Annotated in this window: 214 protein-coding genes, 10 tRNA genes, 1 other RNA gene and 2 pseudogenes (2 of these 227 running past the window's edge); 90 read left to right on the top strand and 137 right to left on the bottom strand. The window is 68.7% G+C overall.

All coding sequences use genetic code 11. The features are described 5' to 3' along the window. The 3 genes in view from OED01_RS07815 to OED01_RS07805 are tightly spaced (at most 9 nt apart) and all read right to left on the bottom strand, a layout consistent with a single transcriptional unit that may run on beyond the window. Positions 1-156: the beginning of an HIT family protein gene (locus OED01_RS07815; RefSeq protein ID WP_264157796.1), read on the bottom strand. Its footprint begins 411 nt before the window's first position; the window shows 156 of its 567 coding nt (coding positions 1-156); its start codon is at positions 154-156; its stop codon lies off the left edge, out of view. Next, the gene (gene thrS, locus OED01_RS07810) at positions 153-2,135 is read right to left on the bottom strand and encodes a threonine--tRNA ligase (RefSeq protein ID WP_264157795.1); all 1,983 of its coding nucleotides are present in this window, start codon (positions 2,133-2,135) and stop codon (positions 153-155) included. Before thrS ends, OED01_RS07815 begins: the two co-directional genes overlap by 4 nt. Before the next feature lie 9 nt (positions 2,136-2,144). Beyond that, complete coding sequence (locus OED01_RS07805; protein ID WP_264157794.1) at positions 2,145-2,987, bottom strand: helix-turn-helix transcriptional regulator; 843 nt, start codon at positions 2,985-2,987, stop codon at positions 2,145-2,147. A gap of 101 nt (positions 2,988-3,088) precedes the next feature. Here OED01_RS07805 and OED01_RS07800 point away from each other — a divergent pair, with 101 nt between their 5' ends. After that, positions 3,089-3,850 carry an SDR family oxidoreductase gene (locus OED01_RS07800; RefSeq protein ID WP_264157793.1) on the top strand — a complete coding sequence of 254 codons (762 nt, stop codon included), beginning with the start codon at positions 3,089-3,091 and terminating at the stop codon, positions 3,848-3,850. A gap of 41 nt (positions 3,851-3,891) precedes the next feature. On the opposite strand, the gene OED01_RS07795 is transcribed toward OED01_RS07800, so the two are convergent. The 3 genes from OED01_RS07795 to OED01_RS07785 all read right to left on the bottom strand — a co-directional run bounded on the left by OED01_RS07795 (position 3,892) and on the right by OED01_RS07785 (position 4,188). Next, positions 3,892-3,963, bottom strand: a tRNA-Val gene (locus tag OED01_RS07795). 27 nt (positions 3,964-3,990) lie between these two features. Next, positions 3,991-4,061 (bottom strand) — tRNA-Cys (locus OED01_RS07790). Positions 4,062-4,115: 54 nt separating this feature from the next. Continuing rightward, a tRNA-Gly gene (locus tag OED01_RS07785) sits at positions 4,116-4,188 on the bottom strand. A gap of 149 nt (positions 4,189-4,337) precedes the next feature. Here OED01_RS07785 and OED01_RS07780 point away from each other — a divergent pair. Next, positions 4,338-4,413, top strand: a tRNA-Val gene (locus tag OED01_RS07780). Positions 4,414-4,419: 6 nt separating this feature from the next. Here the strand turns inward: OED01_RS07780 and OED01_RS07775 are convergent. Further along, positions 4,420-5,244, bottom strand: coding sequence for a Rossmann-fold NAD(P)-binding domain-containing protein (locus tag OED01_RS07775; protein ID WP_264157792.1), 825 nt, complete (start codon positions 5,242-5,244; stop codon positions 4,420-4,422). A 102-nt stretch (positions 5,245-5,346) separates the two neighbouring features. Between OED01_RS07775 and OED01_RS07770 the strand changes: the two genes are divergently transcribed. The 3 genes from OED01_RS07770 to OED01_RS07760 all read left to right on the top strand — a co-directional run bounded on the left by OED01_RS07770 (position 5,347) and on the right by OED01_RS07760 (position 8,993). Then, positions 5,347-7,047: a long-chain-fatty-acid--CoA ligase gene (locus tag OED01_RS07770; protein ID WP_264157791.1), complete on the top strand. Its 1,701-nt coding sequence runs from the start codon at positions 5,347-5,349 to the stop codon at positions 7,045-7,047. Between the two features lie 94 nt (positions 7,048-7,141). Beyond that, on the top strand, positions 7,142-7,627 hold the full coding sequence (locus OED01_RS07765) for a DUF1269 domain-containing protein (RefSeq protein ID WP_264157790.1): 486 nt from the start codon (positions 7,142-7,144) through the stop codon (positions 7,625-7,627). 73 nt (positions 7,628-7,700) lie between these two features. Then, positions 7,701-8,993, top strand: a complete 1,293-nt coding sequence (locus OED01_RS07760) for a cytochrome P450 (RefSeq protein WP_264157789.1) — start codon at positions 7,701-7,703, stop codon at positions 8,991-8,993. Between the two features lie 5 nt (positions 8,994-8,998). On the opposite strand, the gene OED01_RS07755 is transcribed toward OED01_RS07760, so the two are convergent. After that, positions 8,999-10,351, bottom strand: a complete 1,353-nt coding sequence (locus OED01_RS07755; protein WP_264157788.1) for an APC family permease — start codon at positions 10,349-10,351, stop codon at positions 8,999-9,001. Continuing rightward, the gene (locus OED01_RS07750; RefSeq protein ID WP_318841132.1) at positions 10,344-11,069 is read right to left on the bottom strand and encodes an SRPBCC family protein; all 726 of its coding nucleotides are present in this window, start codon (positions 11,067-11,069) and stop codon (positions 10,344-10,346) included. The genes OED01_RS07755 and OED01_RS07750 overlap by 8 nt, the downstream gene beginning before the upstream one ends. 226 nt (positions 11,070-11,295) lie before the next feature. Between OED01_RS07750 and OED01_RS07745 the strand changes: the two genes are divergently transcribed. Beyond that, positions 11,296-12,453: a DUF1611 domain-containing protein gene (locus OED01_RS07745; RefSeq protein WP_264157787.1), complete on the top strand. Its 1,158-nt coding sequence runs from the start codon at positions 11,296-11,298 to the stop codon at positions 12,451-12,453. A 4-nt stretch (positions 12,454-12,457) separates the two neighbouring features. Here OED01_RS07745 and OED01_RS07740 read toward each other — a convergent pair whose 3' ends face one another. The 3 genes from OED01_RS07740 to zapE form a co-directional block, all read right to left on the bottom strand. Beyond that, positions 12,458-12,964, bottom strand: coding sequence for a type II toxin-antitoxin system PemK/MazF family toxin (locus OED01_RS07740; RefSeq protein WP_413231627.1), 507 nt, complete (start codon positions 12,962-12,964; stop codon positions 12,458-12,460). 59 nt (positions 12,965-13,023) lie between these two features. Next, positions 13,024-14,262, bottom strand: a complete 1,239-nt coding sequence (locus OED01_RS07735; protein WP_264157785.1) for an ammonium transporter — start codon at positions 14,260-14,262, stop codon at positions 13,024-13,026. 134 nt (positions 14,263-14,396) lie between these two features. Continuing rightward, the gene (gene zapE, locus OED01_RS07730; RefSeq protein ID WP_264157784.1) at positions 14,397-15,434 is read right to left on the bottom strand and encodes a cell division protein ZapE; all 1,038 of its coding nucleotides are present in this window, start codon (positions 15,432-15,434) and stop codon (positions 14,397-14,399) included. A 128-nt stretch (positions 15,435-15,562) separates the two neighbouring features. Here zapE and OED01_RS07725 point away from each other — a divergent pair, with 128 nt between their 5' ends. Together OED01_RS07725 and OED01_RS07720 are read left to right on the top strand one after the other, a co-directional pair. Next, on the top strand, positions 15,563-16,456 hold the full coding sequence (locus OED01_RS07725) for a sulfurtransferase (RefSeq protein WP_264157783.1): 894 nt from the start codon (positions 15,563-15,565) through the stop codon (positions 16,454-16,456). A 10-nt stretch (positions 16,457-16,466) separates the two neighbouring features. Further along, complete coding sequence (locus OED01_RS07720) at positions 16,467-16,907, top strand: SufE family protein (RefSeq protein ID WP_413231620.1); 441 nt, start codon at positions 16,467-16,469, stop codon at positions 16,905-16,907. On the opposite strand, the gene OED01_RS07715 is transcribed toward OED01_RS07720, so the two are convergent. Beyond that, positions 16,891-18,063 (bottom strand): alpha/beta hydrolase family protein, encoded by a 1,173-nt coding sequence (locus OED01_RS07715; RefSeq protein ID WP_264157781.1) that lies wholly within the window; start codon positions 18,061-18,063, stop codon positions 16,891-16,893. The two genes, OED01_RS07720 and OED01_RS07715, sit on opposite strands and share 17 nt — an antisense overlap. A gap of 25 nt (positions 18,064-18,088) precedes the next feature. Here OED01_RS07715 and OED01_RS07710 point away from each other — a divergent pair, with 25 nt between their 5' ends. The 6 genes from OED01_RS07710 (at position 18,089) to OED01_RS07685 (ending at position 24,757) form a co-directional block, all read left to right on the top strand. Next, a complete protein-coding gene (locus OED01_RS07710; protein WP_264157780.1) occupies positions 18,089-18,670 on the top strand; it encodes a DUF3000 domain-containing protein in 582 nt (193 codons plus the stop codon). After that, the gene (locus OED01_RS07705; RefSeq protein ID WP_264157779.1) at positions 18,663-19,856 is read left to right on the top strand and encodes a ribonuclease D; all 1,194 of its coding nucleotides are present in this window, start codon (positions 18,663-18,665) and stop codon (positions 19,854-19,856) included. The genes OED01_RS07710 and OED01_RS07705 overlap by 8 nt, the downstream gene beginning before the upstream one ends. 72 nt (positions 19,857-19,928) lie before the next feature. Beyond that, entirely contained in the window at positions 19,929-21,134 is a 1,206-nt protein-coding gene (locus tag OED01_RS07700; RefSeq protein ID WP_264157778.1) for a thiolase family protein, read from the top strand. A gap of 8 nt (positions 21,135-21,142) precedes the next feature. Then, the gene (locus tag OED01_RS07695) at positions 21,143-23,290 is read left to right on the top strand and encodes a 3-hydroxyacyl-CoA dehydrogenase NAD-binding domain-containing protein (RefSeq protein ID WP_264157934.1); all 2,148 of its coding nucleotides are present in this window, start codon (positions 21,143-21,145) and stop codon (positions 23,288-23,290) included. 166 nt (positions 23,291-23,456) lie between these two features. After that, positions 23,457-24,140, top strand: a complete 684-nt coding sequence (locus OED01_RS07690; RefSeq protein WP_264157777.1) for an SPFH domain-containing protein — start codon at positions 23,457-23,459, stop codon at positions 24,138-24,140. A 59-nt stretch (positions 24,141-24,199) separates the two neighbouring features. Beyond that, entirely contained in the window at positions 24,200-24,757 is a 558-nt protein-coding gene (locus OED01_RS07685; protein WP_264157776.1) for a hypothetical protein, read from the top strand. A gap of 6 nt (positions 24,758-24,763) precedes the next feature. Here OED01_RS07685 and dxs read toward each other — a convergent pair whose 3' ends face one another. The 5 genes from dxs to dut all read right to left on the bottom strand — a co-directional run bounded on the left by dxs (position 24,764) and on the right by dut (position 31,673). Then, positions 24,764-26,704, bottom strand: coding sequence for a 1-deoxy-D-xylulose-5-phosphate synthase (dxs, locus tag OED01_RS07680; protein WP_264157775.1), 1,941 nt, complete (start codon positions 26,702-26,704; stop codon positions 24,764-24,766). Positions 26,705-26,851: 147 nt separating this feature from the next. After that, positions 26,852-29,710, bottom strand: coding sequence for an aconitate hydratase (locus tag OED01_RS07675; RefSeq protein WP_318841131.1), 2,859 nt, complete (start codon positions 29,708-29,710; stop codon positions 26,852-26,854). Positions 29,711-29,863: 153 nt separating this feature from the next. Then, positions 29,864-30,616: a DUF3159 domain-containing protein gene (locus OED01_RS07670; protein WP_264157773.1), complete on the bottom strand. Its 753-nt coding sequence runs from the start codon at positions 30,614-30,616 to the stop codon at positions 29,864-29,866. Continuing rightward, the gene (locus OED01_RS07665) at positions 30,613-31,200 is read right to left on the bottom strand and encodes a DUF3710 domain-containing protein (protein ID WP_264157772.1); all 588 of its coding nucleotides are present in this window, start codon (positions 31,198-31,200) and stop codon (positions 30,613-30,615) included. Before OED01_RS07665 ends, OED01_RS07670 begins: the two co-directional genes overlap by 4 nt. Then, positions 31,197-31,673, bottom strand: coding sequence for a dUTP diphosphatase (gene dut / locus OED01_RS07660; RefSeq protein WP_264157771.1), 477 nt, complete (start codon positions 31,671-31,673; stop codon positions 31,197-31,199). The genes OED01_RS07665 and dut overlap by 4 nt, the downstream gene beginning before the upstream one ends. A 12-nt stretch (positions 31,674-31,685) precedes the next feature. Between dut and OED01_RS07655 the strand changes: the two genes are divergently transcribed. Then, on the top strand, positions 31,686-32,150 hold the full coding sequence (locus OED01_RS07655; protein WP_264157770.1) for a DUF3093 domain-containing protein: 465 nt from the start codon (positions 31,686-31,688) through the stop codon (positions 32,148-32,150). Between the two features lie 64 nt (positions 32,151-32,214). Here the strand turns inward: OED01_RS07655 and OED01_RS07650 are convergent, their stop codons facing one another. Further along, on the bottom strand, positions 32,215-32,508 hold the full coding sequence (locus OED01_RS07650; protein WP_264157933.1) for a DUF4193 domain-containing protein: 294 nt from the start codon (positions 32,506-32,508) through the stop codon (positions 32,215-32,217). Positions 32,509-32,706: 198 nt separating this feature from the next. Between OED01_RS07650 and sepH the strand changes: the two genes are divergently transcribed. Beyond that, complete coding sequence (sepH, locus tag OED01_RS07645; RefSeq protein WP_264157769.1) at positions 32,707-33,747, top strand: septation protein SepH; 1,041 nt, start codon at positions 32,707-32,709, stop codon at positions 33,745-33,747. Positions 33,748-33,785: 38 nt separating this feature from the next. On the opposite strand, the gene OED01_RS07640 is transcribed toward sepH, so the two are convergent. Continuing rightward, complete coding sequence (locus OED01_RS07640) at positions 33,786-34,907, bottom strand: alkaline phosphatase family protein (protein WP_264157768.1); 1,122 nt, start codon at positions 34,905-34,907, stop codon at positions 33,786-33,788. Between the two features lie 47 nt (positions 34,908-34,954). Between OED01_RS07640 and OED01_RS07635 the strand changes: the two genes are divergently transcribed. After that, the gene (locus tag OED01_RS07635; protein ID WP_264157767.1) at positions 34,955-37,399 is read left to right on the top strand and encodes a DNA gyrase/topoisomerase IV subunit A; all 2,445 of its coding nucleotides are present in this window, start codon (positions 34,955-34,957) and stop codon (positions 37,397-37,399) included. A gap of 187 nt (positions 37,400-37,586) precedes the next feature. On the opposite strand, the gene OED01_RS07630 is transcribed toward OED01_RS07635, so the two are convergent. After that, the gene (locus tag OED01_RS07630; RefSeq protein WP_264157766.1) at positions 37,587-39,683 is read right to left on the bottom strand and encodes a DNA gyrase/topoisomerase IV subunit B; all 2,097 of its coding nucleotides are present in this window, start codon (positions 39,681-39,683) and stop codon (positions 37,587-37,589) included. Positions 39,684-39,864: 181 nt separating this feature from the next. On the opposite strand from OED01_RS07630, the gene OED01_RS07625 reads away from it, so the two are divergent. After that, positions 39,865-40,080: a DUF7455 domain-containing protein gene (locus OED01_RS07625; RefSeq protein WP_264157765.1), complete on the top strand. Its 216-nt coding sequence runs from the start codon at positions 39,865-39,867 to the stop codon at positions 40,078-40,080. Positions 40,081-40,101: 21 nt separating this feature from the next. Here OED01_RS07625 and OED01_RS07620 read toward each other — a convergent pair whose 3' ends face one another. The 6 genes and pseudogenes from OED01_RS07620 to OED01_RS07595 all read right to left on the bottom strand — a co-directional run bounded on the left by OED01_RS07620 (position 40,102) and on the right by OED01_RS07595 (position 46,269). Next, complete coding sequence (locus tag OED01_RS07620) at positions 40,102-41,139, bottom strand: alanine racemase (protein ID WP_264157764.1); 1,038 nt, start codon at positions 41,137-41,139, stop codon at positions 40,102-40,104. Then, positions 41,136-41,840, bottom strand: coding sequence for an alanine racemase C-terminal domain-containing protein (locus OED01_RS07615; RefSeq protein WP_264157763.1), 705 nt, complete (start codon positions 41,838-41,840; stop codon positions 41,136-41,138). Before OED01_RS07615 ends, OED01_RS07620 begins: the two co-directional genes overlap by 4 nt. 13 nt (positions 41,841-41,853) lie before the next feature. After that, a complete protein-coding gene (locus OED01_RS07610; protein WP_264157762.1) occupies positions 41,854-42,609 on the bottom strand; it encodes a hypothetical protein in 756 nt (251 codons plus the stop codon). Next, entirely contained in the window at positions 42,606-43,922 is a 1,317-nt protein-coding gene (locus OED01_RS07605) for a MurT ligase domain-containing protein (protein WP_264157761.1), read from the bottom strand. Before OED01_RS07605 ends, OED01_RS07610 begins: the two co-directional genes overlap by 4 nt. Beyond that, positions 43,922-45,187 (bottom strand): annotated as a pseudogene (locus tag OED01_RS07600) (RNA polymerase sigma factor); the annotation flags it as partial. The pseudogene OED01_RS07600 and the gene OED01_RS07605, both read right to left, overlap by 1 nt. A 137-nt stretch (positions 45,188-45,324) precedes the next feature. Then, complete coding sequence (locus tag OED01_RS07595) at positions 45,325-46,269, bottom strand: proteasome assembly chaperone family protein (protein WP_264157760.1); 945 nt, start codon at positions 46,267-46,269, stop codon at positions 45,325-45,327. A 107-nt stretch (positions 46,270-46,376) separates the two neighbouring features. Here OED01_RS07595 and OED01_RS07590 point away from each other — a divergent pair, with 107 nt between their 5' ends. The 3 genes from OED01_RS07590 (at position 46,377) to sucB (ending at position 51,050) form a co-directional block, all read left to right on the top strand. Then, on the top strand, positions 46,377-47,864 hold the full coding sequence (locus tag OED01_RS07590) for a leucyl aminopeptidase (protein ID WP_264157759.1): 1,488 nt from the start codon (positions 46,377-46,379) through the stop codon (positions 47,862-47,864). Next, complete coding sequence (gene lpdA, locus OED01_RS07585; RefSeq protein WP_264157758.1) at positions 47,861-49,234, top strand: dihydrolipoyl dehydrogenase; 1,374 nt, start codon at positions 47,861-47,863, stop codon at positions 49,232-49,234. Before OED01_RS07590 ends, lpdA begins: the two co-directional genes overlap by 4 nt. A gap of 64 nt (positions 49,235-49,298) precedes the next feature. Continuing rightward, positions 49,299-51,050, top strand: a complete 1,752-nt coding sequence (gene sucB / locus OED01_RS07580) for a 2-oxoglutarate dehydrogenase, E2 component, dihydrolipoamide succinyltransferase (RefSeq protein ID WP_264157757.1) — start codon at positions 49,299-49,301, stop codon at positions 51,048-51,050. Positions 51,051-51,056: 6 nt separating this feature from the next. On the opposite strand, the gene OED01_RS07575 is transcribed toward sucB, so the two are convergent. After that, positions 51,057-52,406, bottom strand: coding sequence for a hypothetical protein (locus OED01_RS07575; RefSeq protein WP_264157756.1), 1,350 nt, complete (start codon positions 52,404-52,406; stop codon positions 51,057-51,059). Positions 52,407-52,566: 160 nt separating this feature from the next. Between OED01_RS07575 and OED01_RS07570 the strand changes: the two genes are divergently transcribed. Beyond that, positions 52,567-53,277 (top strand): DUF4191 domain-containing protein, encoded by a 711-nt coding sequence (locus tag OED01_RS07570; protein WP_264157755.1) that lies wholly within the window; start codon positions 52,567-52,569, stop codon positions 53,275-53,277. 58 nt (positions 53,278-53,335) lie between these two features. On the opposite strand, the gene OED01_RS07565 is transcribed toward OED01_RS07570, so the two are convergent. Further along, positions 53,336-54,520, bottom strand: a complete 1,185-nt coding sequence (locus OED01_RS07565; RefSeq protein ID WP_264157754.1) for a RimK family alpha-L-glutamate ligase — start codon at positions 54,518-54,520, stop codon at positions 53,336-53,338. A gap of 26 nt (positions 54,521-54,546) precedes the next feature. On the opposite strand from OED01_RS07565, the gene OED01_RS07560 reads away from it, so the two are divergent. Then, positions 54,547-55,026: an ATP-dependent zinc protease family protein gene (locus OED01_RS07560; protein ID WP_264157753.1), complete on the top strand. Its 480-nt coding sequence runs from the start codon at positions 54,547-54,549 to the stop codon at positions 55,024-55,026. Positions 55,027-55,035: 9 nt separating this feature from the next. On the opposite strand, the gene OED01_RS07555 is transcribed toward OED01_RS07560, so the two are convergent. Further along, positions 55,036-55,464: an RDD family protein gene (locus OED01_RS07555; RefSeq protein WP_264157752.1), complete on the bottom strand. Its 429-nt coding sequence runs from the start codon at positions 55,462-55,464 to the stop codon at positions 55,036-55,038. Positions 55,465-55,585: 121 nt separating this feature from the next. Between OED01_RS07555 and glnA the strand changes: the two genes are divergently transcribed. Both glnA and OED01_RS07545 read left to right on the top strand, forming a co-directional pair. Beyond that, positions 55,586-57,010, top strand: coding sequence for a type I glutamate--ammonia ligase (glnA, locus tag OED01_RS07550; protein WP_264157751.1), 1,425 nt, complete (start codon positions 55,586-55,588; stop codon positions 57,008-57,010). Between the two features lie 114 nt (positions 57,011-57,124). Next, positions 57,125-57,808, top strand: coding sequence for an HAD-IA family hydrolase (locus tag OED01_RS07545; RefSeq protein ID WP_264157750.1), 684 nt, complete (start codon positions 57,125-57,127; stop codon positions 57,806-57,808). Positions 57,809-57,815: 7 nt separating this feature from the next. Here OED01_RS07545 and OED01_RS07540 read toward each other — a convergent pair whose 3' ends face one another. The 4 genes from OED01_RS07540 to OED01_RS07525 are packed head-to-tail and all read right to left on the bottom strand — an operon-like array spanning position 57,816 to position 63,288. After that, complete coding sequence (locus OED01_RS07540; protein ID WP_264157749.1) at positions 57,816-58,727, bottom strand: diacylglycerol/lipid kinase family protein; 912 nt, start codon at positions 58,725-58,727, stop codon at positions 57,816-57,818. A gap of 35 nt (positions 58,728-58,762) precedes the next feature. Beyond that, the gene (locus tag OED01_RS07535; RefSeq protein ID WP_264157748.1) at positions 58,763-61,741 is read right to left on the bottom strand and encodes a bifunctional [glutamine synthetase] adenylyltransferase/[glutamine synthetase]-adenylyl-L-tyrosine phosphorylase; all 2,979 of its coding nucleotides are present in this window, start codon (positions 61,739-61,741) and stop codon (positions 58,763-58,765) included. A gap of 6 nt (positions 61,742-61,747) precedes the next feature. After that, positions 61,748-63,085: a glutamine synthetase family protein gene (locus OED01_RS07530; RefSeq protein ID WP_264157747.1), complete on the bottom strand. Its 1,338-nt coding sequence runs from the start codon at positions 63,083-63,085 to the stop codon at positions 61,748-61,750. An 8-nt stretch (positions 63,086-63,093) separates the two neighbouring features. Beyond that, a complete protein-coding gene (locus tag OED01_RS07525; RefSeq protein ID WP_264157746.1) occupies positions 63,094-63,288 on the bottom strand; it encodes an SPOR domain-containing protein in 195 nt (64 codons plus the stop codon). A gap of 68 nt (positions 63,289-63,356) precedes the next feature. Between OED01_RS07525 and ppgK the strand changes: the two genes are divergently transcribed. Next, positions 63,357-64,103: a polyphosphate--glucose phosphotransferase gene (ppgK, locus tag OED01_RS07520; RefSeq protein WP_264157745.1), complete on the top strand. Its 747-nt coding sequence runs from the start codon at positions 63,357-63,359 to the stop codon at positions 64,101-64,103. 142 nt (positions 64,104-64,245) lie between these two features. Here the strand turns inward: ppgK and rnpB are convergent. The 4 genes from rnpB to OED01_RS07500 form a co-directional block, all read right to left on the bottom strand. Then, positions 64,246-64,606: RNase P RNA component class A (gene rnpB / locus OED01_RS07515), an RNA gene on the bottom strand. Positions 64,607-64,620: 14 nt separating this feature from the next. Next, complete coding sequence (locus OED01_RS07510; RefSeq protein ID WP_264157744.1) at positions 64,621-66,306, bottom strand: bifunctional 3'-5' exonuclease/DNA polymerase; 1,686 nt, start codon at positions 66,304-66,306, stop codon at positions 64,621-64,623. Between the two features lie 21 nt (positions 66,307-66,327). Beyond that, positions 66,328-67,059: a zinc ribbon domain-containing protein gene (locus tag OED01_RS07505; RefSeq protein WP_264157743.1), complete on the bottom strand. Its 732-nt coding sequence runs from the start codon at positions 67,057-67,059 to the stop codon at positions 66,328-66,330. A 42-nt stretch (positions 67,060-67,101) separates the two neighbouring features. Beyond that, positions 67,102-67,473, bottom strand: coding sequence for a YchJ family protein (locus OED01_RS07500; RefSeq protein ID WP_264157742.1), 372 nt, complete (start codon positions 67,471-67,473; stop codon positions 67,102-67,104). 54 nt (positions 67,474-67,527) lie between these two features. Here OED01_RS07500 and OED01_RS07495 point away from each other — a divergent pair, with 54 nt between their 5' ends. From OED01_RS07495 to OED01_RS07455, 9 genes are all read left to right on the top strand, one after another. Continuing rightward, positions 67,528-68,367 carry an aldo/keto reductase gene (locus OED01_RS07495; RefSeq protein WP_264157741.1) on the top strand — a complete coding sequence of 280 codons (840 nt, stop codon included), beginning with the start codon at positions 67,528-67,530 and terminating at the stop codon, positions 68,365-68,367. Positions 68,368-68,401: 34 nt separating this feature from the next. Further along, positions 68,402-68,474, top strand: a tRNA-Val gene (locus OED01_RS07490). Between the two features lie 37 nt (positions 68,475-68,511). Then, on the top strand, positions 68,512-69,072 hold the full coding sequence (locus tag OED01_RS07485) for a T6SS immunity protein Tdi1 domain-containing protein (RefSeq protein ID WP_264157740.1): 561 nt from the start codon (positions 68,512-68,514) through the stop codon (positions 69,070-69,072). 172 nt (positions 69,073-69,244) lie between these two features. Further along, positions 69,245-71,971, top strand: coding sequence for a pyruvate dehydrogenase (acetyl-transferring), homodimeric type (gene aceE / locus OED01_RS07480; RefSeq protein WP_264157739.1), 2,727 nt, complete (start codon positions 69,245-69,247; stop codon positions 71,969-71,971). A 31-nt stretch (positions 71,972-72,002) separates the two neighbouring features. Further along, entirely contained in the window at positions 72,003-73,196 is a 1,194-nt protein-coding gene (locus OED01_RS07475) for a PucR family transcriptional regulator (RefSeq protein ID WP_264157738.1), read from the top strand. A gap of 85 nt (positions 73,197-73,281) precedes the next feature. Further along, positions 73,282-74,202: an ACP S-malonyltransferase gene (locus OED01_RS07470; protein WP_264157737.1), complete on the top strand. Its 921-nt coding sequence runs from the start codon at positions 73,282-73,284 to the stop codon at positions 74,200-74,202. Beyond that, positions 74,199-75,200 (top strand): beta-ketoacyl-ACP synthase III, encoded by a 1,002-nt coding sequence (locus tag OED01_RS07465; protein ID WP_264157736.1) that lies wholly within the window; start codon positions 74,199-74,201, stop codon positions 75,198-75,200. The genes OED01_RS07470 and OED01_RS07465 overlap by 4 nt, the downstream gene beginning before the upstream one ends. Before the next feature lie 67 nt (positions 75,201-75,267). Continuing rightward, positions 75,268-75,516 carry an acyl carrier protein gene (locus OED01_RS07460; protein ID WP_017202249.1) on the top strand — a complete coding sequence of 83 codons (249 nt, stop codon included), beginning with the start codon at positions 75,268-75,270 and terminating at the stop codon, positions 75,514-75,516. 97 nt (positions 75,517-75,613) lie between these two features. Beyond that, positions 75,614-76,855, top strand: a complete 1,242-nt coding sequence (locus OED01_RS07455) for a beta-ketoacyl-[acyl-carrier-protein] synthase family protein (RefSeq protein WP_264157735.1) — start codon at positions 75,614-75,616, stop codon at positions 76,853-76,855. Between the two features lie 131 nt (positions 76,856-76,986). On the opposite strand, the gene OED01_RS07450 is transcribed toward OED01_RS07455, so the two are convergent. Together OED01_RS07450 and OED01_RS07445 are read right to left on the bottom strand one after the other, a co-directional pair. Further along, entirely contained in the window at positions 76,987-77,490 is a 504-nt protein-coding gene (locus tag OED01_RS07450) for a DUF3145 domain-containing protein (protein WP_243225532.1), read from the bottom strand. A gap of 148 nt (positions 77,491-77,638) precedes the next feature. Further along, positions 77,639-78,412: a hypothetical protein gene (locus OED01_RS07445; protein WP_318841139.1), complete on the bottom strand. Its 774-nt coding sequence runs from the start codon at positions 78,410-78,412 to the stop codon at positions 77,639-77,641. A 175-nt stretch (positions 78,413-78,587) separates the two neighbouring features. Between OED01_RS07445 and OED01_RS07440 the strand changes: the two genes are divergently transcribed. From OED01_RS07440 to OED01_RS07425, 4 genes are all read left to right on the top strand, one after another. Then, entirely contained in the window at positions 78,588-80,585 is a 1,998-nt protein-coding gene (locus OED01_RS07440) for a DUF262 domain-containing protein (protein ID WP_264157733.1), read from the top strand. Beyond that, positions 80,585-80,875: a hypothetical protein gene (locus OED01_RS07435; protein ID WP_264157732.1), complete on the top strand. Its 291-nt coding sequence runs from the start codon at positions 80,585-80,587 to the stop codon at positions 80,873-80,875. Before OED01_RS07440 ends, OED01_RS07435 begins: the two co-directional genes overlap by 1 nt. A gap of 166 nt (positions 80,876-81,041) precedes the next feature. Next, positions 81,042-81,218, top strand: coding sequence for a hypothetical protein (locus OED01_RS07430; RefSeq protein WP_264157731.1), 177 nt, complete (start codon positions 81,042-81,044; stop codon positions 81,216-81,218). Further along, on the top strand, positions 81,215-81,421 hold the full coding sequence (locus OED01_RS07425; protein WP_264157730.1) for a hypothetical protein: 207 nt from the start codon (positions 81,215-81,217) through the stop codon (positions 81,419-81,421). The genes OED01_RS07430 and OED01_RS07425 overlap by 4 nt, the downstream gene beginning before the upstream one ends. A 3-nt stretch (positions 81,422-81,424) precedes the next feature. On the opposite strand, the gene OED01_RS07420 is transcribed toward OED01_RS07425, so the two are convergent. The 3 genes from OED01_RS07420 to OED01_RS07410 form a co-directional block, all read right to left on the bottom strand. Continuing rightward, entirely contained in the window at positions 81,425-82,378 is a 954-nt protein-coding gene (locus OED01_RS07420; RefSeq protein ID WP_264157729.1) for an L-lactate dehydrogenase, read from the bottom strand. Positions 82,379-82,414: 36 nt separating this feature from the next. After that, positions 82,415-82,491: transfer RNA gene (locus OED01_RS07415), tRNA-Ile, on the bottom strand. 31 nt (positions 82,492-82,522) lie between these two features. After that, complete coding sequence (locus OED01_RS07410) at positions 82,523-83,059, bottom strand: gamma carbonic anhydrase family protein (protein ID WP_264157728.1); 537 nt, start codon at positions 83,057-83,059, stop codon at positions 82,523-82,525. A gap of 141 nt (positions 83,060-83,200) precedes the next feature. Between OED01_RS07410 and OED01_RS07405 the strand changes: the two genes are divergently transcribed. Then, entirely contained in the window at positions 83,201-83,686 is a 486-nt protein-coding gene (locus OED01_RS07405) for a Dps family protein (RefSeq protein WP_264157727.1), read from the top strand. An 82-nt stretch (positions 83,687-83,768) separates the two neighbouring features. On the opposite strand, the gene OED01_RS07400 is transcribed toward OED01_RS07405, so the two are convergent. The 7 genes from OED01_RS07400 to OED01_RS07370 form a co-directional block, all read right to left on the bottom strand. After that, positions 83,769-85,886 carry an acyltransferase family protein gene (locus OED01_RS07400; protein WP_264157726.1) on the bottom strand — a complete coding sequence of 706 codons (2,118 nt, stop codon included), beginning with the start codon at positions 85,884-85,886 and terminating at the stop codon, positions 83,769-83,771. 51 nt (positions 85,887-85,937) lie between these two features. After that, the gene (locus OED01_RS07395) at positions 85,938-87,404 is read right to left on the bottom strand and encodes an amidohydrolase (RefSeq protein WP_413231619.1); all 1,467 of its coding nucleotides are present in this window, start codon (positions 87,402-87,404) and stop codon (positions 85,938-85,940) included. Continuing rightward, positions 87,401-88,045, bottom strand: a complete 645-nt coding sequence (locus OED01_RS07390; protein WP_264157725.1) for an FMN-binding negative transcriptional regulator — start codon at positions 88,043-88,045, stop codon at positions 87,401-87,403. Before OED01_RS07390 ends, OED01_RS07395 begins: the two co-directional genes overlap by 4 nt. Before the next feature lie 47 nt (positions 88,046-88,092). Next, positions 88,093-89,571, bottom strand: a complete 1,479-nt coding sequence (locus OED01_RS07385; protein ID WP_264157724.1) for an alanine/glycine:cation symporter family protein — start codon at positions 89,569-89,571, stop codon at positions 88,093-88,095. An 84-nt stretch (positions 89,572-89,655) separates the two neighbouring features. After that, a complete protein-coding gene (locus tag OED01_RS07380) occupies positions 89,656-90,672 on the bottom strand; it encodes an Fpg/Nei family DNA glycosylase (protein WP_264157723.1) in 1,017 nt (338 codons plus the stop codon). 1 nt (position 90,673) lies between these two features. Continuing rightward, positions 90,674-91,159 carry a ribose-5-phosphate isomerase gene (locus OED01_RS07375; protein WP_264157722.1) on the bottom strand — a complete coding sequence of 162 codons (486 nt, stop codon included), beginning with the start codon at positions 91,157-91,159 and terminating at the stop codon, positions 90,674-90,676. A 43-nt stretch (positions 91,160-91,202) separates the two neighbouring features. Next, a complete protein-coding gene (locus OED01_RS07370; RefSeq protein WP_264157721.1) occupies positions 91,203-92,387 on the bottom strand; it encodes a ferrochelatase in 1,185 nt (394 codons plus the stop codon). A gap of 125 nt (positions 92,388-92,512) precedes the next feature. Here OED01_RS07370 and pepN (OED01_RS07365) point away from each other — a divergent pair, with 125 nt between their 5' ends. The 4 genes from pepN (OED01_RS07365) to OED01_RS07350 all read left to right on the top strand — a co-directional run bounded on the left by pepN (OED01_RS07365) (position 92,513) and on the right by OED01_RS07350 (position 98,326). Then, positions 92,513-95,065 carry an aminopeptidase N gene (gene pepN / locus OED01_RS07365; protein ID WP_264157720.1) on the top strand — a complete coding sequence of 851 codons (2,553 nt, stop codon included), beginning with the start codon at positions 92,513-92,515 and terminating at the stop codon, positions 95,063-95,065. 74 nt (positions 95,066-95,139) lie between these two features. Continuing rightward, positions 95,140-96,222, top strand: a complete 1,083-nt coding sequence (locus tag OED01_RS07360) for a mechanosensitive ion channel family protein (protein ID WP_413231618.1) — start codon at positions 95,140-95,142, stop codon at positions 96,220-96,222. After that, on the top strand, positions 96,219-96,662 hold the full coding sequence (locus OED01_RS07355) for a globin (protein WP_264157719.1): 444 nt from the start codon (positions 96,219-96,221) through the stop codon (positions 96,660-96,662). Before OED01_RS07360 ends, OED01_RS07355 begins: the two co-directional genes overlap by 4 nt. After that, positions 96,662-98,326: an FAD-binding dehydrogenase gene (locus OED01_RS07350; RefSeq protein ID WP_264157718.1), complete on the top strand. Its 1,665-nt coding sequence runs from the start codon at positions 96,662-96,664 to the stop codon at positions 98,324-98,326. Before OED01_RS07355 ends, OED01_RS07350 begins: the two co-directional genes overlap by 1 nt. Here the strand turns inward: OED01_RS07350 and OED01_RS07345 are convergent. Continuing rightward, the gene (locus tag OED01_RS07345; protein ID WP_264157717.1) at positions 98,323-98,988 is read right to left on the bottom strand and encodes a hypothetical protein; all 666 of its coding nucleotides are present in this window, start codon (positions 98,986-98,988) and stop codon (positions 98,323-98,325) included. The genes OED01_RS07350 and OED01_RS07345 overlap by 4 nt on opposite strands. A gap of 48 nt (positions 98,989-99,036) precedes the next feature. Between OED01_RS07345 and OED01_RS07340 the strand changes: the two genes are divergently transcribed. Then, entirely contained in the window at positions 99,037-99,933 is an 897-nt protein-coding gene (locus OED01_RS07340) for an acyl-CoA thioesterase (RefSeq protein WP_264157716.1), read from the top strand. A gap of 15 nt (positions 99,934-99,948) precedes the next feature. Here the strand turns inward: OED01_RS07340 and OED01_RS07335 are convergent, their stop codons facing one another. From OED01_RS07335 to OED01_RS07320, 4 genes are all read right to left on the bottom strand, one after another. Next, positions 99,949-100,461, bottom strand: coding sequence for an acyl-CoA thioesterase (locus OED01_RS07335; RefSeq protein WP_264157715.1), 513 nt, complete (start codon positions 100,459-100,461; stop codon positions 99,949-99,951). After that, a complete protein-coding gene (gene ettA / locus OED01_RS07330) occupies positions 100,412-102,091 on the bottom strand; it encodes an energy-dependent translational throttle protein EttA (RefSeq protein ID WP_264157714.1) in 1,680 nt (559 codons plus the stop codon). Before ettA ends, OED01_RS07335 begins: the two co-directional genes overlap by 50 nt. A gap of 73 nt (positions 102,092-102,164) precedes the next feature. Beyond that, on the bottom strand, positions 102,165-102,665 hold the full coding sequence (locus tag OED01_RS07325; protein WP_264157713.1) for a DUF6993 domain-containing protein: 501 nt from the start codon (positions 102,663-102,665) through the stop codon (positions 102,165-102,167). A gap of 42 nt (positions 102,666-102,707) precedes the next feature. Continuing rightward, positions 102,708-103,223 carry a single-stranded DNA-binding protein gene (locus OED01_RS07320; protein ID WP_264157712.1) on the bottom strand — a complete coding sequence of 172 codons (516 nt, stop codon included), beginning with the start codon at positions 103,221-103,223 and terminating at the stop codon, positions 102,708-102,710. A gap of 216 nt (positions 103,224-103,439) precedes the next feature. On the opposite strand from OED01_RS07320, the gene OED01_RS07315 reads away from it, so the two are divergent. From OED01_RS07315 to OED01_RS07275, 9 genes are all read left to right on the top strand, one after another. Further along, the gene (locus tag OED01_RS07315) at positions 103,440-103,712 is read left to right on the top strand and encodes a hypothetical protein (RefSeq protein ID WP_264157711.1); all 273 of its coding nucleotides are present in this window, start codon (positions 103,440-103,442) and stop codon (positions 103,710-103,712) included. Between the two features lie 514 nt (positions 103,713-104,226). Then, a tRNA-Arg gene (locus tag OED01_RS07310) sits at positions 104,227-104,298 on the top strand. Positions 104,299-104,329: 31 nt separating this feature from the next. Further along, complete coding sequence (gene orn / locus OED01_RS07305) at positions 104,330-104,956, top strand: oligoribonuclease (protein WP_264157710.1); 627 nt, start codon at positions 104,330-104,332, stop codon at positions 104,954-104,956. Between the two features lie 69 nt (positions 104,957-105,025). Beyond that, positions 105,026-105,101: transfer RNA gene (locus tag OED01_RS07300), tRNA-His, on the top strand. A gap of 102 nt (positions 105,102-105,203) precedes the next feature. Continuing rightward, positions 105,204-106,247 carry an NAD(P)-dependent alcohol dehydrogenase gene (locus OED01_RS07295; RefSeq protein ID WP_264157709.1) on the top strand — a complete coding sequence of 348 codons (1,044 nt, stop codon included), beginning with the start codon at positions 105,204-105,206 and terminating at the stop codon, positions 106,245-106,247. Between the two features lie 57 nt (positions 106,248-106,304). Then, on the top strand, positions 106,305-106,928 hold the full coding sequence (locus OED01_RS07290; protein WP_264157708.1) for a LysE family transporter: 624 nt from the start codon (positions 106,305-106,307) through the stop codon (positions 106,926-106,928). A 41-nt stretch (positions 106,929-106,969) separates the two neighbouring features. Next, complete coding sequence (locus OED01_RS07285) at positions 106,970-107,317, top strand: metallopeptidase family protein (RefSeq protein WP_264157707.1); 348 nt, start codon at positions 106,970-106,972, stop codon at positions 107,315-107,317. Next, a complete protein-coding gene (clpS, locus tag OED01_RS07280) occupies positions 107,314-107,610 on the top strand; it encodes an ATP-dependent Clp protease adapter ClpS (RefSeq protein WP_264157706.1) in 297 nt (98 codons plus the stop codon). The genes OED01_RS07285 and clpS overlap by 4 nt, the downstream gene beginning before the upstream one ends. Beyond that, positions 107,607-108,104 carry a DUF2017 domain-containing protein gene (locus tag OED01_RS07275; RefSeq protein ID WP_264157705.1) on the top strand — a complete coding sequence of 166 codons (498 nt, stop codon included), beginning with the start codon at positions 107,607-107,609 and terminating at the stop codon, positions 108,102-108,104. Before clpS ends, OED01_RS07275 begins: the two co-directional genes overlap by 4 nt. A gap of 16 nt (positions 108,105-108,120) precedes the next feature. Here the strand turns inward: OED01_RS07275 and OED01_RS07270 are convergent, their stop codons facing one another. Genes OED01_RS07270 through gatC form a run of 6 tightly spaced genes read right to left on the bottom strand, consistent with a single transcriptional unit; the run spans position 108,121 to position 113,687 of the window. Further along, the gene (locus OED01_RS07270) at positions 108,121-108,705 is read right to left on the bottom strand and encodes a nucleoside/nucleotide kinase family protein (protein WP_264157704.1); all 585 of its coding nucleotides are present in this window, start codon (positions 108,703-108,705) and stop codon (positions 108,121-108,123) included. Next, positions 108,689-109,006, bottom strand: a complete 318-nt coding sequence (locus tag OED01_RS07265) for a hypothetical protein (RefSeq protein WP_264157703.1) — start codon at positions 109,004-109,006, stop codon at positions 108,689-108,691. Before OED01_RS07265 ends, OED01_RS07270 begins: the two co-directional genes overlap by 17 nt. A gap of 37 nt (positions 109,007-109,043) precedes the next feature. After that, positions 109,044-110,300, bottom strand: a complete 1,257-nt coding sequence (gene dinB, locus OED01_RS07260; RefSeq protein WP_264157702.1) for a DNA polymerase IV — start codon at positions 110,298-110,300, stop codon at positions 109,044-109,046. Between the two features lie 59 nt (positions 110,301-110,359). Continuing rightward, positions 110,360-111,874, bottom strand: coding sequence for an Asp-tRNA(Asn)/Glu-tRNA(Gln) amidotransferase subunit GatB (gene gatB, locus OED01_RS07255; protein ID WP_264157701.1), 1,515 nt, complete (start codon positions 111,872-111,874; stop codon positions 110,360-110,362). Beyond that, complete coding sequence (gene gatA, locus OED01_RS07250) at positions 111,874-113,391, bottom strand: Asp-tRNA(Asn)/Glu-tRNA(Gln) amidotransferase subunit GatA (RefSeq protein WP_264157700.1); 1,518 nt, start codon at positions 113,389-113,391, stop codon at positions 111,874-111,876. The genes gatB and gatA overlap by 1 nt, the downstream gene beginning before the upstream one ends. Further along, entirely contained in the window at positions 113,388-113,687 is a 300-nt protein-coding gene (gene gatC / locus OED01_RS07245) for an Asp-tRNA(Asn)/Glu-tRNA(Gln) amidotransferase subunit GatC (protein WP_264157699.1), read from the bottom strand. Before gatC ends, gatA begins: the two co-directional genes overlap by 4 nt. A gap of 66 nt (positions 113,688-113,753) precedes the next feature. Between gatC and OED01_RS07240 the strand changes: the two genes are divergently transcribed. The 4 genes from OED01_RS07240 (at position 113,754) to OED01_RS07225 (ending at position 118,255) form a co-directional block, all read left to right on the top strand. Then, the gene (locus OED01_RS07240) at positions 113,754-115,454 is read left to right on the top strand and encodes a long-chain-fatty-acid--CoA ligase (RefSeq protein WP_264157698.1); all 1,701 of its coding nucleotides are present in this window, start codon (positions 113,754-113,756) and stop codon (positions 115,452-115,454) included. A 48-nt stretch (positions 115,455-115,502) separates the two neighbouring features. Next, positions 115,503-117,326 (top strand): DEAD/DEAH box helicase, encoded by a 1,824-nt coding sequence (locus tag OED01_RS07235; protein WP_413231617.1) that lies wholly within the window; start codon positions 115,503-115,505, stop codon positions 117,324-117,326. A gap of 108 nt (positions 117,327-117,434) precedes the next feature. Further along, positions 117,435-117,980, top strand: a complete 546-nt coding sequence (locus OED01_RS07230) for a GNAT family N-acetyltransferase (RefSeq protein WP_264157697.1) — start codon at positions 117,435-117,437, stop codon at positions 117,978-117,980. After that, entirely contained in the window at positions 117,977-118,255 is a 279-nt protein-coding gene (locus OED01_RS07225; RefSeq protein ID WP_264157696.1) for an acylphosphatase, read from the top strand. Before OED01_RS07230 ends, OED01_RS07225 begins: the two co-directional genes overlap by 4 nt. Positions 118,256-118,289: 34 nt before the next feature. Here OED01_RS07225 and OED01_RS07220 read toward each other — a convergent pair whose 3' ends face one another. The 5 genes from OED01_RS07220 to OED01_RS07200 form a co-directional block, all read right to left on the bottom strand. Then, complete coding sequence (locus OED01_RS07220; protein ID WP_264157695.1) at positions 118,290-118,817, bottom strand: P-loop nucleotide/nucleoside kinase family protein; 528 nt, start codon at positions 118,815-118,817, stop codon at positions 118,290-118,292. Continuing rightward, the gene (locus tag OED01_RS07215) at positions 118,810-119,289 is read right to left on the bottom strand and encodes a hypothetical protein (protein ID WP_264157694.1); all 480 of its coding nucleotides are present in this window, start codon (positions 119,287-119,289) and stop codon (positions 118,810-118,812) included. The genes OED01_RS07220 and OED01_RS07215 overlap by 8 nt, the downstream gene beginning before the upstream one ends. Then, positions 119,286-121,601, bottom strand: a complete 2,316-nt coding sequence (gene ligA / locus OED01_RS07210; protein ID WP_264157693.1) for an NAD-dependent DNA ligase LigA — start codon at positions 121,599-121,601, stop codon at positions 119,286-119,288. Before ligA ends, OED01_RS07215 begins: the two co-directional genes overlap by 4 nt. Positions 121,602-121,758: 157 nt before the next feature. After that, the gene (gene mnmA, locus OED01_RS07205; RefSeq protein ID WP_264157692.1) at positions 121,759-122,856 is read right to left on the bottom strand and encodes a tRNA 2-thiouridine(34) synthase MnmA; all 1,098 of its coding nucleotides are present in this window, start codon (positions 122,854-122,856) and stop codon (positions 121,759-121,761) included. Between the two features lie 9 nt (positions 122,857-122,865). Beyond that, the gene (locus tag OED01_RS07200) at positions 122,866-124,041 is read right to left on the bottom strand and encodes a cysteine desulfurase family protein (RefSeq protein WP_264157691.1); all 1,176 of its coding nucleotides are present in this window, start codon (positions 124,039-124,041) and stop codon (positions 122,866-122,868) included. 92 nt (positions 124,042-124,133) lie between these two features. On the opposite strand from OED01_RS07200, the gene glgX reads away from it, so the two are divergent. The 3 genes from glgX to glgB are packed head-to-tail and all read left to right on the top strand — an operon-like array spanning position 124,134 to position 130,543. Next, on the top strand, positions 124,134-126,206 hold the full coding sequence (gene glgX / locus OED01_RS07195; protein ID WP_264157690.1) for a glycogen debranching protein GlgX: 2,073 nt from the start codon (positions 124,134-124,136) through the stop codon (positions 126,204-126,206). Positions 126,207-126,266: 60 nt separating this feature from the next. Beyond that, on the top strand, positions 126,267-128,339 hold the full coding sequence (locus OED01_RS07190) for an alpha-1,4-glucan--maltose-1-phosphate maltosyltransferase (RefSeq protein ID WP_264157689.1): 2,073 nt from the start codon (positions 126,267-126,269) through the stop codon (positions 128,337-128,339). After that, positions 128,336-130,543 (top strand): 1,4-alpha-glucan branching protein GlgB, encoded by a 2,208-nt coding sequence (gene glgB / locus OED01_RS07185; protein WP_264157688.1) that lies wholly within the window; start codon positions 128,336-128,338, stop codon positions 130,541-130,543. The genes OED01_RS07190 and glgB overlap by 4 nt, the downstream gene beginning before the upstream one ends. A 43-nt stretch (positions 130,544-130,586) precedes the next feature. Here glgB and OED01_RS07180 read toward each other — a convergent pair whose 3' ends face one another. Together OED01_RS07180 and OED01_RS07175 are read right to left on the bottom strand one after the other, a co-directional pair. Next, positions 130,587-131,528: a tetratricopeptide repeat protein gene (locus OED01_RS07180; RefSeq protein ID WP_264157687.1), complete on the bottom strand. Its 942-nt coding sequence runs from the start codon at positions 131,526-131,528 to the stop codon at positions 130,587-130,589. Continuing rightward, entirely contained in the window at positions 131,525-133,438 is a 1,914-nt protein-coding gene (locus OED01_RS07175; protein ID WP_264157686.1) for a glycosyl transferase, read from the bottom strand. Before OED01_RS07175 ends, OED01_RS07180 begins: the two co-directional genes overlap by 4 nt. A 177-nt stretch (positions 133,439-133,615) precedes the next feature. Between OED01_RS07175 and OED01_RS07170 the strand changes: the two genes are divergently transcribed. Beyond that, on the top strand, positions 133,616-134,668 hold the full coding sequence (locus OED01_RS07170; RefSeq protein WP_264157685.1) for an AI-2E family transporter: 1,053 nt from the start codon (positions 133,616-133,618) through the stop codon (positions 134,666-134,668). Between the two features lie 6 nt (positions 134,669-134,674). On the opposite strand, the gene OED01_RS07165 is transcribed toward OED01_RS07170, so the two are convergent. From OED01_RS07165 to rpsB, 9 genes are all read right to left on the bottom strand, one after another. Beyond that, positions 134,675-135,391: an alpha/beta hydrolase gene (locus OED01_RS07165; protein WP_264157684.1), complete on the bottom strand. Its 717-nt coding sequence runs from the start codon at positions 135,389-135,391 to the stop codon at positions 134,675-134,677. After that, complete coding sequence (locus OED01_RS07160; RefSeq protein ID WP_264157683.1) at positions 135,388-135,675, bottom strand: hypothetical protein; 288 nt, start codon at positions 135,673-135,675, stop codon at positions 135,388-135,390. Before OED01_RS07160 ends, OED01_RS07165 begins: the two co-directional genes overlap by 4 nt. A 12-nt stretch (positions 135,676-135,687) precedes the next feature. Next, positions 135,688-136,410 carry a lytic transglycosylase domain-containing protein gene (locus tag OED01_RS07155; RefSeq protein ID WP_264157682.1) on the bottom strand — a complete coding sequence of 241 codons (723 nt, stop codon included), beginning with the start codon at positions 136,408-136,410 and terminating at the stop codon, positions 135,688-135,690. A 48-nt stretch (positions 136,411-136,458) separates the two neighbouring features. Next, positions 136,459-137,034 carry a DivIVA domain-containing protein gene (locus OED01_RS07150; protein ID WP_413231615.1) on the bottom strand — a complete coding sequence of 192 codons (576 nt, stop codon included), beginning with the start codon at positions 137,032-137,034 and terminating at the stop codon, positions 136,459-136,461. Positions 137,035-137,044: 10 nt separating this feature from the next. After that, positions 137,045-138,169 carry a phosphatidate cytidylyltransferase gene (locus OED01_RS07145; protein ID WP_264157680.1) on the bottom strand — a complete coding sequence of 375 codons (1,125 nt, stop codon included), beginning with the start codon at positions 138,167-138,169 and terminating at the stop codon, positions 137,045-137,047. A 6-nt stretch (positions 138,170-138,175) separates the two neighbouring features. Continuing rightward, positions 138,176-138,730, bottom strand: coding sequence for a ribosome recycling factor (gene frr / locus OED01_RS07140; protein WP_264157679.1), 555 nt, complete (start codon positions 138,728-138,730; stop codon positions 138,176-138,178). A gap of 71 nt (positions 138,731-138,801) precedes the next feature. Beyond that, a complete protein-coding gene (pyrH, locus tag OED01_RS07135; protein ID WP_264157678.1) occupies positions 138,802-139,518 on the bottom strand; it encodes a UMP kinase in 717 nt (238 codons plus the stop codon). 92 nt (positions 139,519-139,610) lie between these two features. Continuing rightward, the gene (tsf, locus tag OED01_RS07130; RefSeq protein ID WP_264157677.1) at positions 139,611-140,438 is read right to left on the bottom strand and encodes a translation elongation factor Ts; all 828 of its coding nucleotides are present in this window, start codon (positions 140,436-140,438) and stop codon (positions 139,611-139,613) included. A 59-nt stretch (positions 140,439-140,497) separates the two neighbouring features. Continuing rightward, complete coding sequence (rpsB, locus tag OED01_RS07125) at positions 140,498-141,361, bottom strand: 30S ribosomal protein S2 (RefSeq protein WP_264157676.1); 864 nt, start codon at positions 141,359-141,361, stop codon at positions 140,498-140,500. A gap of 298 nt (positions 141,362-141,659) precedes the next feature. Here rpsB and OED01_RS07120 point away from each other — a divergent pair, with 298 nt between their 5' ends. After that, entirely contained in the window at positions 141,660-142,178 is a 519-nt protein-coding gene (locus OED01_RS07120) for a murein hydrolase activator EnvC family protein (protein WP_264157675.1), read from the top strand. Positions 142,179-142,190: 12 nt separating this feature from the next. On the opposite strand, the gene OED01_RS07115 is transcribed toward OED01_RS07120, so the two are convergent. From OED01_RS07115 to OED01_RS07075, 9 genes are all read right to left on the bottom strand, one after another. After that, positions 142,191-143,093, bottom strand: a complete 903-nt coding sequence (locus tag OED01_RS07115; RefSeq protein ID WP_264157674.1) for a tyrosine-type recombinase/integrase — start codon at positions 143,091-143,093, stop codon at positions 142,191-142,193. A 70-nt stretch (positions 143,094-143,163) separates the two neighbouring features. Beyond that, the gene (dprA, locus tag OED01_RS07110; protein ID WP_264157673.1) at positions 143,164-144,372 is read right to left on the bottom strand and encodes a DNA-processing protein DprA; all 1,209 of its coding nucleotides are present in this window, start codon (positions 144,370-144,372) and stop codon (positions 143,164-143,166) included. Then, positions 144,369-145,898 (bottom strand): YifB family Mg chelatase-like AAA ATPase, encoded by a 1,530-nt coding sequence (locus OED01_RS07105; RefSeq protein ID WP_264157672.1) that lies wholly within the window; start codon positions 145,896-145,898, stop codon positions 144,369-144,371. The genes dprA and OED01_RS07105 overlap by 4 nt, the downstream gene beginning before the upstream one ends. Further along, positions 145,895-146,257 carry a YraN family protein gene (locus tag OED01_RS07100; RefSeq protein WP_264157671.1) on the bottom strand — a complete coding sequence of 121 codons (363 nt, stop codon included), beginning with the start codon at positions 146,255-146,257 and terminating at the stop codon, positions 145,895-145,897. Before OED01_RS07100 ends, OED01_RS07105 begins: the two co-directional genes overlap by 4 nt. 105 nt (positions 146,258-146,362) lie before the next feature. Then, a complete protein-coding gene (locus OED01_RS07095; RefSeq protein ID WP_264157670.1) occupies positions 146,363-146,689 on the bottom strand; it encodes a DUF2469 domain-containing protein in 327 nt (108 codons plus the stop codon). Positions 146,690-146,758: 69 nt separating this feature from the next. Beyond that, positions 146,759-147,418 carry a ribonuclease HII gene (locus tag OED01_RS07090; protein WP_264157929.1) on the bottom strand — a complete coding sequence of 220 codons (660 nt, stop codon included), beginning with the start codon at positions 147,416-147,418 and terminating at the stop codon, positions 146,759-146,761. Beyond that, complete coding sequence (lepB, locus tag OED01_RS07085) at positions 147,418-148,146, bottom strand: signal peptidase I (protein ID WP_264157669.1); 729 nt, start codon at positions 148,144-148,146, stop codon at positions 147,418-147,420. Before lepB ends, OED01_RS07090 begins: the two co-directional genes overlap by 1 nt. A 120-nt stretch (positions 148,147-148,266) precedes the next feature. Then, positions 148,267-148,614 (bottom strand): 50S ribosomal protein L19, encoded by a 348-nt coding sequence (gene rplS / locus OED01_RS07080; RefSeq protein WP_264157668.1) that lies wholly within the window; start codon positions 148,612-148,614, stop codon positions 148,267-148,269. Between the two features lie 165 nt (positions 148,615-148,779). After that, positions 148,780-149,268, bottom strand: coding sequence for an MFS transporter permease (locus OED01_RS07075; protein WP_264157667.1), 489 nt, complete (start codon positions 149,266-149,268; stop codon positions 148,780-148,782). A 108-nt stretch (positions 149,269-149,376) separates the two neighbouring features. On the opposite strand from OED01_RS07075, the gene map reads away from it, so the two are divergent. Continuing rightward, on the top strand, positions 149,377-150,159 hold the full coding sequence (map, locus tag OED01_RS07070) for a type I methionyl aminopeptidase (protein ID WP_264157666.1): 783 nt from the start codon (positions 149,377-149,379) through the stop codon (positions 150,157-150,159). A gap of 4 nt (positions 150,160-150,163) precedes the next feature. Here map and OED01_RS07065 read toward each other — a convergent pair whose 3' ends face one another. After that, positions 150,164-150,610 (bottom strand): pyrimidine dimer DNA glycosylase/endonuclease V, encoded by a 447-nt coding sequence (locus OED01_RS07065; RefSeq protein ID WP_264157665.1) that lies wholly within the window; start codon positions 150,608-150,610, stop codon positions 150,164-150,166. Positions 150,611-150,672: 62 nt separating this feature from the next. Between OED01_RS07065 and OED01_RS07060 the strand changes: the two genes are divergently transcribed. After that, entirely contained in the window at positions 150,673-151,266 is a 594-nt protein-coding gene (locus tag OED01_RS07060) for a histidine phosphatase family protein (protein ID WP_264157664.1), read from the top strand. 3 nt (positions 151,267-151,269) lie between these two features. Here the strand turns inward: OED01_RS07060 and trmD are convergent, their stop codons facing one another. Genes trmD through rpsP form a run of 4 tightly spaced genes read right to left on the bottom strand, consistent with a single transcriptional unit; the run spans position 151,270 to position 153,256 of the window. After that, positions 151,270-151,971 (bottom strand): tRNA (guanosine(37)-N1)-methyltransferase TrmD, encoded by a 702-nt coding sequence (gene trmD, locus OED01_RS07055; protein ID WP_264157663.1) that lies wholly within the window; start codon positions 151,969-151,971, stop codon positions 151,270-151,272. A gap of 18 nt (positions 151,972-151,989) precedes the next feature. Continuing rightward, entirely contained in the window at positions 151,990-152,586 is a 597-nt protein-coding gene (rimM, locus tag OED01_RS07050) for a ribosome maturation factor RimM (RefSeq protein ID WP_264157662.1), read from the bottom strand. Between the two features lies 1 nt (position 152,587). Continuing rightward, a complete protein-coding gene (locus OED01_RS07045; protein WP_264157661.1) occupies positions 152,588-152,818 on the bottom strand; it encodes an RNA-binding protein in 231 nt (76 codons plus the stop codon). Between the two features lie 6 nt (positions 152,819-152,824). Beyond that, positions 152,825-153,256 carry a 30S ribosomal protein S16 gene (gene rpsP / locus OED01_RS07040; RefSeq protein WP_264157660.1) on the bottom strand — a complete coding sequence of 144 codons (432 nt, stop codon included), beginning with the start codon at positions 153,254-153,256 and terminating at the stop codon, positions 152,825-152,827. A gap of 212 nt (positions 153,257-153,468) precedes the next feature. Here rpsP and OED01_RS07035 point away from each other — a divergent pair, with 212 nt between their 5' ends. After that, positions 153,469-154,614: a glutamate--cysteine ligase gene (locus OED01_RS07035; RefSeq protein ID WP_264157659.1), complete on the top strand. Its 1,146-nt coding sequence runs from the start codon at positions 153,469-153,471 to the stop codon at positions 154,612-154,614. A gap of 17 nt (positions 154,615-154,631) precedes the next feature. On the opposite strand, the gene glpK is transcribed toward OED01_RS07035, so the two are convergent. Next, complete coding sequence (gene glpK / locus OED01_RS07030; protein WP_264157658.1) at positions 154,632-156,128, bottom strand: glycerol kinase GlpK; 1,497 nt, start codon at positions 156,126-156,128, stop codon at positions 154,632-154,634. Positions 156,129-156,225: 97 nt separating this feature from the next. After that, positions 156,226-157,188, bottom strand: a complete 963-nt coding sequence (locus OED01_RS07025) for a sugar-binding transcriptional regulator (protein WP_264157657.1) — start codon at positions 157,186-157,188, stop codon at positions 156,226-156,228. An 89-nt stretch (positions 157,189-157,277) separates the two neighbouring features. Between OED01_RS07025 and OED01_RS07020 the strand changes: the two genes are divergently transcribed. Then, entirely contained in the window at positions 157,278-158,978 is a 1,701-nt protein-coding gene (locus OED01_RS07020) for a glycerol-3-phosphate dehydrogenase/oxidase (protein WP_264157656.1), read from the top strand. A 213-nt stretch (positions 158,979-159,191) separates the two neighbouring features. Here OED01_RS07020 and ffh read toward each other — a convergent pair whose 3' ends face one another. The 4 genes from ffh to OED01_RS07000 all read right to left on the bottom strand — a co-directional run bounded on the left by ffh (position 159,192) and on the right by OED01_RS07000 (position 162,525). After that, positions 159,192-160,748 carry a signal recognition particle protein gene (gene ffh, locus OED01_RS07015; RefSeq protein ID WP_264157655.1) on the bottom strand — a complete coding sequence of 519 codons (1,557 nt, stop codon included), beginning with the start codon at positions 160,746-160,748 and terminating at the stop codon, positions 159,192-159,194. A 13-nt stretch (positions 160,749-160,761) separates the two neighbouring features. Next, positions 160,762-161,268 carry an RNA polymerase sigma factor gene (locus OED01_RS07010; RefSeq protein WP_264157654.1) on the bottom strand — a complete coding sequence of 169 codons (507 nt, stop codon included), beginning with the start codon at positions 161,266-161,268 and terminating at the stop codon, positions 160,762-160,764. Beyond that, the gene (locus tag OED01_RS07005; RefSeq protein WP_264157653.1) at positions 161,265-161,870 is read right to left on the bottom strand and encodes a hypothetical protein; all 606 of its coding nucleotides are present in this window, start codon (positions 161,868-161,870) and stop codon (positions 161,265-161,267) included. The genes OED01_RS07010 and OED01_RS07005 overlap by 4 nt, the downstream gene beginning before the upstream one ends. Positions 161,871-161,937: 67 nt before the next feature. Beyond that, the gene (locus tag OED01_RS07000) at positions 161,938-162,525 is read right to left on the bottom strand and encodes a TetR/AcrR family transcriptional regulator (protein ID WP_264157652.1); all 588 of its coding nucleotides are present in this window, start codon (positions 162,523-162,525) and stop codon (positions 161,938-161,940) included. 89 nt (positions 162,526-162,614) lie between these two features. On the opposite strand from OED01_RS07000, the gene lipB reads away from it, so the two are divergent. Further along, entirely contained in the window at positions 162,615-163,253 is a 639-nt protein-coding gene (gene lipB, locus OED01_RS06995; RefSeq protein ID WP_264157651.1) for a lipoyl(octanoyl) transferase LipB, read from the top strand. Continuing rightward, positions 163,250-164,242, top strand: coding sequence for a lipoyl synthase (gene lipA / locus OED01_RS06990; RefSeq protein WP_264157650.1), 993 nt, complete (start codon positions 163,250-163,252; stop codon positions 164,240-164,242). The genes lipB and lipA overlap by 4 nt, the downstream gene beginning before the upstream one ends. A gap of 139 nt (positions 164,243-164,381) precedes the next feature. On the opposite strand, the gene OED01_RS06985 is transcribed toward lipA, so the two are convergent. Both OED01_RS06985 and ftsY read right to left on the bottom strand, forming a co-directional pair. Continuing rightward, on the bottom strand, positions 164,382-164,882 hold the full coding sequence (locus OED01_RS06985) for a DUF2004 domain-containing protein (protein WP_264157649.1): 501 nt from the start codon (positions 164,880-164,882) through the stop codon (positions 164,382-164,384). Positions 164,883-164,924: 42 nt separating this feature from the next. Further along, positions 164,925-165,800: a signal recognition particle-docking protein FtsY gene (ftsY, locus tag OED01_RS06980; RefSeq protein WP_264157648.1), complete on the bottom strand. Its 876-nt coding sequence runs from the start codon at positions 165,798-165,800 to the stop codon at positions 164,925-164,927. A gap of 33 nt (positions 165,801-165,833) precedes the next feature. Here ftsY and OED01_RS06975 point away from each other — a divergent pair, with 33 nt between their 5' ends. After that, positions 165,834-166,487: an alpha/beta hydrolase gene (locus OED01_RS06975; RefSeq protein WP_264157647.1), complete on the top strand. Its 654-nt coding sequence runs from the start codon at positions 165,834-165,836 to the stop codon at positions 166,485-166,487. A gap of 82 nt (positions 166,488-166,569) precedes the next feature. Here OED01_RS06975 and smc read toward each other — a convergent pair whose 3' ends face one another. After that, a complete protein-coding gene (smc, locus tag OED01_RS06970; RefSeq protein ID WP_264157646.1) occupies positions 166,570-170,127 on the bottom strand; it encodes a chromosome segregation protein SMC in 3,558 nt (1,185 codons plus the stop codon). A gap of 541 nt (positions 170,128-170,668) precedes the next feature. On the opposite strand from smc, the gene OED01_RS06965 reads away from it, so the two are divergent. From OED01_RS06965 to OED01_RS06945, 5 genes are all read left to right on the top strand, one after another. After that, complete coding sequence (locus OED01_RS06965) at positions 170,669-170,944, top strand: hypothetical protein (protein WP_264157645.1); 276 nt, start codon at positions 170,669-170,671, stop codon at positions 170,942-170,944. A gap of 15 nt (positions 170,945-170,959) precedes the next feature. Further along, a complete protein-coding gene (locus OED01_RS06960; RefSeq protein ID WP_264157644.1) occupies positions 170,960-172,054 on the top strand; it encodes a GNAT family N-acetyltransferase in 1,095 nt (364 codons plus the stop codon). Continuing rightward, positions 172,051-173,124, top strand: coding sequence for a GNAT family N-acetyltransferase (locus tag OED01_RS06955; protein ID WP_264157643.1), 1,074 nt, complete (start codon positions 172,051-172,053; stop codon positions 173,122-173,124). The genes OED01_RS06960 and OED01_RS06955 overlap by 4 nt, the downstream gene beginning before the upstream one ends. A gap of 98 nt (positions 173,125-173,222) precedes the next feature. Further along, the gene (locus OED01_RS06950) at positions 173,223-173,918 is read left to right on the top strand and encodes an ABC transporter ATP-binding protein (RefSeq protein WP_264157642.1); all 696 of its coding nucleotides are present in this window, start codon (positions 173,223-173,225) and stop codon (positions 173,916-173,918) included. After that, positions 173,915-175,234: an FtsX-like permease family protein gene (locus OED01_RS06945; protein ID WP_264157641.1), complete on the top strand. Its 1,320-nt coding sequence runs from the start codon at positions 173,915-173,917 to the stop codon at positions 175,232-175,234. Before OED01_RS06950 ends, OED01_RS06945 begins: the two co-directional genes overlap by 4 nt. Before the next feature lie 17 nt (positions 175,235-175,251). Here OED01_RS06945 and mutM read toward each other — a convergent pair whose 3' ends face one another. The 6 genes from mutM to OED01_RS06915 all read right to left on the bottom strand — a co-directional run bounded on the left by mutM (position 175,252) and on the right by OED01_RS06915 (position 180,351). After that, entirely contained in the window at positions 175,252-176,124 is an 873-nt protein-coding gene (gene mutM / locus OED01_RS06940) for a bifunctional DNA-formamidopyrimidine glycosylase/DNA-(apurinic or apyrimidinic site) lyase (RefSeq protein WP_264157640.1), read from the bottom strand. After that, the gene (rnc, locus tag OED01_RS06935) at positions 176,117-176,809 is read right to left on the bottom strand and encodes a ribonuclease III (RefSeq protein ID WP_264157639.1); all 693 of its coding nucleotides are present in this window, start codon (positions 176,807-176,809) and stop codon (positions 176,117-176,119) included. Before rnc ends, mutM begins: the two co-directional genes overlap by 8 nt. A gap of 17 nt (positions 176,810-176,826) precedes the next feature. Beyond that, a complete protein-coding gene (gene rpmF / locus OED01_RS06930) occupies positions 176,827-177,036 on the bottom strand; it encodes a 50S ribosomal protein L32 (protein WP_042541694.1) in 210 nt (69 codons plus the stop codon). A gap of 2 nt (positions 177,037-177,038) precedes the next feature. After that, positions 177,039-177,536 (bottom strand): YceD family protein, encoded by a 498-nt coding sequence (locus tag OED01_RS06925; protein ID WP_264157928.1) that lies wholly within the window; start codon positions 177,534-177,536, stop codon positions 177,039-177,041. 83 nt (positions 177,537-177,619) lie between these two features. After that, positions 177,620-178,117, bottom strand: coding sequence for a pantetheine-phosphate adenylyltransferase (coaD, locus tag OED01_RS06920; RefSeq protein ID WP_264157638.1), 498 nt, complete (start codon positions 178,115-178,117; stop codon positions 177,620-177,622). A gap of 62 nt (positions 178,118-178,179) precedes the next feature. Further along, positions 178,180-180,351, bottom strand: a complete 2,172-nt coding sequence (locus OED01_RS06915) for an ATP-dependent DNA helicase RecG (protein ID WP_264157637.1) — start codon at positions 180,349-180,351, stop codon at positions 178,180-178,182. A gap of 77 nt (positions 180,352-180,428) precedes the next feature. On the opposite strand from OED01_RS06915, the gene rsmD reads away from it, so the two are divergent. After that, positions 180,429-181,004, top strand: a complete 576-nt coding sequence (gene rsmD, locus OED01_RS06910) for a 16S rRNA (guanine(966)-N(2))-methyltransferase RsmD (protein WP_264157636.1) — start codon at positions 180,429-180,431, stop codon at positions 181,002-181,004. Here the strand turns inward: rsmD and thiL are convergent. Next, complete coding sequence (gene thiL / locus OED01_RS06905) at positions 180,974-181,969, bottom strand: thiamine-phosphate kinase (RefSeq protein ID WP_264157635.1); 996 nt, start codon at positions 181,967-181,969, stop codon at positions 180,974-180,976. The genes rsmD and thiL overlap by 31 nt on opposite strands. 23 nt (positions 181,970-181,992) lie before the next feature. Here thiL and OED01_RS06900 point away from each other — a divergent pair, with 23 nt between their 5' ends. After that, complete coding sequence (locus OED01_RS06900; protein ID WP_264157634.1) at positions 181,993-182,502, top strand: DUF3515 domain-containing protein; 510 nt, start codon at positions 181,993-181,995, stop codon at positions 182,500-182,502. A 6-nt stretch (positions 182,503-182,508) separates the two neighbouring features. On the opposite strand, the gene OED01_RS06895 is transcribed toward OED01_RS06900, so the two are convergent. From OED01_RS06895 to OED01_RS06865, 7 genes are all read right to left on the bottom strand, one after another. Further along, on the bottom strand, positions 182,509-183,597 hold the full coding sequence (locus OED01_RS06895) for a D-alanine--D-alanine ligase family protein (RefSeq protein WP_264157633.1): 1,089 nt from the start codon (positions 183,595-183,597) through the stop codon (positions 182,509-182,511). Next, complete coding sequence (locus OED01_RS06890) at positions 183,497-184,636, bottom strand: NAD(P)H-dependent glycerol-3-phosphate dehydrogenase (RefSeq protein ID WP_264157632.1); 1,140 nt, start codon at positions 184,634-184,636, stop codon at positions 183,497-183,499. Before OED01_RS06890 ends, OED01_RS06895 begins: the two co-directional genes overlap by 101 nt. After that, positions 184,626-185,381, bottom strand: a complete 756-nt coding sequence (locus OED01_RS06885; RefSeq protein ID WP_264157927.1) for a lysophospholipid acyltransferase family protein — start codon at positions 185,379-185,381, stop codon at positions 184,626-184,628. Before OED01_RS06885 ends, OED01_RS06890 begins: the two co-directional genes overlap by 11 nt. A 5-nt stretch (positions 185,382-185,386) precedes the next feature. Further along, positions 185,387-186,751: a UDP-N-acetylglucosamine 1-carboxyvinyltransferase gene (gene murA, locus OED01_RS06880; protein WP_264157631.1), complete on the bottom strand. Its 1,365-nt coding sequence runs from the start codon at positions 186,749-186,751 to the stop codon at positions 185,387-185,389. A gap of 73 nt (positions 186,752-186,824) precedes the next feature. Then, the gene (leuD, locus tag OED01_RS06875) at positions 186,825-187,421 is read right to left on the bottom strand and encodes a 3-isopropylmalate dehydratase small subunit (protein ID WP_264157630.1); all 597 of its coding nucleotides are present in this window, start codon (positions 187,419-187,421) and stop codon (positions 186,825-186,827) included. 2 nt (positions 187,422-187,423) lie between these two features. Beyond that, positions 187,424-188,881 carry a 3-isopropylmalate dehydratase large subunit gene (gene leuC / locus OED01_RS06870; RefSeq protein WP_264157629.1) on the bottom strand — a complete coding sequence of 486 codons (1,458 nt, stop codon included), beginning with the start codon at positions 188,879-188,881 and terminating at the stop codon, positions 187,424-187,426. 163 nt (positions 188,882-189,044) lie between these two features. Further along, positions 189,045-190,061, bottom strand: a complete 1,017-nt coding sequence (locus tag OED01_RS06865) for a TerC family protein (protein WP_264157628.1) — start codon at positions 190,059-190,061, stop codon at positions 189,045-189,047. Between the two features lie 193 nt (positions 190,062-190,254). Between OED01_RS06865 and OED01_RS06860 the strand changes: the two genes are divergently transcribed. From OED01_RS06860 to OED01_RS06840, 5 genes are all read left to right on the top strand, one after another. Then, complete coding sequence (locus OED01_RS06860) at positions 190,255-190,884, top strand: TIGR00645 family protein (RefSeq protein WP_264157627.1); 630 nt, start codon at positions 190,255-190,257, stop codon at positions 190,882-190,884. A 74-nt stretch (positions 190,885-190,958) separates the two neighbouring features. Beyond that, positions 190,959-191,516, top strand: coding sequence for an RNA polymerase sigma factor (locus OED01_RS06855; protein WP_264157626.1), 558 nt, complete (start codon positions 190,959-190,961; stop codon positions 191,514-191,516). After that, positions 191,513-192,586 carry a DUF4349 domain-containing protein gene (locus OED01_RS06850; RefSeq protein ID WP_264157625.1) on the top strand — a complete coding sequence of 358 codons (1,074 nt, stop codon included), beginning with the start codon at positions 191,513-191,515 and terminating at the stop codon, positions 192,584-192,586. The genes OED01_RS06855 and OED01_RS06850 overlap by 4 nt, the downstream gene beginning before the upstream one ends. A gap of 59 nt (positions 192,587-192,645) precedes the next feature. Continuing rightward, positions 192,646-193,182, top strand: coding sequence for a winged helix-turn-helix domain-containing protein (locus OED01_RS06845; RefSeq protein ID WP_264157624.1), 537 nt, complete (start codon positions 192,646-192,648; stop codon positions 193,180-193,182). A 1-nt stretch (position 193,183) separates the two neighbouring features. After that, positions 193,184-194,437, top strand: coding sequence for an MFS transporter (locus tag OED01_RS06840; protein ID WP_264157623.1), 1,254 nt, complete (start codon positions 193,184-193,186; stop codon positions 194,435-194,437). 102 nt (positions 194,438-194,539) lie between these two features. Here OED01_RS06840 and OED01_RS06835 read toward each other — a convergent pair. Then, positions 194,540-194,612, bottom strand: a tRNA-Glu gene (locus tag OED01_RS06835). 151 nt (positions 194,613-194,763) lie between these two features. Here OED01_RS06835 and OED01_RS06830 point away from each other — a divergent pair. Both OED01_RS06830 and OED01_RS06825 read left to right on the top strand, forming a co-directional pair. After that, on the top strand, positions 194,764-195,402 hold the full coding sequence (locus OED01_RS06830; RefSeq protein ID WP_264157622.1) for an MBL fold metallo-hydrolase: 639 nt from the start codon (positions 194,764-194,766) through the stop codon (positions 195,400-195,402). Position 195,403: 1 nt separating this feature from the next. Next, positions 195,404-196,303 (top strand): aminoglycoside phosphotransferase family protein, encoded by a 900-nt coding sequence (locus OED01_RS06825; RefSeq protein ID WP_264157621.1) that lies wholly within the window; start codon positions 195,404-195,406, stop codon positions 196,301-196,303. On the opposite strand, the gene pepN (OED01_RS06820) is transcribed toward OED01_RS06825, so the two are convergent. Continuing rightward, positions 196,294-198,777, bottom strand: coding sequence for an aminopeptidase N (pepN, locus tag OED01_RS06820; RefSeq protein ID WP_264157620.1), 2,484 nt, complete (start codon positions 198,775-198,777; stop codon positions 196,294-196,296). The genes OED01_RS06825 and pepN (OED01_RS06820) overlap by 10 nt on opposite strands. Positions 198,778-199,073: 296 nt before the next feature. On the opposite strand from pepN (OED01_RS06820), the gene OED01_RS06815 reads away from it, so the two are divergent. Both OED01_RS06815 and OED01_RS06810 read left to right on the top strand, forming a co-directional pair. Next, a complete protein-coding gene (locus OED01_RS06815) occupies positions 199,074-199,277 on the top strand; it encodes a cold-shock protein (RefSeq protein ID WP_264157619.1) in 204 nt (67 codons plus the stop codon). 138 nt (positions 199,278-199,415) lie between these two features. Beyond that, positions 199,416-199,598 (top strand): hypothetical protein, encoded by a 183-nt coding sequence (locus tag OED01_RS06810; RefSeq protein ID WP_264157618.1) that lies wholly within the window; start codon positions 199,416-199,418, stop codon positions 199,596-199,598. A gap of 4 nt (positions 199,599-199,602) precedes the next feature. Here the strand turns inward: OED01_RS06810 and OED01_RS06805 are convergent, their stop codons facing one another. The 10 genes from OED01_RS06805 to OED01_RS06760 all read right to left on the bottom strand — a co-directional run bounded on the left by OED01_RS06805 (position 199,603) and on the right by OED01_RS06760 (position 209,371). Further along, on the bottom strand, positions 199,603-200,040 hold the full coding sequence (locus tag OED01_RS06805; protein ID WP_264157617.1) for a VOC family protein: 438 nt from the start codon (positions 200,038-200,040) through the stop codon (positions 199,603-199,605). 61 nt (positions 200,041-200,101) lie between these two features. Further along, positions 200,102-200,173: transfer RNA gene (locus OED01_RS06800), tRNA-Gln, on the bottom strand. Between the two features lie 96 nt (positions 200,174-200,269). Next, positions 200,270-201,775 carry a glutamate--tRNA ligase gene (gene gltX / locus OED01_RS06795; protein ID WP_264157616.1) on the bottom strand — a complete coding sequence of 502 codons (1,506 nt, stop codon included), beginning with the start codon at positions 201,773-201,775 and terminating at the stop codon, positions 200,270-200,272. 45 nt (positions 201,776-201,820) lie between these two features. After that, positions 201,821-202,585, bottom strand: a complete 765-nt coding sequence (locus tag OED01_RS06790; RefSeq protein ID WP_264157615.1) for a class I SAM-dependent DNA methyltransferase — start codon at positions 202,583-202,585, stop codon at positions 201,821-201,823. 9 nt (positions 202,586-202,594) lie between these two features. Beyond that, complete coding sequence (locus OED01_RS06785; RefSeq protein ID WP_264157614.1) at positions 202,595-203,368, bottom strand: class I SAM-dependent methyltransferase; 774 nt, start codon at positions 203,366-203,368, stop codon at positions 202,595-202,597. Beyond that, on the bottom strand, positions 203,365-204,633 hold the full coding sequence (locus OED01_RS06780; protein ID WP_264157613.1) for an MFS transporter: 1,269 nt from the start codon (positions 204,631-204,633) through the stop codon (positions 203,365-203,367). Before OED01_RS06780 ends, OED01_RS06785 begins: the two co-directional genes overlap by 4 nt. Further along, positions 204,630-205,409, bottom strand: coding sequence for a fumarylacetoacetate hydrolase family protein (locus OED01_RS06775; RefSeq protein ID WP_264157612.1), 780 nt, complete (start codon positions 205,407-205,409; stop codon positions 204,630-204,632). Before OED01_RS06775 ends, OED01_RS06780 begins: the two co-directional genes overlap by 4 nt. A 199-nt stretch (positions 205,410-205,608) precedes the next feature. After that, on the bottom strand, positions 205,609-206,703 hold the full coding sequence (locus OED01_RS06770; RefSeq protein ID WP_264157611.1) for a branched-chain amino acid aminotransferase: 1,095 nt from the start codon (positions 206,701-206,703) through the stop codon (positions 205,609-205,611). A 45-nt stretch (positions 206,704-206,748) separates the two neighbouring features. Then, positions 206,749-207,798, bottom strand: a complete 1,050-nt coding sequence (locus OED01_RS06765) for a 3-isopropylmalate dehydrogenase (protein WP_264157610.1) — start codon at positions 207,796-207,798, stop codon at positions 206,749-206,751. Between the two features lie 37 nt (positions 207,799-207,835). Beyond that, the gene (locus OED01_RS06760; protein WP_264157609.1) at positions 207,836-209,371 is read right to left on the bottom strand and encodes an MFS transporter; all 1,536 of its coding nucleotides are present in this window, start codon (positions 209,369-209,371) and stop codon (positions 207,836-207,838) included. 93 nt (positions 209,372-209,464) lie between these two features. Here OED01_RS06760 and OED01_RS06755 point away from each other — a divergent pair, with 93 nt between their 5' ends. Then, positions 209,465-210,007 carry a TetR/AcrR family transcriptional regulator gene (locus OED01_RS06755; RefSeq protein ID WP_264157608.1) on the top strand — a complete coding sequence of 181 codons (543 nt, stop codon included), beginning with the start codon at positions 209,465-209,467 and terminating at the stop codon, positions 210,005-210,007. A gap of 21 nt (positions 210,008-210,028) precedes the next feature. On the opposite strand, the gene serA is transcribed toward OED01_RS06755, so the two are convergent. The 3 genes from serA to OED01_RS06740 form a co-directional block, all read right to left on the bottom strand. After that, positions 210,029-211,633 carry a phosphoglycerate dehydrogenase gene (gene serA / locus OED01_RS06750; RefSeq protein WP_264157607.1) on the bottom strand — a complete coding sequence of 535 codons (1,605 nt, stop codon included), beginning with the start codon at positions 211,631-211,633 and terminating at the stop codon, positions 210,029-210,031. 118 nt (positions 211,634-211,751) lie between these two features. Then, positions 211,752-212,105: a hypothetical protein gene (locus tag OED01_RS06745; protein WP_264157606.1), complete on the bottom strand. Its 354-nt coding sequence runs from the start codon at positions 212,103-212,105 to the stop codon at positions 211,752-211,754. Further along, positions 212,102-212,593, bottom strand: coding sequence for a hypothetical protein (locus OED01_RS06740; protein ID WP_264157605.1), 492 nt, complete (start codon positions 212,591-212,593; stop codon positions 212,102-212,104). Before OED01_RS06740 ends, OED01_RS06745 begins: the two co-directional genes overlap by 4 nt. Before the next feature lie 69 nt (positions 212,594-212,662). Here OED01_RS06740 and OED01_RS06735 point away from each other — a divergent pair, with 69 nt between their 5' ends. Further along, positions 212,663-213,589, top strand: a complete 927-nt coding sequence (locus OED01_RS06735) for a hypothetical protein (RefSeq protein WP_264157604.1) — start codon at positions 212,663-212,665, stop codon at positions 213,587-213,589. Between the two features lie 18 nt (positions 213,590-213,607). Here OED01_RS06735 and OED01_RS06730 read toward each other — a convergent pair whose 3' ends face one another. Then, positions 213,608-214,264 (bottom strand): GntR family transcriptional regulator, encoded by a 657-nt coding sequence (locus OED01_RS06730; protein WP_264157602.1) that lies wholly within the window; start codon positions 214,262-214,264, stop codon positions 213,608-213,610. A 127-nt stretch (positions 214,265-214,391) separates the two neighbouring features. Here OED01_RS06730 and OED01_RS06725 point away from each other — a divergent pair, with 127 nt between their 5' ends. After that, positions 214,392-217,166, top strand: coding sequence for an FAD-binding and (Fe-S)-binding domain-containing protein (locus OED01_RS06725; protein WP_264157601.1), 2,775 nt, complete (start codon positions 214,392-214,394; stop codon positions 217,164-217,166). Positions 217,167-217,236: 70 nt separating this feature from the next. Here the strand turns inward: OED01_RS06725 and ilvC are convergent. The 7 genes and pseudogenes from ilvC to OED01_RS06690 form a co-directional block, all read right to left on the bottom strand. Next, a pseudogene (ilvC, locus tag OED01_RS06720) lies at positions 217,237-218,280 on the bottom strand (ketol-acid reductoisomerase); the annotation flags it as partial. Positions 218,281-218,299: 19 nt separating this feature from the next. Continuing rightward, on the bottom strand, positions 218,300-218,809 hold the full coding sequence (gene ilvN / locus OED01_RS06715; protein WP_264157600.1) for an acetolactate synthase small subunit: 510 nt from the start codon (positions 218,807-218,809) through the stop codon (positions 218,300-218,302). Between the two features lie 4 nt (positions 218,810-218,813). Continuing rightward, positions 218,814-220,616 carry an acetolactate synthase large subunit gene (locus tag OED01_RS06710; RefSeq protein ID WP_264157599.1) on the bottom strand — a complete coding sequence of 601 codons (1,803 nt, stop codon included), beginning with the start codon at positions 220,614-220,616 and terminating at the stop codon, positions 218,814-218,816. A 66-nt stretch (positions 220,617-220,682) separates the two neighbouring features. Beyond that, complete coding sequence (ilvD, locus tag OED01_RS06705) at positions 220,683-222,398, bottom strand: dihydroxy-acid dehydratase (protein ID WP_264157598.1); 1,716 nt, start codon at positions 222,396-222,398, stop codon at positions 220,683-220,685. A gap of 9 nt (positions 222,399-222,407) precedes the next feature. Then, the gene (otsB, locus tag OED01_RS06700; protein WP_264157597.1) at positions 222,408-223,205 is read right to left on the bottom strand and encodes a trehalose-phosphatase; all 798 of its coding nucleotides are present in this window, start codon (positions 223,203-223,205) and stop codon (positions 222,408-222,410) included. Between the two features lie 40 nt (positions 223,206-223,245). Continuing rightward, on the bottom strand, positions 223,246-224,667 hold the full coding sequence (locus OED01_RS06695) for an alpha,alpha-trehalose-phosphate synthase (UDP-forming) (RefSeq protein ID WP_264157596.1): 1,422 nt from the start codon (positions 224,665-224,667) through the stop codon (positions 223,246-223,248). A 66-nt stretch (positions 224,668-224,733) separates the two neighbouring features. Then, positions 224,734-225,996, bottom strand: a complete 1,263-nt coding sequence (locus OED01_RS06690; RefSeq protein WP_264157595.1) for an MFS transporter — start codon at positions 225,994-225,996, stop codon at positions 224,734-224,736. A 173-nt stretch (positions 225,997-226,169) separates the two neighbouring features. Between OED01_RS06690 and OED01_RS06685 the strand changes: the two genes are divergently transcribed. Continuing rightward, positions 226,170-226,282, top strand: the 5' portion of a protein-coding gene (locus OED01_RS06685; protein ID WP_264157594.1) for a hypothetical protein. The gene runs 184 nt beyond the window's last position; 113 of the gene's 297 nt are visible here — the first part of the coding sequence; the start codon lies at positions 226,170-226,172; its stop codon lies beyond the right edge, outside the window.

Genomic DNA, 226,282 nt, shown 5'->3' with positions numbered 1-226,282 from the left:
GAACGGGCACTCCTCGCGAAGCGGCTCCGGTCCCGCCTGGATGTAGGCCATCCGATGCGGGGTCCACAGCCGTTGGAACTCGTCAGGGACGCCGGCGAGGTGCGCGGCGTCCTCGGGGAACACCGCTGCTCCTGCGCCGGCATCCTGATCGGTCACGCCAGATCCCCTGCCTTCAGCACGAGGGCGTGCGTCTCGATCGCCCGGCGGATCCTGGCGACGGCATCCGCCACCGGCACGCCGTTCTCCTGCGTGCCGTCGCGGAAGCGGAACGACACGGTGCCGGCGGCGCTGTCCTGCTCACCGGCGATGAGGATGACCGGCACCTTCGCGGTGGTGTGGTTGCGGATCTTCTTCTGCATGCGGTCGTCGGAGTGGTCGACATCGGCCCGTACGCCGGCGTCGCGCAGCTGGGCGACGACGTCCTCGAGGTACCCGGCGTACTGCTCCGCCACCGGCACGCCGACGACCTGCGCCGGTGCGAGCCAGAGCGGGAAGTCGCCGGCGTAGTGCTCGAGGAGGATCGCGAAGAAGCGCTCGACCGAGCCGAGCAGCGCACGGTGGATCATCACCGGACGGTGCTTCTGCCCGTCCGGACCGGTGTACTCGAGTTCGAACCGCTCGGGCTGGTTGAAGTCCAGTTGGATGGTCGACATCTGCCAGGTGCGGCCGATCGCATCGCGCGCCTGCACCGAGATCTTCGGGCCGTAGAAGGCCGCGCCGCCCGGGTCGGAGACCAGGTCGAGACCGGATGCCTCGGCGACCTCGCGCAGCGTGTCGATCGCTTCGGTCCACTGCGCCGGCTCCCCCAGGAACTTCGGGTTGCCCTCTTCGTTCGTGGACAGTTCGAGGTAGAAGTCGTTGAGCCCGTAGTCGCGCAGCAGTTCGAGGACGAGGTTGAGGTTGGTGGTCAGCTCATCCTTGACCTGGTCCTGTGCGACGTAGATGTGGGCGTCGTCCTGCGTCAGGCCCCGCACACGGGTGAGCCCGGACAGCGTGCCGCTCTTCTCGTAGCGGTACACGGTCCCGAATTCCGCCAGACGCAGCGGCAGCTCACGGTATGAGCGGCCGCGCGACCGGTAGATCAGGTTGTGGAACGGGCAGTTCATGGGCTTCAGGTAGTAGTCCTGGCCCTGACGCGTGATGTTGCCGTCCTCGTCGCGCAGCTCGTCCAGATGCATGGGAGGGAACATGCCGTCCGCGTACGTCTGCAGGTGCCCCGAAGTCTGGAACAGGTCCTTCTTCGTGATGTGCGGGCTGTTGACGACGTCGTAGCCGTTGCGCAGCAGGTGTCGGCGCAGGTTCTCCTCGATCTCGTAGCGGATGATGCCGCCCTTGGGGTGGAAGACCGCGAGGCCGGAGCCGATCTCGTCGGGGAACGAGAACAGGTCCATCTCCGCACCGAGCTTGCGGTGATCGCGCCGCTCGGCCTCGGCCAGACGCTCCTGGTACGCGCGCAGCTCATCTTTGGACGGCCATGCGGTGCCGTAGACGCGCTGCAGCTGGGGGTTCTTCTCGCTGCCGCGCCAGTACGCGGCCGCGACACGGGTGAGGTCCCAGCCGTTGCCCACCATGCGGGTGCTCGGAACGTGCGGACCGCGGCAGAGGTCCTTCCAGGCGACTTCGCCGTCACGCGTGACGTTGTCGTAGATGGTGAGTTCGCCCTCGCCGACCTCGACGGAGGCGCCCTCCGCGGCATCCGCACCCGAGCCGGGGCCGCCGGCGAGATCGACGAGCTCGAGCTTGAACGGCTCGTTAACGAGCTCGGCACGCGCCTCGTCGGCCGAGACGACGCGGCGGGTGAAGCGCTGGCCCTCCCGGACGATCCGCTGCATCTCCTTCGAGATCGCCTTGAGGTCCTCTGGGGTGAACGGGGTGTCGACTCCGAAGTCGTAGTAGAAGCCGTCCGTGATGAACGGGCCGATGCCGAGGTTCGCCTCGGGGCGCAGGCGCTGCACGGCTTGAGCGAGCACGTGCGCGGTGGAGTGCCGAAGGATGTTCAGCCCGTCGGGGCTGTCGATCGTGACCGGCTCGGTGGTCCGGGTGTCTGCGATCTCCGTCGCGAGGTCCTTGAGTTCACCGTCGACGCGCACGGCGACGACATTCCGGTCGGGGTACAGATCGAATCCAGTGGTCACCGGACCATCTTAGTTCCGCACGGGGAAGCGTTCCGATCCGACGACGCCCAGCAGGCGGATCTGCTCGGCGGCCGTCGACGTCCGCGGCGAGAGGACGAGCAACGCCTGCGACTGGTCCTCGGTGAAGAGCACCTGGCAGTCGAGTTCGATCGGGCCGATCGCCGGGTGGATGAGGACTTTGTGGTCCTCGAACCGGCGGGCCACCTCCTGGCGCTCCCACAGCGCCGCGAACTCCGGGCTCTCATCGAGGAGCACCCGGACCAGCTCGGCCGCCCTAGACCTCGGACCCTGCGCACCGAACGCCACCCTCAGATTCGCCACGAGCGCCCGCGACTGGCGATCCTGGTCGTCGACGGGGTACAGATCGCGGGCGCCCTCGACGCGGAACCACCGGTACACGTCACTGCGTGCGTGCCCGGTGAGCTCGGTGGGATCGCCGAAGAGGGCGACCGCGAGACGGTTCGCGACGAGCGCCTCGCCGATGTCGGACAGGATGAGCGCCGGGGTGTCGCCGAGGCGATCCAGGACCCCCTGCAGGGCGGGAACGACATGCGGCGAGGCATCCTGTCGCGTGGGGGCGCTGTGCCCCGCCATCCGGAAGAGATAGTCCCTCTCATCGGCGGTGAGGCGCAGCGACCGCGCGAGTGCGCTGAGCATCTGCGTGCTGGGCTGGGGGCCCCTGGCCTGCTCGAGCCGGGTGTAGTAGTCGACGGACATCCCGGTCAGTTGGGCGACCTCCTCGCGGCGGAGCCCGGCGGTACGACGACGAGCGCCGGCGGCCAGGCCGACGTCCTGCGGGCTCAGCTCGTCACGACGGCGTCGCAGGAACTCCGCGAGGTCGGTTCTCTCCATGGGTCCATCCTCGCGCGCCGAGAGGAATCGAACCAGGGACTGCCGATCCCCCGTTCGACAGGTCTCTTCTGCTCGGATGGCGACGATCGCACGATGAATCCATGAACATCTCCGAACGCACCATCTTCATCCCCGGCGCCACCAGCGGCATCGGACTCGCCCTCGCCGAGCGGCTGCAGGCCGCCGGTGCGACCGTCATCATCGGCGGACGGCGCACCGCGCTGCTCGACGAATTGCGCGCGACGCACGGCTTCGACACCATCCCGATCGACGTGGCTGATGCCGAGAGCGTCGCCTCCGCGGCATCCGAACTCATCGCCCGGCACCCCGACCTCGACACGGTCATCGCGATGGCCGGCATCATGATCGCCGAGGACTGGCACTCCCCCGCGTCGTTCCTCGATACGGCCGAGCGCATCGTGGGGACGAACGTGCTCGGCCCGATCCGATTGATCGCCGGATTCGTCGAGCACCTGCAGACCCGGGCGGATGCCGCCATCATCACCGTTTCGAGCGGCCTCGCGTCCGTGCCGCTGCGGCCCACGCCGACGTACAACGCGAGCAAGGCCTTCGTGCACATGCTGAGCGAGTCGATCCGGTTGCAGCTCGCCGACACGTCGGTGCGCGTGGTGGAGCTCGTTCCGCCGGCGGTGCAGACGGACCTCATGCCCGGGCAGCGGCAGAATCCGATGGCCATGCCGTTGGCGGCATACGCCGACGAGACGCTCGCGCTGCTCGCCGCGGACGAGGCACCTCGAGAGATCCTGGTCGAGCGCGTGAAGTTCCTGCGCTTCGCCGAGGTGCGAGGCGATTACGACGAGGTCGTCCGAACGGTGAACGGCACGGACATCCACGCCGCGTAGGAGACGACGAAACCCCGGCCACGGCCGGGGGTTCTTATCTGTGCGCGATACTGGGATCGAACCAGTGACCTCTTCCGTGTCAGGGAAGCGCGCTACCGCTGCGCCAATCGCGCCCGTTGGGGCTATTCAGTTAGGCAGAGAGGTGGCGACGGGATTCGAACCCGTGTAAACGGCTTTGCAGGCCGGTGCCTAGCCTCTCGGCCACGCCACCAGGAGGTGGATTCGAACCCACATGCCGAAACTCCCGAAGGAGTCCCTGCACTCGAGCGGATGACGAGACTCGAACTCGCGACCCCAACCTTGGCAAGGTTGTGCGCTACCAACTGCGCTACATCCGCGTTGTGTTCCGGCTGACCGGGCACTTGTAAAACAATAGCCGACGTTTTGCGCGACGCCAAACCGAGTCGGGATCTCGGGTGTGTCTCGAAAGTGGTCAAAACAGCCTCACGGCGTCCGGTAGTATCGGTTGTCGACCCCACAGGGTCTTGGGCGATTGGCGCAGTTGGTAGCGCGCTTCCTTCACACGGAAGAGGTCGTCGGTTCGAGTCCGGCATCGCCCACCACAACCCTCATCCCGCACGACCGATCATGTCGGCGTACCCGGTCTCATAAGACGGATGCCGCAGCTCCCCGATCCAGGCGTGGAATCGCGCGCCGTCGAGGACATGACCGCTCGCGTGCCCGGCGCCTTCGTCCGGCGGCGTCGGCAGATCCAGCAGCGCGGCGACGTGCGCGAGCACCTCGCCGAGCGGTGCAGGATGCTGGTCGACCGCGTGTAGCAGCGCCGGAGCGTCGCGCGCACGCAGCAGCGCCGTCAGCGTGACGACCAGATCGTCCTCGTGGATGCGGTTCGTCCATCGCCCATGGTCCGCCGGCGACTGCGCGCGGACCCGACGGAACATGAAGTCGCGCCCAGGACCGTAGATGCCCGCCGGGCGGAGAACGGTCGCGCCGAAGAGCTCGACTGCGGCACGCTCGCCGTCGATCAGACCGTGCGAGCGATCCGACACGGCGACAGGCCGATCGTCCTCCGTCAGCGGCCGGTCGGGATCGGCGCCTTCGAAGACGCCCGTCGACGAGACGAAGACCGTGCGTGCCGGCGCATCCGGCAGCGCGGTGGCGACGTTCGTGAGAGCGGCCCGATAACTTCCCCTGGTGGGGCCGGGAGGCAATGTGATCAGCAGCGAATCGACCGCCGGTAGCCGTCCGAGCGCTCGAGAGACATCGGCGCTGATCCCCTCGATGCCCTCGCTCGTGTCCTCCCCGCTGCGACGGAGAGCGAGCACGCCGTCCGCATGAGGCAGCAGCTGCGGCGCGAGTCGTCGCCCCAGCTTGCCGTACCCGACCAGCAGAACACGCCCGAGCGGACGTTCACTCTGCGATACCTCCGGCATCGACGTTCCTCTCCGTTGCTCGGTCCATTCTGAGCCTCTGTCATCCGTGCAGTCGAGGCGCAAGGGCCTGGCAACCGCCGATGATGCAGGCAGGATGGAATCATGACGGCGCATCCTCTCGAATCCCGCCCCTGGCTTGAAGCCTATGCGGACGACGTCCCGGCCGAGATCGAGCAGCCATCGCAGACGCTGCCGGAGATGATGGCGGCGAGCGTTCGCGCGTTCGACAGGCGTCCGGCGCTCCAGTTCTTCGGTGCCGTGACGACGTACCGGGACCTCGGCGAGCAGATCGACCGGGCGGCTGAGGGACTGCGAAGACTCGGCGTCGGGAAAGGCGACAGAGTCGCTCTCGTGCTGCCCAACAGTCCGCAGCACGCCGTGGCCTTCTATGCCGCTCTGCGCCTGGGCGCCATCGTCGTCGAGCACAACCCGCTCTACACGCCTCGCGAGCTGCGGCACCAGTTCGAGGATCACGGCGCTCGTGTGGCCGTCGTGTGGGACAAGACCGTCGACATCCTGGACGACTTCCCCGCGGATCTGAAGGTCGAGCACATCGTGAGCGTCGACATCACCGAGTCGATGCCGTTCTGGAAGCGCGCGGCGCTTCGCCTTCCCGTGGCGAAAGCGCGCGAGTCTCGAGCGAAACTGACCGGCGCGCCGAAGGCGAAGCATCTCGTCACCTGGAAGAGCCTCGTCGCGCACCGGCGGATCTCGCGCCGCATCCCAGGGCCCACCATGGACGACACCGCCCTGCTGCAGTACACCAGCGGAACGACGGGTGTTCCCAAAGGTGCGATCCTGAGCCACGCGAACCTCCGCGCCAACGCGATGCAGGGCCGCGCCTGGGTGCCGGGCCTGATCGACGGCGAGGAGACCTTCTACGGCGTGCTGCCGTTGTTCCATGCCTACGGGATGACGCTGTGCCTGACCTTCGCGATGAGCATCGGGGCGCGCCTCGTGCTGTTCCCGACGTTCGACCTCGGCTTGGTCACCGAGGCGGCGCGCACCGCTCCCCCGACCTTCCTCCCCGCGGTCCCTCCGATCTACGACGCGCTGGCCCGCGCCGCTTCCCGCGGGACGATCGATCTGTCCTCGGTCCGCTTCGCGATCTCGGGGGCGATGAGCCTTCCGCTCGCGACCGTTCAGCGCTGGGAGGAGGCGACGGGCGGCCTCCTCGTGGAGGGATACGGCATGACCGAGAGCTCGCCCGTCGCCCTCGGCAACCCGATGGGACCCAGCCGCCGCCCCGGAACCGTCGGCGTGCCGTTCCCGAGCACCGAGATCCGCGTCGTCGACCCGGACGACCCCAGCATCGACAGGCCGCTCGGTGAGCGCGGAGAGCTCCTGATCCGCGGCCCCCAGGTGTTCCAGGGGTACTGGCGACGTCCGGTCGAGACCGCGGAGGTCCTGCTCCCGGACGGCTGGCTGAGGTCCGGCGACATCGCCGAGGTGTCCGCCGACGGCTTCGTCACCATCGTGGATCGCCTCAAGGAGCTCATCATCACGGGCGGGTTCAACGTCTCGCCCAGCGAGGTCGAGGACGCGCTCGAGGCGCACCCCGACGTCGTCGCGGCGGCCGTCATCGGGCTTCCGCGGTCCGGTGGCGGCGAGGACGTCGCGGCAGCCGTGGTCATGCGCACGGGTGCCGTGCTCGACGCCGACGCGCTCCGAGACTTCTGCCGCACGCGACTCACACCGTACAAGGTCCCGCGGCGCATCGTGGTTGTCGACGAGCTCCCCCGCTCCCTGATCGGCAAGGTGCTGCGCAGGCAGGTGCGAGAGGCGCTGCTGGCACGGCGATAGTCGCCGTTCGCACGTTCGCCGCGGTTCATCCGCACGGATCGCTCCGCCCTCCCGACATAATGGACGCGACCGCATACCCAATGGAGGGACCACCGTGACCACTTTCACCGCCTGGAAGTTCGAGACGACGGACGGCGCCGAGAAGGCGACCGCCGTCCTGCGCGATGCTTCGAGCGAAGGACTGATCCGCATCGAGGATTACGCCGTCATCGAATGGGAGCAGGGCGCTGACCGCCCGAACGTCAAGTACGAGAACCGCGACGAGCTGCGAAGCGCCGGTTGGGGCGCGCTGCTCGGTGTGGTCGTCGGCGCGTTGTTCTTCCTCCCGCTGATCGGCGCTGCGGCGGGCGCCGCCATCGGCGTGCTCACCAAGAAGATGGATGCGGTCGGCATCACCAAGGACCAGCTCGACACGATCGGCAAGTCGGTCGTGCCTGGCACGTCGGCGCTGTTCGTCGTCAACCACGACACCGACCGCGATCGTCTGGCCGAGCGGTTCCACGGCCTGGGCGGCACGCTCATCGGCAGCAACCTCGTCTCGGCCGAGGAGGACGAGGTCCGTCGCGCGTTCGAGGACTGACGACCTTTAGCACACCCGTCGATCCGGCGCCTCCCCCTCCACCCGGGGGGAGGCGCCGTGTCACTGTGGCGGCATGAAGAATCCTCTCCACGACGACGCCCCCTCGCTGCTGCTGCGCGGCTACGACTTCGCCGATCGCATCTGGAACAGAGTCGCGCCCGGCGCCCGCTCGGCCCCGATGCGCCTCCTCGGCGATGATGCGCTGTTCGTGCGCGGTGCCGAGGGCGTGCGACTCTTCTACGACGACACCCTGATCGCCCGACACGGCGCCATGCCCGCCATCGTGCAGGAGACGCTCTTCGGCCACGGGTCGGTGCACAGCCTTGACGGCGCACAGCACCGGCACCGCAAGGATGGCTTCGTCTCCGCCGCCTACGAGGATTCCCAGGTCGAGCGATTGGCACCTCTGCTGGACCGCGAGTGGCGGTCGGAACTCCACGCGTGGATCGACGGCGGACAGCGCACGGCGTACGAGGCGGCGGTCGGCGCCTTCGGTCGCGCCTCCATGCGATGGGCCGGGCTGCCCGGCACGGCGGCCGCGAAGACGCGTTGGGCGCAGCGACTCGCTCAGATCGTCGACGGATTCGGAGCACCGTACTCGCCGGCCTACGCCATGGCCGCCGCGAACCGATGGTGGTCCGATCGTCACTCCCGGCGTCTGATCGAAGCGGTCCGGAGCGGCACTCTCCACCCCGCAGAGCACGAGGCCCTGGCTATCTGGGCCGGACACCGAGATCCCGACGGCCGCCTGCTGCCCGCACAGCTGGCGGGTGTCGAGCTGCAGAACAGCATCCGTCCGATGATCGCCGTCGCCCGATTCGTCGCCTTCGCCGGGCAGCGGCTGCACAAGCATCCGCAGTGGCGCGAGCGCATCGCCGACGAGGTCGCTGCCCGCGGATCGCTCGTCGGAGGACCGCTCGCCGTCGCCTTCGCGCAGGAGGTGCGCCGCACGGCGCTGTTCGTTCCGATGCTCCCCGGTCGCGCGATCGCCGACATCGACTTCGACGGTCTGCAGGTCGCCGCCGGCGGGCGCGTCGTTCTCGACATCCTCGGCACCGACCTGGACGAGAACTCGTGGGACGACGCCACCCGCTTCGCACCCGACCGGTTCATCGAGCATCCCGACTACGAGTCGCTGCCGGCATTCGTTCCGCACGGTGGCGGATCCGTCACCGCCGGTCACCGCTGCCCGGGCGAGAAGCTGGCCATCGCCGGCCTCGCTGCGGCGGTGGCGGCGATGAGCGATCCGGGAGTGACCATCCTCGGCACCGGCCTCGGCGTCAACCGTCGCCGACTGCCCACCATGCCGGCCTCCGGCGTCCACGTGGCTCGCGCCGGCGCCGCATCACGCTGTCCCGTGCACTGAGGGCGTCAGCCCCGTGTGCGCTCGCGCCGGGAAGCCGCCCACCGCGCAGCGAGGAACAGCACTGCCCCGACGGCGAGCATGATCGCGCCGAGACCCCACACGATCGGGCGCTGCTGCGTCAGCAGCAGGATGCAGGAGCCGATGCCGAGCACGGGGATGAAGGTCCACACACGGAAGTGCTCGTGCTCCACGCGATCGCGCCGCAGCACGAGGACCGACACGTTCGCGCTCAGGAAGACGAACAGCAGCAGGAGGACGACCGTCTCTGCGAGAGTCGCCAGATCGCCGATGAGCGTGAGCAGCATCGCGACCGCGGTCGTCGCGATGATCGCGACCCACGGTGTCCGCCGCTTCGGCAGCACGCGCGCCAGCACGGTGGGCAGGAGGCGCTGCTCCGCCATGCCGTAGGCGAGACGGCTGGCCATGATCATGGTCAGCAGAGCACCGTTCGCGACCGCGATCAGCGCGATGAGGCTGAACAGCCACGAGGGCACGCTGAGCCCCGTCGCCTCCACGACCGCCAGAAGCGGTCCGCTGGATTCCTGCAGCTCCTCCGGCGGCAGCGCCGCCGCGCTGGCGAGTCCGACGAGCACGTACACGACGCCGGCGGCGAGCAGTGCGCCGAAGAGGGCGCGCGGGTACGTGCGCGTCGGTGACTTGACCTCCTCGATGACGTTCGCTGACGTCTCGAATCCGACGAAGGAGTAATAGGCGACGATCGCGCCGGCGAGGATCGCGAGGCCGGTCGCCGATCCCTCGGGGGTCTCGACCACACGCGAGACGTCGCCACCGCCTCCTCCCACGAACACCGCCACGACGGCCACCACGATCACCAGACCGCTCACCTCGATGATCGTCATGACGATGTTCGCACCGAGTGATTCCTTGATGCCGCGCATGTTGAGCGCTGCGACCGCTGCGAGGAACAGGATCGCCACGAGGACGGTCGGCAGGTCGATGAACGTCCGCAGGTAGTCACCGGCGAACGCGAGCGCCAGACCCGCAGCGCTGGTCACTCCGGCGGCGAGCATGCTGAAGCCCACGAGGAACGACACGATGCGGTTGTGGAACGCTCGCTCGGCGAAGACGGCCGCCCCGCCGGCGCGGGGATACTTCGTGACGAGCTCCGCGTACGAACCCGCCGTCAGCAGGGCGAGCAGCAGCGCCACCACGAGCGGCGCCCAGAGCATGCCTCCGACGTCCTCGGAGAGGACACCCATGAGCGCGTAGACACCGGCGCCGAGCACATCGCCCAGGATGAACGCGAACAGCATCGGACCGGTGATCGCTCGCCGCAATCCGCCGGCCTCGGGCGCATTGCGTTCGGGCGCCGGTGTGCTCGCGGCGGGCTCAGTCATCCCGGTGATCCGGGTCGTCCGCCTCCGGCATCCCCGGCCCGGGGCCCGGGCGCACATCGGCATCCGGAGCGATATCGACGCGGGTGACGCCGTCGGCCTCGGAGACGACGACGCGCGGATCCGCGTCCGCCTCGGTCGCCTCGGGCGCGGTCGTCAGCTGATCGCGTCGCTTCTCCTCGTGGGTCATGTCGTCGGCCATGTCGATGCCGTCCTCTCCGTCGTTTTCGTTCGATCGCCGCCGTCCGGCGCCGCCTTCGGCGAGATAGGCGAGGCGGTGCAGCGTCTCCGCGTTGCGCCAGAGCAGCAGCGCTGCGGAGAGCTTCGAGGGCAGCAGTGTCGCCGGCCCCCGCACGGGGCGCTCCTGGATCCGCACGACGCATCCGCTGCCTCGAGGCCGGGCTTCGATGAGCACCTCGGCCTCTCCGATCGGCCACCCTCGTGCCCGCAGCACCGCACGCCGAGGCGGGTCCCATTCGATGCAGACCGTCGTGTCGTCGATCAGCACGGGCCACACGCCGAAGGAATGGTGCAGACGGGCCTGCTCCCCCGGCCAGCCGGCCTCGACGTCGCGCATCCGGGAGGCACCGACGACCCACGACGGATAGACCCAGCCGTCGGCCAGCACGTCGAACACCTCGTCGACCGTGCAGCGCAGCTCGCGGACGTTCTGCGCGCGCTTTCCGATCCGCGCGGACTCCTCCGCCTCATCGCCGCCCATCGGCCACCTCCTCGATCGCCATCGACGGTAAGCGGAGACGGGAGTCGGCATCCAGGGGGTTGCTCTTTGGTGCGGTGCCGGGTATCCCGGGCTCACGCCCAGGGTGCGGTGCTACTGTCGACGAGCCGGCAGCTCGCCGGCATCAGGGAAGACTTCTTGTCGACCAACGGGCCCACTCGGTCATTTCGTTCTCCGTCGCCTCCTCTGTGTGAGCGCGAGGAGACCCATGTCCACCCCACCCCTTCCGTCCTCGGTCGCCCCGTCGTCGCACGGCTGGGCAGAGCCCATCGCCCTTCCCGTCGGCACGACCGCAGTCGTGTACTGCGAAGGGCAGTTCGGTGAGCAGGACGGCAAGACGGCCAACGGACTCGTCCGCCATTCCGAGAAATACGAGATTCTCAGCGTCATCGACAGCCGTCACGCCGGCGCCGACGCGGGGACGTTCCTCGACGGCACCCACAACGGGATCCCGGTGCTCGGCACGCTCGCGCAGGCCATCGCCCACGCCGACCGCGTCCCCGACTACCTGATCTGCGGGCTCGCGCCCGCGGACGGTCTGCTCTCGCCGGCCCAGCGCGTCGTCCTGCTCGACGGCATCGCGCGCGGCATGCACATCATCAACGGACTGCACGAGTTCCTCAACGAGGATGCCGAGTTCGCCGCGGCGAGTCTGCTCGCAGGGGTGACGATCACCGATGTGCGCCGTCCACGCGACAAGAAGGACCTGCATCTGTTCGACGGTCGCATCTTCGACGTCACGTGCCCGCGGATCGCCGTGCTCGGAACCGACGGCGCCATCGGCAAGCGGACCACGTCGACCCTGCTCGTCCAGGCGCTCAACGAACAGGGCATCCGCGCGGTCATGGTGGGCACTGGGCAGACCACGATCATCCAGGGCGGACGCTACGGTGTCGCCCTCGACGCGCTCGTGCCGCAGTTCTGCTCGGGAGAGGTCGAGCACCAGGTCGTCCTGGCCTTCGAGGGCGAGGACCCCGACGTGATCATCGTCGAGGGCCAGGGCGCGCTCAGCCATCCGGCCTATCTGACGTCGGCGCACATCCTCCGCGGCAGTCGCCCCGCTGGCGTGATCGTCCAGCACGCCCCCGGCCGACGGACGCTCGGTGACTTCCCCATGGTCTCCATGCCCACCGTGGCCTCGGAAGTCGCCTTGATCGAATCGTTCGCGGACACCAGGGTGATCGGTGTGACCGTCAACCACGAGAACCTGACGGATGCCGAGATCGAAGCCGCGATCGACGAGATCGAACTCGACCTCGGCGTCCCGGCGACCGATCCGCTGACCCGTCCGCTGTACGAACTGGTCGACATGGTGGTGCAGGCCTTCCCGCACCTCGCCGAACGGCGGGCGTCCGCTCAGCGCTGACCGCTCAGCTCGTGCGCCACCCGTATCGCTGCACGAGCGCCTGCGCGACCCGCCCGTAGCGGGCACGGTCGAGGATCGCCGCCTCGCGGCGCATGCCCGACTCGTGCACGCTGTAGAGCTCCTCGATGTCGACCCAGGACTCCCGGCCCGCTCTGTCCCACTCTCCCGAGCCGATCGACAGGTAGTCGCGATGTCCGTCGTGGGGTCTGCTCGTCATCCGCACCGCGTAGACCCGCGCGTCCGACTGGCGCCCGATGACGAGCACCGGGCGGTCCTTGCCCCGTCCGTCGTTCTCCTCGTACGGCACCCAGGTCCAGATGATCTCGCCGGCGTCCGGCGCGCCGTCGCGGGCAGGCGCGTACGCGACTCGAAGCCGGTCGACGCGGAGCGGATCGATGCGGATGGTCTCGCTCCCCCGTTGCCGTCCAGGTGAGGACTCGGGGACAGACGTACGTCCCGGCTCCCTCTCGGAAGTCCGGGACGTACGACCGGTCAGCGCGGTGACCAGCATTCCGGTGATCTGGGCGAAGAGGCTCCTGCTCGAACTCACCCCGTCACCCTATCGGCGCTTCAGGCGTCGACGAGCGCGTAGCCCTCTTCGCCGTGCACGACCGAGTCGACACCGGCGATCTCGTCCTCGTTCGTGATGCGGAAGCCGATCGTCTTCTCGATCGCGAACCCGATGATCAGGGCGACGACGAAGGAGTAGATCAGGACACCGAGTGCGGCGATCACCTGGACGGCGAGCAGGCGGGCGTCACCGCCGACGAACAGGCCCTGCTCGGTGGCGAAGAAGCCGAGGTACACCGTGCCCAGCAGACCGCCGACGAGGTGGATGCCCACGACGTCCAGCGAGTCGTCGAAGCCGAGACGGAACTTCAGTTCGACGGCAAGCGCGCACAGGACGCCGGACAGCGCGCCCAGCAGGAGGGCCCAGCCCGGAGTCAGATTCGCGCACGCCGGGGTGATGGCGACCAGGCCGGCGACCGCACCGGATGCGGCGCCGACCGAGGTGGCCTTGCCCTCCTTGAAGCGTTCGATGAGGATCCAGCCGAGGATGGCCGCAGCCGTCGCGCCGAGCGTGTTGATGCCGATCAGGCCGACACCGCCCATGTCCTCGGACAGCCACTCGGCGCCGGCGTTGAAACCGAACCAACCGAACCACAGAAGCGCGGCGCCGAGCAGGGTCAGCGGCACGTTGTGCGGCTTGAGAATGCCCTTCTGGAACCCGATGCGCTTGCCCAGGACCAACGCCAGCGCCAGCGCCGCGGCACCCGCGTTGATGTGCACCGCTGTGCCGCCGGCGTAGTCGATGACGGCGATGCCGCTGTCCTCGCCGAACAGCCATGCGCCGAGGTTCATCACCCAGCCGCCGCCCCAGACCCAGGCGGCGATCGGGAAGTAGCCGACGGTCGCGAAGACGCCGGCGAAGATCAGCCAGCTGCCGAACTTCGCGCGGTCGGCGATCGCCCCGGAGATCAGCGCCACCGTGATGATCGCGAACGTGGCACCGTACGCGACTCCGAGCAGCGCCACGTTGGAGCCCTCGCCGGCCGCGAGCGAGGCGAGACCGAAGTCCGCGAACGGGTTGCCGGCGAATGCCGTCGGGGAGTCGACGGCGCTCATCGAGAAGCCGAAGAGAATCCACAGCACGGCGACGAGACCGATCGAGCCGAAGCTCATCATCATCATGCTGACGACGCTCTTGGCCTTCACAAGGCCGCCGTAGAAGAACGCGACGCCTGGCGTCATGAGCAGCACCAGCGCTGTCGCGGTGATCGCCCACGAGATGTTGCCGGGAGCATCCATAGGAAAACCTCACATCCGAAGTAATTGAGAGCTTCAGTGTGGCGAGGCCCGATTTCGGAAATGAGCGTGGATTGTTTCCCGGCGGTTACACCAGGGCGTGCTCTGTGAACATCACGTTACGCAGAGCTTCGCGCTCACGCAGAATGCGTCAAGGCGTTCAGTCGGGAGATGGCGCGCAGGTACTTCTTGCGGTAGCCGCCGGCGAGCATCTCCTCGGAGAACACGGCGTCCAGCGCGCGCCCCGTCGCCGCGATCGGGACCTGTGCGTCGTACACGCGATCGACGAACGCCACGAAGCGCAGCGCCTCGGACTGATCGGTCAGCTCGCGCACGTCGCGCAGCCCGACGAGGCCGACGCCATCGATCAGCCGGATGTATCGAGACGGGTGCACTTTGGCGAGGTGCCGGATGAGTTCGTCGAACTCGTCGTCGGATGCCGTGCCTGCCGCTGCCGCGGCATCCAGCCGAACCGCGTACGCCGGGGCGTCGAGCACGATCGCGTGTCCGTCGATCGCGCGCTGGCGGAAGTCGACGCCGTCGATGCGCAGCGTCTGGAAGCTGTCCGACATCTGGTGGATCTCGCGGAGGAAGTCCTGCGCGGCGAAGCGGCCCTCGCCCAGCGCGTTCGGCGGCGTGTTCGACGTCGCCGCGAGGCGGGTTCCCGACGTGACGAGTTCACCGAGCAGACGAGTCATGACCATCGTGTCGCCCGGGTCGTCCAGCTCGAACTCGTCGATGCACAGCAGATCGGCGCCGCGGAGCAGATCGACCGTGTTCTTGTAGCCGAGTGCGCCGACCAGCGCGGTGTACTCGATGAAGGAGCCGAAGTACTTCCGGCGCGCGGGCATCGCGTGGTAGATCGAGGCCAGCAGATGCGTCTTGCCGACGCCGAAGCCGCCGTCGAGGTAGACGCCCGGCTTGAGCTCCGGCTCCTTCGGCGCACGTCGGAACAGACCGCCGCGCTTGGCCGGCGTCCCGCGCCCGGCGAACCGCTGCAGGATGTCCTTGGCCGATTCCTGCGACGGGTAGGCGGGGTCGGCCCGGTAGCTCTCGAAGGTGGCGTCGTCGAACTGCGGCGGCGGGACCAGACCGGCGAGCATCTCGGGTCCCGTGACGACGGGCTGCCGGTCGGAGAGGCGCACGGTGCCGGCGCGGGGCGTCGTATCGGTCATGGGGTCCTGAGTCGCAGTCTTACGGATCGGGCGCCGGGCGCACCGAATGGATCTATCGTCGAAGGGGACGGCACAACACTACGCCGTCGTCGCCAGAGCCTTCGCCCGCACACCATGAGGAGCGCACCGTGACCATCGAGTTCGACACCACTTCCGAGAAGTTCGCCGAGTATGCGGAACCCGGTCGACTCGTCACGACCGCCTGGCTCGCTGAGCGCCTGGGCACCGAAGGCCTCGTCGTCGTGGAGTCGGACGAGGACGTGCTCCTGTACGAGACCGGCCACATCCCTGGATCCGTGAAGGTCGACTGGCACACCGAGCTCAACGACCCGGTCGTGCGCGACTATCTCGACGGCGAGGGGTTCGCGAAGCTGATGAGCCGCAAGGGCATCTCCCGTGACGACACGATCGTCGTCTACGGCGACAAGAACAACTGGTGGGCGGCGTACGCGCTGTGGGTCTTCTCGCTGTTCGGACACGAGGACGTCCGGCTGCTCGACGGCGGCCGCGACCGCTGGATCGCCGAGGGCCGGGAGCTGACCACCGAGCCGTCGGCCCGAGCGGCGACCGAGTATCCCGTCGTCGAACGGGACGACACGATCCTGCGCGCCTACAAGGACGACGTTCTCGCGCACCTCGGCAAGCCGCTCATCGACGTCCGCTCGCCCGAGGAGTACACCGGAGCGCGCACGAGCGCCCCCGCGTACCCGGAGGAGGGCGCGCTGCGCGCCGGCCACATCCCCACCGCGCAGAGCGTCCCGTGGGGTCGCGCCGTCGCGGAGGACGGCGGCTTCCGCAGCCGCGCGGAACTCGACGCGATCTACCGGGGGGACGCGGGCCTCCAGGACGGCGACGAGGTCGTCGCGTACTGCCGCATCGGAGAGCGCTCGAGCCACACCTGGTTCGTGCTCAAGCACCTGCTCGGCTTCGAGAACGTGCGCAACTACGACGGCTCGTGGACCGAGTGGGGCAGCGCGGTCCGCGTCCCGATCGCGACGGGTACCGAGCCCGGTTCGCTCTGATCGTGGGAGAATGACGGGGATGAGCACAACGCACGTTCCCGCCGGACTCGCCGAGTTCCGTGACGACTTCCTGGCACTGGACGAGTCCGAGCGGCTGCAGCTGCTGCTCGAGTTCTCGAACGAGCTGCCAGCGGTCTCCGCCGAGGTCGCAGCGCACCCGGAGATGACCGAACGCGTCGCCGAGTGCCAGTCCCCGGTCTACATCTACGTCGAGGTCGCCGACGACGTGGTGACGATGCACGCCACTGCTCCCCCGGAGGCCCCGACGACGCGCGGCTTCGCGAGCATCCTGGCGCAGGGCATCACCGGCCTCACGCCGGACGAGGTGCTCGCGATCCCCGACGACTATCCGCAGTCGATCGGGCTGACCCGCGTGGTCTCACCGCTGCGAATCTCCGGCATGACCGGGATGCTGCTGCGCGCCAAGAATCAGGTCAGGCAGAAGCGCTGAACCCCTGGGCCGCCGCCCAGTCCGTGATCGCCCTGGTCCAGCCGGTCTGGTCGTAGTTCCACAGCTTGGCGTGGCGGGCTCCCGCGAAATGCGGCATCGTCACGATGTCCGAGCGCGCCTCCGCCAGGGCGTGCGATGCATCGGCCGGCACGAAGCCGTCATCGTCGCTGTGCAGGATCAGGATGGGGACATCGAGCTCTTCGGCTCTGGCCAGCATGTCCAGCCGGTCGAACGGGATCGCCTCTTCCGCGCCTCCCCAGCGTGCGGTGACCGGCGACGACAGGATGGTCATCGCCAGCTCGGGCAGCGGGTCGCGCACGCCCTGTTCGCGCGCCTGGAACCGCAGCACCGAGCGCCAGTCGACGACGGGAGATTCCAGGACGAGCCCGATGATCGCGGAGCGCTGGCCGGACGACACGGCGGTCTGGAGCGCGATCGCGCCGCCCATCGACCACCCCATCAACAGGACGCATCGCGCGCCGTGGCGGAGCGCATAGGAGATGGCGCTGTCGACGTCGCGCCACTCGGAAGCGCCGAGGGCGTAGGCGCCGCCACGGGTCCTCGGGGCCTCGCCGTCGTTGCGGTAGGAGACGACGAGATTCGTCATCCCGAGCGAGTGGAACACGGGCACCGCGCGCAGGCACTCGGCACGGTTTCCGCCGCGGCCGTGGATCTGGATCACCCAGGTGTCGGATGCCGGGGCGCCGGCCGCCGCCGGGAACAGCCATGCCGGACACGGACCGCTCGGCGACCCGATGAGCACGTTGTCCCAGCGCAGATGCAGCTCACGAGGAGAGCTGTAGTACCAGCCGCTGAAGGCAGCCGCCGGGTCGATGCGGGCGCCGGGGTCGATCTGCGTGAGCAGCTTGCGCCGCACACGCGTGGTGTCCGCGCTGAGCACAGCTCCGAGCTTGACGTAGCCGTGGGTGCCGGTCGTGAACAGTCCGTAGCGACCGGGCAGTTCGGTGTCGAGCGTGCGGGTCAGCTCGATGGTCTGCGCACCCGTGTCGACCGCGAGGATCTGCGTGTCCGTTCCGCGTTTCTCGGGGGTGACGACCCGACGGGCGACCGAGAGCACGACGAAGCCCGCCGCTGCCGAGATCAGAGCGAGCAGGGTGAGGACGATGGCCGTGACGGCGTGCCTGATACTCTTCATCGCCTCCTGACTCTAGCCTGTCAGCGTGGACGCCCATTCCGATGCCGGAGCGCGCTTCGAGCACGCCGCAGCCGAGCTGCGCCAGACGCGATTCCGCTCGGACATCACCGTGCGCGAGATCCCGTCTCCGCAGGGGCTCGCGCCCTTCGCGATCGCGTTCGCCGCCGACGTCCGTCCTGACGATCACGGCGACTCCATCTACGGCACGGCGCGCTTCGTCCTGCTGCACGACCCTGCGGCGCCGGACGCGTGGTCCGGCCAGTGGCGGATCGTGGCGTTCGCGCAGGCGCCGCTGGAGCCCGAGATCGGCACGGATCCCCTCCTCGCGGATGTCACGTGGTCGTGGCTGGTCGATGCGCTGGAGTCCAGGGACGCGGTGTACCACTCGGCATCGGGAACCGCGACGAAGACGCTCTCCAAGGGTTTCGGCGGGCTGGCGGCCGAGGGCGACGGCGCCCAGATCGAGCTGCGGGCGTCGTGGACGCCGGAGGGCACTCTGCGCCCGCATGTGGAAGCATGGGCAGAGCTGGTGGGGATGCTCGCCGGGCTTCCGCCCGGATCAGAGGACATCGCCGTGTTCGGTGCTCGAAAGGCGGCCCGTGACTGAGTATTCCGTGATCGACGATCGGGATGAGTTCGAACGCGCGTGCGCGCTTCTGGCCGAGGGCGAAGGCCCGGTGGCAGTCGACGTGGAGCGGGCTTCCGGTTTCCGCTATTCGCAGCGGGCGTACCTCGTGCAGGTGTTCCGACGCGGCGCGGGCGTCTTCCTGTTCGACCCGCCGGCGATCGGAGACTTCACGGCCCTTCAGTCCGCGATCGGCGGCGAGGAGTGGGTCCTGCATGCGGCGAGCCAGGACCTCCCCTCGTTGCGCGAACTCGAACTCGAACCGACGTCGCTGTTCGACACCGAGCTGGGCTCACGGCTGCTGGGACACGATCACGTGGGCCTCGCCGCCGTCGTCGAGGAGACGCTGGGGATCACCCTGAAGAAGGAGCATTCCGCGGCGGACTGGTCGACCAGGCCGCTTCCGGATGCGTGGCTCGACTACGCCGCTCTCGACGTGCTGCACCTCGTCGACGTCCGGGACGTCCTCGCGGCGGAGCTCGTCGAACAGGACAAGGTCGAGATCGCCGCGGAGGAGTTCGCCGCGACTCTCACCCGCGTCCCCAAGCCCCCGCGCACGGATCCGTGGCGCCGCCTGAGCGGCCTGCACCGCGTGCGAGGACCCCGCAACCTCGCCGTCGCCCGTGCCCTGTGGGAAGCGCGTGAGCAGTACGCGCAGCAGCAGGATGTCTCACCCGGCAGGCTCGTCCCGGACCGTTCGCTCGTCGCCGCCGTCCTCGCGGCGCCGTCCAGCAAGCACGCGCTCGCGTCGTTGTCCGACTTCACCGGGCGCGCCAGCCGCACTCAGCTCGACCGCTGGTGGGCGGCGATCGAGCAGGGCCGCGCCGCGACGGACCTGCCCAAGGAGCGCGTGCCCAGTGACACGCTCCCCCCGCCGCGCGCGTGGAGCGATCGCAATCCGGAGGCGGACGCGCGTCTGAAGGCCGCCCGTCCTCTGATCGAGGCGAGGGCGGCCGAACTCAACATGCCGACCGAGAACCTGCTCACTCCGGACCACCTGCGTCGCGTCGCGTGGGAGCCACCGGCTGCCACCGCGGAGGCGATCGGCATCGAGCTCGCGAACCTGGGCGCGCGGCCGTGGCAGATTGCGGAGACTGCACAGAGGATCGCGGATGCCTTTGTAGAAGCCGCGCAATCGGTGGAAGCGGCCGAGGAGGCCGGTTCGTAGAGTCGGTCCAACCGATTCCCTCCCGTCCTCCCCCACTCCTAGGCTGAAGCCATACCCAACCCAGGAGGCAGAGTGGCCGAGATCTCGGACGTCTTCTTCGTCGATGGCGTGCGCACCCCGTTCGGGCGCGCCGGCGAAAAAGGCATGTACTGGAACACCCGCGCGGATGACCTCGCCGTCAAGGCGACGATCGGACTGATGGAGCGCAACGCCTCCGTCCCGGCCGACCGCATCGATGACGTGGCGATCGCCGCGACATCCCAGACCGGAGACCAGGGCTTGACCCTCGGCCGTTCCGTCGCGATCCTGGCCGGTCTTCCGCAGACGGTTCCGGGCCTCGCGGTGGAGCGCATGTGCGCCGGTGCCATGACGAGCGTGACCACCATGGCCGCGTCCATCGGCATCGGCATGTACGACCTCGCCCTCGCCGGCGGCGTCGAGCACATGGGACACCACCCGATCGGCGGCAACGCCGATCCCAACCCGCGGTTCGTCGCCGAGAAGATGGTCGACCCCGGCGCGCTCAACATGGGCGTCACCGCTGAGCGCATCTTCGACCGCTTCCCGCACCTCACCAAGGAGCGCTCCGACCGCTTCGGGATGCTCAGTCAGCACAAGGTGCAGGCCGCATACGACGCGGGCAAGATCCAGCCCGATCTCGTGCCGGTCGCGATCAAGCACGCCGATGGCGCATGGGGACTCGCATCCGAGGACGAGGGCCGCCGCCCGCAGACCACGATGGAGGACCTCGCGTCACTGAAGACGCCGTTCCGTCCGCACGGTCGCGTCACGGCCGGGACCTCCTCGCCGCTCACGGACGGCGCGACCATGTCGCTGCTCGCCGGTGGCGGCGCGGTGAAGGAGCTGGGTCTGCGGCCCAAGATGAAGCTAGTCTCGTTCGCATTCGCGGGCGTGCAGCCCGAGATCATGGGCATCGGCCCGATCCCGTCGACCGAGAAGGCTCTCAAAAAGGCCGGGCTCACGATCTCCGACATCGGCCTGTTCGAGCTGAACGAGGCGTTCGCGATCCAGGTGATCTCGCTGCTCGACCACTTCGGCATCGCCGACGACGACCCGCGCGTCAACCAGTGGGGCGGTGCGATCGCTCTCGGCCACCCGCTCGCGGCATCCGGTGTCCGTCTGATGATCCAGCTCGCGGCGCAGTTCGCCGAGCGCCCGGACGTCCGCTACGGTCTGACCGCCATGTGCGTCGGCCTCGGTCAGGGCGGCTCGGTCATCTGGGAGAACCCGTTCTACGACGGCAAGAAGCGGAAGTGAGCGCAGGAATGACGAACTACGACGAGATCGACTTCGCCCCGATCCTGGCCCTCACCGACGATGAGGTCGTCACGCACTCCCCCGTGCGCGACGTCCGGCTGCCCTCCGGCAAGGTGCTCGCCCTGATCACGCTCGACAACGGGCGCGACCACACGCGGCCGAACACCTTGGGTCCTGCCACCCTCACCGAGCTCGGTGAGACCCTCGCGGCCCTGAAGGCGCGAGCGGCATCCGGCGAGATCCAGGCCGTCGGCATCACCGGCAAGCAGTACATCATGGCCGCCGGCGCCGACCTGTCGGACATCAGCAAGGTCGGTTCGAAGGACAACGCCCGCCTCATCGCGCAGCTCGGGCACAAGGTGCTCGGATCGCTCGGCGAGCTCGGCGTGCCGTCCTTCGCGTTCGTGAACGGGCTCGCGCTCGGCGGCGGACTCGAGATCGCGCTGAACAGCACGTACCGCACGGTCGACGCGTCGGCCGCCGCTGTGGCGCTTCCCGAGGTCTTCCTCGGCATCATCCCCGGCTGGGGCGGCGCCTACCTGCTGCCCAACCTCATCGGCATCGAGAACGCGCTCGAGGTCGTCATCTCGAACCCGCTCAAGCAGAACCGGATGCTCAAGCCCCAGCAGGCGTTCGACTACGGGATCTTCGACGCGATCTTCCCGGCGGCCAACTACCTCGAGAACTCGCTGGCGTGGGCGGATGCCGTCCTCACCGGCGCGACCAAGGTGGAGCGTCGGAACGAGCCGGGCAAGATCGAGCGCCTGACGAAGTGGCCGATCGCCGTCAAGATGGCGCGCGGGATGCTGGAGTCGAAGATCGGCACCGTGCCACGCTCGCCGTATGCGGCTCTCGAGCTGCTGGACAAGGCCCGCAGCGGTACGAAGGCCGAAGGATTCGCCCGCGAGGACGAGGCCCTGGCCGAGCTCGTGACCGGCGACCAGTTCGCGGCATCGATGTACGCGTTCGACCTCGTGCAGAAGCGCGCCAAGCGTCCGGTCGGCGCTCCCGACAAGGCGCTCGCGAAGAAGGTCACGAAGGTCGGCATCATCGGGGCCGGCCTGATGGCGAGCCAATTCGCGCTGCTGTTCGTCCGCAAGCTGCAGGTGCCGGTGCTCATCACCGACATCGATCAGGCCAGGGTCGACAAGGGCGTGGCATACATCCACGAGGAGATCGGCAAGCTCGAGGGCAAGGGCCGACTGGATGCCGATGCCGCGAACAGGCTCCGCGCGCTCGTCACCGGCACCACGGACAAGACCCTCTACGCGGACTGCGACTTCGTGATCGAGGCCGTCTTCGAGGAGGTCGGGGTCAAGCAGCAGGTCTTCGCCGAGATCGAGAAGATCGTCGCGGAAGACGCGATCCTCGCGACGAACACGTCCTCGCTCTCCGTCGAGGAGATCGGCGCGAAGCTCGCCCATCCCGAGCGCCTGGTCGGATTCCACTTCTTCAACCCGGTCGCGGTCATGCCGCTGATCGAGGTCGTGAAGACGCCCGTGACGAACGAGCAGACGCTGTCGACCGCCTTCGTCGTGGCGAAGAACCTCGGCAAGAACGCGGTCCTCACCGCGGATGCGCCCGGTTTCGTGGTGAACCGGCTCCTGGCCAAGGTCATGGGCGAGGCCGCCCGCGCCGTGTACGAGGGCACCCCGGTGCAGGACGTCGAGAAGGCCTTCGCCCCGCTCGGGCTGCCGATGGGACCGTTCCAGCTGATCGACCTGGTCGGTTGGAAGGTCGCGGCGCACGTGCAGGACACCATGGTGCGCGCCTTCCCGGATCGGTTCTACGCGAACGAGAACTTCCACGCGCTCGCGGAGCTCGATCAGGTCGTCGAGAAGGACAAGGGCGGTCGCGTGACCGGCTGGACCAAGGCGGCTGAGAAGACGCTCAAGGGCGCGGTGGGGTCGGCCCCGGCATCCGCCGCGACGATCCTCGCCCGTGTGCAGGACGGTCTCGCGCAGGAGATCCGCATCATGCTCGACGAGAACGTCGTCCCAGAGGTCGAGGACATCGACCTGTGCCTCATCCTCGGCGCCGGCTGGCCGTTCATCGATGGCGGCGCGTCGCCGTACCTCGACCGCGAGGGAGCATCGGAGCGCGTGTTCGGCGGCACCTTCCACACACCGGCGATCCGCGGCATCGCGCACCGCTGAGCGCGGGAGTCGCGGGGGGCGGGACGGTCATCGCGGCCGTCCCGCCCTCCGCGTTCTCCACCGCGGAACGGCGAGCCCGCGAACAGCGGGGGAAGGCTCGGTGAACATCTCGCGCTTCGCGGTCGTAACGGCATCCGGAGGCCCGGGGATCCGTGAAAGTGGAGCCATGGACACGTTCCTCTCGTTCTTCAGCGTCCCCGGCATGAACAGCCTTCTGAAGACGGGCACTGCCGTCCTCACCGTGCTGCTGGTGGTTCCGGCGCTGCTGAAGCTCTTCCTCGTGACCATCGATGAGGGCTGGGCGGCGATCCGCACGCGCAACGGCAAGCCGATCGTCCGAAAGCCGAAGGGCGTGCCAGGGGCGCACGGCGAGGTCGTGGTACTCCCGCCCGGGACGCACGGGGCGTTCCCGATGTTCTACTGGTACAAGCTCATCGACGTGCGCTGCCGCGCCACCGATCTGCCGGCGCGCCAGTTGACGGGCGCGGCGGGACACCAGCATCTGGTGCACGCGTCGTTCGAGTGGCGGCCTGTGGCCACCGGGCGCGAGCTGCGGGTGTTCGAGCTCGATGTCGTGAACGTCACCGAGCGCACGGCCAACATCGTCGGCTCCGCGATGCGCGACGTCATCCGCGGCATCCCCGGAGATGTGCTGCCGGAGAACGCGGAGCTCGGCCAGCGGGTGCTCGCCGCCTGCGCGTCGACCGCCCTGCGCGACTGCGGTGTCGAGGTCGTCCGGGTCATGATCACCGGCGATGCCCTCACGGACGGCTACCTGATGTCGCAGGCGCTGCGTGCGGGAGATCGGGATGCCGAGGCCGCCGTCGCGGCCCTGCACGCCCTCAACTGAGCGTCGCACCCCCGCACGCTAGCATGAGGGCGAGCGAGTACACGGGGAGGCGCACGACGATGAACCAGTCGCGGCTGCTTCCGTCACCGCGGACGTCCGAGGAGCCGATGGCCTTCACCCGTGACGAGTTCTCCGCCGGTGCGCTTCGCTCCTGGGCTCTGTTCGTCGGTCTCTTCGTCGGTCTCTTCTCGCTGCGAACGATCACGATGAGCGGTGGCGCGCCCCTCGCCGCGCTCGGCTTCGTCGCGGTCGTCAGCGGCTGGGTCGCCCTGCTGTGCGCGGCGATCTCCGCGATCGGCCTGGTCGTGCTGATGCCGGCGCTCTGGCTCGTGGCGCGCTCTCTGCGCCGGGAGCGCCGCATCGTCGTGCATGCGGTCGTCTACGTCCTGGTGGGCATCGGCGTCGCGGCCGGAGCCGCCGCCCTCGCGCACTTCTTCGCGGACGGCATCCTGGATCTGACCGGCATCACCGCCGTCGCCGCCGCGGTCGCCGTCCCGGTGGGCTGGTGGCTCACCGCGCGGAGGGCGCTGCTCCGTGATCGCGGCATCATTTCGCGCCGACGGCGAAGGACCCGCGTCGACCCCGACATGCTCGCCGAGGATACGGCCCTGGGCTGAGCCGCGTCAGCGCTTCTCGTGCAGCGGCAGGTCGATCGCACCGGTCTCGCCTGCGTTGCGGGCCATGGGGATCCGCGTGCCGAGCACCTGCGAGACGACGTCCTGCGCGATCTTCGGCGCCGTCAGGCCCGCATCCGCGAGGATCTGGTCACGGGATGCGTGATCGATGAACTCGTCCGGGAGCCCGAGCTCGTCCACCGCGGTGTCGATGCCCGCTTCGCGCAGCACCTGCCGCACGCGCGTGCCGATTCCGCCGACGCGGATGCCGTCCTCGAGCGTGATGACGAGGCGATGCCTGCGAGCGAGGTCGATGACCGATGGCTGCACCGGGATGGCCCACCGCGGGTCGATCACCGTCGCGCCGATGCCCTGCGCGCGCAGCCGTTCGGCTACGTCCACCGCCAGCGCGGCGAACGGTCCGATGCCGACCAGCAGCACGTCCTCCGATTCGCCTCGCGCCAGCACGTCGACGCCGTCGCGCAACCGCTCGATCGCGGGCAGATCGGCTGCCACCTCGCCCTTCGGGAAGCGGACCACGGTCGGCGCGTCGTCCACGAGCACCGCCTCGTCCAGGGCTTCGCGGAGCCGGGTGCCGTCACGCGGCGCCGCGATACGGATGTGCGGCACGATCTGCAGCATCGCCAGATCCCACATGCCGTGGTGGCTGGGACCGTCGGGGCCCGTGACGCCTGCGCGGTCCAGGACGAACGTCACACCCGCCTTGTGCAGGCCGACATCCATCAGGACCTGGTCGAACGCGCGATTGATGAATGTCGCGTAGAGCGCGACGACGGGGTGCAGCCCACCGTAGGCCAGACCCGCGGCGGCCGTGACGGCGTGCTGCTCTGCGATGCCGACGTCGTAGACGCGCTCGGGGAACCGTTCCGCGAACGGGGCGAGTCCTGTGGGCCGCAGCATGGCGGCGGTCATGGCGATCACCTTCGGGTCGCGCTCTCCCGCAGCGACGAGTGCCTCGGAGAACACGTCGGTCCATCCGGTCCCGCTGCTCGCCAGAGGCTCACCCGTGGTCGGGTCGATCCGATTCACGGCGTGGAACTGGTCGGCCTCGTCATCGCGCGCCGGCTGGTAGCCGCGGCCCTTCTCGGTGATGGCGTGCACGATCACCGGAGCGCCGTAGGACTTCGCCAGTTCGAGCGTCTCGATGAGGGCGTCCAGGTCGTGTCCGTCGACCGGACCGAGGTACTTGATGTCGAGGTTCGAGTACAGGGCCGCGTTGTTCGTGAATCGCGACAGGAACCCGTGCGTTCCGCCGCGGACACCGCGGAAGACGGCGCGTCCGAACGCGCCGAACGAGCGGAACAGCCGATCCGACCGGTGGTGCAGATCCTTGTATGCGGCGGCGGTGCGGACGCGGTTCAGGTAGCGCGACATCCCGCCGATCGTCGGCGCGTACGATCGACCGTTGTCGTTGACGACGATGACGAGGTTGCGATCGTTGTCGTCGGTGATGTTGTTGAGCGCCTCCCACGTCATCCCGCCGGTGAGGGCGCCGTCTCCGACGACTGCGACGACATGCCTGTCCGATCGACCCGTGGCCGTCAGCGCGCGCGACACGCCGTCGGCCCAGCTGAGCGAACTGGACGCGTGGGACGACTCCACCACGTCATGCGCGCTCTCGCCGCGTTGCGGGTAGCCGGCCAGGCCCCCGCGCAGGCGCAGCTGCGAGAAGTCCTGACGTCCGGTGAGCAGCTTGTGCACGTAGGACTGATGCCCCGTGTCGAAGATGATGGGGTCCTCGGGCGAGCGGAACACGCGGTGCAGTGCGATCGTGAGCTCGACGACGCCGAGGTTGGGACCGAGATGACCACCGGTGCGCGAGACGTTCTCGACGAGGAACTGCCGGATCTCGTCCGCCAGTTCCGCCAGCTCGGTGGTGCTGAGCCGATCGAGGTCCCGTGGCCCTGTGATGCCGGGAAGAGTGGGCATCTTCACCTCCAGATCGCGTGCACCCAGTCGCCCGCACTGAGGGACGACGACCCTTCGATCCTACCGCCGCAGTCCGGGAATCCCCCGAGCCTTGACGACGGAGGGCCCGGATGCCGAAGCATCCGGGCCCTCCGATCTGCGCGGGTGTCAGACCAGCGAACGCAGCACGTACTGCAGGATGCCGCCGTTGCGGTAGTAGTCCGCCTCACCGGGGGTGTCGATGCGGACGACCGCGTCGAACTCGATCGTCTGCTTGCCCTCGGGCGAGTGCTCGCTCGGCGTCGCGGTGACGCGAACCATCTTCGGGGTGACGCCGTTGTTCAGCTCCTCCAGACCCGAGATCGAGACGATCTCGGTGCCGTCGAGGCCCAGCGACTCCCAGCTCTCGCCGGCGGGGAACTGCAGCGGCACGACGCCCATGCCGATGAGGTTCGAGCGGTGGATGCGCTCGAAGCTCTCGGTGATGACCGCCTTGACACCCAGCAGGCTGGTGCCCTTGGCCGCCCAGTCGCGCGACGAGCCGGAGCCGTACTCCTTGCCACCGAAGATCACCAGCGGGGTGCCGGCCTCCTGGTAGTTCTGGCTCGCGTCGTAGATGAACGACTGCGGCGCGTCCGCCTGCGTGAAGTCGCGGGTGTAACCGCCCTCGACCTCCGCGCCGCCGTTGACGGCGCGGACCAGCTGGTTCTTCAGACGGATGTTCGCGAACGTCCCGCGGATCATGACCTCGTGGTTTCCGCGGCGCGAACCGTAGGAGTTGAAGTCCTTCTGCGCGACGCCGTTCTCCGTGAGGTACTGCGCGGCCGGCGTTCCGGCCTTGATGTTCCCGGCCGGGCTGATGTGGTCGGTCGTGACCGAGTCACCCAGCGTCGCGAGCACGCGCGCACCCGAGATGTCGGTGACAGGGGTCAGCTCCATCGTCATACCGTCGAAGTACGGCGCCTTGCGCACGTACGTCGAGTTCTCGTCCCATTCGAAGACGGGGCCGGTCGGCGTCGGCAGGCTCGTCCAGCGCTCGTCGCCGTCGAAGACGGTGGCGTACTGCTTGATGAACTGCTCGCGCGAGATCGACGAGTCGACGATCTCCTGGACCTCATCCGGCGTCGGCCAGATGTCCTTCAGGAACACGTCCTGACCATCCGCGCCCTTGCCCAGCGCGTCGTTCTCGAAGTCGAAGTGCATGGAGCCCGCCAGCGCGTAGGCGATGACCAGCGGCGGCGACGCCAGGTAGTTCATCTTCACATCGGGGCTGATGCGACCCTCGAAGTTGCGGTTGCCCGAGAGCACTGCGGTGACGGCGAGGTCGTTCTCGTTGATCGCGGTCGAGACCTCCTCGATCAGCGGGCCGGAGTTGCCGATGCAGATGGTGCAGCCGTAGCCGACCGTGTAGAAGCCGAGCCCTTCGAGGTCCTTGTCCAGACCGGACTTCTCGTAGTAGTCGGTGACGACCTTCGAGCCGGGGCCGAGCGTCGTCTTGACCCACGGCTTCTGCTTCAGGCCCTTCTCGAGAGCCTTGCGCGCCACGAGACCTGCGGCGATCATCACCGACGGGTTCGAGGTGTTCGTGCAGGACGTGATCGCCGCGAGCGTCACGGCCCCGTTGTCGAGCAGGTACTTCTCGCCCGAGGGGGTGGTCACCGGCACGGGCTTGGAGGCGATGTGCGGCGCACCGCTGGTCATCAGGTTCGCCTCGAGGTGCTCGTGCTGGTGCGAGACGCCGTTCGTCGGGATGTGCTCGTGCTCGACGCCGGGCGTCGAACCGGGGTCGGATGCCGGGAACGTGCCCTCGGACTCGACGGTATCCTCCGGGATGGCCGCGTAGTTGACGATGTCCTTCTCGAACTGCGACTTGGCGTCGGAGAGCAGGATGCGGTCCTGAGGGCGCTTCGGCCCGGCGATCGAGGGGACGACGGTGCCGAGGTCGAGCTCCATGTACTCGCTGAACACCGGCTCGCTGGCCGGGTCGTGCCACAGGTGCTGCTGCTTGGCGTACGCCTCGACGAGCGCGATCGTCTGCTCGTCGCGACCGGTCAGACGCAGGTACTCGGTCGTCACGTCGTCGATCGGGAAGATCGCGGCGGTGGAGCCGAACTCGGGCGACATGTTGCCGATGGTCGCGCGGTTGGCCAGCGGAACGGATGCGACGCCCGCGCCGTAGAACTCGACGAACTTGCCGACCACGCCGTGCTTGCGCAGCATGTCGGTGATCGTGAGGACGACGTCGGTCGCCGTCACGCCGGCGGGGATCTCACCGGTGAGCTTGAAGCCGACCACCCGAGGGATCAGCATCGAGACGGGCTGACCGAGCATCGCGGCCTCGGCCTCGATGCCGCCGACGCCCCAGCCCAGCACACCGAGGCCGTTGACCATCGTGGTGTGCGAGTCGGTGCCGACGCAGGTGTCGGGGTACGCGCGCAGGACGCCGTTGACGTCGCGGTCGTAGATGACCTTCGCCAGGTGCTCGATGTTCACCTGGTGCACGATGCCGGTTCCGGGCGGCACGACCTTGAAGTCCTGGAAGGCCGTCTGGCCCCAGCGCAGGAACTGGTACCGCTCGCCGTTGCGCTCGTACTCGATCTCGACGTTGCGCTCGAGCGCGTTCTCGCTGCCGAAGAGGTCGGCGATGACGGAGTGGTCGATGACCATCTCTGCCGGCGAGAGCGGGTTGATCCGGTTGGCGTCTCCGCCGAGCGCCGTGACGGCCTCACGCATGGTGGCGAGGTCCACGATGCACGGGACGCCGGTGAAGTCCTGCATGACCACGCGCGCCGGCGTGAACTGGATCTCCGTGTTCGGTTCGGCCGCGGCATCCCACGAACCGAGGGCCTCGATCTGCGCCTTGGTGACGTTCGCGCCATCCTCGGTGCGGAGCAGGTTCTCCAGGAGGACCTTGAGGCTGAACGGGAGCTTCTCGTAACCGGGAACGGTGTCGATGCGGAAGATCTCGTAGTCGGTGCTGCCGACTGTCAGGGTGCTCTGGGCACCGAAGCTGTTCACCGTGGACACGAATACGTCTCCTTCTACTCGGATGGAGGCAACAGGCGCCTCCATCTTGCTCGCCAGCGAGCCCGGACGGCTAGCAAGGCGGACCTAACCAGTCTGCCCCGCTTGCGCCACCCGCGAAAGCCTGCAATTTATCTTGATGTCAAGATAAATCTATCACGACTCCACGGCGTCGACACCCGTCGCCGCGCGCGGGTAGAGCGCGCGTACGACCAGCCAGGTCACGGCGATCATCGGAGCGAACAGCGGCAGCCCCATGACCAGCTTCAGAGTCCCCAGCGCCGTCACGTCGCCGGCGAAGTACAGCGGCAGCTGCACGGCGAGGCGTGCGAAGAAGAGAGCCGACCAGGCGATGGCGAGCCAGAAGAACGCCCGCTTCTTGCGACGGTCCTGCCGCCACGCCGTGCCCTCGCCCATCAGGAATCCGGCCGCGAGGCCGATCAGCGACCAGCCGACGAGCGCGGAGACGAGAAGCGCCGTGCCGTAGAGCGAGTTCGTGAGGAACCCTGGCACGAAGTTGTCCTCGCCCCGCCCCGTGAACAGCGCGAGTGCGGCAGCGGCGCCTGCGGCGACCAGACCTCCGATCGCCGCCGAGGGCGGCGACTTCTGGATCAGCCGGATCACCGTGAAGACGGCCGCGAGACCGACGGAGACGCCGAGTGAGAGGATCAGCGGTTCGGGCCGGATCGTGAACAGGATGACGAACGCCAGGCTCGGCAGAACCGACTCCAGGATGCCGCGCCAGCCGCCGATCGCCGACCAGACGAGGCGATGCGTGCTCGAGGTCTCGTCAGGGTCGATTCCCGCCTTGCGCGCGGCTCCGCCCAGCGCGGCACCGAGCAGGTCGGAGACGCGGGGCTCCGCGTCGTCCGGTCGATCTCCGTCAGCGGGCGGGCGCTGCTCGCTCACGCTGCGCCGGGAGTGGACGGCATCTTCAGCGGGATGAGATCCCGTGGCGGCATCGGAGCACCGCCGCGGACGACGACGAGCGAACGGAACAGATCCTCGACCTTGGCCGCGGCATCCAGATCCTGAGCCGCCGCGCCACCGATGACACCGCGCAGGAACCAGCGGGGCCCGTCGACGCCGACGAAACGGGCCAGACGCAGGCCCGAGCCCTCTGCAGCGGTGGCGGGGACCTCGGCGAGCAGCTCCTTGCCGAGCGGGCCGTCCCGCTCTTCGACGCGGCCGCCCTGCGAACGGACCTGGTCCTTGAGCTGCACGCGCGTCTCGTCCCAGAGCCCGCCGGACCGCGGTGCCGCGAACGGCTGCACCTGCAGCGACGAGTCGGCGTAGTCGAGCCCGACGGCCACGATGCGCTTGGTCTGCTCCTCGACCTCGAGGCGGAGGTTCAGCCCTTCGCGCGGAAGGATCTTGATGCCGCCGAGGTCGATGTACGGACGAACCGGATTCACCTCGGACTCGTCGAACGGGCCGTCCACGGCGCGTCCGACCGGGGCTGACTTGCCCTGCTGCTCGTTCTGATCTGTCATGACTTCTCCCCTGAGACGGTGTCTGCGGTCTGCCCTGCTGTCTGATACCCGGTCGAGCCGAACCCTGCGACGCCTCGGGCGCTCTCGGGGAGCTCCTCGACCGGAAGGAACTCCGCACGGGTGACGGGCATGATGATCAACTGGGCGATGCGATCGCCGACGGCCACATCGTACGCGCTGCGGATGTCCGTGTTGATCAGGCTGACCTTGATCTCGCCGCGATATCCGGCATCGACCGTGCCAGGCGAGTTCACGATCGAGATGCCGTGCTTGGCCGCCAGACCGCTGCGGGGAACCACGAACGCCGCGTATCCCTCCGGCAGCGCGATGCGCACCCCTGTCGCCACGAGCGCGCGCTCCCCCGGTTCGAGATGCACGGCCTCCGCCGCGACCAGGTCGGCGCCGGCGTCGCCCGGATGCGCGTAATGCGGGACCACGGAGGCGATAATGGGAAGGTCGATGGAATCGCTCACCCCAAGAGGCTAATGCAGAACACGGTCCCCGCCACTCGCCCGCGCTATCGGGAGCGCCTCGCACCGAGTCTCTGGCTGCTGGTGTCCGCTGCGGTGCTCGCGCCCATGGTGGCGCTCACACTCGTGCCCCTGGATTCGGCACTGGGTCTCGTCATCGGCATCGTCGTCGCGATCGCCGTGATCGGGCTGATGGTCGCCGCATCCCCCGTCGTGTCCGTCCGGGACGGAGTGCTGACCGCCGGACGCGCGCACATCGACGCCCGGTGGCTCGGCGACCCGGTCGCACTCACCGGCGACGAGGCGAGGCAGGCGCGCGGACCGGGGCTCACGGCGTCCGGATGGCATCTGATCCGCGGCGGCATCGACGGCATGGTGATCGTCCCGAACACCGATCCGGACGACCCTGTCACGCAGTGGTCCATCTCGACGCGGACGCCGGACCGGCTCGCCGCGGCGATCCGGCGTGCTCGCGTCTGACCCTCGCCGGAACGACGACGCGCCCCGGACCGGAACGGTCGGGGGCGCGTTGGGGATGCTGCGGTCAGGCCGCGCATTCCTTGCAGATGGGTCCGTCAGAACCCTCGTGGTCGAGCTGCGAGCGGTGCTTCACCAGGAAGCAGCTCATGCAGGTAAACTCGTCCTGCTGCGCGGGGAGCACGACGACGTCGAGCTCGAGGTCGGACAGGTCGGCCCCAGGTAGGTCGAAGCTCGACGGGTTGTCGGAGTCCTCGTCACCGGTTGAGCCGGACAGCTTGTCCGGCACACGCTCCTTGAGGGCTTCGATCGACTCGGAGTCGTCTTCGCTCTTTCGAGGGGCGTCGTAGTCGGTTGCCATGCGGTAGATCTCCACTTTCATGGTGCTAGTGGGCGGGGCGCCGTCGGGTAATCGGCGGGCATAGTTTGCACGACCCGAGCGGAATACGCAAATGCGGGTCGTGGCACCCGATCAAACTCACGGCACGCCCAGGGTATTCCCGGCATCCGGAGTGCCTGCGTGACACCATGATCTGACACCCATCAGAGGGGCATTCGCATGGAAAACGTCACGATCGTGGGCACCGAGGCCGGAGTCCTCGTGCTCGCCACCGAGAACGGACAGCGCTTCGCGCTGCCCATCGACGACCTTCTGCGCGCCGAGATCCGACGCGCTCGCGCACAATCGACCCCCGCGGCCCCCCGGCTCGCCGCGAGTCCCCGCGAGATCCAGGCCCACATCCGTTCCGGGCTGGCCGCTGCGGAGGTCGCCGAGCTGCTGGGCATCTCCCGGTCCGACGTCGAGCGCTTCGAGGGACCCGTACTCGCCGAACGCGAGCACATCGTCGGCCAGGCCCTCGCCGTGCCCGTGCTGATCGGGAGCGAGGTCGAGCCGGACGCGCAGCCCACCTTCGGCACCGCGATCCGCGCGAAGCTCGCCGAGGTCGATGCGCAGTCGGAGCGCTGGGTGAGCTGGAAGGAAGAATCCGGCTGGATCATCAAGCTCGAGTTCACCGCCAACGAGGTCGCGCATGACGCGCGCTGGAGCTTCGACCCGCGCCGCAGCACGCTGGCCCCGCTCAACGGCGACGCGACTCAGCTGTCGCGTCAGGGCTCGCTGCCGGAGGGACTGATCCCGCGCCTTCGCGCCGTCGAGAGCGAGCGACAGGCATCGCCCTACAAGGATGAGACCCGGTTCGACTCCGGTGCCTTCGGTCCACGCGGCACCGTGGACCCAGAGGCCGATGTCGCCGACCCGTTCTCGCTCGACCGCGCCCCCAGTGCTGCGCAGAATGCGGCCATCAAGCGCGCCCCGGAGGAGTCCAGCACGAGCCCGGAGACCGCCGACCTGCTCGAAGCACTGAGGCGTCGGCGCGGACAGCGCGAGAGCGCGCCCCTGGTGATCGAGGAGCACGATGACATCGCGCCGCCGAGCCCGATCGCACTGTTCGATTCACAGGAATCGTCGCGTGAGAACGATCGCGGCGACGCGGAGCCCGATCAGGAGCCGGCCGGAGGCGAGTCGTCGTCGCGGAAGCGCCGCCGCAACGCGATGCCCTCGTGGGACGAGATCGTCTTCGGCGCACGCACCGACGAATAGCCCGGCGCTGGACGTCTGCGCGCGAGGATCGCGTGGTTTCAGCGTGCCAGCGCGCCGAGCCTGATCAACGGGACCTGACGCTCCTCCGGCGTGAGCGATCCGTGTTGGCCGATCATACCGCGGCCGCGCTGATCGGCCGCCGTGCCGTCGTAGAGCGCCCGGTTGCCCCGCGCCGCGATGACGAGGTCGCCGACGCGCGATGCCGCGGCATCCGTCACTCTAGGCCCGAACATCCCTGCGGCGATCGCCTGCGCGCGGGTCCCGACATCCGCGATGCCGTCCGTCTCCGAGGTCCAGAGCGCTGCCGCGCGCTCGTGATCGACGTCATCGTGCAGGTACAGATGCACCATGCGCGGTTCCCCGCCGAAGTGGCGGACGTGCAGCATCGCAGAGCTGGTCTCATCGAACACGCTCTGCCGATGCGCCGGCACGTCGAGCATCCCGTGATCGGCGGTCACGACGACGCCGACGCCCTCCGGGATCGCGCGGGACAGGGCCGCGTCCACGTTCTCGAGTGCCGTGACCCACTCGGGGGAATCGACTCCGTGCTTGTGGCCGGCCTGATCCACGTCCGGCAGATAGCAATAGATGATCGCTCCCTCATGCGCGGCCGCGAGGTCGTACGCGGCTTCGACGCGCTCCCCGGCCGACGCGACCGCGACGAACTCGGCTCCCCGCAGCGTGGCATGCGTGAAACCGCTGTGCGCGTACGCCGCGACCCCGAGGGCGAATGCGGGGTGGCCGGCATCCCGCGCGCGTTCGAACACGGTCGGGCTGGCCTGCCACACCCGAGGGTCGATTCCCGCGGACTCCCATTCGGAGAGCTGGTTGACGAGGCGATCGCGACTGCGGTCCAGGACGCGGTAGCCCACGAGCCCGTGCTCCCCCGGCCAGGCGCTCGTGAGAATACTCGTCAGCGCGGCGGCCGTCGTCGACGGGAACACCGACATCGCGACGTCTCGCTTGGCCATGCGCCCGGCCAGGAATCGGGCATGCCCGGCGTGGGCGCGCAGCCCGATCGCGCCGAGACCGTCGACGACGACGATCACGCCGGAGCGGATGCGTCGCTCGCCCTCGCCGCGGACGGCGGCGAACAGGTCGTCCGCCACCCCGACGACGCTCCGGGCTGCAGCGGACTCGGACGGTAACATGAGAGGCATATCCGAGCCAGTCTTTCACAGCCCTGTGCAACGCCCGAAGGTCCGCCATGCCCAAATCCTCGTCCGCTGAACCCGTCGAGGAACGCATCCAGGACATCGACCTCGAGAGCGAGATGCAGGGGTCGTTCCTGGAGTACGCGTACTCCGTGATCTACTCGCGCGCCCTCCCTGATGCGCGCGACGGCCTCAAGCCCGTGCAGCGGCGCATCCTGTTCCAGATGGCCGAGATGGGCCTGCGTCCCGACCGCGGGCACGTCAAGAGCGCGCGCGTCGTCGGTGAGGTGATGGGAAAGCTGCACCCGCACGGCGACTCGGCCATCTATGACGCCCTGGTGCGCCTCGCACAGGAGTGGGCCCTCCGGCTTCCCCTCGTCGACGGCCATGGCAACTTCGGCTCGCTCGATGACGGACCGGCCGCGGCGCGTTACACCGAGGCAAGGCTCGCCGGCGCGGCGCTCGCCCTGACGAACGATCTCGACGAGGACGTCGTCGACTTCGTCCCGAATTACGACGGCCAGTTCCAGCAGCCCGGCGTGCTCCCTGCGGCGTTTCCCAACCTCCTGGTCAACGGCGCCAGCGGCATCGCGGTCGGCATGGCGACCAACATGGCCCCGCACAACCTCATCGAGGTCGTCGCGGCCGCCACGTATCTCCTCGAGAACCCGGACGCCACGACCGAAGAGCTCATGGAGTTCGTCCCAGGTCCCGACTTCCCCTCCGGCGGCATCGTCATGGGTCTGGACGGCATCAAGGATGCCTACACGAACGGCCGGGGCGCGCTCAAGGTCCGCGGCAAGGTCTCGATCGAATCCCTCGGCCCACGGCGCACCGGCATCGTCGTCACCGAGCTGCCCTACATGGTCGGCCCTGAGCGCCTGATCGAGAAGATCAGGGACGCCGTCCAGTCGAAGAAGCTGCAGGGCATCAGCGACGTCACCGATCTCACCGATCGCCATCACGGCCTGCGTGTCGCGATCACGGTCAAGACCGGCTTCGACCCGAACGCGATCCTCGAGCAGCTCTACCGGCTCACGCCGCTGGAGGACTCCTTCAGCATCAACAACGTCGCCCTCGTCCAGGGCCAGCCGCGCACGCTCGGCCTCAAGGAGCTGCTGAGCGTCTACGTCGGCCACCGCATCGAGGTCATCACCCGCCGCAGCCGCTACCGGCTCGCGCGCCGCGAGGAGCGCCTGCACCTCGTCGAGGGTCTGCTCATCGCGATCCTCGACATCGACGAGGTCATCCAGGTCATCCGCTCCTCGGACGACAGCGAGCAGGCCAGGACCCGACTGCGCACGGTCTTCGACCTGTCCGAGCCGCAGGCCGAGTACATCCTCGAACTGCGCCTGCGCCGCCTGACGAAGTTCTCGCGCATCGAGCTCGAGACCGAGCGCGACGCGCTCAAGGCGGAGATCGCGGCGCTCCAGGAGCTTCTCGGCAGTGACGCGCTTCTGCGCGCTCAGGTCGCCGCAGAGCTGGATGCCGCGGCGGACGCCTACGGGACCCCTCGCCGCACGCTGCTGATGAACGCCAAGCCTGCGGCTCCGCGTCGCGCGAAGGCCGGTGAGACCGATCTTCAGATCGCCGACGCGCCCACGCTGATCGCTCTGTCGACGACGGGTCGCGCCGTGCGCGTCGACGTCGTCGGCGACCAGGAGATCAGCCGGCCCGCGCGGCGGAGCAAGCACGATGCGATCGCGTCGACGGTCGAGGCGACGGTCCGAGGCGAGGTCGGCGCTCTGACGTCGACCGGGCGCCTGCTGCGCTTCTCCCCCGTCGACCTGCCCTCGGTCCCCGCCAGCTCGGTGCAGCTGGGGGCCGGCACGCCGCTGCGGGACTACCTCGGCATCACCGCGCGCACCGAGCGAGTGATCGCGCTCGTGCCGCTCGACACCGAGACGCCCTTCGCGATCGGCACGGCGCAGGGAACCGTCAAGCGCATCGTCCCGTCGACGCTTCCCGTGCGCCCTGAACTCGAGGTGATCGGGCTCAAGCCGGGCGACACCGTGGTCGGCGGCGCCTCGGCCGCCGACGACACGGAGCTCGTCTTCGTCACGACGGACGCGCAGCTGCTGCACTTCACCGCGTCCGCGGTGCGTCCGCAGGGGGCACCCGCGGGAGGCATGGCGGGCATCAAGCTCGGTGCGGGGGCCACGGTGCTGCACTTCGGCGTGGTCACGACCGATGAGGAAGCCGTCGTCGCGACGGTGTCCGGCGCCGAGGACATGATCCCCGGCACCGACCCCGGCCGCGCGAAGGTGTCGTTCTTCTCCGAGTACCCGGCCAAGGGACGCGCCACCGGCGGTGTGCGCGCGCACGCCTTCCTGAAGGGCGAGGACCGGCTGACCGTCGCCTGGGTCGGCGATGAGCCTGCGTATGCGGTCGGCGTGGACGGCGCGGTACGGACGCTTCCCGTCCCCGGCGCCAAGCGGGATGCCTCAGGGCAGCCGGTCGACGGCGTCATCGGATCCATCGGACGCCCCGTCGTCTGACGCTCGGCTCACCGCCGTCCGCCGTCATTCGCGCAGCGTGTCCGGGTTCGTGCGGGCCTGCAGACCTGGACACCCGCAACGGAGCGGACATCCCCGTCCGGCGTGTCCGCGTTCGAGCGGGTCGGCGCCGCGAACACCCGCCGCAACCCGGACATCCCGTGGCGCGCGATGCCGGAAGGCACCGGGCTCAGGCGTCGATGGCCTCGCGGGAGAGCCGGTCCGAGGACTCGATGATGAACTCGCGGCGCGGCGCGACCTCGTTGCCCATCAGCAGTTCGAACACGCGACCGGCGGCCTCGGCATCCTCCATGCGCACACGACGGAGCAGACGGCCGGACCGGTCCATGGTCGTCGACGCCAGCTGCTCGGCATCCATCTCGCCCAGACCCTTGTACCGCTGGATCGGCTCGTGCCAGCGCTTGTTCTGCTTGCGCAGCTTCGCGAGCAGCGTGTGCAGCTCCTGCTCGCTGTAGGTATAGATGGTCTCGTTCGGCTTCGACCCGGGGTGCATCACGATGACCCGGTGCAGCGGCGGGACAGCCGCGAACACGCGCCCCGCCTCGATCAGCGGTCGCATGTAGCGGAAGAACAGCGTCAGCAGCAGCGTGCGGATGTGCGCGCCGTCCACATCGGCGTCGCTCATCAGGATCACCTTGCCGTAGCGCGCGGTCTCGATGTCGAAGCTTCGCCCTGATCCAGCGCCGATCACCTGGATGATCGATGCGCACTCGGCGTTCGACAGCATGTCGCCGATCGATGCCTTCTGCACGTTGAGGATCTTGCCGCGGATCGGCAGCAGCGCCTGGAACTCGCTGTTCCGGGCGTTCTTGGCGGTACCGAGCGCCGAGTCGCCCTCCACGATGAACAGTTCGCTGCGGTCGACGTCCTTGGTCCGGCAGTCGACGAGCTTCGCCGGAAGCGTGGAGGACTCCAGCGCGCTCTTGCGGCGCTGCGTCTCCTTGTGCGCCCGAGCGGACACCCGCGCCTTCATCTCCGCGACGATCTTGTCGAGGAGCTGGTTGGCCTGGTTCTTGTCGTCGCGCTTGGTGGACGAGAACCGCGCGCCCAGCTCCTTGCGGACGACCTGGGCGACGATCTGGCGCACGGCCGGCGTGCCGAGCACCTCCTTCGTCTGGCCTTCGAACTGCGGCTCGGGGACCTCGACCGTGAGCACGGCGGTGAGGCCGGCGAGCACGTCGTCCTTCTCGAGCTTGTCGTTGCCGACTTTGAGTCGGCGGGAGTTCTGATCGACCTGCGCACGCAGCACCTTCAGCAGCTCCTGCTCGAAGCCCTGCTGGTGGGTGCCGCCCTTGGGCGTGGCGATGATGTTGACGAACGAGCGCATGGTCGTCTCGTACCCGGTGCCCCAGCGCAGTGCGATGTCCACGCGGCACTCGCGCTGCACCTCCTGCGACGTCATCGTCCCGTTCGCCTGCAGCACCGGAACGGTCTCGGTGAACATCCCCTCGCCCTGGATCCGCCAGGTGTCGGTCACCGGGGCATCGGTCGCGAGGTACTCGACGAACTCGCTGATCCCGCCCTCGTAGTGATAGGAGGTCTCGTTGACGCCGTCCCCACCGTCCTCCCCCGAGGCGCGCTGGTCCCGGACGAGGATCTCGAGTCCCGGCACGAGGAACGCGGTCTGGCGCGCGCGCGTCTCCAGTTCGGCGAGTTGGAACGCAGCATCCTTGGTGAAGATCTGGCGATCGGCCCAGTAGCGCACGCGCGTTCCGGTGACGCCCTTCGCGACCTTGCCGACGACACGGAGTTCGCTCTTCTCCTCGAACGGAGTGAACTCGGCATCCGGACGCGGCTCACCGGTGTCCTTGAACACGCCGGGTTCGCCCCGGTGGAAGCTCATGGCATAGGTCTTGCCTCCGCGGTCGACCTCGACATCGAGGCGCTCCGAGAGCGCGTTCACGACGGATGCGCCGACACCGTGCAGGCCACCGGATGCCGCGTACGAGCCGCCGCCGAACTTCCCGCCGGCGTGCAGCTTGGTGTAGACGACCTCGACACCGCTGAGTCCGGTGCGTGGCTCGACATCGACCGGCACGCCGCGACCGCGGTCGCGGACCTCGACGCTGCCGTCGTCGTGGAGGATCACATCGATCTTGGATCCGTTGCCGCCGACGGCCTCATCGACGGAGTTGTCGATGATCTCCCAGAGGCAGTGCATGAGGCCGGGCGAACCGTTCGAGCCGATGTACATGCCCGGGCGCTTGCGGACCGCTTCGAGTCCTTCCAGAACCTGAAGATGATGGGCGGAATACTCGGAGGTCACAGTCTTCAAGTCTAGGTGCGACGGCCCCCTGCGGGCCGACGACACTCCCCGCCCCCTGCAGGCTCGGGCCCGGCGCGTACGCGCTGAGCGAAACACGCCGCGATCCGGGCATGCGCACAGCGGGAGCGTGGTTGTATTGAGCACGCTCCCCAGCGAACCCGACAACCGAGGAGGCACCGAGATGAATGCAACGACAGAACGTGAGACCTCCACGGTGGAGTACCGTCTGACGGCCATGGATCGCTGTGATTCGTGTGGAGCTCAGGCGTACATCGCCGCAGAGGTCAACGGCTCGGAACTGCTGTTCTGCGCCCACCACGGTCGCAAGTACGAAGAGAAGCTGCGCAGCATCGCGACCAGCTGGCACGACGAGACCGCGCGCCTCATCGAGGCGTGACGGACCGGCGCCGAGCCGGAATCAGGTCACGACTCGGCGCACCAGCGGCGACAGCCGCGTGAGGATCTCCTCGCCGACCGTGTCGACGCGCTCCGCCAGATCGGTCGCGGACGGTTCGCCCTGCTCCCCTGGGCCGAACAACCGCACCCGGTCGCCGCGCGCCGCACCGGGCCAGGCATCCACCGTCACCGTGTCCGGGCCGATCGCGCGCACCGCGACCGGCCCCGCCGCGGTTCCGACCGCGGCACCCACCAGCGTGGACGGATACCCGTCGAGCGCTCCGATCCCGATCGACACGGCGTCGGCTGCGACATCCAGGACGGACGCCGTGAGAGTCGCGATCGGACGAATGCCGTCGAGTCCCGGGCCGTCGGCCGAACGGATGCCGTAGCAGAACGCCCCGACCCGCGACAGCGACTCACGCAGCTCGGGACGCCACCACGACGCCGCTGATGCCGTGAAGTGGAGCACTTCGGGCGCGGCACCGGTCTCCTCGACCTGACGAACCGCTTCACGGAAGCACGCCTGCGCGGCGTCGTCCTCGGCGTCGCTCGCCTCGGCGATGTGGCTCCAGACGCCGGCCAGGCGCAGCGTCCCCTCCGCCTCGCCGGAACGGGCACGGGCGACGGCATCCGGCCACGCCTCCGGGCGCACGCCGTTTCGGTGCAGGCCGGTGTCGATCTTCAGATGCACGCGCGCCGAGCGGGCTGACCGCGCCGCGACCGCCCGGATCCGCTCGAGGTACTCGACCGTTCCGACGCCCAGGTCGATGTCCTGTCCCAGCGCCTCGGCGATCTCGTCGTCCTCGGAGGTCGCCCACGCGAAGATGCGGCCTCGGGGGCCGAGGGCGTCCCGCAGGGCCAGGCCCGTGCGCACGTCGTAGGCACCGAACCACTTCACCCCGGCATCCGCGGCGGCGGCCGCCGACCATGCCAGTCCGTGCCCGTATGCGTCGTCCTTCATGACGAGCATGAGCTCCGACGGCTCGATGCGCGCGGTCACCGCGCGGACGTTCGCGAGGAACGCGGTGCGGGAGATCTCCAGCGCGGGTCGCATCATGCCTCCCATTCGTGGCGGGCGTGCAGTCCTGCGACGGTGACCAGTTCGGGGATGCCGAGCCCGGTGGCCGCGCGCCAACGGGCGAGTTCACCAGCGACCGCGCCGCGACCCCCGAAGAACGTGACGTCCTCTCCCGGCATCGCCGGGACGTCGCCGAGGTCGATCACGCACACGTCCATGGCGACGCGTCCCACGATCGGCCTTCGGACGCCTGCGACCTCGACCTCGGCGTGATTGCCGAGAGCGCGGACGATGCCCTGCGCGTATCCGCCCGTCACCAGTGCCACGGCCGTGTCGGCTGCGGCGCGGAACGTGTACCCGTACGACACCGCCTCACCAGCCCGCAGCGGTTTGGTCGACATGATCCGGCCGGTCAGGCGCATGACGGGATCGGTGGTGAGCCTCCCGTGCGCGTCCGGCAGTCCGTACAGCAGGAACGGATCGATGTCCGCCGCACCGGTCGTCACGGCATCCAGGCCCCGGGCGCGCAGCGTGAGCGCGACGTCCTCGTCGTCGACGAGCGCCCGTCGGACACCGTGGTCGACGAGCGCCGCGGCGACATCGGACGCACCGTGACCCCAGGCATCCCGTCGCAGATCGGCGCACGAGCCCCCCGCCGTGACTGCGGCGGCGACAGCGGCACGGAGCGCACCGCGCGAGAGGATCGCACGCGGCAGCGCGCTGCTGGCAGCGGATGTCACCGGATCGCCTCCGTCACACCTTGATGGTCTTGAAACCCTTGTCGCGGGTCGGACGCATCAGGATCTTCGTCCTGGCAGCCTCCGCGTACTCGTCGAGTTCTCCTGGGACGGCCGGAGCCGCCTCGAAACCGCGCCGCTCGCCGACCGCGTCGATCAGAACATCCGTCAGGGCCGGGTTCAGCGGCAGTACAGGACCCTGCACGTTGCCAGCGAACGCGTTGCCGCGACGCACGAACTCGCCGCGCCGCTCGCCGCGCGCGAAGCTGCCGTGTCCCTCACGCACGAGACCGTAGGCGGCATCCGCATCCGTGAGGGACCACTCCGAGGCGTGGTCCTCGAACCCGACGATCTCGCCGTCCGGCGTCTCGACGATGATGTATCCGACCCGACGGTCGCGGACCCTGGCGACCCGATACGGCAGGATGCCGATACCCGACAGCTGCTCGCCACCGGTGTTGTCGACGCCTGCACCGAGGAGCTCGGCGGATCCGCCGATGGAGAAGAGGGTGCCGCCGTCGGCGACGAACGATTCGAGCGCGTCAGCCCGTGCGGACAGATCGGCGTGCACACCGCGCAGTGCGGAGAGCGGGCCGTTGCCGATCACGAGGATGTCGAGATCCGCCGGCAGCTCGTCGCCGCGGCCGACGAGCACGCTGACGGCGTCGATCCCGCGGGCAGCGAGACGGCGCTCGATCGCCCGGACGTTGCCGCGGTCGCCGGTGACACCGAGTTCGGACGGATAGAGCTGGGCGATCGTCACCTGTGTCATCGGCGTGCCACCTCCTGGTCACCATGGCCGAGGATGCGACGGCCGATCATCATGAGCTCGTAGTTGACGAACCAGATCTGCCGGCCCGCAGCGGTCTCAGGCAGAGAGCGCATGAGCTCGACAGCCTTCTCCATGTCGGGCTCGACCGTGCCGATCTGCACGCCCGCGTACGCGAGCGCGAGTGCGAGCTGGTGCGCCTTCTCCCCCGTGACCACGTCGACGCGCTCGAGCACCGCGAAGTCGACGTCGTACAGCCAGGACGTGTCTGGCGTGCCGTCGTCGATCGCCATGAGCGTGCGTTCGGGCGAACCGTCGAGCGCGTCGAGGTTCATCTGCAGGCTCGGCGCGTTCTTGAACATCACGAACTCGACCTGCTCGCCCTCGGGGTCGCGACGCAGCGGAATGACCTCGCCGCGTCCGTAGGCCGGAGCCATGCGCGAGAAACCGTCTGCGGCCTTGGCCGACGAGAACCGGTCTCCGAGCACGCGGGCGGCGACGGTGAGGGCGGCCGCGGCATCCGCGGCGTAGTGCAGACCGCGTGCCGGCAGCGTCAGGGCGACGTCGTCGCCGTCGACCTTCACGGTGATGTCGCGGCCGGCGACGGAGCGCACCTCGCCGAATGCCGGGTGCGCGAGGCTCCCCGACACGCCGCTGCGGGTGTCATCGGCGTTCGCGAGCCCATGGGCTGCTGCTTCGACGATCTCCGGCGCGACGCCGAAGAACGACAGCTCGCCCTGCAGCGTCGAGGCGTCGATCTTGCTGAGGTACGGGTCGTCGCGGTTGACGACGACGTGCGCGGAGGCGCGCGTCGACGCGTCGAGCATCATGTCGGCCACGCGCTCGGTCTCGTAGAACCGGAAGAGCTGATCGACCTGGACGTTGAGCGAGAGGATCACCGCCGGCGACAGCCGGTCGGCCAGCTCGGCGGCGTAGCCCTCGTCGACCTCGAGGACGGCGACATCAGCACGGATGCGTCCGGTCAGCGTCGCGTCGGCCAGCAGCGCGCTGGTCACGCCCTGCGGCAGATTCGCGCCGGTCGGGTTGGTGAACACCTTCAGACCGTGCGCGCGCAGCACCTCGCTCACCATGTGGGTCGTCGTCGTCTTGCCGTTCGACCCGAGGACGAAGATCACCCCGTAGGGGAACTGGTCGGCGAGCGTCGGCAGCAGCGTGGGTGCGAGCCGGTTCGTGAGATACCCCGGGAACGCCGACCCGCCGCCGCGCAGACGCGTGGCGAAGCGGGCGAGCTTTCCCGCGAGTACGGGGAAGACGTACCGGATGCCTGCGGAGCGCGCCTGAGGAGCGGCCCCCATCATTCGAGGTAGTCCCGCAGCGACTGCGAGCGGCTGGGGTGACGCAGCTTCGCCATCGTCTTGGACTCGATCTGGCGGATGCGCTCACGCGTGACGCCGAACGTGTCACCGATCTGGTCGAGCGTCTTGGGCTGACCGTCACCGAGGCCGAAGCGCATGCGGATCACGCCGGCCTCACGCTCCGAGAGCGAATCGAGCAGCTGCTCGAGCTGACGCTGCAGCATCGTGAACCCGACGGCGTCCGCCGGGACGACAGCTTCGGTGTCCTCGATCAGGTCGCCGAACTCGCTGTCGCCGTCCTCGCCGAGCGGAGTGTGCAGCGAGATCGGCTCGCGGCCGTACTTCTGCACCTCGATGACCTTCTCCGGGGTCATGTCGAGCTCCTTGGAGAGCTCTTCCGGCGTGGGTTCGCGACCGAGGTCCTGCAGCATCTGACGCTGGACACGCGCGAGCTTGTTGATGACCTCGACCATGTGCACGGGGATGCGGATGGTGCGGGCCTGGTCGGCCATGGCACGTGTGATCGCCTGACGGATCCACCACGTCGCATACGTCGAGAACTTGAAGCCCTTGGTGTAGTCGAACTTCTCGACCGCACGGATCAGACCGAGGTTGCCCTCCTGGATGAGGTCGAGGAACTGCATTCCTCGTCCCGTGTACCGCTTGGCCAGCGAGACGACCAGACGGAGGTTCGCGCCGAGCAGGTGGCTCTTCGCGCGCTGACCGTCTCGGGCCACCCACTGCAGGTCGAGTCCGAGCTGGTTCGACTTCTCCGCGGCGGACATCGTCGACAGCTTCTCTTCGGCGAACAGACCGGCCTCGATGCGCATCGCGAGCTCGACCTCTTCGGCCGCGTTCAGCAGCGCGACCTTTCCGATCTGCTTCAGGTAGTCCTTGACCGGGTCAGCGGTCGCACCCGTGATCTGGGTGGAGTAGACCGGCACGTCCTCGTCATCGTTCGAGGAGATGACGATCGCCCCGGTGGGCAGCGGCTCGGTGAACGCGGGCTTCTTGGCGTCGTCCTCGTCGTCGCCCTCGGCGGCGGCAGCGGACTCGTCGACGTCGACGTGGTCTTCTTCGACGACGTCCTCATCGGCCTTCTTGCGCCGCTTGGCGGGGGCCTTCGCCTCAGCCTTCTTCGCCGGCGCCTTGGCAGCGGTCTTGCCCTTGGCGGCGGTCGCCGTCTCTTCGGGCTCGACGGCCTCGGCGTCGGAAGCGGCCTTCTTCGTCCGGGTTGTCTTGGTCGTGGCAGCAGTCACGTTTCGCCTCTCACGAGCGGGCGCGACCCGCTCGGAACTTTTCGGACACTAGTAAGACCCTTGTCAAGTCCACAGCCTCAGGCGGAGTCTTGACAACGGGTCGGACTACCAGTATCGCACATGTGCGAGGGTGTGGCGCGCTCTCAGCCCAGTCCGTGTCGATCGTCCTCGCCCGGAGGGCGTGAAGCGAGGTAGCGCTCGAGCTCCGCGGCCAGTTCGTCGGCGCTCGGCAGGTCGCGTTCGCTGAACCCGCCGGCATCCGTGCGGGTGGTGTCCGTCGGGTCGTAGCCTGCCATGTAGGCGTCGTAGCGCTGCTCGAGCGTGGTCAGCATCTGGCTGAGCTCGTCGCTCGCGACCACCTGGTCGTCGACTTTCCGGATGAAGTCCTCGCGCTCGGAGTGAACGGCGTCCATCGACAGCACGAGTCCGGTGGCGCTCATCAGCCGATCCGCCGCCGCGATGACCGCATCCGGGTTCTCCGTCTCGGCGAGGTAGTGCGGCACGAGCAGCACGAAACCGGCGACCCGATCACCGTGCTCCACGAAGCGGAACTCGAGCAGGTGCCCCGCCGTGGCCGGCACCTGCGTGCGCGGCCGCCAGATCGACTGCGCCGCGATCAACTCGGCGCGATTGCCGCTGACCGTCGTGCCGATGGGCCGCGTGTGCGGAACGGGCATCGCGATCGCGTGCACCCAGCTGACGCTGGAGACGTCGAACTCCGCGGCGAGGTCCAGCATCGTCTGCGAGAACGCGTTCCAGGCGAAGTCGGGCTCGTATCCCGCGAGCAGCAGGAACGGCTGGCCCAGCGCGTCGTGCGCGAGGGACAGCTCGAGCCGGGAAGGACGGAACTGCGTCAGGTGGTCCTGCTCGAACACGATCACGGGGCGACGGGCCCGGTAGTCGAGGAGCACGTCGTTGTCGAAGACCACGAGCGGCTGGGGATCGGTCGTCTCCCGGAGGTGATCGATCAGCCCGGAGACGGCGCTGCCGGCGTCGGTGAACCCGGTCAGGAGCATGACGAGGGGCAGGCCGGAGGGCACCGTCGGCGCGTTCGCCACACGTTCGAAAAGATCACCGGAGAAGGGCATGACTCCATGCTACGAGGCGGCTCAGATCCTCGGGTCGGTGTCGCTGTCAGCGAACACGGCCGCAGTCTTCGCGGGCCCGTCGGGCGTCGCGTCCCTAGGATGGAGGCATGACGCTTCCCGTGCTCTCGCACACCACCGACGCATTTCCCGGGAGCGCTGCAGACGCCGCAGTGCTCGTCATCTCCGAAACCACCCCCGAGGCTCTCGCCGCCTACCCAGGCCTGGCGGAGGCGCTCGACGGGATCGGCTTCACCGGCTCGGCCAACGCCTTCGCCCGCGTGCATCTGCCGGAGGTCTCCTCCGTGCCGCTCGCGGTCGTCAGCGCAGGCGCCCCCGCGACGTCGTCGTCGGTGCGGGATGCCGCCGGCACCGCCGCGCGGACGCTGACAGGTTTCGCCACGGTGTCGATCGGCCTCGCGGAGGACCTGACCCGATTCGCCGCGGCCGCGGTCGAAGGAGCCGTGTACGGCGGCTACCGCTTCGACGGCTACCGCTCCGAGAGCGGCAAGAACCGCGCCGACGCGATCATCGTGCACGGCGAGACCCTCACGGATGCCGACATCGCCCGCGCGCAGACGCTCGGTGACGCGATGGCGCTCGTGAAGGACCTCGTCGCAGTGCCTGCGCAGTGGCAGAGTCCGGACGACCTCGCCCGCAGCGCCGTCGAGAGCGTGGAGGGCACCGGCATCTCCGTCGAGGTGCTCGATGAGACCGCCCTGGCCGAGCAGGGCTTCGGCGGCATCCTCGGTGTCGGGCAGGGCTCCGACCGTCCGCCTCGCCTGGTGCGGCTCGACTACTCGCCCGCGGACGCCGGACGCCACATCGCGCTCGTCGGCAAGGGCATCACGTTCGACACCGGCGGCCTGTCCCTGAAGCCGGCGGCCAGCATGGTCGGCATGAAGTTCGACATGGCGGGTTCCGCCACGGTCCTCGCCGCGATCCGCGCGATCGCCGCCCTGCGCCTGCCGGTCCGCGTGACGGCGTGGATGTGCATCGCGGACAACATGCCCTCCGGTCGGGCGACCCGCCCCGGCGACGTGCTGCGCATGCTCGACGGCACGACCGTCGAGGTGCTGAACACGGATGCCGAGGGCCGCCTGGTACTGGCCGACGGTCTCGTCGCCGCCAGTCGCGAGAACCCGGACGTGATCATCGACGTCGCGACGCTCACCGGTGCGATCCTCGTCGCGCTCGGGCACCGCCACACGGGTGTGATGGGCTCGGATGATGCCGTCGCACAGTATCTCGAAGCGGCGAGCAGCGTCGACGAGCCGGCGTGGGCGCTGCCCTTGCCGGAGTACATGGCGGAGTCGCTCCAGTCCCCCATCGCCGACATGATCAACGCGAACATGAGCGACCGCGCGGGCGGTTCGATGTTCGCCGGGCTGTTCCTGCAGCGCTTCATCGGTCGCGTCGGCGAAGGCGAGGATGCGCCCCGCATCCCATGGGTGCATTTGGACATCGCCGGTTCCAGCGAGCACAACGGCGCACCGTACGGCTTCGTGGACAAGGGCCCGACGGCCGCGACCGTCCGCTCGCTCGTCGCCTTCGCCGAGGCGACGGCAGGCTCCGAAAAGACGGAGGATGCGGCATGAGCACGCACACGTTCGACGTCGTCGTCCTCGGCGGCGGGAGCGGTGGCTACGCCGCAGCGCTGCGTGCGGCCGAACTCGGCAAGAGCGTCGCGCTGATCGAGAAGGACAAGGTCGGCGGCACCTGCCTGCACCGCGGGTGCATCCCGACGAAGGCGCTGCTGCACGCCGCCGAGGTGGCCGACCACGTGCGCGACGCCGCATCGGTCGGGGTCACCGCAACGCTGCAGGGCGTCGATCCGGCCGGCGTACGCGCCTACCGCGAGGGCATCGTCGCGAAGAAGTTCAAGGGTCTCGAAGGCCTGGTGAAGGCCCGCGGCATCACGGTCGTCGCCGGAGAGGGCCGACTGAACCCGGACCGCACTGTCGCGGTGGGCGACGACGTGTACACCGGTGGCGATGTCGTGCTGGCGACGGGGTCGTACAGCCGCAGCCTTCCGGGACTCGAGATCGGCGGACGCGTCCTGACCAGCGAGCAGGCTCTCGCGCTGGACGAGATCCCCGGACGCGTGCTCATCCTCGGCGGCGGCGTCATCGGCGTCGAGTTCGCCAGCGTATGGCGCTCGTTCGGCGCCGAGGTCACGATCATCGAGGGCCTGGAGCACCTCGTCCCCAACGAGGACATCGCTCTGAGCAAGGGCCTCGAGCGCGCGTTCCGTCGTCGCGGCATCCAGTACTCGCTCGGGACCCGCTTCCAGTCGGCCGAGCAGGACGTGTCGAGCGTCACGGTCACCCTGGAGGACGGTCGGACCTTCACGGGCGACTACCTGCTCGTCGCGGTCGGCCGCGGGCCGGTGACGGACGGCCTCGGGTTCGCCGAGGCCGGCGCGACCCTCGATCGCGGATTCGTGATCGTCGACGAGCAGCTGCGCACGGGCGTCCCCGGACTCTGGGCGGTCGGCGACATCGTCCCTGGCCTCCAGCTCGCGCACCGAGGCTTCCTTCAGGGGATCGCGGTCGCCGAGCGGATCGCCGGCCTCTCCCCCGCGCCGGTCCCCGAGTCGCAGATCCCCAAGATCACGTACTCGAACCCCGAGGTCGCCTCGGTCGGCCTCTCCGAGGCCGCGGCCGTGGCCGAGCACGGAGCGGACGGTGTCGTCAGCTACGAGTACAACCTGGCCGGCAACGGCAAGAGCGAGATCATCGGCACCGGCGGGCTCGTCAAGGTTGTGCGTCAGAAGGACGGCCCCGTCCTCGGCGTCCACCTTCTCGGCGATCGCGTCGGCGAGCTGATCACCGAGGGCCAGCTGGCCGTCGCGTGGGAAGCCCACCCCGAGGACATCGCACCCCTGATCCACGCTCATCCGACGCAGAGTGAGGCGCTCGGCGAGGCATTCCTCGCTCTCGCCGGAAAACCACTGCACGCGCTCTGAGCACCACCCGGCGCCCAGGTCAGTAAGCTTGATGCGTCACATACTTCCTTAAGGAGACTCAGTCATGAGCACATCCGTGGTCCTCCCCGCTCTCGGAGAGAGCGTCACCGAGGGTACGGTCACCCGCTGGCTCAAGCAGGTAGGAGACACCGTTCAGGCTGACGAAGGCCTGCTCGAGATCTCGACCGACAAGGTCGACACCGAGATCCCCTCGCCTGTTTCCGGCGTGATCGAGGAGATCCTTGTCGCCGAAGACGAGACCGTCGAGGTCGGCGCGCTGCTGGCGCGCATCGGTGACGGCTCCGCCGCCGCGCCGTCGTCGGATGCTCCGGCTGCCGCTCCGGCCGAGACCGAGGCCGCGCCCGCGGAGGCCGCTCCTGCACCGGCAGAGCCCGCCGCTCCCGCCGCGGCAGAAGATGCTCCGGCCGCTCCGGCCCCCGCCGCCGGCGGCGACAGCACCGATGTCGTCCTCCCCGAGTTGGGCGAGAGCGTCACCGAGGGAACCGTCACCCGCTGGCTGAAGCAGGTCGGCGACGAGATCGCCGTCGACGAGGCGCTGCTGGAGATCTCGACCGACAAGGTCGACACCGAGATCCCGTCGCCGGTCGCCGGCGTGCTCCAGGAGATCCTCGCCGCCGAGGACGAGACCGTCGCCGTCGGCGCCGTGCTCGCCCGCGTCGGTTCGGGTGCACCCGCTGCTGCGGCACCGGCCGAGACCCCGGCTCCCGCTGCTGCCCCGGCACCCGCTGCTGCCCCGGCACCGGCAGCTGCTCCGGCACCGGCCGAGACCCCGGCTCCTGCTCCGGCGCCTGCTGCCGCTGCTCCGGCTCCGGCTGCCGCTCCCGCTCCGGCTCCGGCCGCTGCACCGGCTCCGGCTGCTGCCGCCCCGGCCGCCCCTGCGACCGCGGAGTCCGACAGCGTGTACGTCACGCCTCTGGTGCGCCGCCTCGCTGCGCAGCAGGGCGTCGACCTCAGCACGGTCAAGGGCAGCGGCGTCGGTGGACGCATCCGCAAGGAGGACGTGCTGAAAGCGGCCGAGTCCGCACAGTCCGCTCCCGCCCCCGCGGCCGCCGCCGCGCCGGCACCGCTCGAGGTCTCGCCGCTGCGCGGCACGACGCAGAAGATGTCGCGGCTGCGCAAGGTCGTGGCCGAGCGCGCCGTCGCCTCGATGCAGCAGACGGCCCAGCTGACCACGTTCGTCGAGGTCGATGTCACCGCGCTGGCGAAGTACCGCGACAGCGTCAAGGCGTCGTTCCAGCAGAAGACGGGCGACAAGCTCTCCTTCCTGCCGTTCTTCACCCTCGCTGCGGCTGAGGCGCTTCAGGCGTTCCCGATCATCAACGCGACGGTCGACGGCGACAGCATCGTCTACCCGGCGTCGGAGAACATCTCGATCGCCGTCGACACCGAGCGCGGCCTGCTCACACCGGTCGTGCGGGATGCCGCGTCGAAGAACCTCGCGCAGCTCGCGCACGAGATCGCCGATCTCGCGGCTCGCACGCGTGACAACAAGCTGAAGCCCGATGAGCTCGCAGGCGGCACCTTCACGGTCACCAACACGGGTTCGCGCGGCGCCCTGTTCGACACGCCGCTGGTGTTCCTCCCGCAGTCGGCGATCCTCGGCACCGGAACGGTGTTCAAGCGCCCCGGCGTGATCACGGTCGACGGCGTCGACGCGATCGCCGTCCGTTCGTACGTGTACCTCGCGATCTCGTACGACCACCGCATCATCGACGGCGCAGATGCGGCGCGCTTCCTGGGTGCCATCAAGGCACGCCTCGAGGCTGCGCAGTTCGAGGCGAACCTCGGCGCCTGAGCCTCATCACAGCACTGGCTGGTCCGCGACGTCGTACACGTCGCGGACCAGCCATTTCTGGTTCTGGCGGACCAGCACGAGCATCTGCTCACGCACCGCGGGCGTGCCCACCTTGATCACCGCGAGATCGCCGTAGTCGTCGACGAGGGCCGGCTCCCCCGCAGCATCCGAGCGGAGGACATCAGCCGTACGTGCGCTGGAACCTCGTGCGATCCCCGCGGCGCAGGACTCGTCTGACGCAGCCGCGCACTCGTCGAGAGCGGCCAGGACCGCTTCTGCGGCCACCACCGGGTCCTCGGCACTGGCAGCGACCTCGGCCGCCGCATCGGGCTCGTCCCCCGGCGACGGCGATGTCACCGGCGTGGCTGCCGGTCGCGGCGGTGCATCATCGAGCGCGGACTGCGCCGCCTGCGTGGGTGCCGGCTCGTCACCCGGCCAGAGCAGACCGACGCCCAGAACCGCAGCGGCTGTCGCCGCGGCCACGAGGATCATCCGACCGCGCGGCCGGGCCGTCTTGGTCGTGTCACGACCGCGCGTGGACGAGGCCTGTGAGCCCTTCGGACGTCTCAGCCTCCCGATCAAGGCAGTCCCCCACGACGACGCCTGCTCGAGCACAGACCGCAGCGGCGTTCCCTCCGAGCGCACGCGACGTCTCCGCAGGGGACTCTCCGACCCCGCGGTCCTGAGCTGCGCGACCGACACGTCAGGCGCGGCCTGAAGAGGGTTCTCATCCAGACGCAGTGCGCGCGGTGCGGCGAAGTCCAGCAGCTCACGCTCCCACCCACGCACCCTGGCACCGGTCGGCATGGCTTCCGCAACCGACTCCTGGATCCCGAGGAGGATGCGACGCAGCGCACGGTCGGAGCAGGCGGCCTGCGCGACGCCGAGGATCTCGACTGCCCCGTCGCGTGCCGTCGTCGTGCCACCGGGTACGCACAGCGGGCGGCCCGTGTCCGTGAGCCACCACTGACCGGCGAACGCGGGATCCGCGCGTTCGGCGACCTCGCGCAGACCGCGGAGCAGGCTCAGCACGAGCGTGCCCCACTCGCCGGGGTCGAGCGCTGCGGCACCGGCCGTTCGGCGCGCCAGGAACGTCGTCACTCGTGTGGTGCACCACGGCAGCAGCGCGCCGTGACCATTCGCAGAGCGGGCGATGTCCGTCGGCGCGGCGACGTGAGCCGCCCCCGTGAAGCGCCAATCGATCTCGTCAGCCGCTCCGTCGATCTCGCACCAGACGGCCACGTCGTCCCGATCCGTGACGAGCGTCCCCCGCCACGGCCCTTCGCCCGGCGCGAGCGATCGGATCGATCGATGCACGCCGGCCACCAGCACGCCGTCCTCTTGCGTCATCCTCATGCCCGAGAGCACACCACAGCGGGAGGATACGGCGCGGAGTGATGCCGCGTCGATCCGCGGGGCTGGGGACAGGCCGTCGTCACCGCGGTGCGGTGCAGGGCGAGTGCGCCGGCCGCGAACGCGTCACCGGCGCATTCATCGACTCGGTAGTGTTATACACATGGCAAAGCGTGATCCCGAACCCGAGAAGCGTCCTGGGTTCTTCTCCCAGCTCAAGTCCCTCTTCCGGTTCACGCGCGAGGTGTACTCGTGGCTCCCCTGGGCTCAGATCGCGATCCTCGTCGCCGGCATCCTGCTGGGTCTGGTCGTCGGCTACCTGATCCCTCCGTTTCAGGTGTGGACGCTGGTCCTGTGGGCCATCACCGGTCTCATGGTCGGTGTGCTCGGCGCGCTGATGCTGATGACGCGGATGTCCACGAAGGCGATGTACGCGAAGATCGACGGCATGCCCGGCGCCTCCGGCCACGTGCTCAGCACGAGCCTCGGCCGCAACTGGCAGGCCTCGGACACCCCGGTGGGCATCAACCCGAAGACGCAGGAGGCCGTGTACCGTGCGGTCGGCCGCGGCGGCATCGTGGTCGTCGGCGAGGGTGCTCGCGGACGCCTCACGCGCCTCGTGAACGAGGAGCGCACCAAGGCACAGCGGGTGGCGCACGGCGTTCCCGTGACCGTCCTCTACGTCGGCCACGGTGAGGACGAAGTGGCCATCGCCGACCTCGCCAAGACGATCAAGAAGCTTCCCAAGGCCATCGACAAGACGACGATGGCGGCGGTCATCCGCCGCATCGGCTCGGTCTCGCAGTCGGTCACGTCCCTGCCGATCCCGAAGGGCGTCGACCCCATGAAGGCGCGCGCTCAGCGCCCGCGCTGATCTCGGCGAACACGAAGAGGCGCCTCTGCTCCGGACCGGAGCAGAGGCGCCTTCCCGTTCAGCCGCGCGCGTCCTTCGGAAGGCGACGCACCTTCGCCCGCCGACGGCGCCGCTCAGGGATCATCGAGCGCATCTCCTCGAGCTTGCCGAAGCAGAGCAGACGGTCACCCGCCTCCAGGACGACGTGCTTGCGCGGGTTGGGGATCACCGTCACACCGCGGTGCAGCGTCAACACCGTGATATCGCGGTCCCACAGGCCCAGATCACCCAATTGCCTTCCGACCTGCTCGGCGCCGGCGTGCATGACCAGCTCGGCGACGCCATAGCCGGTGGACACGCTCAGACGCTGACGCACGTCGATCTCGGGGAACGCGACCTGGCCGGCGATGTAGTCGATGATCGCGCCGGCGACGTCGAGATTGGTCGCCTGCTCGATGCCCTGCAGCCCCGGCGAGGAGTTGACCTCCATGACCAGCGGTCCGTCTTCGCCCTCGAGCATGTCGACGCCGGCGACTCGCAGACCCATGATCTGAGCCGACCGGACGGCCGTCTGCTCGTAGATCGGGTCAAGCGTGACCGGCTCGACCGTGCCGCCGCGGTGGACGTTGGATCGGAACTCGTCACCAGCGGCGACCCGGCGCATCGCCGCGACGACACGGTCTCCGACGACGAGCGCACGGATGTCGCGGCCGCGACTCTCCGCGACGAACTTCTGGATGAGCACGTTCTGCTTGGTCGAATGCAGGGTCTCGATGATCGCCTCGGCGACCTTCACCTGCGGGGCGAGGATCACCCCGATGCCCTGCGTGCCCTCGAGCAGCTTGATGACGACCGGCGCACCGCCGACCAGCTCGATCGCAGGCCGCACGTCTGCTCGATTGCGCACGAACGCTGTTGCGGGCATGGCGATGTTGTGACGGGACAGGATCTGGTTGGCCCGCAGCTTGTCGCGCGCCTGGGAGATGCCGTTCGCCGTGTTGGGCGTGTAGACGTCCATCTGCTCGAACTGGCGGACGACGGCCGTGCCGAAGTAGGTGATCGAGTTGCCGATCCTGGGCAGGATCGCGTCGTAGTCGCTGAGCGGACGCCCGCGGTACTGCAGGTCCGGTTCATCCTCGGTGAGGTCGATCGCGAAGCGCAGGGTGTTCAGCACCTTCACGTCGTGCCCGCGCTGCAGCGCGGCCGTGCGCAGACGCTGGGTCGAGTAGGCGTGCGGCGCACGGGAGAGGACGGCGAGCTTCAAGGGGATTTCCTGCCAGGATGTAGAGCATGAGTCGGACACTCCATTCAAACACCCTCACGGGGTGGCGTGAATGGGTAAGCCTGCCCGATGCCGGAGTCGACTGGATCAAGGCGAAGATCGACACCGGGGCACGTACGTCCTCCCTGCACGCCTACGACGTCGAAGAGTTCGAGCGCGAAGGCGAGTCCTGGGTCCGTTTCCGTGTCAAGCCATGGCAGGAGAGCCAGGAGGACACCACGGTCGTCGAGTGCCCCATCCACGACCGCCGACGCGTGCGCAGCTCCTCAGGCCACCAGCAGGAACGTCTCGTCGTGCTGCTCGCGATCCGGATCGTCGACCGTCTCGTCGTGTCCGAGGTCACGCTGAGCAATCGGGACGAGATGGGCTTCCGGATGCTGATCGGACGCGAAGCGCTGCGCCGAGGATTCGTCGTCGACCCTGCGCGCTCGTTCCTCGGCGGACGTGCTCCGAAGGAGACGCGCCGCCGCAACCGCGGACGGCACTGAGTCGCGCGGTCAGGCGCGGAGCAGGATCGTTCCCGCCGCCTTGTCGTGCAGACCGCGCTGATCCTGATCCCAGATCACGGCTGGCACCACGAAGACCAGCAGCAGCGTGCGGACGATCGGACGCCAGAGCCCGACCCACGCGCCGTCGGCACGCGCCACCCGCAGCCCGACGATGCGGTGACCGGGGCTGCCGCCCAGCGTCGGGATGAACACGATCTGCAGCACGGCGAACACGATCATCGGCGTGAACATGGTCACGCCGGCCTCGGCGGGCAGCGCGAACTGGTCGTAGCCGAGGAACGCGGTCGCGAGGATCGTCGCAGCCGCGTAGTCGATCACCAGAGCCGCGATACGTCGTCCGACCCGTCCGATGCTGCCGGATCCGGCTTCGGGAAGCCCCAGTCGTTCGCCCGGGTAGGAGTACACAGCATCCGTCACCCCCTGATCCTACCGAGCCGCTGTAACATGCCGGAAACATTCAGGACACGGCAGAGAAACCCCGCACCCCTAGCCTTCACAAAGGTCTCCGGCCCCCTATCCGCGTCATCAGGAGTGATACATGTTCACCGATTCTTCCGAGGTGCTGAGCTACATCAAGGAGAACGACGTCAAGTTCCTTGACATTCGTTTCACCGATCTGCCCGGCGTGCAGCAGCACTTCAACATCCCCGCGTCGACGGTCGACGAGGACTTCTTCACGGAGGGCCAGCTGTTCGACGGCTCGTCGATCCGCGGCTTCGCGTCGATCCACGAGTCGGACATGCAGCTCATCCCCGACGTGACCACGGCGTATCTCGACCCGTTCCGCGAGGCCAAGACGCTGGTCATGGTCTTCGACATCTACAACCCCCGCACCGGCGAGATCTACTCGAAGGACCCGCGTCAGGTCGCGAAGAAGGCCGAGAAGTACCTCGCCTCCACCGGCATCGCCGACACCGCGTTCTTCGCGCCGGAGGCCGAGTTCTACATCTTCGACGACGTCCGCTACTCGGTCACCGCCGGCGAGAGCTTCTACAAGGTCGACTCCGAGGAGGCCGCGTGGAACACCGGCCGCGAGGAAGAGGGCGGAAACCTCGCCAACAAGACCCCGTACAAGGGCGGCTACTTCCCCGTCTCCCCCGTCGACAAGACGGCGGACCTCCGCGACGACATCACGCTCAAGCTGATCGATGCGGGCTTCATCCTGGAGCGTTCGCACCACGAGGTGGGTACGGCCGGTCAGCAGGAGATCAACTACCGCTTCGACACCATGGTGCACTCGGCGGACGACATCCTGAAGTTCAAGTACATCGTCAAGAACACCGCCGAGGAGTGGGGCAAGGTCGCGACCTTCATGCCCAAGCCCCTGTACGGCGACAACGGATCCGGCATGCACACGCACCAGTCGCTGTGGCAGGACGGCAAGCCGCTGTTCTACGACGAGGCCGGTTACGGACAGCTCAGCGACATCGCCCGCTGGTACATCGGCGGCATCCTCGCGCACGCGCCGGCACTGCTCGCCTTCACGAACCCGACGCTGAACAGCTACCACCGTCTGGTCAAGGGCTTCGAGGCCCCGGTCAACCTGGTCTACTCGGCCGGAAACCGCTCGGCGGCGATCCGCATCCCGATCACGGGTTCGAACCCGAAGGCCAAGCGCATCGAGTTCCGCGCTCCGGATGCCTCGGGCAACCCGTACCTCGCCTTCGCCGCGCAGCTGATGGCGGGCCTGGACGGCATCAAGAACCGCATCGAGCCGCACGAGCCGGTCGACAAGGACCTCTACGAGCTTCCCCCGGAGGAGGCGAAGAACATCCCCCAGGTCCCGAACTCGCTGCTGGATTCGCTGGACGCCCTTCGTGACGACCACCAGTTCCTCCTCGAGGGCGGTGTGTTCACCGAGGAGCTCATCGAGACCTGGATCTCCTACAAGATCGAGAACGAGATCCTGCCGATCGCGCAGCGTCCGCACCCGTTCGAATACGAGCTGTACTTCGGCGTCTGACACAGCCGAACGCCGTTCCCGTGAACCCGCCTCAGCCACGTGCCGAGGCGGGTTCTCGCGTTCTCATCGGTCCGTCTCGGGAATAGCCGCTCTGCCGTCGTGTTCGTCTCCGGTATGAGCGACATCCCGGATCGGACCGTGCTCGTCTTCGACGTCCTCGGCACGCTCGTGGATCAGACCGGGAGCCTCGAGCGTCAGGTCTCGGCGGCCGCCGGAATCGATGACGATGCCGCCGCCGATCTGGTCCGGCGCTGGCTCGGTCACGTCTCGGCCCAGGAGGAGTGGATCACGTCCGGACGGCGCTCGTTCGTGCCGAGCGAGGCGCTGGATGCCGAAGCTCTTGCAGATCTCCGAGCCTCAGGGTTGCTCTCCTCCGACGCATCCGCGCACCTTCTCGGTGCCTCGGAACGGCTCTCACTGTGGGAAGACACCCTGACGGGTTTAGACGCGCTCGCGGCGGAGCACACCGTGGTCGGGCTGTCGAACGCCAGCCTTCGCGTGCTCATCGGCTTGAATGCCGGCAGCGGCATGCGGTGGCACGGGTTGCTCTCCGCCGAGGATGCCGGCGCCTACAAGCCGGATCCGGACGTGTACCGTCTCGCGATCGCGCGCGTCGCGCACGCCGAGCCGCCGATCATGGTGGCCGCGCACGCATGGGACCTGCGCGCGGCGAGGGCCGCCGGCATGCGCACCGCCTACGTGCCGCGTCCGAACGGCGATCCCCCGGCTCCCGGCGAGCGGTTCGATGTCCACGCAACCGATCTGGTCGACCTGGCGGTGCAGCTGCGACGCCCGTGAGCCCGGCTCAGCGGACCTGGATCGCGCCCGGCTGGACACGGACGGTGAACATCGTCACCTCGCCGACCTCTTCCCCGTCGATCTCGAAGGCCAGCGGGGTCTCGAGCTCGACGCGGATGCGCTCCGCGGTCACGTGACTCGTCGAGTCCGTGCTGACCGCGACGGCTTCACGATCGAACATGCGGCGGATGCCGTTGTCCCACACCACGGAGCGGACCGTGTCCATCCACTGCAGCGCACCGTCCGCGCTGACCAGCAGCAGATCCAGTCGGCCGTCGTCGAGCACGGCGTCCGGGAGGAGCCGGATGCCGCCCTGCAGCATGCCGCAGTTCCCGATCAGCAGGGTGTGCCCCCGGACCTCCTGGGCGTCGCCGTCGTCGATCGTCAGAGTGATGCCGGTCATCTCGGTGCCCGCGAGGGCCCTGCCCATGGCCTCGACGTACGCCAGCCATCCGGCGCGCTCCTTGAGATCGTCATCCGTCTCGACGAGCATCTGCGCGTCGACTCCGAATCCGACCATGACCGCGAACGCGTGCTCGACACCGTCGATCTCGACCCAACCGAGATCGATCCGTCGTACCTCGCCGCGAGCGATCCGCTCGAGCGCGGCGGGAATGTCGTCCAGCGGCACCTCGAGGTTGCGGGCGAGCAGGTTGCCCGTGCCGCGCGGCACGATCCCGAGCACGGCATCCGATCCCGCAAGCGTCTCGGCCACCGCGCGCACCGTGCCGTCGCCGCCGACCGCGAGGACCGTGTCGCATCCGGCCGTCAGCGCCTCGGCGGCCATCCCCCGACCAGGATCGTCGACGCTGGTCTCCCACCACTGGACCTGATCTCCGAAGGCCTCCTCGACAGCCGAGCGCAACTCCGCCTCTTCGACCTTGGAGGGATTCCAGACGACACCGATCTTCATGCTCATGTCTTCAGCCTGGGTGGAAGCGACCGATATGGCAACTATCCGTAGAAGAGCTCGTCGAAGACACGACGCGCTCGGCGTGTCACGCCGAGATAGTCCTCTTCCACCTCGGTGGCCGAGCGGTCCGCGTAGCCCAGGAGCCGGCCTATCCCATCCAACTGCTGTCGGTCAGACGGCAGCACGTCGCTGGTCTGCCCGGTCAGCAGCGTGATGGCCGAGCGCAGTCGACTCGCCAGACGCCATGCCTCGCGCAGCCGGTCCGCCCCGTCGGCCGGCACGAGATCGGCCGCCACGGCGGCATCCAGTGCCTGCAGCGTCGACGTCGTGCGCAGACCTTCGATCTGGGATGCATGCTGCAGCTGAATGATCTGGACGAGCCACTCGACGTCGCTGAGCGACCCTGGTCCGAGCTTCAGATGACGTCTCGGATCCGCCCCCTGGGGCAGGCGCTCGCCCTCGACACGCGCCTTGATGCGCTTGATCTCCCTGACGCCCTGCAGATCCACCTGTTCCGGGTAGCGGACGCTGTCCGCGAGTCGCATGAAGCGGTTGATCAACGTCGTGCTGCCGGCGACGCCTCTGGCACGCAGCAGCGCCTGCGCCTCCCAGGACAGCGACCACCGGCGGTAGTACTCCGCGTAGGCGTCCAGCGTGCGCACCACGGGGCCGTTGCGTCCCTCAGGGCGAAGATCCGCGTCCAGATCCAGGGGAACGCGCTGATCGGTCAGGTGCTCTCGCAGGCCGTTCACCAGCTTCACGGCCAATTGCTGGGCGCGCTGCGGCTCGACGTCGTTCGCCTCGTAGACGTAGAGGATGTCGGCATCCGAACCGAATCCGAGCTCTGCGCCGCCGAAGCGGCCCATCCCGATCACGGCGAAGTCGAGGCTGTCGTCCTCGGACGCGACGACCTCGCGACGGACGGCGCGCAGGCCCGCCTGGATCGTCGCGTCCGTGATGCCGGTGAGAGCTGTGGCGATCTCCTCGATCGTGAGCACGTCCAGCACCGCCCCCATGGCTGTGCGCAGCAGCTCCCGACGACGCAGGCCCCGCACGGCTCGGAGCGCGTCGGTCGTCTTCTCGTGTCGCGTCTGGATCGCCCGCGCCTCCTCATCGAGAGCGGATGCCGCGCGCGGCCGCAACGACTCGGTGCTGTCCAGCCACGCCACGGACTCCGGGATCCACTCCATCAGCTCACCCACGTAGCGCGACGAGGACAGCAGCCTCGTCAGACTCTCGGCGGCGCCGGACGAGTCCCGCAGCATCCGCAGGAACCACGGGGTGTCGCCGAGCCGCTCGCTGATGCGGCGGAAGGCGATCAGTCCGTAATCGGGGTCCGTGCCGTCAGCGAACCAGCGCACCATGACCGGCATCAGGTGCCGTTGGATCGTCGCCTTCCGGCTCACGCCCTTCGTGAGGGCGCCGATGTGGCGCAGGGCCCCGGCCGGGTCGCGGAACCCGATGGCGGCCAGGCGGTCGTGCGCCTGCTCGGTCGAGAGGCTGCGCCCCTCCTCCGGCAAGGACGCGACGGCCGTGAGCAGCGGACGGTAGAACAAGCGGGTGTGGATGTCGCGGACCTCGCGGCGCACGCGCTCCCACAGCGCCCACACGTCGGGACCGGAGTCGGCGAGACGACTCGCGCGGGCGAGCACGCGACGGCCCTCGTCGGTGCGGGGCATCAGATGCGTACGGGACAGCTCGCGCAGCTGCAGCCGGTGCTCGAGGAGCCGGAGCGTCCGGTAGTCGTCCGCGAAGGCGGCCGCATCGGCGCGCCCGATGTACCCGCGCTCGACGAGCGCGTCGAGCGACTCCAGGGTGCCGCGCGTGCGGATGCGGGGGTCGGCGAGGCCGTGCACGAGCTGCAGCAGCTGCACGGTGAACTCGATGTCGCGCAGGCCCCCCTCGCCGAGCTTGAGCTGGTACGGAGCGTCCTCCGGGTCGATGTGCGCGGTGACGCGCTCCCGCATGCGCTGCACGCTGTCGACGAAGTTCTCCCTGGCCGCACTCGACCAGATCTTCGGCTGGACCGCCTCGATGTACGCCGCGCCGAGCTGTGCGTCACCCGCGAGAGGACGCGCCTTCAGCAGCGCCTGGAACTCCCAGCTCTTCGCCCAGCGGTCGTAGTACGCCAGATGCGAGGCCAGCGAGCGCACCAGGGCGCCCTGCTTCCCCTCGGGGCGCAGCGCCGCGTCCACCTCCCACAGGGGCGGTTCGACCTCGATGCCGGAGAGCCCCCGCATGGTCTCGCGCGCCAGCCGCGTGGAGATGTCGATCGCCCGGCTCTCCTCGACGACGTTCTCGTCCGAGGTGCCGCCGACGAAGATCACATCGACGTCGCTGACGTAGTTGAGTTCGCGAGCACCGGCCTTGCCCATCCCGATGATCGCGAGCTGCGTCGCCGCGACAGCCTCGCGACGAGACGACAGGGCGACCCTGGTCCTCGCCACAGCCAGGGACGCCTCCAGCGCCGCGCCTGCGGCATCCGCGAGCCCTGCGCTCACCGCAGGGATCAGGTCGGCCGGTCGCGGATGCGAGAGATCGGCGATCGCGATCCGCGCGAGCTCGCGGCGATAGGCGACCCGCAACCGCACCCATGCCTCGTCCTCTGCGGTGTCGGCGAAGCCGTCCTCCGCCCCGACGGCGTCGAGCAGCCGGGCCCGAAGGCCGGCGGCATCCGGCACGGCCACGGTGGTTTCCGCGACCACGTCCAGGGCGTCCGGATGCCGGAGGAAGAAGTCCGCCAGCCCGAGCGATGCCCCGAGCACCCGCCAGAGCCGTGCACGGGTCTCGTCATCCGCGAGCAGGCCGCTGATCTGCGTGCGGTCGCGCCGAGCGATGCGGAGCATCCCGGCGACCGCGGCATCCGGGTCGGCACCGCCGGCGGCTCCGTCGATCAGGATGCCCCGATCGATGCCGGTCAGTTCGGCGAGCTCGGTGAGGGACTGCGCGGCGGCGCTGAGCTCGGTGAAGCCCAGGCGCGCCAGCGCAGACAGCGAGACGGAGTCGACCGGCCGTGCCATGCGCGGTCAGAGCAGCTCGAGGTTGCTCTTCAGTTCGAAGGGCGTGACCTGGCCGCGGTAGGCCTCCCACTCCTTGCGCTTGTTGCGCAGGACGTAGTTGAAGACCTGCTCCCCGAGCGTTTCGGCGACCAGTTCGGAGGCCTCCATGAACTCCAGCGCGTGGTCCAGGCTCGCCGGCAGCGCCTCGTAGCCGAGCGCCCTGCGCTCGGCGTCGCTGAGCGCCCAGACGTTGTCCTCGGCCTCCGGGGGCAGGTCGTAGCTTTCCTCGATGCCCTTGAGGCCGGCCGCGAGCATGAGCGCGTACGCGAGGTACGGGTTGGCGGCGGAGTCGATGCCGCGATACTCGATGCGCGACGAGCCGCTCTTGTTGGGCTTGTACATCGGCACCCGCACGAGTGCCGAACGGTTGGTGTGGCCCCAGGTCACGAAGCTCGGTGCCTCGTCACCGCCCCACAGGCGCTTGTACGAGTTCACGAACTGGTTGGTGACAGCGGCGATCTCGTTCGCGTGCCTGAGGAGGCCGGCGATGAACTGCCGTCCCGTCTTGGACAACTGGTACTTCGCGCCCTCCTCGTAGAACGCGTTGCGCTCCCCCTCGAACAGGGACATGTGAGTGTGCATGCCGCTGCCGGGGTGGTTGCTCAGCGGCTTCGGCATGAACGTTGCGTACACGCCCTGCTCGATCGCGACCTCCTTGATGACCGTCCGGAAGGTCATCACGTTGTCGGCCATCGTGAGCGCGTCCGCGTAGCGCAGGTCGATCTCGTTCTGACCTGGGCCGCCCTCGTGGTGGCTGAACTCCACCGAGATGCCGAGGTCCTCGAGCATCCGCACAGACCGGCGACGGAAGTCATGCGCCGTGCCACCGGGCACGTTGTCGAAGTACCCGGCCGAGTCGACCGGGACGGGGCCCTCCGGTCCGAAGGTCGAGGACTTCAGCAGATAGAACTCGATCTCGGGGTGCGTGTAGAACGTGAACCCGGCATCCGCGGCCTTGGCCAGGGTGCGCTTGAGGACGTGCCGGGGATCGGCCACGGCCGGCTGTCCGTCGGGCGTCGTCAGGTCGCAGAACATGCGGGCCGTGGGGTCGATCTCCCCGCGCCACGGCAGCGTCTGGAACGTGGTCGGATCCGGCTGTGCGAGCAGATCCGATTCGGAGCCCCTGGTCAGCCCTTCGATCGCCGACCCGTCGAATCCGATGCCCTCCGCGAAAGCGCCCTCGACCTCGGCCGGAGCGATCGCGACCGACTTGAGCGTGCCGATGACGTCGGTGAACCAGAGCCGGACGAACTTGACGCCGCGCTCCTCGATCGTGCGCAGAACGAAGTCCCGCTGCTTGTCCATGCCCATCGTCAGGAGTCCCACCCGTTCTCGGCGGCTTCCTCTTCGGCCCAGGCCGCCGAACGGCGCTTGACCACCTCGGGCGCGTTCGCCGCTTCCTCGGCCGTGTCGAAGGGGCCGATACGGTCCGTCGACGGCGAGATCATGCCGAATTCGACCTCGCCGGTCACCGAGTTGTACCAGTACTTGTGATCGTTGTCCGGCATGGCGGATCCCTTCGTAAGCAACTGTCACGATCCTACTGTCGGTCGGCCCGCTCGGTAGGCTATTGCTCATGGCAAAAGCGATCGGCGTCGACATCGGCGGCACAGGTATCAAAGCAGGCATCGTCGACCTCGAACACGGCACGATGGCATCCGATCGGGTGCGGGTCCCCACGCCTGAGGGCGCATCGCCGGAGGACGTGCTGATCGCCGTGCAGACCGTGCTGAAGACGCTGGATGTGCAGGACGCGTCGCTGCCGCTCGGCGTCGCCTTTCCCGCCATCGTCAAGCGCGGCAAGACGCTGTCGGCCGCGAACGTATCGAAGCAGTGGGTGAACTTCGAGGCCGAGCAGTTCTTCCGCGACGGACTCCAGCGCAACATCGTCTTCGTGAACGACGCGGATGCCGCGGGTGTCGCCGAAGCCCGCCACGGCGCGGCTCGCGACGTCATCGGCCTCACCCTGCTGACGACCCTCGGCACCGGGATCGGCTCGGCCTTCCTCTACGACGGCGTGCTCGTTCCGAACACCGAGCTCGGACACCTCAACTACGGCTCGTACGAGTCCGTCGAGCGCTGGGCCGCCACGTCCGCACGCGAGCGCGAAGGCCTCACCTGGGCCGAATGGGCCGAACGCCTCCAGGCGTTCTACTCGCACATCGAGTTCCTCTTCAGCCCCGACCTGTTCGTCGTCGGCGGCGGAGTCTCCAAGAACGCGAGCGACTTCCTGCCCCTGCTGGACCTCAAGACCCCGATCGTCCCGGCGATCCACCGCAACAACTCCGGCATCATCGGCGCGGCGTCGCTCGCCGGCGACTGATCCCCACGCCCACTCCCGACAGCGCTGCGCGCTGCCGCGAGCCTCTGGGCGCGTGGCCCCTCCGAGGCGAACGGTCCCCGGAGCGAAACGCCGAAGGCCTCGGCATCCTGATCAGGATGCCGAGGCCTTCGGCGTTGTGAGGTGAATGGGTCGGCCTGTACGCCGGGTTCTGTTCCGGGGTTCTTCGCCCCTTCGACGGTCATCTCTCTCGGCGGCACGTTGCCGTGACGCTCCAGCGGCCTACCCGAGGACTCGGCGAGCCGCGTCATCATCCTCTGTCTGGCCTTGCTCCGGGCGAGGTTTACCTGGCGGGCCGTGTCACCACGGCCCCCGGTGGTCTCTTACACCACCCTTTCACCCTTACCGGGCCGAGGCCCGGCGGTCTGCTCTCTGTGGCACTGTCTCGCGGATCACTCCGGGTGGGTGTTACCCACCGCCCTGCCCTGCGGAGCCCGGACGTTCCTCGGTGCGGTCTCCCGCCACGCGACCGTCCAGCCGGCCCATTCACCCCATCAGTCTACTTCTCGGCGGTCTCGGCCACTCGCAGATCCAGCGGGACGTCGAGCGGGAAGGACCCGAACAGCCGCTCGGTCGCCACGGCGGCGGCGTCGCGCACGGCATCCGCCGCCTGGTCGGCGACCTCCGCCGGCACGTGCAGGATGACCTCGTCGTGCAGGAAGAAGGCGAGGTGCGCAGCGCGCGCGAAGGGTCCGGATGCCGGAGCCGGCGTCCGCGCATCCGGGAGCGCGTGCAATCGGTGGCGGATCTCCGCCAACCAGATCAACGACCATTCGGCCGCCGTGCCCTGCACGACGAAGTTGCGGGTGAAGCGTCCCCGTTCCCGTGCCCGGCGCTGCGCCTCTCGGACCATCGCCGGTGAGGCCTCCGCGCCGCTCGCCGCGGCCTGCCCGGCGGCCCAGGCCGCCGGGGGCTTCGGCGACGAGCGTCCGAGCCACGTCGAGACGACCCCGCCGTCCTCCCCCGTGCGCGCCGCGTCGTCGACGAGGCGCATGGCCCGCGGATAGACCTTGCGCAGCCGGGGCACGAGACGACCGCTGTCGCCGGTGGTCGCACCGTACATCGCGCCCAGCACCGCGTACTTCGCCTCTTCCCTGGTGGCGACAGCGCCGGACGCCACGACCCCCGCATACAGGTCGGTGCCGCGGGCGGCCTGCGCCATCGCCTCGTCCCGCGCCATCGCCGCCAGCATCCGCGGCTCCAGTTGCGCCACGTCGGCGACGATGAGCTTCCAGCCCGGATCCGCACGCACGGCGGGCCGGAGCATGCGAGGCAGCTGCAGCGCTCCCCCGCCGGCTGATGCCCAGCGCCCGGTGACGACTCCTCCGGGGATGTACACCGGGCGGAACCTGCCGTCCTGCACCCATTCCGTCAGCCACGCCCACCCGTTCGCGCTGAGCAGTCGCGCCAGCCTCTTGTAGGCGAGCAGCGGGGCGACCGCCGGGTGGTCGAACTCGGCCAGCTCCCACCTGCTCGTGGATTCCGCCAGCACCCCGACGCGGTGCAGCGCGCGCAGGAGCTTCTGCTGGCTGTCCAGGTTCAGGTTCTGATCGTCCAGCTCGGCGCGGACCTGCTGCGCGAGCTCGGCCATCTTCATCGGCACCCCACCGGCGCGCCGCTCGCCGAGCGTGTCGGTCAGGATGCGCTCATGGGTCGCGGCATCCCAGGGAAGGCCGCCGGCGCGCATCTCCTCCGCGACGAGGCCGCCGGCGGACTCGGCGGCGCACAGCAGGGCGAGGCGACCGTCCGCGGCGCCGGACAGCGCACGCAGCTGCGCGCGATACTGCGTCAGCAGTTCCTCGATCGGATCGCGCGCGACGTCCGACGCCAGCGCATCGAAGAGCGTCGGGGGCTCTGGCTCGGCCGCCGACGCGATCCACGCCCGCGAGGGCGCGAGCGGTTCGGCCAGCAGCGCCGTGTCGCGCAGGATCGCATGGCACAGGACGAGATCATGGGTCCGCCCCAGACGCGCACCGGCATGCAGGAGCGCCGGATAGAGCTCCCGCGCACTGCGGATCACCCAGCGCGTCGGCGCGGCATCCTCGACGGACGCGATCCACGCCGGCAGCCGGTCGCGTGCGATGTTCCGCCGCTCGAGCTCGGTGCTGTCGGCGTCGAGGTCCACGGCCGTGTACGCATCGCCCGTCTCGACGAGCGCGATGCGGCGCTCAGCGCTGCGCGACACCGTGCAGGGCGCGCATGAGCGTCACAGCCCGGATTCCTCGGTGCGCACGAGGATGCATCCGCACTCCGGGCACGACATGACCTGGTCGGCCGGTGCCTGGCGGATGGCGGCGATGTCGATTCCCGAGAGCACCATCCGACATCCCTCGCAGGTTCCGGCGCGCAGGAGCGCTGCACCCGTCGTCCGCGCGGCTCGGCGGGTGTAATCCGCGAGCAGCGCCGCATCGATGCCCGCGACGATGGCCGCACGATCGCGCGCGAGGTGCTCGCCCTCCGTCGTCGCCGCAGCGATCTGCGCCTTCGCCTGCGTCGTGAGCTCCGTGCCCTCGGCGGTCGTCGCATCGATCAGCTGCTGCTGAGCGGCCACCGCAGCCTCGGCCTCTTCCACCCGGGTCATCACGTCGAGCTGCTGATCCTCGAGATCGCTCTTGCGCCGGGCGAGACTCGCCAGCTCGCTCTCGAGGCCCTGCGCGTCCTTCGGGCTCGTCACGACCGCGAGTCGCTCGGCGTCGCGCGCACGGCGCTGCTCGACGACGGCGACATCCGACTCGAGACGACGCAGCTCGGTCGCCGCGTCGTCGCGCACACCGGCGAGAGCGGTGAGCTCACGCAGCTGCGCCTGGCGGAGGGCGGAGAGTTCGTTGATGCGGGCGGCATTCGCCGGCTGGGTGCGCGCGCGCTCTGCCTGCTGGATGCGACGATCCAGGTCGGCGACGTCGAGAAGGAGGCGCTGCTGTTCGGGGCTGGCGTTCACGTTCCCAACCTAGCCGCTGTCGGAGACATCCGCGGGCGCAGCTCAGCCCGCAACACCGTCCAGATAGAACCACTCGCGCCCCTCGCGGACGAACCGGCTGCGCTCGCGCATCGATCCCACCTGGCCGGCCTCACGGAAGAACGCCTCGAACGCGACGACGCCTTCGCTGTCGAACGGTCCGCCCTGCTCCGTGCCGATCACGTCCAGACGCGTCCAGCGGATCGCATCCTCGAGCTCCAGCTCCGCAGGGCGCGTCGACGGATGCCACGTGCGCAGGAGGTGTGCGGCGTCGCCACGGGCGAAGGCCGTGAAACGCGATCGCATGAGACGCTCAGCCGTCGGTGCGGCTCGGCCCGCGAGCAGAGGACCGCAGCAGTTGTCGAATATCTCACCGGACAGGCACGGGCAGCGCATGGCTCCATTCTCCTGCGTAGGCTGTCAGCACGCGTACGACGAAGGAGAGACTCGATGACCTCGCTGCCCACGTTCACCGCACACAACGGCTTCGCTCTGCCCGCGATCGGGCTGGGCACGTACGGACTCAGAGGCGCGGACGGCGCGGCGTCCGTCACAAGCGCCGTCGACGGCGGCTACCGTCTGGTCGATACGGCGTTCAACTACGAGAACGAGGGCGCGGTCGGACGCGGGGTCGCCGACGCGGCGACCGATCGCGCCGAGGTGATCGTGACGTCGAAGCTGCCCGGCCGGCACCACGCGTCGGACAAGGCGCCGTGGAGCATCGAGGAGAGCCGCTACCGGCTCGGTCTGGACGCGATCGATCTGCACCTCATCCACTGGCCGAACCCGAGCCAGGACGAGTACGTCCAGGCGTGGGCCGCGCTGGTGGACGCGCAGCAGCGCGGCGTGGTGAAGCAGATCGGCGTGTCCAACTTCCTGCCGGAGCACCTGGAACGCCTCGAGCGCGAGACCGGAGTGCTCCCCGTGGTCAACCAGATCGAGCTGCACCCGTACTTCCCGCAGACCGAGCATCTCGCGTATCACCGTGAGCACGGCATCATCACCGAGGCGTGGAGTCCGCTCGGACGCGCACGCGAACTGCTCGAGGAGACGACCATCACAGAGATCGCGGCGGCCCACGGCATCACGCCACCGCAGACGGTACTCGCGTGGCACGTGGCGCGTGAGGTCGTCTCGATCCCGAAGGCATCGTCGGCCGAGCACCAGCGGAGCAATCTCGCCGCGGCATCCGTCGTGCTGGATGCGGACGAGGTCGAAGCGATCACCGCGCTGGGACGGCCCGACGGCCGTCTGTTCCACGCGGACCCCCGCACGCACGAGGAGTCCTGATCGGCCGGGTCCGCCCGTTAGACTGGCGGAACCAGGGCCTTTAGCTCAGCTGGTAGAGCGCCACGTTTACACCGTGGATGTCGTCGGTTCGATCCCGGCAGGGCCCACGACCGACTCCCCGCGCTCCCCGGATAGGGTGGGGCCATGATCGAGCTCCCGGACTTCGCGGCGCTTCGACCCGTCGACCGTGAGGTCATCGAGGCCTACCGAGACCGCGTACCCGCCGATGTGATCGAGTTATGGGAGACGTTCGGGTACGGCAGCTTCGCGTCGGGGTTCCTACGCGTGATCGACCCGGCCGTGTACGAGGCCGAACTGGCGGACTGCATCGGCAAGACCCAGGGCGACGGCGTCTCGATACCGATCATGGTGACCGGACTCGCCGACCTCATCACGTGGGAGCCGAGCGTGGGCTTCGTGGGCGTCATGTACAGGGATCATCGTGTCAGCGGTCTCAACAGCACGTTGAGCGGAGTCCTGCAGATGCTGAACAGGGCCCGCGACTTCTATCTGTCGCGAACGTTGAACTGGGACATCTTCCCGCAGGCCGTCGCGGCGCACGGCGAGCTCCCGTACGATCAGTCGTTCGTCTTCGTGCCGCTGCGCTCGATCGGCGGGCCGGAGAAGGTGGAGAACCTGAAGAAGCGGGAGACGATCGCCGCGATCAGGATGATGGTGGAGCTCCAGGGCGTCATCGGTCACTGACACCCACGACGAGGACCGTCCGGTGGGGAATTCTCCGACCCGGTCGATGTGCGCCGTCGTCGGAGAACAGGGCTAGGCTGATTTCGGCGCGCGTTGTGCAGAGCCGACAAGGCTCCCCGTGTCGCTTCCCGTTTCCTTGGCATGACCTGCCAGCTTGACGAAAGGCTCCACCGTGACCGTCCACGATCAGGATCCGTACTCCCAGGGCCCCCTCGACAGCGATCCGGAAGAGACCGGTGAATGGCAGCAGTCCCTCGACGAGCTCGTCGATGCGAAGGGACACGGTCGCGGACGCGAGATCATGCTCAGCCTGCTCAAGCGCTCCAAGGAGCTGCACCTGGGCGTTCCGATGGTGCCGACCACGGACTACATCAACACCATCGCGTCCGAGAACGAGCCGGAGTTCCCCGGCGACGAGGAGCTCGAGCGCCGCTATCGCCACTGGATCCGCTGGAACGCGGCCATCACCGTGCACCGCGCGCAGCGCCCTGGAATCGGCGTCGGCGGGCACATCTCGACGTACGCGTCCGCGGCATCGCTGTACGAGGTGGGCCACAACCACTTCTTCCGCGGTCAGGGCCACGACTCCGGCGGCGACCAGATCTTCTACCAGGGGCACGCCTCCCCCGGAATGTACGCCCGCGCCTTCCTCGAAGGACGCCTCACCGAGTCGCAGCTCGACGCCTTCCGCCAGGAGAAGTCCGGCGCGCCGAACGGCCTGCCCTCCTACCCGCACCCGCGGATGATGCCGGAGTTCTGGCAGTTCCCGACGGTCTCGATGGGCCTCGGCCCGATCAACGCCATCTACCAGGCGATGACGAACAAGTACCTCGCCAACCGCGGCATCAAGGATGTCGCCGACTCGCACGTCTGGGCGTTCCTCGGCGACGGCGAGATGGACGAGGTCGAGTCCCGCGGCCAGCTGCAGGTCGCCGCCAACGAGGGCTTGGACAACCTGACCTTCGTGATCAATTGCAACCTGCAGCGCCTCGACGGCCCTGTGCGCGGCAACGGCAAGATCATGCAGGAGCTCGAGAGCTACTTCCGCGGCGCCGGCTGGAACGTCATCAAGGTCGTCTGGGGCCGCGAGTGGGACGACCTGCTCGCCGCCGACACCGACGGCGCACTGCTGAACCTGATGAACGTCACCCCCGACGGCGACTTCCAGACATACAAGGCCGAGAGCGGCGCCTACGTCCGCGAGAACTTCTTCGGTCGTGACGAGCGGGCACTGTCCCTGGTCAAGGACCTCACGGACGACCAGATCTGGAAGCTCCGCCGCGGCGGTCACGACTACCGCAAGGTGTACGCCGCGTACAAGGCCGCCATGGAGCACAAGGGCCAGCCGACGGTCATCCTCGCGAAGACCGTCAAGGGCTACGGCCTCGGCCCGCACTTCGAGGGACGCAACGCGACCCACCAGATGAAGAAGATGACGCTGGACGACCTCAAGCTCTTCCGCGACACCATGCAGATCCCGATCACGGATGCCCAGCTCGAGGCCGACCCGTACCGCCCTCCGTACTACCACCCCGGTGCGCAGGACGAGACGATCCAGTACATGCTGGACCGCCGCCGCGAACTCGGCGGGTTCCTGCCGGAGCGCCGCACCACGCACGTCGACCTCACCCTCCCCGAGGACAAGGACTACGCGCTGCTCAAGAAGGGCTCGGGCAACCAGGAGGTCGCCACGACGATGGCGTTCGTCCGCATGCTCAAGGACCTCATGCGCGTGAAGGGCTTCGGTCAGCGCATCGTGCCGATCATCCCGGACGAGGCGCGCACGTTCGGCATGGACGCCTACTTCCCCACCGCGAAGATCTACAACCCGAACGGCCAGAACTACACCTCAGTCGACCGCGAGCTGCTCCTGGCCTACAAGGAGAGCCCGCAGGGGCAGATCATGCACGTCGGAATCAACGAGGCCGGCGCCACAGCCGCTCTCACGGCGACCGGCACGTCGTATTCGACGCACGGCGAGCCGCTGATCCCGATCTACATCTTCTACTCGATGTTCGGCTACCAGCGCACGGGCGACGCCTTCTGGGCGGCGGCCGACCAGATGGCGCGTGGTTTCGTGATCGGCGCGACCGCCGGTCGCACCACGCTCACGGGCGAGGGCACCCAGCACGCCGACGGTCACTCGCCGTTGCTCGCGTCGACGAACCCGGCGACCGTGACCTACGACCCCGCGTTCGGCTACGAGGTGGCGCACATCGTGCAGGCCGGCCTCGAGCGCATGTACGGCGGATCGCACCCGGACCCGGACGTCATGTACTACCTGACGGTGTACAACGAGCCGATGAAGCAGCCGGCCGAGCCCGAGGATGTCGATGTCGAAGGCATCCTGAAGGGCATCCACCGGATCGCCGTCGGCGAGGGCGACGGACCGCGCGTCCAGCTGCTCGCGTCGGGCGTCGGCGTCCCGTGGGCGCTGGAGGCTCAGGATCTGCTCGCCAAGGACTGGGGTGTCGTTGCCGATGTCTGGTCAGTGACGAGCTGGACCGAGCTGCGCCGCGACGGCCTCGCCGCCGACGAGCACAACTTCCTGCACCCCGAGCAAGAGCCGAAGGTCGCCTACCTGACCGAGAAGCTCGCCTCGGCCGATGGACCGGTCATCGCGACGAGCGACTTCATGCACGCCGTGCAGGACCAGATCCGTCAGTGGGTCCCGGGTGACTACTACACGCTCGGCGCCGACGGCTTCGGCTTCGCGGACACCCGCGCCGCGGCCCGCAGGCACTTCAAGATCGACGGACCGTCGATGGTCGTCCGCGCTCTCCAGAGCCTGGCCGACCAGGGCCGCCTCGACCGCTCGGTGATCGGTCAGGCCATCCAGAAGTACGACCTGTACAACGTCAACGCCGGCACGAGCGGGAACGCCGGCGGCGAGAGCTGAGCCGGAGGTGACAGGCTCGTCCCCCTCCTCGATGGACAAGGCAGCGACGCTCGCGTGGCTGCGCCGGATCTCCGGCGACATCGCGACGGTGACGATCAAGCGCCTGGAGGACACGCTCCCCTGGTACGCCGACATGCCACCGGCCCGCCGCTCAGCGGTCGGGCTGGTGGCGCAGGCCGGCATCACGTCATTCATCCAGTGGTACGACGATCCGACCTCGACACCGTGGATCGCCGCGGACATCTTCGCTGCGGCCCCGCGCGAGCTGCTGCGCAGCGTGAGCCTGCAGCAGACGCTCCAGCTGATCCGCGTGACCGTCGAGGTCACGGAGGAGCGCGTCGCGGGCAAGGGCGAGCACCTGCGGGAGGCGATCCTGCTGTACTCGCGCGATGTGGCCTTCGCGGCAGCGGACGTGTACGCCAGAGCCGCAGAGGCGCGCGGACTGTGGGACGCCAGGCTCGAGGCGCTCGTCGTCGACTCGATCCTCACCGGTGAGGCCGATGAGGAGCTGCCGAGCCGGATCGCCGCGCTCGGCTGGCACGGTCACGGCGAGGTCTGCGTCATCGTCGGCACGACCCCCGCTCAGTTCGACATCGATCAGGTCCGACGGACGGCCCGCAAGCTCGCCGTCGACGTCCTCGTCGGCGTGCAGGGCTCGCGTCTCGTGCTCGTGGTCGGGCGAGCACACGGCAGCGACAAGGACGGCGACGACGACGAACTCGCGTTCGACGAGATCGCGACGCGTCTGGAGCCGTCGTTCGGCCCCGGCTACGTCGTGCTCGGTCCGGCCGTCGCAGCGCTCGTGGATGCCGGGCAGAGCGCCCGCGCGGCCCTCGCCGGATTCGCGGTCGCTCGCGGCTGGCGCGGTGCCCCGCGGCCCGTCGAAGCGGACGATCTCCTGCCCGAGCGTGCACTGGCCGGCGACCCGCTCGCGAAGCAGACCCTGATCGAGCGCATCCACCGTCCGCTCCAGGCGCATTCCACGGATCTCGTGACGACGCTGTGGAGCTACCTCGACAACGGTCGGTCGCTCGAGGCGACAGCGCGCGAGCTGTTCGTGCATCCGAACACCGTGCGGTACCGGCTCAAGCGCGTCAGCGAGGTCATCGGCTGGGACGCGACCGGCCCGCGCGAAGCGCTCATCCTCCAGACCGCCCTCATCCTCGGCTCGATCGGCACGGTCGAGCCGGTCAGACGTCGCACGAACCCGCGCCGCCCCCGCTGAGGTCTGTTCGCCACACACAAGGGATCTGCGCAATCTTGTGAGAGATCCCCCACTGTCCGAGCGGGATCGTTGGCAGACTGGACTGGTGATTGTCGTCGCCTGCCCAGGACAGGGCTCTCAGACTCCCGGTTTCCTCTCCCCCTGGCTCGAACTGGACGGTGTGGCGGAGCGTCTCGCGGCGTACTCCGAAGCCGCGCAGGTCGATCTCGTGAAGCACGGGACAGAGTCGGATGCCGACACGATCCGCGACACGCGCATCGCGCAGCCGCTGATCGTCGCTGCTTCGCTGATCGCCGGACAGGAGCTCGTCGCCCGCGCCGGCCGCCGCGCCGACGGCATCGCCGGTCATTCGGTCGGTGAGATCGCCGCCCTCGTCGGCAGCGACGTCATCGACGCGGAGACCGGGATGCGCCTGGTCGGCATCCGCGGGCGGGCCATGGCGGATGCCGCCGCGCAGGAGCCGACCGGCATGAGCGCCGTGCTCGGCGGCGACGAGGACGCGTTGCTCACCCGTCTGAGCGAGCTCGGTCTCGCTCCGGCGAACTACAACGGCGGCGGCCAGATCGTCGTCGCCGGCGCCCTCCCCTCTCTCGCAGCCCTCGCGGAGGAGCCGTTGAAGGGCACTCGCGTCATCCCGCTGCAGGTGGCGGGTGCCTTCCACACGACGTACATGCAGTCCGCTGTCGAGACCCTCCGCGATGCGGTCACCGCCGTCCCGGCATCCGACCCCTCCCTGACGCTGTGGACCAACCGGGACGGCACCGTGGTGACCGACGGTGCGCAGGCGCTCGAGCTCCTGGTGGGCCAGGTCGCCTCCCCCGTACGGTGGGACCTGTGCATGAACTCGTTCGCTGACGCCGGCATCACCGGCCTCGTCGAACTCGCGCCGGCGGGCGCGCTGGTCGGTCTCGCCAAGCGCGGCCTGCGCGGCGTCCCGACCGTCGCCGTGAAGACCCCCGAAGATCTCGATGCAGCGGCAGAGCTGCTGAACGGAGCAGCCGCATGAGCGCCACACTGCAGCAGGTCACCGGGCCCGCCTATACCCGTATCTACGCTTTCGGCGCAGCGCGCGGCGAGAACGCGGTACCCAACGATGACCTCATCGAGCCGATCAACTCGAGCGACGAGTGGATCCGTCAGCGCACCGGCATCGTGACCCGCGCTCGCGCGGTCGCCGAAACCGACGCGATCGATCTCGCCACGACGGCCGCCGCCGAGGCCATCGAGCGCAGCGGGGTCGCGGCAGCGGATGTCGATCTCGTCATCGTCGCGACGATCAGCAACCCGAAGCAGACGCCGTCGGTCTCCGCCATCGTCGCCGACCGCGTCGGTGCGAACCCGGCGGCCGCGTACGACATCAACGCGGCATGCGCCGGTTACGCCTATGCCGTCGCGCAGGCGGACGCCCTGATCCGTGCCGGCGCCGCTCGGTACGCGCTGGTGATCGGTACCGAGAAGCTCTCCGACGTCGTCGACCCGACCGACCGCAGCATCTCGTTCCTGCTCGGCGACGGGGCAGGCGCAGCCCTCATCGGTCCGAGCGAGACCCCGGGGATCGCACCGGCTGTCTGGGGCTCCGACGGATCCAAGGCGGATGCCGTGGGGATGAACCACACGCTCACGGAGTTCCGTGACGGCGTCGCCCCGTGGCCCACGCTGCGCCAGGAGGGCCCGACGGTCTTCCGCTGGGCGGTGTGGGAGATGGCGAAGGTCGCGCGTGAAGCGCTCGAGGTCGCCGGCGTCGAGGCGTCCGATCTCGCCGCGTTCATCCCGCACCAGGCGAACATGCGCATCATCGACGAGTTCGCCAAGCAGCTGAAGCTCCCCGAGACGACCGTGATCGCGCGTGACATCGAGACGACGGGCAACACGTCGGCGGCATCGATCCCGCTGGCGAGTCACCGTCTGATGACCGAGCACCCGGAGCTCTCCGGCGGTCTCGCGCTGCAGATCGGCTTCGGCGCCGGGCTCGTCTTCGCCGCCCAGGTCGTCGTCCTCCCCTGATCCGGCCCGAGGTTTCCCTAGACTGTTCAACGGTTCCGACAACTACCCGCAAGAAAGAGGAATAGCAATGGCTTTCACCAACGATGAGGTCCTCGCCGGCCTCGCCGAGCTCATCACCGACGAGACCGGCATCAACGCCAGTGAGGTCGCCCTGGAGAAGTCGTTCACGGACGACCTCGACATCGACTCCATCTCGATGATGACGATCGTCGTCAACGCGGAGGAGAAGTTCGGCGTCACCATCCCCGACGACGAGGTCAAGAACCTCAAGACCGTCGGCGACGCCGTGAACTTCATCGTCGCCGGCCAGGAGTAAGACCTGACGGATGCCACGCCCGCGCATGCGGGTCGTGGCATCCGCGGGACTCCCCCACCGTTCGCTCGCTCGCTCGCTCGACAAGGAACCACACCCCATGACCAAGCGCATCGTCGTCACCGGCATCGGCGCCAGCTCCGCCATCGGCGGGACAGCCCAGGACAACTGGACCAATCTGCTCGCCGGCGCCTCGGGAACGCGCACCCTCACGCACGAGTGGGTCGAGCAGTACCAGCTCCCCGTGAACTTCGCCGCCGAGGCGATCGTCCGCCCCGAGGAGGTCCTGGCGCGGCACGAGGCGAAGCGGCTCGATCCTTCGACCCAGTTCGCCCTGATCGTCGCCCGCGAGGCGTGGGAGGATGCCGGGTCCCCCGACGTCGCTCCCGAACGCCTCGGCATCGACTGGGCGACCGGCATCGGCGGCGTGTGGACGCTGCTGGATGCCTGGGACACCCTGCGCGAAAAAGGTCCGCGCCGCGTCATGCCGCTGACCGTTCCGATGCTCATGCCCAACGCCGGGGCCGGCAACCTGTCTCTGCAGTTCGGCGCGAAGGCGTTCGCCAGGACCGTCGTGAGCGCATGCGCCTCGAGCACCGAGTCCATCGCCAACGCCTACGAGCACCTGCAGGACGGCCTCGCCGACGTGGTCATCGCCGGTGGTGCCGAATCGGCGATCCACCCGATCACAATGGCGTCGTTCGCCTCCGCGCAGGCGCTCTCCCGCCGCAACGACGACCCGGAGCACGCGTCGCGTCCCGGCGCGATCGACCGCGACGGCTTCGTCATGGGCGAAGGCGGCGCTGCGCTCGTCCTCGAGACCGAGGAGCACGCGCTGGCCCGTGGCGCCCGCATCTACGCGTACGTCGTCGGCGGCGGCGTGACCGCTGATTCCTACCACATCACCGGCAACGACCCCGAAGGCACCGGTGCCGCTCGCGCGGTCGAGCTGGCCCTGAAGCAGGCCGGCGCGACGGCCGACCAGGTGACGCACATCAACGCGCACGCGACGTCGACCCCTGTGGGCGACCCGAACGAGTACGTCGCTCTGAAGACGGTGTTCGGCGACCGCATCGACGACATCCCGGTGTCGGCGACCAAGGCGTCCACCGGACATCTGCTCGGAGGCACGGGCGCGCTCGAAGCCGTCTACACGGTCCTTGCACTGCGCGATCGTGTCGCACCGCCGACGATCAACATGACCGAGCAGGACCCTGCAGTGCCGTTCAGGCTGTCGGCGGAGCCGCAGCCCCTCGGCGACGGTCCCCAGCTCGCGATCAGCAACTCGTTCGGATTCGGCGGGCACAACGCCGTCATCGCGTTCGCGGACTACCCCGGCTGATCCGACCGGCACGTGAAACGGCCCCCGGCGAACCGGGGGCCGTTTTCGTGTGAGCGGCATTCGCTGTCTCAGCGTCCGGGGTGAATCACCGGAATCCGATACCGACGCCTACCGCTCAGGTCCTCATCGGCTCAGCCGACCTTGTGCAGCCAGACGACGCGTGCGTCGTCGCTGGCGTGACGGAACGGCTCGAGCTCTTCGTCCCATGCCGAGCCGAGTGCGACGTCGAGTTCACGCTGCAGCTCGACGGCGTTTCCGGCCGCGATCTCCATGGCGTAGCGGATGCGATCCTCGCCGATCACGATGTTGCCCGCGGCATCGGTCTGCGCGTAGTGGATGCCGAGATCCGGCGTGTGCAGCCAGCGTCCGCCGTCGCTCCGCGGCGTCGGGTCTTCCGTGACCTCGAAACGCAGGTGCTCCCAGCCGCGGATCGCGGTTGCCAGCGCGGCGCCTGTGCCGACCGGGCCGTCCCAGTAGAACTCGGCACGACGAGATCCTTCGAGCACGGGCTGCTCGGCCCAGTCGAAGTTCACCGCACGACCAATGGCGCGTCCCACCGCCCATTCGAGGTGCGGGCAGAGCGCGCGAGGTGCGGAGTGGATGTACACCACTCCGCGTGCGTAAGCCGTCGCCATGATCTCTCCGTTTCATCAGGTGCGTCTTCCCCAACGACCTGAACCCCACGAAGAAGTGGCGAGAATATGCGGTTATGCGCCTATTCTCCAGCACGAAGGCGGAAATCACAAGCATGTGATTCCCGCCTTCGTGGTATGAGGATGAGGCTCAGGCCTCGCTCATGGCCTGCTTGACCTGCTGGCCCTTGGCCGCGTAGTACGCGGCACGGGCGGCGTCCTTGCGGGCCTGCTCGGCGTAACCCGCCTCGAGCACGTCCTGCGGAAGCTCGAACTGGGTGTGCTGGCTGGTGCCGTTGTACTTCTCGATGTAGGCGTCGAGCTCGGGGCCCGAGGTCCACGACGTGATGAGGTTGTAGCGCGGCTCGGTGCCGACGTGGGTGGCGGCGTGCCACAGTCGCTGCGTGTCGATGATGAGCTGGGCGCCGGCCGGCAGGGCGATGCGCACCTCGCCGGCGGGGTCCGTGCGGTTCTCACGAAGGACGAAGAAGCTGTCCTTGTCGTCCGTGAGGTTGAAGAAGCCGCGGACGACCCATCCGGTGCCGTCCGGGTTCAGACGGTTGTTGTCGTCCTGGTGGAGGTTGTAGAGGCACTCGCCGTAGGTGTTCGGCTGCAGCTCGATGACGCGGCAACGGCCGACGTTCGCGCCGGGCTCCTGTGCACGACGGGTCAGGTTCGGCGCCTTGGCCGTCTGCTCGTCGATCCAGACGCCGTCCTTGTCGGTGCGCGGCGGCTTGTGGTTCCAGAAGCCGTTGCACTCGATCTCGCCCTTGGCGCTCGCGAGCGGAGCGAAACGGGTGTCCCCCGACGACTTCCAGTCGACGTACTCGATGTCGAGCCATTCCTTGGGGTCGAGCGCCTGGTTGTAGCTGTCGAGGACGACGAAGCCGGTCTCCTCGAGGGCAGCGGACTTGATGTATCCCATGATCTGGATCATGTTCCTTTCATCGGGGGCCAGCACGTTTTAACAGGCCCTGATAAGGCAAGCCTAACAGCGGAGCCGAGGAGGACCGTGGAGCTCGACCGTGCAAAATCAGCCCGGGCTAGACTCGTTCAGGCGGGTCTCGGACTCCCGCTCTTCTCGGAGGCATCACTCAGTCATGGCAACGGCCACCAACGTCGAAGCGACCGCAGTAAACACGATCGAATGGCTCGCCGCCCCCGCCACGACCATCGTCGTGCCGGTCTATCAGCGGCAGTACCGCTGGGACATCGGCGCCTGCGAGCGGCTGCTCTCGGACGTGCGAGCGGTGGCGGGCGAGGACGACGCGCACCGGCACTTCATCGGGTCGATCCTGTCCGCTCAGGATGCCTTGGACACTGATCTCATCCTCATCGATGGTCAGCAGCGCATCACCACGCTCATGCTGCTGGTCGCGGCGCTCCACCACGCGGTGCGCGGGCAGGACGCCGTCATGGCCGCGGAACTCGAGCGGGTGCTCGTACGCGCGGACGACGACAGCCGGACGAAACTGCGTCCGCACCACGCATGGGCCGACCTGTACGAGACGGTCGTGCTGGACCGCCGCGACGACGCCGATCGGGAATCCCGGTTCGACGACAACTACGCGTTCTTCCGCAGCCAGGTGCACGCCGATGAGGCTCCGCGCATCTGGCGAGGACTGAAGAAGCTCGAACACGTCTCGATCACTCTCGGACCGCAGGCGAACGCGCAGCAGATCTTCGAGAGCCTCAACTCCACCGGCGAGCCGCTGCGCGATCACGAGCTGATCCACAACTACATCCTGATGGGTCTCACGCACGCCGAGCAGCTGGACGTCGAGGAACGGTTCTGGCTCCCGATCGAGCGCCACACCGGTGAGACGATCGGCGCCTTCTGGCGGCACTACCTCGTCATGCGCACGGGGCGGGAGGTCGCCGCGGGCGGCGAGCACGGCGTGTACAGCGCGTTCCGGCATTCGTTCCCTCGGGTCGACGTGGCACACCTCGAGGCGGATGCGGAGATCTGGCGGCACTTCGCGGAGATCTACGGCATCCTGCTGGACCCGTCACGCGAGACGGACGCGGAGATCCGGCGTCAGCTGGAGTTCGTGAACACGTTCGGCCGTGCGGCGTATCCGCTCGTGCTGCGCGTCTACAGCGATCATTCCCGTGGCCTCATCGAGCGCGGCGAGTTGCTCGAGACGCTGGAGTGGGTGCAGGCGATGTACCTGCGCCGGGCGATCGTGAATCTCCCCACCGACCGGCTGATCGCACGCCTGTGCAGAGCGCGAACGGCGGGACGCGAGGCGCTGATGCGCGCGATCGCCCGCATCACACCGTCGGACGAGCGCGTGAGCGCCGTCCTCAAGTACGGCGAGCTCCCCCACGCCGCCTATGTGCTCGGCAGACTCCAGGATGTCGAGGATGCCGCCGGCCTCGACCTGGAGCACATCGTGCCGGCAGCTCCTGGCGACGCCTGGTCCGGAGGCGGAGCGCGCACGTGGAGCGAGCTCACGGAGGACGAGCAGAACAGTCACCGGGCCCTCGCTCCCACCCTGGGCAACCTCACCCTTCTCGAGCAGCACCTCACGGAGCGCGTCTTCGGCTCGTCGTTCCCGGACAAGCAGCGGGATGCGTATGCGCGCAGCGCGATCGCCGACACCCGTGCTCTCGCGGAGCTGGACGAATGGGGCACGGCAGCGATCACTCGACGGACCGTACGATTGACCGCCGATCTCGTGCGGATCTGGGCACGGCCCGAACTGCCGGAGATCGACGACGACGGGCTCACACCGATCCTGGACGCGGTCCGGCGTCGAGGCTGGCCCGCCGGGTGGGATCGTGAGTTCTCGTACGTCGAGTATCGCGGTGAGCACTGGGACGTCCGCGACGTGAAGTACCTCTTCAACCGGGTCTTCCGGCGCGCATGGACGGATGATCGTGCCGCGGCGCTCGCCTACAGCGCGCGCCACGGGGGGCCGATCTACGACGGGATGGCCTGGAAGGGCCAATGGGACGAACTCGACGGGTCGCACTTCCTCTACATGGGCTGGGACTCGAACTACATGATGAACGCCGTGCAGGGAGTGCTCGAGGAGTCGGGCATCGCGTCAGAGGTCTTCGTCAAGTACTCCTACATCGGGGATGTGATGTGATGCGGCGCAAGAGCCTCGGAAGAGCGACGGATGCTGCGCTCGATCCGCTCGACCGGGCATTCGCGGACGCGCTGCAGAGCTGGGACCGGGACTCGTCGATCGAATGCGAGTGCGACCACGGCGACGACGAGGCCTATGAGGCGTGCGGGCGGAAGGCGACGTGGCGGGTGACGATCGACTGCACGTGCGGCGAGGACCACCCTCGCATCGTGGAGCTGCTGTGCACGCAGTGCCTCCGCACGGCGCGCGAGGATCTCGGCGAGGAGTCGGTCACAGCGCGTCCGCTGTGATCGACCCGTTGGCCGTGGTCGGAATCGGATGGCTCCGTTGCGGTCGAAGAACTGACCCGTCGGATCGGTCACGGCCGCGTACCCCGCCGCGACCGGCGCGTCAACCCGCTAGGGGATTCTCGCGTCCGCTCCTAGCGTGAACTCACCATCACGAGAGGAGCCGATCATGTCGAACGAGTATTCATCCCCGTTCCCGATCCAGCCGGACGGTGCGGATGCCAAGGAGACCGTGACGCGCGAGGTCGACGGGGAAGAGGTCCTCGACGACGACGTCGACGCCGACCGGATCGACAGCGCCGAAGCGGACCGTCTCGCAGCCGGAGCCGAGGACGCGGAGTCATGACGGACACGCCAGGCACCCCAGAGGAGGAGTCCGGCGAAGCGATGCCGTCGGATGCCGAGCTGGCCGAACCCAGTACGGAGAAGGATCCCGCCGAAGAGCCGCACGCCCCCGAACGTGCCGAGGACGAACCGAGTCACGAAGCAGTCGGTATCGGCATCGTCGGACGGCCGCAGGTCGAACCGGAACCCGACGACGAGGCCTGAGCGTCAGTCCCGCAGCGAATCGGCGACCTCGCGCAGCGCGTCGGCCGAGCGATGCAGCATCTCCTCCTCCTCCACGGAGAAGCTCGTGGCACGGATCGGAACGGCACCGGCGGCGCTCACGACAGACGGTACGGACAGTGCCACTCCGTCGACGCCGTGGAAGTCCTCCAGCACTGTGCTCACCGGCATGACCGCGTGCTCGTCTCCGAGGATCGCCTCGATGATGCGCGCGCTGGACAGCCCGATCGCATAGTTCGTCGCCCCCTTGCCCTGGATGACGGTGTATGCGGCATCCCGCACGTCGACGGCGATCGCATCCAGTTCCGCACGGGTGATGCGTGGATGCCCCGGAGTCTCCCACTCCAGGATCGGCACGGTTCCGATGGTGGTCCGCGACCAGAGCGGGAACTCGGTGTCCCCATGCTCACCCACGATGTACGCATGCACGCTCGACGTCGAGACGCCGGCACGTTCGGCGAGCTTCCAGCGCAGACGCGACGTGTCCAGGACCGTGCCGGACGCGAAGATGCGCTCACGCGGCAGGCCGGTGGCCTCCTGCGCCAGAACAGTGAGCACATCGCAGGGATTGGTGACGATGACGTAGACGGCGTCCGGCGCGACCTCGAGGAGCTTCGGCATCATGTCGCGGATGATGCGCGCGTTGACCGCGGCGAGTTCGATGCGCGTCTGCCCGGGCTTCTGCTTGGCCCCAGCGGTGATGACGACGACGTGCGAGCCGGCGACGACGGAGATGTCGCTCCCGCCGATGATGTCGCTCGACCCCGTGAACTGGGTCCCGTGAGCCAGGTCGAGGACCTCGGCTTCGACCCTGGCCGTGGCGATGTCGTACAGCGCGACGTGTCGAGCCGATCCGCGGATCAATGCGGCATACGCCACGCTCGAGCCGACGCTGCCCGCACCGACGACGGTGACCTTCGAGTTCTCGATGACTGCCATGCGCTCAGTCTGTCAGCCGCGCGACAGGAGGACGAGTGGTGGGGCCGGTGGGACTTGAACCCACGATCGTCGGGTTATGAGCCCGCTGCCTTGACCAGCTTGGCCACGGCCCCGTGAGCACCAGCTTATCGGTGCCCGCGCCCGCTACAGAGCGGTGCCGGCCTCGTGCGTGCGCACGTGTTCGCGATAGATCTCCGCGTTCGTGATCAGCCCCGCCCTCTCCTCGGCCGTGAGAGCGCGCCGTACCTTGGCGGGGACTCCGGCGACGAGCGATCCGTCGGGCACCTCGGTGCCGCCGAGCACGACGGCACCGCCGGCGATGAGGCATCCGGCTCCGATCACCGCACCCGACAGCACGACGGCGCCCATGCCCACCAGCGACCCGTCTCCGATCGTGCACCCGTGCACGACGGCGTTGTGTCCGACAGAGACGCGGCGTCCGATGACCACCGGGTGTTCGGCATCCACGTGGACGGAGACGTTGTCCTGCAGATTGCTGCCCTCGCCGACGCTGATCGACGCCGAATCGGCGCGCAGAACGGCGTTGTACCAGACGCTGGAACCGTTCTCGAGGGTGACCGCGCCGACGACGCGGGCACCGTCCGCGACGAAGGCGTCGTCCGCGATCGTCGGTGCACGCTCCGACAGCGCGATGATGGAGGCCGCTGACGAGATGCTCATAAGGCGAGACTATCCTCAGATCCGCGTGTTTCCGCGGTATTCCAGGGTCATTAGCCGAGCCTCAGCTTGCTTGCGGAATGTCTGAGGCTGAGTACGGTTGTGTTCATCAGGTACGAAAGACGACGTCCGGGAGGCACCAGAATGAGCAAGGCACAGACCATCTCCACGACCGCCAGCGACCCCACGGTCGCCGCGGCGGCAGCGCAGTTCCTCTCCCCGGTCGTGCTCGGGCTCCAGGCGCTCACGATCAACGGCAAGCAGGCGCACTGGCACGTCCGGGGCGCGAACTTCATCGGCGTCCACGAGCTGCTCGACACGATCGTCGCTCACGCCGGCGACTTCGCCGACACCGCAGCCGAGCGCATCGTCGCTCTGGGGCTGCCGATCGACGCACGAGTCGCCGCGGTCGCCGCGAAGACTCCGCAGACGCCCGTCCCGGCCGGCTTCGCCCAGTCCGACGAGATCATCCGCGCGATCGTCGCGGACATCGATGCGATCCTCGTCGACACGAAGGCCGCCATCGACGGACTGGACGAGATCGATCTGACGAGCCAGGACGTCGCGATCGAGATCATGCGCGGCCTCGAGAAGGACCGCTGGTTCCTCGTCGCGCACGTCGCCGCGTAACGAACCGCCACGAATGCCCCCGGGTCATCCCGGGGGCATTCGTCGTCTCAGCGCGGAGCGAGCTCCCCGCCCGACGGTGACCTCACCCTCCGGCGCCGGCCATGGCGTCGGTGAGCGCCTGGGTGTACTGCGGAGCCAGCGTGTCGACGAACGTGACGGTCAGGTGGTCCTGGTCCCGATAGATGTTGGCGCCGCCGACGACGGGCGCGCAGGTCTCCTCATCGCAGTACACGTCGGTGAAGTCCAGAAGCGTGACGTCCGCCATCCCTGCGGCGGCCTCCGCGATCGGGTCCTCCTCCGCCAGCACGTCGGCGCGCAGCCCCGAGCACTCCGCCTGGTCCCTCGTGCGCAGGCACTTGTTCGGATCCGTCTCCCACCCGGGGTTGTCCACCACCGTGACGACCGGGATGCCGCGTTCGGTCATGGTCGACCATGCTTCCCGGTAGCCGGCGACGGCGGCATCCTGAGCAGAGTCGAAGCCCGCCGAGGAGAAGGACGTGTTCGAGATGGCGGCCGTGAACACGACGTCGAAGTCGCTGTCCGCCAGCTTCTCGTCGACCCGCTCTCGCCAGTCGGTGCAGGCGGCGCCGAAGGAGCCGCCCTTCGCGAGCGGAGTGGTGTTCCACGCGCACGCGCCCTTGAAGTAGGTCGTGAGACGCCAGCCCTCGCGCTCGGCGATGCTCTGGAAGGTCGGCAGGAGCTGATACGCGTGGCTGTCGCCGATCAGTGCAACCTGCGGTGCCGCCGGGTCGTCCGAGCCGAACTCGCACGACACCGGGCGGGAGTCGTTCAGCTGCATGAAGCACTGGTCGTCGGTGGGCTTGTCGACGCCGGCGAAGCCGGGCGCGGGCAGGATCGCGTCGAACTCCGCATCCGCGCAGGACTCGTCGAGCACTGCGGCCGCACCCAGACATGCCGGCGGGTTCTCGCGCACATCCTGGATCGCCTGCGTGCCCGCCTGATAAGCGGGAGCATTGACGGCCCAGCCGCCGGCCGCCGTCGCACCGACCAGAACCATCGCGGCGAGCGACGCCCACAGCGTGACCTTCGGCGGCCGCTTGGTGAGCACCTTCCACGACCGCGCAGGGTCCTCGACGAAGCGCTTGGTGAGCCACGCCAGCACGAAGCACAGGACCAGCAGCGCGACGCGATGGTAGATCGTCAGCCCCCAGAACGGCACCGAAGGGGCGATCACGATCAGCGGCCAGTGCCAGAGATACAGGCTGTACGAGATGTCACCGGTGAACCGCATCGGACGGATCGCGAGCAGCCGGGTCGGGTACCACCACCGGTCGGTGTTCGATGCCGCGATGATCGCGGCGGCGCCGAGCGTCGGAACGAGAGCCATGTAGCCGGGGAACGGCGTCTGCCCGTCGAAGCGGAACGCGGTGTAGAGCAGAGCGAGGATGCCGGCCCAGCCCAGCACGAAGCTGACCACCGCGTTGCGGACCCGCAGCATCGGCACCAGTGCGATGACGGCGCCGACCCCGAACTGCCACATCCGCCCGAAGGTGATGAAGTACGCCGGCGCGGGGTCCGTGATCGTGTAGACCACGCAGAACACGAAGGAGGCGACCGACACCACGCCGATCGCGACCGCCGCGGCGCGCAATTGCGCGCCGCGGAACCACTTGACGGCGATCCACGCGGCGAACAGCATGATCAGCGGCCACAGCAGGTAGAACTGCTCCTCAAGGGACAGCGACCAGTAGTGCTGCACCGTGGTCGGCTCTCCGGAGAGCGCCAGATAGTCGGCCGAGTTGAGGACCAGGTACCAGTTCTCCACGTAGAACGTGGAGGCGATGATCTCCTTGACCTCGGCGGGTACGGCCGATGTCGGCGTGAGAAGCGGGATCGCGGCGACGATCGCGCAGAACAGCAGGACGAGCAGCGAAGCCGGGAGCAGTCGCCGTGCGCGGCGCGCCCAGAACTGCCCGAGCTTCACGGTGCCGGTCGCCGAGAGCTCCCTCGCGAGATGCGATGTGATCAGGAATCCGGAGATGACGAAGAAGATGTCGACACCGACGTAGCCACCGCTGAGCCTGCCGGGCCAGAAGTGGTACAGCACGACGAAGAGGACGGCGATCGCCCTGAGCCCCTGGACGTGCGGAATGAACCGCGAAGCCGTCGCGTGCTCCGGAGACCGGTCACGGCGTAGCGAGGATCTGACGGGCGACGTCGTCTGCGGAGCGGAATTCACATCTACAACGCTAGCGCGCGCGACGCCGAGATCGTGACGACCGCGCTGCGGTCAGGATGCCGCGTGCGTCACGATTCCCCGGAGGATCGTGGCATCCACCGGCATCCGGCGCAGCTCCGAACCCTCAGCAGTGCGGGGGTCGCGGCCGCACACCACGAGGTCTGCAGGATCACCGGGACGCACGGCGGAGCGGACGCTCGCAGCGATGGCCTCGTCGATGCTCAGGCGCTCGTGCGGCTGCCACGGTTCCCGATCGTCGTCCGTCCGCGTCACCGCGGCGGCGATCGCCCGCCAGGGATCCAGAGCCGTCACGGGTGCGTCCGAGCCCAGCCGCACCTCGACCCCGGCTCGCAGGAGCGAGGCCAGCGGATACGCGATCCCCGTCTGGTCGACCCACAGTCGCGCCGCCATGTCGCGATCGTCCAGCGCATGCTGCGGTTGCACGCTGGCGGCCAGCCCCAGGCGCGCGATGCGGGCGATGTCGGCATGGCGCACGAGCTGCGCGTGCTCGATCGTCCCGGCGGCGCCGGATCGCGCGAACGCGTCGAGGGCCGCCGCCGCCGCGCGATCGCCGATCGCATGCACGGATGCTTCCAGTCCGGACCCGGCGGCCCTCGTGAGCAGATCCGTCAGTTCGGGCAGATCGACGGTCATCACGCCGTAGCCGTCCCCGGGATACGGGTGCGAGCACGCCGCCGTCCTCGTGCCCAGCGACCCGTCGCTGATGACCTTCAGTCGCCCGACCTTCACGAGGCCGCCCTCGTCGACGGCGTCCCCGGTCCGCATCCCCGCTGCGATCGCCCGCTCCAGATGCGAGGGATACACCGCGAACTCGACGCGGTGGACGTCGAAGCCGCCCGAGATCCGCCGCTTCCAGGCATCCGCGTTCCAGGCCATGTCGAAATCGACGATGCCCGTGATGCCGCGCGCCGCCGCCTGCTCCCCCGCCGTGCGAACGGCGGCATCGGCATGCTCCTGGTCGACGGCGTTGAGTCGCCGGGAGATCTCGAACGCGTCCTCCTCCCGGAGCACGCCGTCCGGTGCGCCGAACCCCTCGCGCGCGAGCGCGGCGGAGTTCAACCACACGCTGTGCACGTCGGCGTTGATGAGATACGTCGGGACATCGGAGGTGACCGAATCGAGCACCGGCAGGCCCGGGGCATCCGGCCAGAGCGCGTCGCGGAACCCCGTGCCGATGCGTCGACCGTCGCGGCGCGGCGGCACCGCCGCCATCACCGAAGCGGCCTCACGAGCCGACGTCGTGTCCCCCAACCAGGTGCGATCGGACGCCAGCGCCCACTGCACGGCGTGCACGTGATGATCCCAGAGTCCAGGAACGACCCATGAGCCCTCGGCATCCAGCACCTCGCCGTGCAGCGCCACCGCGCCGGTCGGCGCGATGTCCACGATCCGTCCCTCGCGGATCAGCACGTCGACGGGCTCGTCGTCGAACAGGAACTCGCGCCCCGGCCCGGCGATCCGCACGGCTCGCAGCGCATCGAGGTGCGCCCCGATCACGAGACCTTCCCGGTGCGAGCATCCTGCGCACGGCGCATCTCGGCGGCCAGCGCCGGGTTGGCGTAGACGCCGTCACCCTGCAGCTCGGCGATCACGTTCTCGACCGTCGCGGCATCCTTGTTCTGACTCAGCTTCCGCTTCGCGACCACTCGGGTCGGCGTGAGCCGGAACCCGACGGTGCCCGCCTCCAGCCGGCGCACGAAGGATTCGTCATTGGGTCGCTGCCACATGAGCCGGGGGTCCGGCATCCGCGACTCGAAGCGCTCGACGAGCCGGTCGAGGATCCGGAGGTTCTCCGCCGTGTCGAGGATCTCGGGGACCCCGGCGAGATGCACCGCCGTGTAGTTCCAGGTCGGAACGCTCGCCGTCTCGGGGTCGTACCACCCCGGAGAGATGTAGCCGTGCGGCCCCTGGAAGGCGATCAGCAGTTCGCGCTCGCCCATGCCGTGGATCATGTCGTCGGGCCGGCCGACGTGCCCGACGACGGTCAGGTCGTCACGGTCCTCATCCAACATGACCGAGTAGTGCGATGCGACGAGCCCGTCGTCGGCGGCGCTGACGAGCGTCGCCCACGGGTTGAGGTCGATCACGCGCCTGATCTCCTCGACGTCGGCGAGGGTGAAGCTGGGGTTCTGACGCATACGACCAGACTACGACCGGGTGGAGCAGCGGCCGGCCACCCGAGCGGCTACTTCGTCCCGACGACCGGGATCGCCTGGGTCTTCCACTCCTCGAAGCCCTTGTCGCCGGCCATGAACTCGTTCACCTCGGCAGTGCTGGCCCGGAGCTTCGGATCATTCGCGAGGTACTTCTTGGTCTCGCGGGCGATGAGACCGGACAGCACGAGGAGACCGATGAGGTTCGGCAGCGCCATCAGGCCGTTCATGACGTCCGAGAACGCCCAGACGACGCCGAGTTGGACCGTGCATCCGATGAACACCACGAGGGAGAACACGACACGGAAGGGCATCACGGCCTTGCGCCCCAGGAGGCGTTCGATGCAGCGCTCGCCGTAATACGACCAGCCGAGGATCGTCGACCCGGCGAACATCACGAGGCCGATCGTGACGATGTAGTGCCCCCATTCGCCCGGAAGCCCGTGCGAGAAAGCCTCGCCGGTCATCAGCGCCGGGCTGATCGGCTCCCCGGTCTCGGGGTCGGTCATGTTCCACACGCCTGTGGTGATGATCACGAGCCCCGTGCAGGTGACCACGATGATCGTGTCGATGAACGTCTGCGTCATGGAGACCAGGCCCTGCCGCACCGGGTGACTGGTCTTCGCGGCGGCGGCCGCGATGGCCGCCGAGCCCATGCCCGACTCGTTCGAGAAGATGCCGCGGGCCACGCCGAACTGGACGGCGATGATGATCGCGGATCCGGCGAATCCGCCGATCGGCGCGGTCCCCGTGAACGCGTCGGTGAAGATCTGCGCGAAGGCCGCGGGGACGTCCGCGATGTTCGCGATGAGGATGTAGAGGGCACCCAGCACGTAGAAGATGATCATGATCGGCACGAGTCCGGCGGTCACACGACCGATCGACTTGATGCCGCCGACCAGGACCACCATCGCGAAGGCCGTGAGCACGAGGCCGGTGACCCAGGTCGGCACATGGAAGCTGTTCTCCATGTTCGAGGCGATCGAGTTGCCCTGCGTCATGTTGCCGATGCCGAACGACGCGATCACCGCGGCGATCGCGAAGAACAGCGCGAGGAACTTGCCGAACCGATTCGGGATCCCGCGTTCGAGGTAGTACTGCGGTCCACCGGACTTCTCACCGGCGGCATCCGTCTTGCGGAACCGGACACCGAGGAAGGCCTCGGAGTACTTGGACGCCATCCCCAGCAGTCCCGTGATCCACATCCAGAACAGGGCGCCCGGCCCGCCGATGCCGATGGCGGTCGCCACCCCGACGATGTTGCCGGTGCCCACCGTCGCCGCCAGGGCGGTCGTCAGCGCCTGGAACTGGGAGATGTCACCGTCCGAATCGGGGTCCTTGCGGGTGAACAGCCCGAGGCGCAGTGCCGATCCGAGCTTCAGGAACTGGAGTCCGCCCAGGCGGATGGTGAGGTACAGGCCTGTGCCCAGCAGCAGCGGGATGAGGACGAACGGCCCCCAGATGATCCCGCTGAGCCAGGAGAGGAATCCTTCGACTCCGGTGAGGTCCATGGAAGCTCCTATCGTGCGTCGGTGCACGAAATAGTCGCACAGCGAACGCTCAGGGTCGAGCACGACCTGCCGTCGTGTCGACAATCAGGCCTGGCAGGAGGGGCACCAGTAAAGCTTGCGTGCGCCGATCTCCTCCAGGGCGATCTCGGTGCCGCAGATCCGACACGGCAGCCCCGCGCGGTGATAGACCCAGTGCCGGTCATCACGACTCGCCATCGCCGCGCGGTACCGCTCCGGCGACAGGTCGTCCATGGTCATCATCTGACCGGTCTCGACGCCGATCGCCAGCAGCCGCACCCAATCCCGCCACAGTTCGCGGGCCCGTTCCTCCGGAACGTCGCGGCCCGGCGTATGCGGGTTCAGCCGGGCCCGGAACAGCATCTCCGCCCGGTACACGTTGCCGATGCCGCTGACGACGCTCTGATCCATGAGCAGCAGCGCGATCGCGGTCGACTTCTTCCGCACCGCGCGGACGAACCGCTCCTCCCCCTCGTCCGGGTCGCCGACGAGCGGGTCAGGACCGAGCTTCGCGACGGTGGCGAGCATCTCCTCCGGTGTCTGCAGCACGCATGCGGTCGGCCCTCGGAGGTCGGCGCACGTGATGTCCGTCAGGAGTCGCAGCCGCACCTGACCCACCACGGGCGGCGGCCACTCGGTCGCGTCGTCGTCGGCGAGACCTCTGGTCTGCTCGGACATCCGCACGTGCACGCGGGCTCGGCGGGGTGCACCGATCGAGGACAGCGAGTTCTCCCCCGCATCGTCCAGGATCGCGTCGTCCTGCGCCGCTTCGCCCAGGTCCGTGCCCCGCTGATTCGTCTGCCCCATCCGACCGTTGGCCGACGCGATCGTCGGATCCACGAGGATCTCCCCGGCGAAGTCCCATGCCCCGTACAGGCCGAGGTGCACCCGCAGCCAGACGTCCCCCTCGGTCTCGAGGAACATCTGCTTCCCCACAGCCTGCACACTGACGGCCTCGCGCCCGTCGAGGACGGCCGCGCCCTCGGCGAAGCGCCCCTGCGGGCTCGAAGCCGCGAGCGGCTTTCCCACGAAGTTCCGAGCGAACTGACGCGCGATCCGGTGGACGGAATGCCCCTCGGGCATGTCAGCCCCTCGGGTCCGGAAGCAGCGACCCGTCGCGCTCGTAGTCCGCGATCTGTCCGATGCGGCGCACGTGCCGCTCGTCGTTCGAGAACGGCGTCGCGATGAAGCGGTCGATGAAGCTCACGACCTCGTCGAACGTGTGCTGACGCGCTCCGATCGAGATCACGTTCGCATCGTTGTGCTCCCGCGCGAGCTCGGCGGTCGACAGGTTCCACACCAGCGCGGCCCGGACGCCCTCGACCTTGTTCGCGGCGATCTGCTCGCCGTTGCCCGAACCGCCGAAGACCACACCGAGCGCCTCGATGCCGGCGCGCTGGTCGCTCACGACCGCCTGCGCCGCACGGATGCAGAAGGCCGGGTAGTCATCCAGCGCGTCGTACTCGACGGGTCCGTGGTCGACGACCTCGTGACCGGCGCCGCGGAGGTGGTCCTGGAGCTGCGTGGAGAAGTCGAGACCCGCGTGATCGGTGGCGATGTGGATGCGCATGGTTCCCATCCTATTGACGGCGCGGGGGCGCGAAGCGAGCGCGTTACGGCACGAGACCCGCGGCGGCGGGCTTGAAGCCGGCGCGGATGTTCTCGCAGCATCCGGGGCGGCAGACGTCGTACCAGGGACCGAGCTCTGTGACGTGCGCGCGATCGGTCGCGGCGCGTCCCTCGAGGCGTTCCTGGACGAGGTCGACGATGCCGGCGACGAACGCGGGCGAGACACCGGGCGTCGGGGTCCGGACGAACGCGAGTCCGGCTTCCTCCGCGGCCTCCGCCGCTTCGGTGTCGAGATCCCACAGGACCTCCATGTGGTCGCTCATGAATCCCAGCGGCACCACGATGACAGCGGCCTTGCCGCGTCCCGGCAGCTCGCCGATCACGTCGCACACGTCCGGCTCCAGCCACGGCTGCGTCGGCGGGCCGGAACGCGACTGATAGACGAGTTCCCAGTCCACGACGCCGGCGGCGGGCAGATCGGCCTTGATGCGGTCCATCACCCAGGCGCCGACGGCCTCGTGCTGCGCCGCGTACGCACCGCCCTCACCCCAGTCGACGTCCCTCGGCCCCGAACGCCGTGCGTCGTCCGTCGGCACGCTGTGGGTCGAGAAAAGGACCTGGATGCCGTCGGCTGCGACGCCGTCGGCGATGAATGCCTCGATCGCCGAGCGCACGCCGACGAGGAATGCGTCGACGAAACCGGGGTGGTCGAAGAACGGACGGATCTTGTCGATCGTCACCGTCTCCCCCAAGCCGGTGTCCTCGAGCACCCGCGCGAAGTCCTCGCGGTACTGCCGGCAACTGGAGAACGAGCTGTAGGCGCTGGTCGCGAACGCGAGCAGCGAGGTGTCGCCCGCCGACGCGGCATCCCGAACCGCGTCCTCCAGATACGGCGTCCAGTTCCGGTTGCCCCAGTACACGGGCAGATCGATCCCTCGCCGGTCCAGTTCCGCTTCCAGAGCCGCCTTGAGAGCCCTGTTCTGCGCGTTGATCGGACTGACGCCGCCGAAGTGACGGTAGTGATGCGCGACCTCTTCGAGACGCTCGTCGGGGATGCCACGGCCGCGCGTGACGTTCCGGAGGAACGGGATGACGTCGTCCTGACCCTCTGGACCGCCGAATCCTGCGAGCAGGATGCCGTCGTACGCGCCGGGCGCCTCGACGAAGGGGGCACCACCGGCCGCAGCGGGCGAAGCGAAGGGAACAGGGCAAGAGTCGTTCGCAGTCACCTCTCCATCCTTGCACCTCGGACCGTTCGCCTCGCCCGTCTCCTGGCGTAGGCTGTCATGGTTGCCGTCGGCGCCAGCAGCGTCGTGGAGCGGTCGCACCCCCCTGACCCCCTGGGAGAACAGCTGTGCCTGGAGAGAACCTCACCCGTATCGAAGCGCAGGAGCGTCGCGCCCTGATCGACACGCAGTCGTATCAGGTCTCGTTGGACCTGACGAAGGGCGAGGAGGTGTTCGGATCGCGCAGCGTGGTGCGATTCACCGCCCAGCCCGGCAGCTACACCTTCATCGATCTGATCGCACGCGAGGTGCGCGAGATCTCACTGAACGGTGAGCAGCTCGACCCGAGCGAGGTCTTCGCCGACTCCCGGATCGCCCTGGCCGATCTCCAGACAGAGAACGTACTCGTCGTCGACGCGGACTGCGAGTACACCAACACCGGCGAGGGACTGCACCGCTTCGTCGACCCCGTCGACGGCGAGGTCTACCTCTACTCCCAGTTCGAGGTCCCGGACTCGCGTCGCGTGTTCGCCGTCTTCGAGCAGCCCGACCTCAAGGCGACGTTCCAGTTCACGGTGACGGCCCCGGCCGCGTGGAAGGTCGTCTCGAACTCGCCGACCCCCGAGCCGATCGTCCACGACGACAAGGGCACCGCCACCTGGGGCTTCGAACCCACTCCGCGGATCTCCTCCTACATCACCGCACTGGTCGCCGGCCCCTACGAGGCGACGTTCTCGGAGCTGACCAGCGCATCCGGTCGCGTCATCCCGCTCGGCGTCTACGGACGCAAGAGCCTGTGGCAGCACCTGGACGCGGACTACATCTTCGAAAAGACCCGCCAGGGCTTCGAGTACTTCGAGTCGAAGTTCGGTGTCCCGTACCCGTTCGCGAAGTACGACCAGCTCTTCGTCCCCGAGTTCAACGCGGGTGCGATGGAGAACGCGGGCGCTGTGACGTTCACGGAGACGTACGTCTTCCGCAGCAAGGTGACGGATGCCGTGAAGGAGCGTCGTGTCGTCACGATCCTGCACGAGCTCGCGCACATGTGGTTCGGCGACCTCGTCACCATGAAGTGGTGGAACGACCTGTGGCTGAACGAGTCCTTCGCCGAGTGGGCGTCGACGATCGCCACGGCCGAGGCGACCGAGTGGACCGAGGCGTGGACGACGTTCAACGCTATGGAGAAGACCTGGGCGTACCGCCAGGACCAGCTTCCCTCGACGCACCCGATCGTCGCCGAGATCAACGACCTCGAGGACGTCCAGGTCAACTTCGACGGCATCACGTACGCCAAGGGCGGATCCGTCCTCAAGCAGCTCGCCGCGTGGGTGGGCATCGAGGCGTTCTTCGCCGGCGTCTCCCAGTACTTCCAGAAGCACTCCTGGGGCAACACCGAGCTGAGCGACCTGCTCACCGAACTGGAGGCCACGAGCGGGCGCGAGCTCAGCACGTGGTCCAAGAAGTGGCTCGAGACGGCCGGCGTCAACACGCTCGCGCCGATCGTCGAGGAGGACGTCGACGGCCGCATCAGCCGTTTCGCCGTCACGCAGACCGCACCGGCCGACTACCCGACGATCCGCCCGCATCGACTGGGCATCGGGTTCTACGACCTCGCGGGCGGCTCCCTCACCCGGACGCATTACGTCGAGATCGACGTCGACGGCGACCGCACCGAGGTCCCCGAGCTCAAGGGCATCAAGCGGCCGGATCTCGTGCTGCTCAACGACGACGACCTCGCCTACGCGAAGATCCGACTCGATGACCGATCGCTCGCCACGGCGGTCGCGCACCTCGCCGACATCGCGGACCCGCTCGCGCGTTCGCTGGTCTGGGGCGCCGCGTGGGACCAGACCCGCGACGCCGAGAGCGCGGCATCCGACTACATCGACCTGGTCCTGGGCAACATCGGCCGCGAGACCGAATCGACGACCGTCCGCACCACGCTCGCGCAGCTGCGCACCGCCGCGACCCTGTACGTCGCACCCGCCGACCGGGCCGCGGCCCGTCAGAAGGTCGCGGACGGCCTGTGGGAGCTCGCGCAGAACGCGGAGGGCGGCAGCGACAGCCAGCTGCAGTTCGTGACCGCGTTCGCCGGCAACCTCGTCACGGGCGAGCACGCCGGCATCGTCGGCCGCCTGCGGTCCGGCGAGGAGACGCTGCCCGGACTCGAGATCGACACTGACCTGTCCTGGCAGCTGCTCGTGGGCCTCGCGACGATCGGTGCGACGGATGCCGCATCGATCGATGCCGCACTCGCCGCCGACAACACGTCCAAGGGCGCCGAGTTCGCCGCGCAGGCACGTGCGGCACTGCCGACCGTCGCCGACAAGAAGATCGCGTGGGCGTCGCTCGTCGAGAAGGACGACGCCCCGAACACGATCGTCCGCTCCGCCGCGCTCGGCTTCGTGCACCCCGCAGGTGTCGAGGTGCTCGGCGAGTTCGTCCCCGCCTACTTCGACATGCTGCTGCCGATCTGGGAGTCGCGGACGTACCAGATCGCGAACTACCTGATCGTCGGGCTCTACCCGACCGCTCTCGCCAGCCGCGAGCTGCGCGACGCGACGCGCGCGTGGCTGTCGGACAACGCGGACGCCGCACCCGCGCTTCGTCGACTCGTCAACGAGAACCTCGCCGACGTCGAGCGCTCGCTCGCCGCTCAGAGCCGCGACGAGGAGCGCTGAGCGCGACCTGCTCCCTTCGGGCCTCTGCATCGCTGATCCAGCTGATGCAGAGGCCCGATCGATAGGATCGGGTGGTGCCTCTGCTTCCTCTCGAAACCCCGACGGAACCGGTCTCCGATGCCTGGAACGCCTTCCTCGCGTTCCTGATGCCGATCGGCGAGAAGGCGCTGGGCGTCGGCATCATCGTGGTCGTCGCGCTGCTGATCGGCCTCGCGCTGCGCTTCGTCGTGCACCGGGTCGTCAGCCGCATCGTCGACAGCGCCAAGTCCAAGGCGAACGTCGACGACACGCAGGCCCTCGAACGATCGCCCCTGGCCGACATGCGGCTCGTGCAGCGCACGCGCACACTGGGTTCCATCCTGCAGAACATCATCAACGTGGCCGTGACGATCATCGCCCTTCTGATGATCGTCTCCGTCATCTCGCCTGACCTCATCGGCTCCCTGACCCTGCTCACCGCCGCCCTCGGCGCCGGCCTCGGTTTCGGCGCGCAGAACATCGTCAAGGACGTCCTGAACGGTCTGTTCATCGTTGCCGAGGACCAGATCGGAATCGGCGACGTCGTCGACCTGGGCCTCGCATCCGGTGTCGTCGAGTACGTCAGCGTGCGCATCACTCAGGTGCGCGACGTCAACGGCACGCTCTGGTACGTCCGCAACGGGGAGGTCACGCGCATCGGGAACATGTCGCAGGGCTGGGCTCGGGCGATCATCGACCTCGGCGTCGCACCGGATGCCGATCTCGAGGCCGTCGAGAAGGCGATGCTGGAGACGGCTCAGACGCTCTCCAAGGACCCGAAGTGGCGCACCCGGATCGTGGAGCGCCCGGAGATCTGGGGCCTCGAGTCGATCACCGGCGATGCTCTCGTCGTCCGCGTCGTCATCAAGACCCGCGCGAACGCGAAGGACGACGTCGCCCAGGAGCTGCGGGCACGCCTCAAGAAGAGTCTCGACGCGCTCGAGATCGGGGTGCCCAGCATGATGACGGTCACTCCGACCGGTCTCGACGGCGCACGACGCGTCCGCGGAGCCAACCCGCCCCGCACCCGCCCGAATGCGGTGACGGGCGTTCCTCCGGTGGCCGAGCGCGGGATCTGGCGACGCAAGAAGTCCGGCGGGTCCGACGGCGACTCCGGCTCAGGAAGCGAGAAGAAGTGACATTCTACGACGAGGTCGGCGGTATGCCGACGTTCGAGAAGCTGGTGAACACGTTCTATCGTGAGGTGGCGCTGGACCCCGTGCTGAAGCCGATGTATCCCGAGGAGGATCTCGGTCCTGCGGCCGAGCGCCTGACGCTCTTCCTCGCGCAGTACTGGGGCGGGCCGACGACCTACGGCGACACCCGAGGGCATCCGCGCCTGCGCATGCGGCACGTCGCGTTCCACGTCGACCCGGACGCCAGGGACCGTTGGCTGCGCTGCATGCGGATCGCCGTGGACGAGGCGCAGTTGTCGCCGCTGCACGAATCCACCCTCTGGGACTACCTGGAGCGCGCGGCTTATGCCATGGTGAACACATTCGAGCCGTCCGGCATCGGTGCCACCCCGGCCGGACGACCGACGCTCGAGACCCGCAGTCAGGATTCGACGGAGAACTGATGACCACCACGCCCCTGTCCGCTGATGTCCTGGTGATCGGATGGGGGCTGGCAGGCCTGGTCGCAGCCTCCGAGGCCGCGGCGTCCGGGAGACGCGTCATCCTCGTCGATCAGGAGCCGCTCTCGAACCTGGGCGGGCAGGCCTGGTGGTCGTTCGGCGGGCTGTTCTTCGTCGACTCCCCCGAACAGCGCCGCATGGGGATCAAGGACTCCCTCGAGCTCGCCACGCAGGACTGGCTCGGCACTGCCGGTTTCGATCGGCCAGAGGATGCCTGGCCGAGGAGATGGGCCGAGGCGTATCTGGAGTTCGCCGCGGGCGAGAAGCGCGCCTGGCTGCGGGAGAAGGGCGTGGGGTTCTTCCCCGTGGTCGGCTGGGCGGAGCGCGGCGGCTACGGTGCGCTGGGGCCGGGGAACTCGGTCCCCCGCTTCCACATCACCTGGGGCACCGGTCCCGGGATCGTCGAGCCCTTCGCGGCCGCCGTCCACACCGCTGCGGATGCCGGAACGCTGACGATCCTCCCTCGTCACCGCGTGACCGAACTGGTGCTCTCGAACGGAACCGTCACCGGCGCGCGAGGCGATGTCCTCGCGAGCACCTCGGAGCCGCGGGGCGTGGCGAGCAGTCGGGAGGTCGTCGGGGAGTTCGAGATCGCGGCCGGCGCCACCGTCGTCTCCTCCGGCGGCATCGGCGGCAATCACGACCTCGTGCGCGCGTCCTGGCCCGAGCGCCTCGGGACCGCACCGGCTCATATGCTCTCGGGGGTGCCCGCCTACGTGGACGGCTCGATGCACGCGGTCTCCGCGGCGGCAGGTGCGCACCTGATCAACGGCGACCGGATGTGGCACTACGTCGAGGGGATCACGAACTGGGATCCGGTCTGGCCCGGTCACGGCATCCGGATCCTCCCCGGACCGTCGTCGCTGTGGCTCGATGCGACGGGCAAGCGGCTCCCCGTTCCGCTGTTCCCCGGATTCGACACACTCGGCACCCTCGCGCATCTGCGAGCGACCGGACACGACCATTCCTGGTTCATCACGACCCGGCAGATCGTGGAGAAGGAGTTCGCGCTGTCCGGCAGCGAGCAGAACCCGGATCTGACCGGAAAGGACGTGCCCCTGCTGCTGAAGTCGCGGCTCGCCAAGGGGCCGACCGGACCCGTGCAGGCGTTCCTCGACGAAGGCGAGGACTTCATCGTCGAGAACGATCTCGACACCCTGCTCGATCAGCTGCGCCTGGCGCCGGACGGCGATCTGCTGGATATCGAGCACGTCCGCCGTGAGATCGTCGCGCGCGACCGCGAGATCGACAACGACTTCACCAAGGACGCGCAGATCGGCATGCTGCGCTCGATGCGCTCGTACCGCGGAGACAAGCTGATCCGCACCGCTACTCCGCACCGGCTGCAGGATCTCGCGGCCGGCCCTCTGATCGCGGTCAAGCTGCACGTGCTGACACGAAAGTCGCTCGGCGGCATCCAGACCGATCTGGACGGGCGAGCGCTCGACGCCGCTGGGTCACCGATTCCCGGCCTGTATGCGGCGGGCGAGGCGAGCGGCTTCGGCGGAGGCGGCGTCCACGGCTACCGCGCGCTGGAGGGCACGTTCCTCGGCGGATGCCTGTTCTCGGGACGCCAGGCCGGCCGCGCCGCCGGGCGATCCGTCTAACCGGCCGTACCGGTTCCGCGGACAGGCGTCAGCCCCGTGGCGACCGGCCCGCGGGACAGGACATGCCCGCGCTGGAACGCGATGCGCGTCCAGCGGCCGGAGCGCATCACAGGGATCTCCTCCTGCCCGGAGATGAAGCCGAGCGCGTCGGCCGCGAACGCCATGCCGCGAGGCAGGTCGCCGAGGTCGGGGTCCGGTTCGCCCCAGATCGCCGCTCGCAGTGCGCGGACCGCCTCTTCGCCGCCCCCGGGGGTCGTGCCGTGGGCGACAGCGCTGATGCCCCACTGCGCACGCTGGGCGATGCCGGATGCCGTGAGAGACGTCTCGCGCTGCCAGTCGCCGCGGGGCGGAGCGATACCCGCCCAGGACGGCGACAGCGCGGTTTCGGGCAGTTCCAGCATCCGGTCGTCCTCGGTGGCCGCGAGAGAGGTCACCACCAGATCGCACTCGAGTTCGGGGTCTGCATTGACGATCCGCATGGCGAGGATCGTCGGGGTCTGATCGAACAGCCCGTGCGGAGCGAGAACGGCTGTCGTGAGCGCGAGGACGCCGCCGCGGGCCTGCAGCCGGACGCCCTCATCGGAGATGCGCGTGGCGCGGCCCACGAAGGTCAGGACGTCTCTGGCGGTTTCGGGATCGGCGAGCACGAGGCGGGGAGGCACGCGCTCTAGACTACCGAGGTGCGGCGCCGGGCCGCGGGAAGGACCGTCATGAGCGAAGACGCCCACGCCGAGGCATCCGTGGATCTGCTGCTGGACGTGCTCGATCTGGACGAGAGTTCAGCGCGCACGACCGAGGACATCTTCACCGGTCGCTCCCACGCCATGCCGACCGGGCGCATCTACGGCGGTCAGGTGCTCGCTCAGTCGCTGATCGCGGCCGAGCGGACCATGCCGCCGGAGCGGGCCGTCCACTCGATGCACGGATACTTCCTGCGCCCGGGGGATGCTTCGCAGGGACTGACGATCGCGGTGGATCGTATCCACGACGGCCGCTCGTTCTCGACGCGACGTTCTCAGGCGTACCAGAACGGTGTGCCGATCTTCTCCATGATCGCGTCGTTCCAGGACGAGAGCCCCGGTGTCGAGCACGCCGTGCCCATGCCGGGCGGCATCCCCGAACCCGAGGACCTCGCACCCGATGAGGAACTGGTCGCAGGGGTGCATCCGCTGTCGATGCGGATGCTGCGCGACCGCCCAGCGGACGTGCGCCATGTCGAGGGCCCGATCTACCTCACGGTGGAGGGCGAGCGGCGACCGCATCAGGCCGTGTGGATGCGCATCCGCTCGCAGATGCCGGATGACGAACGCCTGCACCGCGCGGCTCTGGCGTACCTCAGCGACATGACCATCCAGGAGTCGATCCTGCGCGCGCACGGAGTGTCCTGGGCGCTCAGGGGGCTCAAGGTGGCGAGCCTCGACCACGCGATGTGGTGGCACCGGCCGGCGAGGGCGGACCAGTGGCTGCTCTACGTCCAGGAGTCGCCGAACGCCCGCGGCGGACGCGGACTGGCCTCCGGACGGATCTACACGCGCGAGGCCGTCCTCGTGGCGAGCGTCGCGCAGGAGATCATGATCCGCGTCCCTGACGAGGCCTCCGAAGACTGACCGGCGCGGCGAGCGTCAGCGGTGCGCGTAGACGATCGACTCGCCGATGTACGGTTCCCACGCGGTGCGCATCTCCGGACTGATGCGCGTCGGGCGTCCCGTCTTCGCATCGACCAGCACGATCACCGCCGTGGAGCGCGCGTAGATCACGCGCTCCACGGATGCCGGGTCGTTGTGCACCTCGTAGCAGACCTCGACGCTGGATCCGCCCAGCTTGCCGAACCACATCTGCACCTCGAGCGGATGCCGCTGATACGGCACCGGCGCGAGGTACTCGATCTCCTGCCGCGCGATGAGCGTGAGCACGCCCTGTTCGATGCCGGAGTCCAACACCGCCGTGCTCGGCGCCTGCTCCCCCGGCGCCGGCTTCCAGAAGGCGCGTACGCGCGCCTCCTCGAGCAGTTTCAGCATCGAGGTGTTGTTGACGTGGTTGAACGCGTCGAGATCGCCCCACCGAAGGTGGATGGGGATGTGCAGCCTAGTCACGCGTGAGCTTGCGGTGCGTGGTGCGGTGCGGACGAGCCGCATCCGGCCCGAGGCGCTCGATCTTGTTCGCTTCGTAGGCCTCGAAGTTGCCCTCGAACCAGTACCACTTCGCCGGGTTCTCGTCCGTGCCCTCGTACGCGAGGATGTGCGTGGCGATGCGGTCGAGGAACCACCGGTCGTGCGTGATGACTACGGCGCAACCGGGGAACTCGAGCAGCGCGTTCTCGAGCGAGCTCAGCGTCTCGACGTCGAGGTCGTTGGTGGGCTCGTCGAGCAGCAGCAGGTTGCCGCCCTCCTTGAGCGTGAGCGCGAGGTTCAGGCGGTTGCGCTCACCGCCGGACAGCACGCCGGCCTTCTTCTGCTGGTCCGGACCCTTGAAGCCGAACTTCGACACGTACGCGCGGGACGGGATCTCGGTCTTGCCGACCGTGATGATGTCCAGGCCGTCGGAGACAACTTCCCACAGCGTCTTGTTCGGGTCGATGCTCGCGCGGGACTGGTCGACGTAGCTGATCTTGACCGTCTCGCCGATCTTGAGGTCGCCGCCGTCGAGCGGTTCGAGGCCGACGATCGTCTTGAACAGCGTGGTCTTGCCGACGCCGTTGGGACCGATCACGCCGACGATGCCGTTCGGCGGCAGGCTGAAGCTGAGTCCGTCGATGAGGACGCGATCGCCGAAGCCCTTCTGGAGCTTCTTGGCCTCGATCACGACGCTGCCCAGTCGCGGACCGGCCGGGATCTGGATCTCCTCGAAGTCGAGCTTCCTGGTGCGCTCCGCCTCGGTGGCCATCTCCTCGTATCGGGCCAGACGCGCCTTCGACTTCGTCTGACGGCCCTTGGCGCTGGAGCGGACCCACTCGAGCTCCTCCTTGAGGCGCTTGGCGAGCTTCGCGTCCTTCTTGCCCTGGATCTCGAGGCGTTCGCCCTTCTTCTCGAGGTACGTGGAGTAGTTGCCCTCATAGCCGATCAGACGGCCACGGTCGACCTCGGCGATCCACTCGGCGACATGGTCGAGGAAGTACCGGTCGTGGGTGATCGCGATGACAGCGCCCTTGTAGGCCTGCAGGTGCTGCTCGAGCCAGAGCACGCTCTCGGCGTCGAGGTGGTTGGTGGGCTCGTCCAGCAGGAGGAGATCGGGCTTCTGCAGCAGCAGCTTCGCCAACGCGACGCGGCGACGCTCACCACCGGAGAGCGGTGCGATCTCGGCATCCGCCGGCGGGGTGCGCAGCGCGTCCATGGCCTGCTCGAGCTGCGAGTCGAGGTCCCAGCCGTCCGCGGCGTCGATCTCTTCCTGCAGCGTACCCATCTCGGCGAGGAGCGAGTCGAAATCGGCATCCGGGTCGGCCATCTGCGCCGAGATCTCGTTGAAGCGGTCGACCTTCGCCTTGATCGCGATGCCGTCCTGGATGTTCTCGAGCACCGTCTTGGACTCGTCGAGCTCCGGCTCCTGCATGAGGATGCCGACCGAGAATCCGGGGCTGAGCTTGGCCTCGCCGTTGGACGGAGTGTCGAGGCCGGCCATGATCTTGAGGATCGTGGACTTTCCGGCGCCGTTCGGGCCGACCATACCGATCTTCGCGCCGGGGAGGAACGCCATGGTGACGTCATCGAGGATGAGCTTGTCGCCCACCGCCTTGCGTGCACGGACCATCGAGTAGATGTACTCTGCCACGGAAAACCGCTCCTTCTGTTGGCGTCGTGAATCGACACTCCAGCCTACCGGCTGCGTGCTGTGCGGTTCTCGGTCACCAGTCGATGGGCCGCGTCGCCCCGATCAGGCAGCGCCCTTCCGCGAGCTGGTCCGTCACGGTCGTCACGGGGTCCCCCGTCGACGGGCCGACCTGACCGACCAGACACTCGGTCTCTCCCCATCGCACCGAGAACTGGAGGCTCTCGACCGGATTGCCGACGGTCGTCTCATCCGCGGTGACCTGCATGGCTGCCTTGTCGAACCCGGCAGCGACGAGAGCGTCGATGTAGGCCCGCCCCTGCGCGCGCTGGTCGGAGGCCCATACCTGGGCGATGACCGAGGCGAACAGCGGCAGATTGTCCGCCGCCGTGCCGTCCGGGACGAGCGCCGGTGCCCACGGCTCGGTCGCGCCCGGCGTGGGGACGGTCGAAGCCGACGCCGAAGGCGGCGGGGGCTGCGTCGGCTCCGGGGAGCACGCAGCGAGCGAGAGCACGAGAACCGCGGCCGCGGCAGACGCGAACGTTCGAGCGGCAGGAGCGGCGGGTCGGCGAAGCACGGTTCGAGTCTAGGTGCGCGCATCGCCGACCCCGCGAACACGTCACGCAGCGGTGTGGGTCGGCTCGAGCCCCCAAGCCGGATCGACCACCTCCGCCTCGCCGTCACGATCGGCGTCCTCGTCGAGATCGGACTCGGATGCCGGGTCCCGCTCGGCGGGAACGGAGTCGACGGCGTCCGAACTCGACGTCCGTGCGGCCGGCGGCCGGTTGCGGACGAAGGCGCTCGTCCCCCAGCGCAGGTCGTGACCGATCGCCTCGGCATCGATGTCGAGGCTCGTACCGCGGGCCGTGCCGTTGTCCCAGTCCCGAACCCGGAGTCGGCCCGTCACGATGACCGGATGCCCCTTCTGCAGCGACGCGCGCGCCTGGACGGCGAGCTGTCGGTAGGCCGAGACGTTGTACCAGTTGGTCCCGGTGTCGATCCACGTCTGCGTCTTCGCGTCGTAGCGGCTCTGGCTGCTGCCCACCCGGAAGTTCACGACGGGGACTCCGCCCGCCGTCGTGTTGCCGCCAGGGTCGTTCCCGATGAATCCCATGATCGTGATGGTGTCGTTCATCGTCTTCTCCTCATGATCCCGGGTCGCGCCCGGCTGACGAACAGCGTGCCCGGTACCGCCGAACCCTGCGTCGTGGACGCCGCGGCCTCGACGACACCGGTGGATAACCGGCCTCATCAGCGCATCCGTGCAGAGCGGTGCGCCCGGCTTCACCGTGCGCCGGCCGGAACCGATGTCGGTGGTCGGTCATATGTTCGATGGCGAAAGGAGATACCGATGCACACTCACACGATCGCCGCTCTTCCCGACATCCCCTACGCCACCCCGAAGCTGTCGTCCAGCCGCGAGAACCTCATCCGAGCAGGCGATCACCTGTGGCGCGTGCAGGATCGGTCCGGGCGGATCCTGGGCCATCTTCGCATCGTCGCCGAACCACTGGGCTTGCGATACCGCGCCGAGCGTCTTCACCTCGCTTCCGGATCTTTCCGGCTCATCGGCGAGTTCTGGACTGCCGACGAGGCCGTCCAGACGCTGCGCTATCTGAGGTGACGCGTCCGATGGCGACTGACGCTGCGCGCGTGCGCGAATTGCAGGCGCGACACAGATTCCGCAACTTCGTACGGCTGATGGACTATCTGGCTACCCATCCCTGTACGGACTGCGGCGAACCCGATCCTGTCGTGCTCGATTTCGATCACCTGCCGGATTCGGAGAAGCGGTTCGAGATCGGGCGCGCCGTGAACGCATCGACTCGGTCCTGGGCATTGATCCTTCAGGAGATCGAGAAGTGCGAAGTGGTCTGCGCGAATTGCCACCGTCGGCGAGGTGCCCGACGCGCGAACCATCTCAAGTTCCGGCTCGCTGAAGGCTCTCCCTTGACCGCCCCCGCCATCACGACGGATGATCGACGACCCCGCGTCCCCCATGGCGGCGGCGCCAAGGGTCGGCACGGGTGCCCGTGCGACGCCTGCCGCTCACGACGGCGGTCCTACTCACGAGAATGGCGCGCGGCTCGAGCGGCCCGCGGCGAGACTGACCGCGATGTCGGTATTCTTGGACAAGACCCTCAGTAGCTCAGCGGAAGAGCATCGATCTTCTAAGTCGCCGGTCGCAGGTTCGAATCCTGCCTGAGGGGCCGATGTCCGTGCGCTCATTAGGATGCCTGTATGGCAACTGCGTCTGAGAACGATCGACTCGTCTGGATCGACTGCGAGATGACGGGACTCGATCTCCAGATCGACGAGCTCGTCGAGATCGCCGTCGTCATCACCGATTTCGAGCTGAAGCCGCTCGATCCGGGCTTCCAGATCGTGATCAGACCCAGCGATGCCGCGATGGCGAACATGAACGACTTCGTCACGAACATGCACCGCTCTTCCGGCCTGATCGACGAGATCCCGGCAGGTGTGAGCCTGGAAGACGCCGAGGCTCAGACCCTGGCCTACATCAAGCGTTTCGTCCCCCTGGAGCGCAAGGCTCCCCTCGCCGGAAACACCATCGGCACGGACCGCATGTTCCTCGCCAAATACATGCCGCAGATCGACCAGTGGCTGCACTACCGCAATGTCGACGTGTCCAGCATCAAGGAGCTGTCCCGGCGCTGGTACCCGCGCGTGTTCTTCCAGGCTCCGGCGAAGGACGGCGGGCACCGTGCGCTCGCCGACATCCTCGAGTCGATCCGTGAGCTGCGCTACTACCGCGAGGCAGTGTTCGTCGACGAGCCCGGCCCCTCGAGCGACGAGGCGCGCGAGATCGCCAGCGCGACGGTGTCGACGTTCGCCGAGGACATCTGACGCAGGTGTCATCGGCATGCTCAGACGTGTATTAGAATCGTCTGGTTGCCTGCTGACAGCGGGCGCATGGTGGCTATAGCTCAGTTGGTAGAGCACCGCGTTGTGGTCGCGGGGGTCGCGGGTTCGAGCCCCGTTAGCCACCCCAACAGCGAGGTGTTCGCAGCCGTTCCGCCCGGCCGCGAGCACCTCGCTCTGTCCCTCCCTCCTCGATAGGATCGTCAGTATCCGTCGAGATGAGGAGTGCCCCGTGAAAGCCGTCCGTTTCACCGCCTGGAAGACGTTCCCGACCATCGAGGACGTGCCGCGTCCGGCCCCCGGTCCCGGCGAGGTCCTGCTCAAGATCGCAGGTGCCGGCGCCTGCCACTCCGACGTCGCCGTGTTCGAGCAGTTCGACCAGAGCATGGGCGAGCAGCTGGCGCCGAGCTACACCCTGGGGCACGAGAACTCCGGGTGGATCGAGGAGCTCGGCGAAGGCGTCACCGGACTCGCGGTCGGCGATGCGTTCCTGTCCTACGGACCGATCGGCTGCGGCCATTGTCCGGCATGCTCGCGCGGGCAGGACACCTACTGCTACAACGCGGCCACCCAGCCGTACCTGGCCACCGGGCTGGGCCGGGACGGCGGCATGGCCGAATACATGACGGTCCCGGCACGCAACCTCGTGCCGCTCGGGGATGCCGACCCGGTCGTCGCGGCGCCGCTGTCGGACGCCGGGCTCACGCCGTACCACGCGATCAAGCTCGCGCTTCCGAAGCTGCAGGGCGGCGGGAAGTCCGCCCTGGTGATCGGCCTCGGCGGACTCGGCCAGATCGCGGTGCAGATCCTCACGGCGATCACCGGTGCGACCGTCTACGCGACCGACACCAAGCCCGAGGCGATCGCCGCGGCGGAGGAGTCCGGCGCGGTCGGGATGGCGGGAGGCGAAGGGCAGGCCGAGCGGATCCGTGAGGCCACCGGTGGCCAGGGCGTCGATGCCGTGTTCGACTTCGTCGGCATCACGCCGACCATCAAGCTCGCCCAACAGGTCATCGCGCGTCGTGGACGCATCACCGTCGTCGGCGTCGCCGGTGGACCCGTCGACTGGAACTTCTACGCGAATCCCTACGAGGCCGAGCTCACCAACACCTACTGGGGCACGATCGAGGAGCTGTTCGAGGTCGTCGCGCTGTACCGCGCCGGCAAGATCATCCCGCAGGTGAAGACGTACTCGATGGATGATGCGCTGCAGGCCTACCACGACCTGCACGATGGGAAGCTCAGCGGACGCGCGGTCGTCACTCCGCACGCGTGAGCGCGCGGTGAGCGCCCCGGTTCGTTCGCATCCGGGCGCTCACCGTAGAATCACCTGGTGTCACTGACCGTCTGGCTCTCTCTGCTCGCAGCGTCGGTGGTCATCAGCTTCACGCCGGGCGCGGGCGCCATCAACACGATGTCCAATGCCCTGAACGAGGGCTGGCGACGGGCTGTCTGGGGCGTGATCGGTCAGCAGCTCGCACTGATCGTGCACGTCGTGATCGTCGCTGCCGGTGTCGGTCTGCTCGTCGCTCGCTCCCCGCTTCTGTTCGACGTCGTCCGCTATGCCGGTGCCGCGTATCTGGTCTTCCTCGGCATCCGGATGATGCTGGCCAAGCCCGCCGCCGAAGACGACATCGAGACCCTGCGCCTGCCGGAGAGCCGACTGTCCATGGTGCGCCGAGGATTCTGGGTGAACCTGCTGAATCCGAAGGCGATCGTGTTCTTCCTTGCGTTCATCCCCCAGTTCATCCGACTCGACCAGCCCGCGCTCCCCCAGTACCTCATCCTGATCACCACCGTCGTGATCGTCGACGTCGCCGTGATGTGGTTCTTCTTCGCAGCCGCCGCGAAGCCGTTCCGCCGGCTCACCAGGACGCCGCGCGGCCAGCGCACGCTCAACGTCGTCTTCGGCGCCCTCTTCCTCGCGGTCGCCGCGCTGCTCCTGTTCGTGCACTGACTGCGTCCGGTACGACCGTCTGCGCCCTAGGCTGGAAAGCGATGGAAATGGATGCCGCGGCCTTCGAACAGCTCGTCGTCGACGAGCTGGACTTGCTGCCCGACGACATGGTCGACGGGCTCGACAACGTCGTCTTCGTCGTGGAGGACCGTCCTGAGGACGGCAGCCTCGATCTCCTCGGCCTCTACGACGGGCTCGCCCTGACCGAGCGGGGCCAGTACGGACTCGGCGAACTGCCCGACCGCATCATCGTTTACCGCGAGCCGCACCTGGAACAGTGCGACACCGAGGATGAACTGCGCGACGAGATCCACACGACACTGGTCCACGAGATCGCGCATTTCTACGGCATCGACGACGTCCAGCTGCACGAACTGGGGTGGGCATGAGCAGCCCGATCTCCACCCCCTCCGTCGACGAGCGCCTGGGTCTGTCCGCCGCGCCGCTGGAACCTTGGCAGGTCGTGGTGTGGAATGATCCGGTGAACCTGATGAGCTATGTCGTGCGCGTCTTCCGGACGTACTTCGGCTATTCCCTCGACCGCGCCACGCAGCTGATGCTCGCCGTGCACCACGAAGGTCACGCGATCGTCGCCACCGGTCCGCGGGAGACCATGGAGGTGCACGCTCAGGCCATGCACGATTACGGCCTGTGGGCCACCGTCCGGAAGGCCCCGCAATGACATCGCCCGCCGTCCGACTCGAACTCGCGACGATCGAGGGAGTCCATCTCGCCCATCTTCTGGACGAGTTCCAGGAGATGCTGAGCGCGGATGCTGCCGAGAACGCCGGGGATCCGGCGATCGCACGGCTCGCCCCCGACGCCTATCCCGAAGACACCGAAGCCTCACGCGCCTTCGCGGACGCGACGCATGACGATCTGCTCGATCGCCGACTCGCAGAGGCCGCCGTCGTGCGCGCCGCGCTGACGGGCTTCGACGCGGACCAGGACGTGCTCGACGAGCAGCAGGCGCTCACCGGGCTCGAGATCCGGATTCCGGATGCCGAGGTCGACGCGTGGCTGCGCACGCTCACCGCACTGCGCCTCGTCCTCGCCTCACGCCTGGGCATCTCGGTCGAGGACGACCTGGACGAGGACGATCCACGGCGCGGCGTGTACGACTGGCTGGGTTATCGGCTCGAAGGCCTGATCCAGTCCGCCGACGAACTCGGCTGACCGGCGCGGACCGCGGTCACGGGATCCGCACCCGCACCGTCGCGAGCCCGCGCGGATCATCGCGGTCCAGATGGCGCTGTTCCTGAGCGGCCCACCGATCCCAGTGCGGCCGGAACGCATCGCCATCGCGCTGAAGCGCCCGGCTCTTGCGCGCGGCATCCGGAGACTCGACCCAGACCAGTACATCCGCGATCGGCGCCGTCTGCGGCGTGATCGCGCCGCACCCCTCGAGGATCACGCCGAGCGCTGGATCCACGGCATGGCTCTCGGCATCCGCGCCCTGTGCCCAATCCCATCGGTGCCAGATTCCGATGCGGCCCCGCCCATGGGGGCGCAGGATGCCGTCGAGGGCGCGCTCGATGCCGGCATCCAGACCGTCCCAGCCCGGGTAGAGAGAATCCATCGCGATCGACTGCGGGCGTCCTGCCAGCGGCCATCGTTCGGCCAAGAGCCGTGCCAGCGTCGTCTTGCCTGCGCCGCTGCGACCGTCGATCAGCACCACCGGGTTCGCGGCGGACACACCGGCGATCGCGTCGACGACCCGTGAAGCGGCGATGTCGAGAGCTGCAGCGACCGGATCCTGGTTACTTCTTGAGTGCACGGATGACACGCGCGAGCGCACGTCCCGCGACCCAGACGAAGGGGATCGCGACGACGATCAGCGGGATGAGGTTCGGCTCGAACCGCAGGCCCTCCTCCCGGCGCACGTAGACGCCGAGCGGGATCGCCACGCCGCATCCACCGCCGCCTTCGCCCGCCTCCGCCGTGCCGGCTCCGAAGGTCGTCACGGTCAGGGCGACGGGCGTGAGGCTCGCGCCGTCGACATCCTGCGGCTCGCCGTACGCGCTCTTCACGCCGAAGTCGGCTGCCTGCTTCCCAAGTTCCACTGCGATGTTCGGCATGCGTCCACGCTAGCCCACTCCGGTACGGGCCGCGTCGTCAATCCGCGCCGTGCGCCTTCGGGTGCCGGGGCGCCCCGCGCCCGTCGCCTCGGCCCAGATGCCGCGCGCGGGTGATCGTTCCGTTGCCGAATCGCGCACGGGCGCTGTCGAGGGCCCCCTCCACGCGCCGCCAGTCCTCGTCGTCGTCCCACAGCGCGAACGCTCCTCCGCCGGCCGGCTGGAGCTTCTCCGCACGCACCCCGACCAACCGCACGGGGCTGCGACGGTCGATCTGCTCGAACAGTTCCTGAGCGGCGGTTCCGATGCGCTGCCCCACCGCGGTCGGCTCAGGCAGTGTCTGCGAGCGGCTGAGCGTGGTGAAGTCGTCGAAGCGGATCTTGATCGCCACCGTACGGGTCTCCCATTCGGCCCGCCGCAGCCGTGCGGCGACGCGGTCCGAGAGGCGCAGCAGTTCGGATCGCAGCACGTCGCGGTCGGTGACGTCGACGTCGAACGTCTCCTCGTGCCCCACGCTCTTCTCGACCCGAGCGGTCTCGACCTCTCGGGGATCCTGCCCACGCGCCAGCTCGGACAGGCGCTGCCCGAGTGCGGGCCCCACAGCCCTGTCCAAGGCTTTCTGGGAGGACTCGCGGATGTCGCGGATCGTCCGGATGCCGCGGGCTTCGAGTGCTTCCGCCGCCTTCGGGCCGACCCCCCACATCGCGCGGACCGGGCGCGGGGCGAGGAAATCGAGGGTGTCCGCGGCCGCGACGACCAGCATGCCGTCCGGCTTGCACAACGTCGATGCCATCTTCGCCACGTGCTTTGTCGCCGCCACGCCGACGCTGCAGGTGATGCCGACCTCGGCGAGCACGCGCTCCCGAACGAGCTGCGCGATGCGACCGGGGCTCCCCCAGAGGCGCCGCACGCCCCGCACGTCCAGGAAGGCCTCGTCGACCGACAAAGGCTCGACCAGGGGCGTGAACGACTCGAAGATCGCCATCACCTGGCGCGAGATCTCCTGGTAGCGGGCGAAGTCGGGGAGCACGATCCGCGCAGCGGGGCATAGACGCAGCGCCTGGGACACCGGCATGGCCGCGCGAACGCCGTATCTGCGCGCCTCGTACGAAGCGCTCGAGACCACGGAGCGACCATCGGGTGCGCCGATGATCAGCGGCAGACCGCGCAACGACGGGTCATCGAGCACGGCGACGGCCGCGTAGAACGCGTCCATGTCGACATGCAGGATGCGCGTGCCCGCATCGTCCGCACCCTCGGGTGAGACGATGCGGCCCGAACCATCACCGCGCCCCATGGATCCATTGTCGTCGAGACCACCGACATCGCGTGCCGGTGGTCGTCATCGAGCGGGCGTCACTGCGCAGCGCGCTCCAGGATGAGCTCGCGCACGCGCGCCGCATCCGCCTGGCCCTTCATCGCTTTCATGACCGCGCCGATGATGGCACCGGCGGCCTGGACCTTGCCGTCCTTGATCTTCGCCATGACATCGGGCTGCGCGGCCAGCGCATCGTCGATCGCCGCGATGAGCGCGCCGTCATCCGAGACGACGGCGAGACCGCGTGAATCGACGACCTCCTGCGGCGTGCCCTCCCCCGCGATGACGCCCTCGAGCACCTGACGCGCGAGCTTGTCGGTGAGGGTGCCGGCGTCGACGAGCTTCTGCAGCGCGGCGACGTTGTCGGGGCTGATCAGATCCACCGCATCCTTCTCGGCCGCGTTCGCGAGACGCGAGATCTCCCCGGTCCACCACTTGCGGGCGGCGGCCGGTGCGGCGCCGGCCGCGATCGTGGCTTCGACGACGTCCAGCAGTCCGCCGTTGTGCACGTCCTGGAACTCCAGGTCGGTGAAGCCCCACTCGGTCATGAGCCGGCGGCGACGCGCGACGGGCTGCTCCGGCAGGGCCGCACGCAGCTCCTCGATCAGCTCAGCGGTCGGCTGCACCGGAAGCAGGTCCGGCTCCGGGAAGTAGCGGTAGTCATCAGCATCCGACTTCGGGCGCCCGGGGGACGTCGTGCCGGTGTCCTCGTGCCAGTGGCGCGTCTCCTGCGTGATCGTCCCGCCGTCGGCGAGGATCGCGGCCTGACGCTGGATCTCGTACCGGACGGCGCGCTCGACCGACCGCATCGAGTTGACGTTCTTCGTCTCGGTGCGCGTGCCGAGCTTCTCCTGGCCCCGCGGGCGCAGGGAGACGTTGGCGTCACAGCGCAGGTTGCCGCGCTCCAGGCGGGCCTCCGAGATGCCGAGGCCGCGCACGATGTCGCGGATGGCGGCGACGTACGCCTTGGCGATCTCCGGTGCACGGTGCTCGGCGCCGAAGATCGGCTTCGTGACGATCTCGACGAGCGGAACGCCGGCGCGGTTGTAGTCGACGAGCGAGTACTCCGCCCCCTGGATGCGCCCGGTCGCTCCGCCCATGTGCGTGAGCTTTCCGGCATCCTCCTCCATGTGCGCGCGCTCGATCGGAACCGTGACGATCGTGCCGTCCTCGAGTTCCACCTCGACCGAGCCCTCGTAGGCGATCGGCTCGTCGTACTGCGAGATCTGGTAGTTCTTGCCGAGATCAGGGTAGAAGTAGTTCTTCCGCGCGAACCGGCTGGACTCGGCGATCGAACAGCCGAGCGCCAGCCCCAGACTGATCGATGACCGGATCGCCGTCGCGTTCACGACCGGGAGTGAGCCGGGCAGACCGAGATCGACAGGTGCGATGAGGGTGTTCGGCTCGGCGGCGTGGTACTTCTCGTTCGCCGGGTTCGGGGCATCCGAGAACATCTTGGTCTCGGTGTTCAGCTCGACGTGCACCTCGAAGCCGAGCACGGGCTCGAACAGCTCGAGCGCCTTGTCGAAGTCCATCAGCTTGGCAGCGGCCATCAGCGGTTCCCTCCAGCGAGCTCGGGGGCCCTGGTCAGCAGCGGAGCACCCCACGAATCGACGAGCAGCGTCTCCAGTGCGGCGCCCACCCGGTACAGACGAGCGTCCTCATGCGCGGGCGCCAGGAACTGGATGCCGACGGGCAGTCCGTCCTCGGCCGCGAGTCCGGAGGGGATCGAGATGCCCGGCACGCCGGCGAGGTTCGCGGGGATCGTGGTGACGTCGTTCAGGTACATCTGCAACGGGTCGTCGATCCGCTCGCCGATCTTGAACGCGGTCGTCGGGGCCGAGGGCGTCGCGATGACGTCGACGTCGGCGAAGGCGTTCGCGAAGTCCTGCTGGATGAGCGTGCGGACCTTCTGCGCACTGCCGTAGTAGGCGTCGTAGTAGCCGGCCGACAGCGCGTAGGTGCCGAGGATGATGCGGCGCTTCACCTCATCGCCGAACCCGGCCTCTCGCGTCGCGGACATGACGTCCTCGACCGTCGCGCCGCCTTCGGGGGTGACACGCAATCCGAAGCGGACCGAATCGAACTTCGCCAGGTTGCTGGATGCCTCCGCTGGGAGGATCAGGTAGTACGCCGCGACGCCGTACTCGAAGTGCGGCGTGGAGATCTCGACGATCTCGGCGCCGTTCGCCTCGAGCAGCGCGAGCGACTCGCGGAAGGATGCGGCGACGCCGGGCTGGAAGCCGGAATCGGGCAGTTCCTTGATGACGCCGACCTTCAGTCCCTTGAGCACGTCGCCGCGCGCACCTTCTCTGGCGGCATCGGCGAACGACGGCCAGGCGTCCGTGAGCGACGTGGAGTCCTTCGGGTCGTGTCCGCCGATCACGTCGTGCAGGAGTCCGGCATCCAGAACGGTCCGGGTGACAGGGCCGACCTGGTCCAGGCTGGAGGCCAGCGCGATCGCGCCGTACCGGCTCACGCCGCCGTACGTGGGCTTGATGCCGACCGTTCCCGTGACGTGCGCTGGTTGACGGATCGAACCGCCGGTGTCCGAGCCGAGCGCGAGCGGAGCCTCGAAGGCGGCGACGGCCGCCGCGGAGCCTCCGCCGGAGCCGCCGGGGATCCGGTCGAGATCCCACGGGTTGCGCGTCGGGCCGTAGGCCGAGTGCTCGGTGGAGGAGCCCATCGCGAACTCGTCCATGTTGGTCTTGCCCAGCGGAACCAGGCCTGCGGCCCGCGAGCGGGCGACGACGGTCGCGTCGTAGGGCGACAGGTAGCCCTCGAGGATCTTCGAGCCGCTCGTCGTGGGCTGATCGGTCGTGACCAGCACGTCCTTGATCGCGAGAGGCACGCCGGCGAGCGGGTGCAACCGCTCCCCCGCCGCACGCGCTGCGTCGATCGCATCAGCGGCGGCGAGAGCGCCGTCGTTCACATGCAGGAAGGCGTGCACGTCGCCGTCGACGGCCGCGATGCGATCCAGGTGCGCCTGAGTGGCCTCGCGGCTGGAGACCTCGCCGGAGGTCAGCTTGTCCGCGAGCTCCGCGGCGGTCCAGCGGATGATGTCGCTCACTGCTCTTCTCCCAGGATCGCGGTGACGCGGAAGCGTCCGTCGGCGGCATCCGGTGCGTTCTGCAGCACCTGCTCGTGCGTCAGCGTCTGTCCGACCACGTCGGGGCGGAAGACGTTCGCGAGCGGAATCGGGTGGCTCGTCGCCACGACGTCGGAGGTGGCGACCTCGGAGACCTTCGCGATGTTGTCGACGATGGCGTCGAGCTGGCCCGTGAGCCGCGTCACCTCGTCGTCGTTCAGCTGGATGCGCGCGAGCACGCCGAGATGGCGTACGAGTTCGGGGGTGATTTCAGACACCCGACCAGTCTAGTTCGCGGCGGCGGATCCCCTGCGACGCTCCGGCGCGGCAATAGGCTGGTGCGCATGACGACGTTCGATCCTCCTCGTCCCTGGGTCGCCAGCTATGCCGCCGGCGTCCCCGAAGACCTCGCACCGGTGCAGGGCTCCCTCATCGACATCGTCGCGGCCTCGGCACGCGACTACCCCGACGCTCCCGCGCTGCAGTTCTTCGGGCGGGAGACCACATACGCCGAGCTCCAGCAGGCGATCGATCGCGCTGCTGCCGGACTGCGGGATCTCGGAGTGAAGGCCGGGGATCCGGTCGCCATCGTGCTGCCGAACTGTCCGCAGCACATCGTCGCCTTCTACGCCGTCCTGCGCCTCGGTGCCGTCGTCGTCGAGCACAACCCGCTCTACACGCCGCGCGAGCTGCGCAAGCAGTTCGAGGACCACGGTGCGAAGCACGCCATCGTCTGGAACAAGGTCGTCGGAACGGTCCAGGAGTTCCCCGCCGACCTCGCCGTGTCGACCCTCATCTCGGTCGACGTCACGAAGGGGATGCCGCGGCTCACGCAGCTCGCCCTGAAGCTGCCGATCGCCAAGGCCCGCGAATCCCGCGCGGCGCTGACCGAGAAGGTGCGCGGCACCGTCGTGTGGGAGCGGGTCGTAGGCGCTGACCCACTGCCCGTCTCGCATCCGAAGCCGCAGACCGATGACCTGGCGATCATCCAGTACACGTCGGGCACCACCGGCACTCCGAAGGGCGCTGCGCTCACGCATCGCAATCTGCTCGCCAACGCCGCGCAGTCGCAGGCCTGGGTGCCGTCGATCCAGCGCGGCAACGGGTGCGTCGTGTACGCCGTGCTGCCGATGTTCCACGCGTACGGTCTCACGCTGTGCCTCACGTTCGCGATGTCGATGGGCGCGCGCCTCGTGCTGTTCCCGAAGTTCGATCCCGACCTCGTGCTGGATGTCGTGAAGAAGCACCCGGCGACGTTCCTGCCGCTCGTGCCGCCGATCGCGGACCGTCTGCTCAGCGCCGCGAAGGCGAAGGGCGTGTCGCTGGAGGGCATCGAGGTCGCGATCTCGGGTGCGATGGCGCTGCCGCATGAACTCGTCGTCCCCTTCGAGAAGGCCACCGGCGGCTACCTCGTCGAGGGCTATGGTCTGAGCGAGTGCTCGCCGGTGCTCATGGCGAACCCGGTGGCCGACCACCGCGTTCCCGGGACGGTCGGACTGCCGCTGCCCGGCACGGAATGCCGCGTGGTGGACCCCGATGAGCCGACGAAGGACGTCGAACCGGGGTCGGCGGGAGAGCTCGTCGTCCGCGGCCCGCAGGTGTTCTCCGGTTACTACGGCAAGCCGGAGGCCACCGAAGAGGTGTTCGTGGACGGCTGGTACCGCACGGGCGACATCGTCACGATCGACGAGGCCGGCTTCGTCCGCATCGTCGACCGCATCAAGGAGCTCATCATCACCGGCGGGTTCAACGTCGCCCCGACCGAGGTCGAGAACGCGCTGCGGCAGCATCCGCTGGTGTCGGATGCCGCGGTCGTCGGGCTTCCCAGCGATCACTCCGGCGAGGAGGTCGTGGCCGCCATCGTGGTGGATGACGCGGACGACGTCGACGTCGAGGCGATCCGCGAGTTCGCCCGCGGCATCCTGACCCCGTACAAGGTCCCGCGCCGGGTCTTCGTGGTCGACGAGCTGCCCAAGTCGCTGATCGGAAAAGTCCTGCGCCGCCAGGTCAAGGAGCGCCTCCTCGCCCTCACGAACGGCTCCTGACCGACGATCTCACAGACACGGGCGCCTCGAGGGCGCTACCTTTAGGTAGTGACCCCTGAAGACGCAGTGCTGACCGACGCCCCCGAGGAATCCCCCGCAACCCCAGGATTCGAGGAGCTCGGCATCACCGGGCCCGTTCTCAAAGCCATCCGTGACCTCGGATACGAGACCCCTTCGCCGATCCAGGCCGAGACCATCCCGACGCTCCTGAACGGCCGCGATGTCGTCGGGATGGCGCAGACCGGCACCGGCAAGACCGCGGCGTTCGCGCTGCCCGTGCTCGAGCGCCTGGACATCTCGCAGAAGACGCCGCAGGCGCTCGTTCTCGCCCCCACCCGCGAGCTCGCCCTGCAGGTCTGCGAGGCATTCGAGTCGTACGCCTCGAAGATGAAGGGGGTGCACGTCCTGCCCGTCTACGGAGGCCAGGGCTACGGCGTCCAGCTTTCGGCGCTGCGCCGCGGCGTGCACGTGATCGTCGGCACGCCGGGTCGCATCATGGACCACCTCGCCAAGGGCACCCTCGACCTCTCCGAGCTGAAGTACCTCGTGCTCGACGAGGCCGACGAGATGCTGAAGATGGGCTTCGCCGAAGACGTCGAGCAGATCCTCGCTCAGACGCCGGAGGAGAAGCAGGTCGCGCTGTTCTCGGCCACCATGCCTCCGCAGATCCGTCGCCTCGCTCAGCAGTACCTGCGCGATCCCGAAGAGATCAGCATCAAGTCGAAGACCGCGACGGGCACGAACATCACGCAGCGCTATCTCGTGGTGTCCTACCAGCAGAAGGTGGACGCGCTGACGCGCATCCTCGAGGTCGAGAACTTCGACGGGATGATCGTCTTCGTCCGTACGAAGAACGAGACCGAGACGCTCGCGGAGAAACTGCGTGCGCGCGGCTATTCGGCCGCGGCCATCAACGGCGACGTCCCGCAGGTCCAGCGCGAGCGCAGCGTGAACCAGCTCAAGGACGGCAAACTCGACATCCTCGTCGCCACGGATGTCGCCGCACGTGGTCTCGATGTCGAGCGCATCAGCCACGTCATCAACTTCGACATCCCGACCGACACCGAGTCGTACGTGCACCGCATCGGTCGCACCGGCCGTGCCGGACGCTCCGGCGACGCGATCAGCTTCATCACGCCGCGCGAGCGCTACCTGCTCAAGTCGATCGAGAAGGCGACGCGCCAGGCTCCGACGCAGATGCAGCTGCCCAGCACCGAAGACATCAACACGACGCGACTCACACGCTTCGACGACGCCATCACGACCGCGCTGAGCGAGACGAGCCGCATCGAGGCGTTCCGCGACATCGTCGCGCACTACGTCCGCAACCACGACGTCCCCGAGGCGGATGTGGCGGCGGCGCTGGCCGTCGTGGCGCAGGGCGAGACGCCGCTGCTGCTGGATCCGCAGAACGATCCGCTGGCCCGAGCCGTCGCCGCCGACAACCGACCGCCGCGTGAATCGGGATCCCGGGGCGAGCGCACGGAGCGTCCGCCGCGCACCGAGCGACGCGGCCGGGGCGACTACGCCGCGTACCGCATCGAGGTCGGCCGCCGCCACCGTGTGGAGCCGCGTCAGATCGTGGGTGCGCTCGCGAACGAGGGCGGTCTCGGTCGCGACGACTTCGGCGCGATCAAGATCAACCCGGACTTCTCGATCGTCGAGCTGCCAGCCAATCTGGATGCCGCGGTTCTCGACAAGCTCAGGGATACCCGGATCTCGGGGCGCCTGATCGAGATCAAGCCGGACCGCGGGCCACGCGCCGGCGGCGCACGACGCCAGCGCGACGATGAGGGATCCCGTTACGACAGCCGTCCGCCTCGCGGCGACCGGGACGACAAGCCGTTCCGCAAGCCCCGACACAAGGGCTGAGCACCCCGCGAGACTTCCTCTGCGCAGTGAGACCGAGTCGGCTCGGCTCGGTCTCACCGCAGAACGTACGTTTCACGAACCCGCTCCCACGTCCGCTACCGTGGCGACATGGTGAAGGTGCGGTGGGCGCGGACCGAGGACGCCGCAGACGTGGCGGAAGTGCACGTGGATGCCTGGCGATCGGCCTACGCCAGGCTCATCGACCAGGCTGTCCTGGACGGGCTCGACGTCGACCGCCGTGCCACGATGTGGGCGAGCTTCATCGCCCGGTCGCTGCAGGGGCTTCCTCCTGAGGGCTACGACGAGCCAGCGCATCGCCTGCTCGTGGCGGAGGACGACGATCGGATCCTGGGCTGGGCCGCTTTCGGGCCAGGGCGGGATGACGGCCAATCGCACCGGGGAGAGCTCGCCGGCCTGTACGCGCATCCGTCCGTGTGGTCGCGCGGTGTCGGGCATGCCCTGATCGCGTGTGTCGATGAAGAGCTGCGCGCTCAGGGGTTCGCGGATGCCTACCTCTGGGTGCTCGCCGGCAACGAAAGGGCCATCGGCTTCTACGAGCGTCACGGCTGGATCGCCGACGGCGGCGAGAAGTTCGGGGATGCGGGCGGCGCCACCGGCCTCCATGAACTGCGCCACGTGCGCGCGCTGACATGACCTCGATCCGGGTGAGCGTGACCGGTCGGGTGCAGGGCGTCGGTTACCGCTGGTTCGTGCACGGTCTGGCTTCGGAGCACGGTCTCACGGGCTGGGTGCGCAACCGCCGTGACGGGTCGGTGGAGGCGGAGCTGCACGGCGACCCGGTCGACGTCGAAACCGTGGTCGGCGCGATGCGCACCGGTCCCCGGCACGCGCGTGTCGACGCGGTCTCGGTGCGCGAGCTCCCGGGCCGCCGCGCGCACGACGGCTTCGAGATCCGTGCGACCGAGTGACCATCGCACGTCCGGCCGCTTCAGGACGCGGTGTTCAGCTCTCTCCGACGTCGTGGGCTGCGATGCGTGCGGCGAGAGCCCGGACGTCGACGACCGAGCTGGTGTCCACCTCGATCACCGGGAATCCCGTCATCGGGCGGGCGACCAGCGCAGCGGCATCCCACTCGTCGATGCGTGCCCGGTCGTCGTGGACCGCGTGACGCACCCGCGTGAGGTACCTCTCGCGCATCACCTCACGCGGCGCCTCGCACCAGACCTCCAGCCCTTCGGGTGAGCCGGCCGACTCCCATCCGCGGCGGAACCAGTTCTCGTCGCGCCCGGTGAGCCAGACGGACTCCACGAGCACGGTGCCCTCCATCATTCCGACGATCCGCCAGAGCGCATCCGCGGCCAGTGCGCCCACCGCCCGCGTCGGCAGCGGAGCGTCGACCGCGCCACCGAGCGCTTCCTTGACCGCGTCCTTGGAGACCAGCGGCACGCCGAGCTCGCGCGACAGAGGCCGGGCCAAGGTCGTCTTCCCGGCTCCTGCCATGCCGTTGAGCACGATGAGTCGATCAGCCACGCGCATTCGCCCCGGAGCGAGCGAGTTTCGCGGCGATGTCGATCACCGATTCGGGGTGCGCGAGCAGCGACCGCTGAACCGGCGTACGGATGAGATGTTCCAGCAGACGGTGCGCGCCCTCGACGGTCGGCGCCCAGTATCCGCCCACGTGATGCCTGCTCAACGGGACCCGCATGGACGTGCCGTCCACAAGGAGCTCGACGGCCCCGTCGTCCGGGTCGAGATCGAGCATTTCGGCGGTGACCACCGTGACCGCCCCGAGCACGGCCGTGCTGACCAGACCGGGAAGGCGGAACCGCGTGGTCGGAACGTCGAGGGTCACCTGCTTCACCTCGTCCCACGCGTACACGTCGCGACCCTCGGAGCCGTCGCGCCGGATCACGGCATCCGGTGTGAGCCGCAGGTGATGCCGTCCTGGATCGCCGATCGCCAACGCGCCGGGGACGGCGATCAGCGGGCCATAACGCTTCATGCGAGCGCGTCCGGGCCCTCCGTGACGAGGATGTGGAACTGTGCGGCATCCAGGATCCGGATGCCGAGCTCCTCGGCCTTCGCGAGCTTCGATCCCGCCCCTGGCCCTGCGGCCACGAAATCGGTCTTCTTCGACACGCTGGACGCGGCCTTGCCTCCGGCATTGATGATCGCCTCCTGCGCGCCATCGCGCGTGTAGCCGTCGAGGCTTCCCGTCGCCACGATCGTCAGCCCGTCGAGCACGCCGCCTTCGGCCACCGCCGCCCCCGGGCCAGGGTGGCCCGGCGTCGTCCACTGCACGCCCGCCTGCGCCCACCGCTCGACGATCTCCCGGTGCCAGTCGACCTCGAACCAGGCAAGCAGGGAATCGGCGATGATGCCGCCGACGCCCTCGACGCCGGCGAGCTCCTCGCGGGATGCCGCTCGGATCGCGTCCAGCGAGCCGAACCACTGCGCGAGCGCCCGCGCGGCCACGGGGCCGACGTGCCGGATGTTCAGGGAGACGAGCAGCCGCCACAGCTCCTTCGTCTTCGCCTTGTCGAGCTCGGCGAGCAGCTTGACCGCGGCGGAGGACGGCTGCGCCGCATTGATCCCGTTCTTCTTCTCGGCAGGGGTCGGATTGCGGCGGAACGGCGATCGCGTCTTCACGACGCCGTCGTCGTCCTGCTTGGGCAACCCGGTCTCGCTGTCACGGACGACCACCGAGATCGGCACCAGGTCGTCGAGTTCCAGCGAGAACAGACCAGCCTCGGTGTCGAGCAGCGGCACCGCGGGCGGTTCCGCCTGCGTGAGCGCAGCCGCAGTCACCTCGCCGAGCACTTCGATGTCGAGCGCGCCACGCGAGCCGATGTGCTCGACGCGTCCGCGGACCTGAGCGGGGCACGACCGCGCGTTCGGGCAGCGCAGATCGATGTCCCCCTCCTTCATGGGGCGCAGCGGTGTGCCGCACTCCGGGCAGCGTTCGGGCATCACGAATTCGCGCTCCGTACCGTCGCGCTTGTCGACGACGGGTCCGAGCACCTCGGGGATCACGTCTCCGGCCTTACGGAGCACGACGGTGTCGCCGATCAGCACGCCCTTCGCCTTGACGACGTCCTTGTTGTGCAGCGTCGCCTGCCGCACGACAGACCCGGCGACGTGCGCCGGTGCCATGACCGCGAACGGCGTCGCCCGCCCGGTGCGCCCGACCGAGACCACGATGTCGAGCAGCTTCGTCTGCACTTCCTCCGGCGGGTACTTGTACGCGATCGCCCAGCGCGGCGCGCGGCTCGTCATGCCCAGCTCGTCGTGCAGGGCGAGCTCGTCGACCTTGACGACGATGCCGTCGAGCTCGTGCTCGATGGAGTGCCGGTGCTCGCCGAAGTGCTCGACGAAGGCGACGACGTCATCGATCCCTTCGCACACCCGGAAGTGCGGGCTCGTCGGGAGCCCCCAGCCCGCGAGCAGGTCGTACACCTCGCTCTGCGTCGCCACCGGAGGGTCCTGCCAGGCTCCGATGCCGTGCACGTACATCGCCAGCGACTCGATGCGAAGGAGGCCGGCTTCGAGCTCGAGACCGTCCTTCTTGTCCAGCTGCTGACGAAGCCCGCCGCTGGCCGCGTTGCGCGGGTTGGCGAAGGCGGGGAAGCGACGTGCCGCCGCGGCTCTGGCTTTGTCCTCCTCGAAGGGCTTCTTGGCACCGCCGCGGCTCTCCCAGCGGGCGAGGGCATCGGCGTACGCCCGTTCGCGGAACGCCGCCTGGGCGGCGTTGAGCCGCTCGAAGGCGGCGACCGGGATGAACACCTCGCCGCGCACCTCGACGATGTCGGGGTGTCCCTCGCCACTCAGCCGCTCGGGGATCTCGGGAAGCCGGAGCGCATTCTCCGTGACGATCTCCCCGACGCGACCGTCCCCGCGCGTCGCCGCAGACGTCAGCACGCCTTTCTCGTAGCGCAGGTTGATCGCAAGGCCGTCGATCTTGAGCTCGGTCAGCCACGCCACCGTGCGCCCGGCCGCGGACTGCGTCTTCGCGGCCCAGTCGCGCAGCTCGTCGACGGAGAAGACATTGTCGAGGCTCAGCATCCGCTCTGCGTGCTCGATCGTGGCCAGCCCGGTGGCCTCAGCCGCTCCGACCATCTGCGTGGGGGAATCCTGTCCCTGCAGCTCGGGGTGCAGGCGCTCGAGCTCCTCGAGACGGCGCATCCACGTGTCGTAGGTCGCATCGTCGACGAGCGAGGTGTCGCGACCGTAGTACGCGTCCTTCGCCTCCAGGATGCGGGTCGTGAGCTCTTCGGCTTCGAGGCGGGCGTCTTCCAGCGAGATGTTCTCCGGCACAGCTCGAGTCTACGAGCGGGCACCGACAGTCGCAGGCCGCGTCACCGGCATCCGGCAGCACCGATCTCGCAGAACCGCGCGGATCTCGCACGAAACCGCGCAGAACGTGCGAGATCCGCGTCATTCTGCGAGTCGGATGCCGAGCGCGCCCGAGGGATCAGGCCCCGACCGGGACCGCGGAGACGGTCGTGTCGATCGTGAACTGACCGAGCACCCGCGTTCCGATGTACAGCACGGCGGTCTGGCCCGGCGCCACGCCGTTCAGCGGCTGCTCAGGGAGCACGCGCACCCCGGCGTCCGTCACGAACGCCGTCGCGGGCTCCGGCTCGGCGTGCGCACGGATCTGCACGTGGCACGCGAATTCGGTGTCCGTCGGCGCCGCCCCGGCCCAGCTGAACCGCTCCCCCGAGATCTCGGCGATCGCGAGCGCCTCCTTGGGACCGACGACGACCGTGTTCGACACGGGGCGCACCTCGAGCACGAACCGCGGCTTGCCGTCCGGCGCCGGAACGCCCAGATGCAGGCCGCGCCGCTGGCCGACCGTGTAGCCGTGAGCTCCCTCGTGCGAACCGACCACGGCGCCTTCGCGGTCCACGATCTCCCCGGTCGCGGTGCCGACCTTCTCCGCGAGCCAGCCGCGGGTGTCGCCATCCGGGATGAAGCAGATGTCGTGGCTGTCCGGCTTCTGCGCCACGCTGAGTCCGCGCTCGGCGGCTTCGGCTCGCACGAGCGCCTTGGACGGCGTCGACCCGAGCGGGAAGTACGTGTGCGCGAGCTGCTCGGCCGTCAGCACGCCCAGCACGTAGGACTGATCCTTCGCGTTGTCGGACGCCCGGTGCAGCTCGAGGCCTTCTTCCGTCGACACGAGCGTCGCGTAGTGGCCGGTGCATACCGCGTCGAAGCCGAGCTCCAACGCGCGCTCGAGGAGCGCCGCGAACTTGATCTTCTCGTTGCAGCGCATGCACGGATTCGGCGTCCGGCCGGCCTGGTACTCGCTGATGAAGTCGTCGATCACGTCATCGCGGAAACGCTCCGAGAAATCCCACACGTAGAACGGGATGCCCAGGCGATCCGCCGCGCGACGCGCATCCATGGCGTCCTCGATCGTGCAGCAGCCCCGACTGCCGGTCCGAAGGGTACCCCCGGCGCGCGAGAGCGCCAGGTGCACGCCGACGACCTCGTGGCCCGCCTCGACCGCTCGTGCTGCCGCGACGGCCGAGTCAACGCCACCGCTCATGGCCGCCAGAATACGCATGGGTCCAGTCTACGAGCCGCTGGCTGAACCGGACCCGGATGCACGTGCGCAGACGTCCGCGATCACCGCCAGCACGGCATCCACGTCGTCCTCGGTCGAGGTGCGGCCGAGCGTGAAGCGCAGCACACTGCGGGCGTCCTGCTCGGTCCGACCCATCGCCATCACCACATGCGATGGTTCCGCGACTCCCGCCTGGCACGCCGAGCCGGTCGATGCGGCGATGCCTGCCACGTCCAGCAGGAACAGCAGGCTCTCCCCCACGGCGCCGGGGAACAGCACATGCGCGTTCCCCGGCAGCCGATCGACGGGGTCGCCGAGCAGTTCGGCATCCGGGACGCGGGACAGGATGCCGGACACGAGGCGATCCCGGAGACCGGTGAGCCGAGCCGATTCGGCGACGCGCTCGGATTCGGCTGCCTCGAGCGCCACGGCGAACGCGGCCGCTCCGGCGACGTCCTGCGTGCCCGCGCGCAGTCCGCGCTGCTGAGCGCCGCCGTGCAGGAGCGCGCTCAGCCGTGCCGAACGCGCGACGACCAGCGCGCCGATGCCGACCGGCGCCCCGATCTTGTGCCCGGCGACGCTCATCGCGACCAGCCCGACGCCGGCGGGTGCGTCGCCGCGGAGCCCTCGGAAAGAGACGGGCACGTGTCCCAGCGCCGCGACGGCGTCCAGATGCAGCGGCGTTCCGGCGGAACCGGCCGCACGCGCGAGAGCCGCCGCGTCGTTGATCGTGCCCGCCTCGTTGTTGGCGACCAGTGCAGTGGCCGCCGCCGCGCCGGGGAGCGCGTCCGCGAAATGATCGGGATCGATCCGCGCCCGATCGCTCACCCGCACGATCCGCACCTCGGCGCCCTCGCGGGCCAGCGCCGCCACCGTGTCCACGGTCGCGTGATGCTCGGCATCCGGCAGCACGATCGCGCTCGTCCCCTGAGGACGAGCCGCCCACAGACCCCGCAGAGCGGTGTTGATGGACTCGGTCCCCCCGGACGTCAGCACGACCTCGATCGGATCGCACTGCAGCACGGCCGCGATGCGTTCCCTGGACTCCTCCAGGAGACGGCGCGCGTCCTGTCCTGCACCGTGCGTCGACGAGGCGTTTCCGATCACCGAGGTCGCCGCCAGCCACGCATCGCGGGATTCCGGGCGCAACGGCGTTGTCGCCGCGTGATCGAGATAGTGCCGCATGCTTCGATTCTCCCCCGGTTTCGTGCGTGCGGAGGTGGAACCGAGTACAGCCTGAGATGAGACTGCAACACAAGCGCCTTAGGGTGTTACTCATGTCCGCGACCCGTGCGTTCGCCGCCCCCGGCGGAACCAACCTCGACAATCTCGGTGTGCGTCTCCACGACGGCACGGCGACGCTGCGCGTCTGGTCGCAGAACGCCTCGTCCGTCGAACTCGTCCTCTTCGACGAATCGGACCTCGACTGGGTGACCGATACGGTCCGTCTCGAGCGCCGCCCGGGCAGCGTCTGGGAGGTCACCACTGACCTGCTCCAGCCGGGTACCCGGTACGCCCTGCGCGTCGGAGGCCCGCACGGACCGGGCAACACCTTCAACCCCGAGACGCTCCTTCTGGACCCGTACGCCAGGGGTCTCGCGCAGGGCGACGGCTATGAGGAATGGCGCTCGGTCGTCATCGCCGACGGCTTCGACTGGGGCGGCGTGCAGAAGCCGCGCATCCCGCTGGACCGCACGGTCGTGTATGAGGGACATCTCAAGGGCATGACCAAGCGTCACCCCGGCGTCACGCCCGCCCTGCACGGCACCTATGCCGGGTTGGCGCACCCGGCCATGATCGAGTACCTCCACTCGATCGGTGTCACCACGGTCGAGCTGCTGCCCATCCACGCGTTCGTCCCCGAGCCGCGCCTTCTCGAACGCGGCCTGACGAACTACTGGGGCTACAACACCCTGAACTTCTTCACGCCGCACGCCGCGTACGCCAGCGACGACGCCCGCAAGGAAGGACCGGAGGCGGTCCTTTCCGAGTTCAAGGGCATGGTCCGGCTGCTGCACGAGGCCGGCCTCGAGGTCGTGCTCGACGTGGTCTACAACCACACATCGGAAGAGGGCATCGGCGGTCCGCGGTCGAGCCTGCGCGGCATCGACAACGCCGCGTACTACCGCCAGCAGGACGACGGCGCGTACATCGACACCACCGGGTGCGGCAACACGCTGAACACGTCGACGGATGCCGCGGCCCGCCTCGTCCTCGACTCCCTGCGCTACTGGGCGACGGAGATGCAGATCGACGGATTCCGGTTCGACCTCGCCACGGCTCTGGGGCGCAACGACCGCCACGAGTACGACCGGGAGCACGCGCTGCTGCGGGCCATCCAGGACGACCCGATCCTCGCCGACGTGAAGCTCATCGCCGAGCCGTGGGACGTCGGACTCGGCGGCTGGCAGACGGGCAACTTCCCCGACGGGTTCCTGGAGTGGAACGACCGCTACCGCGACCGCGTCCGCAACTTCTGGCTCAGCGACATCGACTACGCCCGACGCGCATCGGCCCCGGTCGGCATCGGCGGTTTCGCCACGCGTCTGGCCGGATCGTCCAACACCTTCTCGGACGAGCGAGGCCCGCTGGCCAGCGTCAACTTCGTCACAGCGCACGACGGATTCACCCTGCACGACCTCGTGTCCTACGACGTCAAGCACAACGAGGCCAACGGCGAGAACAACCACGACGGCGCCGACATGAACCGTTCGTTCAACCACGGCGCCGAGGGGCCGACCGACGACCCGGCGATCCTCGCCGCCCGCCGCAAGGCGATGCGCAATCTCCTAGGGACGGTGCTGCTGTCCGCCGGCATCCCGATGCTGACCGCCGGCGACGAGACGGGACGCACCCAGCGCGGCAACAACAACGCCTACGCGCACGACTCCGCGCTGACGTGGCTGAACTGGGAGTTCGAGCCGTGGCAGGAGGACCTGCGTGCGCATGTGGCGGCGCTGACCCGTCTGCGGCGCGAGAACCCGGCCCTGCGGCCATCCCGATACGCGCGTCTGGGCGAGCACATCCCCAACGCGAGTGTCATGGACTGGTACGACCAGAACGGCGAGACCATGGAGCAGCAGCAGTGGACGGACCCGGGCAACCGGACGCTGCAGTACGTCGCGGCGTCGACGCCCGACGCTGAGGACTTCAACCGCATCCTGCTGATCGTGCACGGCACGGAGACACCGATCGACATCACGCTCCCCGAGGCCGTTGAGGGCGCGACGCGGTTCGTCTCGCTGTGGTCGAGCGCGGACGAGCATCCGGATGCCGAGGAGCGCGTCCACCTGCCCGGTGACGTTCTGCCGATACCAGGAACCTCGATGCACCTGTTCCGGGTGGAGTGACTCGAGACGCCGCGTCACGGGCGGGTGTCACGCCGACCGCTGGGGCGGTAGATTCGGGACATGGCCGCACGCACGGTATCCCGTTCCGAGGCTCTGAGGAGCCCCGTCCAGATTCCCCTGCGGTCCGCTCCGGCGACCGTCTCCACAGGCGCGGAGCGCACGGGCAGGATCCCGCTGTCGGATCCGCGGCCGAGCGTCCCCGGCGGATTCGACGCGAAGGCGTTCGCCGGTGAAGTCGTGCCGTTCAGCGTCGTCGCGTTCCGTGAAGGTCACGATCGCATCGCCGTGCACGTGCGCCTGACCGCACCGGACGGTTCGGAGAGCCTGCACCGGCTGACGCCGCTGAACGACGGCACCGACCGGTGGGAGGCCGAGATCGCCCTCGACCTCCGCGGTCCGTGGCACTACCGCTTCGAGGCCTTCTCGGACGAGTACGCGACCTGGGCCCACGCCGCCGCGGTGAAGATCGCGGCCGGCGTCGACGTCGAGGTCATGACGGCATCCGGCGTCCAGCTCCTCGCCAGAGCCGCCGCGGAGAAGGACCGGCCGACGGCCGAGCGCCGCCGCCTGTCGGCCGCCGCGAGCGACCTCGACGGCGGCGGTGCCGCAACGACGCTCGACGCGGCTCGGAGCACCGAGTTCGCGCGGCTCTTCGCGGAGCGGCCGCTGCGGTCCCTCTTCACGGCATCCGATGAGCACCGGATCCGGGTCGAGCGCACCCGCGCGGGCGTCGGCGCCTGGTACGAGTTCTTCCCGCGGTCGGAGGGGGCCAAGCGCTCGGCGGACGGCACGATCATCAGCGGGACGTTCCGGACCGCGACGAAGCGGTTGCCAGCCGTGGCGGAGATGGGCTTCGATGTGCTGTATCTGCCGCCGATCCACCCGATCGGTCGCAGCCATCGCAAGGGCCCCAACAACACGCTGAACGCCGGGCCGAACGATCCGGGCTCGCCGTGGGCGATCGGATCCGCCGACGGAGGTCATGACACCGTCCACCCCGATCTCGGTACCTTGGCCGACTTCCGGGCGTTCGTGCGCGCAGCGCAGAAGGCGGGACTGGAGATCGCTCTCGACCTCGCCCTGCAGGCCTCTCCCGACCATCCGTGGGTCGCCGAGCATCCGGAATGGTTCACCACGCTGCCGGACGGGACGATCGCGTATGCGGAGAACCCGCCCAAGAAGTATCAGGACATCTACCCGGTGAACTTCGACAACGATCCGGATGGGATCTGCGCCGAGGTGCTGCGCATCGTCGAGCACTGGATCGCGCAGGGCGTGCAGATCTTCCGCGTCGACAACCCGCACACCAAGCCGCTCTGGTTCTGGGAGTGGCTGATCGCACGGGTGAACGACGCCCACCCGGGTGTGGTCTTCCTGGCCGAGGCGTTCACGCGGCCCGCTCCCCTGCGCTCGCTCGCGGCCGTCGGGTTCCAGCAGAGCTACACGTACTTCACGTGGCGCAACACCAAGTCCGAGCTCGAGGAGTTCCTCACGTCGCTCGCGACGGAGACCGCCGACTATCTGCGACCCAATCTCTTCGTCAACACACCGGACATCCTGACCGAATACCTGCAGTTCGGGGGCCGCGCCGCCTACCGCGTGCGTGCCGCGATCGCGGCGACCGCTGCGCCGACCTACGGCGTCTACGCGGGCTACGAGCTGTACGAGAACATCGCACGGCCGGGCGCCGAGGAGAACATCGACAACGAGAAGTACGAGTACAAGCTGCGCGACTTCGCCGGGGCCGAGGCGGCCGGCGACTCCCTCGCACCGTATCTGCGGCGCTTGAACGAGATCCGTCGGGATCATCCGGCACTGCGCCAGCTGCGCAACCTCTCCGTGCACTGGAGCGACGACGACGCCGTTCTGGTCTACGCGAAGCATCTCGGGGCGGAGTTCACCGGAACAGGCACCGCCGACACCGTGATCGTCGTCGCGAACGTCGACCCGCACTCGGTCCGTGAGACGACGGTGCACCTGGACACCCGCGTCTGGGGTGTCGACCCAGGGTCCTCCTTCGAGGTGGAGGATCTCATCACGGGACAGGTGTGGACCTGGAGCGACCACGACTACGTACGGCTCGACGCCTTCGCCGAGCCGGTGCACATCCTGGCAGTGAAGGAGCGATCATGAGCTACGTCGAGGACGTCACCGAGGCCGAGGGCTGGGCGCAGATCGCGGCAGGCGCGCACCACGCACCGCATGACGTGCTCGGCGCGCATCCGGTGACGGATGCCGCAGGACGGACGCACACGACCGTCCGAGTGCGGCGCCCGCTCGCGGACGAGGTGACTCTCGTGTTCGCCGACGGACGCCGCCTGGCGCTCTCCCATGTCGCTCACGGCATATGGGAGGCGCGGCACGACGGTCCACCGGTCGCCTACCGCGTCGCCACGGCCTACGGCGATGACGACGAGATCTTCGCCGGCGACCCGTACCGGCATCTCCCGACCCTGGGCGACATGGACCTGCACCTCATCGCGGAGGGGCGCCACGAACGGTTGTGGGAGGTCCTCGGTGCGCATCCGATGGCGCACGGCTCCGAGCTCGGTACCGCATTCGCCGTGTGGGCGCCGAATGCCAGGGCCGTGCGCGTGGTCGGCGATCACAACGGGTGGGACGGATCAGGGCATCCGATGCGGTCGCTGGGCTCGAGCGGTGTCTGGGAGATCTTCATCCCCGATGTCACGATCGGCACCCGCTACAAGTACGAGATACTCACGCGCGACGGCCACTGGGTCCTGAAGGCCGACCCCATGGCGCAGGCCGCGCAGACACCGCCCGAGACGGCATCCGTCGTGACGGCGTCCGCATACGTCTGGCAGGACGGCGCCTGGATGACGCGTCGCGCCGCCACGCACGCCGTCGCCCAGCCGATGTCGGTCTACGAAGTCCACCTGGGCTCGTGGCGGCACGGGCTCGGCTACCGCAAGATGGCGGATGCGCTCATCGAACACGTCAAGGCGACGGGCTTCACGCACGTCGAGTTCATGCCGGTCGCGGAGCATCCGTTCGGCGGTTCCTGGGGCTATCAGATCAGCGGCTACTACGCGCCGACCAGCCGCTTCGGCTCCCCCGACGATCTGCGTCATCTCATCGATCGTCTGCACGGCGCCGGCATCGGCGTCATCCTCGACTGGGTTCCCGGTCACTTCCCGAAGGACGCGTTCGCCCTGGCCCGCTTCGACGGCGAGCCGCTGTACGAGCACGCCGACCCGCGTCGCGGCGAGCACCAGGACTGGGGCACGCTGATCTTCGACTACGGCCGCCCCGAGGTCCGCGGCTTCCTCGTCGCCAACGCGCTGTACTGGCTCGAGCAGTTCCACATCGACGGCCTCCGTGTGGATGCCGTCGCATCCATGCTCTACCTGGACTACTCGCGCAAGGACGGCGAGTGGGAGCCGAACATCCACGGCGGCCGCGAGAACCTCGAGGCGATCCGATTCCTGCAGGAGGCGAATGCCACCGCTTACCGCCTGCACCCCGGGATCGTCATGATCGCCGAGGAATCGACGAGCTTCCCCGGCGTCACGGCGCCGACCGACCACGCCGGTCTCGGATTCGGGTTCAAGTGGAACATGGGATGGATGAACGACTCGCTCGTCTACATCCAGCGGGACCCGGTGCACCGGTCGCACCACGAAGGCGAGATGACCTTCTCATTCGTCTACGCGTTCGGAGAGAACTACGTCCTCCCGATCAGTCATGACGAGGTCGTCCACGGCAAGCGGAGTCTGGTCGCGAAGATGCCCGGTGACCACGCGCACCAGCTCGCGAACGCCCGCGCGTATCTGGGCTACATGTGGGGCCACCCCGGGAAGAACCTGCTGTTCATGGGACAGGAGTTCGGCCAGCTCGCCGAGTGGTCAGAATCGCGGGAGCTGGACTGGTGGCTGCTCGACCAACCAGCGCACCGCCGGCTGATGGACTTCGTCGGCTCCCTGAACACCACCTACCGCGCCCAGTCACCGCTGTGGGAGCGGGACGGGGATGCCTCCTCGTTCACGCGGATGGGCGGTCCGACCTGGGACCCGAACGTCATCGCCTTCGAGCGGCGCGACGCGCACGGCGGCCGACTGGTGGTCATCAGCAACTTCAGCGGCACGACCCGGACGGCCCTGCCGCTGACGTTCAGCGTCGAAGGCGTGTGGCAGGAGGTGCTGAACACGGATGCCGCGGCCTTCGGCGGCCACGACGTCGGGAACCTCGGCATGGTCATCGCCCGCTCGGAGCAGGACGGTGCGGCTCCCGTGGCGGCCGTCACCGTTCCGGCGCTGTCGACGTTGTGGCTGCGTCACCAGCCGGAACCGCACGTGCCTACCGTGTCGCACGGCTGAGCGGCCGCCGCCACGGGTCTTGCCGGAGAGAATCCGGCGAAGCTCAGAACAGTAGCGACGACAGCCGGGTGCGGGCGCTGATCACACGCGGGTCGTCAGCACCGATCAGACCGAACAGCTCGACAAGGCGCTCGCGCACCGCGGTCCGCTCGTCCGTCCCGACAGCCGCGAACAGATCGAGCAGGCGTCCGAAGGCGTCCTCGACGTGGCCGCCGGCGATGTCGAGGTCCGCGACGGCGAACTGCGCATCGAGGTCCTGCGGCGCGGCGGCGGCCGCCGCGCGCGCCTGCTGGAGATCGAGGCCCTGCACGCGGTCGAGCAGGCGCACCTGTCCGAGGCCCGCTCGTGCATCCTCGTCCCGCGGGTTCTCCGCCAGGGCCTTCTCGTACGCGCGGACGGCACCCGCGTAGTCGCCGTTCTCGATCGCAGCGAACGCCTCCGCGTGCAGCGGCGGCAGCGGGGCCTCTTCGACTGGCTCCTCCGGCTTCCGCTCGCCGACGGGCAGCGTTCCGGTCACACCGTTCTGAGCCGCGAGCTGCAGGAGCTGCTCGAACACCTGACGCACCTGCTCCTCCGGAACGGCGCCGTTGAACATCGGCACCGGCTGCCCGGCGACCAGCGCGACCACCATCGGGATCGACTGGGCGCGGAAGCCCTGTGCCAGTTGCGGGTTCGCGTCGACGTCCACCTTGGCGAGCACGACGCGCCCGGCGAGCTCCTGAGTGATCTTCTCGAGGATCGGACTCAGCTGCTTGCACGGGCCGCACCACTCGGCCCACAGGTCGACGACCACCGGAACCGTACGGGACAGCTCGAGCACCTCACCGAACGTCTCATCCGTGATGTCGCGGATGAGCGCGCCGGAGGCGACGGCGCTGTCCGGCTGCGCGGCGGATCCCGCTGGCGCCGCGGACGGGGACGGACGGTTGCGCAGGGCGGAGAGGTCGACAGCGCCGCGCAGGGCGGCAGGTGAGATATCGGTCATTTGATCACTTCCACGTTGAGAACGTCCTGGTGCACGGCCAGCAGGCGGATCTGCTCACCGGACACCTGCGTGGGCACCGAGAAGAACAGCTGCATGCTGTACGTCGTCTTCACGCCCTTGGCTGACTGATCCACGCCGGTGAGTGCCTTGGCCACGGGGTCCTCGCCGAACTTGATCACGGCGTCCGCCGAGGTCGGTGTGATGGTCTCGCTGTCCAGCACGGAGACCGCGACGATCGCACCGCTGTCGAGCGTCGCCATCGAGACCGGCTGGTCCGTGGCCGGGTCCATGCCGAACGCCGCCTTCGCCGTCTCCGCGGACTGCTTCGCGGCGAGATTGTCGACGACGGACTGACGGCTGGTCTGGATCTTCGCCGCCAACTCGTGGGTGCCGTCGTCGAACAGGTCGTACGATGCGCTCTTGTCACCGGCGTCGACGACGTCCGAGAACGCGGCGGCCAGTTCGGTCGGCGCCAGCGCGAGGAACGTCGTGTCCGGCGGAACGAGCGTCGTCCCCGCCCACGGCGGAGCGAGCTCGGGCAGCTCGACGGATGCCTGCATGTCGGCGAGGTAGGACACCTTGTAGTCGGACCACGGGTCCTGCTGCGTCATGGTGAGGATCACCGGCGCCGCCGAGTCGTCGGCGTCGCTCTTCGAGAGCATCAGCACGGTGCGCGGCCACGCGTCGGTGGCCTGCGGCAGCAGGATCTCGACCTTGTCTGTCGGGATGACGGCCGGCACCGGGCGATCCGCGATGGCGCCGCGCAGCTTGTAGTCCGTGCGGCGGGCGGTCAGCGCCGCACCGTCGAGTCGCGTCGCCGCGAGATCGATGTCGAGATCGGTGTCCGCCTGCGCGACCGTCTCGGACACGTTCTGCAGGATGCGTGCGGCCTGGGCCTCGGTCACGGCGGGCGGCTTCTGGTTCTCCGGGGCGATGACGGTCGGCGTCGGCGACGGCGTCGCCGTCTCCGCGCCGAACTGCGGCCAGGAGTCAGCGGAGCAACCCGTCGCGAGCGCGGCGACGAGGGCCAGTGCGGGGATCGCAAGACGTCGACGCGTCACCGCGACCCGCTTGGTCGTCCCGTTCTGCTCCGTGGCGCCGGTCGCCTCGGAGTCGGCATCGGACGGGGCGCCGGCCTCGGCGTCCGAGGCGGGTGCCGGTTCGATGGCCTCCCGCTCGGGCGCCCTGTCGATCGCGACGTCGATCGGCTCGGTCGGCGGCATCGGACCGAGCCCCTTGCGGCGCGGCCCACGGCCACGGCGCTGGTGGCGGATGCCGAGGATGTAGAGCACCACCCCGATCGCGAGCATCAGACCTCCGGTGGCCATCAGCGGGCCGGCCAGTGGCGTGGAGTTGTCCAGTGGCCAGGACACCACGATGTCGTCGGGTGCCGGCTCCGTGCCGTCGCGTGCGATCAGGATGCTCGTGCCCTCGGGCAGCTGCATGTCGGTGATGATCTGGTCCTGCTCCGTGAACGAGTCCAGCCACAGGTCCGAGCCTGCCGGGTTCCGGCCGGCCGCGGGTTCTGCCGGCTCCTCGGTCGGTGCCGGCGTCGGCTCCTCAGTCGATTCCTCGTCCTCGGCGAGCTCCGGCTCGACGACCGTGGTCTCGGGCGTGCCGTCCTCTTTCAGCGTGATCGAGTTGTACGTGGCGTCCGAGAGCCACGCCTCCATGTCGGCCGTGCGGCCGTAGGCCGCGAACAGCTCGCCGTCGCCGCGGATGATGAGGCTCTGGAGCCCCGGCTGCGTGCGCAGCACCGCGCCATCGATCAGCGTGTAGGGCTCGGGCTGCGAGGTCTCCAGGACGAGCTCCTCGCTGGACGGACCCATGAAGAGGGTGCGCTGAGCGATACCCGCACCGATCAGGAGCGTGGCCAGGACGAAGGCCACGACGGCCCATACGAATCGCACGAAAAGTTCTCCTTACGTGATCCGGAAAGGGGGCCGGATCATCGCTCGACGTTTCAGACTAGCGAAATCACCTGAGTGTTGTCCCAGGCGGATCACCCTGGAGGCGCTCGGCACGTCTGCGTCGCCGGCCGCCGTCCACTGGATACGCTGGCGTCACCTGTCCTGCGAGGAGCCGACATGAAGCTGCACAATCCGTTCCGAACGGCTTTGGTCGCGACCCTCGGGGTGGGGCTCGGCATCCTTCTCATCGGAAGCGTGCAGACGCTGTCCACCGTGCTGCTCTACCTCGGGACCGCCCTGTTCATCAGCCTGGGCCTGGATCCGCTCATCTCGTGGCTCGAGCGTCAGAAGCTGCCCCGCTGGCTCGCCGTACTGGTCACCATCGTGGCCGTGCTGGGCGTGTTCACCGGCATCGTCCTCATCGTGCTGCCGATCATCATCTCCCAGGTGACCCAGCTGGTCGAGCAGATCACCGAGCTCGTGCAGAGCAGCAACGACATCTGGGCGGATCTTCGGACGTGGCTGGGCGGCATCTTCCCGGCTCTGGACATCGATCGCGTGCTCACCGAGGCCCAGGACTGGCTCCTCGCCAACGTCGGCAGCATCACCGGTGGCGTGATCAATGCGAGCCTCACGGTCGTCAACGGGCTCTTCGGCGCCTTCATCGTCCTGATCCTGACGATCTACCTCACGGCGTCGACGCCGTCGCTCAAGCGCGCCGTGTACCAGCTCGTGCCGGCATCCAAGCGACCGCGCTTCATCGATCTCGCCGACCAGATCACCGATTCCGTCGGCTACTACGTCATGGGGCAGGTGTCGCTCGGCGTCATCAACGGCGTGCTGAGTGCGATCTACCTCTCGATCATCCAGGCACCGTTCCCCGCCGTCCTCGCCGTCGTCGCCTTCTTCTTCTCGCTCATTCCCCTCGTGGGAACCCTCACCGGCTCGACCATCATCGTGCTCGCGTGCCTGATCCCGGGACTGGGTTCCCCCGCGACGGCTCTCGCCGCCGGCATCTACTACCTCATCTACATGCAGATCGAGGCGTACGTCATTTCCCCGCGCATCATGAGCCGCGCCGTCTCGGTACCCGGAGCGGTCGTCGTCGTCGCAGCCCTCGCCGGCGGCTCGCTGCTGGGCCTGCTCGGTGCGCTCATCGCGATCCCGGTGGCCGCGAGCATCCTGATCATCTACCGACAGGTGGTCATCCCCCGGATGAACGAACGGTGATCCGCGTCAGGAGGACCACACGGTCGGTAGGGGCAGTGCCTGCGGGTTGACCGCCGCGACGATCTCGGTCATCACCCGGCGGGTCTGACTCTCCCCCACCCACAGATGCCTGCCCCCCTCGACCTCGATCAGTACCGCATCCGGGATCGAGGCGAAGCCTTCGCGCGCCCGCTCAGGCGGCAGATAGTCGTCCAGTTCGGGGATCAGGGCGATCACCCGACGCGGGTCGCCCGCCCAGGCCGCGACCTCTGCGGCACTCGCGCGGTGCAGCGGAGGCGACAGGAGGATGGCTCCGACGACATCGTGCTCGAGACCGTACTTCACCGCGAGATCGGTCCCGAATGACCAGCCGAGCAACCACGGCGTCGGCAGTCCCCGCTCATGCACGAAGTCCATGGCCGCCGCGACGTCCAGGCGCTCGCCCCCGCCGCCGTCGAACGTCCCGTCGCTCGTGCCTCGTGGCGACGACGTGCCGCGCGTGTTGAACCGCAGGACGGCGAGATCGGCGAGGGCCGGCAACCGCGAAGCGGTCTTGCGGATGATGTGGGAGTCCATGCACCCGCCGGCGGTCGGAAGAGGATGCAGCGTGACGAGCGTCGCGACCGGGGGACGCTCGACGGGCATCGCCAACTCGCCCACCAGTCTGAGCCCGTCCGCGGTGCGCAGTTCGACATCCTCTCGGAGCGCCGGCAGATTCAGCGGCCCGCGGATCTCGATGCTCATCCGAGCCGCCAGCAGTGCGTGTGCCAGTGCCTGCGCGCGGCCAGATCCGCGGCATCGCCGAGGACGCCGTCCGCACGCCAGGTCACCAGATGCGCGGTTCCGGGGACGACGGTCAGCGCGCACCCAGGGCAGATGTACTCCTTCTGCGCCTGGAGCGCCGAAACGGGCTGTACGACCCATTCCCGGCCACGCCGGGTCTCGGTGCGCTTCCACCCCGCGAGGAGGCGATCGAAGGAGTCCTCGGTGGTGGAGCGCTCCGGACGTCGTTTACGGGATCGGGGCATGGCGGAGCGAGGTCACCACCAGTGGTTGCTCCGCCAGAAGTTGTACGCGCTCGCCCAGCTGCCGTAGCGGCCGATGGCGTAGCCGTTGCCCCAGCGGAGGTTGTCGACCGGGTCGTAGCCGTTGCCGGGAACCTTGCTGCAGGGAAGAGCCTGGACGAGACCGCAGGCGCCGGACGACTTGTTGGTCGCGTTCGGGTTCCAGCCGCTCTCCTTGGAGACGATGTAGTCGACGTAGCCCCAGTCGCTCTGGGCGATGCCTGCTGCCGCCATCCACTCGGCCGGCGATCCGCCGCCGGTGTACTGCGGTCGGCTGCCGCTGCCGCTGCCGCTGCCGCTGCCGCTGCCGCTGCTGGAGGAGCCGGACGAGGCCGGCTTCGGAGTCGGCGTCGGCGTGGGCTTCGGCTTGATGTAGACCTCATAGGTGCCGCGATCGACGGGAGCGAACGCCGTGCCCTCGACCGTCACACGCAGATCCTGCGAGTCCTCGGCCGCCAGTGAGTACACCGTCGTCTGGGCCTGCGCCGCATCCACGGGGTCGGCCAGGGCGAACCCGGTCGGGGCGACGATCGCCGCTGCGAATCCGACGACGGCGAGCGATGCGAGCGTGGCTGCGACACCGCGTCGACGCGACCACCGCGCACGGCTGCTCGCCGCGCGCCTGTCCGTGGAGAGGATGTCGGAGCGGCCGTGGCCGGCTGCCGGGACGATCTCTTCTGACTCGTGGGGTGAACTCACAATAGCCTCAGTCTAGACCAGAGCCCGCTGGGCGGACCATGGGAATGCTCAGCGAACCGCGAGCATGACCTCGATGGTCGCGTCGAGCAGGGCATCGACCTGCTCCTCCCGGTAGCCGCCTCGCTGCATCCGAAACGCCGCCGAACGCAGCTGCTCGACCGAGAGCTCATCACCGTCGCGAAGGTATCGGACGATGCGGCGGGCGACGTGGTCGACCTCCTCGGCGCGATAGCCGTATGAGAGCCAGCCGACCCGAGCGAACTTGTGGAGCTTCGGTCGGGCGAGGTGATCCAGGATGACCTGCGCCTCGCTCCTGGCCTGCTCGACCCACGCGGTCGCGCCGTCGGCGCGCACCGCACGGTCGCGGACACGAGCGGCGAAGGCATCCTCGATGCGCCCGAGTGCGGCATCCACCTCGGCGACCGCGTAGCCGTTCTTCACCATCGGGAAGGAGGCCAGACGGACGTCCTCCGCGGACAGCGCATCGTCATCGCGCTCGAAGCTCGCCTTGGCCGCGGCGAGGAACGTGTCGACGGCCGCCGGATGGTATCCGCGGGTTCGGCCGGTCGTCAGGGTGAACCCCGCCGACGTCGGCTTCGTCTGAGTATCTGTCACGTCATCCACCGTAACCCGCTCACCCGATGCTCACCCACGGCGACAGCAGGAAGTACAGCAGGAGCGCGGGAATCGTCGACGGCAGGATGCTGTCGAGGCGGTCGAGCAGACCACCATGACCGGGAAGCCACGAGCTCATGTCCTTGATGCCGAGGTCGCGCTTGAGCATCGACTCGGCGAGATCGCCGAGAGTCGCGGACAGCAGCACGGCCGCACCGAGAATCGCACCCGCCCACCATGGCATGTCGAGCAGGTAGAGCGCGAGGAGCACCCCCACGCCGGTCGCGGCGAGGACGGCGCCAGCGAAGCCCTCCCACGTCTTCTTCGGGCTGATCCGCGGGGCCATCGGGTGCTTGCCGAATGCGAGTCCGGATGCATAGGCACCGGTATCCGCAGCGACGGCGATCGCGATGAACGCGAGCACCCACCACTGCCCGCCCTCCTGCGAAAGCAGGATCAGGGCGATACTGGCCAGGAAAGGCACGTACACCTGGATGAATCCGCCGACCACGACGTCACCGAGCACCTCGCCGTACGTGCGCCCGTCCTGCACCACCATCTGGGCGACCAGACGCCAGACGATCACGAACGCGACCGAGACGAACAGTGCGACCCAGCACAACCACGGCTCCGCGAAGTACCCGGCGAGCACCAGCGGGGCGCCGGCGATCAACTGCGGAACGATGTCGACGCGACGGCCCGCGCCGCGCAGGGCGAGTCCGAGTTCGTAGATGCTCAGCAGGGCGATCGCGAGCACGATCGGCACGAAGAGCCACTTGATGAACAACAGTGAGCCGAGCAGAACGGCTCCGGCGGCGAGACCGATCAGGATCGCGACGATCAGGTCGCGCCCGGTGCGCTCCTTGATGCGCTCGTTCGCCTGGTCGAGCTGACCCCGCGCGTGCGAGACGTGACTCTCGAACTCGCCGCGCTTCGCTCGCCACTGCTCGCGGATGGCGTTGTGCTCCCCCGTCGACATGCCGGGCGCCGGGGTGGGCGGAAGCTCCGGCTTCGGCGGAACGATCTCCGCGTCGAACCCGGGGAAGGCGGTGTCGCTCAACGGCGCAGGTGCCGCGTCGCGTCGCCGCTCGCTGCGCCTGGTCGGCGCATCGTTCGGCGGCGTGCCCCCGGAATCGTCAGTCATTGGCGCTCACACCTCGAGCAGTTCGGCCTCTTTGCGCTTCAGCGCCTCGTCGATCAGGTCGACGTGCTGACGCGTCAGGGCGTCCAGGTCCTTCTCGCCGCGGGCGATCTCGTCCTCGCCGACGTCGCTCTTGAGCGCGTCCAGCTCGTCCTTCGCCTTGCGACGGATGCCGCGGACGTGGACCTTGGCGTCCTCGCCCTTGGAGCGCACGAGCTTGACGTACTCCTTGCGGCGCTCCTCGGTCAGCTCGGGCATCGTCACGCGGACGATGTTGCCGTCGTTGGACGGGTTGGCCCCCAGATTCGGCATGTCGCGGATCGCCTGTTCGATCGCCTTCAGCGCGGACTTGTCGTACGGCGTGACGATGAGCGAGCGCGCCTCGGGGTTGGCCAGCGACGCCAGCTGCGCGAGAGGTGTGGGCGAACCGTAGTAGTCGACCATGACCTTCTGGAACAGCTGCGGGTTCGCACGCCCGGTGCGCACCGTGGCGAAGTCCTCCTTCGCGGCTTCGACCGCCCTGGTCATCCGGGTGGTGGTTTCTGCGAGGACGTCCGCGATCACGGCGACTCCAATCGTCTGGGGTGTTCTGGCAATTCTATCGGGGCGGATGCCTCAGCACCCGCGTGCGACGCTCAGGAGGTGACGAGCGTGCCGATCGTCTCTCCGAGCAGCGCGCGCGTGATGTTGCCCGAGGGCTCCATCCCGAACACCCGCATGTCCATGTTGTTGTCCATGCACAGGCTGAACGCCGTCGAGTCGACGACCTTGAGACCGCGCTGCAGCGCCTCGCGATACGTGACCTGGTCGATGCGCGTCGCGGTGGCGTCCTTGTTCGGGTCGGCCGTGTAGATCGCGTCGACGCCGTTCTTGGCGACGAGGACCTCCTGGGCGCCGATCTCCAGAGCGCGCTGCGCGGCGACCGTGTCCGTGGAGAAGTACGGCAGACCGGCGCCGGCGCCGAAGATCACGACGCGCCCCTTCTCCATGTGCCGCTCGGCGCGGCGCGGGATGTACGGCTCGGCGACCTGGGTCATGGCGATCGCGGACTGCACACGCGTCGCGGCTCCGGCCTGCTCGAGGAAGTCCTGGAGGGCGAGGGCGTTCATGACGGTGCCCAGCATTCCCATGTAGTCGGCTCGCCCGCGGTCCATGCCGCGCTGGCTGAGCTCCGCCCCGCGGAAGAAGTTGCCTCCGCCGACGACGACGGCGATCTCGACCTGATCGACGGCTGCGGCGATCTCGCGCGCGATCTGGCTGACCACGTCTGGATTGACACCCAGCTGACCGGCACCGAATGCCTCGCCGGAGAGCTTGAGAAGGACGCGGCGGCGTCCGGTTCGTTCAGTCATGGGTGAATCCTCTCGTCCCGAAATCAAGATAGTGCCTTCTGGGCATGAAGAAGGGGTTCGGACCCTCACGGATCCGAACCCCTTCGACGTCGTTACGCGCCGACCTTGAAGCGCGCGAAGTCCGTCACGGTGATGCCGGCGTCCTGCGCGACCTTCGCCACGGACAGCTTGTTGTCCTTGGCGTAGTCCTGCTCGAGCAGTGCGACCTGCTTGATGAACGCGGTCACGCGACCCTCGACGATCTTCGGCAGTGCAGCCTCGGGCTTGCCCTCGCTGCGGGAGATCTCGGTGACGATCTCGCGCTCCTTCTCGACGTCTGCCGCCGGAACGTCCTCACGGGAGAGGTACGACGGGTTCGCGAACGAGATGTGCTGGGCGATGCTGCGCGCGGTCTCGGCGTCGTCACCCGAGTAGGCGACGACGACACCGATCTGCGGCGGCAGGTCCTTGCTGGTGCGGTGCAGGTAGACCTCGAAGTTGTCACCGGTCAGCGTTCGGACGCGACGCAGCTCGACCTTCTCGCCGATGATCGCTGCCTCGTCCGAGATCAGCTGGTCGACGGTCTGGCCTGCGGCGTCGGCCGCGAGGGCCTCCTCGACCGTGTTCGCCTTGACGGCGGCCACGGCGTCGGCGACCTTCTCGGACAGCGCGATGAAGCGGTCGTTCTTCGCGACGAAGTCGGTCTCGCAGGCGAGCTCGACGAGCGTCACGGCGCCGTCCTGCTCGCGAGCGACGACCAGGCCTTCGCTGGTGGAACGGTCAGCGCGCTTGGCGTTGCCCTTCGCACCCTTCAGGCGCAGGATCTCGACGGCCTTCTCGCGGTCGCCATCGGCTTCCTCGAGCGCCTTCTTGGTGTCGACCATTCCCGTACCGAGCTGCTCACGCAGCGCCTTGATGTCGGCGATGGTGAAGTTGGCCATGTGTGGCGGCTCCTTGCTTCGTGATGTGTGTGTTCGCGGGCGGGTTCAGCCCGAGGGAATTACTTCGCGTCGGTGACCGCAGCGTCCTCGGCCGGAGCCTCGGTCGCCTCGGCGGCAGGTGCCTCGGCCGGAGCCTCGGTCGTCTCGGCCGGAACCTCGGTCGTCTCGGCCGGGGTCTCGAGGAGCTCGCGCTCCCACTCGGCCAGCGGCTCGGCGTCGCCCTGCTCGGGGTTGTGCTTCTGCTGCAGGCCCTCGGCCGCGGCATCCGCGATGATGCGGGTGAGCAGCGAGACGGAGCGGATCGCGTCGTCGTTGCCGGGGATCGGGTACTGGAAGTCGTCCGGGTCCGCGTTCGTGTCGAGGATGCCGATCACGGGGATGCCGAGCTTCTTGGCCTCGTCGATGGCGAGGTGCTCGCGCTTGGCGTCGACGACCCACAGAGCCGACGGGGTCTTCGCGAGGTTGCGGATACCGCCGAGCGACTTGTGCAGCTTGTCGAGCTCGCGCTTCTTGAGCAGCAGCTCCTTCTTCGTGAAGCCGGAAGCGGCCGGGTTCTCGTAGTCCAGCTCCTCGAGCTCCTTCATGCGGGCAAGACGCTTCGCGATGGTGGAGAAGTTGGTGAGGAGTCCACCGAGCCAGCGCTGGTTCACGAAGGGCTGGCCGACGCGGGTGGCCTGCTCGGCGAGGACTTCCTGAGCCTGCTTCTTCGTGCCGACGAAGAGGATGGTGCCGCCGTGCGCGACCGTCTCCTTGACGAAGTCGTAGGCCTTGTCGATGTACGACAGGGACTGCTGCAGGTCGATGATGTGGATGCCGCTGCGCTCCGTGAGGATGAAGCGCTTCACCTTCGGGTTCCACCGGCGGGTCTGGTGTCCGAAGTGCACGCCGCTGTCGAGCAGCTGGCGGATGGTGACCACAGCCATGGTCGTCTCCTTGTTCTGGCGTTCGCACGCCGTTGAGGTTGATTTCGCCGATCGTCCGATCGTCGAGCCTGGTGCCCGGCGCACACCCGCCCGTTCTGCGAACAGGACCTGTGGGAGTGGATGCCGCGACCGAGGTCGCTTTGGGCACGCGTAGTCACCCCGGAATCGAGGTGCATGGACAAGTGTACCCGATCAGCCCCGCTCACTCGCCCTGCACCGAGGCACGGGACACGCGGGTTCTGCACAGCTGCTGAGATCCGGGATCACCCGGGCTCGTCGGCCCGCGCACGATGGACTCATGTCCGCTCACCTCACGCTTCGCGCCCGCTCCCTCGCGGTGATCGCGCTCGTCGTCGCGCACAGTCTGCTCCTCGGCCCGGAGGAGGCGCCGGCCGGCGGCGGATCGGACTGGCAGTGGCCTGTTGCGGGGGCCAGGACGGTCGTCGAGCCGTTCGTCGCCCCGGCGCACGACTACGGCCCTGGTCATCGCGGAATCGACATCGCGGCGCCCGACGGGGAGGTGCGGGCTCCCGCGAGTGGGATCGTGGCATTCGTCGGAACGGTGGTCGACCGTCCGCTCATCACGATCGACCACGGCGGCGGGCTCGTCACCACCTTCGAGCCGGTGGCGTCGCGCCTGCGCGCAGGCGATGCGGTGACCGCGGGCGACGCGATCGGCACGGTCGCGTCGGGCGGGCATGCTCCGTCGGGTGCCGTCCACATGGGGTTGCGGGTGCACGGGGTCTACGTCGATCCGATGGCGATGTTCGGGCCGGTCGAACGAGCGATCCTGCTGCCCTGCTGCGCTCCGCTCTGACGCGCGGCGGGGTCAGGCTCGGGGATGCGCCAGGCGGTACGTCGCCGCGAGGCGTTCCGACGAGACGTGGGTGTAGATCTGCGTGGTGCCCAGACTCGCGTGACCGAGGATCTCCTGGACAGCGCGCAGGTCCGCTCCGCCGTCGAGCAGGTGAGTGGCAGCCGAGTGCCGCAACGCGTGCGGTCCGACGTTCTCGGCCCCGACCACGGGTCCAAGGGTGCGCGCCACGAGGGTGTACACGAGCCGCGGGCCGATGCGGCCTCCGCGGGAGCCGAGGAAGACCGCCGGACCAGCAGTCGATGCCCGCGCGCTGAGCACGGGCCGCCCGCGTGTCGCCCAGGCGGCGATCGCATCGTGTGCGGGACGGCCGTAAGGGACGACGCGCTCCTTCGACCCCTTGCCGAGCACCCTCGCCGTGCCCCGGTCCTGGTCGAGGTCGTCGACGTCGAGGCCGCACAGCTCCGAGACGCGCATGCCTGTCGCGTACAGCAGCTCGAGGATCGCGTGATCGCGCAGAGCCACAGGATCTCCCCCTGCCGCGGCCATCCGTTGCGCGTCGAGCAGCGCCCGCATGCCGTCACGGGACGCGACGGTCGGGAGCGTGCGCCCCCGCTTGGGAGTCACCAGGCGCAGGCTCGGATCGACCGGGATGAGCTCTTCGTCCTTCGCCCAGGCGAAGAAGGATCGGGCGGCGGCCGCACGCCGTGCGAGTGTGCTGCGCGCATCGCCTCGCTGGGTCGCCGTCCAGAGCCAGTCACGCAGCGATTCCAGATCCACATCGCGCAGTGGTCCATCTCCGACGGAGCCGACGAGGTCGCGCAGATCTGAACGGTACGCGCGCACCGTGGCGGGCGACAATCTGCGCACCGTCTCGAGATGCGTCGCGAACGCGGCTGCGGCGACGGAGAGGTCCATGCCTCCAGGATGGCCCGCAGCGCGCGCCCCGGTCTGTCGCCTCGCCGGGTCCTCGCGACGAGGCGTCCGATCATCGCGTGGCCTGAATCCGGCGGAGCCACCCGCCGTCGCGGCGTGATGCCGTTCCTTCGAGCTCGAGCATGCCCAGCAGGCCTTGGACTCGATCGACGGCCAGCCCCGATCGGCGGGCGACCTCCTGCGGCGCGATGGCCGTGCGAGTGCTGAGCGCGTCGAGCAGACGCGTGGTGTCCGGATCGACCCGGTCCTCGGTCGGACCATCGAACGGCAGATCCTCGCCCCAGAGCTCACGCACCTCGGCCGCCGTCGTGACGCATCGTGCGTCGTACTCGCGCAGCAGGCGATGACAACCGGCGGATGCCGCGGACGTCACCGGTCCCGGCACGGCGCCGAGCGGCCGACCGAGCGCGGCCGCGTGGCCCGCGGTGTTCAGCGACCCGCTGCGCCGGCCGGCCTCGACGACGACCGTCGCCATGCCGAGGGCCGCGATCAATCGGTTGCGCGCGAGGAAACGCCACTTCGACGGGGACGTGCCGCACGGGACCTCCGTGGCGACCGCCCCTGAGCGCGCGATGTGCTCGAAGAGCTGATGATGGCCGACAGGATAGGCGCGATCGATGCCGCCCGCCAGGAACGCGACCGTCTGCCCACCAACGCCGAGGGCCGCGCGATGGGCTGCCCCGTCGATGCCGTACGCGCCTCCCGAGACGATGAGCACGCCGCCGTGCGCGAGGTCGCCCGCCAGGTCGGCGGTGACGGTCTCGCCGTACGAGCTCGATGCACGGGCGCCGACGAGGGCCGCACTCGGCCTGACCGCCAGGCAGGCCGGATCACCGCGGACCCAGAGCAGCACCGGAGCGTGCACGCCGAGATCGTCGAGATCGGTCGGCCAGTGCTCCGCGCCCGGCAGCAGCAGCCGTGCTCCGACCTCCGAGGCGGCGGCGAGGGAGGCGCGGATGCTGTCGATCCGAGCCCGCGGTTGCCAGCGGGCCCGCGCCTGAGCGAGCGCCCTCGCACCACCGGCGCCACCGAGAGCGTCGATCGCGGCAGCCTCCACCCGCGGCCGACGCACCTCGTCCAGCGCCGCGGACAGGGCTGCGGCCGCGCCGAGCGTCTCGATCAGGACACCCGCCGTCCCGTCCCCGGGTTCGGTGATGACAGACCAGGCCGCTCGTGCGAGCGCCTCGTCCTGGTCGACATCCGGCCGCATGCGAGTCACCAGGTCACGCAGGCCGCTCTCTCTGTTCAGCCTCTCGATCATGTGATCAGTCCTCTCTTCAGGAACAGGGCGCGGCCGAGCTCGTCCCGTCCGGGCCGCTCGCGTCCGGCCAGGTCGGCGATCGTCCACGCGAGCCGCAGGACCCGGTCGTAACCGCGCAGAGTGAGGACGCCGCGTTCGAGGGCGCGATCCAAGGACGCGCGATCCGCGGCCGGCAGTCGATGTCGTCCCTGCCGCAGCCACGTGCCGGGGATCTCGGCGTTCAATCGCCACGGAGTGTCTGCCCAGCGCTGCGCGGCGCGGGCGCGCGCCTCGGCGACGCGGGCACGTGCGACCTCCGACGTGAGAGCTGCCCGGTCCCCCGCCGTTGCGCGGGATGCGGCCACCCGCGCGACCTGCAGATCGATGTCGATCCGGTCACGGAGCGGGCCGGACAGGCGACCGGCATAGCGGCGGATCGCGATCGGCGGGCAGGTGCATTCGGCGCCGCGGACCCCGTAGTTGCCGCACGGGCAGGGATTCATCGCGAGGATCAGCTGGAAGCGCGCAGGAAACCGCGCCGTGAACCCGGCCCGCTGGATGTCGATCGTTCCCGACTCGAGAGGCTGCCGCAGCGAATCGAGCGCCTGTCGGCTGAACTCGGCCGCCTCGTCGAGGAACAGCAGACCGCGGTGCGCACGCACGATGGCCCCCGGCCGCGCCGCCCGTGACCCGCCGCTCACCAGCGCCATGGGTGAGGCGCTGTGGTGCGGAGCCTCCAGCGGAGGCACCCGGCTGAGCGAGGCCACGGGCAGGCCGGACAGCGAACGGATCGAGGCCACTTCGAGCGCCTCCTCGTCCGTGAGCTCCGGCAGGATTCCGGGCATCCGTCGCGCGAGCATGGTCTTGCCCGCGCCGGGCGGACCGCTCAGCAGCAGATGGTGTCCCCCCGCGGCGGCGGTGAGGAGCGCCTCCACGGCATCCTCCTGCCCGATCACATCGGCCAGGTCCACCGCATCCGTCTCATCCTCCGTCGTGACCGCAGCGGCGATCGGCTCGACATCGGGGATCTCGACATCGGCACCGTGCCAGACGGCGACCTCGGCGAGCGTCGTGGCGGCGCGCACCTCGATGTCGGCGACCAGTCGCGCTTCGGCGGCGTTCGCGTGCGGGACGACCACGTGCTCGAACCCCGCACGCTGCGCAGCGAACACTGAGGGCAGCACGCCGGGCACCGGGCGCAGTCGGCCGTCCAGACCGAGCTCCCCGATGTGCACCGTGCGGGCGATCGAGGCGGCATCCAGCGAGCCGCTGGTCGCCAGCGCCGACACGGCGACCCCGAGGTCGAAGGCGGAACCCTGCTTCGGCAGGCTCGCCGGCGACAGGTTCACGGTCAGCCGCCGTGCGGACAGCTCCAGCCCCGCGTTCTTGCAGGCGTTGTGGACGCGTTGCGTGGCTTCGCCGAGCGAGCGATCCGCGAGCCCGATGATGCGGAAGTCGGGCCGCTGATTGGACAGGTCGGCTTCGACCTCGACCATGTGGCCGTCCACCCCCGTGAGCGCGACGGCCCAGGTCCGCACCGCGGTCATCGCAGATCCACCAGATGCTCGAGCGCACCGCTGCGCGGATCGGGGCCAACGATGCCGATCGCCTCGAGCCGGACTCGGGAATGCGCCGCCTGTTCCGGATGTGCTTCGACCCAGGCGTGCGCGAGGCGCCAGAGCCGACGCACCTTTTTGTCGTCGAGCGCCTCGAACGGGTGGCCGAACCGCAGCGAGGTGCGTGTCTTGACCTCGACGACGCACAGCAGGGCGCCGCGCGCCGCGACGATGTCGACCTCGCCGGCAGGACACCGCCAGTTGCGGTCCAGAACCTCGTAGCCGAGCCCGCTCAGGTACGCGGCCGCACGCTGTTCGCCGACTCGGCCGAGATCATCTTTCGCTGCCATGCCGACAGCGTGCCCGTCCGCGGACAGCAGCCGCAGACGGCCTGCCCGCGAGATCTACGGGATCTGGGGGAAGGTTCGCTCAGTGACCGACGTGTGCAGAGCGGGTCACTTGCCGTCGAGCGACAGCTCCTCCGGCAGCTCGAACTCGCGCCGCTGCAGCTCCTCCACGTTGACGTCCTTGAACGTCAGCACGCGGACGGCTTTCACGAACCGGTCGGCGCGATAGATGTCCCACACCCAGACATCGGTCATCGAGATCTCGAAGTAGAAGTCGTGCTCGGTGTCCCGACGCACGACGTTGACCTCGTTGGCGAGATAGAAGCGGCGCTCCGTCTCGACGACGTACTGGAACTGCGAGACGACGTCCCGATACTCGCGGAACAGCGCGAGTTCGAGTTCGCGGTCGTAATCGTCGAAGGCTTCCTCATCCATGATGTGTCCATCCTACGAGTCCGGGCGCACGACCGGCGCCCTCCCCTGCGTGGAGCGGCACGCTGCCCGTCAGAACAGCGTCGGAGCGTCGGCGATCGCCCAGGACGAGCGGTGCAGCGGCGACAGACCGCTGTCCCGGATCGCCGCACGATGCTCGGGACTGGCATAGCCCTTGTTGCGCTCCCACTGGTACACGGGGTGCTCGTCGTGCAACTCGGTCATCAGCGCATCGCGAGCCACCTTGGCGATCACCGAGGCCACCGAGACCGACGCGCAGTCGCGGTCCGCCTTGATCACCGGACGCACGTGCAGACGCGACGGATGCACGGCCGACACGTAGTCGTGATTGCCGTCCAGGATCACCAGAGCGCGCTCGGTGACCACTCCCTGCTCCGCGATCGCCAGCAGGGCCCGTGAGGCGGCGAGTCCCAGCGCGCGCATGATGCCGACCTCGTCGACCTCGGCGGCGCTGGCCCAGCCGAGGCCGGATGCGGGCACCCACGCCGCGGCGCGCAGCGCGACATCCGGTCGCCGACGTTCGGTGATGAGCTTCGAATCGCGCAGCCCGTCAGGAACGCGGCGGCGTGCACCGGCGGCATCCATCACCGCCGCACCGACCGTGACGGGACCGGCCAGCGCGCCGCGTCCGACCTCGTCGAGCGCGATGATCAACTCGTGCTCCTTGAGAAGCGCGCGTTCGAGCCGGAGCGTCGGGGCGACGACGGTCATCATTCGGGGTCCGGTACTCCGTTGAACACCTCGTGGTGCCCGTCGATGGTGCCGATCCGGTCCAGCGGCCAGGTGGTCAGGAACGCCTTGCCCACCACGTTGTCGAGCGGGACGAATCCGCCGGTGGGCAGATCCTGATGCGCTCTGGCGTCCTGGGACCTGTCGCGGTTATCTCCGAGCAGCCACAGCTGCCCGTCGGGGACCGTGACATCGAACGGCTCTTCGGAGGCGAGCGTGTCGCCCTCGGGGACGTTCAGGTACGAGAGCTCGTCGATCGGCGCGCCGTTGACCGACACCTGGCCGAGCGAGTTGCAGCACACCACGTGGTCACCGGGGAGGCCGATGAGCCGCTTGACGAGGTGATCCTGCGAATCGGATGCCGAGATCCCGATGAAGGTGAGGACGCCGTCGACGAAGCCGATCAGCGGAGGCTGGGCCGGCTCCTGGACGGCGGGGGGAAGCCATCCGCCCGGGTCCTGGAACACGACGACGTCGCCGCGCTCGTAGCCCGTCCAGCGCGGGGTGAGCTCGTCGACCAGGATGCGGTCGTTCACGAGAAGCGTCTGCTCCATCGAGCCCGACGGGATGTAGAACGAGCGGACGACGAAGGTCTTGACCAGGAAGGACACGAGCGCCGCGATCACCACGATGATGAGGACGTCACGCAGGAAGATCAGGAAGCCACGCCGCCGCTTCGGTTCCGGGGCCGGGGTGGACTCAGTCGTCATCGCATTCCTTCACGAGCTTCACGCCGGACGTCGGTACGGCCTTACAAGCGTTGCATATCCTGGCCGAAAGAAAGCACCCCGGGACACGAGTGTCCCGGGGTGCTTCGAAGAGGCGTCGACTCAGTTGTCGCGCTTCTCCTTGATCTTCGCCTTCTTGCCGCGGAGGTTGCGCAGGTAGTAGAGCTTCGCGCGACGCACGTCACCGCGGGTGACGACCTCGATGTGGTCGATCACCGGGGAGTGCACCGGGAAGGTGCGCTCGACGCCCACCTGGAAGCTGATCTTGCGGACCGTGAAGGTCTCGCGCACGCCATCGCCCTGGCGGCCGATCACGACACCCTTGAAGATCTGGATGCGCGAGCGGTTGCCCTCGGTGATGTTGACGTGCACGTTGATCGTGTCGCCTGGTGCGAAGTCGGGAACGTCGGAACGGAGCGAAGCCGCATCGACGGCGTCGAGGATCTGCATGATCGTCTACTCTCTGCATCCGCCACAGGTCGGGTGCAAGCTGGAAGGAATACGTAAGGTGTGTGCTGAACGGAGCGCATGGCGTCCGCGGGCTCCCCTGAGGCAGAGCCGGTCACGGCACAAGGGTCCATTCTGCCATGGATCCGCGCCACGGCCAAAACACGCTCAGCGGTCGGAGTCGGGCTTCTCCCGGATCACGAACACCTCGGGGTCGGTGACGCGCTCGGCAGTCGGCTCCTCGTCGACCGGTGCACGCCAGGACGTCGTGACCACACGGATCCCACCGCTGTCACGTGCTTCTCGCCACAGCTGCCAGAGGGACAGCCAGATCAGGGCGATGCCGCTGATGATCGCCAGCGTGAGCGCCGGTGCGAACCACGATGGATAGAACCCCACAGCGATGGTGAGGGCGTGCCACACGCCGAAGCCTGCGACGTCCCACCACGACACCGCCCGAGTGAGACGCACCGTGGGGCGCGCCCGGACCAGGAGAGTGAGGATCAGCTGCCCGACGAAGACCGACGGGATGCCGACGAAGAGGAACAGGAACGCCCATCCTCCGCCGGAGAACACGCCCCAGCCGATGAGCAGCCACAGCGGCAGCACGAAAGCGGCCGGAATGAGCCACCGGAAGAACGCCTCTCGCAACCACATACTGCGATGGTACGTCGCGCGCGTCGTGCCGGACGAAGTGTTCGCTGAGAGCGGGTGCGCCGGCGAGCCCTTCGGATCCGGGAGAATGGAGGGGACGAGAGGAACACCATGATCGAACTGCGCACTCCGGCCGAGATCGATGAGATGCGGGCCGCGGGGCGATTCGTCGCCGAGACCCTCGCCACGCTGCGCGCCGACACGAAGATCGGCACCAATCTGCTGGACATCGACCGCCGCGCGCACGACATGATCCGCAAGGCCGGCGCGGAGTCCTGCTACATCGACTACGCACCGTCGTTCGGCCGCGGCCCGTTCGGCAAGGTCATCTGCACCTCCGTCAACGACGCCGTCCTGCACGGGCTCCCCCACGACTACGTCCTGCGCGACGGCGACCTCGTGACGCTTGACTTCGCGGTGGCCGTCGACGGCTGGGTCGCGGATTCCGCCGTCTCGTTCGTGGTCGGTACGGCGCGCGACGAGGACCTGCGCCTGATCGACACGACGGAGCGGGCACTGGATGCCGCGATCGCTGCCGCCGTCGTCGGCAACCGCATCGGCGACATCTCGGCATCGGTCGCCGGCATCGCGCACGGCGAGGGCTACAGCATCAACACCGACTTCGGCGGACACGGCGTCGGGAGAACGATGCACGGCGACCCGCACGTGGCCAACGACGGACGCGCCGGCCGCGGCTTCCCGCTGCGCGCTGGTCTGGTCCTCGCGCTCGAGCCGTGGTTCCTCGCGACGACGGACGAACTGGTCACGGATGCCGACGGCTGGACGCTGCGCAGCGCCGACGGCTCGCGCGGCGCGCACTCCGAGCACACGATCGCCATCACGGACGACGGGCCGATCATCCTGACCGACCGGTCATTCCTCGGCGTCGACTGACCGATCAGGTCGGCGGCTGTCCAGCGCGCTCCCACGACGCGATGGGTCCAGCCGTGACCGTGAACAGCGGATGCGGTTCCGGCCGCGTGATGTCCGCCCATCGTTCGCGCAGCTCGGGGCTCCGCACGGCGAGCTTCGCCAACAGGTGCGCCCATTCGAGCGCGATCTGACCATCAGTGACGCCGATCGTCGCGGACTGCTCCACGGCGTCGACGATGCGGGAACGATCGAATCGGTATCCGCGGTGGTCCGCCTCCGTCGCGAGCCCGTGCAGATACGCGCCGATGGATGCGAGCGGCTCATCGGTCTCGCGGAACCGTTCGAGCTGCGGGTGGCGGGTGTATCCGCGCGTCGCACCGTTGAGCACGGCCTGGGCGAGCAGGGTCTCGCGCCAGCACGCGATCAGGCCCTGCCGGTCGAGATAACGCGGGTGCAGCGACCAGATCCTCACCCGTCGATGCTATCGGGACACGGGCCTCCCCTTCGCTCGTGGTGCTGTGCCATCCTGAGGGCATGATTCCGCGTGATCGCCATGTGCCGCAGCGGGCATATCTCGCCCGGTGCGGTCAGACGGCATGGAATCTCGAAGGTCGCTTGCAGGGTCGTCGGGATTCCCCGCTCACCGCAGACGGTCTCGCGCAGGCCGCGGATGCGGCGCAGCGTCTGGACGGCTCAGGAATCCGCACGGTCTGCACCAGCCCGCTGGGTCGCGCGATGGCGACGGCCCTGATCATCGCGGAGCGGCTCGGCGCCGACCTGGTCGAGGTCGCGGATCTCGCGGAACTCGATCACGGCGAGATGGCGGGGATGACGTGGTCCGAGATCGAGGAGGTGTTCCCCGGTGCACGCGCCGAGCGCGCGGAGAACCGCTACGGCTGGGCGTTCCCCGGCGGGGAGAGCTACGCGCAGGCGCGACTGCGCGCCCGACGGGCGTTGAGCGAGTGCGGCTGGGTGTCGGACGGTGCGCCCCTGATCGTCGCGCACGAGATGATCGGACGGATGCTGCGCGCAGAACTGCGGGGTCTCGACGCGTCCGGGGCGCTGTCGCTCCGGCATCCGCACGGTCTGGTGTTCGAGATCGACGGCGGAGTCGAGCGGGTCGTCTGAGTCTCAGGCCGAGTCGTCGCCGAGCAGATCGGGCCGACGGGTGCGTGTGCGCTCCAACTGCTGCTCGTGACGCCAGCGGGCGATCGCGCCGTGGTTGCCGCTCAGCAGCACCGGCGGAACCTCACGGTCGCGCCAGGACGCCGGCTTGGTGTACGACGGGTACTCGAGCAGCCCGTCCTCGTGGGATTCCTCGACGAGGCTCTCGGGGTTGCCGACGACGCCGGGGATGAGGCGTCCGATCGCCTCGATCATCGCCATGACGGCGACCTCTCCCCCGTTCAGCACGTAGTCGCCGAGGCTGACCAGGCGCACCTCTCCGAGGCCCGCGGCGTACTCGAACACCCGCTCATCGATGCCCTCGTAGCGCCCGCAGCCGAAGATGAGGTGCTCGCGCGTGGCGAGATCCCGTGCGGTGGCTTGCGTGAAGACCTCGCCGGCGGGCGACGGGAAGATGATCGTCGGGCGGTCGCCGGCCTGCGTGCCCGCGAGCTCGTCGAGCGCGAGCGCCCAGGGCTCCGGCTTCATGACCATCCCGGCGCCGCCCCCGTACGGAGTGTCGTCGACCGTGCGGTGCCGATCGCTCGTCCAGTCGCGCAGATCGCGCACATTCAGATCGATGATCCCAGCGTCCTGCGCTTTGCCGAGCAGGGACAGCGTGAGTCCGTCGAAGTACGACGGGAAGATCGAGACGACGTCGAAGCGCACGGGATCAGGGTAGACGGATCAGGATGCGTCGGCAGCGGGCTGCTCGTCGGATGCCGCGTCCGGAAGCTCCTCGAAGAGTCCGGCGGGAGGGGTGACGATGACGCGACCGGCCTCGATGTCCACGGTCGGGACGATCGCCTCGACGAAGGGGACCATGATCTCCTCGGAATCCGACTCGAGCGGGCGGACGATGAGCAGATCCTGTGCCGGCATGTGGTCGATGCGCACGACGCGCCCGACGACCTTCTCGTCGCGCACGACGTCGAGTCCGGTGAGCTGGTGGTCGTACCAGGCGTTGTCCTCGGGTTCGACGTCGTCCTGGTCGATCCACAGGATGGCGCGCACGAGGCCTTCGGCGGCGTCGCGGTCCTCGATGTCCTCGAAGAAGACGACCGGGTTGCCGTTCATCACGCGGTACTCGCGGACGGTGATCGTCTTGCCGTGCCACGGAGACGCCTCTGGCACCTGCAACGTGAACTCGGCCCCCGTGACGAAACGTGCTTCGGGGTTGTCGGTGTACAGCTCGAGCTTGATGGCGCCCTTGAGCCCGTGCGCCTTGACCAGGCGGCCGACGCGCAGCTGATTGCGTGCCTGGCCTTTGTCGCCGACCGCCACGTCAGTCGTCCGCGACGTCGACGCGAACGCGACGTCCGTCGGCGAGGGCGGAGATCAGCGTACGCAGCGCCTTCGCGGTGCGACCGCCGCGCCCGATCACGCGTCCACGGTCGTCGGGGTGCACGCGCACCTCGAGCAGGTCGCCTCGCGGCGATGTGGATTCGGTGATGCGGACGTCGTCCGGGTGATCGACGATCCCCTTGACGACGTGTTCGAGCGCGGCGGCCAGCACGACGGATTACTCGGCGTCGGCGGCGGGAGCCTCAGCGGCCTCCGCGTCGGCAGCGGCGGGAGCCTCCTCAGCGGGAGTCTCCTTCTTCTCCGCCTTCGGCTTGACGACCGACTTCTTGGACGCGTCGATCTCGAACGGAGCCTTGGGCTCGGCGACCTTGAGCGTGGACTTCGCGTCCTTGTCGCCCTTGAACTTGCCCCAGTCGCCCGTGATCTTCAGCAGCGCGGCGACCTGCTCGGTCGGCTGCGCGCCGACGGAGAGCCAGTACTGCGCACGCTCGGAGTCGACCTCGATGAACGAGGGCTCCTCGGTGGGGTGGTACTTGCCGATCTCCTCGATCACACGACCGTCGCGCTTGGTGCGCGAGTCGGCGACGACGATGCGGTAGTAAGGCGCGCGGATCTTGCCCAGGCGCTTGAGACGAATCTTGACAGCCACGATTCTCCTGAATGGTGTGGAAGGAAGTTTGAACCGATCGCCTGGAGAGTGGGGTGCACACCCGGCGGAAGCTCTGCGGGAGGACGTTCTCGCTGGATAGAGGGTCGAGCGAGCCGTCCGACCTTCTATTCTGCCAGATCAGCTCCCCCGGCGCGAAACGTGTTGTGACTCCGCGCGTCGGTTCGCAGGGGCGACCGTGTCAGACTGTGCTCGTGACCGTCGCTTTCGCCGAATCCGCTCGCTCCACCGTTGGCCTGGAGTGGGAGATCATGCTCGCCGATCCGGACACCGGAGATCTGGTGGGGCGTGCTCCCGAGCTGCTCAGCGAGCTCGAACAGGCGAGCGAGAGCGAACGCCACACCGTGACCGGAGAGCTGCTCACGAACACGATCGAGGTGACCAGCGGGGTCGGCACCTCGGTGGCGCATGCGGTCGACGACATCGCCGCCGCGATCGCGGCTGTCCGCGACGCCACGGACCCAGCCGGTGTCGAACTGCTCTCGGCCGGCAGCCACCCGTTCGCGCAGTGGTACGACCAGCGCGTCACGGACAAGACGCGGTACCACACGCTCATCGAGCGCACCCAATGGTGGGGCCGCAACATGATGATCTGGGGCATCCACGTGCATGTGGGCGTCGAGGACCGCGACAAGGTGTTCCCCATCATCGGTGCCCTGTCGGGGTATCTGCCTCATCTGCAGGCTCTCGCGGCATCCAGTCCGTTCTGGGCCGGCGAGCGCACCGGCTACGCCTCGAACAGGGCTCTCGTGTTCCAGCAGCTTCCGACCGCTGGACTGCCGTGGCCGCTGCAGGACTGGAGCGAATTCGAGCACTATCTCGACGACATGGTCACGACCGGCGTCATGGCGGACGCGACCGAGGTCCGGTGGGACATCCGTCCGGCCCCCCGATGGGGCACGATCGAGGTGCGCGCGTGCGACGGCCTGTCGACGCTCGCCGAGCTCGCATCCGTCGCCGCTCTCGTGCAGGTGCTGGTCGAACACTTCTCGCGCCTGCTGGATGCCGGCGAGCGCCTGCCGGTCATGCCGACGTGGTTCCACCGCGAGAACAAGTGGCGTTCGGCGCGGTACGGCCTCGATGCCCGACTGATCACCGACGCCGAGGGCACGCAGGTGCCCGTGCGCGAGCACGTGTCCGCGCTCCTCGCGGATCTGGCGCCTGTCGCCGTGGACCTCGGGTGCGCAGCGGAGTTCGCACGCACCGGTTCGATCATCACGGGCGGCGCGAGCTATGAGCGCCAGCTCGCGGTCGCCGACGCGTCCGGGAACGATCTCCGCGCGGTCGTACAGCATCTCATCCGCGAGTTCCGCTCCGGCCCCGAGGGCTCCATCGCCTGACCCGGCCGGCAGGGGCGTCAGTCCTCGACCCAGTCGAACGTGCGCGTGACGGCCTTGCGCCAGCGCGCGACGCGGCGGGCGCGCTCGGTCTCGTCGGTGCGCGGCTCGAATCGGGCGTCTTCGCGCCACATCCCCCGCAGCTCGTCGAGGTCCCTCCAGACCCCGACGGCGAGGCCGGCCGCGTATGCCGCCCCCAGTGCGGTGGTCTCGATGATGGCCGGTCGGATGACGGGGACGCCGAGCACGTCGGCCTGAAGCTGCAGCAGCGTCGCGTTCGACACCATCCCGCCGTCCACCCGCAGCTCGGTCAGGGCCATGCCGGTGTCGGCGGCCACGGCATCCAGAACCTCCCGCGTCTGGAACGCGACGGCCTCGAGCGCTGCTCTGGCGATGTGTCCCTTGTTCGCGAAACGGGTCAGTCCGAGGATCGCGCCGCGCGCATCGGGTCGCCAGTACGGGGCGAACAGGCCGGAGAAGGCCGGCACGATGTACACCCCGCCGTTGTCCTCGACCGTGAGCGCGAGCTCCTCGACCTCCGGGGCGCGCGAGATGATCCCGAGATTGTCCCTGAGCCACTGGACCAGCGAACCGGTGACGGCGATCGAGCCCTCCAGCGCGTATCGGGGCGCAGCGTCTCCGATCCGGTAGGCGACCGTGGTGATCAGGCCGTTGTCGCCGGAGACGATCTCCTCCCCTGTGCCGACGATCAGGAAGTTGCCCGTCCCGTAGGTGTTCTTGGACTCCCCCGCCTCGAACGCGACCTGACCGAACGTCGCCGCCTGCTGGTCGCCGAGGATCGCCGCGATCGGCACGCCGTCCAGGGCCGTGCCCGCGGTCTTCCCGTACTCCTCGGACGACGACCGGATGTCGGGGAGCATCGCCCGCGGGATGTCGAAGGCGCTCAGCAGTTCGTCGTCCCAGTCCAGCGTGTGCAGGTCCATCAGCAGGGTGCGGCTCGCGTTTGTGACGTCCGTGGCGTGCACGCCGCCCTCCGCACCGCCGGTGAGGTTCCACAGCAGCCAGGAATCCGGCGTCCCGAACAGCAGATCGCCAGCCTCGGCTCGCTCGCGGGCGCCCTCGACGTTCTGGAGGATCCAATGGAGCTTGGACGCCGAGAAGTAGGTCGCCAGCGGCAGCCCGGACTTCTCGGCGAAGCGGCGCACGCCTCCGTCGGCGGCGAGCGCGTCGATGAGCGGCTGGGTCCGGGTGTCCTGCCAGACGATCGCGTTGTACACGGGCTCGCCCGTACGGCGGTCCCAGACGATCGCGGTCTCGCGCTGGTTGGTGATCCCGATCGCGGCGACATCGGCCGCCGGAACCTCGGCGCGCTCGAGAGCCGTCTCGAGCACGGACTGCGTGTTGCGCCAGATCTCCATCGCATCGTGCTCCACCCAACCCGCCTCGGGGAGGATCTGCTCGTGCTCGAGCTGACCGCTCGCGACGATATCGCCGCGCGCGTCGAAGACGATGGCGCGCGTGCTGGTGGTGCCCTGATCGATGGCGACGATGTGCATGACGTTGTGCTCTCCCGCGTCGTGACGGCGATGTCCTTATCGACGACAGCCTAGGAGATGCACGCACGGGGCCGCGGCTGCGGTGCACGAACGTGCATCACTCGACGAGGCGCTCCGCCAGGTGCTCGTCCAGGACCAGATCCGTCACCAGCCGCGTCGCGATGGCGCCGCGCAGACTCGCGAGCTTCTGCACGCCGGAGACGACGCAGATGCGTCGGGCGACACGGCTCAGGACGCTGAAGGCCGGACCCGTCGCCCTGGCGTTCAGCTCGATGTCCTGCCAGGTGCCGTCCTGGCGATAGAACACGGTGGCGATGTCGCCGACCACGTCATCCTCCCGGAGGCTGCGATAGTCGTCCCGACTGAGGTACCCGCCGATGTAGACGCGGCTGGGCACCTCGGCGAACGGGGAGCCGAGGCCGAACAGGATGACATCGGCGCGCGCCTGCAGATCGAGCACGCGACGCATGCTGCGTTCGCGCCACATCGCCTCCTTCGTCCTCGGGTCGTCGAAGAACGCGGGGACGGGGAACTGCTGGATGCCGGATCCGAATGCCTGCCCGAAGCGCTGCAGGATCTCGCTGGCGTAGTCGACGCCCGTGGTGAAGGTGTTCCCGGCGCCGTTGAGCTGCACCACGGTGGTGTTGTGCGTCTCCTTCCTCGGCAGATGGCGGCTGATCGCATCCAACGTCGACCCCCAGCCGATCCCGAGTGTCATGTTCGAGTCGAAGTACAGCGGCAGCAGTCGGGCAGCGCTCATCGCGACCCGCTCGAATCGCTCCACGTCGGACAGGTTCTTCGGCGTCGGCACCACGTGCGCCGCAATGCCGAACCGAGCGCGGATGGCCTCCTCCAGGCGCAGCTCCTGGCCCTGCGGCTGATGGATCTGGATCTCCACCAGGCCCGTCTCCCGTGCGTGACTGAGCAGACGCGACACCGAGGAGCGCGAGGTGCCGAGTTCACGCGCGATGGCATCCATCGTCATGTCCTGCAGGTAGTACATCTGGGCCGCGCGCAGCGCCGATGCCGCACGGGGATCGGCGAGGCCTGAGGTGGTCATCGATGCCTCCTTGCACGTATGTGCACACCGCTTGCGCAGGTGTGCCGATGCGCCAAGGATATAGCGTGAAGGCTCTGGGAGGAGACACGATGAGCGCCACACCACGCGAACGCGAAGACGTCACTGCGGTACGCGAGTCCGGACGAGCGAGCGTCGTCATCATCGGCGCGGGGATCAACGGCATCGCCACCTTCCGCGACCTGGCGCTGCAGGGCGTCGACGTCCTCCTGGTCGAACGAGACGATTTCGCCAGCGGTGCCACTGCGGCATCCAGCCATATGATCCACGGCGGAATCCGGTACCTCGAGAACGGCGAGTTCCGGCTCGTGAAGGAGTCGGTCCAGGAGCGCAACGGTCTGTTGAAGATCGCCCCGCACTACGTCAAGCCGCTCGAGACGACGATTCCGATCTATTCGACCTTCTCGGGCATCCTCTCGGCCCCGCTGCGCTTCCTCACGCACAGGCAGGGCAGACCGACCGAGCGCGGCGCCTTCCTCATCAAGGCCGGTCTCACCCTCTACGACACGTTCTCCCGCGACGGCGGCAGCGTCCCGCGGCACCGCTTCCACGGCCGCAGGAAGTCGCTTGCGGCTCTGCCGAAGCTGGACCCCGAGATCAAATACACCGCGACGTACTACGACGCCTCGGTGCACGACCCGGAACGGCTCGCCCTGGATGTCCTCCGCGACGGCGAGTCCGCGCACGCCGGTGCCCGCGCGCTGAACTATGTGGAGGCGACCGGCCTCGATGCCGACGGCGTGGTGCTTCACGACCGCGAGACCGGAGACGAGTTCCGTGTCGCCGCCGACGTCGTCGTGAACGCCTCCGGTCCGTGGACGGACCTGACCAACGAGGCGCTCGGCACGCACACATCGTTCATGGGCGGCACGAAGGGCTCGCACATCGTCCTCGACCATCCCGAGCTGCTGGAGGCCACGGGCGGTCGGGAGATCTTCTTCGAGCATTCCGACGGACGCATCGTCCTCATCTATCCGCTGAAGGACCGCGTCCTCGTCGGCACGACCGACCTCGAAGCCGATCCGCGTGAACCGGCGCGCTGCACCGAGGAAGAGGTCGACTACTTCTTCGCGCTGATCGCTCATGTGTTCCCGACGATCGCCGTCGACCGATCACAGATCGTGTACCGCTACTCCGGCATCCGACCACTGCCGCACCACGACGACACCGCACCCGGCTTCGTCTCGCGCGATTACCGGATCGAACGCCGACAGGATGCCGGGATGCCGGCGGTCCTGAGCCTGGTGGGCGGGAAGTGGACCACGTTCCGTGCGCTCGGCGAGACCCTCGGCGATCGTGTCCTGGCCGAACTCGGCCTCGGTCGCGTCACCAGCACCGAGGGCATGCGCATCGGCGGCGGCATCGGCTACCCGAAGACGCCGCGGCGGCGGATCGAGTGGTTGCGGCAGAACGTCGGCGACACGCTGCGCGGTCGCGTGCTGTTCACGCGGTACGGCACGCGGGCCGCCGCCGTCGCGGACTTCCTCGCGCTCGACCACGATGAGCCTCTGCTCGGTGACGCGCTGTCGACGCGCGAGCTGGCCTGGATGGTCGACAACGAGAAGGTCAGGCACGTCGGTGACGTCGTCTTCCGCCGGACCAGCCTCGCATTCACCGGGGATGCGGATGCCGAGTCGATCCGCGTCATCGCCGAATCGCTCGCGCCGCTGCTGGGCTGGGACTCGGTGCGGGTCGACGAGGAGATCGACGAGACGATCACCACCCTGCGCGACGCGCACGGCGTCTCGCTCGCCCACGCCGCCGCGCGTTGAGCGACGAGCACAGCCCCACCCCGTATTCAGCGACGCGCGCAACCCCGACCCCGTTCGTTGAGCGACGAGCACAGCGAGGAGTCGAAACGCGCCGACTGCTGTTCAGCCCCGACTGCGTTTCGACTCGCTCCGCTCGCTCGACGAACGAATGGACGCGCTTCCTCGGCAACGAGTGGGTACCCCCGCTCGACGGGTGGCGGGGTGAAGGGTCGCTCAGCCCTTGCCGAACAGCTTCTGGATCTCGGCGAGGTCGGCCTCGCTGGGTGCGGCCTGACCGGCACCGAGACCGAAGCCCGAACCTGTCGCCGGACCGACCGGAGCACCGGCGTTCTCTGCTGCCCGCTTCGCGGGGTTGCCCGACCGCGACGGGCCCTTGGACTTGCCGCCCTTCTTACCGCGCTTGGCCGAGGCGCCCGTGCGACCCATGCCGGGGACCGGACCCATTCCGGGGATCTGCGGGGTGCCGCCTCGGGCCACGGTCTTCATCATCTTCGCGGCCTGTTCGAACCGCTGGACGAGCTGGTTGACGTCGGTCACGGTCATACCGGAACCGCGCGCGATGCGCAGGCGACGCGAGCCGTTGAGCACCTTCGGGTTACGACGCTCCCCCGGCGTCATGGAGCGGATGATGGCCTCGGTGCGATCGATCTCGCGCTCGTCGAAGTCGTCCAGCTGCTGCTTCATCTGGCCCATGCCCGGGAGCATCCCGAGCATCTTCTTCATCGAGCCCATCTTCTTCATCTGCTGAAGCTGCTCGAGGAAGTCCTCGAGGGTGAAGGCCTCGTTCGCGAGCTTCTCGGCGACCTTCTTCGCCTCTTCCTCGTCGAACGCCTGCTGCGCCTGCTCGATGAGTGTGAGGACGTCACCGAGGTCGAGGATGCGGCTCGCCATACGGTCGGGGTGGAAGGCCTCCAGGTCGTCGAGACCCTCACCGGTCGAGGCGAAGATGATCGGGCGGCCGGTGACGGATGCCACGGACAGCGCGGCACCACCGCGAGCGTCGCCGTCGAGCTTGGACAGCACGACACCGGTGAAGTCGACACCCTCCTGGAAGGCCTTGGCCGTGTTCACGGCATCCTGACCGATCATCGCGTCGATGACGAACAGGACCTCGTCCGGACTCGTCGCCTTGCGGATGTCGGCGGCCTGCTTCATCAGCTCGGCGTCGACGCCGAGACGGCCGGCGGTGTCGATGATGACGACGTCGTGCAGCTGACGACGCGCGTGCTCGACGCCGTCGCGGGCGACCTTGACCGGGTCGCCGATGCCGTTGCCCGGCTCTGGCGCGTAGATCGTGGCGCCGGCCTGTTCGGCGACGACCTGCAGCTGGTTCACCGCGTTCGGTCGCTGGAGGTCGGCCGCGACGAGGAGCGGGGTGTGACCGTCCTTCTCGAGCATCTTGGCGAGCTTGCCGGCGAAGGTCGTCTTACCCGAACCCTGCAGACCCGCCAACATGATGACGGTCGGCGGGGTCTTGGCGAACTCGAGTCGACGCTGCTCGCCGCCGAGGATGCCCACGAGCTCCTCGTTGACGATCTGCACGACCTGCTGCGCAGGGTTCAGCGCCTTGTTGACCTCGTCGCCGAGCGCGCGCTCGCGGACCCGTGCGGTGAACTCCTTGACGACGACGAGGGCGACGTCGGCATCCAGCAGGGCGCGACGGATCTCGCGGACGGTGCCGTCGACGTCAGCGGCTGTGAGCTTTCCCTTCGTGCGCAGGTTGCGGAAGGTCTCGGTGAGCCGATCGGAGAGCGTGCCAAAGGTAGCCATGGTGCTCTCGATTCTACGCGAGCGGAACCTCCACGCTCAGCGCGGTCCGCAGCTGCTCCTTGGCACGCTGGTAGCGGCCTCGCGCAGTGGATGCCGGGATGCCGAGGAGTTCGCTCGCCTCCGCGAGACTCATCCGGTCCCAGTGCACGAGCCGGACGAGCTCGGCGAGGTCGGGTTCGAGGCGCTCGATCGCGTCGCGGACCTCGGATCCGGCATCCGCAGCGGGTGCCGTCGCGTGTGCTCGGCCGGTGCCGCGGATGCGATCGGCGAGCGCCCAGCGGCGCCGCTCGCCGCGGGCATGGTTCTGCAGCGTGCCGCGAGCGATGCCGAACAACCACATCCGCGCCTGCTGTTCGTCAGACGGGAGACGACGCACCCGGCGCCAGGCCACGACCATGGTCTCGCCGAGCAGATCCGGCGCCTCGTCAGCATTCGTGCGGCGCGTGAGATAGGCGAGCAGGTCAGATGCCGAGGCCTCGAACGCGGCGATCAGCGCGGCGTCTGCGGGACGGCGGGTCACTTGTCGAGCTCCGGGCAACGCCCCTGCGAACCGTAACCTGCGATCTCGTCCAGGATCCCCAAGCGCTCGAACTCGGCCATGGCCTGATCGGAGATGGAGCGATCGATCGCGTAGGCGTACGCCATGTCGAGGTCGTAGCCGGTGAGCTCGCCCTGAACCTGGCCCGCCGCTACCAGCGCGTCGTGACGATCTCGGATGTACTCATCGACCTGCGACTCGGCGATCTCGACGACATCCGTTGTCTGGAACCACGCCTTCAACTCGCTCTCGAGCTGATCACGTCGCGCGCGATCGCGCCGCTCGACGATCTGCACATCCCCGAAGACGACCTCGCACGTTGCGCCGCTAGGCACCTGATAGGTGTACGAGCCAACCGGATCGTTCAGAGAGGCCCAGTAGTCGGACGCCGTCGCAACCCCTGCACCGCTGACCATCAGCAGCGCGAGGACGCCCGTCACCAGAGCAGCCTTCTTCGCTCGAGGCTCTCGGGGCGCCCTCTGCGCCCGTGCATCGAGCACCATCGCCCGCACATCGCTCGACGCGATCGTCCGCGCGGCCGGCGCCGAAGCATCCAGCACGTCATCCAGCTGGTCCCTGGTCATGAGTTCCTCCTCGTCGGTGGCTTCACTCATGACATGTCCGGCAGCGGGCGTTTCGTCCGCGCCGACTTCAGATCGTCCAGGGAAGATCGTGGATCGTGCCGAGGGCGTCCAGCAGCACCGTCTCCACCGAGACCTGGCCGGCCCCCTGCTCGGCCCACACCCGCAGCGCCGACAGGACAGCGGCCGCATGCGCAGCGCCGAGGATGTCCGCTCTGATCACGTCGATCCCCGAGGCGCGCGCCGCCTCGGAGATCGCCGACGAGAGCCGTGCATGGCGGAGTCCGGTCTCCCCGACCAGCTCGTCATCGAGCCCCATCGCGGCCGAGTTGCGCAGCGCCAGGGCGAGCGGATCGGGGGCGAAATCGCGAACGATCAGAAGCAGGATGCCGCGCACGGCATCGCCGCCGGCATCCGGTCCGAGCGAACGGAGCCCGGTGATCGCCTGGTCGATGCGCTCGTCGATCCCCGACCAGAGCACGTCGCTCTTCGAGGCGAAGTAATTGAAGAAGCTGGAGCGGCTCACGCCGGCGCGCCGAGTGATGTCGGCGACGGACGTCGCCTCGTAGCCCTGCTCGAGGAACAGCTCGCAGGCCGCTTCGGCGAGAGTCTCGCGAGACGAGGCGCGAGGGCGTCCCGCACGGCTGTCCGTGTTCATCCCTTCACCGTACCGCGTGCCGCCTTCATCCCATTCGTGCCGAAGAGGCGTATTGTTGGACCGCATCCAACAACAGATGAAGGACGAGCATGCTCGATATCCAGATCGCCGGACTCGACCCCGAGTTCGTTCCCTATCTCGACGGCTGGGACCTGCAGCGGCGCATCCATGCCGACGTCGTCTCAGGGTCGCGCCCCGACACCCTGATCCTGCTCGAGCACGAAGCCGTCTACACCGCCGGCAAACGCACGGAGCCTCAGGAACGACCGCAGGACGGCACACCGGTGGTCGATGTCGATCGCGGCGGCAAGATAACGTGGCACGGCCCCGGTCAGCTGGTCGGCTACCCGATCGTTCGCCTCCCCGAGCCGATGGATGTCGTGGCGCACGTGCGCCGTCTGGAACGGCTGCTCATCGACGTCCTGCGCCCGCTCGGCGTCGACGGCTATCAGGTGGACGGGCGCAGCGGCGTCTGGGTGCGCCGACCCCTCAGTGAGGACAAGGTGGCCGCGATCGGCGTTCGCGTCCAGCAGGGCGTGACGATGCACGGTTTCGCCATCAACTGCGACAACACCCTGTCCGGGTTCCGCGGCATCATCCCGTGCGGAATCACGGATGCCGGCGTCACGACCGTGAGCGAGGTGGTCGGCTCCGACGTCTCCCCCATCGACATCGCCGACCAGGTCGCCGCGGCCTTCGCCGCCGAGTACGCGGAGGTGCCCGCATGAGCGCCGCAGCACCCGACGGACGCAAGCTCCTTCGTCTGGAGATCCGCAACGCCGAAACGCCGATCGAGCGCAAGCCGGAGTGGATCAAGACCAAGGCGAAGCTGGGACCCGAGTACCAGGCGCTGCATGCGCTCGTGAAGGACGAGGGCCTGCACACCGTCTGCCAGGAGGCCGGCTGCCCCAACATCTTCGAATGCTGGGAGGACAAGGAGGCGACGTTCCTCATCGGCGGCTCGCAGTGCACGCGACGCTGCGACTTCTGCCAGATCGACACCGGCAAGCCGGACGCCTACGACACCGATGAGCCCCGCCGCGTCGCCGAGAGCGTGCGCCAGATGGGGCTGCGCTACGCCACCGTCACGAGCGTCGCCCGCGACGACCTTCCCGACACGGGCGCATGGTTGAACGCCGAGACGGTGCGCAAGATCCACGAGTTGAACCCGAACACCGGCGTCGAGCTGCTCGCGAACGAGCACAACGCCGACCCCGCGTTCCTCGGCCAGATCTTCGACGCCCGTCCCGAGGTGTTCGCGCACAACGTCGAGACGGTCCCGCGCATCTTCAAGCGCATCCGCCCCGCCTTCAAGTACGAGCGGTCGCTGAACGTGCTCACGCAGGGTCGGGATGCCGGACTCATCACCAAGTCCAACCTGATCCTCGGCATGGGCGAGGAACCGGAAGAGGTCGTCCAGGCGCTTCAGGATCTGCACGATGCGGGCTGCGACATCATCACGATCACGCAGTACCTGCGTCCGACACCTCGGCACCTGCCCGTGGCGCGCTGGGTGAAGCCGGCGGAGTTCGTCGAGTTCAAGCAGGAGGCCGAGCGCATCGGGTTCCTCGGCGTGCTCGCAGGCCCGTTGGTGCGCTCGTCCTATCGTGCAGGCCGGCTGTGGGCGCAGTCGATGGTGTCGAAGGGACGCGAGATCCCGCCCCACCTCGCGCACATCGCCGAGAGCGCCGACCTGGGTTTCGCGCAGGCGGTGTGATCAGGTTCCCTCTTGCGAACGTTCCGCGTTCGTTGAGCGAGCGAAGCGAGTGGAAACGCGGTGATCGTCGATCAGCAGTCGCCGCGTTTCGACTCGCTCGGCCTGCTGCCGTGCTCGCTCAATGAAAGGGACGAAGAGGTCAGTCGGCACTCATGACCGACTGCACGGAGCCGTCGGACGACAGGTTCACCAGCAGGACGTCGTCGGTGTCCTCGGCATCCAGCGCGTATTCGAGCACGGCGAACGGCTCCGAGCCGCCGTGCTCGTCGGCGAGGATCGTCATGCTCATGAGGCGCAGCGAGCGGATGATGTCGACCGCGGCGTCACCGGAGACGTCGACCAGGACGTCGACGAGCTCGTCGCCGTACGCCTCCTGCTGCTGCAGGATGTACTCGGTGACCTCGCTGGTGCGATCGTCGACCTCGGCGAGCATGCCGCGGCGGGCGGTGGCGTCGACGTCCTCCAGTCCGGAGATGAGCGCCGCAGCGATGTCGAGCGCGTCAGGCGACACGTCGTCCTGATCCGGAGCGGTGAGGTCCACGGTGACGGACTGGTCGCCGAACTCGACCGTCTCCGACCAGAAGATCGATCCGTCGGGGCCTGAGGACAGGAGCCCGAAGTAGTCGTGTTCGATCGCCATACCGCTATGAAACCAGTCCCCGCGCGCTGGCGGTAGTCCCGATCACTGCCCGACCAGCGCCTGCACGAAGGCGTGCGGCGTGAAGCCGGTGAGGTCGTCGATCCCCTCGCCCTGACCGAGCATCTTCACCGGGATCCCAGTGCGCTCCTGAACGGCCAGGACGAACCCCGCCTTGGCCGATCCGTCGAGCTTCGTGATCACGAGTCCGGTGACGCCGGCGTGCTGCAGGAACGACTCGGCCTGCATGACGCCGTTCTGCCCCGTGGTCGCGTCGAGGACGAGCAGCACCTCGCTGATCGGGGCCTGCTTCTCGACGACACGGCGGATCTTGCCGAGCTCGTCCATCAGGCCGCCCTTGGTGTGCAGGCGACCGGCGGTGTCGATGATCGCGATCTCGATGCCCTGGTTCTTCGCGTACTCGACGGTCTGGAAGGCGACGGATGCCGGATCCTGCCCCTCCTGCTGCGGCCGCACGATCGCCGCACCGGCGCGCTGCGCCCAGGTGGCGAGCTGATCGACGGCGGCCGCGCGGAACGTGTCTGCGGCCCCCACGACGACGCTGCGCTCGTAGCGACGAAGGAACTTCGTGAACTTGCCGATCGTGGTCGTCTTGCCGACGCCGTTCACCCCGACCACCAGCACCACGGCGGGACGCTCGGTGAGCTTGAGCGTCGTGTCGAACTTCGCGAAGTGCTCCTCGAGCGTCTCGCGCAGCATCCGCTGCAGGTCCTTCGGATCGGTCGTGCGGTACTTCTCGACCTTCGCCTGAAGCTCCTCGACGACGCGCTCGGTGATGTCCGGGCCGAAGTCGGCCGTGATCAGCGCGGTCTCGAGGTCCTCCCACGTGGTCTCGTCGATCGTGGGTTTGACGAACATGCCGCGCAGTGCGCGACCGAGGGACCAGGACTTCTCCGCCATGACTCCAGCCTACGGCCAGGCTACGATCGCGGAATGCAGACAGCGCTCAGTCGGCTCTACATCCACGGCGGTGGCCGTCAGGGCGCGTCCGCATGGCCGTCGCAGGCGGATGCCAGAGGCGAGTTCGTGAGCTTCGGGACAGCGACCATCGCGGATCAGGTCCGCCTGCTGCAAGTGCGACCCGCCGGAGCGCTTGTCTTCGCACACTCGATCGGCGGCGTTCCGGCCGTGCTCGCCGCCCGCGCGATGCGCCCGGCGGGTCTCGTGCTCGTCGAACCCGCACTGTACGACATCGCCCGCGGGCACCGCTCCATCGAGCGCCACATCGGCATCGTCAGCGAGGCGCGCGACCAGGCGGATGCCGGGAACCTGCGCGGGTTCTGGGCGATGCTGCGCCCTCTCATGTTCGGCGGACCGTTCGACGAAGCGCGGTGGTCCGAGGAGCGACCGCTCGCCGAGCGGTGGGCCGAGACGAATCTGCCGTGGGGCCACGGGGTGCGCGAGAGCGTGATCGACGGCATCCCCGCTCTGGTGGTGACGGGCGGGTGGAACGACGAATACGAGGTGATCGCCGAGCTGCTCGAGGCGCGCGGTGCACGGCACGTCGTGCTGCCGGGTGCGCAGCATCGCCCGCAGGATGTCGAGGAATTCGCGAACGTGGTCGCCGCATTCGAGGCGGAGCTGTAGGGACGCTCGTCGACAGGAACCCGCTTCGAATCGCTCCGCTCGCTCGACGAACGGGGATGGGAGCTCGCTCCTCTTCGCTCACTCAGCTCGCTGCGGCGGCTCGGTCTCCGACACGCTGCCCGACGACGGCCGAGACGCCGTCCTGACGCATCGAGACGCCGTACAGCGCGTCGGCGATCTCCATGGTGCGCTTCTGGTGCGTGATGACCAGCAGCTGCGAACTCTCGCGCAACTGCTCGAAGACGGTCAGCAGACGACCGAGGTTCGCGTCGTCGAGCGCGGCCTCGACCTCGTCGAGGATGTAGAACGGACTCGGGCGCGCCTTGAAGATGGCGACGAGCAAGGCGACCGCGGCGAGCGACCGCTCTCCACCGGACAGCAGCGAGAGCCTTTCGATCTTCTTGCCGACCGGTCGCACCGCGACTTCGATTCCCGTGGTGAGCATGTCGTCAGGATTCGTGAGCGAGATGCTTCCCGCGCCGCCCGGGAACAGCAGCGGGAACACCTCGGTGAACGCCTGCCTGGTGTCCTCGAACGCGCTCGCGAAGATCGTCTGCATCCGCTCGTCGAGGTCCGCGATGATCGTCATCAGGTCCTGACGCGTCCGGGTGAGATCGGCCAGCTGCTCGGTGAGGAACGCATGGCGCTGTTCGAGAGCGGCGAACTCCTCGAGCGCGAGCGGGTTGACGCGGCCGAGCTGACCCAGCTTGCGCTCGGCCTCGCGCAGGCGCCGCTCCTGCACCCGCCGGTCGTACGGCACGCCGTCGCTCGGCGCGGCGTCCGGTGCATCGCTCTGGTCGGCCGCATCTGCTTCCGCGACCTCGGTCGGGTCACGAGGAACCCACTGATCGGGGCCATATTCCGCAACGAGAATATCTTCGTCGAGAGCGAGTTCGCTCGCGACGCGATCGAGCAGGCTCGACAGGTGGAGCTTCTTCTCGTGGATCTGCAGCTCGAGCCCGTGCACGCTCTCGGTGAGGCCGGCGAGCCTGTCGCGCAGGCTGTTCTCCTGGACGCGCAGCGCCGTCAGCTCCTCGTTCTGCGCCGACCGTGCGGCCTCCGCCTCGGCCAGGGCGAGCCGCGCCTCGGCCACGGATCGGTCCAGCGAGTCGAGGATCCGCGGCAGTTCAGCCGCGACGCCCGACGCCGCTTCCCGCTGCGCGCGGCGGATCACGGCACGTCGGGCCGCCTCGGCCGCGGCATCGCGCTCCTGCTCGCGCTGGCGCTCCAGCGATGCGACGCGGGATTGCGCCGCGCGCACGCGTTCGCGCAGGGTCTCGATCTCGAGCCGCGCGGTGACCTCGCCCTCGCGTGCGGCTTCCAGCGCCTCGAGAAGCCCGTCGCGCGCGGACGCGTCCAGGACGGGTCGCGGGGCCGATTCGGCCGCTTCGACCTCGGCCTTCGCCGCGGCGGCTTTCTTCTCGGCATCCGCGACGGCAGCCTGCGCCTGGGCGAGTCCCGACTCGAGCCGTTCGCACTCCGCGACGGCCGACTCGTGCTGCACGGTGACGCGATTGACCTGTTCGGCGTATGTCGCGAGGGCAGCATCGTGCTCGCGAAGCGCTCGCAGCGCTTCCTTGGCCTGCCGACGGGTGTGCTCGACCTGTTCCGTCGCGTCTTCTCGTGCGTCCCGCAGCGAATCGACGATCACCCTGACCTCGTCGAGCCTCTCGGCCGCGGCGTCCCGCTCAGCCGCGAGTTCGAGTCTCGAGCGCTCGGACCCCGAACCCGCCCGCAGGGTCTGAGCCGTGAACACCTCGCCGCCGGTCGTCACGACTGTCGTCGTCGTGTCGGACAGCGCATCGAGGGCTGCACGCGCCGCGCGAGCCGAAGCGAGATCTTCGGCGATCAGCACATGCGCGAGGATGCCCAGCACGCCGTCGGGCGCTGTGACCACGTCGACGGCCGGAGTGACTCCGTCGACCTCAGCGGTGGTCGCCGACCTCGTCGCGTCGGCGATCACGAAATCGACCACGCCCCTGTCGGCTTCGCCGACGAGCGCGATCGCATCGTCGACGCTGTCGACGAGCACGCCTTCGGCCAGCGGCCCGAGCACCGCTGCGATGGCGGCTTCGAACCCGGCGCGCACCTGCACGGCGTCACCGACCAGACCGCGGACACCGCGGCCGCCGGACTTCACGATCTCGGCCGCCCCGCCCGACAGCGACAGCGCACTCGTCAAGGCCGCGGTCTTGGCCGTGAGCGAATCGACTTCACGTTCGGCCGCGTGCAGCCGCTCGCGGAGGCCGTCGCGCTCGGTCTCCGCGGCGGTGGCAGCGGCCTGCGCCGCTTCATAGGCGGCGGCGTGCTCGGCAGCGGTTCCCTCCGGCGCCTCGGCGTCCTCGATCGCATCGAGTGCCTCGGCCGCTTCGCGGCGGCGGGCGTTCGCGGCTTCCAACGCGTTCTCCTGACGCAGCACCGCACCCCGCACGGCAGCCAGTGCGGATGCCGCGGCCTCCGCGTTGCCGCGCAGCGCGGCCAGGCGCATGTCGTACTGCGACACCAGGGCGCTCTGTTCGGCGATGTCGACGTCGAGGGTGTCCAGCTCGGCACGCGCCTGCATGACCTCGCGGCTCGCCGCCGCTGCAGCGTCCTGCGCATCGCCGAGCCCCTCGGAGATCCGCGTGATCTCGTCCTTGGCGTCGTCGATCGTGGCCTGGGTCACCGTCACCGCGGTCACGGCCGCATCGTCCTCTTCGGACCCCAGCAGCGCCAGGCGCTGGTTCGCGAGCGTGTACAGGCCGCGCATGCGCTCCTGCACCTGTTCGAGGCCGAATGCGACGCCGCGCGCCGCGTCGACCGCGGCGGAGTTCTGATCGGCCTCCAAACGCGCGATCTCGGCTCTGACCTGGTCGGCCTGGTCTGTGAGCACCAGGCGTTCGGTATGCCGTTCCTGCTCCGTGCGCGTGTGGTCGGCGAGCGCCGTGCGCAGCGCGACGACGTCGTCCGCGAAGATGCGCGCCTTCGCGTCGCGCACGACCGCCGCGATGGTCTGTGCCTCCCGGGCGATCTCCGCCTGACGACCGAGCGGCTTCAACTGCCGCCGGATCTCGCCAGCCAGGTCGCTGAGTCGCGTGAGGTTGGTCTCCATCGCGTCGAGCTTGCGGAGCGTCTTCTCCTTGCGACGGCGATGCTTGAGGATGCCTGCAGCCTCCTCGATGAACCCGCGGCGGTCCTCCGGTGAGGCCTGCAGCACGGTGTCCAGGCGGCCCTGACCGACGATCACGTGCATCTCGCGCCCGAGCCCCGAGTCGCTCAGCAGCTCCTGAACGTCCAGCAGTCGACAGCCGGACCCGTTGATCGCATACTCGCTCGACCCGTTGCGGAACAGCGTGCGGCTGATCGTCACCTCGGCGTACTCGATCGGCAGAGCCCCGTCGCTGTTGTCGATCGTCAGCTGGACCTCGGCGCGCCCCAGCGGGCCGCGCGTCGACGTGCCGGCGAAGATGACATCCTCCATCTTGCCGCCGCGCAGGGTCTTGGCTCCCTGCTCCCCCATCACCCAGGCGAGCGCGTCGACGACGTTGGACTTGCCGGATCCGTTGGGACCGACGATGCAGGTGACCCCGGGCTCGAACACGAATGTGGTCGGCTGCGCGAACGATTTGAAGCCCTTGAGCGTCAGGCTCTTCAGATGCATGCGGGCACCAGTCGTCCGGGGAGAATCACGGCGGCAACGCTACCGGAATTCCGCGGCAGAACCGGCATCCCACACGGCAGAACGACGATTCGACGAGCACGCGACACGCCGTCTACCTGAGAGAATGCTTGACGCGTTCCGTCCGCTTCGCTACCGTTGCACTCCGGAACGTCACACGAAAGGAGGTTACCGATCATGATCAAGCTCATCGCACAGGCCACAGGCCTCGATACGCGCGCCTTCGGGGCGCCGCGTCCAGCGCATTCGGTAACCGCCTCCCTCGGCTTCCGCATCGCGCTCTCGTAGAACCGCAGCCTGAGATCGCCGGCCCTTCTTGGGCCCTTCTCCGCCGCAGTCCGCGCGCCACGTCCCTCTGACCTTCCGCGTCACGGCCGTCCTCTCCCGCCGCATCGGGCGTCTGCCTTCGTAGCCTCCCGTTCACCGGCTTCCTCCGCCCTCCGTGCCTGCCGGACCGTCTCGGCGACCCGGCACAGCGCTCGGGCACCTTCCACCACCATCACAACCTTCACTGGAGTTCGAAGTGACCATCGCACAGCTGCACCGCAGCACCGCACATCCGCCCTGTACCCAGGATCGCGAGATCCTGGAGATTCCCGTCCCGGTCGACCGCAGCGAGCTCGCTCTGGCAGACCGGCTGTCCCTCCGGATCGGCCTCTGGCTGCTCCTGCGGACCCAGCGTCGCCAGAGCATCCCGGCGGAAGTGGACGTCCCGTCCTTCTTCCCCGGCGCTCCGCGGCTCACACAGCGCGAAGCACTTGCTCTGCTCGCATTCGATCTGCAGCACCAGCTGCGCTGATCTGAGGAGATCACCATGGGCATCGCGCTCACCGACACCGCATCGCTGCACCCGCTCGTGCTCCCGGCACGAGCGGGCGCAGCCCCCACTCCGCTGGTGCGCGAGTACGCGCAGGTCCGCAACGCCACGATCGTCGAGAGCACCGGCCGAGATGACGACGTCCTCCCGGCCGAGGCCCTGCTCCCGATGCTCTACAGCACGCCGGACCGCACGCGTCGGCAGTGGTACGTCGCTGCAGACGGCCGGATGCTCGGGTGCGCCGCCCTCGACATCTCGCAGGACGATGCGGGAGAGACGGCTCTGGTCGTCGTGGCGATCCTCCGCGAGGCGCAGGGCCGCGGCATCGGGCGAGCGCTGTACGAGCATGTCGAGTCGGTCGCCCGTGAGTCGGGTGTGCGCAGGCTCCTGCACTGGGAAGAACATCATGAAGACGGCTCCGAGGTAGAGCCTCTCGCTTCGCCGACAGGCTTCGGCGCCGTGCCTGCGGATCGATCCGCCCGCTTCCTCACCCGCAACGGCTTCCGCCTCGAACAGGTCGAACGCGCCAGCGAATTCACGTGGACCGACGAGTCGACGGATCGCCTGAGGACGCTCTATGACGAGGCCGCGGCACACGCGTCCGACTACCGCATCGTGCGCTGGATGCTCCCCACCCCGGCGGAGCGCATCGACGGATACGCCTGGATGAAGTCCCGCATGTCCACCGACGTCCCCGATGCCGAACTCGGCACCCCCGAGGAGGCCTGGGACGCCGCCCGCGTCGCCCGCCAGGACGAGCGAATCGCCCAACGGGGCTGGTCCATGCAGGTGACCGCCGCGCAGCACATCGACACCGGCGAACTCTGCGCCTTCAACGAACTGGCCATCGGATCGGACGCCGCGTCCGTCACGCACCAGTACGACACCCTGGTACTCGCGGATCATCGTGGGCATCGCCTGGGGATGCTGGTGAAGACCGCCGGGCTTCTCGCCTGGCACGAGCAGTACCCGGCATCCGCACGGGTCATCACGTACAACGCGGAAGAGAATCGGCCGATGCTCTCGATCAACGAGCAGATCGGCTTCGCGGCCTTCGCTTACGAGGGCGCCTGGAAGAAGGACCTGACATGAACACTCTCCTGATCGAAGAGCTCGCGCTTCCGGCGACGCCGGATGCCGACGACGCGGCGGACTTCCTCGCGGTCGTCGAGCTGAACAACGCCGTGTGCCGCAGCGATGCGGGAACCGATGACCTCTCCCAGACGCCCGCCGAGCTCCTGGCGGGCCTGCGGGACACGGCCGACGAGATCCAGCGCGTCTTCGTCGTCCGGGAGTCGGGCGTCGTGGTCGGGTGCGTCATCGTCGGTCACGCGACGGCGGAACCCACGAGCACGCAGTTCGACCTCATGGTGCTGCCGGAGAACTGGGGCCGCGGGCTCGAGAACGCCCTGCTCGCGCGCGCCGAGGAGGAGACCCGAACGCTCGGGCGACGGGTCATGCAGACCTGGACGCTCCACCCCGGCCAGGCCCCGTCGCCGACGATCGCGCCTGCGACGGGGTGGGGCGCCGTCGCCGACACCGCCCTGTCCGGGCTGCTCGCCCGTGCCGGGTTCACGCTCGAGCAGGTCGAACGCAACAGCGCCTTCGATCTGCAGGGTCCCATGGACGGCGTCCACGCCGCGCTCGAGGCGTCGCTGAGCGCCGCCGGATCGGACTATCGGCTCGTCGAGTGGACCATCCCGACGCCCGCCGAGCTGAAGGACGACTACGCCTGGGCGCTCTCCCGGATGTCGACGGACGTGCCGGCCGGGGCCCTGGAGATCGATGAGGAGATCTGGGATGCCGCGCGCGTGGAGCGCCGTGAGGCGCGACTGATCGAGGGCGGTCAGACGATGTCCGTCGCGGCAGCCCAGCACGTGCCGACCGGTCGCCTCGCCGCCTTCAACGAGCTGGTCATCGGCGCAGACCGCGGCGAGGTCACTCATCAGTTCTGCACCCTCGTACTGCGTGAGCACCGCGGACACCGGCTCGGAATGCTCGTCAAATGCGCGAACCTGCTGCGGTGGCGCGACGTCGCCCCGCGCTCACCGCGGGTGTCGACGTTCAACGCCGAGGAGAACCGTCCGATGCTCGACATCAACGAGCAGATCGGATTCGTGCCGGTGTCGTATGCCGGCGCGTGGCAGAAGAAACTGGCCTGACCGCCGTCGGTGCGGATCATCCTTCCGGATGACCCGCACCGACGGAACTGCATCGCGGGACCGATGTGCCGGGTGTCGCGGTCGACGAGGCTGAAGACATGAATGCTCCTGTCCTCACCGCTCACGCCCTGCACAAGTCCTTCGGCACCACCCGTGCCCTCGCGGGGGTCGACCTCGCCGTCGCGCGCGGGGAGTCCGTCGCGATCATGGGCGCTTCCGGTTCAGGCAAGACGACGCTGCTGCACGTGCTCGCCGGCATCACCGTTCCGGACTCCGGCCGTGTCGCGTTCGCCGCGGCATCCGGAGCCACCGTCGACGTGACGGGCCTCGGAGAAGGCGAGCGCTCGCGACTGCGGCGCGAATCGTTCGGCTTCGTCTTCCAGCAGGGGCTGCTGATCCCCGAGCTCACGGCGATCGAGAACGTCGCCCTCGCCCTCATGATCAATGGGACGCCCCGGCGCGCTGCCGAAGAGCACGCCGCGGGCTGGTTGGCCTCGCTCGGGCTCGCCGGCATGGAGCAGCGCCGCATCGGGGAACTGTCCGGTGGCCAGGCGCAGCGCGTGGCGATCGCACGCGCACAGGTGACCGGCGCGGAGGTCGTCTTCGCGGACGAGCCGACGGGAGCGCTCGACTCGCAGACCTCGTCCGAGGTCATGGACGCACTGCTGTGGTCGACCACGGGGCAGGGACGGACGCTCGTCGTCGTGACCCACGACTCGTCCGTGGCGCAGCGGTGCTCGCGCGTCGTGCACGTCCGCGACGGTCGGATCATCCCGACGGAGGTGGCCGCGTGAACCCGCGCGTGCTGGCTCTGCTGCTGCGCCCATCGCGCGGAGCGGGAGCCGTCGTCGGACTGCCCATCGTCGCATTCGGCATCGTGACGACCCTCGTGCTGACCGTCATCGGCGGTGCGCAGACGTTCTGGACCTGGACGGATCCGGACGGCTTCCTCTATCAGGGCCTCGCGGCGATCGCTCTCGTGCTCCTCGTGGTGCCGCTCGCCGGTCTCGGCGGCGCGGCGGCCCGCCTCTCGGCGCGCCGGCGCGACGAGCGGCTCTCGACCCTGCGGCTGCTCGGCGTCTCCCCCGCCGGCGTCGTCGTCGCCACCGTGATCGAATCGGTCGCCGTCGCCGCAGTCGGCGCCGCCGTCGGTGTCGTCGGCTATCTCGCGCTCTCGCCTGCGATCGGGCTCATCTCCTTCCGCGGCGAGCCGCTCGGCTGGGCGGGAGTCCTGCTGCCGGTCGACACGGTCGCGCTGGTGTTCCTCGGCGTGCTGCTGCTCGCCGCGATCAGCGCGGCGATCGGACTGCGCCGGGTCGTCATCTCGCCGCTCGGCGTCCGCATGCGCACCGACGTGCCGAAGGCGCACTGGATGCGCGCCGTCGGCGCACTGCTCATCATCGCCGCGGCGTTCGTCGCCATGCAGGTGTTCCCCGGCCTGGGTGGATTCATCGTCACGATCATCGTCGTCGCCGGCATCTTCGCCGTGGGCCTCGCAGTGCTGAACCTGATCGGCCCGTGGGCGGTCTCGGTGCAGGCCCGGCGACAGCTGCGCCGGGCGGAGAGTGCGGAGCGGCTGCTGTCCGCACGTCTCGTCCTCGAATCCCCCAAGACCGCGTGGCGTCAGGTCAGCGGCATCGCGATGGCGAGCTTCATGGCCGTCTTCGCCGGCAGCGGTGTCGCCGTCATGGACACCATGGGCGCCTCATCGAACCCGGCGGATCTCGCGCTGGTCGTCGACATCCGCACCGGATTGATCATCACCCTCATCGGGTCGTTCCTCATGGTCGCGGCATCCGTCGGAGTCAACCAGGCGGCCGAGATCCTGGACCAGCGGGACCTGCACCGGAGCCTGCACCGGCTCGGGATGCCGCTGCGGACGCTCGACACGGCCCGTCGCCGCGCGGTCATGTCTCCGCTGCTTCTGACGACGCTCGGCGCCGCCCTGTGCGCAGCGGTGCTGATCTTCCCGCTGATCGGGATCGCCCTGATCGTCGCCCCGCTGTCCCTCGCCACGATCGCCGTCGTCATCGCGGCCGGGATCGCCCTGGTGTGGGCCAGCACCCGCGTGACGCGACCGATCCTGGAACGGAGCTTCATCGAGGCCTGATGGCGTGGCCCGTGGTGTCAGACGGCCGCTCGGCGGCGCTGGCACCGCGGGCAGTAATGGCTGGAGCGGTTCATGAACGCCTCGCGGCGGATCGCCCCTCCGCACCGAGGGCACGGCTGACCGCCCCGTCCGTACGCGTTGAGCGAGTGCGCGAAGTACCCCGCCTGGCCGTTGACATTCACGTACTGCGCGTCGAAGCTCGTGCCGCCCTCGGCCAGAGCCTTCTCGAGCACGAGACGCACTTCGGCGAGCAGTCGGCGCAGCGCCTGCACGGACAGCGCTCGTCCTTCGGTCTCCGGGTGGATGCGCGCGGCCCACAGCGACTCGTCCGCGTAGATGTTGCCGATGCCACTGATCAGCGTCTGGTCCAGCAGGATGCGCTTGATCGCGCTCGATCGGCGGCGAACCGCCACGATGAACGCGGCATCGTCGAAGGCGGGATCCAGCGCATCGCGCGCGATGTGGCGGACCTGGCTCGGCACGAGATCGACGCCGTCCGGCACCAGTGCGTCGACGGCGAGAGAACCGAAGGTCCGCTGGTCGGCGAAGACGACCGCGAGGTCCCCGTGCGCCGGGTGGTGGATGCCGAGGCGGATGCGCTCGTGCCGTTCCGCCGGAGCATCCGGTGCGCGCAGCAGCATCTGCCCGCTCATCCCGAGGTGCGCCGTCAGCGCGCGATCCGCGCCGACCAACGGCATCCAGAGGAACTTGCCTCGTCGCTCGGCTCCGGCGATCGTCGCGCCTTCGAGGAGTCCTGCGAAATCGGCGGCGCCGGCCGGATGCCGCGTCAGCGATCGCTCGTCGAAGACGGCGACCGAGCCGATGACGGCGCCGATGACCGCCGGCGCGAGCCCGGCACGCACGACCTCGACTTCGGGGAGCTCAGGCACGATCGCTGAGCATCCGCCACGCCGTGAGCGCTGCGGCCATCTCTGCGGTCTTCTTGCTGGTGCCGTCCCCCGTCGTCGACACGTCGCCGACGACCACCGTCGCCGTGAAGCGCCGGTCATGGTCTGGTCCGTCGGACTGAACGGAGTACTGCGGCGGCGGCGAGCCGACGCGCGCGGCGAGCTCCTGCAGGCTCGTCTTCGGGTCCATCGCGGCGCCGTAGCGCTCCGGGTCGGCGAGCAGGGGTTCGGTCAGGCGCAGCACGAGGCCGGTCGCGGCATCCGCACCCGCTGACAGGTAGGTGGCGCCGATGACCGCTTCCATGGTGTCCGCGAGGATGGAATCCTTGTCGCGGCCGCCGGTCTGCTCCTCGCCGCGTCCGAGCAGCAGGTGGTCGCCGAGGCCGATGCCCCTGGCGACCTCTGCCAGGGCGACCGTGGAGACGACGCTCGCGCGTCGTTTGGCGAGCTGGCCCTCATCCAGGTCGGGATGCGTCGTGAACAGCATCACCGTGACGGCCTGCCCGAGAACCGAGTCCCCAAGGAACTCGAGGCGCTCGTTGTGCGGGATCGCACCGTGCTCGTACGCGTACGAACGGTGGGTCAGGGCCAACGCCAGAAGCTCAGGGTCGATATCGACCCTGAGCTTGGCGATGAGCAGAGCTGTCCCTGCGGGGACCTCTGTCACGATCGTGCGACCGTGGTTCAGACGTCTGCGACCTTGCGGCCCTTGTACTCGAGGAAGAGCTCGGTGCCCTGCGAGTCGGTGACGACCTTCGCCTGGTGCGGACGGCTGTAGACGGTCTTGCCGTTCTCAACGGTCTTGACGAGCGCGATGGGCGCCGCCTTCCACTGCGCGCGACGCGAGCGGGTGTTGGAACGGGAAACCTTGCGCTTCGGGGGGTTACCGGCCATGGCTAACTCTCTTCTGTGTTCTCGGGCGCGCGGGTGTCTTCCGCGCCCCCCTGGTCTGCGATCTGTTGGAGCGCACTCCATCGAGGATCGATGGGAGCGGCAGTCTCTGCCCCGGTGCTCTCGGTCAGTCGCTCACCCGTGATCGGGTCAAGACCCGGGCAATCCGGCTGACACACCGGCTGAAATGGAAGCGACAGAACCGCCGCATCCCTGACCAGAGTTTCAAGATCCACGTGGTCGTCTTGAACCTCGAAGTCAGTTTCTTCCTCACCAGGATACGCGAAAAGCTCCTGGAACTCGACTTCGACAGGCGCAGAGATGTCTGTGAGGCATCGACCGCACACGCCGACGTACGTTCCGTCCGCCGTTCCGGACACCAGGATGCCCTCGTGGACGGACTCCAGACGCACGTCCAGCTCCAGGTCGGAACCGGCCTGCAGAGACACGATTCCCTCACCCCACTGCTCGCGCAGCGGCACCGTGAAGGCATGCTCGCGCATCTCGCCCGGATGCCGGACGATGTCGCGGACGGGCAGCACGAAGGGTCCGTTGAGTCGGGATTTCACTCTTCGAGTCTACCGGCTCAGATGCCGCGCGCTCCGGTGTCGAGGAACTCGGCCACCGCGCGCGGGACGAACGGCGAGACGTCGCCGCCGAGACCGGCGACCTGACGCACCAGCGAGCTCGACACGAGTGCGTGCGACGGATCCGGCAGCAGGAAGACGGTCTCGATGTCGGCGAGGTGCCGGTTCACGATCGCCATCGGCGTCTCGTACGCCACATCGATCTGCGACCGGATGCCCTTGACCAGCACGCCGGCGTTCACGTCACGCGCGTAATCGACGAGCAGGCCCATGCTCCACGCGCCGACGACGATGTTGCCGGACATGCCGTCGTCCGCGATCGACTGCTCCAGCAGGCTGAGCCGCTGGGCGATCGGCAGCATCGCCTCCTTGCCCGGGTTGTGCACCACGAGGACGTGGAGTTCGTCGTACAGCTTCGCCGCACGACGGATGACGTCGAGATGACCAAGGGTCGGCGGGTCGAAAGAACCCGGTACGACAGCGATCCGGCTGCTCACTTCGGCTCCTTCGCTCGCTCAGTACGGCGCATGCCACCAGCCTAGGGCACCGCGAGAACGCCTCAGTTCTTGGCGAGAGCCGCGCGGTCCTCCGCGCTCACGCGTCGGGCGATCGCCGCACTCAGGCCCGCATGCCGGTCCAGGAGCGGGTCGGCGTCCAGGATGTCCTCGGCGAGGCTGCGGGCTCGCGCGATGAGCCCGCTGTCCTTCACCACGCGCAGCAGCTTCAGCGACGAGCGGATGCCGGACTGCGTGGACCCGAGCACATCCCCCTCGCCGCGGAGGTCGAGATCGACCTCCGCGAGCGCGAACCCGTCCAGGGTCGCGGCGACCGCTTCGACCCTGTCACGCGCGAGCGTGCCCTCCTCTGCTTCCGTCACGAGCAGGCACAGCCCCGGCACGCCGCCTCGACCGACGCGTCCGCGGAGCTGATGAAGCTGCGAGACCCCGAACCGGTCGGCGTCGAGGATGATCATGGTCGACGCGTTCGGCACGTCGACGCCGACCTCGATGACCGTCGTGGCGATCAGCACGTCGATCTCGCCGCGCGCGAACGCCTGCATCACGGCATCCTTCTCGTCCGCCGGCATCTTCCCGTGCAGGACGGCACGGCGCAGGCCCGCGATCCTCGGATGCGTCGCGAGCGCTTCGTCCAGTTGCACGACGCCCCAGCGCGGTCCTGCCGCGCCTTCGGGGGCCGGCGGCTGATCGCCGACCTCGGCCGTCTTCGCCGCGGTGTCGATCGCCGCGCACACGACGAACACCTGACGTCCCTGGGCCACCTCCTCCGCCGCGCGCTCGAAGACCCGCGCGAACCAGCCGGGGTGCTCGGCGAGCGGGGCGACGAAGGTCTCGATGCCCGCTCTGCCTGCCGGCATGGTGCGGATGACCGAGGTGTCGAGATCGCCGAAGACCGTCATCGCGACCGTCCGCGGGATGGGCGTCGCCGTGAGGACGAGCGCATGCGGGCTGGAGCCCTTGGCACGCAGCGCCTCGCGCTGTTCGACGCCGAAGCGGTGCTGCTCGTCGACGACGACCAGGCCGAGGTCGGCGAACGTGGTCTTCTCCCCCAGCAGAGCGTGCGTGCCCACCACGATCAGCGCCTGCCCGCTGGCCACTCGGAGAGCCGCCTTCCGACGAGCGGGAGCGGACATCTGTCCGGTGAGCAGCGTCGGCATGACGAGGGGCGACAGCTCCGGCCCCAGCATCTTGGTGATCGAGCGCAGATGCTGCCCGGCGAGCACCTCAGTGGGGGCGATCAGGGCGGACTGCCCGCCGGACTCGGCGACCTGCAGCATCGCGCGCAGCGCCACGAGCGTCTTGCCCGATCCGACCTCGCCCTGCACGAGGCGGTTCATCGGCCAGTCGCCGACGAGATCCGTCGCGACCTGGTCGCCGACGGTCCGCTGGTCGGCGGTGAGCTCGTATGGGAGAGCGGCGTCGAACCGCTTGAGGAGACCGCCCGGGGTTGCTGGCCGGCGCGTAGCGCTCAGCATCCGCACGAAGGCGCGCTGCTGCAGCAGCGCCGTCTGCAGCACGATGGCCTCGTGCATGCGCAGCGTGCGCACGGCCGGGTCGATGTCGTTGCGCGTCTCGGGGCGGTGCACCTGCACGAGAGCGGTGCGCGCGTCGAGCAGGCCCTCGGCCGCACGCACCTCGGGCGGCAGCGGGTCAGGCACGTCCGTGAGCTGCGGGAGAACCCGCTCCATGTGCTTCTGCAGCGTCATGCTCGCGACCGTCGCCGTGGCCGGGTAGATCGGGATCGGCCTGGTCGATCGGATGTCGGCGCGCTTCCGAGCCTCGAGCTCGTCGTCGAACAGTTCGTAGTCGGGATGGGCGAGCTGCATGGTCTCCCGATAGAACCCGACCTTCCCCGAGAAGATTCCGCGGCGGCCCGGCTCCAGCTGGCCCTTGCGCCAATCCGCCTGCTGCTTGTTCTTGGCGAAGAACGTCAGATTCACCTGGCCGATGCCGTCACTGATGGTCACCTCGACCATCGCGCCCGACCGGTTCCGCATGACGCGGACGCTCGACGAGACGATCTGCGCGACGATCGTCACCATCTCCCCGGGCGGCAGATCGACGATCGGCGTGAGTTCACCAGGATCCGCATATCGCCTCGGGTAGTGCGAGACGAGGTCGCCGACCGTCACCATTCCGAATGCGCGCTCCAGCGGCTTCGCCGCCTTGTCGCCGAGCGCCAGAGTCAGCGGCGCATCGAGACTCAAGGACATGGCTTCGAGTCTAGAAGGGGCGGCGGACGTCGTTCCGACGACCCCGCGCCGATCCGCCCGTGTCATAGGGTGATCAGGTGACGAGGATCATCGCAGGACAGGCGGGCGGACTCCGTCTCGCCGTCCCCGCGGCTGGCACCCGGCCCACGAGCGACCGGGTCCGGGAGTCGCTGTTCGGGGCCCTGGAGTCCGCGGATGCCTTCGACGGCGCTCGGGTACTCGATCTCTATGCCGGTTCCGGTGCCCTCGGCCTCGAAGCCCTCAGTCGCGGCGCGGCATCCGCCGACCTCGTCGAGCTGTCCAAAGCGGCGGCGGGCGTGGTCCGCCGCAACGCCCAGGCGGTCTCGCGCATGACCGGTCGACCGGCGCAGGTGCACCATCTCGGCGTCCACGCCTACCTGCTGCGGGCGACGGGACCCTACGATCTGGTGTTCTCCGACCCGCCGTACGACATCGACGACGCCGCCATGACCGCGGACCTGATCGCGCTCGCTCCCCTGCTGTCCGATGATGCGCTCGTGATCATCGAGCGCGCCAGACGGTCGACTCCGCCCGATCTCGGGGCGGCCGGTCTCGAGCAGATGCGATCCAAGGTGTACGGCGACACCGCGCTGTGGTGGGCTCAGCCGGCGGCCGAATCCCAGTCGCGGTAAGGGTCCCAGCCGGCGACGTCGACGGACTCGCCGTCGCACAGGACGCCCGCCGCTCCGCGCTCCACGACCGTGCCGATCACCCGGAACCCGGGTGCGAGACGGTCGGGCGGGAACGTGGCCAGCAGCGCATGATCCTCACCGCCTGCCAGTGACCGCAGCGGGTCCGCGCCGAGTGCGTCCCGGCGCAGATCCAGCGTGACACCGGACGCGTCGGCCAGGCGACCGGCATCCAGCGCCAGGCCGTCCGAGACGTCCATCATCGCCGTCGCACCAGCGGTCGCCGCCATCGGGCCGAGCCCGATCGGCGGACGGGGCCGCAGCTGCGCGGCCACGGCATCCGACTCGCCGTCCGCGAGCATCTCCCGTTCGACGGGCACCGGCGTCTCCCCGTCACGGAAGCGGCCGAACAGCACCGCGAGGCCGTGAGCGGCGTGCCCCAGCTCGCCGGCGACCGCCACGACATCGCCAGGCTGTGCTCCTGCACGCGTCACAGCGGCGCGTCCTTCCAGGTCTCCCAGTGCTGTCACGGCGATCGTCAGCACATCGGACGTGGTCAGGTCGCCGCCGACGACCGCGCACCCAGGCGCCAGGGCGTCGCACGCCTCACGGAACCCGTCTGCCAGACGCTCGACGAACGACAGCCGCAGCTCGCGCGGGACCGCCAGCGCCACGAGCAGCGCCGTCGGACGGGCCCCCATCGCTGCGATGTCGGCGAGGTTGACCGCTGCAGCCTTCCAGCCCAGGTCGTAGCCGTTCGACCAGGCGAGCCGGAAGTCGGGACCGTGCACGAGCGTGTCCGTGGTCGCGACGACCGATCCGCTCGGAGCGGCGATCACCGCGGCGTCGTCACCGGGGCCCAGCAGCGTGTGGTTCGCCGGCGGCGTCCGCGTGAGGATCGCCCGCAGGATCTGTCCTTCGGAGAGTTCTGACAGGCGCGGATCATCGTCGGCGGAGCGAGAGGGCATGCTCTCAAAGGTAGCCTGGAAGCATGCGTTCCCGTCTTGCCGTCGCCGCCGTCCTCCTCGCCGGGACGGCCCTGCTCGGCGGATGCTCGACGACCGTCCATCTGGAGCCGGCGGCCGATGCGAACGATCCGCTCTGCGCGGATGTCATCGTCAGCCTGCAGAACACCAAGACGCTCGCCGGTCAGGACCGGCGTTGGACGGATGCCCAGGCCACCGCTGCGTGGGGAACAGACAGCTCGGCGATCCTGCTGACATGCGGCCTGGAGAAGCCTGCCCCCACGAGCGACCTGCAGTGCGTGACGCTCGAGGGCGTCGACTGGCTCGTCGACGCCTCGGAGACGCCGTACGTGCGTCTGACCACCTACGGGCGAGAACCTGCCGTGCAGATGTACGTCGACACCGAGGCCGTCAGCTCCAACGATGTGATCAGCAACCGCGGCATCGTCGGCGCCATCACGTCCATCCCCGCGGAATCCGCCTGCACGGCTCCCGATCAGCTTCCCGAGGACTACGAGGCGGATGCCGAGGACTGACGCCTCTCAGCGCGACAGCCCCGCCTCGATCAGCTCGGTGATGAGCTCGGAGTAGCTCAGCCCCGACGCGATCCAGCACTTCGGGAACATCGAGATCGGCGTGAAACCGGGCATCGTGTTCAGCTCGTTCACGACGAGCCGGCCGTCCGGCGTCACGAAGAAGTCGACACGGGCCAGGCCCTTGCCATCGACCGCTTCGAACGCGCGGACCGCGGTCTCCTGCAGCTGCGCGATCAGCGCCTCATCGACGTCCGCAGGGCACACGATCTCGACGCCCTCACCGCCGAGGTACTTGCCCTCGAAGTCGTAGAAGCTCCGCGATGTGAGCACCACTTCGCCGGGGAGCGACGCGCGCGCACGGGCCCCCTGGCGTCCGGCCAGCACGCCGACCTCGATCTCACGGCCCTCGACCCGCGATTCGATGAGGACCTTGTCGTCCTCAGCGAAGGCGACGCGCAGTGCCTCGTCCAGTCCTGCCCCGTCGTCGACGCGCGAGACGCCCACGCTCGAACCGGCACTGGCGGGCTTGACGAAGACGACAGAACCCAGCGCGGCGATCTGGGCACGCACGCCCTCCGGATCGACCGCCCACTGCGCGCTGCGCACCGTGATCCCCGGCGACACCGCGATCCCGGCCGAGGTGAGTGCGAGCTTGGTGAAGTGCTTGTCCAGGCAGACCGCGGAATCGAGGATCCCACAGCCCGCGTACGGCACCTCGAGCACGTCGAAGAAGCCCTGGATGGCGCCGTCCTCGCCGTGCAGGCCGTGCAGCAGCGGCAGCACGACATCGATCTCGCCCAGGTCGGCGATCGCCCCGTCGGCATGGACCACCCGGAGCGTCCTGTCGCCATCCGGCTCCGGCCACCGGACACGGGTGCCGTTGTCGACGACCTCGGGCAGCTTCTGCGCGTCGAGCGCGAACTTCGCCGGGTCGTCGGCCTCGAGGACGAATGCACCCTCGCGAGTGATCCCGACCGGGATCACGTCGTAGCGATCACGATCGATCGCGTTCAGCACCCCGCCCGCCGTCGCGGAGCTGATCGAGTGCTCGCTGGAACGCCCGCCGAAGAGCACCACCACCGTCTGCTTTGCCATGATTGGTCCTCTCCCCCTGCGGGGTGTCGTCGTCGGTCGTCAGGTGGGGCGCGATGTCGCGCGGGTTCATGGTGCCGTCGAGCACCATCTTCACCTGCTGAACGATGGGCATGTCCACGTCGGCTTCGTGCGCGAGCTGGAGAATGGGGGCCACGGACGCCAGTCCCTCGGCGGTCTGCTGCATCTGGGCCACCACGTCCTGGAACCCGTACCCCTGGCCGAGAAGGCGACCGGCGGTGTTGTTCCGGCTCAGCGGAGACTGACAGGTCGCGATCAGGTCGCCGAGACCGGCGAGTCCCTGCAGCGTCTCGGGCTGCGCGCCGTAGGCGACGGCGAAGTCCGTCATCTCGACGAGGCCGCGGGTGATGATCGACGCCTTGGTGTTCTCGCCGTAACCGACGCCGTCGACGATACCGATCGCGACGGCGATGAGGTTCTTCAGCACGCCGCCGAACTCGGTGCCGATGACATCGGTGTTCACGAAGGTGCGGAAGTAGGCGTTGCGCGCAGCACGGGCTACCGTCTCCGCGGTCTCCTGGCTGACCGACGAGATCACGGCGGCCGTCGGCTGCTCCCGAGCGATCTCGAGCGCCAGGTTGGGACCTGACGCCACGGCGATGCGCGCGGGGTCGCACTCCAGCTCGTGCTCGATGACCTGGCTCATCCGCTGACCGGTGCCCCGCTCGACGCCCTTCATCAGGCTGATGATCGGCGCGGAGCTGTCCTCGATCAGCGGCCGGAGCGTCTTCAGGTTCTCACGGAGCGTCTGGCTCGGCACCGAGAGGTAGATCTGGTCGGCGCCGTCCAGCGCCTTCGCGAGGTCGTGGGTGGCGTTGATCGACCGCGGCAAGTTGATCCCGGGGAGATACCGCGAGTTGCGCTTGGCCTCGGCGATCTCCTGCGCGAGCTCTGGCCGACGCGCCCACATGGTCACACCGGCACCGCCGTCGGCGAGGATCTTGCCGAACGTGGTGCCCCAGCTGCCGGCGCCGACGACGACGACCTGCGGACCGGCGGCGGGGATTCGTCTAGGAGTCAAGGCGACCGGTCTCCTTCTGCCCGTGGTCGGTCGGGTTCCACCGCTGCTGCGGGGCCTTCTCGTGCCTGATCTGCTCGAGCAGAGCGGTGATCGCGTCCATCAGTCGGGTCGTGGCCTCGTTGAGGGCCGCCTGGTCACCGGAGCGACCCTTCAGGTCGGACAGGTCGATGGGGTCGCCGATGATGACCTGGACCGGCTTGCGCGGCGGCCACAGCTTCAGGCCCTTCTGGTAGCGCCCCATGATCTCCTGCGTGCCCCACTGCGCCATCGGGATGAGCGGGATGTCTCCGGCCAGCGCCAGTCGCACAGCTCCGGACTTCCCGCGCATCGGCCAGAGATCCGGATCGCGCGTCAGCGTGCCCTCGGGGTACACGATCACACCGCGGCCGTGCTCGACGAGATCCTTCGCCTGCGCCATGGTCTGCTTCGCGGCGGCGCCGGATGCGGCACGGGCGACAGGGATCATCCCCGTGGCCCGCAGAGCCGCGCCGACGACCGGAACCCGGAACAGGCTCTCCTTCGCCATGAAGCGCGGCGCGCGGCCGATGCGCCACACCGCCACCGCCACGACGAGGGGGTCGAACTCCGAGTAGTGGTTCGGAGCGAGCACGAACGCACCGTCGCGCGGCAGCTTCTCCTTGCCGACGAACGTCATCTTCGTCAGGTAGGACATGAACGGAAGGACGACGGCGGCGAGCAGCCACCAGACGCTCGGACGGGACTTCTCGGGTGACCGGGAGCCCATGCTGCTCACCGGACGACGTCGAAGTCGGCGCCGAGGGCGTCGAGCTTGTCCAGGAACTTCTCGTAGCCGCGGCTGAGGATGTCGACACCGGAGACCTGGGACTGCCCCTGCGCGGTGAGCGCGGCGATCACGTGGCTGTAGCCTCCACGCAGGTCGGGCACGACGATGTCCGCGCCGTGCAGCGGCGTCGGTCCCGTGATGACGGCCGCCTGCTCGAGCTCGCGGCGCGGAACGCGGCGCGGTCCGTTCTGCAGGCCGTGCGGGTGCACCACGATGTCGGCGCCCATCTTCACCAGGGCCTGGGTGAAGCCGAAGCGGTTCTCGTACACCGTCTCGTGCACGATCGAACGGCCCTCGGCCTGCGTGAGCGCGACGATCAGCGGCTGCTGCCAGTCCGTCATGAAGCCTGGGTGCACGTCGGTCTCGACGATGACCGGCTGCAGGTCTCCCCCGCGGCGGAACAGGATGCCGTCCTCCTGGATGTCGAACCACCCGCCGGCCTTGCGGAAGACGTTGAGGAACGTGAGCATCTCCTGCTGCTTCGCGCCGCCGACGAAGATCTCGCCGTCGGTCGCGAGGGCGGCTGATGCCCACGAGGCGGCCTCATTGCGGTCGAAGATCGAACGGTGGTCGTAGCCGCGCAGCGAGTCGACGCCCTCGATCAGGATCACGCGGTTGGGCTCGTAGGAGATGATCGCGCCCATCTTCTGCAGCACGGCGATCAGATCCATGATCTCCGGCTCGATGGCGGCGTTGCGCAGCTCGGTGGTGCCCTCGGCGCGGACCGCCGTCAGCAGCACCTGCTCGGTGGCCCCGACGCTCGGGTACGGGAGGTGGATGCTCGCACCGTGCAGGCGCTGCGGAGCGGAAAGGCGGATGCCGCTCGGAAGCTTCTCGACGACGGCGCCGAACTTGCGCAGCGCGTCGAGGTGGAAGTCGATCGGACGGTCGCCGATGCGGCATCCGCCGAGGTCGGGGATGAACGCCTGACCGAGACGGTGCAGCAGCGGTCCGCAGAAGAGGATCGGGATGCGCGACGCACCGGCGTGCGCGTCGATCTCCTCCATGTGCGCCGATTCGACTCCGCTGGGATCGAAGATCAGCGAGCCGGGCTCATCGCCCTCCTCGACGCGGACGCCGTGGACTTCGAGCAGCGATCGCACGACGGCGACGTCGCTGAGGTCGGGCACATCGCGCAGCGTGCTGGCGGTCTCGCCGAGCAGCGTCGCGACCATCGCCTTGGTGGCGAGGTTCTTGGCGCCCTTCACATCGACGCGTCCCCGGAGCGGGTGTCCTCCGCGGATGGCGATGACATCTCCGCTCAGTGCGGGGACGCCGTCCTGGAGTACGTCGCGCAGGGGTGTCGTCATTCGGGGCCTCACTTCGTTTCCACGGATCACGGCACGTGCCGCTGGGGCGGATGCCCCGGGCTCACGGTCCCGTTCAGAGAACGGGAAGGGTCCGTGGCCGCCACGCTTCGCGGCGGGCCTCGAACTGCGCGATCTTGTCTTCGTTGCGCAGCGTGAGCCCGATGTCATCGAGCCCTTCAAGGAGCCGCCATCTAGTGTAATCGTCGACGCCGATGGTGGCCTGGAAGTCGCCGATCGTGGCGGTGCGCGCCTCGAGGTCGACGGTGATGGAGCGACCGGGCTCCTCGTCGATCAGCGCCCAGATCGTCTCCAGGTCCTCTTCGGAGATGGTCGCGGCGAGCAGACCCTGCTTGCCCGAGTTACCGCGGAAGATGTCCGCGAACCGGGGGCTCAGCACGACCGTGAAACCGAAGTCGCGCAGGGCCCAGACGGCGTGTTCACGGCTCGAGCCGGTCCCGAAATCGGGTCCTGCGACGAGCACGGATGCGCCCTGGAACGACTGCTGGTTCAGGACGAACTCCGGGTCCTGTCGCCACGCGTGGAACAGCGCGTCGTCGAACCCCGTCTTGGTGACGCGCTTGAGGAACACCGCAGGGATGATCTGGTCGGTGTCGACGTTCGAGCGCTTCAGCGGGGCCGCGATGCCGGTGTGTGTGGTGAACTTCTCCATGATCAGGCTCCGATCAGCTCGTCGGCGGGTGCGAGATCGCTGGGACTGGACAGCGTGCCACGGACGGCGGTCGCGGCGGCGACCAGCGGGGACACGAGGTGCGTGCGGCCGCCCTTGCCCTGTCGGCCTTCGAAGTTGCGGTTGGAGGTCGAGGCGCAGCGCTCCCCCGGGGCGAGCTGATCGGGGTTCATGCCGAGGCACATCGAGCAGCCCGCGAAACGCCACTCGGCGCCGAAGTCGGTGAAGATCTTGTCCAGGCCCTCGGCCTCGGCCTCCAGACGCACGCGAGCGGAACCGGGCACGACCATGACGCGGACGCCCTCGGCCTTCTTGCGGCCCTTCACGATCGACGCGAAGGCCCGAAGGTCCTCGATGCGGCTGTTGGTGCAGGAGCCCATGAAGACGGCATCCACGGGCACCTCCTTGAGCGGGGTGCCCGGCGTCAGAGCCATGTACTCGAGCGCACGCTCGGCGGCGGCGCGCTCGTTCGGGTCCGCGATCTCCGCGGGGTCCGGCACGAATGCCGAGAGCGAGCTGCCTTGGCCGGGATTGGTTCCCCAGGTCACGAACGGCTCGAGTTCGTTCGCGTCGATGAAGACCTCGGCGTCGAAGGCCGCCCCCTCGTCGGTGGGAAGCGTGCGCCAGTAGGCGACGGCATCCTCCCAGTCCTGGCCCTGCGGCGCGTGCGGCTTGTCCTTCACGTACGCGAACGTCGTCTCGTCCGGTGCGACCATGCCGGCGCGGGCGCCCGCCTCGATCGACATGTTGCAGATCGTCATGCGCCCCTCCATGGAGAGAGCGCGGATCGCACTGCCGCGGAACTCCAGGACGTAGCCCTGTCCGCCGCCGGTGCCGATCTTCGCGATCACCGCGAGGATGATGTCCTTCGCGCTCACGCCGGGCTTCAGCTCGCCCTCGACCGTGATGGCCATGGTCTTGAAGGGCTTGAGCGGCAGGGTCTGCGTCGCCATGACGTGCTCGACCTCGCTGGTGCCGATGCCGAAGGCCATCGCGCCGAACGCGCCGTGCGTCGAGGTGTGCGAGTCACCGCACACGACCGTGATGCCGGGCATGGTCAGGCCGAGCTGGGGGCCGACGACGTGCACGATGCCCTGCTCCGCGTCGCCCAGCGAGTGGATGCGGACGCCGAACTCCTCGGCGTTGCGGCGCAACGTCTCGATCTGCGTGCGGCTGGTGAGGTCGGCGATCGGCTTGTCGATGTCGAGCGTCGGCGTGTTGTGATCCTCGGTCGCGATCGTCAGGTCGAGCCGGCGCAGCGGACGGCCCTCGGTCCGCAGACCGTCGAAGGCCTGAGGGCTCGTGACCTCGTGCACCAGGTGCAGGTCGATGTAGATGAGATCCGGTTCGCCGTTCTCGCCCTTCACGACGAGGTGGTCATCCCAGACCTTCTCGGCGAGCGTGCGAGGGCGGGCGGGAATGTCTGATGCGTCGATGGTCATGCGTCTTTCGTCTCCGGGAATCGCAGGGCGGCCCACGCTGGACACCGCGACGAGAAAGGCCTAGAACGAGGTCTCGTCGCGGCTGCTAAGAAGGAGAACCACCCGCCGCATGTCGGTCAGCTTACACCGATGCGGCGGGTGGTCAGGGCCCCGTGACGCCGGGTCAGTGCGTCGGCGGCTCGGGGTGCAGCTCCTCCGGCGCACGGCGCTTGTCGTTCGCCGACGCGATCAGGCTCGCGACCGTGGCGACGCCCATCGACGCGACGATCACCGTGAGCGACAGCCAGATCGGGATGTCCGGCGCCCACTCGATGTGCTCGCCGCCGTTGATGAACGGCAGCTCGTTGACGTGCATCGCGTGCAGGATCAGCTTGATTCCGATGAATCCGAGGATGACGGCGATGCCGTAGTGCAGGTAGCGCAGTCGGTCGAGCAGATCGCCGAGGAGGAAGTACAGCTGGCGGAGACCCATGAGAGCGAAGATGTTCGCGGTGAACACCAGGAAGCTGTTCTGGGTGATGCTGAAGATCGCAGGGATGGAGTCGATCGCGAACATCAGGTCGGTGACGCCGATCGCGACGAAGACGATGATCATCGGCGTCCACATCCGCTTGCCGTCGACCGTGGTGCGCAGCTTGCCCTGGTCGTACTCGTCGCTGATGTCGATGCGACGGCGCAGCAGTCGAACGATGAAGTTCTCGCGCTTGACCTCGCCCTCGTGGTCGCCCTCCGGTGTCGCCTGACGGATCGCGGTCCAGATGAGGAACGCACCGAACAGGTAGAAGATCGGCGAGAAGTTCTCGATGATGGCCACGCCGAGGATGATGAAGATTCCTCGGAGCACGAGGGCGATGATGATGCCGACCATCAGCACCTGCTGCTGCAGGCGCCGCGGCACGGCGAACTGGGCCATGATCAGCACGAAGACGAACAGGTTGTCGATCGACAGGCTGTATTCCAGTGCCCAGCCGGTGAGGAATTCACCGGCGTACTGGCCGCCGGCGATGACGTAGAGCAGCCCGGCGAAGATCACGGCCAGACCGACGTAGAAGGCCACCCAGAGGGAGGACTCCTTCGTCGAGGGGATGTGCGGACGCAGCCGCACCAGGAGGAGGTCACCGATGAGGATGAGAGTCAGAACCACCAGCGAGGTCACTTCGAACCAGATGGGGATTTCCAAGGGCGCACGGCACCTTTCGAGAGGGGACGGGAAAAGGCCGAAAGTCTCTCCCACGCACGGTGTGCGCCGCACCCCCGGAGCAGCGCTGTCGGTGCTCGTGATGACGAGGGCGCGAGGACGGGATACTCCCTCTCGCAGGTATTCATCGTAGCGGAGGATCGACACGACGACCGGACATGATGGAATAGTCGCCGTGACCTCTCAGATCGACACCGCTGCTGACCCGCTCGAGACCACGCCGCGCAACCCCTGGGCGAAATCGATCGGGTCGCTGATCTTCGTCAGCCGCTGGCTGCAGGCGCCCCTGTACATCGGCCTGATCATCGCCCAGGTCGTCTACGTCATCGTGTTCATGGTCGAGTTGTGGCACCTGATCACGGAAGACGTGTTCGGGAACATCACGCACATCAACGAGGCGACGATCATGCTGAGCGTCCTCGGCCTGATCGACGTCGTCATGATCGCGAATCTGCTCATCATGGTGATCATCGGCGGGTACGAGACGTTCGTGTCGCGGATCAACGTCGACGGGCATCCCGACCAGCCCGAGTGGCTCTCGCACGTCAACGCGAACGTCCTGAAGGTCAAGCTCGCGATGGCCATCATCGGCATCTCCTCGATCCACCTCCTCAAGACGTTCATCGCCGTCGGCTCCATGGACGAGAACGGCGTCGACTTCGAAGGAACGGTCTACACGCCGACCGGCGTGCTGTGGCAGGTCGTCATCCACATGGTCTTCATCGTCTCGGCTCTCGCACTCGCCTGGATCGACCGGATGTCCCAGAAGACGCTCACGGAAGCGCACGCGCAGAACCAGCACTGACGGCATCCGATCCGATCTGAGACGATGAGGCATCCGTCGACACTTCCGAGGTGAGAGACACCGAACGGAGCAGGATGCCTGAGCGATCGGAAGACCAGGAATGGGCGGCAGCGGCTGCTGCCGGCGATGAGCGCGCGTTCCGCACGATCTACCGTGCGCACGTACGGCCGGTGTACTGGATCGCACACGGCATCCTCGGATCGGTCGTGGATGCCGAGGATGTCACGCAGGAGACGTTCGTCGTCGCCTGGCGCAAACTTCCGACGCTCGAGCTCGCGGGCGAATCGCTGCTGCCCTGGCTGGCGACCATCTGCCGGTTCCAGGCGGCCAATCGCCTGCGTCGGCGGATCCGCGACCGCGAACACACGACCGAGGCACCCGATGCGACGATCGCCGACACGGTGAACGTCGAGGATCAGGTCATCTCGGCCGAGTTGGCCGAGCGCATCGCCGCAGAGATCGGCACGCTCGGCGAACTCGACCGCGAGATCTTCCGGCTGTGCGCGTCAGAAGGCTACGCCTACCAGGCCGCAGCCGAAGAGCTCGGCGTCAGCCACGCGGTCGTCCGCAACCGTCTCTCCCGAGTGCGCACGCAATTGCGAGGCACCGTCCAGGAAGTGAGAGACGCATGAACGATCAGAGCACCGCCCTCCCCGAGCTGTCCGACGAGGCCGTCGCCCGTATCGAGGACGGTGTGTTCGAGCGGATCGCCGACGAACCGGCACGAGTCGCGTCCGCATCCGCGCCTGGGCGGAGCAGGCGTCGGCGCTGGCTCACCGGCGCCGGGATCGCCGCCGCTTTCGCGCTCGGCATCCTGATCACGCCACCCATCCTGAACGCCGTCTCCCCGACGTCCACGAGTGCGGACATGAGTACCTCGGGCGGGTCCGTCGCCGAGGTCGCTCCCGAATCGGGCGTCGTCGGCCTGGACGGGACGGCCGTCGAGGATTCCGCGTCCGTCGCGACGAACCCGGAGCAGGCTGCCGGTGCCGGCGAAGGCGATCGCGAGATCATCGCAACGGCATCGGCGACGGTCGAGGTCGCCGAGGTCCCCGCGGCCGTCAGCGTGATCGGAGACATCGCCGACGAGCACGGCGGGTACGTCGAGAGCACCAGCATCTCCAGGGCTGAGGCCACCGACTCGTCGATGCCGGTCCCGCCGGAAGGCGGGTACGGGTGGATCAGCATCCGCGTTCCGTCCGAGGATCTGACCGCCGTTATCGCCGAGCTCGACGACGCCGGCGAAGTGGTGTCCTCCTCGCTCACGAAGCAGGACGTCACCTCGACGGCGATCGACCTGCGCGCCCGCGTCGAAGCCCTCGAGGCATCGGTCGCCCGGCTGACCGAGCTGATGTCGCAGTCCGGATCGGTCTCCGAGCTGATCGAGGCGGAGGTCGCACTGACGGACCGGCAGGCCGAGCTGGAGTCGTACCAGCAGCAGCTGGCTGCGCTCGAAGATCAGGTCGCGATGTCGTCGCTGCAGATCGAACTCGTCCCGGAGACGAAGACGGCCGAGGCCGACCCTGCCGGGTTCTCCGACGGCCTGCAGGCTGGCTGGAACGGCTTGATCGTATCGCTGAACGCCCTGGTGATCGCGCTCGGATTCCTACTGCCGTGGATCGCCGTCGCCGCGGTGGTGCTCGTGATCGTCTGGCTGACCCGACGGGCACGGCGGCGTAGTCGAACGGACGAGAAACCCTGATTTTCCGGGGTATACAAGAACTCTTGTGAGAACTGCGGGTCGCGCCTAGCGTTGCCTGCGTGGAAAAGATCTCCGTCATCACCGCCGTGCACCATCCGCTGCGCCGGCGCATCATCGACCACCTGCAGCTGCACGACGCGACACAGGTCGGCACGCTCGCCCGGGTGTTCGATGCACAGGTGGGAAGTATCAGCCACCATCTGCGGATGCTGCAGAAAGCCGGGGTCGTCGAGCAGGTCGACGACCCGACGGGTGACCGGCGGACGAGCTGGTGGCGGCTGTCGCGCCGCACATTCACCTGGTCCGAATCCGACTTCGACTCCCCCGCGGACGCCCTGCTGGCACGCGAGGCTCAGCGTGCGAACGTACGCCATCAGCTGGAGCTGCTCCAGCGCTGGCATCGCGTATCGCCCGACAGCGATGTCGAGGGATTCGCGACGGACGCGCTGAAATGGGCGACCCCGGCGGAGTTGCGCGATCTCGGACAGCGCCTGACGGCGCTGCTGGACGAGTGGGGCGCCGGGATCGACCGCGAAGACGGGCAGGAGCGCCTGCCGGTCTTCTTCTTCGCGCACGGCTTTCCCACGGAGGTGTGAGATGACCTCGACGGTCGAACCGCGGATGCTGCGGCAACCCCCTGCCTTCTCCCGCGACCGCATGGTGCAGGCCTGGCTGCTCGTCAAGGCCCTCTCTGATGCCGGGGACGCGATCTTCACGATCGCGTTCGCGTGGACGGCGGTGCAGATCGCCTCCCCCGCCGTCGCAGGACTCGTGATCGCCGCCGGCACGGTTCCGCGCGCCGTCGTCCTGCTCGTCGGCGGGGCGTACGCCGATCGGGGCAACGCACGACGGCTGATGGTGATCTTCAACGCGCTGCGCGTCGTCGTCCTCGTCACCGTCGCCGTCTGGTGCCTCGCGACACCACCGACGGTCGCCCTGCTGCTGATCGCGAGCGTCGCCTTCGGCCTGTGCGATGCGTTCTTCGAGCCGGCCGCCGGCACGATGCCCCGACAGCTCGTCTCGCCGGACGATCTGCCCGCCTACTCCGCTCTCAGCCAGACGCTGTCGCGCCTCGGCACGATGGCCGGTGCCGCGTTCGGCGGGTTCCTGGTCGCTCTGTTCGGCATCGTCGGCAGCGCTGCGGTGAACACGCTCACCTACACGATCGTCATCGTGTTCATCGTGCTCTGGCTGCGCCCACGGTTCGCACTGCCGCGGGCGTCGACGGAGCAGAGCGTGCTGAGCGGGGTGGCGGACGGCTTCCGCCATCTGCGCACCGAGCGGGCCACCCGAACGCTCGTCATCGCCCTCTCCGGGCTGAACCTCGCAGTCGGTCCGGCGATCGCCATCGGCATCCCGTTGCAGGCGACCCAGCGCGGGTGGGGCGCCGGCGCCGTCGGCATCCTGGAGGCGCTGGTCGGCGGAGGTGCGATGATCGGCGCGCTGGTCGTCGTGCGCTGGCGGCCGCGGCACGAAGCGCGCGGCGCCTTCATCGCCCTGATCGTGCAGGGTGCGGGCATCGTCGCGCTGGGCATCGGCTCGCCCTATGTCGTCGGCACCGGGGCCCTCGTCATCGGTCTGACGGCCGGCTTCGCGTCCGCCTTGCTCGGCGCCACGTTCGCCGCAACCGCGGCTCCCGACTTCCTCGGACGCCTCAGCTCGATCCTGCGACTGGGCGACGATTGCCTGATGCCGGTGGCGATGGCCTTGTTCGGCGCACTCGCCGGCGTCCTCCCGCTGTGGGTGCCGTTCGCCCTCTACGGCGGCGCGATGGCGCTCCTCATGACGGTACCGCTGAGCAGGCGCACGTTCCATCAGATGTCACTGCGAGCATCCGAACCTGCCGGCTGACGCGCTGTTCCTGCGCTCGGGCCCCATCGTGCTCCGCCCTGCACGCGACCGTCCCCGGATACGCGAAAACCCCCGGCTGAGCCGGGGGCTTTCGGTGTTGTGTGACCCCAGCGGGATTCGAACCCGCGTTACCGCCGTGAGAGGGCGGCGTACTAGGCCGCTATACGATGGGGCCGTCTTGCGGAGCGTTTCCGTCCCGCGACAACCGTTCAAGTATGCCACGGGGTTTCTCGCTCCGCAAAATCGAGGCGGGACCGACGCGATTCCCGGGCGTGGCGCGGCGAACCGGGTTTGCCGACGACGCTGCGGCGGGGTTGACTCTACGTATGCGCGTCACCAAATACGAACACGCCGCACTCCGCATCGACGAGAGCGGCGACACCCTCATCGTCGACCCCGGCTCCTTCACGACACCCCTCGACGACCTCACCGGAGTCGTGGCCGTGGTCATCACGCACGAGCATCCCGACCACTGGACACCGGAGCATCTCGACCGGATCCTGCGCGACGCCCCCGGCACCCCGGTGTTCGCGCCGGCCGGCGTGGCCGCCGCGGCGACCGATCACGAGATCACGATCGTCTCCCCCGGCGACACCGTGACCGCCGGTCACTTCGCCCTGCGCTTCTTCGGAGGTGAGCACGCCGTCATCCACGAATCGTTGCCCGCCATCCAGAATGTCGGCGTCCTCATCAACGATGAGCTCTACTACCCTGGCGACTCGTACGCGGTCCCGGACGACGTCACGGTGAACACGCTCGCCGCCCCGCTCGGCGCCCCCTGGCTCAAGATCGGTGAAGCGATGGACTTCGTCCTCGCCGTCAAGCCGCGACGCGCGTTCGGTGTGCACGACATGACGCTGTCCGTCATCGGCAAGGACATGCACCGCACCCGTCTGCAGTGGGCGACCGAGCAGGACGGCGGGGAGTTCTTCGTGCTCGAGCCGGGCGAATCGCTCGACCTCTGACGTGGCGGACTCCCCCGCCGCCGAGCGCTCGCTCGAGGAAGACGACGTCCGTGCGCTCCTGCGCAGGGACGCTCGGCACCTCGCCGACCTGCCTCTCGCCCTCGTCTCCGACGGCTGGGACAACACGATGTGGCGTCTCGGCGCCGACCTGGCCGTGCGGATCCCGCGGCGTGAGCTCGCCGCAGGCCTGATCCAGCACGAACAGCGCGCCCTCCCCGAACTCGGCCCGCGACTGGCGACGCTCGGGCTTCGCACACCGATCCCCCTCGTCTGCGGACGTCCGAGCGAGGTCTTCCCCTGGCCGTGGTCGGTCGTGCCGTGGATCGACGGGACCTCGGCGTTCGGCACCTCCCGCGCCGACAATGCGCGCTGGGCTTCACGCCTCGCCGAGGCACTGCGTCTGCTGCATCAGCCCGCACCAAACGACGCTCCGCACAACCCCGTCCGCGGCGTGCCCCTGATCGAGCGTGATGACGTCATGCGCGCGCGTCTGGCGGAGCATTCCGAATTGGGTGCGCTCCATGATGCGTGGGATGCCGGACTCGCCGCCCCTCCGAGCACCGAACGGGTCTGGATCCACGGGGATCTGCACCCGGGGAACATACTCGTGCGGCACGGTGCGCTCACGGCTCTCATCGACTTCGGCGACGCCACCGCAGGCGACCCGGCCTACGATCTCGCGGTCGCCTGGCTGCTGTTCGACGCCGAGGGGCGCGAGCTCTTCCGACGTGCGACACGCGATCGCTACGACGACGCCACATGGACGCGCGCGCACGCCTGGGCGGCCTACCTGGCCCTCGTGTTCCTCACGCTCAGCGACGACCGCCCCGACCACCTGGCGCTCGGACGCAGCACGATCACCGAACTGACGTCCGAGCGCCCGGGCCCCGGTCAGCCCTGAGCGGCTCGGACCCGCAGATCCCGCGCGAGGTGGTCCCGCTGCTCGGTCACCAGGCGGCGCAGCGCGTTCGGCGCGTCGCCGTTCTCCGCCAGCCAGGCATCGACGAGTTCGAGCGTGTCCGACTGAGGGAACATCCCGGTCACCAGCCGCGACGCGATCTCGATGCTGCGCTCGCCCCATACCTCGCGAATCCGCGAGAAGTACTCGGCGTCGTGCTGCGCGATCAGATCACGCCTGCCACCGGCGCGGAATCCAGCGATCGTGGCGTCCAGATGATCGTTCGACAGATCGGTGTCGGTCCATGCGGTCGTCCAGGCGGCCTCCCGCACGGCGGCCACGGGTCGCGAGGCCAGAGCGCGAATCGACGCCGTCCGCCCGTCCGCCGTGTCATCGCGCGCGAGCTCGGCCGTGATCTCCGCCTCGCCGAAGGCGCCGGTCGTCGCCAGCGCTGCGACGAACGCCCAGCGCAGCTCCGGATCGATCGGCAGTCCTGCGGGGCCGTGCCCTGCCAGCACGGCGCGCACTCGGTCGCCCGCGCCGGAATCGTACGCGGAGGCCGCAGCGAACGCCCTGGCCCAGGACAGCTGCGCGTCGCTGCCCGGCTCCGCGGCATCCAGCGCCTGCTCTGTCGTCCCCAGCCAGGCGGCGCGTTCGTCTGCGCGGGTCGAATCGGGGACGTAATGGTTGAGCGTGAACGCGGCGTTGGCGAGCACACCGGCCAGCAGCGCGATGTTCCCCTCGCGGGCCGCGTGCGCGCGGACGATCTCGAGGTAGCGGGCCGCGGGAAGTTCGCCGTCCCTCGTCGCATTCCACAGCGCCGACCAGACGAGTCCGCGCGCGAGCGCGTCGCCCAGTGTCGACAGCGCCGCCGTCACCGTCACGAGCGAGCGCTCGTCGAGGCGCACCTTCGCGTAGGTGAGATCGTCGTCGTTGAGCAGCACCAGGTCGGCCTCCGGCGCGAGAAGCGGTGTGCGCTCCTCGGCGATGTCGAGCTCGACCTTCTCCCGCAATGACAGCGTGCCGTCGACCAGGTCGTACAGCCCGACGCGCAGTCGATGCGGCCGCGGGTCGGTCTGCACGAGCATCCGGTTCCCGCCCGCGTCGGTTTCCAGCCAGAGCGTCGAGACACCCGTCGTCTCGAGCCACGCACGCGACCAGGCGCGCACGTCACGCCCTGAGACGTCCTCGAGCTGGACGAGCAGGTCCTCGAGCGTCGTGTTGCCGAACGCATGCGCGGCGAAGTAGCGCCTGGCGCCCTCGAAGAAGGCGTCCTCACCGACGAAGGCGACCAGCTGCTTGAGCACCGAGGCACCCTTGGCATACGTGATGCCGTCGAAGTTCAGTTTGGCCGCTTCCAGGTCGGGGATGTCGGCGACGATCGGATGCGTCGTCGGGAGCTGGTCCTGCTGGTACGCCCACGCCTTGCGGCGGTTAGCGAAGGTCACCCAGGCATCCGTGAATCGCGTCGCCGCAGCCGAGGCGTGCGAGCCCATGTAGTCGGCGAATGACTCCTTGAGCCACAGGTCGTCCCACCAGCGCATGGTCACGAGGTCACCGAACCACATGTGCGCCATCTCGTGCAGGATCGTGTTCGCGCGGCCGGCGCGCTGGGCGTCCGTCGCCGCGCCCCGAGGGATGTAGGCCTCGGTGAAGGTGACCAGGCCCGGGTTCTCCATCGCGCCGAGGTTGTACTCGGGCACGAAGATCTGGTCGTACTTGCCCCACGGATACGGATAGGCGAACGCATCCGTGAAGAAGTCCAGCCCCTGCTGCGTGACCGTCATGATCTCGTCCGCCTCGAGGTGCTCCGCGAGGGACGCCCGGCACAGGATGCCGAGGTCGACGACCTGCTCGCCGCGCTGCCACGAACCGTCCACGCGGTGATACGGGCCGGCCGCCACCGCCGTGATGTAGCTGGAGATCGGCAGCGTCGGCGCGAACTCCACCGTCTGCACCTCGCCGTCGATGAGCGTCGACGCCGGCTCCTGGTTGGAGAGCACCTGCCATCCCGACGGCGCCCGGACGACGAACGTGTACGCGGCTTTCATGTCGGGCTGCTCGAAGCACGCCATCACGCGCCGGGAATCGGCCGGCTCGTACTGCGTGTACAGGTAGGTCGCTCCGTCGACGGGATCGACGAATCGATGCAGTCCTTCGCCGGAACGGCTGTACGCGCCGACAGCGCGCACCGTGACCGAGTTGGATCCCACGAGCTCCGCGACGCGGATGCGCGCACCGTCGTGTTCCACGGCCTGCTCGACGCCGTTGACGGTCACGGCCTCCACGGACTCGCCGATGAAGTCGATCCAAGTGGCGTCGGTCGTCGCGTCGAAGCTGAGCGTCGTCGTGGTCGGGAACCCGGTGCGCGCCGGGTCCTCGGCTCCGGTGAGATCCAACTCGACGCGGATGCTGTGCACGGTGATGGCCGCGGATCGCGCGGCCGTCTCCCGACGGTTCAGGTTCGCTGAGGTCATGCCCCCATCGTTTCATGACGCGTATTGTGACGCGCCCGGCATCTTCGCAGGCGGGATGGGCTAGGCTGAACCCACAACTACACGATGGCGGTCGGGCTCTCCGACTTTCCATCAGCCCGAATGCGCATCGCGCAGGGTGGCTGCTTCCCTTTCATCCTCCTCCGCCTCATCCCTCACCGTCACGGCCGCAACGATCGCCGCCGTCAGCCCGAGGGCACACAGACTGCTCCGTCGAAGCATTCGGCAGAGTATGACGGGCCGATCACTGGCCCACGAACACACAAAGGAAAAACAGCATGGCCACTGGCACTGTCAAATGGTTCAACTCCGACAAGGGCTACGGCTTCATCGCGCCCGATGACGGCTCCGCCGACCTGTTCGCGCACTTCAGCGCGATCGCAGGCAGCGGACACCGCAACCTCGAAGAAGCGCAGAAGGTCGAGTTCGACACGGAGCAGGGCCCCAAGGGCCCCCAGGCGACGAACATCCGCGCCCTCTGATCTGATCCGGAAGGACCCGGTCGCGTCATTGCGACCGGGTCCTTTCGTGTATCCGGCGGGATGCCGGTCCGCTCCTGTCAAGGCACTCCACGCCGCGGACGCCTGGACCTAGCGTGTGTTCCTCGAAGGAGGAGCACGATGACGCACGAACAGCGCGACCAAGAGCCCTACGAGCAGGAAGAGGTCCCGCCCGGTGGCGAGGGCGCCGACAGCGGCGCGGTCGACGCCGTGGGGGTCAGCGACGATCACGAGGGCGAGATCCCCGATCAATCGCCGCAGAACGACATCCCGGGTGTCGGCACACGGCGCGCCGGTCGCTGACCGTTCAGCTCCGGCGGAGATCCTGCGCGAGCATCACGAGGATGCCGCTGGGGCCGCGCAGATACGTCAGTTTGTAGACGTCCTCGTAGGTCGCGACACCGCGCAGCGGGAGGCATCCGTGTCGCGCCGCGACAGCGAGAGCCGCGTCGATGTCGTCGACCGAGAATGCGACGCGGTGCATGCCGATCCGGTTCGGCGGCGTCGGGTCCGTCTCGAGCGCCTCCGGATGGATGTACTCGAACAGCTCGATGCGGCCGTTGCCGTCCGGAGTCTGCAGCACTGCGATCCTGGCGTGGTTGCCGTCGAGGCCGACGGCGGTGTCAGCCCATTCACCGCTCACGGTGTCGGTCCCGAGGACGCTGAGTCCGAGATCGGTGAAGAACGAGATCGCCTCGTCGAGGTCGCGGACGGTGATGCCGACGTTCTCCAGTGCGATGCCCATAGGCAGGATGCTATCGGGCCGAATGCACGAAATCCCCGCCGAAGCGGGGATCTCGTCTGTGCTGGGGTACCTGGACTCGAACCAAGAATGGCGGTACCAGAAACCGCTGTGTTGCCAATTACACCATACCCCAAGGGCGAAACCTGAGCTTCGCACCGAGAGTCAAGCTTACCCGAGCGGCGGCCATAACGCCAAAACGAGGCACGCAGGCGCCGCCCCGGGCGCGTCGTCACTCGGCGAGGATCTGCGACAGCCCCCGCAGGCGCGCGAGCGTCGCCTGCTTGCCGAGCAGCTCCATCGATTCGAACAGCGGCGGCGACACGCGGCGCCCGGTGATCGCGACACGCGGCGGACCGTATGCCACGCGGGGCTTGAGCCCGAGGTCTTCCACCAGCGCCTGGGCGAGGGCGTCCTGGATCGCCTGCGGTGCGAAGTCCGTGATCGGCTCGAGGGCGGCGACGCAGGCATCCAGCACCTCGGCGGCGTTCGCCGGCAGACCCTTCAGCGCGTCGGCGTCGTAGGAGACCTCGTCGGTGAACAGGAACCCGAGCATGCCGGGGACATCGCCCAGCAGCTGCACGCGCTCCTGCACGAGCGGAGCCGCACGGAACGCGAGGACCAGCTGCTCGTGGGTGGGCTCGTCGAACAGGCCCGCGGCGGCGAGGTACGGGACGATCCGCTCGGCGAAGTCCTTCTCCGCCAGCATCCGGATGTGGTCGCCGTTGATCGATTCGGCCTTCTTCTGGTCGAAGCGGGCCGGGTTCGGGTTGACGTTCTCGATGTCGAACGCCGCGATGAACTCGTCCAGCGAGAAGACATCGCGATCCGGGCCGATCGACCAGCCCAGCAGCGCCAGGTAGTTCAACAGGCCTTCGTGGATGAATCCGCGCTCACGGTGCAGGAACAGGTCGGCCTGCGGATCGCGCTTGGAGAGCTTCTTGTTGCCGGTTTCCCCCAGCACGAGCGGCATGTGCGCGAAACGCGGCACGAACGTCGTGACGCCGGCCTCGATGAGCGCCGCGTACAACGACAGCTGCCGAGCGGTCGAGGGCATGAGGTCCTCGCCGCGCAGGACGTGGGTGATACCCATCAGCGCATCGTCGACGGGATTCACAAACGTGTACAGCGGAACGCCGTTCGGCCGGACCACGACGAAATCGGGGAACGAACCGGCCGGGAACGTCACCTCACCGCGGATGAGGTCGACATAGGTGAGGTCCTCGTCCGGCACGCGCAGACGCAGAGCGGGCAGGCGGCCCTCGGCGCGGAACGCGGCCTTCTGCTCCTCGGAGAGGTCACGGTCGAAGTTGTCGTAGCCGAGCTGCTTCGCGCGACCGTTGGCCTCGTTGCGGGCGTCGATCTCCTCCGCCGTGGAGTAGCTCTCGTAGAGCGCGCCTGTGGCGATCAGCTTCTCGATCACGCCGCGGTAGATGTCGTGGCGTTCGGACTGACGGTACGGCGCGTGCGGGCCGCCGACCTCGACGCCCTCATCCCAGTCGATCTTCAACCACGTCAGCGCGTCGACGAGCTGCCGGAAGCTCTCCTCGCTGTCACGCGCGGCATCGGTGTCCTCGATGCGGAACACGAGCTTGCCGCCGTTGTGGCGGGCATACGCCCAGTTGTACAGCGCCGTGCGCACCATGCCGACGTGCGGCAGGCCCGTCGGAGAAGGGCAGAAGCGGACACGGACGTCGGCACCACTGGCGGTCGTGGTGAGAGGATGCGGAGTAGCCATAGCCCTTTGATTCTACGGGGGTGCGGATGCCGCGACCTGCGCCTCTCAGTCGCCGGCGTCCTTGCGCCAGACCGACACGTGCGAGTCGCTCTCGGAGGTGAAGGGCGACCCGATCCAGTCCGCGTGCCTGGACTCCAGCCGCAGCCCTGCGATCCGCGCCATCAGATCGAGTTCGGACGGCCACACGTATCGGAAGTGGTGCGGTCCGTACTCGTATCGTCCGTCGTCCTGCCGGACGTAGTGATGCGATGTCGCCCGCTGCGTGACGAAGTCGTAGGTGTCGAGTCCGACGTGCTCGGCGGTGACGTCGAAGACGGCGGCGTCGTTCCCCGGCGGCATGCGTCGCACGGCCGGGACCTCGACCTCGACGACGAACCGTCCGCCCGGCACCAGATGCCTCGCGGCGTTGCGGAAGCACTCGACCTGAGCATCCTGGGTGTACAGGTTCTCGATCGTGTTGAACACGAGATAGACGAGCGAGAACTCGCCCTCGACCTTCGTGGTGGCCATGTCGCCGATGACGACGGGAATGGTGCTCGACTTCTCGCGCAGACGCTCGGCCATCGGCTCGGCGTACTCGATTCCCGTGACGTCGACCCCACGCGCCTGCAACGGGATCGCGACGCGCCCGGTTCCGATCGCGAACTCCAGAGCTCGGCCATCCCCCGCGCGTTCGGCGAGGAAAGCTGTCGTGACCGCCAGCAGCTCAGGATCGAACATCGGGTCGCCCTCGACGTCGTAGCGGTCGGCGTGGGCCTTCGTCCACTTGTCGCTCGGAACCGCATCGTCCCGCGCTGCGTCATCGCTCATGCCGACAGCTTAGGACGACGGGTGACGCCGCCCCACGGCGATCGCGGCGACATGTTCGAGCGGGATCGCCCCTCCGACGATGCGCCGCTCGCAGACGGCATCGAAGCCCGCGCGGAATCGCGCACGATCGGTCGAGGCGAGTGCGGTGTAGAAGGCCCCCGCGGACGCGACCCCGCCCTCAGCCGATGCCCACAGGGCGTCAGGGGACGCGTGCCACGTCCACGCCCGCTCCTCCACGCGGACATCGCGCCACCCGGCATCCGTCAGCATCGCGGCGAAGCCCGAAGCCGTGCGCTCGAAGTCCTTGTCGGCGGGCAGCCGCGCCCCCTCGGCCGGTACCAGAGCGGCGTCCTCGCAGACCTCGAGCCAGAACCAGGACGGCGAACGGCTCCAGATCGTCGCCGCCAGCACGTCGGCACTCACCCGCGACAGCTCCGCCGCCGACCGCCGCGGGTCCGCGACGTGATTCAGGACGAAGTTGGCCGTCACCGCATCGAAAGCGGCGTCCCGGAAGGGCAGGTCCGGCAGAGCTCCGTCGCGGACGGGGATGCCGGGGTGCTCGCGCTCGGCCACGGCGCGCATCGATGGTTCCGGTTCGCAGCCTGCGGCGGCCCACCCCTCCCCGGCGAACCGCGCCGCCAGAGCACCGGTGCCGGCGCCGACGTCGAGCACCGACCGTCCGTCGGGCGTGCCGAGTGCGGCGATCAGGGCATCGGCCGTTCCGAGGCAGAGCTGGGCGTAGGACGCGGCGAAGGCCTCGCCTGTTCCGCCCCAGTCCTTCATCGGAGGACGTCGCTGCGCGGCATCCGCCCGAGCGGAGCCAGCGCCGTGATGGCGATGACGAGCGCGAACGCGGCGACGCCGAGTCCCGCGTACTGGAAGTTCGACAGGACGATTCCGGCCAGCACCGCGCCGGCCGCGGCGGACAGGCTCATCAGCGAGTCGCTGCGGCCCTGTCTGCGCGTGCGCAGCTCCGGCGCCGACGCTTCGGTGAGCAGGGCGGCACCGGCGACCGTCGCGGCGCTCCATCCGAGTCCCAGCAGGATCAGGGCCGTCATGACGCCCCAGGCCTGATCATTGGTGAAGATGGCGAAGACCAGGGATGCCGCGAGCAGCGCCTGTCCGAGGAGCACGACCCTGAGCCTGCCCCAGCGGTCGGCGAGGATGCCGAACACCGGGGAGAGCGCGTACATGCCGGCGACGTGCAGTGCGATGGTCACGCCGACCAGCAGCGAGACGTCCGCGCTCGTCGCGTGTCCGCCGTGCGATGCGTGCGCCATGTGCGACAGGTGGATCGGAGTCATCGCCATGACCGACGCCATGACGACGTGCGATCCGGCGATCGCGAAGATCGCGTATCGCGCGACCTTGGGGCGATCCAGGATCTGCGCCGCGGACGCGGTGGCTGCGGCATCCGTCCTGAGTCGTTGCGCCGCGAGCAGCGGATCAGGGCGCAGCGCCACCAGGTACAGCACGAGCGCGGCGGTCTGGGCGATGAGCGAGAACAGGTACGACCCCGTCTGCGGCGGCATCCCGATCGCCTGGCCGACGACCTCACCCGGCCCGAGCAGCAGGGGTCCGGCGACACCGCCGATCGTCGTGGCCCACACCACGATCGAGAGGTCCCTGCCGCGGTGCTGCGGCGCGGCCAGGTCGGTGGCCGCGAATCGCGACTGCAGGTTGCCCGCGTTGCCCGCACCGATCAGCAGGATGCCGCCGAGCAGCAGCGGGAAGATCCGCAGTGCGGCGGCGAGGATCACGATCCCGATTCCGACCAGCGCGAACAGGTTGCCGAGGCTCAGCGCGCGCCGGCGTCCCACGCGTCCGGCCAGCCGTGCGAGCGGGATCGCGCACAGCGCAGCACCCAGGGTGACGAAGGCCGTGGCGAGGCCGGACAGCGCGTCATCGCCCGAGATGTCCGCGGCGAGCAGTGCGCCGAGCGAAACCGTTGCGCCGAAGGCGATGCCGCCGAGGACCTGACCGGCCGACAGGATCAGGACGGTGCGGCGCTGGACGGCCGCCTGCTCGGCCGCCGTCAGCAGCGTCATGCCGCGGGTGCGGCGTCGCGCGCCTGGTTGCGCAGCACGCCGATGCCCGCGACCTCGATCTCGATCGTGTCGCCCGCCTCGAACGGTCCGACACCTGCGGGCGTGCCCGTGAGGATGACATCACCGGGAAGGAGGGTGAACACGGCGGAGGCGTACGCGATGATGTCGGCGACCGAGTGGATCATGTCGGTCAAGGGCGCCTGCTGGCGCACTTCGCCATTGACTCGGGTCTCGATGACCGCGGCATCCGCGTCGAACTCCGTCTCGATCACGGGACCCAGCGGGCAGAACGTGTCGAAGCCCTTGCCGCGAGTCCACTGACCGTCTCGGCGCTGCAGATCGCGCGCCGTGACGTCGTTGGCGACGGTGTAGCCGAAGACGTACTCGTGCGCACGATCGGCGGGGACGTTCTTCGCGATCCGTCCGATGACGACCGCGAGCTCGCCCTCGAAGTCGGTCTGCGACGACAGCGCGACCGGGCGGACGATCGTGTCGCCAGGGCCGATCACCGATGTGTTCGGCTTGAGGAACAGCAACGGCTCCTCCGGTGCCTCGCCGCCCATCTCCTTGGCGTGGTCGTGGTAGTTCTTGCCCACGCAGACGACCTTCGAGCGCGGGATGACCGGAGCGAGCAGAGCGGCGTCCGCGAGCGGAACACGCTCGCCGGTGGTCTCGTACCCCGCGAAAATCGGGTCACCGGCCAGGACGACGAGCTCACCCCCGTCGAGGATGCCGTAGCGGATGGCGTCGTTGTGGCTGAACCGAGCGATCTTCACCCGACCAGCCTACTCAGGACCATCGCGTCCGTGGCGTCGCCTCGTCGCCGCCCCTCCCCCCATCGAGACCTCTCCGCATTTGCGAAACCCGTCGTATTCGCGCAAATACGACGGGGGCTCGCAAACCACGAGAGGTCTCGCCGGGTGGTGCGGGGCGCGACGGATCGCGGGGATGCCGGCCCGGCGGCGAGGAGGTGGGTCAGGCGTCCAATCGGACCAGCCAGCCGTGCTTGTCCTCACGGCGGCCGTACTGGATGTCGGTGAGTTCTTCGCGCAGCGACAGCGCGAGCTCGCCCTGGGGCTGGACATCCTCGAAGTCGGCGGTGACGAGCGAGCCGATGGGTGTCACTACCGCGGCGGTGCCGCATGCGAACACCTCGACGATGTCGCCGGAGGCGACGCCGTCGCGCCACTCCTGCAGCGACACGGCACGACGCTCGACCTTGTGGCCGCGATCCTCGGCGAGCTGCAGGATCGAGTCGCGCGTGATCCCCTCGAGGATGCTGTCGGACTGCGGGGTCACAACGGTGCCGTCCCTGTAGACGAAGACGACGTTCATGCCGCCGAGCTCTTCGACATTGCCGTCCTGGTCGAGGAACACGACCTGGTCGCAGCCCTTCTCGTACGCCTCGGCCTGCGGCAGAAGGCTGGAGGCGTAGTTGCCGCCGGTCTTGGCAGCACCCGTCCCGCCCTTGCCGGCGCGGGCGTACGTCTCCGACAGCCAGATGCGCACCGGCTTGACGCCGCCCTTGAAGTACGAACCCGCCGGGCTGGCGATCAGGTAGTACGCCACCTTCTGCGCCGGACGCACACCCAGGAACGCCTCCTTGGCGAACTCGAACGGACGCAGGTACAGACTCTGATCCGCACCCGACGGCGCCCAGGCCCCGTCGACCGCGATCAGCTCGCGCAGCGACTGCAGGAAGTACTCGGTCGGCAGCTCCGGAAGCGCCATCCGGCGTGCGCTGCGACGAAGACGCTCGGCGTTCTTCTCCGGGCGGAAGGTCCAGATCGAGCCGTCCGCGTGACGATAGGCCTTGATGCCCTCGAAGATCTCCTGACCGTAATGCAGCACCGCCGCGGCGGGGTCCAGCGGGATCGGCCCGTACGGCTGGACCCGCGGACGATGCCAGCCGCCCTTGGCCGACCAGCAGATGTCGACCATGTGATCGGTGAAGACGGTGCCGAAGCCCGGCTCCTGGAGAAGTTCATCGCGCTGCGCTGCGGACTTCGCGGCGAGGTTGCGGGTCACGGAGAACTCGAGCGGAGCGAGTTCGGTTTCGGTCGGTGTCATGTTCACATCCTGCGTTCGTGCGGCGGGCGCTCGCGTGCACTCAGACTACGCCTGAAGCCGTGCGATGATCGCGTCGCCCGTCTGGCTGGTGGTGCGCGATCCCGTCCGTGCGGCGATGTCCTCCTCGACCGCGCGGCTGATGCGCGCGGACTCGTCGCGCAGCCCGAGGTGATCGAGCAGGAGCGCGACCGAGAGGATCGCTGCAGTGGGATCGGCCTTCTGCTGACCCGCGATGTCGGGAGCGGACCCGTGGACGGGCTCGAACATCGACGGGAAGTCTCCTGCGGGGTTGATGTTCCCCGAGGCGGCGAGGCCGATGCCACCGGTGACGGCGCCGGCCAGATCAGTGAGGATGTCGCCGAAGAGGTTGTCGGTGACGATCACGTCGAAACGACCGGGGTTCGTGACCAGGAAGATGGTGGCCGCATCGACGTGCAGGTAGTCTACGACGACTTCCGGGTGCTCCTGCGCCACCTGGTTCACGACGCGCTGCCAGATGCCACCGGCGTGCACGAGCACGTTCGTCTTGTGCACGAGGGTGAGCCTGCGGCTCCGGCGCTCGGCGAGCTTGAACGCGTATCGCACGACGCGCTCGACGCCGAACGCCGTGTTGACGCTGGTCTCGTTCGCGATCTCGTGCGGCGTTCCGGTGCGGATGGAGCCGCCGTTGCCCACGTACGGCCCTTCGGTGCCCTCGCGGACGACGACGAAGTCGATCTCCCCCGGTTCGGCGAGTGGTCCGGGGGCGCCGGCGTAGAGCTTCGACGGTCGCAGATTCACGTAGTGGTCGAGCGTGAAGCGCAGCTTGAGCAACAGGCCGCGCTCGATGTTGGCGTCCTTGAGCCGCGCATCGCCCGGCTGACCGCCCACGGCGCCGAGCAGGATGGCGTCATGGGCGGCGATGGATGCCAGGTCGTCGTCGGTCAGCGTGTCACCGGTCTCCAGGTAGCGTGCGGCGCCGAGTGAGAAGCGCGTCTTCTCGAAGACGACGTCACTGGACGCGGTCGCTGCGTCAAGGACGCGTTCCGCCTCTGCGACGACCTCGGGGCCGATGCCGTCACCGGGGATGACGGCCAGCTTCACGACACGCGACATGACACTCCTTGCATCGGGGATGCTCCCAGCGTACTGGTCAGTGCCGACGCGTCGTGCGCAGTGTGACGGCCGCGATGACACCGGCGACGACCACGAGACCGGCACCGATCAGAGACGTCACGGTCACGCCGGAGCCGAAGGCGGATGCCGCGGCATCCCACAGCGCATCACCGAGCTCGGCCGGGAGCCGGTGTGCCTCGGTGTACGCTCCCGCGAGCGTCTCGCGCGCCGCGTCCGCCGCCTCCGACGGGATGCCGTCAGGCAGCACGAGCGACCCGCGGTAGAACGCGGTGATGAGCCCGCCGAGCACCGCGGTCCCGAGCACCGCGCCGAGTTCGTACGCGGTCTCGGAAACAGCGCTGGCAGCGCCCGCCTTGGCCGCCGGCGCGCTGGAGAGGATCAGCTCGTTCGAGATCGTCTCCGCGGCGCCGATGCCGATGCCGAGCACGACGAACGCGACGATGAGCGGCAGCACGCCGTGATCCGCCGAGCTGAACGCGACCAGGAGGTACCCGATGACCGAGAACACCAGCGCCGCGGGGACGACGACGTGCGGCGGCACGCGCCGCGACACCGGCACGACCGCGAGGCCCGCGACGATCATCGCGGCCATGCCGGGCACCAGCGCGAAGCCGGCCTGCATCGGGGACAGCCCCAGCACGAGCTGCAGATGCTGCGAGACGAAGTAGAGGAAGCCGACCAGCGCCACGACGCTGAGCAGGTTCACCAGGATCGCGCCCGAGAACGATCCGCGGCGGAACAGCTGCATGTCGAGCATCGGCGTCTTGCTGCGCAGCTGGCGCCGCACGAACAGGACTCCCATCACGATGCCGAGCACCGCCCACGCACCTGCGCTCCACGTCGGGCCGTCCACCGCGAGCGACTTGATCGAATAGACGATCGGGATCATGGTCGCCATGGACAGCGCGATGCTGATCGGGTCGATCCGCCCGGGATTCGGGTCACGGCTCTCCGGCACCAGCAGCGGAGCCGCGATCAGCAACGGGATCAGCACCGGAACCGCGATGAGGAAGACAGATCCCCAGGCGAAGTGCTCGAGCAGGAAGCCACCGACGATCGGCCCGAGGGCCGAACCGGCCGAGAACGCCGATGCCCACACCGCGATTGCGAAGCGCCGCTGGTCGCGGTTGCGGAAGATCGACCGCAGCAGCGACAACGTCGACGGCATGAGCATGGCGCCGAAGAAGCCGAGCAGGGCCCTGGCAGCGATGAGCGCCCCTGCGGTGGGGGCGAAGGCGGCGAGCACCGAGACGGCGGCGAAGCCGGTGGCCCCGATCAGCAGCATCCGTCGACGCCCGAATCGGTCGCCGAGAGCACCCATCGTCACGAGCAGTCCCGCGAGCACGAGCGGATAGACGTCGATGATCCACAGCTGCTCGGCGCCGGAAGGCGCGAGGGCGATCGCGATCTCGGGCAGCGCGAAGCTGAGCACGGTGTTGTCCACCGACACCAGCAGCACGGGGAGCATGAGCACGATGAGCGCCCACCATCCGCGCGCACCGGCGCGGGGCTCCTCCAGCGTCACGTCTGTCGTCGGGATCGACGCGGTCATCTTCCACCTCTGAACTCTCAGCACATTACTAAACCGTCCGGCTGGTATAGTAACAGAATCCGAGCTGATCAGAGCCTGAGCAGAGGTGCCCCGATGCCCCGTCCTCCCCTCGCACGCGAACGCGTCCTCGACGCCTTCGAGGCCATCCTCATCGAGGACGGCGAACGCACCGCCACGCTGGAAGCGACGGCGAAGGCCGCCGGGGTCTCCAAAGGCGGCCTGCTCTATCACTTCGGATCGAAGGACGACCTGGCCGCGGGTCTGCTCGAACGGCTGGCTCGCCTGACCGACCTCGACCTCGAGCGCATGGCCGAGGCGCCCGAGGGTCCCGTCGCCTACTACGTGCGCACCTCGGTCATGGAGGACGACGCCCTCGACCGCGCGCTGATCGCCGCCTCACGCCTCGCGCAGGGCGGCGACGCCGCGGCATCCGATGCCCTGCGGGAGGTGCGTCGGCGGTGGGCGGAGGCGATCCGCCCGCACGTGCGCGACGAGACGGCGCTCGACCTCGTGATGCTGGTGAGCGACGGGCTCTACTTCAACAACTCGCTCGACGTGCACGGACCCGCGCGGCTCGTGCCGCACGGCCCAGAGCTGCAGGCGCTGATCGCGCTCGTCCTCCGCGCCGCGCAGTAGCGGCGCTCAGGACTCGCTCGATCAGTCCTCGGTGATCTCGATCTGGCGGATGACCGACGCGTCGATGTCGGCGCCGACCTCGGCCAGCAACTCCTCCGGCACCCGCGAATCCACGGTGAGGATCGACAGCGCCTGGCCGCCGGCCTCGCGACGCGCGATCTGCATGCCGGCGATGTTGATGCCCGCGTCGCCGAACTTCTGTCCGTACACCGCCACGATGCCAGGACGGTCGGTGTAGAGCATCACGATGTGGTGCTGCTCCAGCGGGACCTCGATGTCGTAGCCGTTCACACCGACGATCTTCTGCACCATTCGCGTGCCGGCCAGCGTGCCGGCGACCGTGAGCACCGTGCCGTCGGCCAGCGCACCGCGCAACGTGGTGAGGTTGCGGTACTCGGGGCTCTCCTTCTCGACGATCAGTCGAGCCTCGATACCGCGCTGCTCGGCGAACAGCGGCGCGTTCACGTACGACACGTTCTCGCTGACCACGTTGGACAGGATGCCCTTGAGCGCTGCGAGCCGGTAGACGCTGACGTCGTAATCGGCGAGCTCGCCGCGGACCTCGATGTCGAGGCTGGTCAGCGCCGAGCCCGCGAGCCCGCTGAACACCTGGCCGAGCTTCTCGACGAGATCGATACCGGGGCGCACGAACGGGTCGATGATCCCGCCGGCGACGTTCACCGCATCCGGAACCAGGTCCCCCTCGAGGGCGAGCTTGACCGAGCGTGCGACGGAGATGCCCGCCTTCTCCTGAGCCTCGTCGGTCGAGGCCCCGAGGTGCGGCGTGACGACGACGTTCGGCAGATCCAGCAGCGCACGGGCGGAACCGCCCTCGGCCGGCGGCTCGGAGGTGAACACGTCGAGTCCGGCACCGGCGATCTCACCCGCGACGAGCGCCGTGTGCAGCGCCTCCTCGTCGATCAGGCCGCCGCGGGCGACGTTGATGACGTAGCCGGTCTTCTTCATCGCGGCGAACTGCTCGGTGCTGATCATGCCGGTCGTCTCCGGCGTCTTCGGCATGTGGATCGTGATGAAGTCGCTCTCCGCGACGAGTTCGTCGAGCGTGCGCAGCTCGACACCGAGCTGCTGGGCGCGGGTGCTGGTCACGTAAGGGTCGTACGCGACGACCTTCATGCCGAAGCCCTGCATGCGGGCGGCGACGAGCGCGCCGATGCGGCCCAGGCCGATGACACCGAGCGTCTTCTCGAACAGCTCGGTTCCGGTGTAGGCGCTGCGCTTCCACTCCCCCGCTGCGAGCGAGGCGTTCGCCGCCGGCACGTGGCGAGCCAGGCTCAGGATGTGCGCGCACGTCAGCTCAGCGGCGGAGATGATGTTCGACGTCGGTGCGTTGACGACCATGACACCCGCGGCGGTCGCCGCCTTGATGTCGACGTTGTCCAGCCCGACGCCGGCGCGTGCGACGACCTTCAGCTTGGGCGCGTGGCCGAGCGCCTCTTCGTCGATCTTCGTCGCCGACCGGATCAGCACGGCATCCGCGTCCGCCAGCGCCGAGAACAGCGCCTCTCGATCCGTGCCGTCCACGGTGCGGACGTCGAAGTCGGGGCCGAGGGCCTCGATCGTGGCGGGCGAGAGGACTTCGGCGATGAGCACGACGGGCTTCGGCACAGTGGATCCTTCAGTGTGAGCGTCACAACGCGGGTGGGATCGATGCGCCGCACGCCATCGGGGCGCAATCGGTTCCACTGTACCGGAGGCGAAAGACTCCCCCGTGCCGTGTGACGCGTCAGGGAAGGACGACCAGAGTCTCCATGTTGAGGATGCTGTAGCCGACCAGGCTCAGCCAGAACACGGCGACGACGGCGAGCCCGGTGAGCATCACCAGGGCCAGTTCTCCGACGTTGCGTCGACGTCCGAACACCCAGGCGAGGGCGAACACGATGGCGGGGAAGATCGCGCCGAACACCAGTGTGATCCAGCCCGTGACAGTGAGTCCGTCCGGCTGGGACATCGCGATGATGTGCGCGATCGCGTTCCAGATCGCGTAGGCGTAGAACAACCCGCTGACGCCGACGACGAGCGCGGCGAGCCATCCGGGCGTCGGGCGGAAGGATGCCTGTTCGACGGTGTTCTCTGTCATGATCCGACGGCTCCCACCATCACGAACGGCCAGGGGACGAGCAGCACGGCTCCCGCGAGGAGGAGCAGGACCCTGATCCATGCCTGCGCACCACGGGTCAGCACCCAGACGGTGAGCATCCACAGCGCCGGCGCCGCGACGGCGAGGACGAACCAGGGCACGTACATCGCATCCGCGACGATCAGGTTCGCCAGCGGCTTCAGGTTGAGTCCGCCGATGAACCAACCGACGGCGTAGAGCAGGTAGATGCCGCCGAAGACGCCGACGAACAGCAGCATCGCCGGACTCATCGAGGCGGCCTCCGCCTGGTCGGCTTCGTCGGGCGCGGCCTCGGCGGTCGCCGCGGCCGACGAGGACAGCTCCCCTTCGGTCGCGACCTGCTCGCTTCCCCTGCCGACCGCGTTCCAGCCCTGCGGCAGGGACGGCTTGTGCGCTGGACGGTCCTCGTCTCCCTCCCAGGAGAGTGCGTCGTCCGGATCCGATGTCATGTCTCCAGCGTAGCGATGCCGTGAGCGGTCCCAGTAGGCTCGGGGCCAGCATCCGATGAGGGGAACACCGTGGCCGAACACGACAGCGATTCGATCAATGAGAAGACCGCGGCGGCGGGCACCGGATGGACGCCGACGCCCGCAGCCAAGAAGCAGTCCATGACGCTGCGGTGGATCGCCCTCGCCCTCTGGCTGCTCGCGATCGTGACCGAGGCCGTCAGCATATTCTGGCTGCTGCGGCAGCGCGTCTACGTCGGCGAGGACGGCGCACTCGTGCGCGACCCCGACACAGGACTGCTCGAGGAGCAGGGCGTAACGGCCACGTTCCCGCAGTGGGCGTTCATCACCCTCATCGTGCTGCTCGTCGTCATCGCGGTCCTGTCGATCGGCGGGTCGCTGCTATGGAAGAAGGCGAATCGCCTCGATCCGGCGAAGAAGTCCGACACGGTGAAGTTCTTCGTGCAGAACCAGCTCGGCGTGATCATCGCGATCATCGCCTTCGTGCCGCTGATCATCCTCATCTTCCTCAACAAGGACATGGACAAGGGGCAGAAGGCGACGGCGGGGATCATCGGCATCGCGCTCGCCGTGATCGCCGTCGTGTTCGGCATCGACTTCGACCCGCCGTCCGTCGAGCAGTACACGGCCGACCAGTCCGCCGTGATCCAGTTGCTGGGGAAGGACGAGGTCTTCTGGGTCGACGGAGGCCAGGTCTACCACGTGTGCGACGAGGTCTCCGACATCCAGACGGGCAGCGAGATCATCTCCGGCACGACCGCCGAGGCCGTGGAGGCGGGCAAGATCCGCCTGACGCTGAGGTTCGAATCCGAACTCGAGACGTGCGGACTGCCGGTTCCGGAGAACGCCGACGAGATCACGGAAGCGCTCCGCGCGATCCAGGGCGGACAGGTGGACACGCTCCTGCCCGCTCCGGTGTGGGCCGACGACGTCGAGCCGCCGATCACGGTCGAGGAAGCTCCGGCCGAGCAGGAGTAGCCCGGATACCATGACCGGTCAGCCGAGCGCCTCGACGAGGCGTTCCTCGGCCGCGGCGAGGTGTTCGGTCAGCAGTCTCGCCGCCCGTTCGCCGTCTCCCGCGGCGACGGCGGCCAGCATGGCCTGATGCTGCGCCGCGATGACCGCGGCATCCAGCAGCCGCCTTCCCTGCACCTGCGCCATGCACAGTCGCACCTCGTCGAGGACGCTCGCATACATCCGCGACGTGCGCTCGCTCTGCAGCGCCTGGATCAGCGCCCGGTGGAAGCGCAGGTCGGGATCGACCGTCGCGGGATCGGGTCCGGCCGGCATCGCGAGGATCTCGTCGTTGGCCTCGGTCGCCGCGCGCGGCACTCGGCGCTCCTGCGCCAGTTCGCGCAGGGCAGCGCTCTCCAGCCTCGTGCGCGCCCGATAGACGTCTCGCACGACGTCCGCGTCGATCGCGACGACCCGCGCGCTGCGGTGCGCCGTGCGGACCAGGAGTCCGGCGGCGACGAGCTGCTCGATCGCCGCCTTCGCGCTCGGTCGTGCGACCGCGTACTCCTGAGACACTCTCGCCTCGGTGATCGCGGTGCCGGGACGGAGTTCGCCACCGAGGATCCTGGTGCGAAGACGCTGGGTGACGGCGTCGACGACGCCGACCACCTCCAGCACGGATCCGCGATCGTTCGACATGCCGGCCAGCTTAACGCAACCGCGTGACAGTCGGTACACTTGTCTGACAATCTGATGCGAAGGAGCTTCCGTGTCCACGACACTCGCCCATCCCCTCGACGCAGATCTGCTCGGGGCGGACACAAGGGTGACCTCGCGATCGATCGATCGCTTCGCCCGTGCGCACGACGCATCGCACTATCTGCTCGTGCCGGATGCGGTGCTGGCGCCGCAGGATGCCGAGGGCATCGCACGCGCCTTCGCCGCCGTCCGGGCGGCCGGACGCTCGCTGACCTTCCGATCCGGAGGAACCAGCCTGTCCGGCCAGGGCGTGACCGGCGACATCCTCGTCGACACGCGCTCGGCCTTCCGCGGCATCACGATCGAGGACGACGGTGCGCTCGTCCGCGTCGGACCAGGCGCGACGGTCCGGCAGGTGAACACGCGACTGGCCCGCTTCGGCCGCAAGCTCGGTCCTGACCCGGCCAGCGAGATCGCCTGCACGATCGGCGGCGTCGTCGCGAACAACTCCAGCGGCATGGCATGCGGTATCACGGAGAATTCGTACCGGACGATCGATTCGCTCGTGCTGGTCCTCCCCGGCGGGACGATCCTGGACACTGCGGCCGCGGATGCCGACGAGCGCCTGCGCGCCGCCGAACCGGATCTCGCCGACGGTCTGCTCGCGCTCCGCGAGCGCCTGCTCTCGTCGCCGGATGCCGTGGCGTTCGTGCGTCAGCAGTTCTCGATGAAGAACACCATGGGATACGGGCTGAACTCGCTGCTCGACTTCGAAGACCCCGTGAAGATCCTCGAGCATCTCGTGATCGGCTCGGAGGGGACGCTCGCCTTCGTCGCCGAGGCGCGCTTCCGCACGATCGAGATCCGCCCGCAGATCGCCACGGGGCTGCTCGTGTTCACCACGCTCGCCGATGCGATGGCAGCACTGCCCGGCCTGGTCGATCAGGGGCTGGCGACGGTCGAACTGCTGGATGCCGCGTCACTGCGCGTCGCACAGGGGCTCAGCGATGTCCCTGCTTCCATCTCCGAGATCGCCGTCGACGCGCACGCGGCCCTGCTCGTCGAGGTGCACGCCGCGGACAGCGACGAGCTCGCAGAGGCCTCCGCGGCGGCCATCGCCCGTTTCGAGACACTCCCCCTGGCGGTCGCACCGAAGCTCACGACGGATGCCGCCGAGCGCGCATCGCTGTGGCACGTCCGCAAGGGCCTCTACACGGCCGTCGCCGGGGCGCGTCCGTCCGGCACGACCGCACTGCTCGAGGACATCGTCGTGCCGGTCGACCGTCTTCTCGTCACATGCGAGCGCCTCATCGAGCTCTTCGCCGAGCACGACTACGACGGCTCGGTGATCTTCGGTCACGCGAAGGACGGCAACGTGCACTTCCTTCTGAACGAGCGCTTCGACGATGCGGACAGCCTCGCCCGGTACCGCCGATTCACCGCGGACCTCGTCGACCTCGTGCTGGGACAGGGCGGCTCGCTGAAGGCCGAGCACGGGACGGGGCGGATCATGGCTCCGTTCGTGCGACGCCAATACGGCGATTTCCTCACCGACATGATGTGGGAGATCAAGCGGCTGGTGGACCCGGCGGGGATCCTCAACCCCGGAGTCGTCCTCTCGGACGACCCGGACTCGTACCTCCACGACCTCAAGCGCGTCCCGACGGTCGAAAGCGAGGTGGATCGCTGCGTCGAGTGCGGCTACTGCGAGCCCACGTGTCCGAGCAAGGACATCACGCTGACACCGCGTCAGCGGATCGTCCTGCGCCGCGACATGGCCTGGGCCGAGGAGCAGGGCGACACGGCGCTGTTGGAGGAGCTTCGCGCCGACTACGACTACGAGGGCGTGCAGACCTGTGCGGTCGACGGCATGTGCGGCGTCGCGTGCCCCGTCGACATCAACACCGGTGATCTCGTGCGCCGCCTTCGCGCGGAGGAAGCCGCCAGACTCGAGGACGGCGTGTGGGATGTCGCGGCGAAGAACTGGGGCGCGGTCACCAGGGTCGGCGGCGTCGCGCTGACCGTCGCCGATGCCGTGCCCGCTCCGCTCGTGACCGCCGTGACCAGACTCGGCCGCGCCGTGCTCGGCGCTGACACCGTGCCGCTGTATGACGCCGGCCTCCCCCGTGGCGGTTCGCGTCCGCCGCGGCCCGCCTCCCCCGCGGACGCGCAGGCCGTGTTCTTCGGCGCGTGCATCGGGACGATGTTCGGCCCCGAGGAGCACGGCGAGGGGTCACGCGATGCGGTGATGGCGCTGCTGGATCGGGCGGGCATCCCGGTCGTCATCCCCGACGACGCCGGCGGGTTGTGCTGCGGAACGCCGTGGAAGTCGAAGGGGCATCTCACCGGCTACGACCGCATGACCGACCGCGTGCTGGCGTCGCTCTGGGAGGCCAGCCGGCACGGAGACCTCCCGATCGTGTGCGACGCGGCCTCGTGCACCGAAGGCCTGCACGTGATGCTCGCGAAATCCGTGGCCGAACGACCGGAGTACGCCGGACTCGTGATCGAGGACGCGACCACCTACATCGCCAGAGAGGTGCTCCCCCGCCTCACGGTTTCGGAGAAGCTGGACCGGATCGCCGTGCACCCGACCTGCTCCACGACGGCCCTCGGTGCGACCGGCGCGCTCACCGCGATCGCCGCGGCCGTCGCCGACCAGGTGTACGTCCCGGACGGCTGGGGATGCTGCGCGTTCGCGGGAGACCGCGGGATGTTGCATCCCGAGCTCACCGCCAGCGCGACTGCCGTCGAGTCGGCGGAGATCGCGGCGGCCGAGACTGCGAACGGCGGCTTCGACGCCTTCGTATCCGCGAACCGGACGTGCGAGATCGGCATGAGCCGTGCGACCGGCAGGCCGTACCGTCACGTCGTGGAGATCCTGGAGGAGCTGACGCGCTGAGCGCCTCCCGGACGAGATGAAAGAACGGGCGCCCCGTGAGGGACGCCCGTTCTTTCATCGTTCGAGCGGATCAGCGCGCGGCCGAACCCTCGGTGTAGTCCTCGTCGGTCTGCTTCCACGAGAAGAGCGAACGCAGCTCGCGGCCGGTGACCTCGATCGGGTGCTCCTGCTCCTTGGCGCGCAGTTCGAGGAACTCCGCTCCGCCGTTGTCCTGGTCCTCGATGAAGCGCTTCGCGAAGGCACCGGACTGGATGTCGGCGAGCACACCCTTCATGTTCTCCTTGACGCGAGCGTCGATGACGCGCGGACCGGAGACGTAGTCGCCGAACTCGGCGGTGTCGGAGATCGACCAGCGCTGCTTGGCGATGCCGCCCTCCCACATCAGGTCGACGATGAGCTTGAGCTCGTGCAGCACCTCGAAGTACGCGATCTGCGGCTGGTAGCCCGCCTCGACCAGCGTCTCGAAGCCCGCCTGCACGAGGTGGCTCATGCCACCGCAGAGCACGGCCTGCTCACCGAACAGGTCGGTCTCGGTCTCCTCCGTGAAGGTGGTCTTGATGACGCCGGCGCGGGTTCCGCCGATCGCCTTCGCGTACGAGAGTGCGACGTTCCAGGCCTGGCCGGACGCGTCGCGCTCGACGGCGATGATGTCCGGGATGCCGCGGCCGGCGACGAACTCGCGACGCACGGTGTGGCCAGGTGCCTTCGGCGCGATCAGGATGACGTCGACGCCCTCAGGCGCGTCGATGTAGCCGAAGCGGATGTTGAACCCGTGCGCGAAGGCGAGGGTCTTGCCTGCGGCCAGGTTCGGCGCGATCGACTCCGAGTAGATCGTGCGCTGGTGCTGGTCCGGCGCGAGGATCATGATCAGGTCGGCCCACGCCGTCGCGTCGGCGACGTTCTTGACCGGGAAGCCGGCCTCCTCCGCCTTGGCGATGGACTTCGAGCCGTCCTTCAGGGCGATCGCGACCTCGACGCCCGAGTCGCGCAGGTTCATCGCGTGGGCGTGGCCCTGCGAGCCGTAGCCCACGATCGCGACCTTCTTGCCCTGGATGAGCGACAGGTCGGCGTCGGCGTCGTAGAAGATCTCAGTACTCACTTGTGTTTCTCCTTGGTGGTGGTCTGGTTTGGTGTCAGCCGCGCAGGACGCGCTCGGTGATGCTCTTGCCGCCTCGCCCGATGGCGAGCAGGCCGGACTGCGAGAGCTCCTTGATCCCGAAGGGCTCCAGAGCGCGCAGGATCGCGTCGATCTTGCCCTTGTCGCCGGTGACCTCGATCACCACGGCGTCGGCGGCGTAATCGACGACGGAGGCACGGAACAGGTTGACGATCTCGATCACGTTCGATCGCGTGGCGTTGTCCGTGCGCACCTTCACCAGCACGTGGTGCCGCTGCACGGAGGTCGCGAAGTCGAGCTCGACGATCTTGATGACGTTGATGAGCTTGTTCAGCTGCTTGGTCACCTGCTCGAGCGGCAGCTGGTCGACGTCCACGACGACGGTGATGCGCGAGATACCAGGCACCTCGGTCACACCGACGGCGAGGGATTCGATGTTGAAGCCGCGGCGGGCGAAGAGCCCGGCGACGCGCGTCAGCAGGCCGGGGGTGTCTTCCACCAGCAGGCTCAGAACGTGAGTGGACATGGGCTCACATCTCCTCTTCGAACGACGGCGCGTGGTCGATGGCGTACTGGACGTAGCTGTTGCTCACGCCCTGCGGCACCATCGGCCACACCATCGCATCGGCCGACACGACGAAATCGATCACGACCGGCCGGTCGTTGGTCTCCAGGGCCAGCTTGATCGCGGCATCCACATCCTCTTCCTTCTCGACCCGGATCCCGAGGCATCCGTAGGCCTCGGCGAGCTTGACGAAATCGGGGATGCGGATGGTGCCGTGGCCGGTGTTCAGGTCGGTGTTGGAGTGACGGCCGTCGTAGAACAGCGTCTGCCACTGGCGCACCATGCCGAGCGAGGAGTTGTTGATGATCGCGACCTTGATCGGGATGTTGTTGATCGCACAGGTGGCCAGCTCCTGATTGGTCATCTGGAAGCATCCGTCGCCGTCGATCGACCAGACCACGCGATGCGGCTCCGCGACCTTGGCGCCCATGGCCGCGGGCACCGAGTAGCCCATGGTTCCGGCGCCACCCGAGTTCAGCCACGAGTTGGGGCGCTCGTATTTGATGAACTGCGCGGCCCACATCTGGTGCTGGCCGACGCCGGCCGCGTACACGGCCTCGGGGCCGGTGAGCTCGCCGATCCGCTGGATCACGTGCTGCGGCGACAGCAGCCCGTCGGTGGTGGGCTGGAAGCCGAGCGGGAACTCGTCGCGCAGTCCGTCGAGGTACGACCACCACTCGTCGGTGTCGGGCTTGGCGGCGCCCATCGTGCTGCGGAACGCGGTCTCGAGGTCGACCAGGACGTCGCGCACGTCGCCGACGATCGGCACGTCGGCCGTGCGGATCTTGGAGATCTCAGCCGGGTCGATGTCGACGTGGACGACCTTCGCGTTCGGCGCGAACAGCGCGGCTTTGCCGGTCACGCGGTCGTCGAAGCGCGCGCCGAGCGCGAGGATCAGGTCGGACTCCTGCAGCGCGAGCACGGCGGGAACCGTGCCGTGCATCCCCGGCATGCCGAGGTGCTGCGGGTGCGAATCCGGGAACGCGCCGCGGGCCATCAGGGTCGTGACGACCGGTGCGCCGGTGGTCTCGGCGAGGCTCTTGAGCTCGGCCGATGCGCGGCCTCGGATCACACCGCCGCCGACGTAGAGCACGGGCTTCTTGGCTTCGGAGAGCAGCGTCGCCGCCGCCTGGATCTGCTTGCCGTGCGCCTTCGTCACCGGCCGATAGCCGGGGAGGTCGATCTTCGGGGGCCAGATGAAGGGAGCCTTCGCCTGCTGAGCATCCTTCGTGATGTCCACGAGGACGGGGCCGGGGCGCCCCGTCGAGGCGATCTCGAAGGCCGCGGCGATGGCGGCGGGGATCTCGCTGACCTCCTTGACGAGGATCGAGTGCTTCGTGACCGGCATCGTGATGCCGACGATGTCGGCCTCCTGGAACGCGTCCGTGCCCATCAGCGTGGAGAACACCTGTCCCGTGATCGCCACGATCGGTACCGAGTCCATGTACGCGTCCGCGATCGCGGTGACGAGGTTGGTCGCGCCGGGTCCGGAGGTCGCGATCGTGACGCCGACCTTGTTCGACGCCGCGGCGTAGCCCTCGGCAGCGTGTCCGCCGCCCTGCTCGTGGCGCACGAGGATGTGACGCAGCTCGGTCGAGTCGAGCAGCGGGTCGTACACCTCCATGATCGCGCCGCCGGGGATGCCGAACACGTCGGTAACCCCGAGCAGTTCGAGCGATCGGACGACGGCCTGAGCACCGGTGAGTTCGGGGGCGGCGGCCTGTCGGGCCGGTGGCCGTGGCACGGCGGACACGGAATCAGCAGTCATGTTTGTTTCCTCGGATCTGATCAGCGACGTCGATGTGAGGCGGACGGGCCTCGGGCGGCCAGGGACTCAACCGGTCGTCGCTCCCTCGGCTGCGGAGCGCACGAGGGCTGCGTACTTGGCAAGAACGCCACGGGTATAGCGCGGGGGAAGCGGCTCCCAGCCAGAGCGGCGGGAGGCGAGCTCCGCTTCGTCGACGAGTAGGTCGAGAGAACGAGCTGCGATATCGACCCGTATCAGATCACCATCGCGCACGAAGGCGATAGGACCTGCGTCCACCGCTTCGGGTGCTATGTGGCCGATGCACAGGCCGGTTGTGCCGCCTGAGAATCGTCCGTCCGTCAAGAGTAGTACATCTTTTCCGAGCCCAGCGCCCTTGATGGCTCCGGTGATCGCGAGCATCTCGCGCATCCCCGGTCCGCCCTTGGGCCCCTCGTACCGAATGACCACCACATCGCCCGCCTGGATCGTGCCCTCGGCGAGGGCGTCCATCGCAGCGCGTTCGCGCTCGAACACGCGCGCGGGGCCCTGGAACACGTCGGCGTCGAAGCCGGCGGACTTCACGACGGCGCCCTCCGGTGCCATCGAGCCGTGCAGGATCGTGATGCCGCCTGAGGCGTGGATCGGGTTGTCGAACGTGTGGATGACCTCGCCGTCGATCGGGTCGGGATCGAGGTCGCGCAGGTTCTCGGCGACGGTTTTTCCGGTGACCGTCAGCGCGTCGCCGTGCAGGAGTCCTTCGTCGAGCATCGCCTTCATGATGACTGGGATGCCGCCCTGGCGATCGACGTCGTTCATGACGTACTTGCCGAACGGCTTCATGTCGGCGATGTGCGGCGTCCGATCGCCGATCCGGTTGAAGTCGTGCAGATCCAGGTCGATCTGGGCTTCGCGGGCGATCGCGAGCAGGTGCAGCACGACGTTGGTCGAACCGCCGAGCGCCATCGCGAGCGCGATCGCGTTCTCGAACGATTCCTTCGTGAGGATGTCCTTCGTGGTGATCCCCTGACGCAGCAGGTTCACCACGGCCTCGCCCGAGCGGTGCGCGAACTGGTCGCGTCGGCGATCCGCGGATGGCGGTGCCGCGGAGCCGGGCAGGCTGAGCCCCAGCGCTTCGGCGACGGACGCCATGGTGTTCGCCGTGTACATGCCGCCGCACGCGCCTTCACCAGGAGCGAAGGCGCACTCGATGCGCTTGAGGTCCTCTTCGCTCATCCTTCCTGCGCGGCAGGCGCCGACGCCCTCGAACGAGTCGATGATCGTGATGTCCTTCTCGGTGCCGTCCGACAGCTTCACCCAGCCGGGGGCGATCGAGCCGGCGTAGAGGAACACGCTGGAGAGTCCGAGCCGGGCGCTGGCCATGAGCATCCCCGGGATCGACTTGTCGCAGCCGGCCAGCAGGACCGTGCCGTCCAACCGCTCCGCCATGATGACGGTCTCGACCGAATCCGCGATCACCTCGCGCGAGACCAGCGAGAAGTGCATGCCCTCGTGCCCCATCGAGATGCCGTCGGAGACGGAGATGGTGCCGAACTGCAGCGGGTAGCCGCCACCGGAGTGCACACCCTCCTTGGCTCCCTGTGCCAGGCGATCCAGGCTCAGGTTGCAGGGAGTGATCTCGTTCCAGCTCGAGGCGATCCCGATCTGGGGCTTCTCCCAATCCGCATCGCCCATGCCGACCGCGCGGAGCATGCCTCGCGAGGTGGTGGCTTCGATCCCGTCCGTGACGACGCGGCTGCGGGGCTTGATGTCGACGGACGCGTCCGTGGGTTCCTGCGAGGCCATGACGGCAGTCTATTCCCGTCCGGCGGCCCGCTCCGTCGCCACCTGCGCGAGAAGTTCGGCGATCTCCTGCGGGCTCTGCACGCGCAGCGTCGCCGCCGACTCCCCCGGTCCGACGCGGACGCCGAGGTCGCCGTCCTGCAGCACCCGCAGGGCGTCCTCGTCGGTCACGTCGTCGCCGGCGAACAGGATGCCAGTGGCGTCGAAGTGCTCGCGCAGAACACCCATCGCGGCGTCCTTGCCCTCGGTGCGCGAGGAGAACTCCAGCACGCGGTGGCCCGAGCGTCGACGCCAGTGCGGGAAGCGCTCGGCGACGAGGGCGTCGATCTCCGCGAACACGGCGGCTTCGACCTCGGGCGTGGCCCGGCGGGTGTGCACACCCATACCGAACGTCTTGGGCTCGAACTCGGCTCCCTCGTAGCGCGCGATGATCGGCTTGGCCGCTTCCCAGAGCTCTTCACGTGCTCCGTCCTGAGTGGCCTCGCCCGTGGCAGCGGCCTCTCCCGTGCCGGGGAACCAGTACTGCGCGCCGTGCGATCCGGCGAGCGCGACCGTCGAGTCGTCCTCGTGCTCCGTGATGATGCGCAGATCGTGCATGCTGCGACCGGAGACAAAGGCGACGAGCGTGTCGGGAAGCGCGACGAGCCGTGCGATCTGCTCCTTGACCGCGGGGAGCGCCCTGGCCGCCATCGGTTCCGGAACAAGCGGCGAGGCCACACCGTCGAAGTCGAGCGCGATCACGAGCCGCGGCGTGGTGGCGATCGCGGTCAGTGCGTCGTCGGCGGTTCCAGGCGTCCAGGTGCGGGTCACTGCGGTGTCTCCTTCAGGCAGGCGGGCATTTCCCAGCCTCTCACGACGACGAGGTCGGCTTGTTCTGCGCGGCCCGCAGAGCGGAGAGGAACGACGATGACCACGCGTTGACGTCGTGCTCGAGCACGCGCTTGCGCAGGGCGCGCATGCGCCGTCCCTGCTCGGCAGACGGCATCTGGACGGCCGTCATGATGGCGTCCTTGAGCCCTTCGATGTCGTGCGGATTGACGCGCACGGCCTGGCGGAGCTCGTCCGCGGCCCCGGTGAACTCGCTGAGCACGAGGACGCCGCGGTTGTCGCGTCTGGTTGCGACGTACTCCTTCGCCACGAGGTTCATGCCGTCGCGGAGGGCCGTCACGAGCATGACGTCGGCCGCGAGATACAGCGCCACCATCTCCTCCCTCGGGAAGCCCTGGTGCAGATAGCGGATGGCGGTATGGCCCATCGTGTCGTAGTCGCCGTTGAGCCGGCCGACCGAGAGCTCGATCTCGTCGCGCAGCTGGACGTAGGAGTCGACGCGCTCGCGGCTGGGGCTCGCCACCTGCACGAACGTCACGTCCTCGACGTTCAGCGTGCCCTGCGCGACCAGCTCCGCGTATGCCTTGATGCGGTGCCGGATGCCCTTGGTGTAGTCCAGCCGGTCGACGCCGAGGAGGATCTTCTTGGGATTGCCCAGGCTCTCGCGGATCTCGGCCGCCCGCGCCTGGATGTCGGGGCGCGCGGCGAGTTCGATGTACGGCACCGTGTCGATCGAGATCGGGAACGCCTTGGCCAGGACCGTGCGCGTGCCGTCCTCCTCCGGAACCGTGACGTTCGATCCCTTCACCTCGTGGCGCAGCCGGCGGCGGACCGCGGCGAGGAAGTAGCTGGCGTCCTGCGTGCGCTGGAAGCCGATCACGTCCGCACCGAGCAGTCCGCGCAGCACCTGATCGCGCCAGGGCAGCTGCGCGTACAGGCCGTGTGCGGGGAACGGGATGTGGTGGAAGTAGCCGATCGTGACATCGGGGCGCAGAGCGCGCACCATCTCGGGCACGAGCTGCAGCTGGTAGTCGTGCACCCAGACCGTGCCGCCCTGTGCCACCGCCGAAGCCGCAGCCTCGGCGAAGCGGCGGTTGACCGTGACGTACGCCTCCCACCATTCCCGGTGGTACTGCGGTGGGGCGATCACGTCGTGGTACAGCGGCCAGATCGTGTCGTTGGCGAAGCCCTCGTAGTACTCCTCGACCTCCTCCTCGCTCAGCGCGACGGGGATCAGGCGGAGGCCACCGGCTTCGAACGGCTCGAGTTCGAGATCCGCCTGGCCGGGCCAACCGACCCATGCGCCGTCGACGGAGTGCATGACCGGCTCGAGGGCGGCCACGAGTCCCCCGGGCGATGTCCGCCAGATCTCCTCGCCGTCCGGCCCGTGGACTCGGTCCACAGGCAGCCTGTTGGCGACGACGACGAATTCCGCAACGGTCATGGAGACTCCCTCACCCGGATCGGTCTCTCCAGCGTAGCCGGGATGCGGGGAGCGTCTTCCGCCGGGTCAACGCACCGGTGGTCGCGATGCGCGACGGGGGTCGCTGAGGAACCAGTTCGCGATGCCCGCGACGAGCACGAGCGCCGCCGCGCCCGCCGGGATCAGCAGCGCGGCACCCGTTCCGAGCGTCTCGGCGACTTCGCCCGTGATGGCGGATGCCGCGGCCTGACCGACCACCACACCCGAGCCGAGCATCGTCATGACGGTCGCGGAGCGCCCGAGGGGGCTGCGTGCCGCCCCGAAGCTGTACTGCGTGACCAGGGTCGGGCCGATGCCGATCCCCATGATGGCGAGCGCGAGGAGCATCGACGGCACGGACGAGGCGGAGGCGACGAGCAGTGTTCCGGCGAACAGGATGCCGCCGAACACCAGCCAGCGCGCGCGCAGGGTGAACCGCGCCGGCAGCCACGCGACGCCGAGCGCCAGGGCCGCCGATCCGATCCCCATCACGCCGTAGAGGAGTCCCGCCTGCTCAGCGTCTCCGCGGTCGGCCATGAAGGAGGTGAGCGAGGTCAGCATCGAGCCGAAGAAGAGTCCGACGCCGAGAATGCCGAGGACCACCACGAGCAGTTCCGGCCGGAACAGCTCCGAGGCGCGCGACGGCGCTGAACCGTCGGCATGGCGTTCCGCGGAGATGTGACGGGCGGTCGGGTGCAGGGCGAACGCTCCGACGAAGACGAACGTGAGGACGGCCGCGCCGACCAGGGGCGCCCACGGCGCGATCGCCGAGGCCAGCACGCCGACCAGGAACGGCCCGAACACGAAAACGGTCTCGTCGGCCGCCGACTCGTACGAGAACGTGCCCGAGATGGTCTTGGTCCGCGTGCTCTCCGGCATCCGCTCGGAGATGATCGCGACCAGCCGCGAACGCGACATGGGCGAGACCTGCGGCGCCGATGCGCCGATCAGCAGGGCGGTCGTCAGGACGATCGGATCGCCGGCAGGGCTGTAGACCACCCAGGCGAACACCGCCAGCATCGTGCCGTTGACGACGGCGGAGATCATCAGTACGACGCGCTGACCGTAGCGGTCGGCTGCGGCGCCGAGCAGCGGGCCGACCACGGCCGTGCCCAGCCCGACAGCCGCCGAGGTGAGTCCGCCCAGCGCCAGGGAGCCGCGGGCCGAGACGACCACCGTGAGGACGCCGACGACCATCATCGCGAACGGCAGACGGGCGATGAACGCGATGACGAAGTAGGGCAGGCCCGCGAGACGCAGGAGGCTGGGTGTCGCGGCGGACGCCGCAGAAGAGGTGTGTGTCTGGGTCATGGCTCTCGCGCGCCCGGGGACGCGGGGATCGGGTGCCGCCGCTTTCCGCCGGGATGCCGACGGCCGGTAGATACACAGCTGGGGACGCCGGAGCGCCGACCACATCTTACCCGCGGCCACCTGAACGGCACCAGGGCCCCCACCCTGCGCAGGTCGTCGACTAGCGTTGAGCCATGCGCTACCTCTTCAGCACCGGACTCGTTGCAGCGATCTCCGCGGGCGTCTCGCTGCTGCGCGGCACCCGCTCCGAACCCGTGACCTGGCGCGCGGTGCTCTCCTGGGTGAG

Origin of the sequence: Microbacterium sp. M28 (assembly GCF_025836995.1) — a bacterium.
Taxonomy (GTDB): domain Bacteria; phylum Actinomycetota; class Actinomycetes; order Actinomycetales; family Microbacteriaceae; genus Microbacterium.
Note: the sequence above shows the minus strand (reverse complement) of the source record. Positions and strands in the feature narration are given on the sequence as shown.

What these genes read in the sequence shown, in the direction of transcription:
- OED01_RS06695 (WP_264157596.1), bottom strand. Translation starts at nt 224,667, where the DNA reads ATGACCGTTGCGGAATTCGTCGTCGTCGCCAACAGGCTGCCTGTGGAC.
- OED01_RS07535 (WP_264157748.1), bottom strand. Translation starts at nt 61,741, where the DNA reads ATGGCACGGCCGGTCGACTCCGTCTCGCTGTCTGCGCTGGCGCGCCTG.
- OED01_RS07590 (WP_264157759.1), top strand. Translation starts at nt 46,377, where the DNA reads ATGACGCTTCCCGTGCTCTCGCACACCACCGACGCATTTCCCGGGAGC.
- sucB (WP_264157757.1), top strand. Translation starts at nt 49,299, where the DNA reads ATGAGCACATCCGTGGTCCTCCCCGCTCTCGGAGAGAGCGTCACCGAG.
- OED01_RS07805 (WP_264157794.1), bottom strand. Translation starts at nt 2,987, where the DNA reads ATGGAGAGAACCGACCTCGCGGAGTTCCTGCGACGCCGTCGTGACGAG.
- rpmF (WP_042541694.1), bottom strand. Translation starts at nt 177,036, where the DNA reads ATGGCCGGTAACCCCCCGAAGCGCAAGGTTTCCCGTTCCAACACCCGC.
- OED01_RS07640 (WP_264157768.1), bottom strand. Translation starts at nt 34,907, where the DNA reads ATGCCTCTCATGTTACCGTCCGAGTCCGCTGCAGCCCGGAGCGTCGTC.
- OED01_RS07760 (WP_264157789.1), top strand. Translation starts at nt 7,701, where the DNA reads ATGAAGAATCCTCTCCACGACGACGCCCCCTCGCTGCTGCTGCGCGGC.
- OED01_RS07605 (WP_264157761.1), bottom strand. Translation starts at nt 43,922, where the DNA reads ATGGGGGCCGCTCCTCAGGCGCGCTCCGCAGGCATCCGGTACGTCTTC.
- OED01_RS07165 (WP_264157684.1), bottom strand. Translation starts at nt 135,391, where the DNA reads ATGAGCATCGAGATCCGCGGGCCGCTGAATCTGCCGGCGCTCCGAGAG.
- OED01_RS07105 (WP_264157672.1), bottom strand. Translation starts at nt 145,898, where the DNA reads ATGACCGCGGTGCGGACCTGGGCCGTCGCGCTCACGGGGGTGGACGGC.
- OED01_RS07275 (WP_264157705.1), top strand. Translation starts at nt 107,607, where the DNA reads ATGACATCGCCCGCCGTCCGACTCGAACTCGCGACGATCGAGGGAGTC.
- ffh (WP_264157655.1), bottom strand. Translation starts at nt 160,748, where the DNA reads ATGGCTACCTTTGGCACGCTCTCCGATCGGCTCACCGAGACCTTCCGC.
- OED01_RS06690 (WP_264157595.1), bottom strand. Translation starts at nt 225,996, where the DNA reads ATGACCCAGACACACACCTCTTCTGCGGCGTCCGCCGCGACACCCAGC.
- OED01_RS06925 (WP_264157928.1), bottom strand. Translation starts at nt 177,536, where the DNA reads ATGCGCGAGCATGCCTTCACGGTGCCGCTGCGCGAGCAGTGGGGTGAG.
- OED01_RS07120 (WP_264157675.1), top strand. Translation starts at nt 141,660, where the DNA reads ATGTCCGCTCACCTCACGCTTCGCGCCCGCTCCCTCGCGGTGATCGCG.
- rplS (WP_264157668.1), bottom strand. Translation starts at nt 148,614, where the DNA reads ATGCAGATCCTCGACGCCGTCGATGCGGCTTCGCTCCGTTCCGACGTT.
- OED01_RS07025 (WP_264157657.1), bottom strand. Translation starts at nt 157,188, where the DNA reads ATGACCACCTCAGGCCTCGCCGATCCCCGTGCGGCATCGGCGCTGCGC.
- leuC (WP_264157629.1), bottom strand. Translation starts at nt 188,881, where the DNA reads ATGACCATCGACGCATCAGACATTCCCGCCCGCCCTCGCACGCTCGCC.
- OED01_RS07420 (WP_264157729.1), bottom strand. Translation starts at nt 82,378, where the DNA reads ATGGCAGTCATCGAGAACTCGAAGGTCACCGTCGTCGGTGCGGGCAGC.
- OED01_RS07225 (WP_264157696.1), top strand. Translation starts at nt 117,977, where the DNA reads ATGACCTCGATCCGGGTGAGCGTGACCGGTCGGGTGCAGGGCGTCGGT.
- mnmA (WP_264157692.1), bottom strand. Translation starts at nt 122,856, where the DNA reads ATGCGTATTCTGGCGGCCATGAGCGGTGGCGTTGACTCGGCCGTCGCG.
- OED01_RS07715 (WP_264157781.1), bottom strand. Translation starts at nt 18,063, where the DNA reads ATGAAGAGTATCAGGCACGCCGTCACGGCCATCGTCCTCACCCTGCTC.
- OED01_RS06815 (WP_264157619.1), top strand. Translation starts at nt 199,074, where the DNA reads ATGGCCACTGGCACTGTCAAATGGTTCAACTCCGACAAGGGCTACGGC.
- OED01_RS07160 (WP_264157683.1), bottom strand. Translation starts at nt 135,675, where the DNA reads ATGCCCCGATCCCGTAAACGACGTCCGGAGCGCTCCACCACCGAGGAC.
- lipA (WP_264157650.1), top strand. Translation starts at nt 163,250, where the DNA reads ATGAGCGCCGCAGCACCCGACGGACGCAAGCTCCTTCGTCTGGAGATC.
- glgB (WP_264157688.1), top strand. Translation starts at nt 128,336, where the DNA reads ATGAGCTACGTCGAGGACGTCACCGAGGCCGAGGGCTGGGCGCAGATC.
- OED01_RS07620 (WP_264157764.1), bottom strand. Translation starts at nt 41,139, where the DNA reads ATGATGCGACCCGCGCTGGAGATCTCCCGCACCGCGTTCCTCGCGAAC.
- OED01_RS07215 (WP_264157694.1), bottom strand. Translation starts at nt 119,289, where the DNA reads ATGAAGCGTTATGGCCCGCTGATCGCCGTCCCCGGCGCGTTGGCGATC.
- lipB (WP_264157651.1), top strand. Translation starts at nt 162,615, where the DNA reads ATGCTCGATATCCAGATCGCCGGACTCGACCCCGAGTTCGTTCCCTAT.
- dprA (WP_264157673.1), bottom strand. Translation starts at nt 144,372, where the DNA reads ATGATCGAGAGGCTGAACAGAGAGAGCGGCCTGCGTGACCTGGTGACT.
- OED01_RS07560 (WP_264157753.1), top strand. Translation starts at nt 54,547, where the DNA reads ATGAGTCGGACACTCCATTCAAACACCCTCACGGGGTGGCGTGAATGG.
- OED01_RS06730 (WP_264157602.1), bottom strand. Translation starts at nt 214,264, where the DNA reads ATGTCGAACGATCGCGGATCCGTGCTGGAGGTGGTCGGCGTCGTCGAC.
- OED01_RS07100 (WP_264157671.1), bottom strand. Translation starts at nt 146,257, where the DNA reads ATGGCAGCGAAAGATGATCTCGGCCGAGTCGGCGAACAGCGTGCGGCC.
- OED01_RS07720 (WP_413231620.1), top strand. Translation starts at nt 16,467, where the DNA reads ATGACGGGGATGAGCACAACGCACGTTCCCGCCGGACTCGCCGAGTTC.
- OED01_RS07390 (WP_264157725.1), bottom strand. Translation starts at nt 88,045, where the DNA reads ATGCGTCAGAACCCCAGCTTCACCCTCGCCGACGTCGAGGAGATCAGG.
- OED01_RS07005 (WP_264157653.1), bottom strand. Translation starts at nt 161,870, where the DNA reads ATGACCAGGGACCAGCTGGATGACGTGCTGGATGCTTCGGCGCCGGCC.
- OED01_RS07385 (WP_264157724.1), bottom strand. Translation starts at nt 89,571, where the DNA reads ATGGACCTCACCGGAGTCGAAGGATTCCTCTCCTGGCTCAGCGGGATC.
- OED01_RS06760 (WP_264157609.1), bottom strand. Translation starts at nt 209,371, where the DNA reads ATGACCGCGTCGATCCCGACGACAGACGTGACGCTGGAGGAGCCCCGC.
- OED01_RS07655 (WP_264157770.1), top strand. Translation starts at nt 31,686, where the DNA reads ATGCAGAACACGGTCCCCGCCACTCGCCCGCGCTATCGGGAGCGCCTC.
- murA (WP_264157631.1), bottom strand. Translation starts at nt 186,751, where the DNA reads ATGACGACACCCCTGCGCGACGTACTCCAGGACGGCGTCCCCGCACTG.
- OED01_RS07095 (WP_264157670.1), bottom strand. Translation starts at nt 146,689, where the DNA reads ATGGATGAGGAAGCCTTCGACGATTACGACCGCGAACTCGAACTCGCG.
- OED01_RS07610 (WP_264157762.1), bottom strand. Translation starts at nt 42,609, where the DNA reads ATGACACAGGTGACGATCGCCCAGCTCTATCCGTCCGAACTCGGTGTC.
- OED01_RS07595 (WP_264157760.1), bottom strand. Translation starts at nt 46,269, where the DNA reads ATGCCCTTCTCCGGTGATCTTTTCGAACGTGTGGCGAACGCGCCGACG.
- OED01_RS06915 (WP_264157637.1), bottom strand. Translation starts at nt 180,351, where the DNA reads ATGTCCTTGAGTCTCGATGCGCCGCTGACTCTGGCGCTCGGCGACAAG.
- OED01_RS07635 (WP_264157767.1), top strand. Translation starts at nt 34,955, where the DNA reads ATGCCCAAATCCTCGTCCGCTGAACCCGTCGAGGAACGCATCCAGGAC.
- OED01_RS07690 (WP_264157777.1), top strand. Translation starts at nt 23,457, where the DNA reads ATGGACACGTTCCTCTCGTTCTTCAGCGTCCCCGGCATGAACAGCCTT.
- OED01_RS07745 (WP_264157787.1), top strand. Translation starts at nt 11,296, where the DNA reads ATGTCCACCCCACCCCTTCCGTCCTCGGTCGCCCCGTCGTCGCACGGC.
- ftsY (WP_264157648.1), bottom strand. Translation starts at nt 165,800, where the DNA reads ATGGCGGAGAAGTCCTGGTCCCTCGGTCGCGCACTGCGCGGCATGTTC.
- OED01_RS07190 (WP_264157689.1), top strand. Translation starts at nt 126,267, where the DNA reads ATGGCCGCACGCACGGTATCCCGTTCCGAGGCTCTGAGGAGCCCCGTC.
- glpK (WP_264157658.1), bottom strand. Translation starts at nt 156,128, where the DNA reads ATGCACATCGTCGCCATCGATCAGGGCACCACCAGCACGCGCGCCATC.
- OED01_RS07525 (WP_264157746.1), bottom strand. Translation starts at nt 63,288, where the DNA reads ATGCCGGACAACGATCACAAGTACTGGTACAACTCGGTGACCGGCGAG.
- OED01_RS07240 (WP_264157698.1), top strand. Translation starts at nt 113,754, where the DNA reads ATGACGACGTTCGATCCTCCTCGTCCCTGGGTCGCCAGCTATGCCGCC.
- OED01_RS07545 (WP_264157750.1), top strand. Translation starts at nt 57,125, where the DNA reads ATGAGCGACATCCCGGATCGGACCGTGCTCGTCTTCGACGTCCTCGGC.
- OED01_RS07435 (WP_264157732.1), top strand. Translation starts at nt 80,585, where the DNA reads ATGCGGCGCAAGAGCCTCGGAAGAGCGACGGATGCTGCGCTCGATCCG.
- pyrH (WP_264157678.1), bottom strand. Translation starts at nt 139,518, where the DNA reads ATGACTGAACGAACCGGACGCCGCCGCGTCCTTCTCAAGCTCTCCGGC.
- thiL (WP_264157635.1), bottom strand. Translation starts at nt 181,969, where the DNA reads ATGCCCTCTCGCTCCGCCGACGATGATCCGCGCCTGTCAGAACTCTCC.
- OED01_RS06985 (WP_264157649.1), bottom strand. Translation starts at nt 164,882, where the DNA reads ATGGCGATCGAACACGACTACTTCGGGCTCCTGTCCTCAGGCCCCGAC.
- OED01_RS07495 (WP_264157741.1), top strand. Translation starts at nt 67,528, where the DNA reads ATGACCTCGCTGCCCACGTTCACCGCACACAACGGCTTCGCTCTGCCC.
- OED01_RS07020 (WP_264157656.1), top strand. Translation starts at nt 157,278, where the DNA reads ATGAGCGCCACACCACGCGAACGCGAAGACGTCACTGCGGTACGCGAG.
- dxs (WP_264157775.1), bottom strand. Translation starts at nt 26,704, where the DNA reads ATGCCCACTCTTCCCGGCATCACAGGGCCACGGGACCTCGATCGGCTC.
- ppgK (WP_264157745.1), top strand. Translation starts at nt 63,357, where the DNA reads ATGGCAAAAGCGATCGGCGTCGACATCGGCGGCACAGGTATCAAAGCA.
- OED01_RS06885 (WP_264157927.1), bottom strand. Translation starts at nt 185,381, where the DNA reads ATGGGCTCCCGGTCACCCGAGAAGTCCCGTCCGAGCGTCTGGTGGCTG.
- OED01_RS07650 (WP_264157933.1), bottom strand. Translation starts at nt 32,508, where the DNA reads ATGGCAACCGACTACGACGCCCCTCGAAAGAGCGAAGACGACTCCGAG.
- OED01_RS07425 (WP_264157730.1), top strand. Translation starts at nt 81,215, where the DNA reads ATGACGGACACGCCAGGCACCCCAGAGGAGGAGTCCGGCGAAGCGATG.
- gatB (WP_264157701.1), bottom strand. Translation starts at nt 111,874, where the DNA reads ATGGCCGCTGCCAAGCTGATGGACTTCGACAAGGCGCTCGAGCTGTTC.
- ilvD (WP_264157598.1), bottom strand. Translation starts at nt 222,398, where the DNA reads ATGGCCTCGCAGGAACCCACGGACGCGTCCGTCGACATCAAGCCCCGC.
- OED01_RS07145 (WP_264157680.1), bottom strand. Translation starts at nt 138,169, where the DNA reads ATGACTGACGATTCCGGGGGCACGCCGCCGAACGATGCGCCGACCAGG.
- OED01_RS07570 (WP_264157755.1), top strand. Translation starts at nt 52,567, where the DNA reads ATGGCAAAGCGTGATCCCGAACCCGAGAAGCGTCCTGGGTTCTTCTCC.
- gltX (WP_264157616.1), bottom strand. Translation starts at nt 201,775, where the DNA reads ATGGCTACTCCGCATCCTCTCACCACGACCGCCAGTGGTGCCGACGTC.
- OED01_RS07090 (WP_264157929.1), bottom strand. Translation starts at nt 147,418, where the DNA reads ATGACCGTCGTCGCCCCGACGCTCCGGCTCGAACGCGCGCTTCTCAAG.
- OED01_RS07335 (WP_264157715.1), bottom strand. Translation starts at nt 100,461, where the DNA reads ATGCGGCTCGTCCGCACCGCACCACGCACCGCAAGCTCACGCGTGACT.
- OED01_RS06950 (WP_264157642.1), top strand. Translation starts at nt 173,223, where the DNA reads ATGAATGCTCCTGTCCTCACCGCTCACGCCCTGCACAAGTCCTTCGGC.
- OED01_RS06850 (WP_264157625.1), top strand. Translation starts at nt 191,513, where the DNA reads ATGAACGATCAGAGCACCGCCCTCCCCGAGCTGTCCGACGAGGCCGTC.
- OED01_RS06790 (WP_264157615.1), bottom strand. Translation starts at nt 202,585, where the DNA reads ATGAGCGATGACGCAGCGCGGGACGATGCGGTTCCGAGCGACAAGTGG.
- OED01_RS06975 (WP_264157647.1), top strand. Translation starts at nt 165,834, where the DNA reads ATGCAGACAGCGCTCAGTCGGCTCTACATCCACGGCGGTGGCCGTCAG.
- OED01_RS07340 (WP_264157716.1), top strand. Translation starts at nt 99,037, where the DNA reads ATGAGCGAAGACGCCCACGCCGAGGCATCCGTGGATCTGCTGCTGGAC.
- clpS (WP_264157706.1), top strand. Translation starts at nt 107,314, where the DNA reads ATGAGCAGCCCGATCTCCACCCCCTCCGTCGACGAGCGCCTGGGTCTG.
- OED01_RS06780 (WP_264157613.1), bottom strand. Translation starts at nt 204,633, where the DNA reads ATGACGCTGCTGACGGCGGCCGAGCAGGCGGCCGTCCAGCGCCGCACC.
- lepB (WP_264157669.1), bottom strand. Translation starts at nt 148,146, where the DNA reads ATGACGACTGAGTCCACCCCGGCCCCGGAACCGAAGCGGCGGCGTGGC.
- OED01_RS06785 (WP_264157614.1), bottom strand. Translation starts at nt 203,368, where the DNA reads ATGAAGGACTGGGGCGGAACAGGCGAGGCCTTCGCCGCGTCCTACGCC.
- leuD (WP_264157630.1), bottom strand. Translation starts at nt 187,421, where the DNA reads ATGGAGAAGTTCACCACACACACCGGCATCGCGGCCCCGCTGAAGCGC.
- lpdA (WP_264157758.1), top strand. Translation starts at nt 47,861, where the DNA reads ATGAGCACGCACACGTTCGACGTCGTCGTCCTCGGCGGCGGGAGCGGT.
- smc (WP_264157646.1), bottom strand. Translation starts at nt 170,127, where the DNA reads ATGCATCTGAAGAGCCTGACGCTCAAGGGCTTCAAATCGTTCGCGCAG.
- OED01_RS06755 (WP_264157608.1), top strand. Translation starts at nt 209,465, where the DNA reads ATGCCCCGTCCTCCCCTCGCACGCGAACGCGTCCTCGACGCCTTCGAG.
- OED01_RS07440 (WP_264157733.1), top strand. Translation starts at nt 78,588, where the DNA reads ATGGCAACGGCCACCAACGTCGAAGCGACCGCAGTAAACACGATCGAA.
- OED01_RS07695 (WP_264157934.1), top strand. Translation starts at nt 21,143, where the DNA reads ATGACGAACTACGACGAGATCGACTTCGCCCCGATCCTGGCCCTCACC.
- OED01_RS06765 (WP_264157610.1), bottom strand. Translation starts at nt 207,798, where the DNA reads ATGTCGCGTGTCGTGAAGCTGGCCGTCATCCCCGGTGACGGCATCGGC.
- OED01_RS06960 (WP_264157644.1), top strand. Translation starts at nt 170,960, where the DNA reads ATGGGCATCGCGCTCACCGACACCGCATCGCTGCACCCGCTCGTGCTC.
- OED01_RS07685 (WP_264157776.1), top strand. Translation starts at nt 24,200, where the DNA reads ATGAACCAGTCGCGGCTGCTTCCGTCACCGCGGACGTCCGAGGAGCCG.
- OED01_RS07060 (WP_264157664.1), top strand. Translation starts at nt 150,673, where the DNA reads ATGATTCCGCGTGATCGCCATGTGCCGCAGCGGGCATATCTCGCCCGG.
- OED01_RS06740 (WP_264157605.1), bottom strand. Translation starts at nt 212,593, where the DNA reads ATGACATCGGATCCGGACGACGCACTCTCCTGGGAGGGAGACGAGGAC.
- OED01_RS07200 (WP_264157691.1), bottom strand. Translation starts at nt 124,041, where the DNA reads ATGCGGCACTATCTCGATCACGCGGCGACAACGCCGTTGCGCCCGGAA.
- OED01_RS07665 (WP_264157772.1), bottom strand. Translation starts at nt 31,200, where the DNA reads ATGACAGATCAGAACGAGCAGCAGGGCAAGTCAGCCCCGGTCGGACGC.
- OED01_RS07375 (WP_264157722.1), bottom strand. Translation starts at nt 91,159, where the DNA reads ATGCGCATCCACATCGCCACCGATCACGCGGGTCTCGACTTCTCCACG.
- OED01_RS07410 (WP_264157728.1), bottom strand. Translation starts at nt 83,059, where the DNA reads ATGAGCATCTCGTCAGCGGCCTCCATCATCGCGCTGTCGGAGCGTGCA.
- OED01_RS07460 (WP_017202249.1), top strand. Translation starts at nt 75,268, where the DNA reads ATGGCTTTCACCAACGATGAGGTCCTCGCCGGCCTCGCCGAGCTCATC.
- rpsB (WP_264157676.1), bottom strand. Translation starts at nt 141,361, where the DNA reads ATGGCTGTGGTCACCATCCGCCAGCTGCTCGACAGCGGCGTGCACTTC.
- OED01_RS07530 (WP_264157747.1), bottom strand. Translation starts at nt 63,085, where the DNA reads ATGGACAAGCAGCGGGACTTCGTTCTGCGCACGATCGAGGAGCGCGGC.
- OED01_RS07320 (WP_264157712.1), bottom strand. Translation starts at nt 103,223, where the DNA reads ATGAACGACACCATCACGATCATGGGATTCATCGGGAACGACCCTGGC.
- OED01_RS07735 (WP_264157785.1), bottom strand. Translation starts at nt 14,262, where the DNA reads ATGGATGCTCCCGGCAACATCTCGTGGGCGATCACCGCGACAGCGCTG.
- OED01_RS07285 (WP_264157707.1), top strand. Translation starts at nt 106,970, where the DNA reads ATGGAAATGGATGCCGCGGCCTTCGAACAGCTCGTCGTCGACGAGCTG.
- OED01_RS06805 (WP_264157617.1), bottom strand. Translation starts at nt 200,040, where the DNA reads ATGGGCATCGCACTGGAGAACGTCGGCATCACCGTCCGCGACCTCGAC.
- OED01_RS07315 (WP_264157711.1), top strand. Translation starts at nt 103,440, where the DNA reads ATGCACACTCACACGATCGCCGCTCTTCCCGACATCCCCTACGCCACC.
- OED01_RS06810 (WP_264157618.1), top strand. Translation starts at nt 199,416, where the DNA reads ATGACGCACGAACAGCGCGACCAAGAGCCCTACGAGCAGGAAGAGGTC.
- OED01_RS06895 (WP_264157633.1), bottom strand. Translation starts at nt 183,597, where the DNA reads ATGGCAAAGCAGACGGTGGTGGTGCTCTTCGGCGGGCGTTCCAGCGAG.
- OED01_RS07755 (WP_264157788.1), bottom strand. Translation starts at nt 10,351, where the DNA reads ATGACTGAGCCCGCCGCGAGCACACCGGCGCCCGAACGCAATGCGCCC.
- dinB (WP_264157702.1), bottom strand. Translation starts at nt 110,300, where the DNA reads ATGGGGCGCGGTGATGGTTCGGGCCGCATCGTCTCACCCGAGGGTGCG.
- OED01_RS07380 (WP_264157723.1), bottom strand. Translation starts at nt 90,672, where the DNA reads ATGCCCGAGGGGCATTCCGTCCACCGGATCGCGCGTCAGTTCGCTCGG.
- OED01_RS06770 (WP_264157611.1), bottom strand. Translation starts at nt 206,703, where the DNA reads ATGACACCGACCGAAACCGAACTCGCTCCGCTCGAGTTCTCCGTGACC.
- OED01_RS07350 (WP_264157718.1), top strand. Translation starts at nt 96,662, where the DNA reads ATGACCACCACGCCCCTGTCCGCTGATGTCCTGGTGATCGGATGGGGG.
- OED01_RS07075 (WP_264157667.1), bottom strand. Translation starts at nt 149,268, where the DNA reads ATGTGGTTGCGAGAGGCGTTCTTCCGGTGGCTCATTCCGGCCGCTTTC.
- OED01_RS07430 (WP_264157731.1), top strand. Translation starts at nt 81,042, where the DNA reads ATGTCGAACGAGTATTCATCCCCGTTCCCGATCCAGCCGGACGGTGCG.
- OED01_RS07000 (WP_264157652.1), bottom strand. Translation starts at nt 162,525, where the DNA reads ATGAACACGGACAGCCGTGCGGGACGCCCTCGCGCCTCGTCTCGCGAG.
- OED01_RS07485 (WP_264157740.1), top strand. Translation starts at nt 68,512, where the DNA reads ATGATCGAGCTCCCGGACTTCGCGGCGCTTCGACCCGTCGACCGTGAG.
- OED01_RS06710 (WP_264157599.1), bottom strand. Translation starts at nt 220,616, where the DNA reads ATGACTGCTGATTCCGTGTCCGCCGTGCCACGGCCACCGGCCCGACAG.
- OED01_RS07405 (WP_264157727.1), top strand. Translation starts at nt 83,201, where the DNA reads ATGAGCAAGGCACAGACCATCTCCACGACCGCCAGCGACCCCACGGTC.
- OED01_RS07540 (WP_264157749.1), bottom strand. Translation starts at nt 58,727, where the DNA reads ATGAGCATGAAGATCGGTGTCGTCTGGAATCCCTCCAAGGTCGAAGAG.
- OED01_RS07465 (WP_264157736.1), top strand. Translation starts at nt 74,199, where the DNA reads ATGAGCGCCACACTGCAGCAGGTCACCGGGCCCGCCTATACCCGTATC.
- OED01_RS07115 (WP_264157674.1), bottom strand. Translation starts at nt 143,093, where the DNA reads ATGGACCTCTCCGTCGCCGCAGCCGCGTTCGCGACGCATCTCGAGACG.
- OED01_RS07625 (WP_264157765.1), top strand. Translation starts at nt 39,865, where the DNA reads ATGAATGCAACGACAGAACGTGAGACCTCCACGGTGGAGTACCGTCTG.
- OED01_RS07265 (WP_264157703.1), bottom strand. Translation starts at nt 109,006, where the DNA reads ATGCCGAACATCGCAGTGGAACTTGGGAAGCAGGCAGCCGACTTCGGC.
- tsf (WP_264157677.1), bottom strand. Translation starts at nt 140,438, where the DNA reads ATGGCCAACTTCACCATCGCCGACATCAAGGCGCTGCGTGAGCAGCTC.
- OED01_RS07575 (WP_264157756.1), bottom strand. Translation starts at nt 52,406, where the DNA reads ATGAGGATGACGCAAGAGGACGGCGTGCTGGTGGCCGGCGTGCATCGA.
- OED01_RS07800 (WP_264157793.1), top strand. Translation starts at nt 3,089, where the DNA reads ATGAACATCTCCGAACGCACCATCTTCATCCCCGGCGCCACCAGCGGC.
- OED01_RS06955 (WP_264157643.1), top strand. Translation starts at nt 172,051, where the DNA reads ATGAACACTCTCCTGATCGAAGAGCTCGCGCTTCCGGCGACGCCGGAT.
- OED01_RS06855 (WP_264157626.1), top strand. Translation starts at nt 190,959, where the DNA reads ATGCCTGAGCGATCGGAAGACCAGGAATGGGCGGCAGCGGCTGCTGCC.
- OED01_RS07450 (WP_243225532.1), bottom strand. Translation starts at nt 77,490, where the DNA reads ATGGCGACGGCTTACGCACGCGGAGTGGTGTACATCCACTCCGCACCT.
- glnA (WP_264157751.1), top strand. Translation starts at nt 55,586, where the DNA reads ATGTTCACCGATTCTTCCGAGGTGCTGAGCTACATCAAGGAGAACGAC.
- OED01_RS06745 (WP_264157606.1), bottom strand. Translation starts at nt 212,105, where the DNA reads ATGACAGAGAACACCGTCGAACAGGCATCCTTCCGCCCGACGCCCGGA.
- OED01_RS07770 (WP_264157791.1), top strand. Translation starts at nt 5,347, where the DNA reads ATGACGGCGCATCCTCTCGAATCCCGCCCCTGGCTTGAAGCCTATGCG.
- OED01_RS06830 (WP_264157622.1), top strand. Translation starts at nt 194,764, where the DNA reads ATGCGCGTCACCAAATACGAACACGCCGCACTCCGCATCGACGAGAGC.
- OED01_RS07230 (WP_264157697.1), top strand. Translation starts at nt 117,435, where the DNA reads ATGGTGAAGGTGCGGTGGGCGCGGACCGAGGACGCCGCAGACGTGGCG.
- OED01_RS06840 (WP_264157623.1), top strand. Translation starts at nt 193,184, where the DNA reads ATGACCTCGACGGTCGAACCGCGGATGCTGCGGCAACCCCCTGCCTTC.
- OED01_RS07500 (WP_264157742.1), bottom strand. Translation starts at nt 67,473, where the DNA reads ATGCGCTGCCCGTGCCTGTCCGGTGAGATATTCGACAACTGCTGCGGT.
- glgX (WP_264157690.1), top strand. Translation starts at nt 124,134, where the DNA reads ATGTCCGCGACCCGTGCGTTCGCCGCCCCCGGCGGAACCAACCTCGAC.
- OED01_RS07775 (WP_264157792.1), bottom strand. Translation starts at nt 5,244, where the DNA reads ATGCCGGAGGTATCGCAGAGTGAACGTCCGCTCGGGCGTGTTCTGCTG.
- OED01_RS07740 (WP_413231627.1), bottom strand. Translation starts at nt 12,964, where the DNA reads ATGCTGGTCACCGCGCTGACCGGTCGTACGTCCCGGACTTCCGAGAGG.
- orn (WP_264157710.1), top strand. Translation starts at nt 104,330, where the DNA reads ATGGCAACTGCGTCTGAGAACGATCGACTCGTCTGGATCGACTGCGAG.
- OED01_RS07445 (WP_318841139.1), bottom strand. Translation starts at nt 78,412, where the DNA reads ATGGGATACATCAAGTCCGCTGCCCTCGAGGAGACCGGCTTCGTCGTC.
- pepN (WP_264157620.1), bottom strand. Translation starts at nt 198,777, where the DNA reads ATGACCTCAGCGAACCTGAACCGTCGGGAGACGGCCGCGCGATCCGCG.
- OED01_RS07475 (WP_264157738.1), top strand. Translation starts at nt 72,003, where the DNA reads ATGGACAAGGCAGCGACGCTCGCGTGGCTGCGCCGGATCTCCGGCGAC.
- OED01_RS06900 (WP_264157634.1), top strand. Translation starts at nt 181,993, where the DNA reads ATGCGTTCCCGTCTTGCCGTCGCCGCCGTCCTCCTCGCCGGGACGGCC.
- OED01_RS07170 (WP_264157685.1), top strand. Translation starts at nt 133,616, where the DNA reads ATGAAGCTGCACAATCCGTTCCGAACGGCTTTGGTCGCGACCCTCGGG.
- OED01_RS07750 (WP_318841132.1), bottom strand. Translation starts at nt 11,069, where the DNA reads ATGGGCGGCGATGAGGCGGAGGAGTCCGCGCGGATCGGAAAGCGCGCG.
- ilvN (WP_264157600.1), bottom strand. Translation starts at nt 218,809, where the DNA reads ATGTCCACTCACGTTCTGAGCCTGCTGGTGGAAGACACCCCCGGCCTG.
- OED01_RS07180 (WP_264157687.1), bottom strand. Translation starts at nt 131,528, where the DNA reads ATGACCGATATCTCACCTGCCGCCCTGCGCGGCGCTGTCGACCTCTCC.
- zapE (WP_264157784.1), bottom strand. Translation starts at nt 15,434, where the DNA reads ATGACCGATACGACGCCCCGCGCCGGCACCGTGCGCCTCTCCGACCGG.
- sepH (WP_264157769.1), top strand. Translation starts at nt 32,707, where the DNA reads ATGGAAAACGTCACGATCGTGGGCACCGAGGCCGGAGTCCTCGTGCTC.
- map (WP_264157666.1), top strand. Translation starts at nt 149,377, where the DNA reads ATGATCGAACTGCGCACTCCGGCCGAGATCGATGAGATGCGGGCCGCG.
- OED01_RS07455 (WP_264157735.1), top strand. Translation starts at nt 75,614, where the DNA reads ATGACCAAGCGCATCGTCGTCACCGGCATCGGCGCCAGCTCCGCCATC.